Annotated in this window: 218 protein-coding genes, 5 pseudogenes, 3 riboswitches and 2 other annotated features (2 of these 228 running past the window's edge); of the genes and pseudogenes, 54 read left to right on the forward strand and 169 right to left on the reverse strand. The window is 36.7% G+C overall.

The genetic code is table 11. The annotated features are described in order from the left end of the window. From OZX56_RS07970 to rsmG, 11 genes are all read right to left on the reverse strand, one after another. A protein-coding gene (locus OZX56_RS07970) for a HAMP domain-containing sensor histidine kinase (RefSeq protein ID WP_277139518.1) crosses the window boundary here: on the reverse strand, nt 1–1,072 show its 5' portion. Its footprint begins 80 nt before the window's first position; the window shows 1,072 of its 1,152 coding nt (coding positions 1–1,072); its start codon is at nt 1,070–1,072; the stop codon falls past the left edge of the window. Nucleotides 1,073–1,076: 4 nt separating this feature from the next. Further along, nucleotides 1,077–1,763: a response regulator transcription factor gene (locus tag OZX56_RS07975; protein WP_277125722.1), complete on the reverse strand. Its 687-nt coding sequence runs from the start codon at nt 1,761–1,763 to the stop codon at nt 1,077–1,079. Between the two features lie 165 nt (nt 1,764–1,928). Further along, a complete protein-coding gene (locus tag OZX56_RS07980; RefSeq protein ID WP_277125721.1) occupies nt 1,929–3,791 on the reverse strand; it encodes an ABC transporter ATP-binding protein in 1,863 nt (620 codons plus the stop codon). Between the two features lie 9 nt (nt 3,792–3,800). Next, nucleotides 3,801–5,525, reverse strand: a complete 1,725-nt coding sequence (locus OZX56_RS07985; RefSeq protein WP_277139519.1) for an ABC transporter ATP-binding protein — start codon at nt 5,523–5,525, stop codon at nt 3,801–3,803. A 143-nt stretch (nt 5,526–5,668) separates the two neighbouring features. Then, complete coding sequence (locus OZX56_RS07990; protein WP_277139520.1) at nt 5,669–6,445, reverse strand: DUF1129 family protein; 777 nt, start codon at nt 6,443–6,445, stop codon at nt 5,669–5,671. Nucleotides 6,446–6,454: 9 nt separating this feature from the next. Further along, nucleotides 6,455–7,555 carry a redox-regulated ATPase YchF gene (ychF, locus tag OZX56_RS07995; RefSeq protein ID WP_277139521.1) on the reverse strand — a complete coding sequence of 367 codons (1,101 nt, stop codon included), beginning with the start codon at nt 7,553–7,555 and terminating at the stop codon, nt 6,455–6,457. 37 nt (nt 7,556–7,592) lie between these two features. After that, nucleotides 7,593–7,859 carry a DUF951 domain-containing protein gene (locus OZX56_RS08000; protein ID WP_277125717.1) on the reverse strand — a complete coding sequence of 89 codons (267 nt, stop codon included), beginning with the start codon at nt 7,857–7,859 and terminating at the stop codon, nt 7,593–7,595. After that, nucleotides 7,852–8,739 carry a ParB/RepB/Spo0J family partition protein gene (locus OZX56_RS08005; protein WP_277125716.1) on the reverse strand — a complete coding sequence of 296 codons (888 nt, stop codon included), beginning with the start codon at nt 8,737–8,739 and terminating at the stop codon, nt 7,852–7,854. The genes OZX56_RS08000 and OZX56_RS08005 overlap by 8 nt, the downstream gene beginning before the upstream one ends. Beyond that, the gene (locus tag OZX56_RS08010) at nt 8,717–9,496 is read right to left on the reverse strand and encodes an AAA family ATPase (protein ID WP_277127005.1); all 780 of its coding nucleotides are present in this window, start codon (nt 9,494–9,496) and stop codon (nt 8,717–8,719) included. Before OZX56_RS08010 ends, OZX56_RS08005 begins: the two co-directional genes overlap by 23 nt. Nucleotides 9,497–9,511: 15 nt before the next feature. Continuing rightward, nucleotides 9,512–10,360 (reverse strand): nucleoid occlusion protein, encoded by an 849-nt coding sequence (noc, locus tag OZX56_RS08015; protein WP_277125714.1) that lies wholly within the window; start codon nt 10,358–10,360, stop codon nt 9,512–9,514. A 15-nt stretch (nt 10,361–10,375) separates the two neighbouring features. Further along, nucleotides 10,376–11,098 (reverse strand): 16S rRNA (guanine(527)-N(7))-methyltransferase RsmG, encoded by a 723-nt coding sequence (gene rsmG / locus OZX56_RS08020; protein WP_277125713.1) that lies wholly within the window; start codon nt 11,096–11,098, stop codon nt 10,376–10,378. A 157-nt stretch (nt 11,099–11,255) separates the two neighbouring features. Here rsmG and OZX56_RS08025 point away from each other — a divergent pair, with 157 nt between their 5' ends. Continuing rightward, nucleotides 11,256–11,792 carry a CvpA family protein gene (locus OZX56_RS08025; RefSeq protein WP_277125712.1) on the forward strand — a complete coding sequence of 179 codons (537 nt, stop codon included), beginning with the start codon at nt 11,256–11,258 and terminating at the stop codon, nt 11,790–11,792. A 26-nt stretch (nt 11,793–11,818) separates the two neighbouring features. After that, complete coding sequence (locus OZX56_RS08030) at nt 11,819–12,418, forward strand: TetR/AcrR family transcriptional regulator (protein WP_277125711.1); 600 nt, start codon at nt 11,819–11,821, stop codon at nt 12,416–12,418. Nucleotides 12,419–12,474: 56 nt separating this feature from the next. Here the strand turns inward: OZX56_RS08030 and OZX56_RS08035 are convergent, their stop codons facing one another. The 14 genes from OZX56_RS08035 to yaaA all read right to left on the reverse strand — a co-directional run bounded on the left by OZX56_RS08035 (nt 12,475) and on the right by yaaA (nt 25,094). Continuing rightward, nucleotides 12,475–14,286 carry an FAD-binding protein gene (locus OZX56_RS08035; RefSeq protein ID WP_277139522.1) on the reverse strand — a complete coding sequence of 604 codons (1,812 nt, stop codon included), beginning with the start codon at nt 14,284–14,286 and terminating at the stop codon, nt 12,475–12,477. 29 nt (nt 14,287–14,315) lie between these two features. Continuing rightward, nucleotides 14,316–15,428, reverse strand: a complete 1,113-nt coding sequence (locus tag OZX56_RS08040) for an NAD(P)-dependent alcohol dehydrogenase (protein ID WP_277139523.1) — start codon at nt 15,426–15,428, stop codon at nt 14,316–14,318. Nucleotides 15,429–15,644: 216 nt separating this feature from the next. Next, a complete protein-coding gene (locus tag OZX56_RS08045; protein ID WP_277139524.1) occupies nt 15,645–16,661 on the reverse strand; it encodes a DUF3324 domain-containing protein in 1,017 nt (338 codons plus the stop codon). A 2-nt stretch (nt 16,662–16,663) separates the two neighbouring features. Next, entirely contained in the window at nt 16,664–17,218 is a 555-nt protein-coding gene (locus OZX56_RS08050; protein ID WP_277125706.1) for a WxL domain-containing protein, read from the reverse strand. Nucleotides 17,219–17,402: 184 nt separating this feature from the next. Beyond that, nucleotides 17,403–18,332 (reverse strand): FAD:protein FMN transferase, encoded by a 930-nt coding sequence (locus OZX56_RS08055; RefSeq protein ID WP_277125705.1) that lies wholly within the window; start codon nt 18,330–18,332, stop codon nt 17,403–17,405. A gap of 8 nt (nt 18,333–18,340) precedes the next feature. Next, nucleotides 18,341–19,123 carry a tyrosine-protein phosphatase gene (locus OZX56_RS08060; RefSeq protein WP_277139525.1) on the reverse strand — a complete coding sequence of 261 codons (783 nt, stop codon included), beginning with the start codon at nt 19,121–19,123 and terminating at the stop codon, nt 18,341–18,343. Nucleotides 19,124–19,204: 81 nt separating this feature from the next. Further along, a complete protein-coding gene (locus OZX56_RS08065; RefSeq protein WP_277139526.1) occupies nt 19,205–19,753 on the reverse strand; it encodes an NADPH-dependent FMN reductase in 549 nt (182 codons plus the stop codon). A gap of 10 nt (nt 19,754–19,763) precedes the next feature. Beyond that, nucleotides 19,764–20,303 carry an NAD(P)H-dependent oxidoreductase gene (locus tag OZX56_RS08070; protein WP_277125701.1) on the reverse strand — a complete coding sequence of 180 codons (540 nt, stop codon included), beginning with the start codon at nt 20,301–20,303 and terminating at the stop codon, nt 19,764–19,766. 132 nt (nt 20,304–20,435) lie between these two features. Next, nucleotides 20,436–21,044 carry a TetR/AcrR family transcriptional regulator gene (locus tag OZX56_RS08075; protein WP_277125700.1) on the reverse strand — a complete coding sequence of 203 codons (609 nt, stop codon included), beginning with the start codon at nt 21,042–21,044 and terminating at the stop codon, nt 20,436–20,438. 119 nt (nt 21,045–21,163) lie between these two features. Beyond that, nucleotides 21,164–21,385 (reverse strand): hypothetical protein, encoded by a 222-nt coding sequence (locus tag OZX56_RS08080; protein ID WP_277125699.1) that lies wholly within the window; start codon nt 21,383–21,385, stop codon nt 21,164–21,166. Nucleotides 21,386–21,891: 506 nt separating this feature from the next. Continuing rightward, on the reverse strand, nt 21,892–22,566 hold the full coding sequence (locus OZX56_RS08085) for an ABC transporter ATP-binding protein (RefSeq protein ID WP_277125698.1): 675 nt from the start codon (nt 22,564–22,566) through the stop codon (nt 21,892–21,894). 6 nt (nt 22,567–22,572) lie between these two features. Continuing rightward, a complete protein-coding gene (locus tag OZX56_RS08090; protein WP_277125696.1) occupies nt 22,573–23,631 on the reverse strand; it encodes an ABC transporter permease in 1,059 nt (352 codons plus the stop codon). A gap of 36 nt (nt 23,632–23,667) precedes the next feature. After that, complete coding sequence (locus OZX56_RS08095) at nt 23,668–24,270, reverse strand: histidine phosphatase family protein (protein ID WP_277125693.1); 603 nt, start codon at nt 24,268–24,270, stop codon at nt 23,668–23,670. A 62-nt stretch (nt 24,271–24,332) separates the two neighbouring features. After that, complete coding sequence (gene yaaA, locus OZX56_RS08100) at nt 24,333–25,094, reverse strand: peroxide stress protein YaaA (RefSeq protein ID WP_277139527.1); 762 nt, start codon at nt 25,092–25,094, stop codon at nt 24,333–24,335. A gap of 61 nt (nt 25,095–25,155) precedes the next feature. Here yaaA and OZX56_RS08105 point away from each other — a divergent pair, with 61 nt between their 5' ends. Beyond that, nucleotides 25,156–25,812, forward strand: coding sequence for a hypothetical protein (locus OZX56_RS08105; protein ID WP_277139528.1), 657 nt, complete (start codon nt 25,156–25,158; stop codon nt 25,810–25,812). A 51-nt stretch (nt 25,813–25,863) separates the two neighbouring features. Here OZX56_RS08105 and OZX56_RS08110 read toward each other — a convergent pair whose 3' ends face one another. The 10 genes from OZX56_RS08110 to hxlA all read right to left on the reverse strand — a co-directional run bounded on the left by OZX56_RS08110 (nt 25,864) and on the right by hxlA (nt 36,375). Beyond that, complete coding sequence (locus OZX56_RS08110) at nt 25,864–27,267, reverse strand: glycoside hydrolase family 1 protein (protein WP_277139529.1); 1,404 nt, start codon at nt 27,265–27,267, stop codon at nt 25,864–25,866. Beyond that, nucleotides 27,254–29,167 carry a beta-glucoside-specific PTS transporter subunit IIABC gene (locus OZX56_RS08115; RefSeq protein WP_277139530.1) on the reverse strand — a complete coding sequence of 638 codons (1,914 nt, stop codon included), beginning with the start codon at nt 29,165–29,167 and terminating at the stop codon, nt 27,254–27,256. Before OZX56_RS08115 ends, OZX56_RS08110 begins: the two co-directional genes overlap by 14 nt. A 153-nt stretch (nt 29,168–29,320) precedes the next feature. Continuing rightward, nucleotides 29,321–30,298 carry an NAD(P)-dependent oxidoreductase gene (locus tag OZX56_RS08120; protein WP_277139531.1) on the reverse strand — a complete coding sequence of 326 codons (978 nt, stop codon included), beginning with the start codon at nt 30,296–30,298 and terminating at the stop codon, nt 29,321–29,323. Between the two features lie 35 nt (nt 30,299–30,333). Further along, nucleotides 30,334–31,311, reverse strand: a complete 978-nt coding sequence (locus OZX56_RS08125; protein WP_277139532.1) for an amidohydrolase family protein — start codon at nt 31,309–31,311, stop codon at nt 30,334–30,336. Between the two features lie 173 nt (nt 31,312–31,484). Further along, a complete protein-coding gene (locus OZX56_RS08130) occupies nt 31,485–32,246 on the reverse strand; it encodes a ChbG/HpnK family deacetylase (RefSeq protein ID WP_277139533.1) in 762 nt (253 codons plus the stop codon). Further along, nucleotides 32,247–33,659, reverse strand: a complete 1,413-nt coding sequence (locus tag OZX56_RS08135) for a PTS transporter subunit EIIC (protein WP_277139534.1) — start codon at nt 33,657–33,659, stop codon at nt 32,247–32,249. Continuing rightward, nucleotides 33,660–34,505 (reverse strand): PRD domain-containing protein, encoded by an 846-nt coding sequence (locus tag OZX56_RS08140; protein ID WP_277139535.1) that lies wholly within the window; start codon nt 34,503–34,505, stop codon nt 33,660–33,662. It abuts the gene before it with no gap. A 25-nt stretch (nt 34,506–34,530) separates the two neighbouring features. After that, nucleotides 34,531–35,022: a PTS glucose transporter subunit IIA gene (locus OZX56_RS08145; protein WP_277139536.1), complete on the reverse strand. Its 492-nt coding sequence runs from the start codon at nt 35,020–35,022 to the stop codon at nt 34,531–34,533. Between the two features lie 158 nt (nt 35,023–35,180). Beyond that, the gene (hxlB, locus tag OZX56_RS08150; protein ID WP_277139537.1) at nt 35,181–35,744 is read right to left on the reverse strand and encodes a 6-phospho-3-hexuloisomerase; all 564 of its coding nucleotides are present in this window, start codon (nt 35,742–35,744) and stop codon (nt 35,181–35,183) included. Between the two features lies 1 nt (nt 35,745). Continuing rightward, a complete protein-coding gene (hxlA, locus tag OZX56_RS08155; RefSeq protein ID WP_277125670.1) occupies nt 35,746–36,375 on the reverse strand; it encodes a 3-hexulose-6-phosphate synthase in 630 nt (209 codons plus the stop codon). A gap of 167 nt (nt 36,376–36,542) precedes the next feature. On the opposite strand from hxlA, the gene OZX56_RS08160 reads away from it, so the two are divergent. After that, nucleotides 36,543–37,307: a DeoR/GlpR family DNA-binding transcription regulator gene (locus OZX56_RS08160; protein ID WP_277139538.1), complete on the forward strand. Its 765-nt coding sequence runs from the start codon at nt 36,543–36,545 to the stop codon at nt 37,305–37,307. Between the two features lie 56 nt (nt 37,308–37,363). Here OZX56_RS08160 and OZX56_RS08165 read toward each other — a convergent pair whose 3' ends face one another. The 5 genes from OZX56_RS08165 to OZX56_RS08185 are packed head-to-tail and all read right to left on the reverse strand — an operon-like array spanning nt 37,364 to nt 40,391. Next, nucleotides 37,364–37,657: a DUF202 domain-containing protein gene (locus OZX56_RS08165; RefSeq protein ID WP_277125665.1), complete on the reverse strand. Its 294-nt coding sequence runs from the start codon at nt 37,655–37,657 to the stop codon at nt 37,364–37,366. A 25-nt stretch (nt 37,658–37,682) separates the two neighbouring features. Next, entirely contained in the window at nt 37,683–38,528 is an 846-nt protein-coding gene (locus OZX56_RS08170; protein ID WP_277125663.1) for a PTS system mannose/fructose/sorbose family transporter subunit IID, read from the reverse strand. A 2-nt stretch (nt 38,529–38,530) separates the two neighbouring features. Further along, nucleotides 38,531–39,403, reverse strand: coding sequence for a PTS sugar transporter subunit IIC (locus OZX56_RS08175; protein ID WP_277125661.1), 873 nt, complete (start codon nt 39,401–39,403; stop codon nt 38,531–38,533). A gap of 28 nt (nt 39,404–39,431) precedes the next feature. Beyond that, a complete protein-coding gene (locus OZX56_RS08180) occupies nt 39,432–39,935 on the reverse strand; it encodes a PTS sugar transporter subunit IIB (RefSeq protein ID WP_277125658.1) in 504 nt (167 codons plus the stop codon). A gap of 18 nt (nt 39,936–39,953) precedes the next feature. Continuing rightward, nucleotides 39,954–40,391 (reverse strand): PTS sugar transporter subunit IIA, encoded by a 438-nt coding sequence (locus OZX56_RS08185; RefSeq protein WP_277139539.1) that lies wholly within the window; start codon nt 40,389–40,391, stop codon nt 39,954–39,956. A 201-nt stretch (nt 40,392–40,592) separates the two neighbouring features. Here OZX56_RS08185 and OZX56_RS08190 point away from each other — a divergent pair, with 201 nt between their 5' ends. From OZX56_RS08190 to OZX56_RS08205, 4 genes are read left to right on the forward strand one after another with little or no spacing between them, the layout of a single operon-like run. Continuing rightward, complete coding sequence (locus OZX56_RS08190) at nt 40,593–41,606, forward strand: substrate-binding domain-containing protein (protein ID WP_277139540.1); 1,014 nt, start codon at nt 40,593–40,595, stop codon at nt 41,604–41,606. Continuing rightward, nucleotides 41,606–42,934, forward strand: a complete 1,329-nt coding sequence (locus OZX56_RS08195) for a sensor histidine kinase (RefSeq protein ID WP_348635957.1) — start codon at nt 41,606–41,608, stop codon at nt 42,932–42,934. Before OZX56_RS08190 ends, OZX56_RS08195 begins: the two co-directional genes overlap by 1 nt. Next, nucleotides 42,927–43,616: a response regulator transcription factor gene (locus tag OZX56_RS08200; RefSeq protein ID WP_277139542.1), complete on the forward strand. Its 690-nt coding sequence runs from the start codon at nt 42,927–42,929 to the stop codon at nt 43,614–43,616. The genes OZX56_RS08195 and OZX56_RS08200 overlap by 8 nt, the downstream gene beginning before the upstream one ends. Further along, a complete protein-coding gene (locus OZX56_RS08205; RefSeq protein ID WP_277139543.1) occupies nt 43,600–44,895 on the forward strand; it encodes an extracellular solute-binding protein in 1,296 nt (431 codons plus the stop codon). Before OZX56_RS08200 ends, OZX56_RS08205 begins: the two co-directional genes overlap by 17 nt. Before the next feature lie 101 nt (nt 44,896–44,996). Here the strand turns inward: OZX56_RS08205 and OZX56_RS08210 are convergent, their stop codons facing one another. Then, nucleotides 44,997–47,372 (reverse strand): SLAP domain-containing protein, encoded by a 2,376-nt coding sequence (locus tag OZX56_RS08210; RefSeq protein ID WP_277139544.1) that lies wholly within the window; start codon nt 47,370–47,372, stop codon nt 44,997–44,999. A gap of 194 nt (nt 47,373–47,566) precedes the next feature. After that, on the reverse strand, nt 47,567–49,840 hold the full coding sequence (locus tag OZX56_RS08215) for an SLAP domain-containing protein (protein ID WP_277139545.1): 2,274 nt from the start codon (nt 49,838–49,840) through the stop codon (nt 47,567–47,569). A 178-nt stretch (nt 49,841–50,018) separates the two neighbouring features. Between OZX56_RS08215 and OZX56_RS08220 the strand changes: the two genes are divergently transcribed. The 5 genes from OZX56_RS08220 to OZX56_RS08240 all read left to right on the forward strand — a co-directional run bounded on the left by OZX56_RS08220 (nt 50,019) and on the right by OZX56_RS08240 (nt 53,407). Then, on the forward strand, nt 50,019–50,279 hold the full coding sequence (locus tag OZX56_RS08220; protein ID WP_277125642.1) for a SemiSWEET family transporter: 261 nt from the start codon (nt 50,019–50,021) through the stop codon (nt 50,277–50,279). A 206-nt stretch (nt 50,280–50,485) separates the two neighbouring features. After that, nucleotides 50,486–51,343, forward strand: coding sequence for a hypothetical protein (locus OZX56_RS08225; RefSeq protein ID WP_277139546.1), 858 nt, complete (start codon nt 50,486–50,488; stop codon nt 51,341–51,343). 128 nt (nt 51,344–51,471) lie between these two features. Further along, nucleotides 51,472–51,861 carry a type II toxin-antitoxin system HicB family antitoxin gene (locus tag OZX56_RS08230; RefSeq protein WP_277139547.1) on the forward strand — a complete coding sequence of 130 codons (390 nt, stop codon included), beginning with the start codon at nt 51,472–51,474 and terminating at the stop codon, nt 51,859–51,861. A 91-nt stretch (nt 51,862–51,952) separates the two neighbouring features. Beyond that, complete coding sequence (locus OZX56_RS08235; protein WP_277139548.1) at nt 51,953–52,216, forward strand: hypothetical protein; 264 nt, start codon at nt 51,953–51,955, stop codon at nt 52,214–52,216. Between the two features lie 930 nt (nt 52,217–53,146). Continuing rightward, a complete protein-coding gene (locus OZX56_RS08240; RefSeq protein WP_277125632.1) occupies nt 53,147–53,407 on the forward strand; it encodes a hypothetical protein in 261 nt (86 codons plus the stop codon). A 985-nt stretch (nt 53,408–54,392) separates the two neighbouring features. Here the strand turns inward: OZX56_RS08240 and OZX56_RS08245 are convergent. Beyond that, the gene (locus OZX56_RS08245) at nt 54,393–54,734 is read right to left on the reverse strand and encodes a type II toxin-antitoxin system PemK/MazF family toxin (protein ID WP_277139549.1); all 342 of its coding nucleotides are present in this window, start codon (nt 54,732–54,734) and stop codon (nt 54,393–54,395) included. Then, nucleotides 54,724–55,005 (reverse strand): type II toxin-antitoxin system RelB/DinJ family antitoxin, encoded by a 282-nt coding sequence (locus tag OZX56_RS08250; RefSeq protein ID WP_277139550.1) that lies wholly within the window; start codon nt 55,003–55,005, stop codon nt 54,724–54,726. The genes OZX56_RS08245 and OZX56_RS08250 overlap by 11 nt, the downstream gene beginning before the upstream one ends. 262 nt (nt 55,006–55,267) lie before the next feature. Between OZX56_RS08250 and OZX56_RS08255 the strand changes: the two genes are divergently transcribed. Both OZX56_RS08255 and OZX56_RS08260 read left to right on the forward strand, forming a co-directional pair. Further along, complete coding sequence (locus OZX56_RS08255; protein WP_277125625.1) at nt 55,268–55,468, forward strand: hypothetical protein; 201 nt, start codon at nt 55,268–55,270, stop codon at nt 55,466–55,468. Further along, nucleotides 55,465–56,067 (forward strand): zeta toxin family protein, encoded by a 603-nt coding sequence (locus OZX56_RS08260; protein WP_277125623.1) that lies wholly within the window; start codon nt 55,465–55,467, stop codon nt 56,065–56,067. The genes OZX56_RS08255 and OZX56_RS08260 overlap by 4 nt, the downstream gene beginning before the upstream one ends. A 129-nt stretch (nt 56,068–56,196) precedes the next feature. Here the strand turns inward: OZX56_RS08260 and OZX56_RS08265 are convergent, their stop codons facing one another. The 3 genes from OZX56_RS08265 to trpX are packed head-to-tail and all read right to left on the reverse strand — an operon-like array spanning nt 56,197 to nt 58,857. Then, a complete protein-coding gene (locus OZX56_RS08265; protein ID WP_277125621.1) occupies nt 56,197–56,964 on the reverse strand; it encodes an ATP-binding cassette domain-containing protein in 768 nt (255 codons plus the stop codon). Next, nucleotides 56,954–57,856 carry an ABC transporter permease gene (locus OZX56_RS08270; RefSeq protein WP_277125619.1) on the reverse strand — a complete coding sequence of 301 codons (903 nt, stop codon included), beginning with the start codon at nt 57,854–57,856 and terminating at the stop codon, nt 56,954–56,956. The genes OZX56_RS08265 and OZX56_RS08270 overlap by 11 nt, the downstream gene beginning before the upstream one ends. After that, a complete protein-coding gene (trpX, locus tag OZX56_RS08275) occupies nt 57,853–58,857 on the reverse strand; it encodes a tryptophan ABC transporter substrate-binding protein (RefSeq protein WP_277139551.1) in 1,005 nt (334 codons plus the stop codon). Before trpX ends, OZX56_RS08270 begins: the two co-directional genes overlap by 4 nt. Before the next feature lie 358 nt (nt 58,858–59,215). Here trpX and OZX56_RS08280 point away from each other — a divergent pair, with 358 nt between their 5' ends. Continuing rightward, nucleotides 59,216–59,455 carry a hypothetical protein gene (locus OZX56_RS08280; protein WP_277125615.1) on the forward strand — a complete coding sequence of 80 codons (240 nt, stop codon included), beginning with the start codon at nt 59,216–59,218 and terminating at the stop codon, nt 59,453–59,455. A gap of 32 nt (nt 59,456–59,487) precedes the next feature. On the opposite strand, the gene OZX56_RS08285 is transcribed toward OZX56_RS08280, so the two are convergent. The 13 genes and pseudogenes from OZX56_RS08285 to OZX56_RS08345 all read right to left on the reverse strand — a co-directional run bounded on the left by OZX56_RS08285 (nt 59,488) and on the right by OZX56_RS08345 (nt 74,421). Beyond that, entirely contained in the window at nt 59,488–59,829 is a 342-nt protein-coding gene (locus tag OZX56_RS08285; RefSeq protein ID WP_277125613.1) for a type II toxin-antitoxin system PemK/MazF family toxin, read from the reverse strand. Next, nucleotides 59,823–60,086 carry an AbrB/MazE/SpoVT family DNA-binding domain-containing protein gene (locus OZX56_RS08290; protein WP_277125612.1) on the reverse strand — a complete coding sequence of 88 codons (264 nt, stop codon included), beginning with the start codon at nt 60,084–60,086 and terminating at the stop codon, nt 59,823–59,825. Before OZX56_RS08290 ends, OZX56_RS08285 begins: the two co-directional genes overlap by 7 nt. Before the next feature lie 123 nt (nt 60,087–60,209). Further along, entirely contained in the window at nt 60,210–61,349 is a 1,140-nt protein-coding gene (locus tag OZX56_RS08295; RefSeq protein ID WP_277139552.1) for an SLAP domain-containing protein, read from the reverse strand. A gap of 35 nt (nt 61,350–61,384) precedes the next feature. Then, nucleotides 61,385–62,599, reverse strand: coding sequence for a glucosaminidase domain-containing protein (locus OZX56_RS08300; protein ID WP_277139553.1), 1,215 nt, complete (start codon nt 62,597–62,599; stop codon nt 61,385–61,387). 122 nt (nt 62,600–62,721) lie between these two features. Further along, nucleotides 62,722–63,207, reverse strand: a complete 486-nt coding sequence (locus OZX56_RS08305) for a sigma-70 family RNA polymerase sigma factor (RefSeq protein WP_277139554.1) — start codon at nt 63,205–63,207, stop codon at nt 62,722–62,724. Between the two features lie 246 nt (nt 63,208–63,453). Then, the gene (locus OZX56_RS08310; protein WP_277139555.1) at nt 63,454–63,876 is read right to left on the reverse strand and encodes a hypothetical protein; all 423 of its coding nucleotides are present in this window, start codon (nt 63,874–63,876) and stop codon (nt 63,454–63,456) included. 6 nt (nt 63,877–63,882) lie between these two features. Continuing rightward, nucleotides 63,883–64,296 carry a hypothetical protein gene (locus OZX56_RS08315; protein WP_277139556.1) on the reverse strand — a complete coding sequence of 138 codons (414 nt, stop codon included), beginning with the start codon at nt 64,294–64,296 and terminating at the stop codon, nt 63,883–63,885. Nucleotides 64,297–64,529: 233 nt separating this feature from the next. Then, nucleotides 64,530–64,795, reverse strand: a pseudogene (locus tag OZX56_RS08320) (type II toxin-antitoxin system YafQ family toxin). 3 nt (nt 64,796–64,798) lie between these two features. Next, on the reverse strand, nt 64,799–65,059 hold the full coding sequence (locus OZX56_RS08325) for a type II toxin-antitoxin system RelB/DinJ family antitoxin (RefSeq protein ID WP_277125601.1): 261 nt from the start codon (nt 65,057–65,059) through the stop codon (nt 64,799–64,801). 170 nt (nt 65,060–65,229) lie between these two features. Continuing rightward, nucleotides 65,230–67,611, reverse strand: a complete 2,382-nt coding sequence (locus OZX56_RS08330; RefSeq protein ID WP_277139557.1) for an SLAP domain-containing protein — start codon at nt 67,609–67,611, stop codon at nt 65,230–65,232. A 357-nt stretch (nt 67,612–67,968) separates the two neighbouring features. Next, a complete protein-coding gene (locus tag OZX56_RS08335; RefSeq protein ID WP_277139558.1) occupies nt 67,969–70,125 on the reverse strand; it encodes an SLAP domain-containing protein in 2,157 nt (718 codons plus the stop codon). 219 nt (nt 70,126–70,344) lie between these two features. Beyond that, nucleotides 70,345–72,336, reverse strand: coding sequence for a Rib/alpha-like domain-containing protein (locus OZX56_RS08340; protein WP_277139559.1), 1,992 nt, complete (start codon nt 72,334–72,336; stop codon nt 70,345–70,347). Nucleotides 72,337–72,561: 225 nt separating this feature from the next. Further along, nucleotides 72,562–74,421, reverse strand: coding sequence for an SLAP domain-containing protein (locus OZX56_RS08345; RefSeq protein WP_277139560.1), 1,860 nt, complete (start codon nt 74,419–74,421; stop codon nt 72,562–72,564). A 644-nt stretch (nt 74,422–75,065) separates the two neighbouring features. On the opposite strand from OZX56_RS08345, the gene OZX56_RS08350 reads away from it, so the two are divergent. Both OZX56_RS08350 and OZX56_RS08355 read left to right on the forward strand, forming a co-directional pair. Further along, nucleotides 75,066–75,329: a hypothetical protein gene (locus OZX56_RS08350; protein WP_277139561.1), complete on the forward strand. Its 264-nt coding sequence runs from the start codon at nt 75,066–75,068 to the stop codon at nt 75,327–75,329. A 645-nt stretch (nt 75,330–75,974) separates the two neighbouring features. After that, nucleotides 75,975–76,241 (forward strand): hypothetical protein, encoded by a 267-nt coding sequence (locus OZX56_RS08355; RefSeq protein WP_277139562.1) that lies wholly within the window; start codon nt 75,975–75,977, stop codon nt 76,239–76,241. 191 nt (nt 76,242–76,432) lie between these two features. Here OZX56_RS08355 and OZX56_RS08360 read toward each other — a convergent pair whose 3' ends face one another. The 5 genes from OZX56_RS08360 to OZX56_RS08380 are packed head-to-tail and all read right to left on the reverse strand — an operon-like array spanning nt 76,433 to nt 81,004. After that, nucleotides 76,433–77,137 (reverse strand): ABC transporter ATP-binding protein, encoded by a 705-nt coding sequence (locus OZX56_RS08360; RefSeq protein ID WP_277140371.1) that lies wholly within the window; start codon nt 77,135–77,137, stop codon nt 76,433–76,435. Between the two features lie 5 nt (nt 77,138–77,142). Beyond that, nucleotides 77,143–77,922, reverse strand: coding sequence for an ABC transporter ATP-binding protein (locus tag OZX56_RS08365; RefSeq protein WP_277139563.1), 780 nt, complete (start codon nt 77,920–77,922; stop codon nt 77,143–77,145). A gap of 3 nt (nt 77,923–77,925) precedes the next feature. Continuing rightward, entirely contained in the window at nt 77,926–78,882 is a 957-nt protein-coding gene (locus tag OZX56_RS08370; protein ID WP_277139564.1) for a branched-chain amino acid ABC transporter permease, read from the reverse strand. Nucleotides 78,883–78,890: 8 nt separating this feature from the next. Next, entirely contained in the window at nt 78,891–79,769 is an 879-nt protein-coding gene (locus OZX56_RS08375) for a branched-chain amino acid ABC transporter permease (RefSeq protein ID WP_277139565.1), read from the reverse strand. A 38-nt stretch (nt 79,770–79,807) separates the two neighbouring features. Further along, entirely contained in the window at nt 79,808–81,004 is a 1,197-nt protein-coding gene (locus OZX56_RS08380; protein WP_277140372.1) for an ABC transporter substrate-binding protein, read from the reverse strand. A 500-nt stretch (nt 81,005–81,504) separates the two neighbouring features. Between OZX56_RS08380 and OZX56_RS08385 the strand changes: the two genes are divergently transcribed. Both OZX56_RS08385 and OZX56_RS08390 read left to right on the forward strand, forming a co-directional pair. Further along, nucleotides 81,505–82,938 carry an amino acid permease gene (locus OZX56_RS08385; RefSeq protein WP_277139566.1) on the forward strand — a complete coding sequence of 478 codons (1,434 nt, stop codon included), beginning with the start codon at nt 81,505–81,507 and terminating at the stop codon, nt 82,936–82,938. Between the two features lie 16 nt (nt 82,939–82,954). Then, on the forward strand, nt 82,955–84,289 hold the full coding sequence (locus OZX56_RS08390; RefSeq protein WP_277139567.1) for an aspartate aminotransferase family protein: 1,335 nt from the start codon (nt 82,955–82,957) through the stop codon (nt 84,287–84,289). A gap of 197 nt (nt 84,290–84,486) precedes the next feature. Here the strand turns inward: OZX56_RS08390 and OZX56_RS08395 are convergent, their stop codons facing one another. The 11 genes and pseudogenes from OZX56_RS08395 to OZX56_RS08445 all read right to left on the reverse strand — a co-directional run bounded on the left by OZX56_RS08395 (nt 84,487) and on the right by OZX56_RS08445 (nt 95,292). Then, nucleotides 84,487–85,224, reverse strand: coding sequence for an amino acid ABC transporter ATP-binding protein (locus OZX56_RS08395; RefSeq protein WP_277125572.1), 738 nt, complete (start codon nt 85,222–85,224; stop codon nt 84,487–84,489). Continuing rightward, a pseudogene (locus OZX56_RS08400) lies at nt 85,221–86,579 on the reverse strand (amino acid ABC transporter substrate-binding protein/permease); the annotation flags it as partial. The pseudogene OZX56_RS08400 and the gene OZX56_RS08395, both read right to left, overlap by 4 nt. An 87-nt stretch (nt 86,580–86,666) precedes the next feature. Beyond that, nucleotides 86,667–87,362: pseudogene (locus tag OZX56_RS08405) on the reverse strand (transporter substrate-binding domain-containing protein); the annotation flags it as partial. 166 nt (nt 87,363–87,528) lie between these two features. Then, a complete protein-coding gene (locus OZX56_RS08410) occupies nt 87,529–89,334 on the reverse strand; it encodes an ABC transporter permease (protein WP_277139568.1) in 1,806 nt (601 codons plus the stop codon). A gap of 10 nt (nt 89,335–89,344) precedes the next feature. Then, on the reverse strand, nt 89,345–90,094 hold the full coding sequence (locus tag OZX56_RS08415; RefSeq protein WP_277139569.1) for an ABC transporter ATP-binding protein: 750 nt from the start codon (nt 90,092–90,094) through the stop codon (nt 89,345–89,347). Nucleotides 90,095–90,227: 133 nt separating this feature from the next. Further along, nucleotides 90,228–91,646 carry a zinc-ribbon domain-containing protein gene (locus OZX56_RS08420; protein ID WP_277139570.1) on the reverse strand — a complete coding sequence of 473 codons (1,419 nt, stop codon included), beginning with the start codon at nt 91,644–91,646 and terminating at the stop codon, nt 90,228–90,230. A 20-nt stretch (nt 91,647–91,666) separates the two neighbouring features. Next, nucleotides 91,667–92,437 (reverse strand): zinc ribbon domain-containing protein, encoded by a 771-nt coding sequence (locus tag OZX56_RS08425; RefSeq protein ID WP_277139571.1) that lies wholly within the window; start codon nt 92,435–92,437, stop codon nt 91,667–91,669. A gap of 119 nt (nt 92,438–92,556) precedes the next feature. Next, on the reverse strand, nt 92,557–92,814 hold the full coding sequence (locus OZX56_RS08430; protein WP_277139572.1) for a hypothetical protein: 258 nt from the start codon (nt 92,812–92,814) through the stop codon (nt 92,557–92,559). A gap of 34 nt (nt 92,815–92,848) precedes the next feature. Next, complete coding sequence (locus OZX56_RS08435) at nt 92,849–93,463, reverse strand: ECF transporter S component (RefSeq protein WP_277139573.1); 615 nt, start codon at nt 93,461–93,463, stop codon at nt 92,849–92,851. Nucleotides 93,464–93,557: 94 nt separating this feature from the next. After that, nucleotides 93,558–94,499, reverse strand: a complete 942-nt coding sequence (locus OZX56_RS08440) for an alpha/beta hydrolase (protein WP_277139574.1) — start codon at nt 94,497–94,499, stop codon at nt 93,558–93,560. Beyond that, on the reverse strand, nt 94,486–95,292 hold the full coding sequence (locus OZX56_RS08445) for a DUF4931 domain-containing protein (RefSeq protein ID WP_277139575.1): 807 nt from the start codon (nt 95,290–95,292) through the stop codon (nt 94,486–94,488). The genes OZX56_RS08440 and OZX56_RS08445 overlap by 14 nt, the downstream gene beginning before the upstream one ends. 102 nt (nt 95,293–95,394) lie before the next feature. Here OZX56_RS08445 and OZX56_RS08450 point away from each other — a divergent pair, with 102 nt between their 5' ends. Continuing rightward, nucleotides 95,395–96,606 carry a L,D-transpeptidase family protein gene (locus OZX56_RS08450; protein ID WP_277139576.1) on the forward strand — a complete coding sequence of 404 codons (1,212 nt, stop codon included), beginning with the start codon at nt 95,395–95,397 and terminating at the stop codon, nt 96,604–96,606. Between the two features lie 63 nt (nt 96,607–96,669). On the opposite strand, the gene OZX56_RS08455 is transcribed toward OZX56_RS08450, so the two are convergent. Then, complete coding sequence (locus tag OZX56_RS08455) at nt 96,670–99,213, reverse strand: M1 family metallopeptidase (RefSeq protein WP_277139577.1); 2,544 nt, start codon at nt 99,211–99,213, stop codon at nt 96,670–96,672. Between the two features lie 155 nt (nt 99,214–99,368). Here OZX56_RS08455 and OZX56_RS08460 point away from each other — a divergent pair, with 155 nt between their 5' ends. After that, nucleotides 99,369–99,731, forward strand: a complete 363-nt coding sequence (locus OZX56_RS08460) for an aggregation promoting factor surface protein (RefSeq protein ID WP_277139578.1) — start codon at nt 99,369–99,371, stop codon at nt 99,729–99,731. 81 nt (nt 99,732–99,812) lie between these two features. On the opposite strand, the gene OZX56_RS08465 is transcribed toward OZX56_RS08460, so the two are convergent. The 10 genes from OZX56_RS08465 to OZX56_RS08510 all read right to left on the reverse strand — a co-directional run bounded on the left by OZX56_RS08465 (nt 99,813) and on the right by OZX56_RS08510 (nt 110,510). Next, nucleotides 99,813–100,160 (reverse strand): hypothetical protein, encoded by a 348-nt coding sequence (locus tag OZX56_RS08465; protein WP_277139579.1) that lies wholly within the window; start codon nt 100,158–100,160, stop codon nt 99,813–99,815. 167 nt (nt 100,161–100,327) lie between these two features. Further along, nucleotides 100,328–101,782: a DASS family sodium-coupled anion symporter gene (locus OZX56_RS08470; RefSeq protein WP_277125547.1), complete on the reverse strand. Its 1,455-nt coding sequence runs from the start codon at nt 101,780–101,782 to the stop codon at nt 100,328–100,330. Between the two features lie 157 nt (nt 101,783–101,939). Continuing rightward, on the reverse strand, nt 101,940–102,215 hold the full coding sequence (locus tag OZX56_RS08475) for a hypothetical protein (protein WP_277125546.1): 276 nt from the start codon (nt 102,213–102,215) through the stop codon (nt 101,940–101,942). Nucleotides 102,216–102,426: 211 nt separating this feature from the next. After that, entirely contained in the window at nt 102,427–103,248 is an 822-nt protein-coding gene (locus OZX56_RS08480) for an alpha/beta hydrolase (protein ID WP_277139580.1), read from the reverse strand. Beyond that, nucleotides 103,245–104,006, reverse strand: coding sequence for a YibE/F family protein (locus tag OZX56_RS08485; RefSeq protein ID WP_277125543.1), 762 nt, complete (start codon nt 104,004–104,006; stop codon nt 103,245–103,247). Before OZX56_RS08485 ends, OZX56_RS08480 begins: the two co-directional genes overlap by 4 nt. Continuing rightward, nucleotides 104,003–105,118 carry a YibE/F family protein gene (locus OZX56_RS08490; protein ID WP_277139581.1) on the reverse strand — a complete coding sequence of 372 codons (1,116 nt, stop codon included), beginning with the start codon at nt 105,116–105,118 and terminating at the stop codon, nt 104,003–104,005. Before OZX56_RS08490 ends, OZX56_RS08485 begins: the two co-directional genes overlap by 4 nt. 99 nt (nt 105,119–105,217) lie before the next feature. Next, complete coding sequence (locus OZX56_RS08495) at nt 105,218–105,982, reverse strand: transcriptional regulator (protein WP_277139582.1); 765 nt, start codon at nt 105,980–105,982, stop codon at nt 105,218–105,220. Between the two features lie 26 nt (nt 105,983–106,008). Then, the gene (locus OZX56_RS08500) at nt 106,009–107,094 is read right to left on the reverse strand and encodes a D-alanine--D-alanine ligase family protein (RefSeq protein ID WP_277139583.1); all 1,086 of its coding nucleotides are present in this window, start codon (nt 107,092–107,094) and stop codon (nt 106,009–106,011) included. A gap of 142 nt (nt 107,095–107,236) precedes the next feature. Continuing rightward, entirely contained in the window at nt 107,237–107,590 is a 354-nt protein-coding gene (locus OZX56_RS08505) for a hypothetical protein (protein WP_277139584.1), read from the reverse strand. 166 nt (nt 107,591–107,756) lie between these two features. Further along, complete coding sequence (locus OZX56_RS08510; RefSeq protein WP_277139585.1) at nt 107,757–110,510, reverse strand: cation-transporting P-type ATPase; 2,754 nt, start codon at nt 110,508–110,510, stop codon at nt 107,757–107,759. Nucleotides 110,511–110,830: 320 nt separating this feature from the next. Between OZX56_RS08510 and OZX56_RS08515 the strand changes: the two are divergent. Further along, a pseudogene (locus OZX56_RS08515) lies at nt 110,831–111,802 on the forward strand (CAP domain-containing protein); the annotation flags it as partial. 43 nt (nt 111,803–111,845) lie between these two features. On the opposite strand, the gene OZX56_RS08520 reads toward OZX56_RS08515, so the two are convergent. From OZX56_RS08520 to OZX56_RS08545, 6 genes are all read right to left on the reverse strand, one after another. Next, nucleotides 111,846–112,334: a GNAT family N-acetyltransferase gene (locus tag OZX56_RS08520; RefSeq protein WP_277139586.1), complete on the reverse strand. Its 489-nt coding sequence runs from the start codon at nt 112,332–112,334 to the stop codon at nt 111,846–111,848. Between the two features lie 21 nt (nt 112,335–112,355). Then, nucleotides 112,356–113,186, reverse strand: coding sequence for a hypothetical protein (locus OZX56_RS08525; protein WP_277139587.1), 831 nt, complete (start codon nt 113,184–113,186; stop codon nt 112,356–112,358). 12 nt (nt 113,187–113,198) lie between these two features. Then, nucleotides 113,199–113,879, reverse strand: coding sequence for a TetR/AcrR family transcriptional regulator (locus OZX56_RS08530; RefSeq protein WP_277139588.1), 681 nt, complete (start codon nt 113,877–113,879; stop codon nt 113,199–113,201). A 145-nt stretch (nt 113,880–114,024) separates the two neighbouring features. Further along, on the reverse strand, nt 114,025–115,002 hold the full coding sequence (locus OZX56_RS08535) for a ribose-phosphate diphosphokinase (RefSeq protein WP_277125517.1): 978 nt from the start codon (nt 115,000–115,002) through the stop codon (nt 114,025–114,027). Nucleotides 115,003–115,088: 86 nt separating this feature from the next. Further along, a complete protein-coding gene (locus tag OZX56_RS08540; RefSeq protein WP_277125514.1) occupies nt 115,089–115,745 on the reverse strand; it encodes an alpha/beta hydrolase in 657 nt (218 codons plus the stop codon). Beyond that, nucleotides 115,742–116,587, reverse strand: coding sequence for a glycosyltransferase family 2 protein (locus tag OZX56_RS08545; RefSeq protein ID WP_277139589.1), 846 nt, complete (start codon nt 116,585–116,587; stop codon nt 115,742–115,744). The genes OZX56_RS08540 and OZX56_RS08545 overlap by 4 nt, the downstream gene beginning before the upstream one ends. A gap of 143 nt (nt 116,588–116,730) precedes the next feature. Between OZX56_RS08545 and OZX56_RS08550 the strand changes: the two genes are divergently transcribed. Further along, nucleotides 116,731–117,693: a DUF1002 domain-containing protein gene (locus OZX56_RS08550; protein ID WP_277139590.1), complete on the forward strand. Its 963-nt coding sequence runs from the start codon at nt 116,731–116,733 to the stop codon at nt 117,691–117,693. Here the strand turns inward: OZX56_RS08550 and OZX56_RS08555 are convergent, their stop codons facing one another. Then, nucleotides 117,694–118,512, reverse strand: a complete 819-nt coding sequence (locus tag OZX56_RS08555; RefSeq protein WP_277125508.1) for a ribonuclease H family protein — start codon at nt 118,510–118,512, stop codon at nt 117,694–117,696. It lies immediately after the preceding gene. Between the two features lie 73 nt (nt 118,513–118,585). Here OZX56_RS08555 and OZX56_RS08560 point away from each other — a divergent pair, with 73 nt between their 5' ends. Beyond that, nucleotides 118,586–119,515 carry an alpha/beta hydrolase gene (locus OZX56_RS08560; RefSeq protein WP_277125506.1) on the forward strand — a complete coding sequence of 310 codons (930 nt, stop codon included), beginning with the start codon at nt 118,586–118,588 and terminating at the stop codon, nt 119,513–119,515. 27 nt (nt 119,516–119,542) lie between these two features. After that, nucleotides 119,543–121,000: a cardiolipin synthase gene (gene cls / locus OZX56_RS08565; RefSeq protein ID WP_277125504.1), complete on the forward strand. Its 1,458-nt coding sequence runs from the start codon at nt 119,543–119,545 to the stop codon at nt 120,998–121,000. A gap of 48 nt (nt 121,001–121,048) precedes the next feature. Here the strand turns inward: cls and OZX56_RS08570 are convergent, their stop codons facing one another. Then, the gene (locus tag OZX56_RS08570) at nt 121,049–121,534 is read right to left on the reverse strand and encodes a hypothetical protein (protein ID WP_277125502.1); all 486 of its coding nucleotides are present in this window, start codon (nt 121,532–121,534) and stop codon (nt 121,049–121,051) included. Nucleotides 121,535–121,657: 123 nt separating this feature from the next. Beyond that, nucleotides 121,658–121,905: a binding site (T-box leader), on the forward strand. A gap of 61 nt (nt 121,906–121,966) precedes the next feature. Here OZX56_RS08570 and asnA point away from each other — a divergent pair. The 4 genes from asnA to OZX56_RS08590 all read left to right on the forward strand — a co-directional run bounded on the left by asnA (nt 121,967) and on the right by OZX56_RS08590 (nt 125,073). Then, entirely contained in the window at nt 121,967–122,980 is a 1,014-nt protein-coding gene (gene asnA / locus OZX56_RS08575) for an aspartate--ammonia ligase (RefSeq protein WP_277139591.1), read from the forward strand. A gap of 119 nt (nt 122,981–123,099) precedes the next feature. Then, nucleotides 123,100–123,804, forward strand: coding sequence for an NAD-dependent protein deacylase (locus OZX56_RS08580; protein ID WP_277139592.1), 705 nt, complete (start codon nt 123,100–123,102; stop codon nt 123,802–123,804). Nucleotides 123,805–123,807: 3 nt separating this feature from the next. Beyond that, nucleotides 123,808–124,299, forward strand: coding sequence for a methylated-DNA--[protein]-cysteine S-methyltransferase (locus OZX56_RS08585; protein WP_277139593.1), 492 nt, complete (start codon nt 123,808–123,810; stop codon nt 124,297–124,299). Continuing rightward, nucleotides 124,300–125,073 (forward strand): TerC family protein, encoded by a 774-nt coding sequence (locus OZX56_RS08590; protein ID WP_277139594.1) that lies wholly within the window; start codon nt 124,300–124,302, stop codon nt 125,071–125,073. Here OZX56_RS08590 and OZX56_RS08595 read toward each other — a convergent pair. The 14 genes and pseudogenes from OZX56_RS08595 to cas3 form a co-directional block, all read right to left on the reverse strand. Next, nucleotides 125,059–125,427 carry a DUF488 family protein gene (locus tag OZX56_RS08595; protein WP_277139595.1) on the reverse strand — a complete coding sequence of 123 codons (369 nt, stop codon included), beginning with the start codon at nt 125,425–125,427 and terminating at the stop codon, nt 125,059–125,061. The genes OZX56_RS08590 and OZX56_RS08595 overlap by 15 nt on opposite strands. Before the next feature lie 337 nt (nt 125,428–125,764). Next, complete coding sequence (locus OZX56_RS08600) at nt 125,765–126,040, reverse strand: helix-turn-helix transcriptional regulator (RefSeq protein ID WP_277139596.1); 276 nt, start codon at nt 126,038–126,040, stop codon at nt 125,765–125,767. After that, entirely contained in the window at nt 126,027–126,386 is a 360-nt protein-coding gene (locus OZX56_RS08605) for a type II toxin-antitoxin system RelE/ParE family toxin (protein WP_277139597.1), read from the reverse strand. Before OZX56_RS08605 ends, OZX56_RS08600 begins: the two co-directional genes overlap by 14 nt. A 210-nt stretch (nt 126,387–126,596) precedes the next feature. Then, nucleotides 126,597–127,775: an SLAP domain-containing protein gene (locus OZX56_RS08610; RefSeq protein WP_277139598.1), complete on the reverse strand. Its 1,179-nt coding sequence runs from the start codon at nt 127,773–127,775 to the stop codon at nt 126,597–126,599. Between the two features lie 14 nt (nt 127,776–127,789). Then, the gene (locus tag OZX56_RS08615) at nt 127,790–127,933 is read right to left on the reverse strand and encodes a type II toxin-antitoxin system RelE/ParE family toxin (protein ID WP_277139599.1); all 144 of its coding nucleotides are present in this window, start codon (nt 127,931–127,933) and stop codon (nt 127,790–127,792) included. A gap of 137 nt (nt 127,934–128,070) precedes the next feature. Then, on the reverse strand, nt 128,071–128,361 hold the full coding sequence (locus tag OZX56_RS08620) for a type II toxin-antitoxin system HicB family antitoxin (RefSeq protein ID WP_277139600.1): 291 nt from the start codon (nt 128,359–128,361) through the stop codon (nt 128,071–128,073). A 390-nt stretch (nt 128,362–128,751) separates the two neighbouring features. Then, nucleotides 128,752–129,648: a type I-E CRISPR-associated endoribonuclease Cas2e gene (gene cas2e, locus OZX56_RS08625; RefSeq protein ID WP_277139601.1), complete on the reverse strand. Its 897-nt coding sequence runs from the start codon at nt 129,646–129,648 to the stop codon at nt 128,752–128,754. Beyond that, nucleotides 129,645–130,598, reverse strand: a pseudogene (gene cas1e / locus OZX56_RS08630) (type I-E CRISPR-associated endonuclease Cas1e). The gene cas2e and the pseudogene cas1e overlap by 4 nt, the downstream one beginning before the upstream one ends. Then, a complete protein-coding gene (cas6e, locus tag OZX56_RS08635) occupies nt 130,595–131,266 on the reverse strand; it encodes a type I-E CRISPR-associated protein Cas6/Cse3/CasE (RefSeq protein ID WP_277139602.1) in 672 nt (223 codons plus the stop codon). Before cas6e ends, cas1e begins: the two are co-directional and overlap by 4 nt. Before the next feature lie 12 nt (nt 131,267–131,278). Next, nucleotides 131,279–131,989, reverse strand: coding sequence for a type I-E CRISPR-associated protein Cas5/CasD (gene cas5e / locus OZX56_RS08640; RefSeq protein ID WP_277139603.1), 711 nt, complete (start codon nt 131,987–131,989; stop codon nt 131,279–131,281). Continuing rightward, a complete protein-coding gene (cas7e, locus tag OZX56_RS08645) occupies nt 131,970–133,058 on the reverse strand; it encodes a type I-E CRISPR-associated protein Cas7/Cse4/CasC (protein WP_277139604.1) in 1,089 nt (362 codons plus the stop codon). The genes cas5e and cas7e overlap by 20 nt, the downstream gene beginning before the upstream one ends. Then, entirely contained in the window at nt 133,051–133,695 is a 645-nt protein-coding gene (gene casB, locus OZX56_RS08650; protein WP_277139605.1) for a type I-E CRISPR-associated protein Cse2/CasB, read from the reverse strand. Before casB ends, cas7e begins: the two co-directional genes overlap by 8 nt. 29 nt (nt 133,696–133,724) lie before the next feature. Then, nucleotides 133,725–135,428, reverse strand: a complete 1,704-nt coding sequence (locus OZX56_RS08655) for a type I-E CRISPR-associated protein Cse1/CasA (RefSeq protein ID WP_277139606.1) — start codon at nt 135,426–135,428, stop codon at nt 133,725–133,727. Next, complete coding sequence (gene cas3 / locus OZX56_RS08660) at nt 135,409–138,174, reverse strand: CRISPR-associated helicase Cas3' (RefSeq protein WP_277139607.1); 2,766 nt, start codon at nt 138,172–138,174, stop codon at nt 135,409–135,411. Before cas3 ends, OZX56_RS08655 begins: the two co-directional genes overlap by 20 nt. 1,230 nt (nt 138,175–139,404) lie before the next feature. Further along, nucleotides 139,405–139,582, forward strand: a riboswitch (Lysine riboswitch). A gap of 117 nt (nt 139,583–139,699) precedes the next feature. Between cas3 and OZX56_RS08665 the strand changes: the two genes are divergently transcribed. Then, entirely contained in the window at nt 139,700–141,319 is a 1,620-nt protein-coding gene (locus OZX56_RS08665; RefSeq protein ID WP_277139608.1) for an ABC transporter substrate-binding protein/permease, read from the forward strand. Nucleotides 141,320–141,337: 18 nt separating this feature from the next. Further along, nucleotides 141,338–142,495, forward strand: a complete 1,158-nt coding sequence (locus OZX56_RS08670) for an ArgE/DapE family deacylase (protein WP_277139609.1) — start codon at nt 141,338–141,340, stop codon at nt 142,493–142,495. Between the two features lie 8 nt (nt 142,496–142,503). Here OZX56_RS08670 and OZX56_RS08675 read toward each other — a convergent pair whose 3' ends face one another. After that, nucleotides 142,504–142,968 carry a YbhB/YbcL family Raf kinase inhibitor-like protein gene (locus OZX56_RS08675; protein WP_277139610.1) on the reverse strand — a complete coding sequence of 155 codons (465 nt, stop codon included), beginning with the start codon at nt 142,966–142,968 and terminating at the stop codon, nt 142,504–142,506. A gap of 110 nt (nt 142,969–143,078) precedes the next feature. Beyond that, nucleotides 143,079–143,254, forward strand: a riboswitch (Lysine riboswitch). 115 nt (nt 143,255–143,369) lie between these two features. Here OZX56_RS08675 and OZX56_RS08680 point away from each other — a divergent pair. Next, on the forward strand, nt 143,370–144,989 hold the full coding sequence (locus OZX56_RS08680; protein WP_277139611.1) for an ABC transporter substrate-binding protein/permease: 1,620 nt from the start codon (nt 143,370–143,372) through the stop codon (nt 144,987–144,989). Further along, entirely contained in the window at nt 144,989–145,738 is a 750-nt protein-coding gene (locus tag OZX56_RS08685; RefSeq protein WP_277139612.1) for an amino acid ABC transporter ATP-binding protein, read from the forward strand. Before OZX56_RS08680 ends, OZX56_RS08685 begins: the two co-directional genes overlap by 1 nt. A 46-nt stretch (nt 145,739–145,784) precedes the next feature. On the opposite strand, the gene OZX56_RS08690 is transcribed toward OZX56_RS08685, so the two are convergent. Beyond that, complete coding sequence (locus OZX56_RS08690) at nt 145,785–146,156, reverse strand: pyridoxamine 5'-phosphate oxidase family protein (protein ID WP_277139613.1); 372 nt, start codon at nt 146,154–146,156, stop codon at nt 145,785–145,787. A gap of 149 nt (nt 146,157–146,305) precedes the next feature. Next, nucleotides 146,306–146,394, forward strand: a riboswitch (TPP riboswitch). Nucleotides 146,395–146,455: 61 nt separating this feature from the next. On the opposite strand from OZX56_RS08690, the gene thiM reads away from it, so the two are divergent. Genes thiM through thiE form a run of 3 tightly spaced genes read left to right on the forward strand, consistent with a single transcriptional unit; the run spans nt 146,456 to nt 148,734 of the window. Then, nucleotides 146,456–147,244, forward strand: coding sequence for a hydroxyethylthiazole kinase (gene thiM / locus OZX56_RS08695; RefSeq protein WP_277139614.1), 789 nt, complete (start codon nt 146,456–146,458; stop codon nt 147,242–147,244). A gap of 14 nt (nt 147,245–147,258) precedes the next feature. Then, nucleotides 147,259–148,068: a bifunctional hydroxymethylpyrimidine kinase/phosphomethylpyrimidine kinase gene (gene thiD / locus OZX56_RS08700; RefSeq protein WP_277139615.1), complete on the forward strand. Its 810-nt coding sequence runs from the start codon at nt 147,259–147,261 to the stop codon at nt 148,066–148,068. 9 nt (nt 148,069–148,077) lie between these two features. After that, complete coding sequence (gene thiE, locus OZX56_RS08705) at nt 148,078–148,734, forward strand: thiamine phosphate synthase (RefSeq protein ID WP_277139616.1); 657 nt, start codon at nt 148,078–148,080, stop codon at nt 148,732–148,734. Between the two features lie 60 nt (nt 148,735–148,794). Here the strand turns inward: thiE and OZX56_RS08710 are convergent, their stop codons facing one another. From OZX56_RS08710 to OZX56_RS08755, 10 genes are all read right to left on the reverse strand, one after another. Further along, entirely contained in the window at nt 148,795–149,217 is a 423-nt protein-coding gene (locus OZX56_RS08710) for a hypothetical protein (protein ID WP_277139617.1), read from the reverse strand. Continuing rightward, nucleotides 149,214–149,426, reverse strand: coding sequence for a helix-turn-helix transcriptional regulator (locus OZX56_RS08715; protein WP_277139618.1), 213 nt, complete (start codon nt 149,424–149,426; stop codon nt 149,214–149,216). The genes OZX56_RS08710 and OZX56_RS08715 overlap by 4 nt, the downstream gene beginning before the upstream one ends. Nucleotides 149,427–149,592: 166 nt before the next feature. After that, entirely contained in the window at nt 149,593–151,404 is a 1,812-nt protein-coding gene (locus OZX56_RS08720) for an FAD-binding protein (RefSeq protein ID WP_277139619.1), read from the reverse strand. A gap of 24 nt (nt 151,405–151,428) precedes the next feature. Beyond that, complete coding sequence (locus OZX56_RS08725) at nt 151,429–153,072, reverse strand: FAD-binding protein (RefSeq protein ID WP_277139620.1); 1,644 nt, start codon at nt 153,070–153,072, stop codon at nt 151,429–151,431. A gap of 34 nt (nt 153,073–153,106) precedes the next feature. Continuing rightward, nucleotides 153,107–154,228, reverse strand: a complete 1,122-nt coding sequence (locus tag OZX56_RS08730; protein ID WP_277139621.1) for an NAD(P)-dependent alcohol dehydrogenase — start codon at nt 154,226–154,228, stop codon at nt 153,107–153,109. Nucleotides 154,229–154,394: 166 nt separating this feature from the next. Further along, nucleotides 154,395–155,216: a Cof-type HAD-IIB family hydrolase gene (locus OZX56_RS08735; protein ID WP_277139622.1), complete on the reverse strand. Its 822-nt coding sequence runs from the start codon at nt 155,214–155,216 to the stop codon at nt 154,395–154,397. A 69-nt stretch (nt 155,217–155,285) separates the two neighbouring features. Beyond that, nucleotides 155,286–155,639, reverse strand: coding sequence for a PTS lactose/cellobiose transporter subunit IIA (locus OZX56_RS08740; RefSeq protein WP_277139623.1), 354 nt, complete (start codon nt 155,637–155,639; stop codon nt 155,286–155,288). 24 nt (nt 155,640–155,663) lie between these two features. Continuing rightward, the gene (locus OZX56_RS08745; protein WP_277139624.1) at nt 155,664–156,002 is read right to left on the reverse strand and encodes a PTS sugar transporter subunit IIB; all 339 of its coding nucleotides are present in this window, start codon (nt 156,000–156,002) and stop codon (nt 155,664–155,666) included. Nucleotides 156,003–156,031: 29 nt separating this feature from the next. Beyond that, on the reverse strand, nt 156,032–157,528 hold the full coding sequence (locus OZX56_RS08750; RefSeq protein WP_277139625.1) for a glycoside hydrolase family 1 protein: 1,497 nt from the start codon (nt 157,526–157,528) through the stop codon (nt 156,032–156,034). Nucleotide 157,529: 1 nt separating this feature from the next. After that, on the reverse strand, nt 157,530–158,840 hold the full coding sequence (locus OZX56_RS08755; protein WP_277139626.1) for a PTS transporter subunit EIIC: 1,311 nt from the start codon (nt 158,838–158,840) through the stop codon (nt 157,530–157,532). A gap of 160 nt (nt 158,841–159,000) precedes the next feature. On the opposite strand from OZX56_RS08755, the gene OZX56_RS08760 reads away from it, so the two are divergent. Beyond that, nucleotides 159,001–159,858, forward strand: a complete 858-nt coding sequence (locus tag OZX56_RS08760; protein ID WP_277139627.1) for an AraC family transcriptional regulator — start codon at nt 159,001–159,003, stop codon at nt 159,856–159,858. 74 nt (nt 159,859–159,932) lie between these two features. Here the strand turns inward: OZX56_RS08760 and OZX56_RS08765 are convergent, their stop codons facing one another. From OZX56_RS08765 to OZX56_RS08785, 5 genes are all read right to left on the reverse strand, one after another. Continuing rightward, nucleotides 159,933–160,106 carry a hypothetical protein gene (locus tag OZX56_RS08765; RefSeq protein ID WP_277139628.1) on the reverse strand — a complete coding sequence of 58 codons (174 nt, stop codon included), beginning with the start codon at nt 160,104–160,106 and terminating at the stop codon, nt 159,933–159,935. Between the two features lie 69 nt (nt 160,107–160,175). Further along, nucleotides 160,176–160,937 carry a LiaF domain-containing protein gene (locus OZX56_RS08770; RefSeq protein WP_277139629.1) on the reverse strand — a complete coding sequence of 254 codons (762 nt, stop codon included), beginning with the start codon at nt 160,935–160,937 and terminating at the stop codon, nt 160,176–160,178. Beyond that, nucleotides 160,937–161,392 (reverse strand): LytTR family DNA-binding domain-containing protein, encoded by a 456-nt coding sequence (locus OZX56_RS08775; protein ID WP_277125438.1) that lies wholly within the window; start codon nt 161,390–161,392, stop codon nt 160,937–160,939. Before OZX56_RS08775 ends, OZX56_RS08770 begins: the two co-directional genes overlap by 1 nt. 148 nt (nt 161,393–161,540) lie before the next feature. Further along, on the reverse strand, nt 161,541–162,836 hold the full coding sequence (gene purB / locus OZX56_RS08780) for an adenylosuccinate lyase (protein WP_277139630.1): 1,296 nt from the start codon (nt 162,834–162,836) through the stop codon (nt 161,541–161,543). Nucleotides 162,837–162,839: 3 nt separating this feature from the next. Beyond that, nucleotides 162,840–164,126, reverse strand: coding sequence for an adenylosuccinate synthase (locus tag OZX56_RS08785; RefSeq protein ID WP_277139631.1), 1,287 nt, complete (start codon nt 164,124–164,126; stop codon nt 162,840–162,842). Between the two features lie 194 nt (nt 164,127–164,320). Here OZX56_RS08785 and OZX56_RS08790 point away from each other — a divergent pair, with 194 nt between their 5' ends. Then, on the forward strand, nt 164,321–165,313 hold the full coding sequence (locus OZX56_RS08790; RefSeq protein ID WP_277139632.1) for a GMP reductase: 993 nt from the start codon (nt 164,321–164,323) through the stop codon (nt 165,311–165,313). Nucleotides 165,314–165,595: 282 nt separating this feature from the next. On the opposite strand, the gene OZX56_RS08795 is transcribed toward OZX56_RS08790, so the two are convergent. Next, nucleotides 165,596–165,811: a hypothetical protein gene (locus OZX56_RS08795; RefSeq protein ID WP_277139633.1), complete on the reverse strand. Its 216-nt coding sequence runs from the start codon at nt 165,809–165,811 to the stop codon at nt 165,596–165,598. 119 nt (nt 165,812–165,930) lie between these two features. Between OZX56_RS08795 and OZX56_RS08800 the strand changes: the two genes are divergently transcribed. Beyond that, on the forward strand, nt 165,931–167,646 hold the full coding sequence (locus tag OZX56_RS08800) for a BspA family leucine-rich repeat surface protein (RefSeq protein ID WP_277139634.1): 1,716 nt from the start codon (nt 165,931–165,933) through the stop codon (nt 167,644–167,646). A 64-nt stretch (nt 167,647–167,710) separates the two neighbouring features. Here OZX56_RS08800 and OZX56_RS08805 read toward each other — a convergent pair whose 3' ends face one another. The 10 genes from OZX56_RS08805 to OZX56_RS08850 all read right to left on the reverse strand — a co-directional run bounded on the left by OZX56_RS08805 (nt 167,711) and on the right by OZX56_RS08850 (nt 179,984). Then, nucleotides 167,711–169,105 (reverse strand): APC family permease, encoded by a 1,395-nt coding sequence (locus OZX56_RS08805; RefSeq protein WP_277139635.1) that lies wholly within the window; start codon nt 169,103–169,105, stop codon nt 167,711–167,713. Nucleotides 169,106–169,249: 144 nt separating this feature from the next. After that, the gene (locus tag OZX56_RS08810) at nt 169,250–169,903 is read right to left on the reverse strand and encodes a nitroreductase family protein (protein WP_277139636.1); all 654 of its coding nucleotides are present in this window, start codon (nt 169,901–169,903) and stop codon (nt 169,250–169,252) included. 2 nt (nt 169,904–169,905) lie between these two features. Next, nucleotides 169,906–170,796 (reverse strand): SDR family NAD(P)-dependent oxidoreductase, encoded by an 891-nt coding sequence (locus OZX56_RS08815; protein ID WP_277139637.1) that lies wholly within the window; start codon nt 170,794–170,796, stop codon nt 169,906–169,908. A gap of 141 nt (nt 170,797–170,937) precedes the next feature. Beyond that, complete coding sequence (locus OZX56_RS08820; RefSeq protein WP_277139638.1) at nt 170,938–171,531, reverse strand: TetR/AcrR family transcriptional regulator C-terminal domain-containing protein; 594 nt, start codon at nt 171,529–171,531, stop codon at nt 170,938–170,940. Nucleotides 171,532–171,753: 222 nt separating this feature from the next. Next, the gene (locus OZX56_RS08825) at nt 171,754–172,983 is read right to left on the reverse strand and encodes a condensation domain-containing protein (RefSeq protein ID WP_277139639.1); all 1,230 of its coding nucleotides are present in this window, start codon (nt 172,981–172,983) and stop codon (nt 171,754–171,756) included. A gap of 39 nt (nt 172,984–173,022) precedes the next feature. Then, nucleotides 173,023–174,432: a glycoside hydrolase family 28 protein gene (locus OZX56_RS08830; protein WP_277139640.1), complete on the reverse strand. Its 1,410-nt coding sequence runs from the start codon at nt 174,430–174,432 to the stop codon at nt 173,023–173,025. A 120-nt stretch (nt 174,433–174,552) separates the two neighbouring features. After that, the gene (gene uxaC, locus OZX56_RS08835; RefSeq protein ID WP_277140373.1) at nt 174,553–175,971 is read right to left on the reverse strand and encodes a glucuronate isomerase; all 1,419 of its coding nucleotides are present in this window, start codon (nt 175,969–175,971) and stop codon (nt 174,553–174,555) included. 42 nt (nt 175,972–176,013) lie between these two features. Then, nucleotides 176,014–177,603 carry a tagaturonate epimerase family protein gene (locus tag OZX56_RS08840; RefSeq protein ID WP_277139641.1) on the reverse strand — a complete coding sequence of 530 codons (1,590 nt, stop codon included), beginning with the start codon at nt 177,601–177,603 and terminating at the stop codon, nt 176,014–176,016. 48 nt (nt 177,604–177,651) lie between these two features. Next, nucleotides 177,652–179,103: a glycoside-pentoside-hexuronide (GPH):cation symporter gene (locus tag OZX56_RS08845; RefSeq protein ID WP_277139642.1), complete on the reverse strand. Its 1,452-nt coding sequence runs from the start codon at nt 179,101–179,103 to the stop codon at nt 177,652–177,654. 215 nt (nt 179,104–179,318) lie between these two features. Continuing rightward, entirely contained in the window at nt 179,319–179,984 is a 666-nt protein-coding gene (locus tag OZX56_RS08850; protein ID WP_277139643.1) for a GntR family transcriptional regulator, read from the reverse strand. 204 nt (nt 179,985–180,188) lie between these two features. Between OZX56_RS08850 and OZX56_RS08855 the strand changes: the two genes are divergently transcribed. Then, a complete protein-coding gene (locus tag OZX56_RS08855) occupies nt 180,189–181,826 on the forward strand; it encodes a mannitol dehydrogenase family protein (RefSeq protein ID WP_277139644.1) in 1,638 nt (545 codons plus the stop codon). Nucleotides 181,827–181,846: 20 nt separating this feature from the next. Next, on the forward strand, nt 181,847–182,923 hold the full coding sequence (uxuA, locus tag OZX56_RS08860) for a mannonate dehydratase (protein WP_277139645.1): 1,077 nt from the start codon (nt 181,847–181,849) through the stop codon (nt 182,921–182,923). Nucleotides 182,924–183,060: 137 nt separating this feature from the next. On the opposite strand, the gene OZX56_RS08865 is transcribed toward uxuA, so the two are convergent. The 11 genes from OZX56_RS08865 to OZX56_RS08915 form a co-directional block, all read right to left on the reverse strand. Then, complete coding sequence (locus tag OZX56_RS08865; RefSeq protein WP_277139646.1) at nt 183,061–183,801, reverse strand: KDGP aldolase family protein; 741 nt, start codon at nt 183,799–183,801, stop codon at nt 183,061–183,063. Further along, nucleotides 183,798–184,895: a DgaE family pyridoxal phosphate-dependent ammonia lyase gene (locus OZX56_RS08870; protein WP_277139647.1), complete on the reverse strand. Its 1,098-nt coding sequence runs from the start codon at nt 184,893–184,895 to the stop codon at nt 183,798–183,800. The genes OZX56_RS08865 and OZX56_RS08870 overlap by 4 nt, the downstream gene beginning before the upstream one ends. Before the next feature lies 1 nt (nt 184,896). Further along, nucleotides 184,897–186,015: an amidohydrolase/deacetylase family metallohydrolase gene (locus OZX56_RS08875; protein WP_277139648.1), complete on the reverse strand. Its 1,119-nt coding sequence runs from the start codon at nt 186,013–186,015 to the stop codon at nt 184,897–184,899. Between the two features lie 14 nt (nt 186,016–186,029). Then, nucleotides 186,030–186,695 carry a DUF4310 family protein gene (locus OZX56_RS08880; protein ID WP_277139649.1) on the reverse strand — a complete coding sequence of 222 codons (666 nt, stop codon included), beginning with the start codon at nt 186,693–186,695 and terminating at the stop codon, nt 186,030–186,032. Nucleotides 186,696–186,709: 14 nt separating this feature from the next. Further along, a complete protein-coding gene (locus OZX56_RS08885; protein WP_277139650.1) occupies nt 186,710–187,483 on the reverse strand; it encodes a DUF4311 domain-containing protein in 774 nt (257 codons plus the stop codon). 1 nt (nt 187,484) lies between these two features. Next, entirely contained in the window at nt 187,485–187,841 is a 357-nt protein-coding gene (locus tag OZX56_RS08890) for a DUF4312 family protein (RefSeq protein ID WP_277139651.1), read from the reverse strand. A gap of 15 nt (nt 187,842–187,856) precedes the next feature. Next, nucleotides 187,857–188,213, reverse strand: a complete 357-nt coding sequence (locus OZX56_RS08895) for an SFCGS family glycine-rich protein (RefSeq protein WP_277139652.1) — start codon at nt 188,211–188,213, stop codon at nt 187,857–187,859. Between the two features lie 11 nt (nt 188,214–188,224). Then, on the reverse strand, nt 188,225–188,575 hold the full coding sequence (locus tag OZX56_RS08900) for a PRD domain-containing protein (RefSeq protein ID WP_277139653.1): 351 nt from the start codon (nt 188,573–188,575) through the stop codon (nt 188,225–188,227). A gap of 18 nt (nt 188,576–188,593) precedes the next feature. Continuing rightward, the gene (locus OZX56_RS08905; protein WP_277139654.1) at nt 188,594–190,447 is read right to left on the reverse strand and encodes a helix-turn-helix domain-containing protein; all 1,854 of its coding nucleotides are present in this window, start codon (nt 190,445–190,447) and stop codon (nt 188,594–188,596) included. A gap of 190 nt (nt 190,448–190,637) precedes the next feature. After that, the gene (locus OZX56_RS08910) at nt 190,638–191,663 is read right to left on the reverse strand and encodes a sugar kinase (protein WP_277139655.1); all 1,026 of its coding nucleotides are present in this window, start codon (nt 191,661–191,663) and stop codon (nt 190,638–190,640) included. Further along, entirely contained in the window at nt 191,664–192,320 is a 657-nt protein-coding gene (locus OZX56_RS08915) for a bifunctional 4-hydroxy-2-oxoglutarate aldolase/2-dehydro-3-deoxy-phosphogluconate aldolase (RefSeq protein ID WP_277139656.1), read from the reverse strand. Nucleotides 192,321–192,469: 149 nt separating this feature from the next. Between OZX56_RS08915 and OZX56_RS08920 the strand changes: the two genes are divergently transcribed. Further along, nucleotides 192,470–193,447 carry a LacI family DNA-binding transcriptional regulator gene (locus tag OZX56_RS08920; RefSeq protein ID WP_277139657.1) on the forward strand — a complete coding sequence of 326 codons (978 nt, stop codon included), beginning with the start codon at nt 192,470–192,472 and terminating at the stop codon, nt 193,445–193,447. A 56-nt stretch (nt 193,448–193,503) separates the two neighbouring features. Here the strand turns inward: OZX56_RS08920 and OZX56_RS08925 are convergent, their stop codons facing one another. The 4 genes from OZX56_RS08925 to OZX56_RS08940 all read right to left on the reverse strand — a co-directional run bounded on the left by OZX56_RS08925 (nt 193,504) and on the right by OZX56_RS08940 (nt 196,913). After that, nucleotides 193,504–193,851 carry a PTS lactose/cellobiose transporter subunit IIA gene (locus tag OZX56_RS08925; protein WP_277139658.1) on the reverse strand — a complete coding sequence of 116 codons (348 nt, stop codon included), beginning with the start codon at nt 193,849–193,851 and terminating at the stop codon, nt 193,504–193,506. A 12-nt stretch (nt 193,852–193,863) separates the two neighbouring features. After that, nucleotides 193,864–194,199: a PTS sugar transporter subunit IIB gene (locus OZX56_RS08930; protein WP_277139659.1), complete on the reverse strand. Its 336-nt coding sequence runs from the start codon at nt 194,197–194,199 to the stop codon at nt 193,864–193,866. 63 nt (nt 194,200–194,262) lie between these two features. Then, nucleotides 194,263–195,576 carry a PTS transporter subunit EIIC gene (locus OZX56_RS08935; protein WP_277139660.1) on the reverse strand — a complete coding sequence of 438 codons (1,314 nt, stop codon included), beginning with the start codon at nt 195,574–195,576 and terminating at the stop codon, nt 194,263–194,265. Between the two features lie 14 nt (nt 195,577–195,590). Further along, nucleotides 195,591–196,913 (reverse strand): glycoside hydrolase family 1 protein, encoded by a 1,323-nt coding sequence (locus OZX56_RS08940; protein WP_277140374.1) that lies wholly within the window; start codon nt 196,911–196,913, stop codon nt 195,591–195,593. Between the two features lie 193 nt (nt 196,914–197,106). Here OZX56_RS08940 and OZX56_RS08945 point away from each other — a divergent pair, with 193 nt between their 5' ends. Then, the gene (locus OZX56_RS08945; RefSeq protein WP_277139661.1) at nt 197,107–197,832 is read left to right on the forward strand and encodes a GntR family transcriptional regulator; all 726 of its coding nucleotides are present in this window, start codon (nt 197,107–197,109) and stop codon (nt 197,830–197,832) included. Between the two features lie 48 nt (nt 197,833–197,880). Here the strand turns inward: OZX56_RS08945 and manA are convergent, their stop codons facing one another. From manA to OZX56_RS08960, 3 genes are all read right to left on the reverse strand, one after another. Further along, the gene (manA, locus tag OZX56_RS08950) at nt 197,881–198,843 is read right to left on the reverse strand and encodes a mannose-6-phosphate isomerase, class I (RefSeq protein WP_277139662.1); all 963 of its coding nucleotides are present in this window, start codon (nt 198,841–198,843) and stop codon (nt 197,881–197,883) included. A gap of 163 nt (nt 198,844–199,006) precedes the next feature. Then, nucleotides 199,007–200,029 (reverse strand): branched-chain amino acid aminotransferase, encoded by a 1,023-nt coding sequence (locus OZX56_RS08955; RefSeq protein ID WP_277139663.1) that lies wholly within the window; start codon nt 200,027–200,029, stop codon nt 199,007–199,009. 183 nt (nt 200,030–200,212) lie between these two features. Continuing rightward, a complete protein-coding gene (locus OZX56_RS08960; RefSeq protein ID WP_277139664.1) occupies nt 200,213–201,532 on the reverse strand; it encodes a C1 family peptidase in 1,320 nt (439 codons plus the stop codon). Nucleotides 201,533–201,716: 184 nt separating this feature from the next. Between OZX56_RS08960 and OZX56_RS08965 the strand changes: the two genes are divergently transcribed. Then, nucleotides 201,717–203,468, forward strand: a complete 1,752-nt coding sequence (locus OZX56_RS08965; protein ID WP_277139665.1) for an oligopeptide ABC transporter substrate-binding protein — start codon at nt 201,717–201,719, stop codon at nt 203,466–203,468. Nucleotides 203,469–203,721: 253 nt separating this feature from the next. Here OZX56_RS08965 and OZX56_RS08970 read toward each other — a convergent pair whose 3' ends face one another. The 4 genes from OZX56_RS08970 to OZX56_RS08985 form a co-directional block, all read right to left on the reverse strand. Then, nucleotides 203,722–205,788: an ATP-dependent Clp protease ATP-binding subunit gene (locus OZX56_RS08970; RefSeq protein ID WP_277139666.1), complete on the reverse strand. Its 2,067-nt coding sequence runs from the start codon at nt 205,786–205,788 to the stop codon at nt 203,722–203,724. A gap of 130 nt (nt 205,789–205,918) precedes the next feature. Further along, nucleotides 205,919–208,474: an ATP-binding cassette domain-containing protein gene (locus OZX56_RS08975; protein ID WP_277140375.1), complete on the reverse strand. Its 2,556-nt coding sequence runs from the start codon at nt 208,472–208,474 to the stop codon at nt 205,919–205,921. Nucleotides 208,475–208,476: 2 nt separating this feature from the next. Then, on the reverse strand, nt 208,477–209,337 hold the full coding sequence (locus OZX56_RS08980) for an alpha/beta hydrolase (RefSeq protein WP_277139667.1): 861 nt from the start codon (nt 209,335–209,337) through the stop codon (nt 208,477–208,479). Next, the gene (locus OZX56_RS08985) at nt 209,324–210,631 is read right to left on the reverse strand and encodes a PTS sugar transporter subunit IIC (RefSeq protein ID WP_277139668.1); all 1,308 of its coding nucleotides are present in this window, start codon (nt 210,629–210,631) and stop codon (nt 209,324–209,326) included. Before OZX56_RS08985 ends, OZX56_RS08980 begins: the two co-directional genes overlap by 14 nt. A gap of 154 nt (nt 210,632–210,785) precedes the next feature. On the opposite strand from OZX56_RS08985, the gene tenA reads away from it, so the two are divergent. Together tenA and OZX56_RS08995 are read left to right on the forward strand one after the other, a co-directional pair. Beyond that, the gene (tenA, locus tag OZX56_RS08990) at nt 210,786–211,448 is read left to right on the forward strand and encodes a thiaminase II (RefSeq protein ID WP_277139669.1); all 663 of its coding nucleotides are present in this window, start codon (nt 210,786–210,788) and stop codon (nt 211,446–211,448) included. A 64-nt stretch (nt 211,449–211,512) separates the two neighbouring features. Continuing rightward, nucleotides 211,513–211,749: a hypothetical protein gene (locus tag OZX56_RS08995; protein ID WP_277125389.1), complete on the forward strand. Its 237-nt coding sequence runs from the start codon at nt 211,513–211,515 to the stop codon at nt 211,747–211,749. Nucleotides 211,750–211,812: 63 nt separating this feature from the next. Here OZX56_RS08995 and OZX56_RS09000 read toward each other — a convergent pair whose 3' ends face one another. The 8 genes from OZX56_RS09000 to OZX56_RS09035 form a co-directional block, all read right to left on the reverse strand. Then, nucleotides 211,813–212,511, reverse strand: a complete 699-nt coding sequence (locus tag OZX56_RS09000; protein WP_348635960.1) for a DUF975 family protein — start codon at nt 212,509–212,511, stop codon at nt 211,813–211,815. Nucleotides 212,512–212,735: 224 nt separating this feature from the next. Next, on the reverse strand, nt 212,736–213,710 hold the full coding sequence (locus OZX56_RS09005; protein ID WP_277139670.1) for a serine hydrolase domain-containing protein: 975 nt from the start codon (nt 213,708–213,710) through the stop codon (nt 212,736–212,738). After that, nucleotides 213,710–215,017, reverse strand: coding sequence for a D-alanyl-lipoteichoic acid biosynthesis protein DltD (dltD, locus tag OZX56_RS09010; RefSeq protein ID WP_277139671.1), 1,308 nt, complete (start codon nt 215,015–215,017; stop codon nt 213,710–213,712). Before dltD ends, OZX56_RS09005 begins: the two co-directional genes overlap by 1 nt. After that, the gene (gene dltC, locus OZX56_RS09015) at nt 215,010–215,249 is read right to left on the reverse strand and encodes a D-alanine--poly(phosphoribitol) ligase subunit DltC (protein WP_277125381.1); all 240 of its coding nucleotides are present in this window, start codon (nt 215,247–215,249) and stop codon (nt 215,010–215,012) included. The genes dltD and dltC overlap by 8 nt, the downstream gene beginning before the upstream one ends. A gap of 29 nt (nt 215,250–215,278) precedes the next feature. Then, nucleotides 215,279–216,517 (reverse strand): D-alanyl-lipoteichoic acid biosynthesis protein DltB, encoded by a 1,239-nt coding sequence (gene dltB / locus OZX56_RS09020; protein WP_277139672.1) that lies wholly within the window; start codon nt 216,515–216,517, stop codon nt 215,279–215,281. Further along, entirely contained in the window at nt 216,517–218,031 is a 1,515-nt protein-coding gene (gene dltA, locus OZX56_RS09025) for a D-alanine--poly(phosphoribitol) ligase subunit DltA (protein WP_277139673.1), read from the reverse strand. Before dltA ends, dltB begins: the two co-directional genes overlap by 1 nt. A gap of 15 nt (nt 218,032–218,046) precedes the next feature. Next, nucleotides 218,047–218,199 carry a teichoic acid D-Ala incorporation-associated protein DltX gene (locus tag OZX56_RS09030; protein ID WP_277125375.1) on the reverse strand — a complete coding sequence of 51 codons (153 nt, stop codon included), beginning with the start codon at nt 218,197–218,199 and terminating at the stop codon, nt 218,047–218,049. A 113-nt stretch (nt 218,200–218,312) separates the two neighbouring features. Then, nucleotides 218,313–218,636: a hypothetical protein gene (locus tag OZX56_RS09035; RefSeq protein WP_277139674.1), complete on the reverse strand. Its 324-nt coding sequence runs from the start codon at nt 218,634–218,636 to the stop codon at nt 218,313–218,315. A 556-nt stretch (nt 218,637–219,192) separates the two neighbouring features. Here OZX56_RS09035 and cbpB point away from each other — a divergent pair. The 3 genes from cbpB (at nt 219,193) to OZX56_RS09050 (ending at nt 222,508) form a co-directional block, all read left to right on the forward strand. Beyond that, complete coding sequence (gene cbpB / locus OZX56_RS09040) at nt 219,193–219,675, forward strand: cyclic-di-AMP-binding protein CbpB (protein ID WP_277125373.1); 483 nt, start codon at nt 219,193–219,195, stop codon at nt 219,673–219,675. A gap of 277 nt (nt 219,676–219,952) precedes the next feature. Next, the gene (locus OZX56_RS09045; RefSeq protein WP_277125371.1) at nt 219,953–220,510 is read left to right on the forward strand and encodes a hypothetical protein; all 558 of its coding nucleotides are present in this window, start codon (nt 219,953–219,955) and stop codon (nt 220,508–220,510) included. Nucleotides 220,511–220,642: 132 nt separating this feature from the next. Next, nucleotides 220,643–222,508 (forward strand): heavy metal translocating P-type ATPase, encoded by a 1,866-nt coding sequence (locus OZX56_RS09050; RefSeq protein WP_277139675.1) that lies wholly within the window; start codon nt 220,643–220,645, stop codon nt 222,506–222,508. 110 nt (nt 222,509–222,618) lie between these two features. On the opposite strand, the gene OZX56_RS09055 is transcribed toward OZX56_RS09050, so the two are convergent. Further along, a complete protein-coding gene (locus tag OZX56_RS09055) occupies nt 222,619–223,584 on the reverse strand; it encodes an ABC transporter substrate-binding protein (RefSeq protein WP_277125368.1) in 966 nt (321 codons plus the stop codon). Between the two features lie 463 nt (nt 223,585–224,047). After that, nucleotides 224,048–224,107: a sequence feature (sodium ion sensor (DUF1646 type); this cis-regulatory element may regulate processes involved in with the transportation of sodium ions), on the forward strand. Between the two features lie 40 nt (nt 224,108–224,147). Here OZX56_RS09055 and OZX56_RS09060 point away from each other — a divergent pair. Next, complete coding sequence (locus OZX56_RS09060) at nt 224,148–225,332, forward strand: cation:proton antiporter (protein ID WP_277139676.1); 1,185 nt, start codon at nt 224,148–224,150, stop codon at nt 225,330–225,332. Here the strand turns inward: OZX56_RS09060 and OZX56_RS09065 are convergent. After that, nucleotides 225,272–225,994, reverse strand: a complete 723-nt coding sequence (locus OZX56_RS09065) for a type II CAAX endopeptidase family protein (protein WP_277139677.1) — start codon at nt 225,992–225,994, stop codon at nt 225,272–225,274. The two genes, OZX56_RS09060 and OZX56_RS09065, sit on opposite strands and share 61 nt — an antisense overlap. 85 nt (nt 225,995–226,079) lie before the next feature. On the opposite strand from OZX56_RS09065, the gene OZX56_RS09070 reads away from it, so the two are divergent. The 3 genes from OZX56_RS09070 to OZX56_RS09080 form a co-directional block, all read left to right on the forward strand. Further along, complete coding sequence (locus OZX56_RS09070) at nt 226,080–227,168, forward strand: ElyC/SanA/YdcF family protein (RefSeq protein WP_277125362.1); 1,089 nt, start codon at nt 226,080–226,082, stop codon at nt 227,166–227,168. Between the two features lie 108 nt (nt 227,169–227,276). Then, nucleotides 227,277–229,619 carry an ABC transporter ATP-binding protein/permease gene (locus OZX56_RS09075; RefSeq protein ID WP_277139678.1) on the forward strand — a complete coding sequence of 781 codons (2,343 nt, stop codon included), beginning with the start codon at nt 227,277–227,279 and terminating at the stop codon, nt 229,617–229,619. A gap of 170 nt (nt 229,620–229,789) precedes the next feature. Further along, nucleotides 229,790–230,686: the beginning of an ABC transporter ATP-binding protein/permease gene (locus tag OZX56_RS09080; RefSeq protein WP_277139679.1), read on the forward strand. It continues 1,443 nt past the right edge of the window; 897 of the gene's 2,340 nt are visible here — the first part of the coding sequence; the start codon lies at nt 229,790–229,792; its stop codon lies beyond the right edge, outside the window.

A 230,686-nucleotide genomic window follows, 5' to 3' on the forward strand; every position in this document is an offset into this window, starting at 1 on the left:
TGATTGTACCTCCGTGTAAATCCACTACACTTTTTGTAATTGATAAACCTAGTCCTGTACCACCAGTTGCCATATTGCGCGATGACTCTACCCGATAAAAACGTTCAAAGATTTTTTTCAATGAGTCCTTAGGTATCTGGGCACCGTTATTTTCTACTCGCAATTCAACTTCATCACTATTAACTAAATTAGCAATTAAATTAATCTGTGTCGCACCCGTTCCGTATTTTAGTGCATTGGTAATTAAATTATTATAAATGCGTACCAGCTTTTCCGGATCAGCCTTGATAGTTAAATCCAGCGGCCGTGCTTCAATATTAAACTTAATCCCTTTTTCCTGTGCCTCCAATTCAAAACCAGCCTCAACTTGTTCTAGCATCGAAAAAATATGCAGTGATGATAAATTAAGCTTAATATTGTCAGATTTCAGAGTTGTGTATTCTAATAGATCATGCGCCAAAGACTTCATTTGCTCAGCCTTCATATACGCAATATTTAAATACTTTTGCTGATCGGCAGGATCAGCAACTCCATTTTTTAATAGACCAAGATAGCCAATAATTGACGTCAACGGCGTCCGCAGGTCATGTGACACATTGCTAATTAGCTCATCTTTAGATTTTTCAATAGCTTTTTCTTCATTAATGGCATTAACTGTACTTTTAACCAACGAATTAATCGAATCAATCACTTTTTGTAAATCGGTTTTAACTTTAAAAGAAATATAATGGTCAAAATGCCCTTTAGCAATATAGTGTAATTCAGAAATCACATGGCGCAACTGCATTTGGTGATATCGCCGAATTAGGCGCCAATACAAAACGATAAAATCGCCTATGCCCATAATTACTATTGAAATATTTTGCCAAGACCATAAATGATGTCCGCCAAAAGTAATGGTCTTTTTCAAGAAATAGATCCCATTAATTAAATTTTTATTTTGTAAAATAGTCAAATTAATTAAAATGATTACTGATAAATTAAGTAGCAACAACAAGACAATCGTAATCACCGCTTCAGCAAGCAATTCACTTTTTTCTGCCGCAGTTAATTTGACTCGCTCTTTTTTCATTTAGTTAGGCCTCAATTTTATAGCCAACACCCCAAACGGTCTGGATGACGTCTTCACCGCCAGTTGCCTTTTGAATCTTATCACGCAAATGCGAAACATGGACCATAACCGTTTTTGCAGAAACAATTGATTCTTGCTGCCAAACTCGTTCAAAAATTTCATCTGCAGAAAACACACGATTAGGGTGACTAGCAAGCAAATACAAGATTCCAAATTCTAAAGCAGTTAATTGAATATCATTGCCTTCAATGGTCTTAACTTCGTGTGAATCACGATTAATTGCTAAAGGCCCAATTTCCAAAACATCAGGTGCTTCATCCTTGACCTGCTTTTGACTACGACGCAATAAAGACCGCACTCTTGCCATAACTTCTAAAGGATTAAATGGCTTAGAAACATAATCATCTGCGCCAGTAATCAAACCTTGAATTTTATCCATATCGTCAGTCTTGGCAGAAACAATAATAATCGGAATATCAGAATCACGTCGAACTTCTTTAATTACGTCAATGCCGCTCATATTAGGCATCATCACATCCAAGATCATCAGTGCAATATCGGAAGTAGTAGTCAATTTAGTAATTGCTTCTTTACCGCTGTACGCCACAACCGGTGTGTAACCTTCATTTTTTAAATAGATACTTAATAGTTCAACAATTTCTTTATCATCATCAACAACTAAGATTTTCATCGGGTTAATCCTCCCCTTCATTTGCGAATCAACTTCCCTGCTAAAAATATTCTAGCAGAACTTCTGGATATTATTCTAATCATTTTTATTACAAACAGCTAACAATAAGGTGTAATTTTAGCTTTTATTAAAAAAGAGCTGAGAACTACCTCAACTCTTACTTAATTATTCAATTTCTTTTTTGCCAGTATATAACTCATAATAATAACCCTTTTGCTTTAAGAGTTCATCATGATTACCAGCTTCAATAATGTGACCATGGTCAAGAACCAAGATTAAATCGGAATTGACAATGGTTGATAGCCGGTGAGCAATTACAAAACTCGTCCGACCGGCAAGTAGATTGTCCATCCCAGCTTGAACCAACTTTTCAGTTTGGGTATCAATACTCGAAGTTGCTTCGTCCAAAATCATCACTGGTTCATCAGCAATCATTGCCCGAGCAATACTCAAAAGTTGCATTTGCCCTTGAGACAAATCGCCACCACTACCATCAATTACCGTTTGATAACCCTCATCTAAATGATGAATGAATTCATCAGCATGTGATAACCGTGCTGCTTGGTAAACATCATCATCGCTAGCTTCAGGATTGCCAAAACGAATATTTTCCATAATCGTACCAGTAAACATGTGAGTATCCTGTAAGACAATTGATAATGATTGTCGCAAATCGTCCTTTTTAATGCGATTAATTGGAATACCATCATAGGTAATCGTTCCTGAATCAATTTCATAAAATCGATTTAACATATTGGAAATAGTGGTTTTACCAGCACCAGTTTCACCAACTAAAGCAACTTTCATCCCCGGTTTAGCATTAAGCGAAATATTATATAAAATCTGCTTGTCTGGTGAATAACTAAAGTTTACATCATCAAAGACAATATGTCCTTTAACCGTAACTTGCTTAACACTACCATCTGCTTGTGGCACGTTCCAGTGCCAGCTTCCCTTAACATTGGCATCCTTAGTAATAGTGACATCACCATTATTAACTTCAATTGGTTGATCTTCTAAGTCAAAAATCCGTTCTGCACCAGCTAAGGCCATCACAATTGAGTTCAATTGTTGTGAAATTTGAGCAATCGGCATTGCAAACTGCTTGGATAATTGCAAAAAGGCACCAATAACACCAAGTGATAACGGTGCAATCTTATTGATTGCCACTGCTCCACCCAAGATGGCAATTAAGACATAAAGTAAGTTACCCATGTTACCCATAATTGGGAACAAAATTGTCGAGTATGTATTCGCTTGACCAGAAGCCTGCTTTAATGCCTGATTATATTGATCAAATTCAGCTTCTGCCTCTTTTTCATGGCTAAAAACTTTAATTACTTTCAGTCCATTTAGCATTTCTTCATTATAACCGTTAAGTTGTCCCAATTCTTTTTGCTGTAATTGAAAGAAGTGTGATGAACGCTTCGTTAGAAAACGAACAATGCCAATTGAAAGAATGAAAATAATTAAAGTGAAAATCGTCAACTGCCAACTTAAGCTGATCATCGCAGCCAAAACAAAGACAATATTTAACCCTGAATTAACAAATTGGGGAATTGACTGCGAAATCATCTGCATCAATGTATCAATATCATTCGTATACCGACTCATGATATCGCCGTAATCATTCTCATCGAAATAAGAAATTGGCAGTTCTTCCATATGCGTAAACATTTCATTACGCACCCGGTATTGAACCTTTTGTGCCAGTACTGACATTAACATTGAAAATAAATAATTAGAAATGAAGCCAATAGCATAAATGCCAAACATTACTATAATTGCATGTAGTAATGGCCCAAAATCAGGTCGTGCTTGTTTGGTCAAAGGCGTAATGTAATTATTGATTAATTGCTCAATAAATAGCGACCCTTTAACATTGGCACCTGCAGCTAAAACAATCGCAATGACCGAAATAATTAGCATCCATGGACTAGTGCTGGCTGTTAGCTTAAGTAAACGCAATAAAGTAGCACTTTTTTTACCCTTGCCTTGTACCTTTTTATTTTCTATTGCTTTGTCCAAATCACTCACCTACTTCTTTTGTTCTTCTTGGAACTTAGCGATTGAACTATATAGCTCATTACGCTTCATCAATTCATCATGAGTTCCAACATCTTGGATTTTACCTTCATCCATAACAATAATTCTTTCAGCATCTTTGATGGAAACAATTCTTTGCGAAATAATGATTTTGGTAGTATCTGGCATATCTTTAGCCAATGACTCACGAATTGCTCGTTCAGTTTGAGTATCAACGGCAGAAGTAGAATCATCCAAAATTAAAATCTTAGGATTCTTCAGCAATGCTCGAGCAATCGTAATCCTCTGCTTCTGTCCACCAGAAACATTGGTACCGCCTTGCTCAACCATCGTGTCATATTTATTGGGCATTTCTTGGATAAAATCATCAGCATGGGCAACTTTGGCAGCAGCAAGGACTTGCTCATCAGTCGCGTTCTCATTACCCCACTTCAAATTATCTTTAATCGTACCTGAAAAGAGTACATTATTTTGTAAAACCATCGCAACATTATCACGCAAAGACTTTAAGTCATAGGATTTTACGTTATGACCAGCTACCCGAACTGCACCTGAAACTGCATCGTATAAGCGCGGAATCATCGAAACCAGCGTGGACTTAGACGACCCCGTCTTACCAATAATCCCTATCGTTTCACCAGACTTAATATTCAAATTAATATCATTCAAAGCCATTGCTTTATCAGCAGAATTATATTTAAAGTTAACATGATCAAAGATAATTTCACCATTATTAACATGTTCTAACGGCTTATGTGGATTGGTAATTGATGGCTTTTCATTAATCACATCAGCAATTCTGCGACCACTGGCACCTGAAATAACTAGTTGCGTAAAGACCATTGCTAAAATATTCAAACTATTTAAAACTGAATTTGAATATGAAAACATCGAAATTAACTGACCAGTTTGCAAGCCACCACCCACAATTTCTTTAGCACCAAACCAGCAAATTGCTAAGGTAGAAATGTTCAAAATAGCAGCAACTACTAATGAATTCAGCGACATAATTTTTTGTGCTGTAGCAAATAGTTTATAGATAAAGCTGGATGACTTCTTAAATTTCTTTACTTGAGAATCTTCTTGTACATAAGTTTTTACTTCACGAATCCCACGAATATTTTCACGAACAGTTTGGTTCATCCGATCATATCCACGAAAGATTTTTGGAAAATAAGGATATGTAGCTTTAATAATTAAGCCTAGCAAAATTGCAAAAACTGGTGCAATCACTACAAAGATTAGTGACAAACGTGGGCTAATGATTAGTGACATAACTACCGATACCACTAGCATCATCGGCGCTCTAACCGCCATCCGAATAATTAGCTGATAAGCCATTTGAATATTATTAACATCGGTTGTCATTCTAGTAACTAAACTTGAACTAGAAAACCGATCAATATTTTTAAAAGAATAATCTTGAACGTGGTAGAACATATCTTCACGCAAGTTAGCAGCAAAGCCAGCTGAAGCATGTGCTGAAGCATAACTGGCACTGGCACCCAAAACCAGTGACAACACAGTTAAAACCAGTAAAATTAGCCCCCATTTAATAATGTAGGACATGTTACCTTTCATAATTCCATTATCAATCAACATACCAACTAAATATGGTATTAACATTTCAATGATAACTTCACCAGTAACAAATAATGGCGACAGCAGTGACAGTTTTTTGTACTGCCGAATTGATTTACGCAGTGTGTTAACCATTAAATACCTCTTTCTATTAAGTTAATTAGTGATAAGCTTTTACACTTATTAAAGCTCTAAAAAAGGATAAATAGACTAACAGTCCTACTTACCCTTTTAACATCTGATCATCCATTATAGTCCTTTTGCAACCAAAAAGCACCTTATTTGTCTTTTGATTTAGGAGTAAAGACTGACCCCACAATTTGAAAATGACGTCTAAAGAACCAGCGAATTCCATAAGCCAAGACCGCGATGATTATGTTGCCCATTGCTGGTAAGACAGGATTGATCGGTTGCAGGACTGGCAATGAAACTAACCAAATCCAGACAAACAAGCCTAACAATAACCCAGCAAAGCCTAAAATCAATTTACCCCACGGAATTTTTTGCTGTTTACCAGCTGGCATGACCCAATCATTATATTTAGTCATGAATACACCCATCGCTGCTCCGACACTGACTAGAGTCAAAATTCCCATTTGCGAATTTTCTTTTTGATTCGTTGTAAATAGGGCAATTACTCCAAACAGTCCAACAAAAATTGCGATATATAGCAAGGCACTGTCAACTGCATATTGCCAAAACGGAATATCTGCTGCCGTTTTCTTTTTTGGCTTCAGCATGTCAGCCGCCTTAATCTTAGGCGACATACCATAAAAAGTACTTGCTGGCTTACCGTGGTGTTGGGCAACTACTAAATCAGCCAATAGATCATCAACACGTTTACTTGCATCAGCACTACCCAATTTTCCCTGCTCTTCAAGCTCTTTTTGTAAACGAAAAACATAATCAGAATTTTTGTTACTCAGCTGCTTACGCAGTTCTGCTGGCTCAGCTTGCTGCAATTCATCATCTCTGTTTTGCGTAGTAACTTGCTCTTTTAACTTTTCCTGTTTATTAACATCTATTTTAGTTTGCTGCGTTTCTTTTTCTGCCATTATTTTTCCCTAAACATTAAATCTAAACTCAATAATGTCACCATCTTGAACTTCATAATCCTTACCTTCAAGACCCAACTTACCAGCTTCTTTAACCTTTTGCATAGTTTCATATTTATCTAAATTAGCAAATGAAACTACTTCTGCCCGAATAAAGCCACGTTCAAAATCTGAATGGATTACTCCAGCAACTTGCGGGGCAAGCATGCCCTCATGAAAAGTCCAAGCACGAGTTTCAGGTCCACCAGCAGTAAAGAAAGTTCTAAGCCCCAAAATATGGTAAGCAGCTCTAATCAATCGATCAAGCCCAGACTCACTAACACCTTCAGCTTCTAAAAATTCTGACTTTTCATCATCAGCCAAGCCAGCAATTTCTTCTTCAGTTGCTGCAGAGATTCCTAAACATTCAGCACCTTCACTTAGCGCATGTTGCTTAACAATCTGGTAATATGGATCACTTTCAGGATCAGCCATAGCACTTTCTGCGATGTTAGCAACATAAATAATTGGCTTATCAGTTAATAGAAATAGACCTTTGACAATCTTTTGCTCATCATCCGTAAAGTTAATTGTGCGGACGGCTTTACCTTCTTCTAAAACTGGTTTGATTTTCTCCAAAACACTATATTCAGCCTTAGCATCTTTATCCTGTTGCTGTGCAATCTTTTTCACCTTGTTAATTCTTCGATTAACTGTATCCAGGTCAGAAATGGCTAGTTCTAGATTAATAGTATTAATATCTTCTTCTGGATCAACTTTACCAGTAACAGAAGTAATATTATCATCTTCAAAGGCTCTAACTACATGCACAATCGCATCAGTTTGCCGAATATTATCCAAAAACTTATTTCCTAAGCCTTCACCTTTAGAAGCTCCCTTAACTAAACCAGCAATATCTGTAAATTCAAAAGTGGTATGCACAATTTTTTTAGCAGGAATTAATTCTTGAATTCTTGCTAAACGCTTATCTGGTACTTCAACCATTCCGACATTAGGCTCGATCGTCGCAAATGGGTAATTGGCCATTTCGGCTCCAGCTTTAGTAATTGCATTAAATAAGGTTGACTTACCAACATTAGGTAACCCGACAATCCCAGCAGTTAATGACATCTTTATCCTCTTCTTTTATGTTTATTAATTATCTTTATTATTCATCAAAATTAGGACGAGCAATCTCAGCTTTTGGTATATAAAATTCTTGTTTAACATTAACCGGATCGCTTGCCTGATGTAATATTTTTTTCAAGTTATGATTAAATTTCATCCTTGGCATCATTAAGACACGACCACATCCCATACACTTTAGACGAATATCGGCACCAATCCGCAAAATCTCCCAATTATTAGTTTGACAAGCATGCGGTTTTTTCATTTGCACAGTATCCGCTAAATCATAAGCAATATTTTTATTCATCAAGATCAACACCTAAAACATCCAAAATCCGATTTAACTCATCTGTTGAAGTAAACTTGATTGACAAATGACCACTGCCCTTTTTAGTTTCTGCAATATTAACACTCGAACCAAATTTATCCGCTAATTGATGTTCACTAGCACGAATAAAAGCTGATTTTTGAGTGGTCTTTTTGCGAGTTTTTTCACTATTGATTTTGGCAACCAATGCCTCAACCTTGCGCACAGGCATACCTTCTTTAACAACCTGCTTAGCAACCTCATCAATCTTATCTTTATTCTTAAGACCTAGTAGTGTACGAGCTTGTCCCATTGACAAGTCACCATATTGCAGCATATGTTTGGTCTTATTTGGCAAAGTTAACAGCCGCAAATAATTAGCAATATAGGGTCTTGATTTACCCATGCGTTTAGATACTTCTTCTTGAGTTAAGCCCAGATTTTTTTGTAACATTTCGTAGGCTTGGGCTTCTTCTAATGGAGTTAAATCTTCACGCTGTAAATTTTCTAAAACAGCAACTTCCATCATTTGGCTCTCGTCAAAGTCACGAACAATTGCTGGAATAGTAGTCTTTTTAGCCAATCTTGAAGCCCGATAGCGGCGCTCACCTGCGATAATTTCATAACCATTGACTGATTTACGCACAATGATTGGCTGAAAAACCCCATTCTCCTTAATTGAATCTGCCAGTTCCTTTAACGTTTTATCGTCAAAGTTTTTACGAGGTTGATAAGGATTAGGTCTGATTTCACTCAGATTAAGTTCTTGAATTTCTTCTTCGGTTTCAGGAGCCTGTGGCTCATCTTCAAACAAAGCCTCAATACCACGTCCGAGGCCACCTTTTCTTTTTGGCTCTTTACTTTTTGAGTTTTTTACCATTATTCTTTAACACCTCTTTAGCTAAATCATCATAAACCTTTGCTCCGCGAGAGCTAGGAGCATACTCTGCAATCGATTGACCATAACTTGGTGCTTCAGCGAGTTTAGTAATTCGGGGAATAATTGTCTTATAAACTTTTTTAGTAAAATAAGACTGTACTTCCTTAACCACTTCTGCTCCTAAATTAGTCCGCGAGTCAAGCATTGTCAATAACACGCCTTCAACACCCAAATCCTTATTGAAATGCTTTTGTACCAACCGAATTGTATTAAGTAATTGGCTTAATCCTTCCATTGCATAATATTCGCTTTGAACAGGAATTAAGATTGAATTAGATGCTGTAAAAGCATTGATTGATAATTGTCCTAGAGACGGTGGACAATCAATAAAGATAAAGTCATACTCATTGCTGATCACATCGATTGCGGATTTTAACCGTGTTTCGCGCGCCATCATACTAATCAGTTCAGTTTCAGCACCAGACAAATTAATGGTTGCTGGAACTAAATCTAGTTTACTATTCGAAGTATGGAAGATAGTATCTTTCAGTGGAACATCATTAATTAACACACTATAAACATCGTCTTTAATAGCTGATTTTTCTATGCCCAATCCAGAAGTTAAATTTCCTTGTGGATCAGTATCGATAATCAAAACACGATAGCCGCGTTCAGCAATCGCTGCCGACAAGTTAATTGTTGTGGTTGTTTTGCCAACACCACCCTTTTGGTTAGCGACTGATATTACCTTTACCATATCTTCCATGCCTTCCTACTTTCTTTTTAACTCTATTGTAATCATATAATCATTAGGATCGTTATTTTCTTTAACTTTAACTTTAATCCCCGAATCTTTAGCTAATTTAACTGCTCGTTTGATCGTATTAATTTGAACCTTAAGATCTTTAGGAATGCGGCTTACTGCCCGCTTAGTTTGTTGGGCTTTTTCTTTATCTTTAAGCAGCTTTTCCTTATTAACAAAATAGCCGTCGACATCCTTAACAATCTTTTCAGTATCGCTCACGTTTAAATTATTAGCCAAAACCTCATCTACCACTCGACTTTGGTCTTTTTCACTCAGATTTACTAGACAACGGCCATGACGTGGAGAAATTTCACCACTTACTAAATAACTTTGAACCTTTGGTGAAAGCTTTAATAACCGCAGCTTATTAGCAACGTATGATTGTGATTTACCAATATTCTTGGCCAGAGTTGTTTGGGTTAAATTATTTAATTTCATCAAATTGTTATAAGCCTGAGCCTCATCAATTGGATTGAGATTCTCACGCTGCAAATTTTCAATTAGTGCCAAAGACGCAGCCTGACTGTCATCCATATTATTAACAATAGCTGGGATAGTTTCCCAAGCCAGTTGCTTAGCAGCCTTAAACCGACGTTCACCAGCAATAATCTCATAATTTTCCGCTTTTTCGCGAACCACAATTGGCTGTAATAATCCTTCTTTATCAAGAGTTGAGGCTAGCTCTCTAATTGATTCATCAGAAAATTGCCTACGAGGCTGATAGGAATTAGGTTGTATTTTGGTTAGTTCGATGTCTTGAATTTGTTTATCTTTAGGAATTTCATCATGATGCCGTAAAGAAGAAAAGATTGACATATAGACTCCTCCTGCTTATTGAATTGGTTTACGATGCGGTGTCCCCGCTTGTCTAGGATACTTCTTGGGTGTAGTCTGAACCTTCTGAACTAAAATTAAAGTCCGTTCTTCATCACTTAATGGCAATTGCAACTCCTGATCAGCAATTACCTTGCCTCCCAAGGTAGTAATTGCTTTTTGACCATCATTTAGCTCACTCTTGGCCTTAGGACCTTTGAGAGCGATAAAGTAGCCGTGAGACTTAACTAATGGTAAACAATACTCGCTTAAAACTGCCATATTAGCAACTGCTCGAGCAGTTACTAAGTCAAAGTGAGCGCGATAAAGTTTATTTTGACCAACATCTTCAGCTCGACCATGGACTAACTCAACCTCTGTTAGTTGTAAGTCCTTAATTAAATCTTGTAAAAAGTTCAATCTCTTACCTAGCGAGTCAACAATCGTTAGCTTCAAATCAGGTCGCAAGATCTTTAAAGGAATCGACGGAAAACCAGCACCAGCACCAACATCACAAACAGTACTATCTGTCTTAATAATGTCCCCAAAAACCAGTAAAGGTGTCAGGCTATCAAAAAAATGTTTTAAATAGACATCATCTTCATCAGTAATGCGCGTCAAGTTGACATGCTGATTAGCTGCAATCAAACTGGTAAAGTATCGTTTAAATTGCTTGATTTGTACTTCAGTTAATGTAAAATTATGCTTTGCTAATTCTCGGACAAATTGTTCAGGATTCATTTCTCACCCGTGAAACCTTGTTTCACACTCTATAAATTTAACGCCAAAAGAGCTTAATGTAAAGCTACTATATCTCTTTAATTATGAAGTATTTTTTGGTAATCGTCAAAGTCTAAATGTTCAAAAATAAGCTATAATAGTAATAAAGGGGAAAAATATGATCATAACGTTAATTGTTTTAGTCTATTTAGCATGGAAAACGTATCAGGGTTATCAAACCGGCTTTTCTAAATTAGTTATCAATTTAGTTTTTGCTGCAATTGTCTTTATTGTAGCAATTCTGATGCAAAATCCTTTTGGCAATTGGCTGTATAGTGAAATTACTGGTAAAAATATTCAGACCACTCTTACGCCTGGTACCAACTTAATGCTGTTTCGGTTTATTGCCTTCTTCATTATTTTATTTGTTGGCAAAATGATTACCAAAATTTTTAAAGGCTGGATACCAGCAAGAAACCCTCATAATAAGAGTTTTGGTAGCATTTTAGACGGTACTTTAGGAGCTGCGGCGGCCTTTTTTGCTAGTTACTTTTTTGTTTACATTATCTTATCAATGCTCAATTCACTGCAAAATCCATGGTTTATCCAACAAACTTTAGATTCTTCATTCTTAAGGTTCATTATCTATAATACTCCAGGTCTTTCAAACGGAATTTTCAACAGTATCTTCAGCATTAGCCGCACCACCGCTTAAAACTATTATATCTAGGAAGTACCTTTATGAAGCCATCTAATCAGCTTAATACCAAAGAATTAATCATTACTACTGCACTTAAATTATTTAAACAAAAATCATACACGGATGTTAGTGTCAAGGATATTTGTGCCGCTTGCAATCTATCCAAGCAGGCTTTTTATTATCATTTCACAGCCAAAGCCGATATCCTAGTTGAATGTTATAATGATGAAATAAATAGCTTACTTGCGGCTAAACCCCAATCTGTTACTAACTATTGGCAACAGTTCGTGCATTGTATTACTAGAATGATGCAAATTAATACTGACATGGGAGTAGATTTAATCTCACACTTTTTAATTGCTAACCTGATGGCAGACCGTGGTTACTTAAACGTAATTGACAGCTATAAAAAGATGTGTGTTTCCTACATTCAAAAAGCACAAGAATTGCAACAAGTTCGTAATCAAAGTAACCCCGACCAGTTATATACAGCCGCTCAAATTTTAGCTAACGGTTATACTACTTATTGGGCAATTAAAGATGGTGGCTTCGATACTCGGACTAATCTAATTGCATCACTTGAAGTCATGTTCGACGTTCCATTAGAACAACGTACTGCTAAAAATGATATTCAAGTTTAAACACTAAAAACGCATGGGAATAAAACCCATGCGTTTTTTAGCTAGATAAATGCAACCTAGTTTAGTTTGGATAATGCATCTTTTACCGCATCCTTCAAGCCGCGACTAGTACTTGAAGCACCCGAAATAGCATCAACTTCATAACTATTATTTTCAACCATTTTAGCTGGTAATTCTTTAATTGCTTGTAAGCCATAATCATCAGATTCAGTTTGTTTCAAAACTTCGACCTGTTTAATATTATCATGATCGGCAGTCACCCGAACAACAATTTCATTACCCATTCCTTGACTTGAACGACCGATATACTGGTCTTTACCTGTTGGATATTCGTCTTCTTGCAAGTCAGAACCAAGTTTAGCAGATTTAATTGTTAACTTAGCAGCCTCCACACTAGTTGTGTCAGCAACATCAGCTTTAGGACGAGCAGCATTTTCACCAGCAATTTTACCAAAAATCAAACAATTGGCTAAATTGGAACCACCTTGATAAAGATTAGTAATAACACTGCCCAATTCACCTGCACCATATAGATGCGGAATTGGTTGATCATCAATTGCTGAAACAATCTCACAATTACTATTTCTCTTAGGACCACCTTGTGTCCAACCAATAACTTGAACTAGCGGAATTGCATAATACGGTCCATTTTCAGCAAAAGCAGTGATTGTCTTACCATCACGATGATAGGCATAATCCATTCCTTCTTTAGCAAAGAAGTTAAAATCAGCAACTGTATCCTCTAAAACCTTAGCTGATGCTCCCATCTTGTCTGACAATTCACTGAGCGAATCTGCTTCAACAACATGATCTAGAGCCTTATTATATGGCTCATCTTTTAAAGCTGCAATTTTTTGCTTTTGCTTTTCATCAAATACGAGATATGGATGTGTCGGATTAACTGGCGTGTAGTAAGATCCCGCCATCTTGACGTAGCCTTCATGACTAGCTAATTCTTCATTGAAGTAGCGCGCACCATCATCACCTACAGTAAAAATACTGCCTTGGCAAAACTCTGGAATATTGCGGAATGTCTTAGCACGTTTTTGATTCGGCTCCCAGAGTGAAAAGATTTGCTGCATCCCCCCACCGGAAAACTTAGTCATATGCCACAATTTAGCACCAGCTTCAGTTGCCAGATCAACACCTTTACCCTTGTTATAAAGGCTAGCTCCTGGAACTAATTGATAGTCACCAATATAATCTTGAATCATTTGTTGGTTGTTTTCAAAACCACCAGTTGCTAAAACAACACCATTTTTAGCATAAACATTAATTAAAGTGTCGTCGCGTTTAACTTGTGCACCAACTACTGTTTGGTTAGCTGTTTGAATTAAATGCTCAACTGGGGAAGAATACCAAACATCAATTTTATCGGAACGATCTAACACCTTTTGCCGCAAAGTATTCCATAAAGCACCATCAACGATACCCTTATGAACCATAATCATATCGTAGTTTTTGGCACCTGGAAATTCTGGATAATCAGCCATGATATCATCTTCGGCTTTACCCATAATGTCCTGCTTCAAGCTATAAACGTGGTCAACATCCAGATACTTTTCAAAGTAATCTTTCATGCCAGCAACGCCCTTAATAAAGACTTCAGAAAGATCTTCATCCAAATTGAACTTTTGAGCTAGCCCATGGAAATACTGACGATAGGCAGCTTCATCTGTACTATAACCAACCATTTGACCAGAATATCTAGTATTGCCACCTTCATGACCTTCAGGTGCAGAATCAACAATCAAGACTTTAGCACCATTATCCGCTGCAAATCTAGCAGCAGTAGCACCAGCACCACCGAAACCTAACACGACAACGTCATAACTAGTATCAAAAACAGTATTTTTATTTACGATCATTTACAATCTCCTAATAATATTTTTTAAAATTACGCGTGATAATCTGAATCCATAATAATAATTGGCTTAATTGTCTTTCCTGATGCGGAATCAGCAAATGCTTCATTAACCTGATCCAAAGTATAGAATTTACACAATTTATCAATTGGAAATTCATTACGTTCAAACAATTGAATCATTTCTGGAATAAAGACTTGCGGTACAGAGTCGCCTTCAATAATACCTGTAATAGTATGCGAAGGACCCATTAAATCAGCAGCTGGACGAACAGAAATGGCATCATTGGCGGCAGCTAGCGTAACCAGTGTTCCTTTAATCGCCAATGAGTGCAGTGCCATTTCAATTGCCGGTGTATCGCCAGAAGTATCAATGGCATAATCAAGCCCCATGCCATTGGTAATCTCGCGATATTTAGCCTGAACATCTTCAGAACTGGCATCAATTACTTCAGTTGCTCCCAGTTCTTTAGCTAAATCAAGACGATGAGATTTAATATCAACTGCAATAATATGTTGACAATGCAATAATTTAGCAGCCATTAAAGCAGCCATGCCAACTCCGCCAACACCAATAATCGCAATCGTCGAATTAATTTCTGGCTTTAAAGAATGCAGAACTGTACCGGCACCAGTCATGTAGCCACAACCCATTGGGCTTAAATAGCGTAAGTCAAATTTCTTATCAACTTTAACTAAATTTCTAACATTAGTAACTAAGTGATTAGCTAAAGATGATTGACCAAAAGTAGCTGCAATATTTTGACCATCTTCAGTATGCAGACGATAAGTCCCATCATACATTGGGCCAGAATTCAACTTGCCCCAATTCAGACAAGAGCCTGGCAGTCCCGCACGACAAAACTTACATTTACCACAAGAAGCAAAGGCAACAACAACATGATCGCCAACTTCAAAGTCAGTCACATTAGGACCAACTTTTTCAACAATCCCTGCACCTTCATGGCCTAAAATAGTTGGATATAAACCTGGTCGTTCAGTATTAATTGGACCGGTATCCGAATGGCAGACACCACTAGCAACTACTTTAACCATTACTTCATTTTCTTTAGGATCATCAAGTTCTACATTGGTAACTACCAACTTTTGATGAGCACCATTTAATACGGCTGCTTTAATTTGCATAATCGAATTCTTCTTTCTCAAAATTCATATTACCTAGTTTCCTGAATAAGCGCTTTAATCAGATGAGCAAAAAAATATTACTCAGTTACTTAATTGAACATATTTCACATTCTTTACTCAAGTAAAGGCTAACATTTATTTTTATATTTTTCAACCGCTTTCAAAAAATATTAGGCATAAAAAAAGCAATCCAGATTTCACTTGGATTGCTACGGTTTATTTTTTACTATGAAGTTTTCCTAAATAATACATACCAATGAGCAATGCAATCATTACTACACCTCCAACACCAATTGCTAACCAGCGCCAAATATTCCCCTTGTCAGAGTTAGTCTTGGAACCAGACGCTTGAGCCACTTTTTGATTTATTTTAAAATTCTGATTAAATTTCCAATGTCTTTTGCCTGATTGAGCTCTAACTTGTAACTGATAATTACCAGATCGCAACTTTTGCTTTAACGGAATATGATAGTCAAAGTAGCTTAATGGCGCCATTGACAATTTATTCTTGGTATTAGTAAACACCGCTCGTTTCGTACCCTGTTCAATAATCTTTGACTTAATTGTTAATTGACCGAAGATTGTTGGGGTCTGATTAACAATTCGAGCCAATAAAACTGATTGATTATTAATAACCTTGGCAGTTGCACCAGTCAGCGCTAATTTCGTATGAACTGGACTATTCGACTGCCGCAAAATAATAGGTATAGCATAAGCATAAACGTTGCTGTATCCAATCGCAGCCTTAGAACCAGTCTTGGGTTTCTTCGGAGTTTTAGCACCAGCCTGCTGAATATAAAATCCACCTACTGCTACTCCTTTAAAAGCTGCCTTAGGAGTCTTAATTTGATAAGTCTTACTAATTTGTCCGTGAGGTGCTAACTCAATTGTTTTCGGACCCGTAGTCATCTTAGCAAAATCATGTTTACCGAAGTATCGCTTACCTGGTTTAGCTAAATTATACTGCACTACTCCGCCATCACCAGTTACTGCCGTATTGACCGCTACTGCTAATTTCTGTTTGCGTGTACTATTGTTACTAAAAATCAATTTAACTTTGATGGTGTCTTTAGGCTTAACTTTACGTTCAACATAAGAAGTATCCTGGCCTGCCACCTTAACTGAAAATCCTTCAGCTGCAGCTACTTTTTGACCGCTATTTATCAAAAATAACAAGCTTATTAGCGTCATTAACCCTAAACTACTAAACCATTTCTTTGCAGCAATCATCATAATTATTCTGCTGGTTGCTCAGTTGCAGCTGACTTGCCCGTTAATGTCCAAGTAATCTTACCAGTGTAATTCCCAGCATAAACTTGTGAGTCTTTTCCTAGAGCAATCGACGTATTCTTAGAATCAAGAGCAGTTACAGTAGAACCTTCGTTATGACCACTGGCAATAGTAGTCTCAGTATTGCCATCAATTGTTGCAACTTGATTACCATTGATAGTTAGGCTGGTAATATTTAGGTGATGTCCAGCTCCGTCAGTTAAAGCAGTCGGTTTGGCAGTCAGAGTCCATTCCGTCTGCGCGCCCAAACCGCGATTATCAGCAGTTTTAATATCACCTCCGCTAGCTAGTCCAGCTGTAGTTGCACCATTAGCAATATCAGCTACACTACTACTAAAAGCAATATTAGGTACTTGTTCAATCGATAAATCACCAGCTGCTACTGCTACTGAAGCATCACTGTCTTTACCGGTAGTATCTGCTGCACTCACAATATTAGTGGAAACACCCAATGTAGTTAATAAAGTCATTGCTACTGTCATAATTGCTCTTTTTTTCATAAATATACCTCTTTTTATATTATTCAAACACACTTGATATTTTTTAAAAGCTACATGTAGTAATTAACATTTTAGGCATTTTTATTTTTTTGACAAACATTTTGCTTACTTTTTGAAAGTAAGTACTTGCTTTTTTAGTAATTGTGCTATAAAAAAAGCAGTTGCCATCGCAACTGCCGTATACTTAATTATTTAAATTATCATATTCTACATGATCATCATTATAAACAAAAATTGCACCTATTCGATCAGGATCATTATGCCAATCTTTTAGTGGATGGCCTGCAAAAAACAATCGTTTGCATTCAATTTCAGCTTCAACTGAATCTTTAGTAAAAGTAGTCACCCCTGCTAAATCTGTTTCAACCGGATACCCTGTCCTAGGATCAATTAAGTGGTGGTATTTGTGGCCATCAACTTCTAGATAGCGTTCATACGTCCCACTGGTAACAGCAGAACATTGTGGAACCATCACCGAGGTAACATTTTGCCCCCTAGCCAACTTAGGATCTTGAACACCCACTGACCATTGGCCATTAGCTCGTTTAGGAGAATCACCAACTAACAGAATATTTCCGCCTAAATTAATAATACCGGCATTAACACCATTAGCACGCCATAAATCACGAATTCTGTCAGCAATCCAACCTTTGGCAATCCCACCTAAATCCAGTTCCATTCCTGTTCTAGTCAAAAAGACTGATTGGTCAAGATCGTTAAGCTCAACATTATGAGGATCAATCAACTGTAATTTTTCCTTGATTTGTGTATCAGTTGGAACGTGAGCCGCTTTAAAGCCAATTGACCATAACTTAACCACAGGACCAATTAAGGCATTAAAACCAAAATTAGCTAAACTCTCTTTCACCGCTAACTTGATCAAGCTATATGTCCCACTTGAAACTTGAACCGGATTTTTTCCAGCAGCATGATTAACCGCCATTACCTCTGACTGATCACGATTTACTGTTAAAATGTCCTCATAATGATCAATTAATGCAAATGATTGGTCAATTAGTTCATTATCCTGACTACCAAAAATCTGCAAAGTAATTGACGTTCCTAAAGCATGATGCTGTCCAACAGATTGTTCAAGTGCTAATTCTTTAATCATTTTCATACCTACTTTTCTAAATATAAATTTCTAATCTTACTTTGCAAAGACGGTGATATTCCCAGCTCTTGCTCAATATATTGCTTAATGCTGCCATAATTCTCATTTATGGTAATTAGTGCACTATCTAAAAAGGCATCTGAAACAGTCCCTAAGATACGCATATTAGCTCGAAACTTATCATTCTCACCTGCACGGACAAACTGCTTTTCACGCTTGGCCCGATAATCATTTAACATGTAGTTAGAAAACAGATAATCTTGCCTAATCGTCTCTAGATCAACACCCAAAATCTCAAGAATCAAGACAGTGACTAATCCTGTACGATCTTTACCTTCAGAACAATGATATAAGATTGCACCACGATCTGTATCCGCAATTAGTTGCAATATTTGGCGAAAACTCTGTTTAGCTTGACTTGTTAAAATGTGATTACGATAACGATCACACATTAACCTAAAACCAGCATATTGATCTACCCGATATTCTGCCATATCTTGCTGATTTTTTTCACCACTATTAGCTTTATCAGATAATGGTAAAGCAAAATATTCTACACCTGCAATTTTACGATCTGGACTAACGCGACGTTCTGCTGATGATCTCAAATCAATGACTTTGGTTAATCCATAATCAAGTAAAACTTGTTCATCTGCGCTAGTCATCGCACTGATACTACCAGTCCGCAATAATCGGTGCCGTTTAACCTTGCGGCCATTCAGGCCACAATAACCACCTAAATCACGCGGATTTCGGATTGATTTTACAGGTAAAACAACAGGTGTAGTCATACACAATCTCCTCAAACAAAAAATAACCGAACGGCTTCCCATTCGGTTATTTTACTCTCTACGAGTTATTCACGCAAAGTTTTATTTATTTGCTTGTTCAACAAACTTGAAGAAGTTACCCATCAAACCATCAATTTGTTTAACAGTAGCTTCATCAGTCAATTCACCAGATTCTTTATCGAATTTATCTGCAGCTTGACCAATTAAAACTTCGTTACCAGGCAACACATTAGCACTCATATCAGGTGAAAGTAAAATTTCACGCATATCTTCTTGAGCACGACTACTGCCTTGAGTACCATAAGAAGCACCCAGTACGGCAACTGGCTTCATTTTCATTACGTTAGGACCAGCATGTGAGCCTAACCACTCAAGACTACTCTTAAGAGCAGCAGGAACTGTGTGGTTATATTCTGGAGTAGTTATTATAATTCCATCAGCAGCTTTAATGTCATCAATCCAAGCTTTGATTGAGTCATCAGCCATTTGTGTCCGACAAAATGGCGTCAATTCATCAATTTCTTTAACTTCAATATCAGCCTGATCACTATAATGTTTGGCAATAAATTGTGCCAAAAATCGATTATATGAAAACGGGGCATTTGTACCAACAATTGCTAATAATTTCATACTTAACCTCCTATTTAGTAACCTGTGCGTACCATTGATCAACTTCACCAAAGAATTGATCTAGGAATTTGACAGTGCCTTCATCAGCTAAGTTGCCTTCATCATCAAAAGCCTTTGGCGCAGTACCCATCATGAATTCGTCACCATTAAAGACTTTTGCACCAAAGCCAGGTGCAGTCAATAAACTCTTCAAACGGCTTTGTGAACGAGCAGCTCCTTGAGGCATTGGTGAAGTAGAGACGATTACAACTGGCTTATTCTTAAATGGATGAGTTGCAGTTGATAACCATTCCAAAGCACTACTTAAAGCACTAGTCACCGAGTGTTGTTGCTCAGGTGAACCGATTAAGACCATATCAGCAGCTTCAATCTTATCACTTAAAGTTTGAACTGATTCAGGTGCATCGTCACCTTCTTTAAACATTGGCAACCCTTTAACGGTTACTAATTCAAAATCATATTTATCAGCAAAATGCTTAGAAATAAACTTAAGCAATGCTTCATTAAATGAGTTGTTGGCATTTGAGCCTGAAAATGCAAGGATTTTCATAAAAACCACCTTTCAAAAAACTAATTTCTAATTTAATTATAGCTTACTTTGGTTTAATTTGAACGAAACTTGCTTTTAAATTATTTCAGTGCTTTTAATAACACAACCTGTTGCTAAAATATGCCGAATTTTCTAGCTTTTGTCTTTATCATCAACATTAAATAACGGCACTGTATTAGTCTTACTCAACCAATCGTTTAAAATCGCATCATTAATTTGCGCTGTCAAAACATTCACTATCTGTGTTTGAGAAAAAGTCGCAATTTCGTTCACTATTAATGAAGCAATCCCAACAGTGGTAATCCAATTGGCCACAACGATATTTTTGATTTTTTTGTCGCTATACTCCGTTTCAGGATATTGCTCATTAAATTTCTCAGTACCCAAATCAATCAAAGTATCTGCGATTACCTTACTACCAAACTTTCCATCAACGAACATCGCTCTAAAAAGGTTCTCATGTTCTTTAGCAAAATCAATATACGACAAGTCCATATCAATCAGTGGTTTCTTGGTATACTCTTTTTGCAAAATTTTGTTTTTTAAATTATCCGCAATTTTTCCTAAAACTTCCTTACGAAGTTCATCCATACTGCTAAATTCGAGGTACAAAGGCTGAGTCGAAAAGTGTCCTACCTTAGCGATGTTACGCGCGGTAAGACTCTCAATCCCATCTTTGACAACCATCTTATAGGCAATATTTAATATCTTATTTCTTCCTATTTCTTTTTTTCTCGCCATTTTGGTTTTCCTAACTAACTTTAATAGCTACACTTTTACAACTAGCACACATTTATTGTAAAAGTAGTAATAACACAAAATACCGCTTTTTAACACACACGCGGTATTTGCAAAAATTGTTAATCTCTATTCGCTAGAAATTGGTCGTATTGAGATGAAACCATGTCACTTATCTCTTGCTTGCTTAATCCTTGAGCGGCACAAAACGAAAAGAACGCAGCAGATAAAATATAGCCCCGTTCACGGTCATCCGATAGATTTTCTGAAAATCTCATATTAATACTATGATCTTGATAATTCATTGATACTTCAATTGATTTATCATCTGGAATTTCACTCATTCTTTACCTCAACTTTCAATTAAACTGACTGAAAATCTAAAATATATAAGTTATGATCTTATAGACAAAAATTCAAAGCACACAAACTTGAATAGTATTAATTATTTATAGCAATTCAATAGCTAGTAAAAATAAAATTTTTACTGGTAATTTAAATTATCTATACCAAAAATAACTTAATAACAATATTTTTTGTTTTAGCCGATTTCAATTAATTCTATAAATAATATTTAATTACCTAACCTTTAGAATAGTAAACTTAATGTTGTTTTGTCAAGGATTAAACGCTTTCTTAAAAACTGTACCAATAACAGTTTTATTATATAAATGGTAATTTAAAGTTCAAAATTACCACTAATAACCCGCAATTTTACCTCTATCAAAAGTCATTTTCTGATAAGTCCAACAATATTAAACTAAAACCCAACTGTTTCATCATTTACCTATTAGTTTGCAGTCTACAAGCAGTCATTTTACCTAAATATTAATTTAATAGCGGCTGTTTTTTATTTTTTCTGTGTTAACTCACCATCAATCATTTCATAAATTTGATCAGCATATTTTTCTAATCGTGAATCATGCGTTACCAGCAAAATTGCTTTTTGATAGTCTTTAGCTAAATGCTTAAACAACTTTCCCACTTCTGTAACATTTTGACTATCAAGTGAGGCTGTTGGTTCATCTGCTAGTAAAATTTCTGGATTAGCATACAGGGCACGTGCAATTGCCGCACGTTGCTGCTGACCACCTGATAATTCTTGCGGATACTTATTGATCAAATCAGCAATGCTCAATTGCTGTAATAATTTTTGCAGCTGCTCAGATGTGATATTGTCCTGTTTTTTAACCTTGTTGACCAATTCAAATTGCTCTTTAACTGTCAAAAATGGCACTAAATTATAGGCTTGCAAGATAAAACCAATCTGATTTAGACGCAGTTTTTCACTTGCTTTAGCTGAAATTTGAGCAATATCTTGACCATTAATCAAAACTTGACCACTAGTTGGTTTTTGCAATGAGCCTGCAATTGTTAAAAAAGTACTCTTACCAGCACCTGACGGTCCCATGACTAGCACTACTTCACCCTGATTAGCCGTAAAACTAATATTTTTAAGCGCCTCGACTTTGGCAAGACCTTGACCATAAACCTTTTGGACGTTTTTTAATTCAATAACTGTCATATTCTTTTACCCTATCGCCTTAATTGGATCTACTTTCAAAATTGACCTTACTGGAATTAGACTACCAATTAGACCCATCAATAATAATCCTAACGAGCCACTAAGAATAATTTCTGGAGTAAAACTCATTGGTACTGCTGCTGGCAATACTTGCGCCGTCAGCGTCATAGCTAGTAATCCGAAAACTACTCCAGCAACCACCAAAACAAACGCCTGACCAATAGTTGCCTTTACCAAGACACTGCTAGGAATACCTTGTGCACGCATTACAGCAAAATTCTGCATTTTTTGCATGGTCAAAATATATAGAAAAACAGCGATAATAATTAATGAAATAACAAATAAAAAGCCAATCATCAACTCAAAAGTCATATTCTGAGCAGTGTACCCCGGTAACTTGTTAATAAATTGTTTAACTGGGTAAGTCTTAGTATTGTCATGATTATAATGATAATCAGCATTACGGGAAATAATGGCTGAAGCTTGGGTATCAGGCATTGTTTGACGCAAAGACTTCCAAGTACTAAGCTCGCCATAAATAATTGGTGCAATATTAATCTTGGCATTAGTTACAAAACCGACAATTTTATATTGTTTTTTGGAACCATTTAACTTTAATTTATCACCTAATCGATACCCTTTATTTTTAAAAGCGTCATCTACTGTAATTTCATTCTTATTGTGGGCTTTTCTACCTGAAACCAGTTCTTGTTCATGATAAATAAATTGCTGCTTTTTTAAGCCAATAAATTGAGCGGAAACCTGCTTTCTATTCTTACTTTTAACAACAACAGCAGTTTGACCTACTAAAGCTTCATCTTTACCTATATGAGCTTGCTCAAGGTCTGCCTTGCTTAATAGTGACTGATTCATACTAACATTCGCATTTTTATTCAAAACTACTTGCTGAGCATTCCAAGATTCCAATGCTTGTGTATTTTCGCTAGCAAGTCCCGTTGCCAGCGATGATAAGATAAAAATCAAATAACTAATGAGAAAAATCATCAAGACGATTAAGCCATACCGCAATTTTTCACGTTTGATTTCTTTAATTGCTAAAAACATTCTTACTCCCCTAAAGTGTCGTTTCTAAATTTAAAATTAAACTACTAAACGACGATTATAGTAATTTAACCGCCAAACTCCAGCACGATACGAAATCTTAGCCAGAGCACAATTATCTATTGTATCAAAACAATTCATATCGCCACTAGCAAAACAATGCGCAAACATCATTCTAATCAGCGTTCCATGACAAACTACCAATAACTTTTGATTCTTATGCTTTGTTACCATTTCAGTCAAAAATTGCTCACAACGCGATTCCAAAGCAGCAAAAGTTTCTCCACTAGGAGCATACTTTACATAATTTTTCGCTGCCTTTCCCCAAGGATCAACTGCATCCGGATATTTTTGACCTAGAACAGTTAGCAACTGCCCATCCCACTCACCAAAATTAAATTCGATTAATCGCTTATCCAAATTAAGTTTTTTGGTATTTTTAGTAAAAAGCTCTGCTGTTTCTACCGCCCGTTTCATTGGACTAGCAAAAACTAACTCAAATGAACTTGGATCAAAATTGGCTGCTACTTTTTCTGCAAACTTTCGACCAGACATTGACAAACTTTGATCGAACAAAGAACCCTGCATCCGCCCCGTTTTATTTAAATCAGTTTGTCCATGCCGTACAAAAACTATTTCCATAGATTTACCCCACTTATAATAACTCACATTTTACTATTTAATAGGTAATCTTGCTAGTTCATTTAACGCCTTTTGAAGTCAAAATTAGTTCTAAAGACATAGGTATCAGCTGAACTCTCTTGCTCAGCAAACTGAAAGCCAAAATCATGAAAGTTCTGTAGCTGCTCTGGTCTAGTTAACTGATTTTCGGCAATAAACCTGGTCATTTCGCCGCGTGCCATTTTCGCATGTACGCCAACTGTCTTCCAATTGCCATTTTTCTTTTCTTGAAATTCAATTGAAATCATTTGTCTTTTTGACCTTACATATGGAGCAATATTTTTAGAATATTCTTTAGAGGCAAGGTTAATAACTACGTTATCTTCACTAAATAAGTTATCCGCCAGCATACTCCTCCAAAATTGGTATAAGTTTGGCTGGCTAAATCCGTAGACCTTATTCTTCATTTCCAACCGATATGGACACACCCCATCTAAAGGGCGCAATATACCGTAAAGTCCTGACAAAATCCGCACGTTAGCTTGCAGATAATTCAACGCCGGTTCAGTCAACAAATCTGGTGCCATATATTGGTATTGGATACCGGAATATGACACAATTGCTGGCGTTTTTGCCTGCGTTAAACTAAAAGCAGCAATTTGGCTTTGACCAACTTTGGTCATTCGGTCACTAGAGCCCCAGATTGCTTTTAGTTGTTCAAAACTGCAACTCTGCAAATACTCAATTAGCTCCTGCGTCTGCGACAAAAACTGTGGCTGGGATTTTACCAAAAAAACCTCTAGATTTTGTTCCATCTTCATTGCTGGAGAAATAATAATTTTCATCTTTCGTCTTTTCCACCTTTTGGGTTAAACTTATTAATAATATATCTTAAGGAGAGAATTAATGAATTCTGATTTTGCAATTATCTTAAATTTTAAACTAAAAAATGCTAAAAAGGTTGATACCGACTTCTTAGTTAAAACCGCACGAAATGTTGGCGCTCGAGCCATCAGTAGTGATAACCAAGCAGTTGACTTTCAACCAGCTTGTGATAAATACACTATTGCCTTGGTAAAAAATCAAAATGGTAGTGACCTAACCGCCAATGATGTCATCGACACCGTAGTCAAAAGTCGCTTCAATGCCAGGCCAACTATTATTAATCTTACCACTACTGAAGATGGCGATTTAACTAGCGCAGACAAGCAAATGTTAGCCGTGCTTAACGACTGGATGCATGTTTTTGGTCATGCGTTGAATGAAGGACAACCTAGCAGTATTAGCGCCAGCAATGATAGCTGCGTTTTACAAAATCGCCATTCAGCTTATCAAAAATATGTCTTTGTTAGTGAGCCACTGCCTGAGCAAATTATCGTTTCAGGTATCGACCAGGAACCCAATCGCGTTGAATGGATAGAGCAAAGAATTGATCTTAACTTCACCTACCAAGACAAGCAATTAACCATCAATTTGACTAAACCTGCCACTAGTTTTCCTTGGCAAGTTTTGCGCATTCAAGAACATCGTCCAGAAGATGATATTCTGGAAACTAAATTTTAATTGAACAGAAAAACGACCCATCACGGATCGTTTTTTTAAAATCAAAATTATTTAGTCAGCAATTCCATTATTCTTGATTACTTGTTGATACCAATAAAAGCTATCTTTGGGAATTCGGCGCAATTCTTTCAGATCAAAGTCAGTTCGATCAACATAAATAAAGCCATAACGTTTCTTAAAGCCTTGATGTGAACTCAAGATATCCATCACCGACCACGGACAATAACCGAACAATTCAACACCATCTTGAATTGCATCATAGCAGGCTTCGATGTGAGCTTTAAGATAATCAATTCGATATTGGTCATGAATTTGACCATCACTGGTTAACTCATCAGCAGTCCCTAAGCCATTTTCGGTAATAATCATTGGCAACCGATATTTTTCATAATAGTCATTTAAAACTAAACGAAAGCCAGTCGGATCAATCTGAGCGCCATATTCAGTTGCTTGCAAATGCTCATTGGGCTGAATTTTAAAATAACCATTTAAATTAAAGTCAACATCACCTTGACGCTGTCCCCAAACGTGCTGCTCATCTACCGGCAAATACTCAGCAGCCAGCGTGCGATAATAATTAACCGCGATAAAGTCAGGCTTTGCAGCACGCAAAGCTGCTTCATCACTGGACTGAGTTTCAGGATAAATCTGCATCTTTTGCAAGTAATCGACATAATAGCCCGGATATTTGCCAAAGCAATACATTTCCAGCGCATAATTCGTCTTAAAATTATCATTCATCCGCGCAGCCCAAACATCTTGTGGACGGTCACTAACTGGATAGGTCATTGTTGACGAAACCGCTGGGCCAACTTTGCCATGATCAACCATTTCATGACAATCTGCCATTGCATATGCACAAGCTAAAAACATGTGATAATCCATTTGTGCTCGCACTTTTTCGGCTTCAGCAGCCGGAACATCATCCATATTCATCCGTTCGTTAACACGAATCATCAGATTCTGTTCGTTAATGACTTGCCAATACTTAACTCGGTCACCAAAAGCACGATAACAAACTTGCGCATAACGACGAAAAGCCGCCACACAGTCACGACTAGCCCAGCCATTGTATTTCTTAGCTAAAGCTAGCGGCAAATCAAAATGATAGAGGGTTACAAAAGGTTGGATATCGTTAGCGAGCAGCTCATTAATGACATTATTATAAAAGTCAATGCCGGCTTGGTTAATCTCGCCATCGCCATCGGGAATAATCCTAGTCCAAGCAATCGAAAAGCGATAAACTTTCATTCCCATTTGCTTCATCAACTTAATATCATCACGATAATGATGATAAAAATCGCTAGCCACCTTAGTATCGGCCTGCTGCCCAGAATGCTTAAAGGAATTGTAGTCAGCAACAGATTCACCTTTACCAGCTTCATCCCAAGCACCCTCAATTTGAAAGGCTGATGAGGATGCTCCCCACCAAAAGTCCTTGTTAAATTTCTTCATTAGTTATCTTACCTTTAAAGTTCATTAAATTATCAGTTGCTGCCACAGTACCTGAAGCCGTAACTTCAATTTGGGCAGCTGGATCTGCGTTAGTAATTACTACTGGAGTAGTCAAATCATAGCCAGCTTTTTTAATCTCGGCACTATTAAAAGTGACAATTGGCTCACCCTTATGCAAATGTGCGCCAACTTCAGTATGGCTAGTGAAATATTTTCCCTTAAGTTCAACTGTATCTTTACCAATGTGAATTAGTAATTCAAGTCCATTAGTAAGTTCCAAGCCAATTGCATGCAGAGTTGGATATAATACTTTTACTTCACAATCACTTGGAGCAACAATTTCATCGCTGCTTGGCAAAATTGCCACACCTTTGCCCATTGCCTCTGAGGCAAAAACCGCATCAGCAACTTGACTTAAAGCAACCACCTCTCCACTAAGTGGAGCAGCAACTGGAGTTGCTAGCGTTATCGGACTTGCCACTTTAACTGAACTATCTGTAACAGCCGCTGCTTCGCCATTAGCCGCAACAGTTTTTTCTGGTAAATCTTCAAAGCCAAAAATCACAGTTAACAAGCAAGCCCCGAAAAAGGCAATCAGACAACCAATTACGTAACAGGCGAAGCCTTTAGCACCTGCACTAGCATATACTGGAACGGTCAAAACCCCTTGGTTAGAAAAGGCATTACCTGAAGCACCGCCCCAACCCATCAAGGCACCACCAAGAGCACCACTAATTACTGCATAAATCATCGGCTTCTTCAATCGTAAGTTAGCACCATAAATAGCTGGTTCAGTAATCCCGAACAGCGCAGTTATGGTTGCCGAAGCAGAAACTGTCTTTAGATTTTTGTTTTTAGTTTTTAAAAATACGCCTAAAGCTGCACCAGCTTGCGAAAAATTGGCTGCACCAGCAAAAGCTAATAGATTCTGATGACCAGTCTTAGCAACATCGTTTATGCCAATTGGCACAATTGCCCGATGCGCACCAAAAATAACCAGTACACACCAAATTCCCCCAATAAAGGCACCTAATAAAATTGGACTGAAGTCCATAATCAAGTAGTATAGCCAATTAATAAAGTTACCAATATAGATGCCAATCGGACCAAAAATCATTAAAGTTGCCGGAACCATAATTAATAAACATAAGGTTGGAACCATAATTATTTTTAGTACTTCTGGCATAATCTTGTCAATAAAACGTTCTAAGTACGCCAAGATAAAGACCGCAATAATAATTGGAATTACTGATGAAGTATAACTAGCCTTGGTTAATTGTAAGCCAAAAAGCGTAACTGCACCTTTACCCGTCATTAACTCAACAATTGAAGGGTAACAAAGCGTACCCGCAATTACCATTGCAATATATTCGTTAGTTTTGAACACCTTAGCAGACGTACGCGCCAAAATTATTGGCATGAAATAAAAGAGCGCATCAGATGCAGCATTAAAGATGATATAGGTATCAAACTTAGTAATATCGGTATGGTAGACATTGGTTGCAATTATTACCGCGATTGCCAAAACACCCTTGATCATTCCAGACGCTGCTAGAGCCGGAATCGTTGGCGTAAAAATAGCCGCAATCGCATTAATTATTTTATTACCAATACCTGTTTTATCATCTGAATGTTGCGTAGAACCAGAGTCACTCTGATCTAACATTGGTGCTAATACATCATATGTTTTACCAACATTATTACCAAGCACCACTTGGAATTGGCCATTGGCCCGCATGACTTGAATTACACCCTCTAATTGTGCAATTTCATCACCATTAGCCTTGGAATCATCTTTTAAAACGAAACGCAATCTAGTAAAACAATGATCTAGACTTACCACATTATCCTTGCCACCAACATTCGTTAAAATGTTGTTAGCTAAAGCTTGAAAATCCATGATTTATTTCCTTCATTAAACTTTACTATATATAACAGTAAACCTCTATTTTAAACAAATAAATTTTACCGTAGATTGCTTATTTTTGCCTAAAATATGCACTCAGAATGAATCTTTAATAACAAAATACTTGGCTAATAAATTTGACTACTACTAATTCATATATTTTGTAACATCATTGACCATATTTTTAGCTTTGTCATCTCTTAATAATGAAATTATATCTGCTGAAGCCTCTTTAGCAATTGCGATCCTTGCTTCTAGAGTACCTGTCCCTGCATGCGGTGACAAGACGACATTATCTAGTAAACGCAATTCTTCTGGAACTTCTGGTTCGGTTTCAAAGACATCAAGTCCCGCACCAGCAATCTTGTGCTCTTTTAAAGCCTCAATTAAATCAGTTTGCTTAATTAAAGAACCACGAGCCACATTAATTATGTATGCGGTATCTTTCATTCGTTCAAAAACGGCTTTATCAAATTTACCATTAGTAGCTGGCGTCGCTGGTGCATGCAGAGTAATAACATCTGACGTTTTAACCAAGGTATCAAAATCAACATACTCAACTTTTAGCTTTCGTTCTAGTTCAGGTGCTAACCGATGGACATTGTGGTAAATTACCTGCATTCCCAAATCTTGGGCAAATTTACTTACGGTTTTGCCAATTCGACCCATACCATAAATTCCCAAAGTTTTTGAAGCTAAACCCATCCCCATATATTGCAGCTGACTAACATCAATCCAATTACCCGAACGAATAGTCTTGTCATATTCGTGTAAATGCCGTACTGTCGCCAATAATAAAGTTAACGTCATCTCCGCAGTCGGGACTCTAACAGCCTGGGGAGTATTAGCAACTACAATTCCTTTTTGCTTTGCATATTCAATGTCAACGTGATCAAAGCCAACACCGTTGGTGGCAATAATTTTCAGATTAGATCCAGCAGCTATCAACTCTTGGTCACCTTTTAGCCCCATTAGCAATAAGCCATCATACTCGTGTAAATGTGCTAAAACATATTCACGAGAAAATGGTTTAGCAGGTGAATATGTGACCTCTAATACATCTTGCAGCTCTTTAATTCCTTGTTCCGGTATAATTCCGGTCACTAAAACTTTTGATTTTGCCATAATATCCTTTCCACAATAACAATCTTTTTGTTGCACTAATTTTTCAAAGCAGAATCATTAGTATTCTTTACAGCGGCAATCGCCGCATCTTTAAAGTAAACTTTTTCGGCATTATTATACAAGACATCAACTAATTCAGTAGGAGTAAAAATATTAGTCTGTTCTAGCCAAGTAGCCAACTCTTCATAGCTATTAAAAGTAGCTGACCAAGGCGAGTCTGTTCCCCAAATAATCCGCTTAGCTCCTAAAATTTCTTTGGCTAATGCAATATCTTTTTGACAACGTGGAAATGGAAAGTTAGTTTCACCCTCAATATCTTGAATTGCCGAAATATCTGTATAGATATTACTGTATGGTTGCCATTGCTCAAGTGCATTTTGCAAACGATCAAGATGATCAGCATTCGGAAACGATAGATGACAAACTACAAAATCAAGTTTAGGATACATTTTAGCTAAATTAGCAATTGCTTCAGGCTGGTAACTATATTGACTCGCATCACCATAATCTACAGTAATTACAAATCCTGGATAATCACTAACAAAATGAAAAATCCGGCCAACGCGAGGATCAGTATCCAGGCGAAATGGTGTAGTCATATGATAACCATGCATTCCGCCACCCTGACTTACTTCAAATTTCATTGCACGAAATCCCAGATCTTCAACATATCTTTGAACAATTTTCATATAATGTTCACTAAACGGATCAACTGAAAATGCTCCAATAAAGCGATCAGGATGCGCCTTAACTGCTTGGTAAGCATAGTAATTTTGATAACCATAAAGGCTACCTTGTAGTAAAACCGCCTTAGCAACATCATGGTCATCCATTACCCTTAAAGCTGACTCAATGGTAAAATCATCTTCACCCCAACCATCTGGAAGCAACTTAATAACTGAGCCATCATAATCCCAAACAACTTGCCCGTTGCCTAACGGATTCATCGCACCTTTACCATTGAATCCAGCCAGTGAACGCACCAAATGGAAATGTCCGTCAATCTTCTTCATAATTAAAAGTCCTCCTGACCTAGTTTACTTTACCTGCTCACCATAACCTATACAACATATCACCTGCAAGAAACTAGCGTTTTTTTATTCGATACCTACCCAAACACTTCAAATTAAAATGAGCTAATCCACTTTTAAAGCAGATTAGCTCATTTTTATATATTTACAAACAATTATAGTGTTGAATACCGTACCAAATTAAGCTGCTTATTCGATACCATTTCTCTAACCTTTGGATTACACAAAAAATCCACTTCCTGAGTTCTCGGAATAGTCAAACTAGACTGACTAATAATGCTTTGATCTAAAAATCCAGGATGACAAACCATCATAGGAATATTGTCTTTTTCACTTTTAGCCGCAAACTCGATCACCTTATTAAAAGTTTGGTATGGATCATAGCCATCTTGCATACTATCCATAAAAGTAGTAATTGTATATTTTTCTTTAAACAATACTGGATCCAAATTTAAATCAAACGGTAACAGCGGTAAGTCATGATTATTAGCCACTATTTCTAAGCCCTTTAATAAATTAGCGCTATATACAGCATGTGCCTCAAAATAATCAGGTTTTTTGCCAACTATTTTTAAAAAGTACTGATATTGTGCCTCAATTTCAAGTACGACCTCATTTAAATCAACTAAATCTGTTTTAGCTTGGCGATATACCTTGGAGCTTTTAAAGAAGCCATCACTTGTGACTAAACTAGGGATTTTATCCGGTGCAGTTAGCGGCTTACCTGCACAAATCACTGTGTGCATACCAATATCAAGGTCTAGTCCCTTTAACAAGTCTAAGCCGTGCTGCGTATCTGGCATATTGACCATTACGCCAACATTATTGATTATGCCATGCCTGATCGACTCATAAATGCCATAATTAACCCCTTTAGAATATCCTAAGTCATCTGCCCTAATAATTAAATTACGCATTTATTTTACCTCACTACCTTTTGGCACAACGCCGATTAGATAAGTTGCAAGTGCTGCTACTAGAAAAGCAATTACCCCACTAATAACTCCATTAATGAAATTAGCGGTTGAACCACCAACATAACAACTTAAGCTCATAAAATTAGCTACTGGCACTACAACATATGCACTAACATGGGTAATCGCAGCATAAATTCCGCCGATAAAGCCACCAATCATCATACCTAAGAATGGTCTGCGATACTTAATTGCCAATCCATATAAAGCTGGTTCGGTTACTCCACCAATTATATTGGCCACAAAATAGCTAAAGGCTAAGGACTTTTCTTTTTTATCTTTTAACCGTAAGCTTGCACCCAGACTCATTCCCGCAACAGCAAAACTAGCAGCGATTGAACCAAGTAAAATGAAATTATCGTGACCAGTTTGAGCAACAATCGTAATCATGGCACTAATCATCACTAAGTGCATACCTGTCATGACTAAAATTTCCCAGAAGGCACCAATCAGCCCAACACCAATAATCGCTGCTAAGCCACCCATTTGACCAAATGAAATAATTCCTTTAGAAACATATTCTCCTAAAAAACCGCCTAAAGGCCCTAAAACACATAAAGAAAGCGGCAGCATAATTGCAATAGTTAAAGTTGGGGCAAAGATTGTTCGCAAGGATGCCGTTATATGCTTATTAAAGAAGCGTTCAACATACGACATTATCCAAACTGACAATAGAATTGGTACTACACTGCTAGCATAATTCGTTAAATGCATTGGTATACCATAAACTGTAAATGGTTTTCCAGCACTAACAATCTTAACTAACTCGGGATCCAGCATAATTGCCCCTAAGAATATCCCCAAAATCGGTGAAGTACCGAATTGTTTGGCAGAAGTATAGCCAATTGCAATTGGCAGAAAGTAAAATCCAGCATCACCAACAAAACTAAATAAACGATATAGATCACTGTGAACGGAAAGCACATTGAGCATCGTCGGTCCCAAAACCGCAACCAACATTTTAAACATTGAAGCCGCAATCAGCATTGGAATTAATGGGGTTAAACTACCTGCAATTTTGTTTAGAACAGTATTTCCAATATCTTTCCAAGTTTTTTTGATTTTAACTTGATCAATCTGTTTTTCTATCGGTGCTGATTGGCTCAAGTTTCCTACACTTACCACTGCATCGTAAACTTCATTAACAGTTTGACCAATAATAATTTGATATTGGCCGCCAGAACGAGCTACTCCCAATACTTCAGTTAGCTTCTTTAATTCGTCATCTTTAGGAATGCTCATATCCTTCAAATTAAAACGTAAACGGGTCATACAATGTGTAACATTTACGACATTACTTGAGCCCCCAATTAGTTCAATAATTTGTTGTGCAAGATTATTATAATTTTTACTCATCTATTTCCCCTCATTATTAATGGTCTGTGTAACTATTCTTTGAACATATATCATCAAGTAAAATAACTCATCATTCGTACTAGTTGTTCCCAACTTTTGATCGATCTGATTAACAATATTAACCGTACATTGGTAAACCTTAGGATAATTTTGTTTAATACTTTTCCTAACAAATTTACTAGAGCCGTCACTAATTTGCTCATCATGCTCGACCCGTTTTAAGTAATACCTTAAGTGAGTTGCAAAACGATTGAAAATAAACGCATTCCGATCTATTTTTAGATTAAATTCTTTTTCAATTTCTTTAATTGTTAACTCGACAATATAATCAAAATTGTTTTCACTAGATTGCTGGCTTGTAAGCAATTGAGAATTAATAAAATGCATTGCAATTGCAATAACCTCTTCTTGAGGCAGCTGGATATTTAGCTGCTGCTTAATTTCCTGGACTGCTATTTCACCTACCCGATATTCATCAGGATAAAAAGTCTTGACCTCATAAGTGAACGGATAGTCTATCTCGAGCCCTTTTTGCATCCGTTCTATCGCAAAATTAAGATGATCAGCTAAACTAAACATAATATTTTGGTTAAGATCATGTTGAAGAATCACTTGGGCTTGCTTCACAATTTTTGCACTGACTTGCAGAATATCATCCGGAATTTCTTTAATTAACTTAAAGTTACTCGTATCAACTCGATAAAAAGTCATTTCTATTTTAGTCAAGTCAGTTAATTCATACGGTACTTTAGGAAAACCAATCCCTTTACCAAAAGCAATCAATTCATCCTGATTATCATCTAGACAAATTGCTACATTATTATTAATCTTTTTGATAACTTGCATTAAACAAGCCTCTCTTTTAAATAAATTACTGTGTCACTAATAAATCATTACTTTTTACCTTACTGCCGTACTCTTCAGCCAGTTGCCATTGCTGATGGTCCGAACTAAGTTTCGTAAAAATAACCATAGTAGTTAAGTTCGCTTGCTTTGACTCCAAAACCTCTCGATCAAGCTCGATGACTGCTTGACCTTGAGTAACAGAATCACCCTCATTAACCAAAGCTGTAAAGCCCTGACCTTTTAAATTAACTGTATCAATTCCAATATGCAGTAAAACTTCATCTTGATCATCAGTAACCAAGCCTACAGCATGTTTAGATTCGGGTAAAGAAACTATTTTAGCAGACACAGGCGCATAAATTTTAGTGGTTTTGCTGTCAGGAATAATCGCGAAGCCGTCTCCCATTAATTTTTGTGAAAATACCGGATCAGGAACTTCTGTCAGGTTAATTAATTTACCCGTAAGTGGTGCAGTTACTGTAAATTCATGAGTTTTCTTTTTAAATAAATTAAACAAAATATCCTCCGTAAAACAAAAAAACTCTTCGAAACATTACTATTAGTCAAAAAAGATTAACTAATGGTAATGCCTCAAAGAGTAACAATCCATTTTTTAATAAAATTAGTTTATCATTGTTCTATTTTTTATGCAACCGGTTTAAAAAAGCAAATCTACTATTCTAAATTTGCATGCCGCGCAAACATCGTCTCATCAGTTTCACCTGTTAAGTCCATTAACTCCATAACTAATGCATCATAAGTTAACCAGCTAAGCTGCTCAAACAGGGTCCCCATTGGCTGCTCTGAATTAGCAGTATCAGTATCTGCTGACTCGTTCTTAGGAGTACCACCGGGGATTTCAATCATGCAATCTGCGATCTGTCCAATTTCTGAGTCTGGATAAATCGTTAATAATGCCACTTGGGCACCAATCTGCTTAGCTTTTTTGGCATTAATCACTAAACTGCTGGTACTTCCTGAACCAGAACCAATTAGTAACAAATCACCCGACTGAATTGCTGGCGTAGTAGTTTCACCTACAAAATAAACGATCAGTCCCAATTGCATTAACCGATTAGCAAAACCTCGCGCCGCAAAACCAGAGCGACCTGCACCTGCAATAAAAATTCTTTGAGCTTGATAGATCAACTTAGCGGTTGCCTCTATCTGAGCTGCATCAATTTGCTTACCATATTTACTAATTTCTGCCACAATAATTGGTAATTTTGCTGTTTTCATATTATTGATGAATCCTTTGTGATATTTCTTTGGCTGCTGCCACTGGATCAGCTGCATGGTTAATGCCACCACCCACAATGATAATGTCAGCACCAGCTGCAACATACTGATCAACAGTCGCTGGCTTAATGCCACCAGCTACCGAAATTAACATGTCACCACTGACAGCTTTAACTTCTTTAAGCGCGTTTAGCGGAGTTCCGCCAGCTGCTTGTTCATCAACGCCAACATGCACACTGATGCTGTCAACACCAAGACGCTTTAATTCTGCTACTCGCCTAGTTAAATCATGGGCATTAATCGTATCAACGAAGACCTTTTTATTATTTTTGGCAGCAGTTTGAGCACACGCCTTAATCGTCAAATCATCGGTAATTGAGACAACCGTACAATAATCTGCTCCCGCGTCAAAGGTTAATTGAGCTTCATAATCACCTGCATCTGCAATCTTAGTATCAGCTAAAATTTCCTTTTCTGGGAATCTTTTCCTAAATTCACGTACGGCATGCATCCCTTCGTCAATAATAAATGGAGAACCAATTTCAAAGATATCTACATAATCCCTGACCTTTTCACCCAAAGCCAATGCATCAGCTAAGCTAATGTCATCAAGTGCCAATTGTAATTTCATCTGTTATCCTCCTTGGTTTTCTAAATCGCTTACAACAAAATAATACCATTTTTATGTATATTTGCAACTTTTATTTGTAAAAATACACATTTTAGGACAAAAATTGCATATTATCCTCCAATTAGTTAAGATAATTCTTAGTAGCGTAGGGCTTGAGGAGAATCATGATGGCAAACAAATCACTAGACCGGCAGAATAAGTTGGTACAATACATTTCGGAAAATGGCACAGTTAAAATTAGTACCTTAGCTAAAATATTCTCAGTTTCTAGAGAAACTATTAGAAGAGATATTCTGCAACTTGAAAAAGACGGAAAAATCACTAAATGGTTTGGCACCGTAATGCCAGTTAATGACTTTAATATTCCAGCTGTTGAACAGCGCATGACTGTCAACCAAAGTCAAAAAGTGGCTATTTGCAACAAAGCACTAGAATATATGCCAAAATCAGCAGTTATTTTCATTGATGCGGGCAGTACGCTACTGTGGCTTGCAAAAGCCTTAAAGAACAAAAGTGGTTATACTATTCTTACTTCATCAATCCCCGTCATCAATGAACTTGCTGCTAGCAAAAATCGGATTATTATTCTAGGCGGAGTTATTGATCCTGCTACGATGTCGGTCATGGGCACACAAACATTAGAGTTTCTCAATACCATTAAAATCGACACTGCCTTTTTAGGGACTTCCGGCTTTGCCAAACATCAGGGTCCAACCGGTAACAGCTTTAACGATGGCGAAATCAAGCAAAAGATAATGCAAAATAGTCAAACGAAGATTGTTTTAGCAGATAGTTCTAAAGCTGTTTATACCTCGTTAAGTCAATACTCATCTTGGGATAAAATCGACTTGCTAATTACCGATAATAATCTCCCTGCAAAAACATTAGAAGACTTGCAACAAAAAGTAACGGTTATTCGTAGTAAAGCTTAAAATTGTTTTTTCGCACAAAAAAGGCAAAATTCTCAAATTGAATTTTGCCTTTTTATCTATTTTTCTAAAGTTGCCATTTGCTTTTGGTAATCTGCAATAATTAACTTGACATTTTGCTTACCGCGATGTCGTCCATAGGCAATTATCAGTGCTCCAATAGCACCAATACCTGTCATAATCGTCCCGATAACGAATAGCCACGTGGTTTTTTGATAAAAATAGTAACCAAGAACAAAGCCAATAGCACCAATCGTCAAGAAAAACTGTAACCAATATTGCAAATTCTGCAACATCTTTTTTTGAAAACTTACTTCATCTTGATAACCTTTTGTCAGTTCTGCAGCAGTCATCAACTTAACTTCTTTCTTAATAAAATTAGTACTTCAAACCTGGGTTAAATACACCTAAGACTACCCCAACAAAGGCAACCCCGATTAAGATAATCATCGTCCAAATTGCTGAAACATGCTTCTTAGCCATTAACCACCAACAAAACAGTGTCACAATGACTGTCAATAGTCCTGGAAAGATCCCATCAAGCTGCTTCTGTAAATCCAAGAAAACTTTGCCAGTGCTATCCTTTAATTGTAAAGAAGTAGTAACGTTAACCCAAGTAGCTAACACACCACCAACAACCATGCCACCGACAATGGCAATGGCGCGGCGAACAGCTTTACCTTGTTTACCAACTAAGAAGTTAACTGCTTGGTCACCCAGTTTATACCCACGGAAATACAAGAAGCGTTGACCAAAATAAGCAATTAAATCCCAAACGACAATGTAGAAGATTGCACCGACTGGTGAGCCGTTGCGTGACATCCCTAACGCAATTCCTAACAAAATTGGAATCAAGGTACCATCAATTAATGAGTCACCAATACCAGCGATTGGACCCATTAGACCAGCACGCATGTCATTAATCGTTTGACCATCAATTCCAGTACCGTTGGCACGAGCTTCTTCCAGACTGGCAGTGGTCCCAACGATTACTGAACCAAGCATTGGGTTAGTATTAAAGAAAGCCGTATATGCTTGAATATTATCTTTTTGTGCTTTGGCATCATTAGGATATAACTCTTTAATAACCGGCAACATTGAACACAGGTAGCCAAAAGTTTGCATATGCTCCTGTGAAAAACAAGTTAAGGCACCCCAGAACCACAAGTTAAAAGATTTGCTTAAAGTCTTATGACTTAGCTTTTTTGTATCAGTATTTTCCATTATTAAATGTCCTCCTCTTCTTCATCGTCATCTACTGGAACATCATTGGCCGCGGCAGTTTGCGCACCGGAGCCCGAATTGTCTGAACCTTTAGCCATTTCAATTTCGTACATAATTACTGCAAACAGTAATGATATAACAGTAACTGCAACCAAGTTTAAGTGAAGTGAGGCTGCTAGCGTAAAACCAACTAAAAATGGAATAAAGTCTAAAGCCTTATTGATAATTTGCCGTAATAAAATCGCGATTCCGACACATGGTAACATAGCTCCAACCGTGAACAAGGTCTTCATTGGAATCCCGTCCATTGGCAGTGCCGTTCTCAAAGCAGTAACTGCTTGAGCACCGAAGTGAGTCATTAACATCGTTGGTAAGAATGAAAATACCAAGTGTGATAACCATGGCCAACCAAAGTTGACCCCGTAAAGATTATTTAACTTACCTTTTTCAATATCTTTCCAGCCAAAGGCTTGCCAAACCAAGTTTAGAAATGCTACTGCATAAAACAGCACTGAACCTAACGTCCCTACTAATGTAGCCAACGATTTAGCCATATTAGCAGCGTTAGCTCCCATCGGATTTAAGCCACGTGATGAAATTGCCACCATTGCTAAAGGAATCCCAATATAAGAAATCGCCCGGACATCAGCTGCAACCGTACCACCTGGAGTAACTAGAGCAATATAAACTAATTGCGTGGCAACCCCACAAGCAATTCCTAAAGGAATGTTTCCTAAGACGATCCCACAAACTAGTCCACCCACTAGTGGTCGACCAATTGTATAATTACCTACTGCTTGACCAGCCATACAGGAATTTGAACACAAACATGCAAAAAAACCTAAAATGGCTGCTTGAAACCAACTAATTGTCATTTTCTTCTCCTTCTTTATAGAATTTTATTTAATAACCAAATTTTCCTTTAAACTTATCCCAATACCCCAATTGCTTGTCTGGCAACAAGGCAAAGTGGACTTTATAACCTTTTTGACTGATTGCTTCAAAGGCATCACCTTCTTCTTGCGTAAAGGACTGATTACTGCCTAGCTTAATTGCGCCATCGCGGTCATTTCCTGGTCCAACGATCAATTCTTTTTGATCACTAGGAACAAAATTAAGATCGACCAGAATATGTTTCATATCCAATGGATTCTTAGTAATCACAAAGTAGCGGGTTGCAGAATTTAAAACCTTATCCTGCACTTTTTCAAAATGATCCATTGTCCAGACAAAGGTCTTTTTACCCTGATCTTCACCAGCCGATTTATAGGCTGATTTTAAAATTTGATTAGTCGCTGCCTTATCATTCACAGCAATAATCCCGTCACATGGACGTTCCTTAGCCCAACGAGTCGTGATCAACCCGTGAATAATCCGATCATCAACTCTAATTAATGAAACTACCATTTTTCTTCCTCCTAAAAGTTAAATATCATCTTCATCAGCTGCTTGCGCCTCAGGTTCGTACTGCTTCATAGCAGCTTGACCCTCACTTAAGGCAGTCTGAACAATCTTTTCCTTAGTCATAATATCTAATGAAACTGCTGCTGTAAGTGCCATTGAGAAGTTCATCCCACCCAAAACAACTGCGTTTTCCAGATAGTTATGATTGGCAAAAGCCGCTAAAAAAGTTGTCAGCGGACTGCCGCCAATAATATCTGCTAAGACGATAAATTCATCATCAGCTGCAAACTGTTGCTCCTGCAAAAAGGCCTCTACTTGTTGGTTAAAGTCTGCTTGAGAATCCCCATTATGCAGGCACAAAGCAAAAGTCTTCTTCACAGCATCGCCAGCAAACATTTCCAGTGAGGTTCTGACACCTTCTGCAAATTGACCATGCGAAACTAAAATTAAATATTTCACTGCCTTTATTCCTCTCTTCAATTAAGATAAATTAAAATTATCATAATTTTTGGATACGCTACCAGTGCTAAATGTCACTAAACTATGAGTGACAAATGTCATTATCTGTAAGTGCTTTCTAAAATGTCGTTGAATGTCGTCTTAGTTTCGGCGATAATTAGGAAAAGACTAGTGAGTATTTTAGTTGGTAGGGTATGGACAATGAAATTCACGCATGCAAAAAAACAGCCTAAAAATAATTCCCATAGACGAGTACCTCTACTCGTTGGCGGCGAACTTTTTGCAGCTGTCTTTTTTATTTTATTAGTTTGGCTATTATTTATCGTTAATCCCAGTCAAAAATCCCAAGTTAAGATTGGTTCAACCTATATGACGATGAACAACAACTTTTTCCCGGTTTTAAATGAACAGATTGCTAATTACGTTGAAGATCATCACGGTAAATTATATAATCGCGATCCGGCGCTCATTGTTGATAAACAAGTTGAAGAAATCGATTCTTTTATTGCCAAAGGTGTTAATGCCATTATTATTAATCCTGTTGATGGTAATAGTGATAAAATTCTGGCCGCTTTACATCGCGCTAAAAATAAAGGAATTAAAATCGTAATGGTTGATTCGCAAATGAAATCAGACCGGGATGCCGATTGCGTTATTTTATCCGACAATTATAAAGCCGGACAATTGTGCGCTAGGCATCTCCTAACTCATAAAAAGCATGCTAAAATTTTACTACTTGAGCATTATTCCGCTTATTCTGCTAATAATCGGATTCAGGGCTTCACAGATACAATTAAGCAAGCACCTAATCGTAAGAATTTCCAAATCGTCAAAAAAATAAACACTTATGGTCAATCAGAAATCACTTTGCCATTAGTTGAAAAAGCTCTTAAGCAAAAGCCAAAATTCGATACAATTATGGCACTAAACGACCAAGCAGCAGTGGGCGCACTTGCCGCAATTGACGAAGCTAAAATTAAACGAAAAATCAATGTTTACAGCGTTGATGGCTCAGAAAATATGAAAAAACTGCTTGGCGTCAATCCGAATGCCATTGCTACTTCGGCCCAATCGCCAATCAATTTAGGTAAAGCCTCGGTAAAGACTGCTTACAAATTAATTGCCGGTAAACAGGTTAAACATAAAATTATTTTGCCTGTTTATCTAATCACTAACAACAATATCAATAATTACAATGTTCTGGGGTGGCAATGATGCCCAAGTTTAAGCACTTAATCATTCTGCGCCGAATGATGTTATGGCTAAATTTTTTCGCTATTTTATTCAATGCCACTTTATTTACCTATACAACAGATTATGTTATCAAGACTGGTCAATCATACCAACTATTAACTTCCTTAAAGCATATTCCGGATTCGCCACAAGCCATTTTTTGGCAAAGTAGTATCAGCTTTCTCATTTTAGCAAGCCTGATGTTTATTCATCATCATAATCATCACTTTAATCATAATTCTGAACTGAACAATTTGATTTTGTTAGCAGAACTTTTATTTGCAATTGTGGTCTTTATCTCACTGAGAATGACTTATAATGGTGTCTTTTTATTAATTTTTGTCGACTTCATTATTAGTAACCGCAATCAGTATAACTTTCACGACTATCTGATCTGGATCCTGGTTGCAATTAGCCTATTGCTGATCTTATTGGTCACTGACTATTCAATTATTAGCCATCTGTTAACTTTGCCGGATCTAACAACTTATTTAAGTTTTTTACCTGCTCAAATTGGCTCTACCCTCATCTTTTGGAAAAATTTTATTTCAACTTTCAACTTAACTTTTTTCATCTTAATTTTGATTTATTTTGCTATTTTCCAATTAAATCAAGAAAATGACATCCAAAATAAATTGAAGTTAGCTTCCAAAGCCAATGATGAATTAAAAAATTATGCCGCACTCTCCGAACACATTGCCCAAGATCGGGAACGTAAACGTATTGCACGTGATTTACATGATTCAGTCGGTCACGTACTAACCGGGATTGATGCTGGAATTGACGCTAGTTTAGTATTAATCGACATTGACCATGCCGCAACCAAAAAGCAACTTGGTAAAATCCAAGTTGCAGTTAAGCAAGGGATTAAAGATGTCCGCAAGGCGCTCAATCGCATTCGCCCAGGAGCACTTAAGAATTATACGTTAGCCGAATCCTTACGCAAGATGTTACAAGAATACGCCGAACTGTCACAGATTAAAATTAATTTTAACTATCACTGGGGAACAACCGATTTTGAAAAAACTACTGAAAACGTGATTTTCCGGATTATTGAGGAGTCAATTACTAATTCCTTAAGACATGGCCACGCTGATGAAATCACCATTAACTGTACTATTTTAGAACAACATCGCTATCAGCTATTAATCAAAGATAATGGTTCTGGTACCCCTAAAATCAAGCCTGGTTATGGCATTACCCAAATGAAAGAGCGAGTCGCAATTATCAACGGTAAAATTAGTTTTGATGGTAGTAACGGATTCGTGACTAAAGTTGAAATTCCAATGGAAGGAGAAATAAATGATTAAAATTATGATCGCAGATGACCAACAACTGATCAAGGATTCACTTAAGATTATTCTCAATGCTAATCCCGATTTTACGGTAATTGATACTGTTAATAATGGTCAAGAAGTTTTAACCAGCTTAAAAAAGCGGCAACCAGATATTATTCTCATGGACGTCCGTATGCCGAAGATGGATGGCACAGTTTGCACTAAATACGTGAAAGAACAATATCCTCAAATCAAGGTCATTATTCTGACTACTTTTGATGATGATGATTTTATCTTTAGTGCCTTAAAGTATGGTGCGTCAGGTTATCTGCTCAAGGGGGCATCAACTGACGAATTATACGAGGCAATCAAGACGGTCTATCATGGTGGAGCAATGATCAATCCCAATATTGCAGAAAAAGTTTTCAAGTTATTTTCCAAGATGGCCCAAGCTAATTATGCAATTCGCGTTAATGATAAAGACACTAAAAATTTTTCTAAACAAGAATGGACTGTTATCCAGCAGGTAGGCTTCGGCTTATCTAACAAAGAAATTGCTGCTAAATTATTTTTGTCTGAAGGTACAGTACGTAACTACATTTCCCGAATTTTAGATAAATTACAACTGCGCGATCGTACCCAACTTGCGATTTGGGCTGTCCAAACTGGTGTTACAAGTGAGCCAATTGGTGATGACGATGACTCGAAAAAATAAACTGATTTCCCTAACTGTCATTATTTGCTTAATCACTGGTGCAACTTTTTGGTATCACCATACACGTGCCCAGCAAAAAACACTAACTATCGGTCTTTACACTAGTAGCAGTTGGAACGTGCCCAATGGCCACCAATACCACGTGATTGATTACGCAATTAAAAAGTTTAAGCAACAACATCCCGATATTAAAATTAAATATGAAAGTGGTATTCAACAAGATGAATATCGTAATTGGCTTAGTGAAAAAATCATCGAACATCAAACCCCTGATTTATTAATCGTACCTAATCAAGACTTTAATTCCTTAGCCAGTGAAGGCGCCTTTAAAGACTTGACACCGATGATGAAACAGGAAAACTTTAATAGTCAAATTTTTTATCCTAGTACGCTAAAAGCCGGTCAATATCATGGTCAACAGCTAGCTTTGCCATACGAAGCCAATCCTACACTAATGGTTATGAATAAAACGTTGCTAAAAAAACTACAGGTATCCTCTCCGCAAGAGAACTGGACGCCACAGCAATTCTATCAACTTTGTCATCAAATAGTGCAATCTAATCAAAAGAAGCAATATTATGGTGTCACCAGCAGTTATAATTGGCAGGATGCACAACTGGCATACGGTAACGAATTATTTAGTAAAACCGATGGTAGTGTACAACTGGCAACTGATAAAGCACGTAAGGCCTTCTCTTTGGTCGAAAACCTAACCAACGATGTTTCTTCTTATAATGTTACTTCCCAGCTCTTTGATAAAGGGCGTGTCGCCTTTATGCCCCTAGGCTTAGCACAATATCGTACTTATACTTCCTATCCATTTCATATCACACGCAACAACAATTTTTTATGGGAATGTACCAAAATGCCTAGTAAACTAGCGGCACATTCAACTCCGATGGAAACTTCGATGTTTGCCATTTCTAGCAAAGCCAAGAATCCTGCGGCAGCTTGGGATTTCATGAAATTATTATGCACCAATCAGGATGTCCAATATGAGGTAATGAAGACTAACATGGGGGCATCAGTATTGCCTAGTGTCGTTAAGAGTCGAGCTGCTCAAAAAATTTTAGACGAAAAAGTCATTGATTACCATAACTTAACTGTTAAAAAATTAGACTCTATTATGCGTGATGGTGCGGTCTATCCCAAATTTAAGGATTATAACCATAAATGCGAAGAACTCGATTACAAAATCCAAAATGCGCTAAAAGCAGGAAATCTAGAAACTCAATTATTTAATATTCAATCACAAATTAATCAAAGTGAGGAAAAATAGTAAATAAAAGGTCTTTGACCCTAGCGTCAAAGACCTTAATAAGAAGTTTTTGCAAGCTGATTAATACCTGCAAGTAATTCTCATATTCATATTATAAATTATTATTTAAAGTTAACCCGTTTAACATATTGCTCTTTGCCAACTATATAATATCTTTTACCATGAAGCTTGACACTACTGCCATAAGTTCTAACCTGCTTGTTGCGCTTTAGATGTTTACCTTTAATCCGTTTGCCATGTTGATTATAGACATATGCATTATGCTTTAATTTGCGCTTGGTGCCAGAAATATTTCCCGCAGCTAAATACCGATCGTTAGCTAAAACATAGTATTTTTTACCGTTAATCGATTTAATACCGTATGTTTTTACAGTTTTACCTGCCTTGACTTTCTGTACTGTTTTCTTACCAGCTTGATCATAGACATAGGCGTTATGCATCACTATCTTTTTTGTTGCTTTGGACTTAGGTTCAGTACTAGTAGACGTTACTTTATCATCAGGCTTAGGTTCTTCTTTAATTGGCTGTTTAGAACTAGTCTCCGGCTGAGTTATAGTAGGCCTAGTTGGTTGATCAATTGGTGGCAAAACTGGTTCAGGTACTGAAGTCGGTTTATTATTAGTTGGTTTATCAGGATTATTGGGATGCTCATCTGGCACTGTTGAAGTTGGCTTAGACTGTCCCTCATAGCCAATTAACTTGGGACCTACTTCTTGATAACTGACATCAAACTGATTAGTTTGCTGATCATCTTGAGCTGAAATCTTCACGTCTTGAACATTATTAACACAAAACCGGCCCATTGTGGCTGCTTGTCCGTTAGAGAAAAACAACTCAATGGAAGTTTTATCAGTATAAAGCGTTAAGGTAAAGTCCTTAGTATCTTTTAACCCAGAATCATTCAGATAGCCACGACCATCAGCTAAACCATCACGATAATATTTAGCTGCTTCACCTGATAACTCACTACTTTCGCCATCAATCCGATATTTACCTGTTGCTGGATCAAAAATGATGACATTATGATCTTTACCTTGAGTAAATTCGAGTTTGATACTGCCTTGGTAGTTTGCACCATTATTAGTCGAAAAGTGCAACTTATATTTACTATTAGCTGGCTGCTTAGTCAAATTTAACAAATCGTAATACTTATTGGGAAGAGCTGCTTGTTGGCCAACCTTGCCACTTTTCTTTGTAATATTACCTGTTTCAAGACCTTCCGTAATTGGCGTGTTAGCAATTGTTAAGTCATTATTAAGAGTAAGCTTACGCGCTAGAGTATACGCGCCAAGCCGCGTCGAATCAGGATTATTACCGTTTTGATTAGCTTTAATGCCTGAATTGGTATAGCTCCAATTACCAACCCATCCCATCGTAATAAGTTCAGAATCGGCATGAGCCAAATCATCACTTCCGTTAAAGTTAGCACCATAATAATCAGTTCCTTGATCTAATCGTTTGGCATCAGTTTCTGGAACAAAAATACCGTCTTTATCCAAATGACCCACTGTGTAATAAGTACCAGTTGTTTGCCCAGCATTGGGAGCCTTAGCACCAACAAAGAGCACTTGTTTTACTTGTCCATCAGCAGTTTTCATGCTTCTAACGACTGGACATTCAATCGGTGCTTCAAATGGTAACCCCTTGAGAAAGTCGCTGCTAGGAATTTTACTATCTTTTTGATTAGCCTTTGCCATCTTCCACTTAAGGCCATCAGTTGATTGATAAACTCCAATGTTATTGCCTTCAGCAGTATACATAATTAATTTATCTTGCCAATAAAAGACGGCCGGATCACGTTCATCAAACGGATCAATTGAACCCCCAGGCCAACTATGATCCAAAATAGGTTTCTTATCATTTAGCGGATGACTAAAGGTCTTACCATCATCATCGGACCAAGCTGCCCAAATATTCTGTTGATAATCCTTATTGCGCAATCCTGAAAAATAGGCTACTTTAGCTCCCTTAGGCACGTCAGTAATCTGACCATTGTTGGTAATAATTGTGCCTGTCCACGCACTACCCCAAGTATCATCGATATCACCATGCAAATCCTTAATTGCCACTGTTGGCTGACTAAAATGAACAAAATCTTTGGTGGTTACTCGTAGCCAATTTTGCCGAAATCCAGTATTACCTAAGATAACCTTACCGGTATAAAGATAGTAAATATCATACTCTTGATTTTTCTGATCATAAATAATCGTCTGTAAGTCGTTTGACCAATTATCAGCAGTATTTAAATGATAAGAGTTTTCACGCTCTGACGACGTTGCTGATGGATTTAGATAAGTAAAGCCATCATCGGTATAACCATTAGAAACTGCCGATTTATTTGCATTAGCAATTGACCTACTTTGCTGGACACTAGCTAATACATTGGCATTAACCGCTTTAGGATGGCTAACTATGCCCAAACTTAAAAGTGTTGCTACTGCAATTGAAGTACCTAAACAATATTTATTATAATTCACTATTTTCCTCCCATAAAAAGCGTTTACTTTTTAATTTAATTATAAGCATTAAATAACAAAAATTACAGATGATAAATGTAAATATTTCGTTAAAAATAGCTTTTTTGCAGTTTTAAATAACAAATATTTCCAGCAATGCTAAAAAATCACTTACAACACATCGTAAGTGGTTTTTTAATTAGTTAAATTTAGACTTAAAAGTTAGCTTGCTTAACATATTGCTCTTTGCCAACTATATAATATCTTTTACCATGAAGCTTGACACTACTGCCATAAGTCCTAACCTGTTTGTTGCGCTTTAGATGTTTACCTTTAATCCGTTTGCCATGTTGATTATAGACATACGCATTATGCTTTAATTTGCGCTTGGTGCCATCAATATTACCTGCAGCTAAAAATTGATCATCAGCTAAAACATAGTATTTTTTACCGTTAATCGATTTAGTGCCATAAGTTTTTACCGTTTTGCCTGCTGGAATTTTCTGGGCTGTTTTCTTACCAGCTTGATTATAGACATAGGCATTATGCATCACCGTCTTTTCAGTTTCTTGCTGTGCAATCGTTGTAGGGGACTCCGGTTCAGAAACAGCATTCTCTTTAGCGGGTTGCTTAGGTACATTAGTTGTACTGCTTGATTCAATATTAGGTTCTACCTTAGCTTCATAACCTACTAATTTAGGCCCAACTTCCTGATAACTAATCTCAAACTGATTATTTTTTTGCTCATCTTGGGCTGAAATTTTTACATCTTGAATATTATTAACACAGAAGCGACTCATTGTGGCAGCTTGTCCATTAGAAAAGAACAGTTCAATAGAAGTCTTATCAGTATAGACAGTTAAACCAAAGTCTTTAGTATTCTTTAGGCCAGAGTCATTAATATAACCTAAGCCGCTTTCCAAACCATTCTGGTAATAGTTGGCTGCATCACCTGATAATTCGCTGCTCTTACCATCAATTCGATACTTTCCAGTAGTCGGATCAAAAATGATAACATTGTGATCCTTACCTTGAGTAAATTCAATGCGAACTGCACCTTGATAATCTTGATCATCTTTTGTGGCAAAATGAAGCGTATATTTACTATTAGCGGGTTGCCTAGTCAAATTTAATAGCTCGTAATAATCATTTTCACCCTTTACTTGCTCACTTACTTTGCCATCTTTACTTTCAGCCTTACCGGCTTCAAGCCCGGTCGTAATCGGTACACTTTTCAGTGTTAAGTCATTATTAAGGGTAATCTTGCGCGCCAAAGTGTAGGCACCTAGCCGCTTAGAGTTAGGAGCATAACCATTTTGATTGGCCTTAATCCCAGAGTTAATGTAATTCCAATTACCAACCCAACCCATTGTAATCAGATCAGAATCGGCATGAGCTAAATATTCACTACCGCTAAAGTTAGCACCATAATAATCAGTTCCCTGATCTAGCCGCTTAGCATCAGTTTCTGGAACGAACATTCCATCATCATCTACGTGACCAACAGTATAATAAGTTCCAGTCGTTTGATTAGCTCCAGGAGCCTTGGATCCGACAAAGAGAACTTGTTTTACTTTCCCATCAGTAGTCTTCATACTCCTAATTACAGGACATTCAACTGGCGCTTCAAATGGTAAGCCCTTAAGAAAATCCTTGCTAGGAATCTTACTGTCTTTTTGACTTCCCTTAGCATTCGCCCAATTAATTCCATCCTCTGATTGATAGACCCCAATATTGTCACCTTCTGCTAGGTACATCATGAGCTTACCTTGCCAATAAAAGACTGCTGGATCACGTTCATCAGAGCGATTAATGGACGTCCAATCCCAATAATGGTCTAGAATAATCTTTTTATCGTTCAATGGATGACTAAATGTTTTACCATTGTCATCGGACCAGGCTGCCCAGACATTTTGTTGATTATCTTTATTGCTTAAACCGGAGAAATAGGCAACTTTAGCTCCTTTGGGCACACCAATAATCTGACCTTGATTGGTAATAATTGATCCTGTCCATGCACTACTCCAGGCATCACCAATATCACCGCTTAAATCCCTTAGAGCCGTAGTCGGTTTAGAAAAGTGAATAAAATCTTTAGTAGTTACACGGTCCCAATTTTGTTGTTTACCCGTATCACTATTAGTTACATTTGCAGTATGCAAATAATAAATGACATATTCCTGATTTTCCTCATCGTAAATAATCGTCTGTAAGTCGTTAGACCAATCTCGATCAACATTCAAATGATAAGAATCTTCTCGCTCAGGCGAAGTTGCCGTCGGCTTTAAAAAAGTAAACCCATCATCACTATAGCCATTTGACACATACTTACCATCAAGCAGTGGATCAGACTTGCCTGGTTGATTGTCTTGTAAAAGTACACTCGGAATGTCACTTGCTTGAACATCATTGGACATACTCGTCAATCCTAAAGTTAATAGTACTGCCGCTGCAATTGACGTGCCTAAATAATATTTATTACTAGTCATTATTTCCCTCCTATTTTTAAAACGCTTTCTTATTAATTTGATTATAAACATTAAGTAACAAAACTAACAGATGATAAATGTCACCAATTTGGTTAAAATAGTATATTCTACTTAAAGTTCAATCTTTTTTAATAACAAATATAACCTGATACAATTAAGCAACAAAGGAGGAGTAACAATGAAAGAAAATAAATTTTTTACTATTTTAGGTTGGGTAGCTTCAGTAACGGGAATTCTGATGTACGTTTCCTATATTCCCCAGATCATTGATAATTTGCACGGGGCTAAAGGTAATCCAATTCAACCGCTGGCCACCGCAATCAATACTTTCTTATGGGTGATTTATGCCCTTTTTAAAAAGGAACGCGATATTCCACTAGCCGTGGCCAATATGGCTGGTGTAGTCTTTGGACTGATTGCCTTTTTCACGGCAATTTAATTCTGATATTGAAAATAATAAATAAAAAATATAGCAAAATAACTTAATTACGTAGTATAATGATTTTATTATATTATTACAGAAAGCGCATAGAAGATGAAAAGGAAAAAGTTATTAGTAGTACTAGCCTCAGTAGTTTTAGCTACAAGTAGTATAGAAACCATAGCAATAGCACCACAGAATATTCAAGCAGCACAGAATATTATTTGCTAGATCATGATTCTTCACAATATGATGCTAATGGGAATATTCAACCTAACGCTATCGTTAAAGCTGGGTTCAAATTTTATCCTACTTCATCACCTATCAAGACCATAAATGGGCAACAATTTGTCGGTTTTAACAAAGTTTATGTGCCACTTAGCGAAGTTAAACCGGTTTACTCATCAGCTACAACTAGTAATAAGCCAGCACCAGCAGCAAATATCAACCCAACTGTTAATACTTCTGATGCTGAGAACGTAGCAACACCCGTTAAGGTTCCTATCTCAAAAACCAAAACTAAGAAGAAAAAAGCTAAAAAGCATGCATTAATCGGTGACAAGCATGGAATTGTTAAGCATTTCACCCTTCCTAAAAGTTGGCAAAGAACAAATTATAAGAAACCTTGGTATGCTAGCAAAGGTTATTGGGGACCTAAGCTATTAGTATATCCAAGTGCACTTGAATATCCAGCAAGTAACCTTGGAATACCTTTATGTGTTACTGGAAAGGTTAAGGGAACTAATAAATATCCGTGGCAAATGTCCAAGACCTGGAAAACTAAGCAAAGAGACATTGATGGCAGATCTATTTTTGCACATTATGCAAGATGCAAATGGCGTAAACTACATGGTCATAAGTGGGTAACACTATGCAGTATTTACGAAGCTAAACCAACCTCAGATGTTAGTCAAGCAATAACATGTCACTACGAAAAAATTGGCGGAAAGAAACACAAAGTTCTATTTTGGGGAACTTATGGTGGAAAAGTACGGTATCAATATTTCACTTCAAAACGTTTAGCAAAGAAATATGGTCATCATAAGTTTGCTGACATGCATTACTCATCAAAATTTAAATAGTATGAAAAAGCTCGGCTAAAATAGTCGAGCTTTACTTTCTCTATTACACTATAATAGTCAAGAAAAGAGGCTAGATATGATCAAACAAGCAGGGCTTGAATAACCTTAACCTTGACATATCTAAAAATATGAAAAAATTAATTTATCCAGTTATTATTACTGAAGAAAATGATGAAGATGGTCACTACTTTGGCGTTAGTTCTCCCAATATTGAGGGTATGGTAACCCAGGGAAAAACACTAGAAGATGCTGTATATTGGGCTGAAGATGCAATTGCAACCATGCTTGAAGGAGAAGAATATCCCAAGCCACAAGATCCACGTACTTGGAAGTTAGAGCCTAATGAATCTGTGGTTTATGTTACAGTTGATATGGAAAAATGGTTGCGTAGCAAATCTCCTAAAATTCGAAAGAACGTTTCAGTTCCAGAATATCTGGTTGATCTTGGGAAAAAAGAAAAAATCAACTTTTCACAACTACTAACAGAAGCGCTAGAAAACAAATTATTGAATGATTAATGCGAGTTTGCGTTGATATGGATACCTACCTTTGTTTTTAGAAAAAGTTAGGACTAACATTGGAGCCAACTGCAGCATTTGGGTATTAAGAATGAACAAAGATAAACAAAAAAGTTTAATAAACTTTTTAGACAGTATTACTCAAAACCCGTTAGATTATAAATATGAAACTGTTTTAGATAACATTATTGTTTACGTATATTCTTTACAAGATTTCCATACTGTTTTAGGCTGGTGTGGAAGTTGGGGAGCATATTTTACATTTAGCACAGTAGAACAGCCAGACGATACTCATAAAGTTGAATATCAAATTGAGATAACTGATTATGATAAGGATCTGTCTAAATATGTATAGCCTATACCAGTAGTAACTTACTAGCCTTGATTTAACTTAAACCTTTAAGATTTCACTCTTAACAAAAAGGTGATACACTATTCTTAGAAAATAGAAGTGCGTCCTCAGACACACAAAAAGCGTGCACTGCAAGTCGATTTCTTGCATGTTGGCTGAGCGATCCCTAATGGATCGCTTTTTGTTTCTTTTAAAAAAATAAAATCGTGTCCTCAAGGACACGATCAGACAAAAAATTTTATCAAAATTGAATTAAGCAAAAATCATGTTAGTTTTTCTACTTCGCTTCCTGCGCAAAGAATCCTTTTAGTCATAATAAAAAGACAGGTACAAAACCACCTGTCTCCCAATAATATTACTTAAGTAGTTTAATCAACTTATCTAATATACTATTTATAGCATTTAGCAGATTAGTTGCTTGTTTAAGTAAAAAAATTGTTAGGAAAAGTTTTACAACGTCATTCATCGCGCTCACCTCCTTTCAAGAAAGTTGACTAAACTTTCTTAGAGTTGTGCACTTTAAAAGCGTGCGTATCTATTCTACCAAACAAAATTATACCTTTTCAATAAGCTACGCTATGAAAAGAAAAACATAATATGATATAATTAAGTCAGGAAAAGTTTACACGTTATTCAGTGTAAAAGCGTGCACGCAAGTTTGACCACTTGTAGGTACCTGGAGCAGCCTTAATTGACTGCTTTTTTTATGTAAAAATTCAGTTTCTTTTTAAAAAGAAAATCTTGTCCTCAAGGACACGATCAGAGAAAAAATAAGCAAAAGTCGTGTTGACTAATGCTTATTTTTTTACCATGAAATTTTATCAAAATTGAATTAAGGTTCTAAATCATAATAACCTTTACTGCATAAGCTACAAGATGAGCTTCCCATCAGTTTAACAATATCTTAGAAAGGATTTACACAGCTGCTCAAAAATGGATATCAACAAAAATTCAGAATTAGAAGATATTTTTGCAATATTAAAAACAGTTGCTCCAACTACTACTATTAAAAAAACTACAGGTTCTAATTCTATTGAAATACGCGTACACACAGAAGACGATCTTATAATTTTAATGAACTTAATGGGGGCTATCAGGGGGAGTTTTAATATCCAAGGAAACTCTTTTAAAAATTATGTAGTTAATCTAGCAGATTTTGATGAGGATTGGAAAAATCATCCACAAACTTATTAATATACCAGTTGAACTGCTCTAATCTAGTTAATGTACCATCTAGCCGCTCAATGTTATTAAGTTAGTTGCTCTAGCTTCGGGGAGCCAGAGCACTTAGCGGACTTTTTCTTTGCTATTTTACAAAAATAGCTCGGATTTTCCGAGCTGTTTCTGCTGTTTTACTTGAGCAACTTATCTAAAAGCTTAATAAGCTTATCAAGAATTCGCTCAGTCTTAGTTAAGACCAAATAAAACAATACTAAGGTAAATATGTTTGACACGCTTTTTCACCTCCTTTACGGAAAGCCAGTCAACTTTCCAAGATGGTGCACATAACGTGCATATTTATTTTACCAGATTTGATAATCATGATATACTTACTTTACTAAGGTAATGTGTTTAATACGCAACACATGATGTGCTAAGCAAGTTCAGTCACTTGTAAGGTACCTGGAGCAGTCATAAGACTGCTTTTTTTATTTCAAAATTTTGCTTGCCCTTATTGCCTACCTTTATACCAGTTGACTTGTTCTAATCTAGTTGATGTCATTAAGTTAGTTGCTTTAGCTTCGGGGACCAGAGCACTTAGCGTACCTTTTCTTTGCTAGTTTTTTCAGGTTTAACAATTAGCCCAATTAAGTTTTTTACAAAATAGGCCAAGAAAATCTTGGACTAAATTTGCACCTACTTGAATAACTTAATCGCTTCAACCAATTCATGTAAAATGCCTTTAGTTAGCGTAAAGTATTTGTGGGGAAAATAAAAAATAGAAGATTGCCTTCTGTTAAAATGTAGTTTGAACAAGATTACATTCAGAGAGGTTTTCTTCTATATGATTAGTTTACTACAAGACTTACAACTTTTGCTAGATAATTTAACTACTGTTAGTGTCAACTTTTTGTGGGTAATCTTTTTTTAGCCTTAGTAGTTTTTAAAATTCCTCAATTAGACCGATTAAAAAGGACAGATAGGTTCAAGAATTCTCCACAATAATTACTTAATGCATTTAGGCATACTTAGTAATAAACTTGGCTAGTCCTTCCAAGTCATCATCCGTAATGGTACCACGCTTAATCATATATCGCTGTTCAGATATATATAATTTTTGTATAGCCATAATATCCACATAAGATGGCTTACTTAAGCCTTCAATTTGCCAATCTTTTAACGGATAACGATGTGCCTTTACCGACTTTGATTTGCCTTCATATTTAGAAGTGATTTTAAGCACATCGACTGTGTCATTATCCCTTCCAACTACTAAGGCAGGTCTTCTCTTCCCACCCTCACCTTCAAAATAAGTGACATACGCGTCCACAATATCATTAACATTGAAATTAGTCGTCATCTTCAACCCACTTGTTATATTCATCTACTGTCTTCACTTCTTGTACAGGAAGCAATTTAACAGCATTAGCTAATGATAGAGAGGCTTTCTCATGCCGACTTAGTCTTGCATTAAAAGGTAAACCTCCTTCAGCAGCTACACGTTTATAAAACATAGTAACTGCTGTTGTTGGAGATAAGCCTAATTCGTCAAAAATTTGTCCTACTTCGTTAACTAGATTACTATCCATTTGGATCTGCAATCTTTTTTTACCTGTTGCTCTTTCGACCATTTTCTCAAATCTCCTATTCCAAGCATATTAACTATTATATCATGTTTGAGTGCATAATAATCATTAACTACCACAAATTACTCAAATTTGTTCAATATTAGCTATTTTTATTCCTAAATCTTACACTTCAAGAAAGAAATCTAACTTTCGTAGAATTATCTATGAATTTAAAATTATTTCGATAACTTTAAGATTAAACTGAATTTGGTCTTGTGATAAAATTAACCCATCAACATTCAATTAGTTTATTCGGAGGGTAAAAATGGATACGAAGGGTAAAATAAATTTTAAAGCAACTGAAGATTTAGATAAACGGATTGCAAAGCTAAATGATGATGAATTATCTGAGCGTATCTCAGAGGCAACCGATCCAGAAGATAAAAAGTTTTGGAATACAATTTATAATCGTGCACTTCAATTGCGTCAGGCTAAAATAATTAATGCGAAAGAATTTATAAGATGACTTTGGACTTGTATATCTTTGCCGGAATTAATGGAGCTGGCAAATCTTCGCTGTATAGCGCTTCTACAAGTAAAATCAAAAAAAGTAAACGAGCTAATGCAGATGAAATAGCTAGAGATAATCATTGGGATTGGCATGATCAATCTAAAAACTTTAAAGCAATGAGATTAGAAGTAGATAGAATCTACTCATTTATTGAAAATCATCAAAGCTTTAATATGGAAACAACTTTTGCTTCCTCAAAAAATTCTTACTTAAAAATCCTTAACAAAGCGAAAGATCAGGGCTTTATTACCCATCTTCTCTATGTAGGACTTGGTAGTCCCCAATTGGCTAAGGAAAGAGTACAAGCTAGAGTTGTTAAAGGTGGTCATGGTATACCTGATAAAGTAATCGAAAGACGTTATCCAAAGTCCTTGAAAACTCTATCTGAAATCATATCGTACTTTGATACAGTTGAAATTTATGATAATACATACAAATTTGAGCGTATTTATAAGAGAGATGGTAACAAAATAGACGTTATCGATGGTTATGAGTCTGTGCCATGGGCAAAACAAATAATTAATAAAGATAAGATGTTGTTAAATTTACAGTGATTTAGCTTGATAGAATCGTTAAATACCAAATTAATTAAGTAATTTAAAAAGCGTGTTGCACTTCAATGTGAAACACGCTTTTTATGGGTAATAAACTTTTATGCCTGCTGCTTTTTGATAGTTAGCACTTTACACCACAAGCATATCCAGCAATTGTGCTTTAGTCAGTGTTCGCTTAGCCGAGCCACTGATGTTCTCTGCCACTTGACCATCGCGCAGTACTACTAACCGATTGCCATACTTTAGGGCATCTTCTAAGTGGTGCGTAATCATTAGACAAGTCAAATGCTGCTGTGTAATTACCCGATTGGTTTCAGCCATTAACTTGACACTGGTCTTGGGATCAAGGGCGGCTGTATGTTCATCAAGCAATAATAAGTCTGGATGATTCAACGTTGCCATTAAGAAACTCAAAGTTTGCCTTTGCCCACCCGACAAATGTTCCGTTGGCGTATTTAAATGCTCCGTCAGCGAATTGCCAACTGTAGCAGTCAATTGCTCTAATTGTGACTGGTGAGCAGCTAACCCGCGAGCGTGCAAACCGCGATGCTGCCCACGTTTTAACGCTAATAAAATATTTTCTGCCACCGTCATTCTCGGAGCTGTGCCCATCTTAGGATCTTGAAAGACGCGACTGATAAATTTAGTTCTTTTCACTACCGAATCATGATTAATCTCGCGACCAATATGACGAATTTGACCACTGCTAGGGATAATTGTCCCAGCAATCGTGTTGAATAGTGTTGACTTACCAGCACCATTAGCACCAACTACGGTAATGAAGTCACCTTGATTAATCTTCAAGTTAAAGTCATGCAGAATCTTGGCTTCAGCTGGCGTATGTTGATTAACTACGGTGGTTACATTTTCCAGTTCTAGAACAACCTTATTTTCCATTTTGTTTTACCCCTCTGTGCAAAATACCATCTAGCTTCAAATAATGGCGTAAATTCGGTAACATTAAGCAAATTGCTAAAATAATTGCTGAAATCAAGTTCAAGTCATTAGTTGAAAAACCTAGTTGTAAGACAATTAATAAGACAAAACGGTAAATAATACTGCCTAAAGTAACCGCAATTAAGCGCTGATTAAGGGTCAAATAGCCAAAAGCCACTTCGCCAATAATAATTGAGGCCAAAGCAATCACGATAATCCCAATTCCCATGTTAGCATCAGCATAACCATTACTCTGAGCAATTAACGCACCGCTTAAACCAACTAAGCCATTAGAAAGGGTCAATCCTAAAATAGTCATGTTATCCGTATTAATTCCCAGCGAGCGTGCCATTACCTCATTATCACCAGTGACGATGAAGGCCTGTCCCAAGTCAGTATGTAAAAATAAGGCAACCAAGATAGTGATAATAATAATTGTAATGCCACCAATAACTACGGTATCAAAGTAACGCGGCAATTGTTGGAAGAACTTAGCTGAAAAGAGCGTTTTTTGTCCTAATAAAGAAACATTCGAACCACCCATTACATGTAAGTTAATTGATAAGCAACCGGTCATGACCAAAATTCCGGCAAGTAAAATCGGAATCTTACCTTTGGTATAAAGCAATCCAGTGACTAAACCGCCACAAGCTCCACCTAAAAAACCTAGCAAGGTGGCAACTGCTGGACTACATCCCTTAGTAATCGCAGTAACTGTAATTGCTGCTCCTAACGGAAAGGTTCCTTCAACCGTCATATCAGGAAAATTCAAAATTCGAAAAGTTAGATATAAGGCTAGACCTAGAATTGCCCATAACAATCCCTGACCAATACTCGATGTAATTAAACTCATTTGATAATCCTCCCTTTCGCTTTAGCTTGGGCCATAATTTTATGTGGAACAGTTAATCCCAACTTGCGAACTTCTTTTTCATTAATGATGTAGTGACCCCTTTTAATTTTGCTAACTGGATAAGTAGCAGGATTTTTACCTTGTAAAATTTTTGCAGCCATCTTGCCTGCTACGCGGCCCATCTCACGTTGACTAATAGCATATGAAGCCACTCCGCCATCTGCAATCATCGTTTCCGCACATGGAAATATCGGAATGTTAGCCTTATTAGCCACATCAGATAATGTCTTCATCGCCGAAGCCACATTGTTATCGTTAGCCGCATAAACCGCGTCAACCTGCGTTACCATTTGGCTGGCAACCTGTTGGAGATCATTGGTATTAGCAATGGTATACATTTTAGGAGTCAATCCAGCCTTTTTAACTACCTTGTAAAATTGTCTAGCACTAGATTGTCCACCATGATCTGACGAAGTATAAATAATGCCAATCTTCTTAGCATGCGGCAAAATCTGCCGCATCAAAGCTAACTGTTCATTTACTGGATTATCACCAGATGAACCGGTGATGTTAGCACCTGGATGCTGTTCTGATTCAACCAGACCACTAGTAGCAGGATCCGAAATCCCAGCTAAAATAATGGGGGTATCTTTTTTGGCGCTATTGGCTAGTGACTGTGCTGCTGGAGTAGCGATGCCCACCAACATTTCGTTCTTATTAGCCAGTTGTTGCGACATCGTTTTCAGATTGCTTTGGTCGCCCTGTGCATTCAGGAATTCAACCTTGAGATTCTTTCCTTGGGTATAGCCACCTTCCTTAAGACCATCGATGACTCCTTGATGAATTAAATTTAGCGCTGGGTGGGTAATCATTTGCAAGATTCCTACTCGTACTACTTTGGGCTTAGCTGCTTCTTGCTGATTATTTTGAGCTGGCGCAATGGCTAAGTCAAAACCTAAAAAAGCCACAATTGCAGCAATCAATGCCATCATTCGTTTCATTTGTTTCTCCTTGTTTATCTTGAGCAAAATTTTCAACAAAAAAGGCAAACCAGCAATTACTCTGGTCTGCCCAAGGGAGAATCAAAGCCTGCTGCATGTTGTTACCATGCAAGCAAACTTCGTCAATTCAAAAAGTAGTCAGCACGGATACAAACTGTTTGCCAGATCGTATCCGCCACTAACGCGATTACGATCAATCATGCTGGCCTTGCCAAGATGCATTTAATAAGTTAAATGAGTTGATCATAATATTTTTCCTTTCTGTAATTAAGTTATTCTTAGTCTATCTCATTTTTGCTTAATGTCAAGCGCTATTATATAATTTATAAATACCATTCGCTAGGAGGTAACTACTGATATGAAGCAGAATAATCATAAAGATCATAATAATTGGGCACACTTCATCAACCGTGAACGTAAACTCAATCGCTTAATGTCTATTATTTTTTTTATTTACGTCAGTTTTTTAATTATGACACTTATTACTGATTTAGCATTGTTCATGAAGACCATTTTCGTGACGTTTATCATTTTAGTAATCTACTTTATCATTTGCCTAATATTGAATATTTATGACAAGTTCAAGCAAAAAAACTAACTTACCACCTTAATCAGTGAAAGTTAGTTTTTTTATTCATCGACAGTAAATAGTAACTTGTACAGCTCGATGATTTCAATTAATTCTGCTTTTGAAACCCGATCGACTATCGAATTTTGCGTAATGCTACGCGCTTGCAAATCAAGTGCAATAGTCTGATCTAACAATACTTTACCATACACATTCTGCGAACTAGTTAGAGTATGATACATTGGAAAATTACGTTGCGTACTACTAATTGGCGCAACGATTGTCATATTACTAGTGGCTTGCACCAAGTCATGACTGAGAGCAATTGCTGGACGCCGATTTATCTGCTCGTGACCCTTGCTAGGCTTAAAGTCAACATAAAAAATATCACCTTGTTTTACCATTCTAGTTCATGCCCTGATGATGTGCCCCAATCTAATTCTTCTGCTCGTTGCCCATCATCTTGCCAATTAGCAAACAGTTCATGAATATTTTTGGGTTGTTTTTCTTCTGGAGTCAACACAATCGAATTATCTTTAAGGGTAATTGTTAGTGATTGATTTTCTTTAAGATGTAATTGTTTAACTATGTTATTAGGTATTCTAGTAGCCTTGGAATTGCCCCATTGGGCAATCCGGGTTTTTCCAATTATTGCAGTCATTTTCGTCTCCTACCTTTTACATGAAGTATATCCTATGTAGATACATTAAGCAATCTTTATTTACTGCAATTCAAGCAAAAAACTAACTTTCTACCTTAACCCGGTGAAAGTTAGTTTTTTATATTAGTTAAAATTATCTGCTTTAACAAAATGCGTTGTACTAATTGGATAGTAATCAGTACCAGCAATGTTAACTTTACCACCGTAAGTCCGTACTTGCTCACCATTCTTTAATACAGAATTATCAGCACGCACACCTACAGTATCATAAACATAAGCATTATGAGTTAAAGTTCGCACTTTTCCAACAATATTACTTGCGACCACATATTCGTTGTCACCAATTTGAAGGTATTTCTTACCATTAATCGTCTTGGAATCCCCAACTGTCACCTCAGTCCCAGCTGGTTTTAGTTCCGCGGTAATCCGTTGGCCATTAGCATCATAAGTATAAGCATCATGCATCAAGGTTTGCTTACCAGTCGGAGCTTGTGACACTGCAGTAGTCGCAGAATCAGTATCTACAGGCTTAGCATCGTCTGCAGTTGTATCCGGGGCATCTTTGCTGGTATCAGTGGCTTGTAAGTTGTAGTAATACTTAATCAATGAGTAGAACTTACTCATTGAATAGCCCCATTTGTCAAAGTAGCCGTCTGGATCTGTGTGATCTGTTCCGCCTAAAAAGCGCGAAACAGCATGGTGCGACCAGATAGTTCCCTTACCATCACTAGAAGCATTGTTAGGCTTCAAGTTGTAACGATGTAAGATTTTAGCAGCATAAATGGCATCGTTATTGACACTTTTAGCAAATTTATTACGCGTTGATTCCTGACACAGCTCTATCTGGAAGAAACGGTTGTTGGCATTAGCACCAGCACCCCAAACACCATACTTAGGAGTCATCATTTGGATAACTTGCTTGTGATCAACAAAAGCGTGCACATAAGCATACATGTTCTTCCACTCACGATTAAAATAAATCGCCTCGTTATAGGCTGAAGCTCCAGGAGTCGCAGTTTCATGAATAACGATTCCTTCTGGCTTACCCTTACGATACTTAATCTTGTTGCCGCCAGCATAAAATTTATTGTATTTAATGTTCTCAGTTTTCAGTATCTTATATAAGTAGTCAACCCCAACATAGCTATTCTGCTTGGCAATCGAATTGATGGATGCAGCTTGCACGTTTTGACTTACATTAAAAATAGGCGCAACTAAACCTACTCCGATAGCAATAGTAGTTATTAGTTTCTTTATCTTCATCTAAATTTTCGTTCCTTATCTAAATTACCAGCTCGTTAAAAATTACCTTTTTTAATGTATTGATGAATCCCAACTCGGTAGTATTTTTTGCCATAGATGTTAACTGCTGAACCATAAGTGGCAATTGACTTACCCTTCTTTTCTTTTCGGGCATTATCCTGATTACCGTAATCGTTATAAATATAAGCATTGTGCTTCAAAATACGCATCGTGCCATCGATATTACCACTGGCAATGTATTGGTCATCGCCGATGCAGTAATACTTCTTGCCATTAATCATCTTAGTACCATAAGTACCAACGGTTTTACCTTCCGTACCAGATTTTAGTGCCTTCATCCCCTTAACACGTTCGCCCTGTTCATTATAGACATAGGCATTATGCATCAAAGTCTTGTTAACCTTCTTCTCACCTTTTGGCGCTTGCGAAGCTGGTGGCAAGGCACTACCAGTATTTAGGATCGAATCATTTACCCAACCTTTACCAGAAATGTACATCCGCTTTTTGCCGTTATAAAAGGTAATGGTCTTAGTAACGTTAACACTATCACCTTTATTAACGGAATCAGTTTTTGCAGAAACCGAATGATCAGTTGGCCAAGCATAAGTAGCTCCCGATTTTTTAACCGTATAAGACTTCTTGGCATTAGAAATCTGTGGATCATACTGCGTTAAGTTAGAAGTAGTGATCCGATTATTTAAAATCGTATTGTAATTATTAGCCGTGGCATAAGTTCCAGTCAGAGCCTTAGTAGCTGCTTTATAAGATGAGGCATTCTCTAACCACGCACCCTTATAACGCGTTGGTTGCCAAGAAACACCTTTACGCAGCTTTTTACCATTATCGTCAAAAGAAGCCTGATAATTAGGATATTTTCTAAAATTGGCAGTAACGTAATAGCTCTTGCCATTCTTATCCTCTTCACGAGTCTTGCTGGCATAAACGCCACCAGTCCAACTGTCATCAGCCTTCATCCCAAATAAGTTGTTAGCCTTAACAGCCAGACCTGATTGACCCCAATCAGATTCAACAATTGCTTGCGCAATCATTACTGATGGATACAAGCCGTACTTTTTTGATACCTTTTGTGCCTGCTTAGCAGCAGTCTTTAAAAAACTATTCTGTTCGCTAGCACTAGCTGCTGCTACCTTTTCGGTAACAGAAACTCCAGCGATTAAGTTGTTGGTAACCGGTACAACAGTGCCTACCAATGCAGCTGCTGCTAACCCAGTGATAAGTTTTCGTTTCATGAATTATATTTCCTCCTTATGTGACAACTTTATTGTATCGAGCATTGCGCCTCTAGACAATAGCTACCAATTAATTGTAGTCAAAAAGTAATATTGCTCTGATTTTTATTACAAAAAGTAATTTATTTGGTAAGCACTTGACGCAATCGATTCAATAATTTTCGTTTAACACGGCTTACCTGCACGCGTGTTCTACCAGTCTGCTTAGCTAAGCTAGTAACCGTTTGTGTTCCTAATAAGTTATCAAAAAATATTAGTTGTTCTAATTGCGACATACACACTACTTCTCCAGCTAATATCAATTGATTATCCCAATTTGTTAGCTGCACATTTTCCTGACTCACCAATTCTTCCTGATGTTCACTAATGCGTTGGTCTTTACGTAATAAGTCCAATGTGTGCCACATGATTTTGCGGAAACTGAGTCGGTCAATTTCTTGACGCGATTTTGAACTTGTACTTAACATCTGGGCATAAACTAAAATTCCTTCTTGCAATAGGTCATCATAGTTAGTATAGTCCAATCTGACATTGACTGCTTTTAATGCGCCCCTAACTAATTTTTGGTTTTCCCATGCAGTGATAAATGCTGCTTTACTAATCTTCATTGTGTGACATTTCCTCATTTTCAAGTTTTGTCACAAGCGCTTGTGCAAATATAGATTAGCAAGGTATATTAAATATCCAAAACCAGCTTTTAGTAAGCGGTATCATATGAAATAAGAGGAATCATGCTGACTATTTAAACTAACAAAATTTAGTGCCACCTAGCTTAATAGGGCCTACTTACTGGATGAAAAAAGTGCAAAAAAAGACTTCGCAAAATTAATTCACGAAGTTTATTCCACAAAATCTCAAAAAAAGGTATCACGTCTTTTACTCAAACCATAAATTGTTTGATGATCTTTAATCACAAAGGTTAATTCGTAATATGCCGCTAATTGCTGGCCATAACGCAAATGTTGCTTATTGAGCAAATCCGAAGAGAGCTGTTGCAATGACAAATGTTCAAAAGTAGGATGTGGCATAAAGAATGCCTGCTGATCAATCATTGAGTCACTTGCGGCAGTTTTAACCTGCCACCCAGATAATTCTTCCAAATATCGTTTACCCAGCTCAAAAATAACGTGGTTATAGTACAAACCATCACACACTTTGGTGCCAATATAGCGACTACAGTTGCTAAAGCTAAATGTATAAGCAATTTGATTATATTTCAAAGATTTGAAAATAATTCTCAGTCGACCATCTAAGTCAAAGTCACGCATCTGCTGCAAGGCAATCTAATCATTATTGCCAGCAGTATAGGTGTGCATTGAGAAAAAGGCTACTTTTCCTGTCGCAATCACGCATTGCGATTGCAACTGCAATTTGCTAGCCAATTCTCTTTGGAATTCAATTCCGCCAAGTAAACATTGCCGACCATATGCAGTAAATAACGCACAAGTACTGCGTTTGCTAAGGACAATCCCCTGTTTGGCGTCCAAGATTACACTTTTATACTTACCAAGTAATGGTTCTTTTTGAAACTCATATATAGCAATAGTATCCAAGTTAATTAAATAATCAGCGTTACATACCAGATAAGGATCTAATTGCGGATCTTGCCCGATCTGCGCCTGCAATAGCGCCTTCGACCAATCATGATATTTAGGATCTTGTGGTAAATTCCAACTGGTCTGTTTAGTTTGGGGCAACTGTGTGTCCTCCTTTAATAAGTTTTATAAATCCCATTATACTTTATATGTTATCGCTTGCATAGACTTTAGCGTATAATTATTTTATTATTTGATAAATAAAATTTTAGCAACTACTCATAAAGCTAATAATTTTGCTCAAGGCTTAATAATGCTCCATGTCAGCTGTTCTCAATTAGATTCTAAAAACCAGTAATCAAAAGACACCCCCTCAAGGATGTCTTTTAGTACTTTTAAAATAAATCTGCATGGCTACCTGTTCTAATTAGTATCAAAGTGTCTTGTTCAACTCTATAAATTAATAACCAATCAGACTTTATATGACATTCAAGAAAATTATCATAGTTTCCCGATAAACCATGGTTTTTATATTGACGGTCAAGTTCATGTCCTAATTCAAGTTCATGGACAACTTTTTAAGCAAATACATTTCTAACCCTTGCTTATTACATCTTTTGACATCTCGCTTGAACTTACCAGTTGCTTTAATCTGAAACATGAATTAAATTCCTAATTCATCCCATAACTCTTTGGAATCGTTATAGGCTTTAGTCTTAGATAAATCCTCATGCATTGCTTGTAAGGTTGCATTATTAGGCTTGTCTGGTTTTTTAACTTCAAATGGAAGTCCATCATTCAATACAATTTGCTGATAAAACATCTTTAAGGCTGTAGATCGATTAAGACCCAAGTCCTTTAAAATTCCTTCTGCTTTATCCATTAATTGGCTATCCATACGTGCTTGCAAAGTTTTATTCATCATTTTCACCTCACACAAATTTTAGCAATATTTCACGCTTTTAGCAACACGTTGTAACTACATAGTAGTGAAAAAGGCAGCACCATAAACAAAGTTAGAAAACCGAAGAATTGTATAATTACAACAAAAAAACAACGTTCGAAATTGAACGTTGTTTTTAATTAGGAAACTAATTACTTCAAGTTAGCTACTTTGACATAATGACCCTTGCCAATTGAAGCAAACTTCTTACCCTTAATCGTCTTAGTACTAAAGGTCTTAATCTTCTTACCTTTCTTCAAGACTTTCTTGTTAGCACGTTTGCCATTCTTGTTGTAAACATAAGCATTATGCTTTAACTTAGTTTCAGTACCCGTAAAGTTAGCAGCCTTGACGTATTGACCATCGGCAATTACATAGTATTTCTTGCCTTTGATAGTCTTAGTGCCAGTAACTTTGACATCAGTGCTCTTCTTCAATACCTTCTTGTTAGCACGCTTACCATTCTTGTCATAAACATAGGCATTATGCTTCAAAGTCTTGGTAGTTTCAGCTGGAGCGGCTTCGCCAGAGTTGTTATCTGTTGGCTTTTCAGTATTAGCTGGTGCTTGGGTTGGTGCAGATGAAGTGTCTGAACCGGTATTGTTGTCACTTGGATTGGCTTTCTTAACTACATAAACAACCGTACCATTTGCATCTTCTTTGTCAGGGTACTGCGCATCAATTAAGCCTTGCTTTTGACCCTCTTTAAGTTCATCAGTTTTAGCTAAACGATATTGACCCTTAGTTTGTGCAGCAACAAAAGTTTCAACATCAGCTGTTGTAATCTTATCTCCTGCAACATGATCCTTACCAGTAAACACACCCTTGACATCTTTACCGTCAATAGTTAGTTGCTTACCGTCCGTTGTCTTGAAGGTAACGTTAATATCAGCAGCTGGTTTGGCTTCTTGCTTAGGTGTAACATTAATCTTTACTTCAACTGTTGCAATTACTTTATTACCAATTTTTACTTCAACATGAGCTGTTTGTTCACCGACTTTACTAGTATCGATTTTATCCTTATCTGTCCAAGTTACTTGTGCATCTTCCGGCAACTCTGGATCTGATTTAATCGCAGCTTTAGCATCTGTATCAAATGTTGCACCCTGCTCCAACTTAATTGTGTCTGCTGATGTAATAGTATATTTAGTTTCCTCAGTTGGGACTGCTGGCTTTTCTAGCGCATCATAAATATCTTTTAATTCAGAAATCTCAGTCTCACCAATACTTTGATTCATCTTATCTAAACCAGACATCACGGTTCCCAAATCAGTCTTGACACCTGTACCTGCTAATTCAGTTGTTACTGCTAAAGTATCGTTGTAAATCTTTTTAATTTTTTCTGAATCCGTGCTAATAAAAGACCAATCGTCTACTCCTCCAGGCAAGTCTTGGATATCAGCTAAAATTACTTTGATTTGATTCTTAAGAGTCTGATACTTATCAGCTGGTAAATCTTTTCTTAATTGTGCTAAGCCACGATAGACATCGGTCATACCAGGACGTAACTTCTTAGCAAGATCTCCAATTTTCTGCTTAGTAACATCAGAATCACCACTTAACGCTTCCAATGCCGCATAAACATTCTTTAGCTGGGCAACTTCAGTCTCACCAATCTGACTATTAATATCTTCAGCGCCATGTAAGATAGCTACTAAATCAGTCTTAACTCCGGTGCCCGCTAATTCATCGGCAATCTTGACTGCATCATTATAAATACCACGTACATTTTCATTACCCAATGCAAAAGGATTATTACCTATATTTTCTAAATCCTTTAAATTAGCTAAAATATCCTTAATATCATCTTTAACAGTTTGATACTTATCACTTGGTAAATCTTGCTTTAAATTATTCAGCCCATGGTACATTTTAGAGATTCCTGGATGGAACTTTTGAGCAAGATCTCCTGCATCACTTGCTGCTGGATCATCCGAACCTTTTAAGCCTTCAATTGCCGCATAAATATCTTTTAGTTCTTTAATTTGATCGGAACCTAAACTTTGATCGATCTTTTCGGCACCATGCAAAATGTTGACTAAATCAGTTTTAATACCTTTACCCTTGAGAGTATTAGTAATAGCAATTGCATCATTATAAATGCTGGTAATATCTTTTGAATTATCAAATATATAATTTAGTCCACTGCCATCAACAGGTGGCAGCCCTTGAACCTTAACAAGAATATCATCAATCTTAGGCTTTACTTGTTGATATTGATCAGAAGTCAGCTTCCCTTGCAAGCTACTTGCCCCTTGGTAGACCTGCTTAACTCCGTCATGCATTTGGTATAAAACATCGGCAAGTTCTTTTGAAAGTTTGCTAGATTCATCAGTTTTATCAGCTTTTGCTGCCTTTTGAGCAGATTTAGTTGTTGCCGCTGCTACTATATTACTTGAGAATACCGTGCTGCTGCCTAACATACCGACTGCAACAGTACCAACTAACAAGTTCTTAGCTAACTTATGCAGTCTGCCTCCCTTAAGACTCTTAGCAACATCTTTTTGCAACTTCCGTTTTCGATTAAAGTTCATTCTTTCTATACTTCCTTCATTAAAATCTTAAATTACTAAAAACACACAAAATCAATTTATTTACTATCAAACTGATAAATCTTATAGTAAATTAATTAAGCGTAGTATAGCACAAGCTTTTAAAACATGATTTCATTACATAACGCTTATTCTAAAAATATATTCCTTTATAATGAATTTTTAGCACAAAGAATCATGTAATAGCTTGACTTTTATGAAAATGAAAACGGTAAAGCTTAAGTTTTATAACAAAATTAAAAAATAATAACAAATTTTATATTTGTACCTTTAACATGCTATTAAAGCATAAAAAAAACAACGTCCAAAACTGAACGTTGTTTTTAAACTAGAGATTAATTATTTTAAGTTAGCTACCTTTACGTAATGACCATTACCAATTGAAGCAAACTTCTTGCCCTTGATAGTCTTGTTACCAAAAGTCTTAATCTTCTTACCCTTCTTCAGAACCTTCTTATTAGCACGCTTACCCTTCTTGTTGTAAACATAAGCATTGTGCTTTAATTTAGTTTCAGTACCCTTGAAGTTACTTGCCTTAACGTATTGACCATCAGCAGTTACGTAGTACTTCTTACCAGCAATTTGCTTAGTACCAGTAATTTGTACGTCAGTACCTCTCTTTAGAGTATCACTACCAATGCGGTTACCATTTTCATCATACAGTGCAGCATTATGTTTCAGAGTCTTAACTTCAGTATTTGCATCAGTATTATTTGCTGGTTGATCTGGCTTAGCTGGTGTGTTATTTGCTGGGGTTTGAGCAGGAGCAGCTGGAGCACTTGGTGCAGGAGTAGCTGGGGTTTGAGAACCATTGTTATCAGTTGGCTTATTGTTGTCACTAGGTTTATTAGTATCACCAGGCTTATTAGCTGATTCCTTCTTAACTACATAAACAGTAACGTTCTGCTCTTCATCAGTGTATTGAGCATTAGTCAAACCTTGTTTTTGATCCTTGCCTAATTCTTCAGCTGTTGCTAAACGATATTGTCCATTTGTTTGTGAGTTAACAAAAGCGGTTACTACAGAATCATTAATCTTGTCACCTGCAACATGGTCTTTACCACTGATGGCACCCTTGATATCTGTTCCATTAATAGTTAGTTGCTTGCCGTCTGTTGTCTTGAAAGTAACGTTAATGTTAGCAGCTGGTTTTGCTTCTACTGGCTTATCTGTTGATTCTTGTTCAACAACGTAGACAGTCACTGTTTGATCTTTATCTGTATATTTAGTATCTGTTAAACCTTGTTTTTGTCCAGGTTTAAGCTCATCGTCTTTAGCTAAACGATACTTACCACCAGTTTGTGAACTAACCAATGATTCAGCAAGTTGTGGAGAAACTGTTTCGCCAGCCTTGTGACCTTCACCTGAAACTTCACCGACAGCCTCTTCACCATCAACAGTAGCTGGTTTTCCATCTACTGTTAAGTATTTAACCTTGATATTACCTGCATCTTTAGCTTTCTTAGCTAAAGTTACTGTTATTTCTTGATCTTTATCTGTAAATTGTAAATCCTTGATACTGTCAGTATCAGTAAGCTCATATTGACCTTGTGTATTTGCATTAACGACAGCTTCGATTAGACTTTGATTTATCTTATCGCCTGCTAGACGATCTGTTCCAGGAATCACAGCACCATCAATTGTCTGAACCTTGCCAGGCTTCTCAGGATCTTCGACTAAAACTTTTCCACCATCTGCAGTCACAAAATTAATTGTAACATTGCCTGCTGATGCCTTTTTAACCACATAAACATCTACTGATTGGTCAGTAGCATCAAATTGGGTGTTTGCTGTCAAGCCTTGTTCTTTACCAGCATCCTCCAATTCCTTAGCAGTTGGTAAACGATATTCACTGCCTATTTGACTTTCAATAAACTTATTTACAAAGTCACTGTTAAGTTTATCACCTTCAAGTTGACCTGACCCAGAAATCGTACCTACAGCGTCTTCTAGATTACCGTTTTTATCAGGGAATTGTACAGCGGTACCATTAAGAGTCTTGTAGGTTACTTTAATATCTTTAGCTGGAGCCTTTTTAACCACATAAGCATCTACTACGTGATCTATTTCAGTAAACTCAGCACCTAGTAAACTTTGCTCTTGACCTTGGTTAAGTTCATCAGTTGTAGCTAGACGATATCCGCTACCAACTTGATCATTAACAAGTTTTTCAGCAGTTTCTTCGTCAATCTTATCACCAACTTTATGGTCTTTACCAGAAAGTGTAGCTACAACGTTTTTACCATCTTTAGAAACTGCTTTGCCATCTGTAGTTTTGAAATTAACCTTGATATCTCTAACTTTGTTTGTATCAGTTGCTGTACTTGTATCTGCTGCATTAACAACACTAGCTGCATTGCTTAAGCCCAAGCCACCTAATAAACTACCAACTGCAACAGTTCCAACTAATAAGCTGCGTACTGATTTACGTACTTTACCAGTCTTTAGACCCTTAGCAACGTCTTTTTCTAATTTTCTTTTACTATAAAAGTTCATTTATATCCTCCGACCTATATTTTAGTAATTAAACTATAAATTAATAACACTAGTTATAGTATTCCTGCATATTAATATAACATACGTTGCTGATTAATGAAAGCATTTAAATAAATTTTGTTATTTTTTAGCTATAACTTATTATAAACTTCAATAAAAATAATAATTAATGCACAAGATAATTTAATAACGTGTTATTTTACATGTGATAACTTTGCCTTATTTCAAATTAGCTACCTTAACGTATTGACCTTTGCCAAGCGAGGCGTAAAGCTTACCTTTGATTTTTTTATTACCAAAAGTCTTAACTTTCTTGCCCTTTTTAAGTGTCTTTTTACCAATACGTTTACCATGCTTATTGTAAATATAGGATTTGCGCTTTAGCTTGGTTTCAGTACCCTTGAAGTTGCTTGCTTTAACATATTGACCATTATCAAGTTGGTAATATTTCTTGCCAGCAATTGTTTTTGTGCCGATAACCTTGACCGTTGTACCCCTCTTAATTGATTGAACACCGGTCGGATTACCATTTTCATCATAAACAGCAGCATTGTGTTTCAAAGTTTTGGTGGTTACATTTTGATTAGTATCCGTAGCTGATTTGTCAGGTTGACTCGGCACTTCATTAGCTGGTGTTTGAACAGGAGCTGATGGCACATTATTAGTCGAATTGTCAGGAGGGGTAGTTGGTGCTGGAGTCGCTGGTTTATTGGCTGTTGGCGGTGTGGCTGGTTTATCCTGCTTAGCCTTAACTTCAACCGTAACTGGGACACTTGCAATCGAATCATCTAAGAAGATCACTTGGACATGTGCAGTTTGTTCACCAACAAAGTTAGTATCAATCTGATCATCCTCATCCCAAACTACTCTTGCAGAACTTGGCAACTTAGGAGATGCAGTAATTGCATCTCCAGCAGCTACATTGAATTTAGCCCCTTGTTCAAGTACAATCGTTCCCTTAGCTTTAATTTGATATTGATCTTTTTGTGGTATTTTGACATCTTTAACAATAATCAAAACTGGTACTACTGCTGTAGACTTATCTGCAAAAGTTACTTTGACCAAGCCTAATTGGGCACCTGGATCATCCGTCTTAATCTCATTAACCCATTCAGCACTTGCATCTTTTGGCATACCAACAACTGCATCTTCGGCCTTAACATCAAATGGTTGTCTTTGGTCAACCAAGACAACATCTTTGCCCTTAACAGTTGACTCTGTGGAATCATTGACTGCGTTAACTACAATTATGACTGGTACTTGCTGCTTCTTGCCATCCGCAAAAGTAACTTCGACATAACCTAATTGTGGACCTGCATTGTCTGTCTTAATTTCATTGACCCAGTTAGCTGTTGCTCCTTCGGGAAGCTTGGTTACCGCATCTTCAGCCTTAACCGTAAATGGTTGCCCTTGCTTAACTGTAATAACACCTTGAGGCTTAATTACTGTTGACACAGGATCTGCTGGATCAGGAGTTTCTGTAGGAGTAGTTGGCTCTGCAGGCGTTGTTGGTGCACTAGTGTTTGGAGTAGTTGCCTTTTCCTTTACATTGACTAAAACTGGTACTTGATCCGATGAACCATCTTTATAAGTAACTTCAACATTGGCTATCTGATAACCGACCTTATCAGTCTTGACGTCATGCGTCCATTTTGCTGTTGCATCTGCCGGAAATTCTTCAATTGCGTCTTTAGCTGAAACAGTGATTTCTTTGCCTTGTTCAACTTCAATTGTAGACTTAGCTGTTGGATTATACTGCTCTGCCTCTGTTACTCCTGACGTCTCGGATTTTTTAACAACATTAACCAAAACAGTGACAACAACAGATGACCCATCTTCAAAAGTTACTTTGACATAAGCTAATTGCGGTCCAATATCTGTAGTTTTCGGGGTATCAACCCATTTAGCTGATACTGCGTCAATTGGATATGTTACTGCATCTTTAGCACTGATATTAAACTCTTCGCCTTGAGTAACTTCAATTGTTTTACGTGCTCTAATATCAGCTTTTTGTGCCTGTGTTTGATTGGGCTCATTAGTTGGAGCCTCAGTCCCTGCTTGAACAGACTGAGTGTTTGAAGCAAAAGCAGTCCCTAAGCTTCCTACAACTAAGGTGCTAATTAATAAACTCCTAGCTGCTCGGCGTAATTTGCCACTTTTAAATCCTTTTGTAAATTCTTTTTGTAATTTTTGTTTTTGATAAAAGTTCAATGCAAATCCTCCATTTAGAATTTAATAACATATGTTTTATAATCTTATGAACAATATAACATATGTTATCATTTAATGAAAGATCCCAAAACGCGATTTAAAACATAAAAAGCAAAGGAAATTTTCCTTTGCTTAATTAAGTCGATTGATCATAGGACAACAAAAATAAATACAAAAAAGCGAAGGAAAATCCTTCGCTTTTTCGAAATATATGCTAGAAGCTAACTATTTAGCGTTCTTAGGATCATCAGCGTTTACAGCCTTGATGAACTTCTTGTTACCAATTCTGTAGAACTTCTGACCACTCTTAAGAGTTACAGGAGAACCGTAAACTAATACAGTTTCACCCTTCATCAGCTTGTTCTTGTTAGCACGTTTCTTGCTAGTCTTGTAAACATATGAATTGTGATTCAAAGTTACATTGTGACCATCAACATTGTCAGCATCGATGTATTCGTTGCTGCCAGTCATGTAAGCTTCAGTACCATCGTTCAACTTAGTCTTTTCACCGTAAACAGTTACATCCTTGTAAGTTGCAATTCTCTTATCGCCTACACGCTTGTGATCTTTGTCATAAACATATGATGCGTGCATAACAGTCTTAGTTGATTGAGCTTGAGGCTTGTATGAACCATCAATGTATTGAGATTCAACGAATTCGTTGCCATCTTTCTTGTTGATACGAGTATAGTTCTTACCACCAACTGAGATAGTGTCAAAAACAGCTAATTGAGTACCATCAGCAACAGTAGTACCACTTTGAGTAGTTACTGCATTACCGTTAATAGTGTATACAGGAATGCTTAAGCCCTTTTCATATTGAACTGTAGCATACTTTTGGCCTTTAACACCAACAGTTAAATCAAAGGTAACCTTTGAAGTTAAACCAGCTGGGTTAGTAGCAGTTAAAGTAACTGGATATTTGCCAGCAACCTTAGTATTTACCTTGCTTGCATCAACAGTAATTGGAACTAAAGTCTTGTTAGCTTTAGAAATTGTTGCACCAAAGTATTCGCTAATAGCTTTAGTATTTACGACACCATTGATTGGAACGTAATTAAAGCTTTCATTGCCCTTTAGTTCATAAGTGTCAACACCAGCTTTAGCATCTGAAACAACACCAGCATTCAAAACACCAATTTGTGGGTAAGCTGAGTAAGCACCATCAGCTGTTGCAGTAGTATGAACAGTAATTGGCAAAGTAGCAGTAGAACCATTTGAAGCAGTCACTGAAAGTTTAATTTCAAATGAGTTTGCTGGTGGGTTAAATTTACCATTCTTATCAACAGTAACGTTAGCGGCCTTCAAAGCATCTTGAACTGCAGCAACAACGGAATCTTTATCCCAATCAACAGTCGCAGCATTATCACCAACTGCATCAACCTTTGGCGTATCAGTGGCCATAATTACATTAGCCAATGAATCTACCGAAGAAGTACCAGTTAACGTAACTGCATCAGCAGTTACTAAAGCATTACCATTGTTCTTTGAAACAAAATAAACATTACCCTGAGCAGCACTATCTACAGCGTAGAATTTAGCACTTGCTACATCAAAGTTACCTACATTAAGGCCATATTTAGCTTCGCCGCCGTTAACCTTGTATTTGCTAGTTGCGTTTAAGCCACCCAATGAAACATTCTTAGCAACAGCAATGTATTGCTTGCCTTTTTCAAATTGACCAACAGCCTTAGCATTCTGAGCAATGGTTACAGTACCATTAGTAACAGTTACATCTTTTGCCTCGTAAACATATACTTTAGCAATAGTGCCTGTTGCTGGGTTAACTTCACCGTTAACAGTTGCAGTACCAACATCAGTAGTCAAGTTTACTTTAGCTGCTGAAGGTTTATCTCCAACTTTTAAGCTTGAAGCATTGGTTACAGTTAACTTAACGTTAACATCTTGATCCTTAGCAGTTGCTGGTGTACTTGTACCATCAGAAACATCGAGGTTGTTAGTAGTATTATCCGCTGGAGCAGTTGTATCAGCAGCATAAACGCTAGAAACAGTTGAAGCGACAACAGGAGCAACAGCTAATAAAGCAGCTGCAGTTGCGCTAACAATTCTTAAATTTTTCTTCATGTGGTCTTCCTCCTTGTGTATATACAAAATCGTAATAGACTATAGGTCCAGTCTCTTTGAGCCTACATTGTTACAACATCTTTCAAATCGAAATCATAAGTTTATAACTCTTATGAGGTAGCTTTCTCAACTGAAACATGCGCATGCGTACAGGTTAAGTGCCTGAAGCATAGCTATTACTTACCACGCTTCATATTGTACTAAGGTTTGGGCAAAATTGCAAGGTAGACCACTATTTTACACACTTTTGTAACAAACGCTTACACTTACTTATTACAAGAAAATTTTTATTAATAGTGCTTAATCCTTATATAATAAGAACCAATTGCCCTTTCATTAGCTTACAATAACGTCTATTATTCTATTTAGAAAATAAATTTTACAAAATAATAACAAAATTAACTAAATTGACAAGTAGCTTCTCGAACACTCAATAACTTTTCTTTCCTTACTAATATTCTATTCTGCATTAAAACTACTTTAGCAATCAATAAGCCATGTATATCATAAATCATGGATGGCTATCTAGCAGTCCTGCTAAACTGCCATCAACTTTAAGTAAACTAGTATGCTATAATTATACTTGAATAAGCAACGGAGTTTTATAAGGGCGTGGCTGGTTTCTTGGAAAGGAGACGGTGCTTATGGCACGAAGTCTAATGAAAGGAACAGCCCAGAAATTTATACAGTTTCTGCTAAATAAAAATGTCAAACAAAGATTTCGATCTTTTACTGACACTGCTAGAACTTCTCAACAATTGGCTAATAGTAATTGTACAAATGAATCTAAACGATTCATTTGTCTCTTTCTTAGTCATTGGCGACATAGTCTTAACAGTTTGGTTGATAATAAAACGACCAAAAAAATAGCTGCCCCACATATAACTTTTGGCAGAGTTATGGGATAGCTATTTCGTTAACCTATAATTACAGCCACCGCTCTTAAAAGCGAGGTTGCTTATTCAAGAAGTCCTACTCGAATAGGACTTCTTTTTATTTATAAACCTTATTATAGCACCTTGCTTAACTGCGGGCAAGGTTTACACCAACCAAACTAATAACGATTCCAAATAAGAATTATGGTACAATTATTTAGAACTCTCAGTCAACAATAGTTTTGAGGGCGGTGGCTGTATCTTGGAAAGGAGACGGTGCCATATGCACGAAAAGTTTTCAGAAGGGTCTTACAGTCTTGAATGTCACCGATGCGCTAACTTTGATGTTAGCCTTTGGCATGTTTATTTTGGCTTTGCTCGATTATCTCGACAATCACCAAAAATAATTGCATTCAAAAAGCCGCCTATATCAACTTTGGCTAGTTATGTAGCGGCTTTTTAGCAATTATATAATCCAGCCACCGCCTTTGAAGCGGGTACTGTTTGTTCAAAGGAAGTCCTATTACAAGTAGGACTTCTTTTTATTTATAAATTTTATTATAGCACCTTACTCAGCCAGTAGCAATTCTAGCAGGACAATATGCTATAATTATCACTTAGATAAGCAACGGAGTTTTATAAGGGCGTGGCTGGTTTCTTGGAAAGGAGACGGTGCTTATGATGGCACGAAGTCTAATGAAAGGAACAGCCCAGAAACTTACTCAGTTTCTGCTAAATAAAAATGTCAAACAAAGATTTCGATCTTTTACTGACACTGCTAGAACTACTCAACAATTGGCTAATAGTAATTGTACAAATGAATCTAAGCGATTCATTTGTCTCTTTCTTAGTCATTGGCGACATAGTCTTAACAGTTTGGTTGATAATAAAACAACCAAAAAAATAGCTGCCCCACATATAACTTTTGGCAGAGTTATGGGATAACTATTTCGTTAACCTATAATTACAGCCACCGCTCTTAAAAGCGAGGTTGCTTATTCAAGAAGTCCTACTCGAATAGGACTTCTTTTTATTTATAAACCTTATTATAGCACCTTGCTTAACTGCGGGCAACGATCCAATACCCCAATCAAAAAGTCTGACAATTAACATAATTAATTGCCAGACTTTTTATTCTATCCACCAAAATACACTTGTTGGACTTCAGGATTAGCTAACAGCTCTGTTCCCGTCCCAGTTAATTGAACTTGTCCAGTAGCCAAGACATAACCACGATCAGCGATAGAGAGTGCTTGTTTAGCATTTTGCTCAATTAGCAAAATGGTTGTCCCTCTTTGATTTAATTCCTTAATAATAGTGAAGATTTCTTGAATAAATAGAGGAGATAAACCCATTGACGGTTCATCAAGCAGCAGTAACTTAGGTTGCGCCATGAGTGCCCGTCCCATTGCTAACATTTGTTGCTCACCACCAGATAAGGTGGCAGCATCTTGATGTTGCCGCTGCTTTAAAATCGGAAATCGTTCAAAGATTTCATTATAGCTCTGACTAACATCGTCATGACTGCTTCGCAAGAAAGCACCCATTTGCAAGTTTTCCAAGACAGTCATCCCAGCAAAAATGTGACGCCCTTCTGCGACCTGAGAGATACCTGCTGACACAATTTGTGGAGCAGTCTTTTTTTGCATTGCCTGACCTTGATAGACAATTTGACCAGACTTAGGCTTTAGCAAACCCGAAATCGTCTTAACGATGGTCGATTTACCAGCACCATTGGCGCCAATTAATGTAACGATTTCGCCTTCATTAATCTTAAAGCTAACACCTTTAACGGCTTGAATCACACCATAATTAACCGCAAGATCATTTACTTCTAACATCGCCATTAATCGTCACCTTCTCCCAAGTATGCCTTAATTACTGCAGGATCATTTTTGACTACATCAGGCGATCCACTTACCAAGATTTGCCCTTGATCTAGCACATAAATGCGCTGCGCCAAATTCATAACTAGCGACATATCATGTTCAATTAGCACAACAGTAATTTTGAATTGTTTCTGCACTTCTTTAATTAAATTAGTTAAATCTGCTGTCTCCTCTGGATTCATCCCTGCCGCTGGCTCATCTAAGAACAAAATTTTCGGTTGCGTGGCTAAAGCACGGACAATTTCTAATCGCCGCTGCGTACCATAAGGCAAATTCTTTGCTAGCGTCTGTTCATCTTTAGTCAAATCAAATAACGCCAATAATTTTTGTGCAGCAACTTTCATCTCATGTTCTGTTTGATAAAACTTAGGCAACCGCAAAATTGACGTCAAAAAGCCTTCGTGATACTTGTTGGTCATTGCCGTCAAGACATTGTCCATGACCGTCAAATCTTTGAATAAGCGAATATTTTGAAAAGTTCGCGACAATCCTAAATCTGCAATCTGAGTCGCATTCTTTTTGGTTAAATCATACTTTTGATCACTAGATAACGTAATTTGACCGCTAGAAACAGGAATCATCCCAGTTAGTAAGTTAAACAGCGTAGTCTTACCAGCTCCATTGGGACCAATTAATGCAATCAATTCAGACTGGTCAAGGTGCATTGACACATCGTTAACGGCAATTAAACCACCGAATTTTCGCACGACATGGTCAACTTGTAGTAAGTGACTCATTCTTTAGCCCCTTTCTTTTCTAACAAAACGTTGCCGCAAGTTCTTTAATGAAAGTTCCCAGTTTCCTAACAAGCCTGATGGCTTGAAAATCATAATCAAGATTAAGACAATTGCATAGATCACCATTCTTAGTGCACCAAAGTTCTGCAAAACAGTATCTAAGACGCCCAGAACTGTGGCTGCTAAAAAGGTCCCGGTCATGCTGCCGACTCCACCTAAAACTACAATTACTAAAATAGAAATTGATTCCATAATTCCAAAATCACCCGGTGCAATTGTCTGTAAATAAGAAGCATGCAAACTACCAGCAATCGCTGCAGTTGCTGCACCAATCATAAAGGCCGCTAACTTCCACTTAGTAGTGTTAATACCCATTGCTTCTGCTGCAATCTCATCTTCACGAACAGCCTTAATTGCGCGACCACCACGTGAATTAATGAAATTCATAAGAATAATCGTAGTTACACAAACCAGCACGTAGACCGTTGGCCATGAACATAATTGTGGAATATTAAACATCCCACTTGAACCACCTGTAATTTTCAGATTGTTAATCACATTACGAATAATTTCAGCAGCGCCTAGAGTGGCGATTGCTAAGTAGTCGCCTTTTAAGCGTAAAAAAGTAGCCGTTCCAATAATTGCCGCAACAATCATAGCAATAATAATTCCGATTAATACTGAAACAATGAAGCCCATTTCCGTACTAACATATTGAGTAATAATTGCCGTAGCATAGGCACCAAGTGCCATAAAACCAGCATGTCCTAAAGAAAACTGTCCACTAAAGCCAATAATTAGGTTAAGTCCAGTTGCCAAAATAATATTGATACCAATTGTAACCAGCATATTCTCAATAAACGCATCAATTACTCCAACCATAATTAATAAATCGATCAAGACAAAACCGACGGCCATAATTAGCAACCACGATAAGATATATTTCCAATTCTTTTTCATGTTGCCACCTAAACCTTTTCCTTAGCATTCTTGCCAAAAATACCAGCTGGTAAAAAGAGCAAAATCACGATTAATACCAGATAAACCACTGCATCTTTATAAGCTGAAAGTCCGATAGATTGGAAGAACGTCTCCAAAATTCCGATTAGGAATCCACCAATTGAGGCTCCAGGCACAGACCCAATTCCGCCTAAAACCGCAGCGACAAATGCTTTAATCCCAGGCGTCATCCCCATTAATGGATCAATTGAATTATAATACATGCCGATCAAAATTCCAGCGGCACCAGCTAAGGCCGAACCCAATGCAAAGGTAAAGGAAATCGTGTGATTAACGTTAACCCCAACTAATTCTGCAGCTTCTTGATCAACTGAGACAGCCCGCATCGCACGACCCATTTTAGTTTTTTGAATAATCAACTGTAATAAAACCATGAGGATTACGGCAGTTACCAAAATCAAAATTTGAATATTGGAAATTAACACCCCAAAAACATTGTAATTAACTTGTTCAATCACCTGTGGAAAGCTACGGGCATTAGAGCCGACTATATAAGACATCCCATTTTCGAGTAAAAACGATACACCAATCGCGGTGATTAACACGGCAATCCGTGGAGATTTGCGCAGAGGCTTGTAAGCAAAATGCTCAATTAAAACTCCAGCGATAGCTCCAACAATCATTGCAGAAAGCAGTGCTGTAATAAAATTAAAATGCCATAAACTAATCACATAATATGCGCAAAAGGCGCCAAGCATATAAACATCACCATGAGCAAAATTAATTAAGTTAATAATGCTATAGACCATACTATAGCCTAACGCTAACAAAGCATAAATTGATCCTAGTGATAATGCATTAATGACTTGTTGAAAAACTGTTTGCAAATTAAATCGCCCTTTCCTCGATAAATTTGTTACTAAAATTATTTAATATTATAGTATTTATTCACTTTACCATTGGTCATTTGTTCAATTGCAATCGGCTTTTCTGGGTCATGAGAGTTGTTAACTGTAATCTTACCAGTAACACCATCAAAGTCCTTAATGTGCTTTAATCCTGTGGCAACCTTAACTGAATCATCCGATTTTTGATCTTCGATTGCTTGTTTAATCATATAAACTGAATCATAAGCTAAGGCTGAAAAGGTTGGAGCTTGTTCGTTGTAACGCTTTTTATATGCATTCATAAACTTAACTGCGGTTGGATTCTTTTCTGCTACTTTAATTGAGAATGGTGTGGTGTAATAAATGCTGCTGGCATTTTTAGCACCAGCTATTTCAGCTAATTTTGGATCAGCCATACCGTCACTACCAATAATTGGTGCTTTAATACCATTTTGACGAGCTTGCTTAATAATTAACCCAACTTCCGTGTAATAGCCAGGTACATAAATTGCATCAACCTTTTTTGATTTAAATGAAGTTAGAACCGCGTTAAAGTCCTTGTCACCTTCAGAATACGTTTGGCTATCAGCAATCTTACCCTTGAATTCTTTCTTAAAAGCTTTAGCTAATCCTGTACCGTAATCACTGGAATTATCTGCAAAAACTGCAACGTTTTTAGCCTTTAAAGTATCTTCAGCAAATTTCGCTGCTATTTGACCTTGGAAGTTATTCTGATAACATGCCCGAAAAACATAAGGCTGAACTTTGCCATTCTTCTGTTTAGTATAATCTGGATCCGTTGCTGATGGACTAACGCTTGGGACAGCGGCTTTAGTAATATTAGGAATTTCAGCAGTACCAGCATTAGTTGTAGCTGGCCCAACAATCGCTGCTACCTTATCCTTGTTTACTAGCTGTGCCGCAACAGAAGCAGAAGTTGAGATCGCGGTTTTATTGTCACGAACGATTAATTTAATCTTTTTCTTCTTGCCATTAACGTTAATTCCACCTGATTTATTAATCTCAGAGGCAGCTAATTGAATTCCTTGCTTTTGCGCATTTCCATAACCAGCCGCGCCACCAGACAGCTCCATGTTGACTCCAATTTTAACGGTTTTATCATCCTGATGAGTACCTTTGCTGCTATTCTTATTAGTACTACATGCAGTCATCATCAGAGCTGCAGCAGTAACAACTGCCGCACTCATCACTTTTTTAGTTAGCTTCTTCACAATTTTTACCCCTTTATTATTAAAATGATACTTACCAAAAACCAATCAAAAAACCTCATCCAACTTAATGAATGAGGTTTAATTTGTCACTTAGTTAAGCCCCAATCATTAAGACGCAAACAAGGGCTTAACTAGTAAAATTACTGAAGAGTAATTACTTAAGTCAAGTCCTCCATTGCAACAACAAGGCTAGCAAGTTTTGAGTATTAGCTATCATAATGTTTACTGATTTATTAAAATAATTAGTTTTCATTAAAATATCCTCCTCAAAACTATTTAATATTTAAGATTATAACTAGATAGTTTTAGTCTGTCAACTAAATTATGGAAAATAAAGCACAATTATTTGATTAGAATGATAGTATTTAAATTAAAAACTATCCTTGACTTTTTAGTGCATCTGAACTAGATTAACATAAAATTAATTAAAAATGAAACCAATAAATGGACTGATTTTTAATTGATTAATAGCCATAACTTATTTAATTTAGGAGGAAAACACTATGAGACTTTGGTCAAAGATCACACGTAAAGAAGATCCCAAAATGTATCAAAGTAAAGATCAACATTTAAAACGAGTTTTAACTACTAAGGACTTCTTAGCATTAGGAATTGGGACCATTGTTTCAACTGCTATTTTTACATTGCCTGGCGTTGTAGCAGCAAAATATGCTGGTCCTTCAGTTGCACTATCATTCTTAGCTGCCGCAGTTGTAGCAGCCTTAGTCGCCTTCGCTTATGCTGAAATGTCCTCTACTATGCCATTTGCAGGCTCTGCATATTCATGGGTTAATGTTGTTTTAGGAGAGGGCTTTGGCTGGATTGCTGGTTGGGCACTACTTGCAGAATACTTTATTGCCCTGGCCTTTGTTGGTTCTGGTTTATCGGCTAATTTACGTGGCTTAATTTCACCGTTAGGAATTACTTTACCTAAGCAATTGGCTAACACTTTAGGTACAAATGGTGGCTGGTTTGATTTAATTGCTGTCGTCGCAATTTTAATTGTTGCTTTTCTGTTATCCAAAGGGGCTTCAACCGCAGCAAGAGTCGAAGATATTTTGGTCGTGCTGAAAGTTATTGCAGTCTTAACATTCATCATCGTTGGCGCTACTGCAATTCATCCTGAAAATTACGTACCATTCATTCCCCAACATCATCTCAATCCTGATGGCACATCGTTTGGTGGCTGGCAAGGAATTTATGCAGGTGTTTCATCGATTTTTTTAGCATACATTGGGTTTGATTCAATTGCTTCTAATGCAGCTGAAGCCAAGAATCCTTCTAAAACCATGCCACGAGGTATTTTAGGCTCACTAATCATTGGCGTAATCTTATTTGTTGCAGTTTCACTAGTTTTAGTCGGAATGTTTAAATATAGCAATTATGCAGGAAACGCAGAACCAGTCGGTTGGGCTTTAAGACATGCTGGCCACCCAATTATTGCTTCTGTTGTCCAAGCAGTAGCAGTTGTCGGAATGTTTACCGCGTTAATTGGAATGATGATGGCAGGATCACGTTTGCTTTATTCTTTTGGTCGTGATGGATTACTTCCCAATTGGTTAGGTACATTAAGCAAAGATAACCTGCCTAACAATGCATTAGCTTTTTTAACATTAATTAGCGTTTTAATCGGAGCTGTCTTACCATTCACGACTCTATCACAATTAATTTCAGCCGGAACACTGATTGCATTTATGTTTGTCTCATTAAGTATTTATAAATTACGGCCACGTGAAGGTAAAGATTTGCCACAACCAGGATTTAAAATGCCTTGGTATCCAATCATGCCGGCCCTAGCATTTCTTGGTACCCTAGTCGTCTTCTTGGGCCTAGATAAAGAGGCAAAGATCTATTCAGTTGTTTGGTTCTTAATTGGAATCATTATTTACTTTGCTTACGGTATGAATCATTCAACTTTAGGAAAACAAAAAAAGTAGAAAGGAAGCATTAATTATGAGTGAAAATCAAAAATTACTAGCTAGTGAAAATCAGCATTTATCTAAACAGAGAATCCAATATTATAACATTGCTATTGAATCTGGCCATGGTGCAATCATTACGGATGCTGATGGCAATGATTATATTGACCTATTAGCAAGCGCTTCATCAACTAACACTGGTCATGCACATCCGCACATTGCTAAAGCAATTGCTGATCAAGCCAGTAAGTTAATCCAATACACTCCGGCTTATTTCGCAAATATTCCTTCAATTAAGCTAACCGAAAGACTCTGTAACTTAGCACCTATGTCTGGTGCTGTTAAATTATCATGGGGTAATTCTGGCTCAGATGCTAACGATGCTATCATTAAATTTGCGCGTGGATATACGGGAAGACAGTATGTTGTCAGTTATACTGGAGCCTATCATGGTTCAACATATGGCTCAATGAGTGTCTCAAGTTGCAGTCTTAATATGGCACGGAAAATGGGACCAATGTTACCAGGTGTAGTAAAAGTGCCTTATCCCGATGCCTGGAGCAGACTAGCCGATGAGTCTGAAGATGATTTTGTAGATCGTATGTTTGCAGCTTTTAAATTACCATTTGAAACTTATCTACCAGCTGAAGAAACCGCAGTAATCTTAATTGAACCTATTCAAGGCGATGGTGGTATTACTAAAGCACCACAAAAATACATGGAAAAAGTCTATAACTTTGCTCATGAACACGGGATTCTATTTGCCGTAGACGAGATTAATCAAGGAATGGGACGAACAGGTAAATGGTGGTCAATCCAGCACTTTGGAATTGAGCCTGATCTAATGAGTGTTGGTAAATCTATTGCTTCTGGCTTGCCACTAAGTGCCGTAATTGGTAAAGCAGAAATTATGGATAGCTTGGATTCGCCAGCCAATGTTTACACAACTGCTGGAAATCCAGTTACAACTGCAGCTTCGTTAGCTACAATTGACGTAATCGAAGACGAACATTTAGTAGAGCGCTCAGCAAAGCTAGGGAAAGTTGCAGCTGATTTCTTCACTAAAGAACAAGCTAAATATCCATTTATTGGTGATTTTAGAATGTATGGTCTAAATGGTGGTATTGACATCGTTGATCCAAATACTAAAGAACCCGATAAAGCCGCAACTACCAAATTAATTTACCGAATGTTTGAACTTGGAGTAATTATTATTAGCTTAAAAGGAAACGTACTACGTTTCCAACCACCACTAGTTATTACAGATAAACAGCTGCAACAAGCGTTCAAGATCATGGATCAAGCATTTAGCGAGCTCCAAGCTGGTAATTTAAAATTACCAGAAAACGCTGAAGAGATTGGTTGGTAGTTAGTTAAGCTCACATTTCAGTTAAATAATAACAAAAAAGTGTCTGATAACTTATTTATGTTATCAAACACTTTTTTGAATTAAACTATGCCACCTTCGTTTATATCATAGCTTCTCCTTTTAGACTTTTAAGCAAAACAAAGACGAGCTTCTAACATTGAAGCTCGCCTTTTTTAAATATTAACAATTATTTTTAATTACACATTTAAGACCTTGTTCAAGAAGTCCTGCAACCGCGGACTTTGTGGGTGGTCAAAGATCTCTGAAGGTGTTCCCTGCTCCATAATTTTGCCATCTGCCACAAACACTACTCGATCAGCAACTTCTTTAGCAAAGCCCATCTCATGAGTAACGACTACCATGGTCATTCCTTGTTTTGCCAGTTGTTTCATAACTTCTAAAACATCGCCAACCATCTCTGGATCAAGCGCAGAAGTTGGTTCATCAAACAACATCACATCGGGATTCATCGCCAAGGCTCGTGCAATTGCTACACGCTGTTGCTGTCCACCAGATAACGATTGAACTTGGGCATCAATCTTATCGGACAGACCTACTGTCGCCAATAATTTTTCGGCCTGCGTGCGAGCTGCTGCTTTATCTAACTTGTGTAGTTCAACTGGCGCCAACATAATATTTTCACCAACAGATAAGTTATTAAATAAATTAAAATGCTGAAAAACCATCCCAATATTTTCACGCACCTGATTAATATCAACTTTGGGATCAGCCACATTAACACCATCAATTACTATTGAACCAGCAGTCGGTTCTTCTAGTTTGTTTAAAGCACGCAACAATGTACTCTTACCAGAACCAGATGGCCCAATGACTACTACAACTTCGTTGTCCTCAACAGTTAAGTCAATCTTCTTTAGCACATGATTACTACCGAAGTTTTTGACTAAATTCTTTACCTCTATCTTAGCACTCATATTTTTGTCCTCTTCTCTACCCAATTTGATAACCAAGTTAGTAGCGTAATAACAACTAGATAAATTACCGCAACAATCGTCCAAACCTTGAAGCCTTCCAAATTGCGGGCAATAATAATTTTACCTGTTTGCGTTAGTTCCAAAATACCAATTACTGATAAGATTGAGGTATCCTTGAGCGTAATAATAAACTGGTTAATAAAGGATGGCACCATAATTTTAATTCCTTGCGGCAAAATCACTTTACGCATGGCCTTACCAAATGGCAAACCTAGTGAGCGCGCGGCCTCCATTTGCCCAGAGTCCACCGCCTCAATTCCACCTTTAACAAAGGCAGCAATATACGCACCTTCGTTAAGCGTCAACGTGACGACACCTGCTACGAATGCCGGAATTTTTTGACCAGTTAAACTTGGAATTCCTGTATAGATGAATAGCGCCAAAACTAGTAATGGCATCCCACGGAACATATAGATTAGCGTGCTTGAAAGTCCATTACAGAATTTATTTGGTACAACACCCAATAAGCCGACTAGTACACCAAAAATTGTAGCAAAAATAATCGCTACTACAGTAAGCCACATTGTTTCACCAAAACCTGATACTAAGGCAGACTTATTCTGCTTCAATAGACCAACAAAGCTGCGATCCTCAGTATCTTGATTACCACCAGTAGTCTTTTGTTGCTTAGTACCTAAATATTTAGCCTTAATATCATCATAAGTGCCACTTGCTTTCAAATCTTTAAGTCCAGCATTGAAAGCTGCTAGCAATGCGCTGTTCGTTCCCTTCTTAACACCAAAAGCATATGGCGCTTTTAATGCAGGTTTAGTAACAATCTGCAACTTAGTGCCTTTCTTAATAGCATATTGCATCACTGGTTGATCTTCGAAACAAGCAACTGAATTGCCAGTCAGCACATCTTGATACATATTGTTTGAGTCATCAAAAGTTGTCGTCTTAAAGCCATACTTTTTCTTGATGCTATTTGCATATTGAGCACCAGCAGTTCCTGTTTTAATGGCAACCTTTTTGCCTTTTAGTTGAGACAGCTTAGTAATCTTACCATTATTAGCAGTTGCCATGACGACACCAGACATAAAGTAAGGCTTAGAAAAGTCAATTTTTTGCCGACGCTCTTTAGTGATCGACATCCCAGCAATCATGCCATCAATCTGTCCCGACTCTAATGCTTGGACTGAACCATTAAAACCTAACGGCTTAATCTTAACCTTAAATCCTTGTTCTTGGGCAATATTCTTCAAGATATCAATGTCAATACCGACGTATTTATTATCACTGTTAGCAAACTCAAACGGTGGAAAAGTCACGTCTGTTCCAATAACAAAAGTTTTGCCTTTTACATCTGCATTAACCTTAGTACCAAGATATTTACCCACAATTTTGTTATAAGTACCATTGGCTTTGATCTTTGCAAAACCCGCGTTAAACTTACGGATCAATTCTTGATTCGTACCCTTTTTAACTGCAAAACCATACCAACCAGTATTTGCAGCTTTAGTGACAATCTTTAATTTCATGCCCTGATTAATGGCATACTGCATCACAGGCTGATCTTCAAAACAGGCCACAGAATTACCAGTAACAACATCCTGATACATATTATCGGAGTCATCAAACGTAACTGTTTTAAAACCATATTTTTTCTTTAAACTATTAGCATATTGAGCAGCAGCGGTTCCAGTCTTGAGTGCCACGCGCTTGCCCTTTAAATCCTTAAAGCCGCGAATCTTGCTATTGTTACCAACAGCCATCACCACACCAGTCTTAAAATATGGTGTCCCAAAGTCAAACTTTGCTTGCCGTTCTTTGGTGATTGTCATCCCAGCAATAATACCGTCTAACTGACCAGACTGGACAGATTGAACTGCACCATTAAAGCCAACCTGCTTGGTCTTAACCTTAAAGCCCTCTTCTTTAGCAACCGCATTAATAATATCAATATCAATGCCAACATATCGATTATTATCGTTAGCAAATTCAAATGGTGGATAAGTAACATCTGTGCCGATTTCATAAGTCTTAGCCTGTGCTTGATCAGTGAAACTACCAATCAGCACTGCCATTATTCCTAAGAAAATCACACCTAACATGCTTCTACGCAATCGGTTATGCATAATCTTTACTCCTTACATTAAACTAAATTAGATAACTACAAATAAACTCATTATCCCTATTAATTATAAACTTACTAAGCTATAAAGGGAATTAATACACAACTTGACTAACAAAAAAAGACTGATTCTACCTAAATAGAAATCAGTCTTGTTAAATTTTAATAAGTTATTCTTGCTTTAAAACTATATTTTCGTAAAGCTTAACCGTTACTAAATAATAACCTAAATACAGTACAATAAAAATCACAAATGGTACCCAAATATTACTATACGGATCGGGCAGAAGTGTTCTGAATAATCTGAGTCCAAATAGCACATCAATTATCCCCAAAACTCCAGGTAATAGGAACAAAGTCCCAATCTCTTGTTTAATTGATCGCCGCAATACTTGTTGTCTGGCACCAATCTTGTAAAGCATCTTGTAGCGAACCTTGTCACTTGCTGCACCACTCAAAACTTTAAACATTAAAGTCGAAGCTAGCATGGTTAAAAAGGCCAGCCCTAAAAAGAAACCCATAAATTCAAAACCACTGGCTAAACCAATCATCATTTGATAATTATTTGCCTTACTAGTTTGGAAGATATCTTTGAAAGCCGCATTCTCCTTTGCCTCTCGTTTTTCAATACTCAGAATAGTTGGATAATCTTTACCAAAATCTGTAACTCGTAAGTATGAAACGAATTTATTCTGCCCGTTAATTTCCTGCAATTTTTGCAGTGAAACCAAATGAATGATCTTTGGTAAGCCATTAGGAACCATGCCGCCAAAAGTATTATTAGCATCCGTTCTTGGTTTATCTAATTGACTGGTTGGCAAAGTTACCTGATGCCATGATTCTTCATGGTTCTTATAGGTAAACTTCATATGCTTTAGCGGCTGTTTTTCAAGTTCAGCTCGATTAAAATATAGCTCCTTGCTAGTTTCCTTATAATGATACGTCTGCTCATCTTTAATATCTAATTTAGCCACATCACGCTTGATTGCAGGAGAATCGCTAACAATAGTCGCATCATAATAAGTATTATTCTGTGCCAAGTCTTTTAAAGAATCAAACTTCAAGCCAACCGTAATTGCTCCCAATGCTAAAGCAAAGAGTAGCGAAATTACCGTTAAGATCCGCGTATAATCACGCAAGCGAAACTTCAATTGTCCCAAGGTAAACATTCTAATGCCATGGTATGAAAAGCTTTTACGATTGATTAAAAAGCCAACTACCGCTCCAAAGAATGAGTTAAAGGTAAAATATGAACCTAAAACAATCGTGACTAATGCTGCCGGCACAATGAAGAAGATTGCCGTAGCAGGCATATTCATAATATGATATCCAGCTGCAAGCAAAGCTATTCCTAACACTGCCTCAATCGAGTGTAAGAATGAACGTTTAGTTAGTTTAACAGGTTGTTGATCTTCATGTAGCAAGTCAATAACTTTAGTGTGAGTTAACTTGCGACTATTGTGTAATGCCCCAAAAAAGAAAATAACAATGAAGAAAACTAAGGTCCAAAGAATTGCACTAGGCAAAATTGCTTGGAAGTGAGAAATTTGTAATCCTAAATTATTAATCAGCAATTTTGAAACTAATGCTGTCAGCCCAAAGCCGATCCCAATTCCCAAAAGTGCAGCCAAGATGCCAATAACTAGGGTTTCACAAAATATCAATAAACCAATTCTTGAATTCTTAGCCCCTAACATCATAAACATCCCATAATCATGCTTACGCATACTAAGCAAAAATGAATTCGCGTAGGTGAGATAGACCAGTGTAATTACTACTAACAACACAATTCCGAAGCCAAAGATAAAAGTTAAATAATTCGATGGCGCATTAACATCATGAGTCATAAATGACGGATTAGTCGCTAATGTTAAAAACATATAAAAAATGGTACTAGCAACAACTAACCCGGAAAACAATACGGCATAGTCTCTAAACCGGCTTTTAATACCTGTTAAAGATAATTTCCAAATCATATTTTGCTCCTTATTCTTCCGTACCTAAGTGATCGATCAGCAAGTGATAAAACTCTTGCCGTGACTGCTGCCCTTTAAGCATTTGCTCTCCAATCTTGCCATCCTTAATGAATAGAATTCGATTAGCAAAACTAGCCGAAAATGGATCATGCGTTACCATTAAAGTAGTCACATTATCGTTTCGATTTAAATTATCCATTGTATCCAATAATTCTCTGGCACTTTTTGAATCCAACGCCCCTGTTGGTTCGTCAGCCAGTAAAATGGTTGGCTCATGCACTAATGCTCTGGCTGAAGCCACTCTTTGCTTTTGTCCGCCTGACAGTTCGCTAGGATATTTAGCCAAAATTTCTTCAATCCCTAAACGCTGTGCAATCTTATCAACTAATGGATTTACTCGTCTAACTGAAAGCCCGCGCAACGTTAGCGGCAGTGCGATATTTTCACGGTTAGTCAAGTTTTCCAACAAGTTAAAATCTTGAAAAATAAAGCCAATTTGCTTACTTCTAAAATCTGCCATTTGATTAGCATTCAGTGTGCTAATATCCTCATGATTAATAAAAACATGTCCCGTAGTTGGCTTATCAAGAGTTGAAAGAATATTAAGCAAGGTCGTCTTACCAGAGCCTGAGGCTCCCATAATTGCCACAAATTCACCCGGTTCAACGGTAAAATTAATGCCCTTTAGAGCTTGATATTGTTTTTCACCACGTTTACCGTAAGTTTTAGTAGCATGATCTACTCGTAAAATTTCAGTCATTATACATCCTCCTCAAAGTATTTGCGTATTAACTTACTAACACACTAATATCTAGTATTAATTTTGTCAAATATTTGCACAAAAAAAGATAAATCCTTCAATTTCTTTAGAAAGATTTATCTTTTAAAACTATTTAATCATCATCGTCGTCATATTCATTGGAATCATCCGTAGTATCTCGGATAATTGTTCCACCACCGATTGACTTAATCTTCTGCTCATTGCCATCAAGTTGAAAAAGCCCATTCTTATAGAGCATAACTTGCGTATGCTCATCACCATTGCTCTTTTCAAAATCATAGGTAACTTTATAAGTTACACTGCTAGAGTTATTTGGCGCTGGATTGATTGCCACCACATCACAGTCAATATCATAATAATCAGTTGAATCATTGTGATCAAATCCACGCAACATTTTGTGTAATTCCTGATAACTACTATTATCAGATCCACCAATAAAATTGCTACTATCGGGACCATTAAAAGCTGCTTCTAATGCGTCTTCGGCTTCATCTTTATCAATCAAGCCTTTCCATTGCGGATACAAGATGATTCTACCGTCATCAAAGTCAATATCATCACTAAAATCATCATCGTCTTGCGCAGCAACTGCCGAAGGCAAATCAGTAATCACCTTTGATCGCAAAACCTCGTTGCCAACATTAGTAGTAACATAAACCTCCATATTATTGGTTATCGGATAATCCTTAAAGGTCTTACTACCATTAGCTAATTTACCAACCTGATGATCGTTGAGATAAACCTTGGCACCAGGTAGACTCTTAATAGTAAAAGTCGCGGTTTTAATATTCAAGTTCACTGTCTTGTTGGACCAAATATTAACATTAGCATTCGCCTTTAGAGTGCGTTTGGCAACACTTGACTTAACTTCAAATTGATATTTACCAGGAAACAGTGGTTTTAGCTTTTGATAATATTCGCCGTCACCTTTAGCCTGACCAACTGCTTGGCCATTAATCAATACCGTTGAATTAGCATGATTGGTTTTGACTTGCGGCGTATAAGTATTTAGATGCAGCGTATATTTCGGGAAAAACAACAAATAGCGCCCCGATTGTTTAAGACTTACTTGATCCAAACTAGTACCTGACTTGAGAGCGATCGCCAAATTATTAGCAGTAGATTGATGTGCTTGATAATATTTTTGGGTTGGCTTTAGCGACTCATCTGTTACCTTCATGGCATAATCATCAGTAGTTACGTATTTTGCTAATGGCATTTGCGGATTCTTCAAACTAACCATGATTTGATCAATTTGATTACTGCGACTGTAATGATTACTACCCCAAGCATAAAAAACGCCAAACAAAACAAATACGACAACCGCTGCAATCAAAATAAATTTAGTTTTCTTTTTAACTGGTTGCGGCTTACTTGCTACTGCTTGACGCTTAGGCGAAGCAGCCTTTTTCGTCTCACCAGCAGTTGCCGGCCTGCTAGCTACATTAGTTAAATCAGCCCCGCAATGCGGACAAAACTTAACATCAGCATTTACCTGATTGCCACATTGCGGACAAAACTTTTTCCCCATCTTCTACACCTCGCTTGTTACTACATGTGACTAAAATAAGTAATGAATTGTAAAACAACTGTATTATACGCCAACATCAGCCAAACTATTTCAACCATAAAGCTTGCAAATAAAGCCAGCATTATGCCATACATCTTGTCACGAATCGGATCAGAATCACCTAGTAATACTACTTGTACGGCAAGCACAAATAGATTAAGACTAATCAAACTTAGAATGACTGCAAAAATCTGACCACCTGCTCCCATCATCATAAAGATAAAGACAGCAGCAATCAAAATCAAATTTAAATTCGAGCACTGCACTGCATGATTAAAAAAGGTCAGGAAACTATTTTTGGGTCCATAAATAAAGCGATCAACCAAGTAATTCACCCCAGTAAAAGCTGCTTCTAATAAAATTACAAAAAATAATACCTCAAAGACTGTAATAAATGGAATGTTAACAAAAAACGCTTGCTGGCTACCATAACTATTTAAACCAATGTAGAAGCCTAATACCAATAACAAATCTTCAATTAACAAAGTGACTGCTCCATACCAGCTAGTGCTTGGCAGTCTGGTAAACGGATGTTGCCAAGACTTCACCAGCCACTGCCAATAACCCTGCATTTGATCAATTGGCTCTTGGTCACTTTCATCTTCAAAATCTGCTTGACTTTGATTAACATCTGCCTGGAAAGTTTTACGATTAACTGCCATTTTGGCAACATTACGTAAATCAGCCCCACAATTAGTACAAAAGTTAACATCATCTTGCATTATCGTCGCACAATTAGGACACTTTTTCATTCATTTTCCTCCTAAATTTAGGTTAACTACTCCCTTTTATTGTCATCTTTAGTTTAATATAATTTAGTGCATTAAAAAAGAGCGGATTTTCCCACTCTTAACATACTATAAATTAGTTTCTATTCATCATCTTGTACAGCACAATTAACTGTCTGTCGATTGCCACAACCACGCCGATAAATTCTTCTTTCATTATTGCGTGGCACTGCACGTTGACGATCATTACGACCCCAACAATTATCCCAACTAGCTCGCAATTGCGTAGCAACCGTTGGATTATCAGTATTTTTGGCTTGCGTTTTAACTGGTAGAGATAGTCCTACCAGTAGCAATAAACCGAAGACTAGAGTTATCAATAGTGGTTTCTTAAATTTCATAGTTTTTTTCCTTCCTAAAAAATAACTTAACTCACTAGCGCAACCGTTTCATAACTTGGCGTAACGGTGTCACAATAATTGGCGTTACAATTGCCGTAAACGCAGCTTCAATTAAGCCATTAAGGCCTAGTGCGCCAATTAAAATTACAATTAGCGGTGTGTTGGGAGTCGTCTGCCCTAAATTAGCTACTAGTTTACCTGAATTTCCCATAAAAATCACACTCGTTAAAACAATTACCACAACCGTATTGGTCAAAGACGTAACTGCCCCAGCAAATAAATAACCCCAACCTTGAGCAACTTGCTTCTTGTTATGCAGCAATTTACCAATTAAGCCAGCAAATAATCCTGCTAAGATACTTGGAGTCAATGAAATAAATACATTTTGGAACAGCATTAAACTGACAATATCACCTGGTTGTGTGTAAGCCTGAAACAGTCGTAATAATCCCCAAAATAGACCAAACAGTGTTCCAGCTTTAGGGCCCATCAATAAACCATAAACAGCCACAGTTAGTGGCACGGTTGTAATGGCAGGTAAAGTCGGCAAAATTCGAATATAGCCAATATTGGGAACAAAGGTCTGCAATAAAAATATTGCAACAAACATAGCGGTAATCGCCAAATTCCTAGTTTGCTTTCTCTGCATTTAAATCTCCTCAAGGTATTTACTTTAAAATTATTTGTCATTATATGACTAAACTGTCTAATAAGCAAATCGTATATATTATTTTAATAAACAACTAGCCATTAACTATTTTTACTACTCGGTTTAAAGCCTGACGTGCTTCAGGAATCGGGTACAAAATAAAATCATGATCCATTTTAGGATAAATAAGTGTTTTTACCAGCAATTTTTGCACCTTAGCTAATTGCGCCAGTCGTAAAGCATCAAAGTATAAAATATCGTGTGTTCCTGTAAAAACATAGATAGGCACTAGGCCGGTTAGTTTGCCATAAACTGGACTAACTAAAGGATTGGTTTTAGACAACTTACCTGCATAAATTTGCCCACGCAATCGTAAGTCTGTTGCCTGCAAAAGGTGATCGTTTGGTTGAATTTCGGGAATTCGCGGATCAGATGTTGCAACGTCTAACCAAGGCGAAAATAAAATCGCTAGCTTAGGTTGTGGTAACTGCAATTTTGTGACCTGCTCAAGCATTGCCAATGCTAATCCCCCACCTGCAGAATCACCCATTACAAAAATATTTCTAGGTGCAACTGTTCTAAATAATTCTTGATAAACCTCTAACACCATTTGGTTGGCAACAATTGCGTCAGCACTTGGTGCTTTAGGGTAAATGGGCAGAACAACTTGGGCATGCAATTTACAAGCTAATTTTTTGAGCGTGGCAAAATGAAAATATAGTGGCTGCTCCCAATACGCTCCACCATGTAAAAAGAACACGGTCTTTTTACTACTGGCATATTTAGTGATACAAAAAACATCTCCGCGCTCGTTCCAAGGTTTAAAACCCATTTTTTTGGCATAAGTTGGCAAATGATATGGTTCATTAGACTTGTGTAAAGCTGCTTGATAGGTTATAGGTGTCAGTGCAGGAAACGGCTTGATAACTCGCAATCCTTGCTCAATTAGAGTACTAGCAACGCTAGTTCCCATCTTGGCACGTAATCCTGCCCATGCTAGTAAACTAGTGGTCAAAATTACGTTAGTCTTCTTCATTATTTACCTCCTGTTGCTGCTCATAAAAAGCCCTAAGTTTCTTTGCTTCATTTGCTAAAGTTACCTCATCATTAACCTGTGACAACTTATAACCTACAAAATATGGTGGCGCCGCAAAGCGAGGAACTAACTTAGCACAAATTCCTCCCATTTCCCGTGGATAAAAAAATAGATTATATGAGTCAGCTCGTCCCTGATTCATAACGCTCAGTAGATATTTAACTCCTATTTGAATCCAATCAGCCCATAAGTTTACTCCAGCAATATTGAGCAAGTTAATATTCAGCTCTTCATAGCCTTGAACTGGCTGAGTTGCAACATTTACTTCGACATCCTCCTCATTGAATAACGTTATCCCAGAAAAGTTCTTTTCATTAATATAACTGTAACCATCAACCTTATTAAGAGCAACCAGTTGCATATGGGGATGAACTAACGAACCACCTGAATGTGGCCCGTAATTTTTATACCAAAGAACTGATTTAAACAACTTGCTTTGCTGCATTTTGTTAAAGCAATCTAAAGCAAAGCTAAGTAATCGGCGATTATAAGCAACCGAATAATTAACAATATCCCCATGATGATCACTCGCTTCAATCAAGACTGTCTGCACCGTATCACGCAAGGTTGGAAATTTATTATGCAACCAAATCATGTCCCCAGTTTGCTGATAAATATCTGTTAAATCTGCAACTTGGCAAAAGGGACAAATTGCCTTGTTTTTAGTTTTCCGATATGAATGTGGCTTATTTTTAGCAACTGCCAATTCAAAAACTAATGGCTTCATTTCCATAATAACCTCCCAAATAAAAACTGGTGTTTTACTAACCTTACAATAGATGATAAACTTAAACAGCAAATAATTTCAAAAAGCTTTAATTATAGTGGGTGAATTATGCAATCAAGAAAAGATTTAAAAAAACACAATAATCGCAATAATCTCTATTTAATCACTGCTGGCATTATTTTAAGCTTATTAATTGTCTTCGGCGTTGTGCTATATAACCAACATGTCGAATCTCAAAAACAAGCTAGAGAATTTGCTACTAATCACTTTAATCCTAATGTTAGCATTTATGGGGTTAAAGTTGGCAATTTAACTATCAATAAGGCTACTAAAAAAATCAATGCTCATGCTAATAACTTAGTTTTATTAGAGCAAGGCAAAGTTTCAATCGAACGCGATCCAAGTATTAATACAATTGATAAGCAAACAGTCGCGCAATACTTCAAAAAACAACACACTGCTATGCCTGACAAACGTAATTACAACTACCGTTTCCAAGCACTCGCTAAGGCTAAGCAAAAATTCAAGAACGTTAGTCATGCCGAAATTGATTATCAGATAGCTGGTAAAACTTTTAAACTAAAAGCACAAAAGTTAATTAATCAAGCGACCTTTAAAAATGGTAAATACAGCTTTACTAATGTTGAAAACTTAACGGCTAAGCTTAACCAAATGAATAATAGTGTTTCTACCTTACACCAAAGCTATAAATTCACGGTTCCAGTCCATAAAAAAGTTAATGGCAACAAAATTACTGTGAAAAATCAAAGCTATGGTTGGGGGATTTATACCAAAAAAGCCCAATCGGCAATCGAACAAGCTTTTTTAGACGGTACTAAGACACTTGATGGTAAAAACTATATTTACGGTTTAGGATACAGCACCTATGGACTAGGATATGGCAAAAGTAATCATGGCATTGGCGACAATTACGTCGTGATTTCACTTAAAAAACAAGAACTATGGATTATCCGCAAGGGTAAACTAGCTGTTCACTTAACTGATGTCGTCACAGGCACCAAGAATGGCGGCAAAGGAAACCGCACGCCTGTAGGTGTCTGGTACATTCAATATAAACAGTCTCCAGCTACCTTACGAGGTAATAATGATGATGGTTCAAAATATTCATCCAAAGTGCAATATTGGATGCCGTTTACACTCAGTGGTTGTGGTCTTCACGATGCTAGTTGGCGCACTGACTGGAGCAAGAAAGCATATCTGCGCGGTGGCTCACACGGCTGCATCAATATCAAACCTAGTGAAATCAAACCTGTTTGGCATAATGTAATCAAGCATGAAGCTGTAATTGTTTACGATTAATAGCAGCACAAAAACACCTCGTTTAGTCAGCGAGGTGTTTTTATATGTTTAAATTTAAACTAATTAATCTTCGATTGCCAAATTTGTTTTAATAGCTTCATTAACCGCAGTTTTTTCATGTTCAATTAAATCAACTTTGGTAGCAATTGATCTAGTATCCATCTGAATTTCACGACCTAAACCTGGTTGATTAATCTTAGGTTCAAAGAAGGCCTTGAATTCAGCTAAACGTTCTGGTGTATGGAAAACTCTGGCGGTGACTGTAATATACGAAGTAAATGACATATCGCCACCAACTGTCTGTTCTAGCCAAGACCATTTATCTCGTAACCAATCCCACGCAGCCTGCTGCCCTTTTGGCTCAGCTAAAACATTATAATACCAAGAGCGTAAGTCTTGCGGCTTAATTACATCAGCATCTCCAAAATCAGCAATAATTCGATCAATTTCCTGCTCATCCTTGGTACTGGTAATTGCTGATAACAAGTCTTCCTTATAATATGGATCAACTGCTGCCTGATATTCCTTAATTAGCTGCTCAACTAAGCCTGTTCTAGCATAATTCTTAACTTCATTCATCAAGACATATGGACGAATTGCAGCATCTAAACTAGCTAACTTAGACTGGTAATCGTTGAAGATTTGATGACCCGTTGCAATAACCGCTTGATTTTCAGCATAAAGAGCTGCCGAAAGTTCTAGTGGACGCATTTGCAAATCTTCCATAGAATCATTAGCTTGTGACTCCCAGCCTAACCGTGCAACTTGCGCGTGCGACAATTGATTAAAGAATTGTTTTAAGTTCTTTTCTTCAATCGAAGCAGGAGTAACAAACTTACGCAATTTTCTAGCTAAATCGAATAAGGAATTAATCACAATATTTGATTTAGAATTAGCAAACTTAGGCAATAACGGTACAATTTCGGCATAAGAAACCTGCTTGCCTTCTGCTAACAACCCTAAATCTTGCAATAGTTGCAATTGATCAACTGCTGTTAACTCATTCAGTTCAGTCATAATATCTGACATCAAAGTTTCATCATAGTTAACGATAAAGTGTGAGCTATTACCAACATTCAAGCGTAATGCATGACCTGCATTTTCACGCAATTTTTGATAATTACCCAAATCAACTTCTGCTTTAGTCATAATCTTTGGTGCTTCAAAGTTAGCATTTAGCGGGATTGCCCAAAGACGACCTTTGTCTTCACCTTCACCAGCAAAAAATTGTTGCTGCTCTAAAATTAAGTGTCCATTATCAGCCACCTTAGCAGTGACAACCGGATAACCTGGTTGATCTAACCAAGTATGCATAATCTCGCCAATATCTAAATCGGTCGCTGTTGATAATGCATTCCACAAATCATCGCCAGTAGCATTGCCATATTGATGTTGTTCAAAGTAATATTTCAATCCAGCACGCAACGCATCATCGCCCAAGAGTTTGCGTACCATTACCAGCATTCTAGAACCTTTGGCATAGACAATCGCACTGTCAAACAGGGAATCAATATCTGCTGGGTGTTCAACTTCAACATGGACAGACTGGACGCCATCAGTTGCATCCCGATTTAAAGCCATTGGAACCTCACCCGTCTGATACATATTATCCCAGACGTGCCAATCAGGTTCGATAGCATCGATTGATAAGTACATCATCATATTGGCAAAACTTTCATTAAGCCACAGATCATCCCACCACTTCATCGTTACTAGGTCACCAAACCATTGATGTGCTAATTCATGGGCAATTACGGTAGCAACGTAGCCTTTTTGCGCAACTGTTGCGTTATCTGGATCAAGTAAAATAGCTGCTTCACGATAAGTGACTAGACCCCAATTTTCCATAGCTCCAGCAGAAAAATCTGGCAGAGCTAATTGCCATGAGTGTGGTAATGGATATTTAGTTTGGTAAAATTCCTCGTAAAATTCAATTGAACGTTTAGCAATATCTAAAGCAAAGTCTAATTCCTTAGGCTGATGTGCCTTAGTCGCAAAAACGCCAACTTGCACACCATCTTTAGTTTCTGTGAGCTTAGATTGTAATTCACCAAAGGCAAAGGCAACTAGATAAGTTGACATTCTAACTGACTTTGCAAAGTAGTGTACGCCATCTTCAACCTTAGCTTCTGGCATGTTGGCGATCGTTACTTCACCAGGGTGCTCATCATATTTCAACGCCAAAGTAAAAGTAGCTTTTGCTTCAGGCTCGTCAACACAAGGAAAAGCTTGTCTTGCAGACGTAGTTTCAAATTGGGTTCCAATAATCTGTTTCTTCACACCATCAAGCATGTAATAAGATGGATAAATCCCCATCATAGTATCAGTTAGTGGGGCGCTATAAGCAACTGCAACCGTCACTTGACCACTATGGCCAAGATCAATCACAATCGCCTCTTTATCATCATCAACAGTAAACGGCAGCTCACGGTCGTCCTCCTTAACTGAAATGATGTTCATGAATTTTTGATTAATAAAAATCGTTTCTTCAACCGCTTCACCAGTAATGGTTGATGTTCCCGTAATTGTCTTCTTTTCCCGATCTATATCAATGAATAAATCATAATGATCAGGCTGAAAAGTTTCATAAAAATGTTTGGCAGCCATAATTTCCTCCTAAATTAATATTCATTATAAATTTTACCAAAAATACGGCTAAATTGCAGAAAAGTTGAATGTAAGGCAGGCGTGTTATTTCTGTAACAACAATGAAATATTTTAAGCGTACTATATTCAATAGTAATAAATCTAGTTTTTAAGGAATGAAGAAATTGCGGAAAAGTAAAAGTTTAATTTTAAAGATTCTTTCAGCGTTAATGCTAGCCTGCAGCTTAATCGCTGTCTGTGAAGTAACCAACCATAATCCAAGTACCCAAACAGTTCAAGCTGCTAAGTTATCTAAGCGTGAACGCAACGCCAAGAACTGGATTGCACAACGCGAATCTGGTGGTAACTATCACGCACGTAATGGTGCTTGTTATGGCAAGTTTCAATTAAATATTGGTTACCTTCATGGTGACTATTCTAAAAAGAATCAGAACAAAACGGCGGACAGATATGTCAAGAACCGTTATGGTTCATGGGTAAATGCCAAGAAGTTTTGGCAATCACATCATTGGTATTAAACTTTTCATTCCTAGATATACAAAAACAACCTAGCAAATCTGCTAGGTTGTTTTTTAGTTGGATATAATTTCCAAACGTACTTATGATTTTTGATTGGATAAAAACTTTATAAATCTGGCTTCATCCCTAGCTGACAAATAACCAACAAATTTTACAACTACGTACTGTTCCTCCACTCTACGTAAAGCAACCGTGTCTATCCATGACGGTTGCCTTAGTCCCGCAGATAACCAATCTTTAATTTCAAAATACATGCTCTTAAGATATTCGGGTTTATGAGAAAATTGACTTGTTATTTTGTAATAAGTGATTTTTTGATTACCATTCCTAACTACAAATACTGGTCTAATTTTAGAACCTAGCCTACGTCCTTTGTCATAAGCCAGATCAGCAATCATAATACTGTTCTCACGAACACTACCACTCATCGCATAAATTCCTCACTATCTGCTTTTTTTGATAAGTCTAATTCTTGAATTGGAGACTTTTCAAAGGCTAATTTACTAATTGCATCAAAAAATCCGCTAAAATCTATGGTTTTAACGGATTAGCACTTTTTATTAAAGTAACTAACTAAAAATTCCCTATAAACAATTTACCACATACCAATAATCTTCATCCAGCCTAAGCCAATTACTCCGTAGACTAGAATATAGAAAATTCCGAAAACAAAGCTCATCTTCCACCATTCATTTTGTTTAACATAGCCCGAAGCCGCTAAGACCGAAGCTGCCGGACTCGAATAGTGAGTTGTTGACCCCATGATTGCAGAAAAGAAAGCTAAAAATTGAGCAGCCATCATCTTTGGAGCGCCTGCAGCAATTGCTACAGTTAATAGTGGCAGATACATTGCTGAGTTGTGTGCAGTTGCACTAGCAAATAAATAGTGTGTGTAAAAGAGAACTAACGCTAAAATAATTAACACTAAGAGCCAATTTACACCCTTTAAACCAGCCGAAATACTGCTGGAAATCCAACCGATAAAGCCAAATTGGGTTAGCTTTTCCGCCATAAAGATTAAGACAGACATCCAGATCAAAATGTTCCAAGCACCTGTTTCGTGCAACAAATCATTTGGCGTCAAAATGCCAGTAAATAACAATAATGAAACGGAAATAAAGGCAATCAAAGTTGCATCAATATTTAAAGTACTCGATAGCATCCATAAAATCAAAGTAATCGCGAAGATTAGACTCATCATTTTTTCTGGCAAACTAAATTTACCCATCTCAGCTAATTGGCTATCAGCCCACTCTTTGGCATTTGGCGTTTCCTTAATTTCTGGCGGATACATTTTATAAACAAAAAATGGAATTACTGCTAAACAAATTGCCGCTGGCACAATACTGGCTAAAAGCCAATTCATCCAGCTCAAAGTTACGCCAGCTTTACCAGCCATCGCTACCGCAATTAGATTCGGTGCACAGGCCGTCATAAATAACGATGAAGTAATAATATTAACTTGAAATTCCGTAAAGGTTAAATATGCACCCATCTTTTTTCTTGATGGATCGTTAGGCTTAGAATCAAACGTATCTGCAAGTGATTGAATTAATGGGTAAACCACCCCACCAGCCCGTGCACCATTTGATGGTGTAGCAGGTGAAATAATCAAATCAATTGCCCCAATGGCATAGCCTAGACCAAGTGATTTTTTACCAAACCACTTAATAAAATACAAGGCAATTCTACGGCCTAATCCCGTCTTCACAATCCCACGTGAGATCATAAAAGCCATGGCAATCAGCCAAACAGACGAATTACTAAAAGCATCGACTGCACCCTTGGCAATTACCTTACCATCGACTACTTTATCAGCTAAAGGAACCAGTCCTAGACAAATAGTCAAGGTGAAACCGATCAGCGTCACTCCTGCAATTGGTAGTGGCTGCGTGATACAACCTAAAATAGTCGCCACGAAAATGGCTAACATTTGCCAGGCCTGAACACTCACTCCCGCTGGGCGAATTGCCGTGGTAAACCAAATTGCTAATCCTGCCACTAATGGCAAAATAAATTTAGAATAGTTTATTTTCGCTAGATTTTTCATAAATCCTCCTTCTAGACATAATCACCATAGTATCATATTCGTTGCTGAGGTAAAGGGCTTTTTTGCACATCTTATAGTTACAATTAAACTTAAGAACATACAAAAACACCCTTGGCTACCCAAGAGTGTTTCTGCGATTTATTTAAAAAAATACTAATTAAGCATGATGTGCATGGTGCCTCATGGCGTGTGCTTGCGCCTTCCGAGTCTTAATCCAACTAGCAAAAAAGGCTACTCCAAAAACAATTAATGACATAACAGATCCAGCAATAACTAGATCGGTATTACTATTCATAGTCATCGATTGCTCACGTGCAAATAAGTCTTCTGACTTATCAACTTGTCTGCATAACCCAAAGAACAACATGATCAGACTACTTAGAGTCAACAAGCCATTAATCGCCATCCACATTCTAATCTTTAATAACTTCATAAAATCATGTCCCTTCTTTCGATATAAATGTCTGTATTATATACCCCTAAAAAATAAATGCAATACTTTTGCATAAAATAATTCAAGCTTTTTAATTTTTATCTCATTAGACGCCATAACAACTGCTTTTGCCAAACAGCTAATTAAAAAAACGACCCACATAGATCGTTTTTTAACTAATACTTAAACATAAATTGGGAACAAACATCATTTATTGTCCCCATTCACTTGCTAGCCATTCTTGTGCTAACTCAAACCAATGTGCCGCATGAGGATTTTCTTGCCATTCGCGTCCCTTAGTTACCATATCGCCGCGAGCTAGCGAAAAGCCATGACCACCTTGATTAAATAAATGAACTTCACAAGGTACTTGATGTTCATGCAACGCAGCAATATATTCCAGTGTGTTGGTAACTAATACCATCGGGTCATCCCAAGCATGAAAGATAAAAGTTGCAGGTGTTTCACGTGTAACTCCTAACGAACTATCTTTGAGATACCGATCTTCTGGTACCATCGATTCTTCATCTTCTGGTACCTTAAAGCCAATCTTTTCAATATCAATTAAGGGATAACCTAAGATCGTCTTATTTGGCAGAACCTCAGCTTGCTCAAAATCATATTCCGTTTGGTATTTTACCGAAGTAGCTAAATAGTTAGCAATACTGGCAACATGCCCACCTGCAGAAAAACCAATCGTTACAATCTTATCAGGATCAATTTGATATTCTTGTGCATGCTCACGATAATATTGCACAGTTGCCAAAACATCGAGCGCCGCATCAGGATAAATCTCACCTTCATCTTGCACCAAGTTATACTCCATGACGACACTATTAAAACCGCAATTATTAAAAGCTAAGGCAATTGGCTCACCTTCACGCTTGGATAAATGATCAAAGCTACCACCAGGAATTACAATTGCGAGTGGATGTTTAGGTGTTCGCAACTCACCGATTTTAGCCAAAGTATACGTATGAATCTTAAACTTACGTCCATTAAAATTAGTTAAAGTTACATCTGCAATTTTCATTTTTTCACCTCTTGTTTTACCATCGTTTTAGTCAATAAGGCTGATGATAGCGGAACTGTCAATAACACACCAATCAGCGAATACAATACTACCAAAGCCTCATTAACGAACATCTTATCATTTACCACTTCACCAAAAGTATAATGTAGCCGAAAGTACCATAGAAATAATGAAAGAAAGCTACCAAACATCCCAAAAAGTATCGTATTCATCGCTGTTCCCAACACATCATTGCCAATTTTACTCCCACTAGCTAACAAATCGTCCTGACTAATCTGAGGATTATGCTTCTTAATTTCTAATAGACCTGAACTTATAGAAACAGCTGCCTCAGCTACAGCTCCAAGTGCTGAAAACATTGCTACGGCTACGGAAATTAACGGATAACTCAATCCCGGCATCTGTGACAAGCCTACCAACATTTCACCGGCTTCTGGTCCCAGCCCTGCCGCTTGAGCTAGCCACTCACAGCCAAGAATTACAACGCTAACTAGCAAACAAACAATCAGCGATACATAAAACGAGTTCTTAGCAACTTGATAATCATGTGTTCCCAAAAAGATAATCGTAACTAATTTTAATGGTACAAAAATCAAAATTAGGAGGGGAATGCTAATCCCCCAAGATATCATAATTGCTACCAAGATTAGTAACATGGTATTGATTAAGACACTAAAAAAGCTACGAATACCGGTTTCTCCGCCAACTATGGTCATTAAAATTGCCAAAACAATCACTAAAGCAGTTAACGTACTCAATTTTCATCCCTCACTTTGCGTCTTTTTTCTTCTAAAAACAGCAGACTACAGCCTGTTGCAAAGACAACAGTTAGAACTATGCCAATTGCGGAAATTACACTTTGCGTCGCCCCCAGTGATAAGGTAAAGCCAAAAGTTGACCCTAAGCTATTGTTATCACGTAAATAAATAATAGTCATCGGTAATGCTTCTGACATAAAAATTAAAACCAAAACATTAATTAGCGGTCCCATAATCTCTTGGCCAATTGTTCGTCCACTGTTGATCAACTGTCTAGCTGTTAAATCTTTTTTGGTTTCAACCAATTCAGATAAACTGGAAACTATGTCTGTTGCTTCATCCATTACTGCACCCAAGATTCCTAATAGTGTTTGTGCTAGAAAAATTCCTCGTGGGTCTTGCGTCGCGTAATCGCCCATTTCATATTTAATCTCAGACTCACCTGTTAGTTGCATTATTAAGTAACATAAAGCAAAAGAAACAAATGTCCCTAATAAAGTAGCCAACCACGTTGCCAGCATTTTACGATTTAATCCTTGCACGATTAATAAGCTGAAGAAGGAGAAGACAATATCGGCTAAACTAAATAATAAAATGATGTATGACCCATTCAGCTTCACGTCTAAAATAATGACTAAATAAAAGATCAACCAACTCAGTGCCATCGAAACTACTAGGCCAATTGTCTGCCGACCCGCTACCACTACCATCAGGGCAACTGTCACGGTCAAGGACAGGACTAACACCCAATCACGCTTTGGATTTTGGATAGCGGGATCATGATGCTTGATGTTAACAAAGATTCGCTGCCCCGCGCGATACTTTTGCGTTACCAATTGTGATGGATAGTAGAGATTAGTCGTCGTAAACTTTTCACCCTTGTGTTTACCAGATAAAACCTTTAGGTGCAGAATTTGCTTTCGAGTTTCATCTTTATTACCGTAAACATCTGTACTTTTCTCTACCAAAGTATCCTTGATAGCGTGATCGGTAATAACAGCTACATCATCCTTATTATAAATATCAGTGGCTAAATAAGTACAGACAGTTAAAATAAGTCCAATTACTGCCACCATTAGTGCTAAAAAATAGCGCCGCCTAGTCTTTTTCAATTTGCTCATCCTAACTTGATATTCGCTTACCATATCATGATCTATTTTCGAGGCTAATTATGATAAAAACGGCTTTTTAACTAAAAGTCGTTTCTACATTTATATATTAATAAATCGTTGCCACCAATGCTCTTTTTTTGGCTCCAATTGCATATCTGATAATGTACGATGGGAATTTGCCTCTTGTTTTTCAGCATTTTCCTTGGCTTTAGCCAAGATCTCCTCGTGCAATTGCGCACTCGACTTAGTTTGATCTTGCTTAACCTGTTGCCGTTTTTCTTCAATAGTTAATGGACGGTCTTCTGGCTCTTCTGTTTTCGTTGGAACGGCATCTTCTTCATCAGTCACAATTCCTGAAATATCAGGTAATCCAGCAAAGTCATCAACTGTTTGGTCAGGCTCAGGTAATTGTTTCTGCTTAGCAAGTAAATCCTGATTTTGTTCTTCAATCCGACTAAGCTGCGTCTGTAAGTCTTTAATTGCCGCATTCTGCTGACTAATTGTTTGCTGCAGAGTATCAAGTACTTTAACTATTTCAGGAGAAGAAACTAAATCTTCTTGACCAGCTTCAGCCTTACGCGCTGGTGTCTTAGGTTCATCGCTTACCGCAAAGATTTGCCGGGCTGCTTCTTCCAATGTTAACCCATTATTCTTGGCCAATTGATGAAAATCATCTAAGTCTTGCACATCTTGCTTACTATATAAACGTGCCTTTTGCTTATTTCTAACGTAATAATCGGATTTACCCGTAATTCGCTCAACAATCAGTGAATACTTACGTAGCGTTGCGACACTGATTTGCAATTGCTTAGCCGTAGCAGCCGGTGCGGTTAGCTCTTCAAAATTATGCTTATTATCTGTCATTGCATGTTCTCCCCAGCATAAAATGACTAATCGATTTTATGTAATAAAGTCTGCTTGTGGTCGTAATATTCTTGACCAGCTTCAATTAATTTAGTAATTAAGTCAGTATAAGAAATTCCCGCTTCTTCAAATAATTTAGGATACATACTAATATTGGTAAAGCCAGGCAAGGCATTTACTTCAGTTAAGACTATTGCTTGGTCGCTATCGCGCAAAGTGAAATCTACTCGAGCTAAGCCATTACATTCAGTTACTTGATAAACCTTTAAGACGTTACTTCTGACTTCTTCAACGATTTCAGCAGGTAATTTAGCAGGTATTTGCAACTGGGTAGTTGAACTATCATCATACTTGTTAGCATAACTATAGAAGTCGCCTTGAGCATTAATGATTTGACCTACTCCCGAAACGATTGGCTTGTCATTGCCCAGAACTGCTGTTTCAACTTCAGTACCATGAATGGTTTCTTCAACTAACACTTTGTCATCATATCTAAAAGCATCAGCTAACGCTTGTTCGTATTCAGCGGCATTAGTAACATGGTGTACACCGACCGAAGAACCTTGATTAGCTGGCTTGACAAACAAGTCACCACCAAGCTGCTCGCTGACCTTGGCATAATCACGCTTAGCGTTATTTTGGTCATCATATTCAAACCGTTTAATCGAAATCCAATCAGCTACCTTGACCCCAACACGTTCAGCTAAAATCTTAGTAAACTCTTTGTCCATCGTCACTGCAGCTGACAAAACATCATCACCAACAAACGGTTTATCTAACAGACGAAATAGCCCCTGTAAAGAGCCGTCTTCACCCAGATTACCATGAACAATCGGAAAGAAAACATCAATCTCAGGCAAATTACCTAATTCACTCAAGTTAGCAAGATTGGCAATTTTGTGAGGAGTTTCAATCGTATATTTAGGATTATTTAGCACCTTGAAAGAATCTGCTTCACTCGCTAAATAGCCATCATTGGTCATCCAAATGGGATGCACATCATACTTATCTTGATCAATCGCGTTATAAATATTATGACCAGAATTGATTGAAACTTCGTATTCGGAGGAATTTCCACCAAAAATTAGACCAACTTGTGTTTTCTTAACCATTGTTTTTGCCCCTTAATATCATTAATCTCCTTTATTATACGGCAATTGGTTAGTAAAACACGAAATTTAGTAGAATTTTATATTTTCACAACAAAAAGACGACCTAATCTAGATCGCCTAAAAATGGATATTAATATATATTTTAATTAGTAGCAAGACAATAATCCACAAGCACAATGCAAACTAAATTTACCAAAATTATTAGTATCATTGGTAACAGCATGGTTTGCTGATAAGCGTAGTTATTTTCAGTAGTTAACGATATTAATAATACTAATGCCGGCATCTGCAATCTAAGACAATTAAGCACATCGCTACCCAGTTGCTTAGCTACTATTTCTTCCTTTAGCGGCAACCAGATAGTTTCTATCATTGAAACTAGAAAACTGCCAATTGCACAAATGGTATAGATATTTGATACCTTAGCTAACAATAAAATTGCCAAAACAGCAATGTAGATTACTTCTAATATTAGTCTTTTATTATTCGCTTTCATTTGAAATCTCACTATGCTTAAACAATATCAAATCGCTAATTAAAATGGAAATCATTTTCCTAACTATATTATGTATTATTTTCACATTAATGGCAAGCAAAGAATTAAAAAAACATGAAAAAAAGCAGTTCAAACGAACTGCTTTTAAACACCACTATTTTATTAATTACCAAATTTTGATTTTAAAGAATTTCTTTAAACCCGATAAGATAAATGTTGGTAAAGCCGGTACAAAAATCACTAACAGATACAACTGCCAGTTCAGGGCTGTTGTGCCCATAATAAATTGGAAGAATGGAATTACTGTTACTAAGAACGAACTAATTCCTGCAAACAAAACTGCGGCTATTAACCGTTTATTTTCAAAAGGATTCCGATCAAACAACGTTTTCGTACTACGAGCGTCAAAGATGTGCCACAATTGTCCATATACTAAAGTCAAGAAGGCAATTGTTTGCGACTCTTCACCGCTCATTCCTTGCCGGGCTGCCCATAAAAATGCGGCAAAGACTAGCACTCCCATGAAGAAGCCACGTATTAATACCCTTGACCATACATGATTGGCTAGGACAGACTCTTTAGGATCGCGCGGACTTTTTTGCATAATCCCCGCTTCTGGTACATCATATCCCAAACTAAAAGACGGCAAGGAATCACTAATCATGTTAACCCACAAAACCATCAGAGCAGTTAAAGTTGGTGTCCCAACTGCCACCTGACCAATTGAATGATTGAAAAACAAGAAGCCTAATAATATTGCCAATACTTCTGCCACATTAGTTGTTAATTCATGCCGAATAAAGTTCTTGATATTGCCATAAATTGTCCGACCACTTTTAACCGCAGATTCAATCGTAGTAAAGTTATCATCAAGCAAAATCAAATCAGCAGAATCTTTGGTAACTTCCGTGCCAGTAATCCCCATTGCGATTCCAATATCTGCTGCGCGCAGAGCTGGCGCATCATTGACACCGTCACCAGTCATTGCAGTAACTTGATTATGCTTTTGCAGTTGTTTAATAATCCGCTGTTTGTGCGCTGGTGAAACTCGCGCATACACATTAGTTACTGGGACACGTTCAAAGAGTTCCTCATCAGTCATTTTCTCTAATTGAGCACCAGTGATAACTGGTGCATTTTTACTGCTAATAATTCCTAGATCGGCGGCAATCGCCCGAGCAGTATTCTCATGATCACCAGTAATCATTACTACTTCAATCTTAGCATCATGTAAATTCTTGATTGATGCCTTAACTTCTTCACGTGGTGGATCAATAATTCCGGCAACGCCAGTAATCACCAATCCTGCTTCAAGTTCTTCAACGGGGGCATTTAAAGCCTCTTGTTCCGTAACTTCCTTTTGCCCAACCGCTAATGTTCTTAAAGCCTCATCGGCAAATTCATTAACTGTTGCCAAAAAGTTTGTTTTAGCAGCTTCACTATCAACAACTTGATCATTAAGCAAGACTGCATGAGCTTGCTTAACCATTACATCAGGTGCGCCCTTAGCGTAAACAATATAGCGATCTTGTTCTTTTACTACCACACTCATCATCTTACGACTGCTGCTAAAGGGTAAAGTGCGGACAATTTCATTATCTTTTAGCAAATCTGCTCGATCAATATGGGCCTTTTTACCCAAAACAGTTAAAGCTACCTCAGTTGGGGCACCAACAGGAACGTGTTCACCCTGTTCATTGGTTTCAATAGTTGACGTATTGCACAAGACTGCGCCTTTTAAAAAGGCTTGATCACTATGTTCGTTGGCATTTTGGCTATGAATCTCACCTTCAGGTTTATAGCCTAGTCCATCAACTTGATAATATTGACCATTGGCGTAATATTGCACCACTGTCATTTCATTCTTCGTTAATGTCCCCGTTTTGTCAGAGCAAATATAAGACGTAACTCCCAAAGTTTCTGCACTATTTAGCGATTTAATCAGGCCATTATTCTTTGCCATCTTACGCGCACCAATTGTCAATACAATTGACAACACCGCTGGCAAGGCATCTGGAACAGACGCCACAGCTAACGCGAGGGCTGTTGATAAAACGGTCGCAAATGCCGCAACGTTCATAGTTTTCGTTTTAATCATAATCATGATAAAAGTGAAAACTACCAAAATCGCTGCCATAATCATCATAACCTTAGTTAGGTCTTTGACTGTATCTTGCAGCGGTGAAGGCTTATCTTCAACCTCTTCAATCATTTGGGCGATATTACCAAGTTCAGTTTCACTACCAACTGCCACAACTACGCCTAGCCCATGACCGTTAGTAACCGTTGAACCTGAAAAGCCCATATTATTGCGATCAGCTACTTCAACTTCATCTTCGATGGCCGCAGTTTGCTTCTCAATTGCATCTGCCTCACCCGTTAAGTGTGACTCAATTACTTGCAGTTCGCTAACTTCTAGCCAACGGACATCCGCTTCAACAAAGTCCCCAACTTGACTGCTAATCACATCACCAACAACTAATTCATGAGCAGGAATACTTTGCCACTTACCATCACGCAAGACATTAGTATACCGATTATTCATCTCTTTCAAGGCATTCAGACTTTTACGCGCACTAACTTCTTGCCAAAAGCCCAAAATCGCATTGACCATGATTAAGATGAAAATTGCAGCAGCTTCATAGAGGGATTCTTGGCCACTTCTTATTTGTCCTTGAACCTTAATCTTGTAGTAGGCACTCAATAATGAGAGTATGACTGCACCGATTAAAACAATGATAATTGGTTCTTTAAAACTTTTAAGAAGAATTTTCCAATAGGGATCTTCGCGTTTTTCAGGTAACTTATTCTCACCAAATTTGGCTCTTTGTTCTGTTACCTGACTGGCAGTCAGCCCGCTCTCTAAATTGACTTTGAATTGTTCAATAATTTCTGCTTTACTCTTTTGATAGAAATTCATTGGCCGTCCTTTCTTAAATAAAGGAAAAAGCGCGGCTAACAAAATTTTGCTCACCCTCAAAAGCACATCTTGTGAGCCAATACTTTAACCTAAAAATTACATTTTTCTGATATTAAAATATGGCTATCTAGCACTAGCTTACTTGAGCTACTTACTTTTTGCAAGTAATATACTTGACAGCAAATAATTTTGAACTAAACTTTATTGCTTTAATAAAAACAATAGTTATTTTTTATTAAAGTTTTGCTTTTATCTATAAAAAAATCATGCAAACTATAGTAATATAGATTATCATCGAGAAAGTGACGAAGACGAATAGCATGCCATCTAAAAAACTAATACTGATCTCAACATTGCTTGTCTGCTTTTGTGCGACTAAGACTACCTTTGCCGCAGACTTAAGTCCCACTGAAGCCAGTCAAGTAGAGCAATATCAAGCTGAGTACACTACTTTACGTAAAACCGAATACAATATCCATAATCTTTATGCAACTAAGCCAAAGTTAAAGCGTAAATTTAATGCTGGTAGTTTGGCTCCTGCTTATATTAATGATCAAATAGCCTATATCAATTATTATCGGGGACTTTTTGGTCTGAATCCAATTACTAAGAATAAGCAAAGTAATCAAAATGCTCAAAAGACTGCTGCTGTTATGGCAGCAATTAATGCCAATCCTTTTATCAACCAACATGGTCTTCCTTATGAGAAAAGGCCCAAGAATATTACTAAGACCACTTGGAAAACTGCTCAGGATACTTCTCAAAAAGCCAATCTAAACTTTAATGCTAGTAATCAAAGTGCAGGAGAGGTCATTAGTGATTTAGTAACTGATCGCCACAACCTAACCGGCAATGATACTGGACATCGTGCTTGGATCTTATCGACTAGACTTACATCAACAGGAGTTGGCGCCGCTTACGGTACTAACGGCTATCGCTATTCAGTCCAAAAAGTCTTGAATCCAAAAGATATTTTTCGTCCTGCTAGTAAAAAAATGGTAGTCTACCCCAATAATGGAGTCTTTCCAATTGAACTGTTGCAGGGCAATATTGCCTGGTCAATTTACTTTTCTGATCAAACAATCAAGCATACTCCCAAAATCATTATTACAGATCTTGATACTCAGCAATCTGTACAAGCGACACAAGTAAAAAATTATCATGATATTGGATATGGCAACTTTCAAACAATTATTACTTATTCGCCAGGTTCACTGCCATTAATCACAGGTCATGAATATCGAGTTGATATTCAAGGCATTTATCAGTACCAATTTAAATTATTTAATCAAGCACAATAAAAGACAGGAGGGTATCTCCTGTCTTTTATATTTTTTAAAATTGTTTACCCAAAATATCTACATCAAGCACTTGCTCACCCATATCAGCTACACATGGCAAATGACCATAAACCTGATAGCCAGCAGCTTTAAATAAAGCCTGACTTGGCAAGTTATTAGTAAATATATAAGCCAAAATTGTATGAATTTCTAATTTCTTTACTTGTTCTGTAACAAATTGTAATGCTCGTGTACCTAATCCATGATGTTGCCAATCGCGATCAATATAAACACTAATTTCAACCGTAGCATGGTAGGCAGCGCGCCTATAAAAAGGGGTTAAACTAAGCCACCCTGCCTTATGTTTGTCAACTTGGATTATCCAAATCGGATGTTGAGCATCTCGAGCAGCAAACCAATCTTGTCTTTGTGCTACTGTCACCGGACTTAAATCAGCCGTTACACTCTTACTCGCAATATTTTGATTGTATATTTCCACAATAAACCGCAAGTCTGTATCTTTTGCCTTAATAAATTCTATCATCGGCTTTACCCCAGTAACTAATCAATTATTAGATGTGATTTCCCACGGAATAGCACTTAGCACATAAATAATTACGCCAACAATTACGAAGTTTAAAAAAACACTGCTACTAATTTCGATTAGATAACCAAACACTGCAAGATCAGCAACATTGCAAACAACTGGAATTAGCGCTAATACCCCGGCAGTTAACATTAACCAGAAGCCAACCCACATTCCAGCAGCAGTTATCAGATGCCATAATTCTTTGGCCGAAAATCGTTCTCTCATTTCGCTAATTAACGAATACAAACTGGCAATAGCAGCTACCAATAATACAATATTGATCAATAAAACCATGACAGCAATGTTTGCACCTAAGGTAATAGTATTCAAGCTGAAAGTATCAATAACTTCATATGGCGCATTATTGGCTAGCTTTTTTAATTTTGCTTGGACTAACTGCGCGTCACTTGAGGCTCCCTGACCAATATTCAACTCAATGTCATGCAGTATCTGTTTAGCCAAAGTTAGATTATTAAACTTAAACCAATGCAGTCCAAGGGTATAGTCGATAATATGGTCCGCAATCGGCTGCGTTTGCTTATTCGTCAGAAGATTAGCGCTATTACCATCTTCATCAGCACCAATCGCTTCAGCCAAAGCATCAAAATGTTGATTAACTTGTCTGACAACAACCGCTTGATTGTTATCACTACGAATTTGGCCCTTCATATAATATGGGTTTAAAAAAGTCACGGTAATCATGGTTAACGTCACAATTAGGAGAATTAGAAAAGGCAGTACCTTTTTGTATTGATTATTCTGCGGCTGACTTACCTTAGGTAACCCAGTTTGCGCACGATTAGCCATATTATCTTCCTTCTAACATACAATCTCTTTATCGTCATCAAACATAGTGTTAATTGCATCATGAATCACTTCGATATCAGCAGCGGCAATAATCTCATGACCAGCTTGTAGTTCTTGTTTTATCTGTTTAGAATTATAATTTAAAAAACTATACATAAAAGAACTAGTAGCATAATCTGCTAATTGCTCTGCGCTTAAATTATATTTTTCACGATTACGATATAGAAATCCGACTCCAGTAACTACAAAAGCAATGCCTGATTCTACTTGCACCATATCAAACGGCGTATCGTCAAATAATTGCACTTCTTTAATCCAACTATTGAGCATTTTACTCCAAGTATCGAGCGTTTTAGTACTACTAAAAACTTCCAGAATAATCCGCTCTAGCCCTTGATCATATATACCAAGCATCGCAATTATATAAATGAAAGCCTTGGTTCGCGCACAAATTCCAGCGTTAGAGTTACTAAACTTACTCACTTGCTGGTCTAACGTATTAAGAATATTTCGAACAACATCATCAATCAACTTGGACTTATGCGAATAATACGACTGTAATAAAGACTTTGAAATTCCCGATTTTTCAGCAACTAACTGAAAAGAAACATTATCCATCCCATTTGTTCGAATTAAAGAAAATGTATTATTTAGAATAATTCTGCGCCGCTTAAGGTTCTTTCGTCGTGCCATAAGTTTTCTCCGTTTTCTATACACTTTGCTTTTATTATATCAATCATTCAAGATAGATAAACAAAATATACTAAAAGGGAAATAACCCCTATTTTTAGTATAACTAAGTCACGCTTAGTTAAAAACAAGGATTATTAAGTAAAAGTTACTTCTCATTTTCACTCAAAGAGTGCATAGAACGATCATTATAAGCATAATTAATGCCACGCGCTAGCAGTAAATCAACTGAAATTCTGACCATGCGATCTGGATAATGGCTATGCTTAATCGTATCTGTTACTACAATTTGTTCAATTGGTAGTTCATTCAACACTTCAGTCGCATCTTGCGATAATAATGCATGAGTTGCTGCAACATAAACCTTTTTAGCACCAGCAGCCATAACTGACTTAGTTGAAGACGAAATTCGTGAACCAGTATCAATCAAGTCATCAACAATGATACACTTTTTATTCTTCACGTCACCAATCACATCGTGCACTTCAGTATCATAACGGGCACGACGCTGATCAACAATTGCAATTGGCGCATTAAAGAATTGACCAAAGTTACGAGCCAGTTTTGCCCCCGAATGATCAGGTGAAACAACTACTAAGTTGTCATCATCTTTAGTCGCAATCCCATTATCAAGGAAATACTGTGCCAAATGCGGTAAAGCATGCAAATGATCGACTGGAATATTGTAAAACCCTTGAATTTGTGAAGCATGTAAATCAAGAGCAATCAAATGATCCATTCCTGTAATTTGTAATAAATTAGCCACTAACTTAGCAGTAATCGGTTCACGTGAGCGTGTCTTAGTATCAGAACGTGAATATGCTAAATATGGAACAACTACGCTAACCTTATGTGCTGATGCACGATGCAAAGCATCCAAAACGATTTCTAATTCCATAAAGTTCTCATTAACTGGATCTTGAATCGATTGAATGACAAACACATCACACCCACGAACGCTTTCACCAATGTTTACTTGAATCTCACCATCACTAAAATGTTGCACAGCTGTTTCAATTAATGGCTTTTTCAAGATTGAAGCAATTTTTTCATTTAAAGCTGGATTCCCACTTAACCCGATTAATTTCATTGGGTGCATTAATTGCAAGATTTCTTCCTTATTCATAGCTACCTCTTCATTAAAAATACTAATCTTATCCCTTTATTATACTCAAAAACTAGTTTGTTTGACCACAGAGTCCACTCTAATTACTATTTAAAAAATTCTTCCATTAAATTAAGCAGCTTAAAACTTTTAACTGCATAACTATCATGAGTCTGACGGGGCATTACAATCAATTGCCCTTGAGGAATTAATTGACTGTACCAACGCACATGCTCGACTTTGACCCAATCCTTTTCACCGACAATACAATAAGTTGGAATAGTGATTGCTCGCAAACTATCGACCGACATGAAGCTCTCAGTTAGTTCAACTTGACTATCACGATCAAGTCGTAAAAACCGTAAAAAACCTTCAGTCAAATAATGATACGGACTAATACCGTTGCCGTTAACAAAAACACCAGCAATCATTAGCTTAGCAAAAATTTGCGGCTGCTGACTGGCAAGCATCATAGCTACCAAGCCACCCGCATCAAAGCCAAAACAAAAACACCCTTCAATGCCAACTTGCTTAATAAAACTGGCAACATCCTCGACTTCAGTTTGATAGTGTTCAGCCACGTCTCCTTGGCTTAAGCCATGTCCCCGCATATCGAGCACATAGACGGTATAATAAAGCGACAGCGGGGCTGCTACCTTATCAAACATCCCACCATCTAAGTGATGTCCATGTAGTAAAAGCAGTGGTTGACCCTTACCTAACTTAGTATAGTATAGTTGGTTGCCATTAACCTTTTCTCTCATTGCTGCTTCCTTTCACTAGCTTCGATTAACTTTTGTTCAGCAGTATGGTCTTTTTTATGTTCTTGCCATAAACTGTGAACAATCATCTTCGCCACTATGTAATTTGCCTTAAAATTATCAGGAATCATCTTTAAGCTAAAATCATGTACCATGCTATCCTTGCGTTGCCAATAATGATATAAAGGTTGACTATCACAATAAAAGCCCTGCGTTAATGATAAATATTCAATATTGAAAATCTGATCTTCCATGAAGGCTAAGTCTTTGACAAAACTTAAGTTATATTTGCGAATTACCGATATTTTATAACCTTTGTTCCAAGTATAGCCTTTAACTGCACTGGCAAATAAGTGATTATTAAATAGTGACCCCAATAAATTAGTAATCAACTGATAAGTTTTTAACTTGCTCTTTAATCCGCGAACTTGCTTTTTAGTTGCACTTACTGAACCAGATCGGTATTCATAATCTAACCAAAAACCACACGATACCATTGCTGCTTCTGGATGAGCATGAAAAGCGCGAACAAAAAAGGCCGTATAGTCAGCATCAACCCAATCATCACCATCATGAAAAGTACAATATGGCGTATCAATGTTGTCTAATCCAACATTACGGGCATCAGACAAGCCACCATTGGTTTTATTAATTAGTTTAAAGTAACGAAATTTATGCCGATAATGCTCCGCAATTTCACGAGTCTGATCAGTTGAGCCATCATTGACAATTAGCAACTTAAAGTTTGGATCTGTCTGGCTTGCAAGATGGTCTAACGCTCTAGCTAAATATTTCTCAACATTATATACCGGCATAATAACAGTTAATTCTGGTTGCTCAGTCATAACATCCCCCTCACAATTAGATTTATTATACCATTTAACAGTTAAAAATAATCTAAGATAAATAACAAAAAACGTTTAGCTTGACCTTTTATTGCCAGTCTTTAGTATAATTAACTTATTAAAAAGGAGTTAATTATTTTATTATGAACAAAAAGATTTCTATTTTTGCCCTCATCACGATCCTAATTACTGGTATTGTTAGCATGAGTGCATCTAAGCAAACAGTCAAAGCCGACGACTTGCCTATTATCTGTTTAGGAACTTCATTAACTAATGATCAAAAAGATGGCACCCTTAAGACACTGACTAAGCCACTCAATAATGGCAGCTATCAAACAATTACTATCGATGGTAATGACCTAGTTAAATATCTAAATCCTTCTGGCGATAACTTTACAACTAATTCTGGAGTCTGGTCCAGTGCTATGATTAAGAAGTCGGCTAGTGGTAGCGGTATTAATGTGCAAATTATCGACTACAACGGTCATAACAATATTACCAAGATCACTACGAGCCAATATAAAAATGCTGCACTGACTGCTGGTATTAGTGACGCCGATATTTATGTAACTAGTGCTACCCCCATTGATGGTTCCGGAGCCTTAGCTGGCGTCTATGCTGCTTATGCTAAAACCGGTGAAAACCTAAATCAAGCTCAAGTCAATGCTGCCCAAGACGAAATGGGCACTTTAAGTAAGATTACCAAAGAAAACTCTGATAAAGACGGTTATAGCGATGCGCAACTTAATCATGCTGTTGCTGGCGCCAAGCAAGAAATGGGTAAAGTTGGCAACAATATTTCTAATAGTCAAATTCATGATATCGTTGACAAACAAATTAATATTAACCACCTTGGCGATACCATTAACAATAACCAAAAGCAGCAAATCATCAATGTTTTAATTGAAGTCCGTGATTCTGGAGCGTTGAAGAATCATAATTTTAAACAACAGGCTGCTAGTGTTTCACAAGGAATTAAGGAACATGCTAAAGGTATTTTTGATAAAATAAATACTCCTAAAAATCGTAACTGGTTCCAGCAAATATGGCATAATGTGACCGAATTCTTTGGACACCTATTTGGTGGCACTCTAGTTTTAAACTAATTACATTTGATCCATAAACTGATTCAATTTATGGTCGACAAATTCATTGCCACGATTATTAGCATGACCTTTAGTCCATTCAAATTTGGTATTAGTAAATTGCTCAAGTAATTGATCTAACTCTTGCCAACATGCTAAATTAGCAATTTCACCTTTGGAACTCTTTTTCCAGCCACGCTTCTTCCATGACTTGAGCCAGCCCTTGTTAATCGGTTCTAATACATATTGGGAATCTAGCGTAAACAATAACCGTTGCTGATTAAAGCCCAGCTTGATTAGCTTCTTTAGAGCTTCAATCAATGCTGTTAATTCCATCTTATTATTAGTCGCACCAAATTCGCCATTACTATCAGAAGTTGCTTGCTGTTGCCCGGCTTCTTGCCATTCAATTAAATACGCCCAAGCAGCTTTATCGGTTGCTTTGACATGGCCACCCTTGTAATTACCTGTATTGCGTGTACCACCATCAGTATAGATTGCTGCAAAAAAGTCACTAGGATTGCTTGACTTAAAATGATTTGATCGAGTAGTTTTAGCTGGTTTACGCTTAGCAGTGACCAGCTTAGCGGGCTTTGTTGGTGGCTTAACCTGTTGACTTGCTCGCTTAATTTTAGCAACTGCTCGCTCCAAGGTATCTTCATCTTTTTGTAAGACTTCATTGCGCTCCGTTTGACCCCAGCCTAAATAATCAGTTGCATCAGTGATGTTCTTAAAAGATTTATATTCAGCATTGGAGTAGCCATTGACTTGTTGCTTCGCCGCATCCCAACTACGATAAATACCTGGCTCACGACCTTTTCTAACTGCATAAAATTTCATTTTTTACCTTCCTACACTCAAAGTTGTTTTTCAATGTTACACTATAATTAATTCTAATTTTAAGGGTGACAGTATGTTCTTCAATACTAAAAAATATAAAGAAGAAGCAGAAAAAAATCGTAAACATAATTTAGCTACTGAGCCTAGCCGCCTTAACATGATCTGCTTGGCTATTTTAGCTACTTTTGCACCCACTAGAATATTACTACGATTGCACAAAACTAAAATTACAGACAATGTCAACATTATCAACAATACAAAATGTGAGCAAATTCCTATTATCTACTTTCACGGTTTTCGCGGAGGCGACTACACGACTAACGCAATGGTTAAACAAGCTTTAAAAGATAAAGGAGATAGTCGCTTTTTAAAAGTTACTGTTGACTTGTGGGGTAATTACAAGCTAGAAGGCACGTGGACAGATGATGCTCAACCAATTGTGCAAGTAGTTTTTCGACAGCGCTTAGTAGGAATTTATGCGATTGATTATTATTTACGCTTAGTTTTGCCATTTTTAGCTAAAAGATATCATTTTACTCATTATACCGCAGTTGCCCACTCACTTGCTTGTCCGTGTATTGTGCGGACTGAAATGAGAACCGTGCACAAAAAGCACTTCCCTCGTTTAGATAAGTGTGTGTTTATCGCTGGGCCATTTGATGGTGTTACTTATTTAGGAGATATCCCCAACGTTAATGGACTCAATGAAAATGGTCGACCAGCTGTGATTAACTTTCATTATTTGTACCTCTTATTTAGACGCAAACGTTTTAACCCTAAAATTCAGGTCTTAAATATCTACGGGAATGTCTTAGACAATACTAATAGTGACAAATTTATTTCTGTTATCTCTGCTAAGAGCATTCGGTATATCCTCGCTCCTAGCGCACAATCTTATCATGAAGTTGAAATCCGCGGTAAAAAATATGCTGAACACAGTTGGATGCATGACAATCCATTTGTAATCGACATTGTTGATAAATTTATTGGGTTAAAGGAATAATTAGGGTTACTTTTTGGGAGGAAAAAAGTGGAATTAGTTCGAGATATTATCCGTATTATTGTTATTACCAACACTATTTTAAGTTTTTATATTGTCTTTCACAGGCGACGTTCAGTATCGACCACCTGGGCTTGGCTGATTATTCTACTAGTACTACCAGTCATTGGACTAATTTTATACGGCTTTTTTGGTCGAGGAATTTCTCAAGAGAATATCTTTGCAATTAATAAGCAGCAACATATTGGTTTGTTAAATGTGCAAAAATCAATTACTAAAGCCCCCCAAAAAATCAGTTCCGCAGACACTTCGAATAAGGCAGATATGGTAGTAAATTATTTTGACCGTAATGGTGAAGCACCATTAAGTAAAAATAACCATGTTAAGTTGTACACTGATGGTGAAGCCATGTTTCACGACCTTATCCAAGATATTGAACAAGCTAAAGAAACCATTAACATAGAATTTTACACTTTTTACAATGATGATATCGGCAACCAAATTTTAAATTTATTAATTAAAAAAGCTCGTGAAGGTCTTAAAGTTCGGGTACTTTATGATGCATGGGGATCAATGGGAGCCACTAAAAAATGGTTTAAACAATTGTGTGATGTTGGCGGAGAAGTCCTGCCCTTTATTACTTCACGCAATATGATTACTCGTTACCGGATTAACTATCATCTCCACCGCAAAATTGTCGTAGTTGATGGCAAAACCTCTTGGACTGGTGGATTTAACATTGGGGACCAATATCTCAGCCGTAAAAAGAAATTTGGTTATTGGCGCGACAGCCATGTCCGGATTGTTGGTTCTGCCTCCTTGATCTTGCAAGAACGCTTCGTCATGGATTGGAATGCTTCGATTCAAAAAGACAGCCAACTAATTACCTTTAACCAACTGCTCTTCCCAGATTTAGACGAAAATGAAATCCACCCTGGTGATGTCGCTACTCAAATCGTGGCTGATGGTCCAGATAATTCTAATGCTAACATGCGTAACGGTATTATGCGGTTAATGGGACTAGCTAAAAAACGACTCTGGTTGCAAACCCCTTACCTAATTCCCGATGATGCCATGTTTGCGACATTGCAAACAATCGCTATGTCAGGCGTTGATTTACGAATTATGATTCCATGCAAGCCTGATCACCCTTTTATTTATCGTGCTACTCAATGGTATGCTAACGAATTATCGCGTTACGGTGTCAAAATTTATATCTACAATCATGGATTTATTCATGCTAAAACGATCGTAGTTGACGATGATTTTGCCACAGTTGGCTCGATGAACCAAGATTATCGTTCTTACGATCTTAACTTTGAGGACGTAGCCGTGTTTTATGATCAAAACTTTACCAAAGAAGTTGCTCAAGCATTTGAAAAAGATATGCAATATTCGACTTTGCTTACACCAGAAATGATCGCAAAGCAAAGTCGCTGGCTGAAAACACTTCAGAGCTTTTCGCGAATGTTATCACCAATTCTATAAAAATAAGGCTATCACCTACTAGATGATAGCCTTTATTATTTACAAAAATTACATAATGTTCTGCACTTCGATTTTAGTATTGTGATCAATCCGCGTTTTCAAAGTTTCAATAACTTGAGCAATCCCAGCAGAAAAACGCAAGTAATATTGCCGGTGCTTTTTAGTAGTTAAAATGCAGATGACAGTTTTCTTTTTGGGATTTGGCACTTTAATTAGCGTTACCATCTCAACATCAGTATAAGCAATCGTTCGCTTGAAATATCCAGAAACCACAGCTCGTTTGGGAGCCAAACCTGTTGTACCATCTAGAATACTCATTAAAATAAAAATTGCCAAAAAAATTCCTAAGCCGGGATCATTGGGACTAAGTAAATCCCAAGCGAAACTAATCCAAATAAAAATTAGCGCCCAGACAACAGAAGACGTGCGATAGTGTCCCCTAATGTCAATACTAGCCTGCCAAAACCAGCTATAACAGGTATAGCCAAGCAAAATAACATCTAGAATAAGATAGAAATATGATAAATCTGCCATAAAAATTCTCCTCAATATCTACTAGCTTTTATTATAACAGAACCAGCTTTTTTAGTTAGTTAAATCATTTTTAATTAATATTTACTTGAATTTTGCTTAAAAGTGTAGTTAAATATCATTAAATTAAATGCGATGAAAAAGACGAGTAAATAATTTATTTCTTAATAAGTGAACCAAGGATAGTGCGAATTTGGTAGACCCTGAATTATTGAAAAACACTTTTAGCTGCATGCTGAAATAATCTTTTTAAAGTAGGTATTGCCGTCCCCAGTACGTTATCAAGCTGGTGAAGCATGATTGTGCTTCATGAGTTGGCCCAAAAAGTTTGGGCAATTTAGGTGGTACCGCGGAAAAAGCCTTTCGTCCTGATGTAATTAATCAGAAGACAAAGGGCTTTTTTCTTTGGCTTAAAAAATAGGAGGGTTTCCAAAAATGAAATTAACTATCCCAGATAATTATCAGCCAACTCTAACCATTCGCGATACTGAGGCAGCCATCGTCTTTATTCGTGAACGTTTCCAAGAAATCTTGGCGCAAAAATTAAATTTACAACGAATGTCTGCACCAATGTTTGTCGAGCAAAGTACTGGACTAAACGATAACCTCAACGGTGTCGAACGTCCTGTTGCATTCGACGCAAAAGATTTACCACAAGACGACTCTATCGAAATTGTGCATTCATTAGCTAAATGGAAGCGTACTGCACTTAAAAAGTATGGTTTTGGTATGCATGAAGGACTCTATACTAACATGAACGCCATTCGCCGCGATGAAGAAGTCGATAATTTCCATTCAATTTATGTCGACCAGTGGGATTGGGAAAAGGTGATCGATAAATCAGAACGCACACTTGAAACGCTGAAGGCTGCCGTTAATCAAATTTTCGCAGCAATCAAACAAATTGAAACAGAATGTGCGCAGCGCTATCCAGCTTCAACTTATCATTTGCCAGATAAAGTGTGTTTCGTCACTACCCAAGAGCTAGAGGATCGCTGGCCTGAACTTAGTCCTGAAGAACGCGAAAATAAAATTGCTCAAAAAGACGGTGCTGCCTTTATTATGCAAATCGGTGGTGATTTAAACCGCAGCGGTCAACCACATGACGGTCGAGCTCCTGACTACGATGATTGGCAATTAAACGGCGATTTAACTTTTTGGTATGAACCCCTTAAACAAAAAATTGAAATTTCATCAATGGGCATCAGGGTCAGTCCTGAGAGTCTACACGAACAACTGCAACAAAGAGGTTGTCTTGAACGTGAAGAACTGCCATATCACCAAATGCTACTTAAGGGTGAACTACCATATACCATCGGCGGCGGAATTGGACAATCACGTCTCTGCATGTTGCTACTAGCTAAAGCACATATTGGTGAAGTCCAAGCTAGCGTTTGGCCTAAAGAAATGGTCAAAGACTGCCTCGACCACAATATTCAAATCCTCTAATTAGAAAAGTCACACTACTAAATTGGTGTGACTTTTCTAATTAGCAATTTTTCCACTATCCCACTAAAACTTGTAGTAAACTACACATAGTAATCTTAATTTGTGAAAGGAAGTAAACCATGATTGATCCTAATCAAATAGCAGAACTTAAAGCAGATCTTGCTCAAGCTAAACACGTAACCTTTTTAACTGGTGCTGGTGTATCAACTCATTCCGGTATTCCTGACTACCGTTCAAAAAACGGTATCTATGATGGTGTAAGTGAAAGTCCTGAAACTATCTTAAGTGAAGATACGCTTTATCAGCGACCAGAATTTTTCTATAAATTTGTCATGGACAATATGTATTTTCCCCAAGCTCAGCCAAATACCATTCATCAAAAAATCGCAGCTATTTGTAATGAAAAAGGTGAACTGATTACCCAAAATGTTGATGGTCTTGATCGCAAAGCAGGTAATCTGCATGTAACTGAATTTCACGGTAATTTATACCAAATATACTGCACTAAATGCCATCAAAGTGTACCCTATGAGGAATATGCCCAGAGTTTTAAGCATCAAAACTGCGGTGGTATTATTCGCCCAGGAATTGTCCTTTATGGTGAAGGTATCGACAGCGACAACTTAGCCAGATCAATCAACGCTATGCAATCTTCAGACTTGGTCATTGTTTCTGGAACTAGCTTTGTTGTCTACCCATTCGCACAATTGTTAGCTTATAAACAGGAAAATGCGAAAATATGGGCAATTAACAAAACACCAATTTCTGCAACCGAAATTAATTCCATAATTGGTGATGCTTTAGATGTTTTTAAACAAGTTTAGCTTATGCTATATTATGATAATGTAACAATTAACAATATTACTTATCTGTTAGCTGCAGACAATATGGGGTTAGTTTATGTTGGGCAACTAGGAGCTCCTAAATTGTCAATCGACCATTTTTATCCAGATACGTTATTTAAATGGAATTCTGCACTTCTTGCGCCATACGCCTCAGAACTAACCGAGTTTTTCTCAAAAAAGCGGACTAAATTTGATCTGCCCTTGAATCTTGAAGCAACTTGTACTCCTTGGCAGCAACAAGTTTTAGCTCAAGTCAGCCAGATTGACTATGGCCAAACGGTCAGCTATGGCGAAATTGCAAACATGCTTAATCGACCACAAGCTGTACGGGCTGTTGCACATGCAATTGCCAATAATCCGATTTTATTTTTTATCCCTTGTCATCGCATCATTCGTGCCAATGGGAAATTTGGCCAGTATCGTTTAGGCAACTCCGTTAAAAAGGAATTAATTAATTTAGAAAAGAGTTTTTAGATGTCAATTATTAAAATGTATGCTCCATTTTTTAGTGCTAGCAACTGGCTGCATGTGTTGACCAGTGGTAAAGATTGGCTAGTCATTTTGACCCTAATTTTAATGGAATGTTTGCTATCAGTAGATAATGCTGTTGTCTTGGCAGCACAAACTAAGCGCTTGCCAACTAAACGACAACAAGAAAAGTCATTGTTCTACGGGCTTTGGGGCGCATATATTTTTCGCTTTATTGTTATTGGCATCGGAACTTATCTAATCAACTTTTGGGAAATTAAATTAGCTGGCAGTATATATTTATTCTATCTAGCTGGCAAATTTTTCTATGATCGTAAACATCCGCAAAAAGCTACTGTCAGTGAAGATACTACTAATCCTAAACGAAACGTCAAACAAAATGGCAAACATATACTGTCACTATTTTGGCGGACTGTTATCTCAATTGAAGCCATGGATATTGTATTTTCAATTGATTCAGTATTAGCAGCATTGGCAGTTTCAAATAATCCAGTAATTGTCCTAATCGGCGGCATGATCGGCATCTTATGCATGCGAGGCGTGGCTGAAATTATCATCAAGTTAATGGATATTATTCCAGAACTGCAGCCAATGGCCTATGTTCTAATCGCTATCATTGCGCTGAAGCTGTTGCTGTCACTACCACCGCTGAACTACGAATTACCAAACACTACCTTTGCAATTATCGTTTTTAGTATTTTATTAATCACCATTATTTTCCACTTTTGGCGAGAAAAAAGACACTCACATCAATCCTAGCTTTTGACTAACATAATCTTTAAGTACCACTGCTTGATTGTGTGTCCGATCTTTAGCACCATATAAAAATAACACATTTTGCTTTTGTAACTGTTCTTTGACCAACTGCAGAAACTCTCCAATAGCAGGATTGCTGTCAAGTTCCGCAATGTATCTTTGCTTAAATTGAGGGAACTTGGCATCATCATGATTAAACCACTTTCGCAAATCATTGCTAGGACCTATTTCCTTAGACCAACAAGCTAAATTAGCCTTAACTTTGCTCATACCTCGCGGCCAAAGTCGATCAACCAGTATTCGATAACCTTGTGGTTGAACGTGATCGTAAATTCGCACTAACTTGATTTCCGTCATAGCGTAATCCTCCTTGAATAATCTATATTAATCATAGTTGCAATTGTGTCCAAAATACAACTAGAGTGAATTATATATGATGTGATAGGAACCTCAGAATACTGAATTAGAAGCGGCAATCAGAGAATATGTCGACTACTACAATAACAAGAATCAAAACAAAATTAAAAGGACTTACTCCGATAGAATATCGGAAGCTAGTCCTAAGCTAAATTTTAATAATCTGTCTTAATTCATTTATTCAATCTTCATTAACCTCATTAAGATAATGTTTAAAGCCTCTATAAGATACAGCCTCCATAATTTTTCCCTCACTTCTTTTGATGCTGTTTTTATTCTAAGTGTATGAAATAGTAAGTTGCTTACCCGCTGCTTCACCTAGCTTTTCCAATGTTTTAAGAGTTGGATTCATATTACCATTTTCGATTCTAGCAATGGTTGACTTAGAAACCTTAGCCTTTTTAGCAAGAGTTTCTTGACTCATTTTTTGGCTTTGTCTAAGTTGAGTAACTAGTACGCTAGCATCTAACTTCCTACATTCTTCTTTAAACCCATCCATAAAAGTAGGGTCTTTAGCAGCCATTCTCTGTATTAATTTATCAGTTTGATCCATTTCTACCATTCCTTTTTAAATAATCATTTCTTCTATTTACACCTTTAAGAATCTCTCTTGGTGGCGTCTTTTGAGTTTTCTTTTTAAATCCATGTGTAATAACATAGTGATTATCTGTAAAATGAAAATAAACAGCTCGAGTATTATTAGACGAATACTCTGAACGAATTTCATATAAATTATTTTCTAATTTCTTAACCCACTTCTGACGTTGAGCCTTCGTCAGTCCCCATTGCTCAACCTTATAAATAGTGGCCAATAGTTTCTGACTTTCTTTCCGTGATAAAGCATCAAGAAATTCTTCAAATTCTTCTTCATCAAAGTATTCAAACTCTAGCTTTTTCATACACTTTCTCCTGATTAATATGATAGCATATAAGCTTCCAAAATGATAGAAATTAACTAATAAATTACTTCCTAATGGTCTTATCTCGCTTAGCTTTAAAGCCCTTATTCTTCTTGTAAAGATAGAAACCAATACCACTAACACCTAGTTTCACAAAACAAAAAGCATTACTTTCTCCAGTAATACTTTTTATAAATAATATTTACAAACTTAATTAGCGTTATAGTAATCTACCCATTCGGCCCCATTACCATTAACTTCTACAAAAATCAATCCTAAACTAGAAAAGTTACCATTCCAATAATAATGCAAGGCTAGTGTCCCAAAAGCATACTTATCTTTATGCCCTTCAATTCGTCTACTATATTCTGGATTATCTTTTAAAGAATTAAATAGAGAGGTGGCAACATGCTCAGGATCACGATCTTTAAAATTAAAATATACACTCGCATTGTCTAGACTAGTAGCATCATAGTAGTCCCAGTTATCAATGCCATACATAGAAGTTATCCCATTCTGTGCTAAATTTGGAACGTATTTACCAAAAGCATTGTAATCTTCTTGAGCAATTGTATCAGCAATATCAAAATCATCATTTGCATTGCTTATAACATTGTCTAACTCTGCATTAGACTTATATGGGGCATATCCCTTGCTTACTCGGTAATCTTGAATCTTTTGCCACAAAGAATCACGAATTTGTTTAACTTGAGTGTCAGTAAAATAGACATAGCCGTTATCAATTAAGTAATCTATCTCCTTTTGGGTAGGTTCTCCATGATCACCAGCAACAGTATCATCAACGTTATTAGATGGCTTTGAACTAGGATTATTAGTCCCAGAAGTTTCACTAGTACCAGTATTGGTAGTAACTTGGTTACCTTCAGTTGCTGCCGAAGCTAAAATATACTTCCCTGTACCAATCTTATAATACTTCTTACCCTTAATCGTCTTAGTGCCTTGAGCCAGTTCTACCGCACCCTTGTTCAAGGTAATACCTGTTGATTTGCCTTTAGCGTCATATACTTTCGCCGGCGTATTCACCGTAACTGAAAAAGTTTTCGTACTAGTCTTTTTGGCTTTCTTAGTAACCTTCTTCGCATTGACTGCCTTGATGTAGCGTCCCTTGCTTAAATGGTAGTATTTCTTGCCGTGAATCGTCTTTTTGCCGTAAGTAGTGTAAGTATGCCCTTTCTTCAAAAGCTTCTTACCTTTGCGCTTACCACGTTTATTAAAGACCTTGGCATTCTTCTTCAACTTGATCTTATACGTCTTTTTTGCCGCTTGCACACTTTGCGGTGTAAAGACACTATCTTGTTGACCAATCGTTCCTACGCCAACACTTAACAGTGCCGCTGCCGCTAAACTAACTAATACTCGCTTTTTCATAGATATACCTCTAATCACTCCTTGTAAACATCGTTACGATTAGCAACTTTTATAACCAAAACAATAAATTCCTGATCATGAATTTCAGCTAAAACTCGATATTTACCTACTCTATATTTCCAATATGTTTGTAGATTACCTTCTAATGACTGCCCCACAATCGTGGATTATCAGTACCAGTAAGATGCTTATCAATCCAAGTAATGCTTCGCTTTTATACTTGTTGATCCAACTTACTAAATTTTTTAAGTCCTGGTTTAGCAAATTACCATTTAAATTTAGCAGTTACTTTTGTTCAATTAGTAACTTGTTTTCTATAGTCCTTAATGTTAATTGAAGCCAATCTAATTATAGCATTAGGTACTTCATCAGGTACTATAACTTCTTCAAGTGGCGTTGCTTTTGGATAATCAGTGGTTTCGGAGAGTATACATCCAATTAAATCACTCACCATATAAATGGCATTATCTATATCTTTTCCTTGTGTTGCCAAGCCATTCTCTCCTAAATCCGGAACAAAAACATTGTAGCCTTTTTCAGCTGGCCAAATAATTACAGGATAAGTTAATAGATCTTTTTCTTGCATAATTTTATCTTTCTTTTCGCTTTAGTCTCCCTACATCTGCAATTTATTTCATTTGTAATTATTATTAACACACATGCTAGTATCAAACGTAATCAACCCCACTTGCGTGGGGAACACATTTTTTTCAACTTTTTCTTTACCAAAGACACAGGATCACCCCCACTTGCGTGGGGAACACAAATTTTGCTTATCAAGCCATCGTGAGAACATGGGATCACCCCCACTTGCGTGGGGAACACGCATCGTCATCTACCATTTTGCCGCCATCTTTAGGATCACCCCCACATACGTGGGGAACACGCCAGTATTTCAACCGAAGCTCAGCCTGTATTGGGATCACCCCCACATACGTGGGGAACACAGTAAAAGATCCCAGTCATATCAACATTCTTAAATTCGCAAGCTCCCTTTTTTCATGAGTTCGTTTGCTAACTCAAGTGTCGCCTTTGCATCAGATAAAGCGTTATGCGGTGTCAAATTCTTAATCCCATAAGATTCCAAAACCGTTGCTAACTGATAATTATCCAAAAAACTATCAGCTTTTTTAGCCACTGGTAGTAAATCTACTGTCTTATTATTTAACTCAGGTAGCTTTACTTTCCTACAAGCATACATTAAGAACAATTCATCAAACTTAAAATTATAGCCAACCAAGGTTGCCGACTTAACAAACTCTGTTAGTTCAGTAATAGCAGTTTTTAAGTCCACGCCATCCCTATACAACATTTCAGTAGTTAAACCAGTGAGTGCTGTTATCTTCTTTGGTACCTTACCGTCAATTTTAATTAATCTATAAAAAGTGTCAAGCTGATCATTTTCTCCTTTTTTGACCGCTCCGATTGATATAATTTGATTATTTTCATAATTGGTTCCAGTAGTTTCCAGATCAAGTGACACTATTGGGGCACTACTTCGCGCAGAACGCTCAACTTTAGGTTTTCTCATAGCCAATTTGGCCTGATGAAATTTAGCTGCGTTACTAAAACCATGCTTAATCGGCCTTGCATCGTCAGAGTTATTCAACCTCATCATTAACGGAATTCCATCAAAATCGACTACTTGGAACTGCCTACGAGTGGTCTTTATTTGATAACCCAGCTCATTATTCGTATTGTAGACCATCGTCGCTTCACCAGTACCAATATTTTCAATAATTCGACCCCAGAGTAAATCACGAATTTTGGCACTTACATTACCAACATAAACACCAGTTTGAATTTCTTGATACCATTTGGTCAAGTCTCCGCGAAGAGATTGTGGCACCTTAGTTAAAGTAACTACAATCATGGCTCGTCATCTTCTGTTATTTCATGATATTGTACACCGAACTTTTGCAGTCCCTGTTGATCATCCCAAAGATTGATTGCGTCGACTTCGGTTTCCAGATCCGTCACATTTAGCAAATCTTTTAAGTCGGCTACCATTCGGACTAATAATTTACCATCCCGAAACGCATCCCGCATTGCCAAACGGGTCCTACTAGCAATATCTGGATCATTTTCATACTTAGCGGTAATTTCAAACGCCACTGGAATTGACACTTCAGCCTTATATAAATCGGCGAAGTCGTAGACAAAGGCTAAATCATGCCCAGTATGAACAAATCCCAGTCCAGCAGAAGCACCCATAGCTACAATGACACTGTAACTTAAGCCATATAAAGCTTGATGAGCTGCTGTCAGAGCCTTATTAATTGGAGTACTAGCTTCAAAATTTTCATGATTATATTCGCGTCTAGTCCACAAGACATTCGTCCGCTGCGACTGCTCACGATAAATCTTCCTTACGCGGCTGCCTTCTTTACCTCGTAATTCTTGCATTGATAATCGTGAAACATCCTCATCCGCAAACCGCATTTGATACATTTTGCGAGCAACTGCAACTCGCGACTTTTCATTAGAAACTAGTTTTGCTTGTGCCTCAAGTAATCGCGAAGAATGGTTTAAAGCTCGGCCATGGGCATATTGCCGCACACCTTGTTCACCGACCTACATTACGCTAACACCAGCATCCCCAATTAATTCCATTGCTCGGTGCGTGACATCCACACCCGGTCCTAGCATTAAAACACTGACAATAGCCACTGGAACGTAAGCTGTTCCTCGACTATCGGTTATTAAAAGGGCACTATCCTGCCGATTAAGTTTTGCATGTTCAAAGTAAAGAAAAGTTATGCGGTCTTTAACCCGACTAAGTTCAGATAATTCTGGCTTTTTCGCACCAAACTTTCTATTCATCGATTGGCCACCGGAATAACTGTCATTAATCCCATACCAAAGGCTTTTTCTCGACCAATTCCATTCATCAAAGTTTGCCTAAATTGCTCAACATCGGTTATTTGCAAAATTCCTTCATAAGAAACCCGGCTAAGTTTAACCCTGCGACTTTTGCGATTAGAGAGGATTGGCCAATCACGACTAACAATCTTGAAACTTGAGGTATTCTGCGACTCATCATTTTCACTTTCGGCAAATTCTAATTGAAAGCCGGCTTTAGGTGCACGATCAGCTAGCCACTTACTCTGCTGTTCAACTGTAACATGAGGGAAAACTCGCCCTTGTTTACTCCCAGGCACGCTAACAGTTCGCGTTGGATTAGCAGTTAAGCGAAACTGCAGCACTTGACCTTCATGTAAGATACTCAATAAGTGATCGTAATCCTTAATGGTTACTTCTCCTTTGCCATAGCGCAATAATTTATCCTTGTCTGGCTGATTTTCGCTTAAAACTAATAGATATTGACGACCATTTAGCTGGTCAATTCGCCATAAGTGACGGCGACGTTCGCCTACAGCAATTTCCTCAGGAAAACTCTGCTCCACCCAATTATGATAAGCTGCCAAGTTCACTAGGTCTTTGATCTTCTGCCGATTATCGGTATCAATTTCTACTCTTGATAGATACATATGCGCTCCTTTCTAAAGAATACTAATAGGATCATGTTCTGTATCAGCCTGAAAAAGTGGATTAAGCAACTTAAGCTGCTTAATAGCAACTTTACGAAAACCATGCTGGCGATTTTCTTGACTAAAGGAAATCACCTGATCCTTGACCATTTCACAGCGATTATCCGCAACTTCCGGTAATAAGCTGGCATCAGCGATTAGTTCCACACGGATCTGAGCTTCTCGCCTATTCTTTTTCATGTACCACTCAGAAGCTTGCCAATCTAGCTTTTGCAATACCGACACTGGATCTTCATTAGCAAAATTTTGCATTTTTAAGATACCAGCTGGAACATTAGCACGACGACCCAAAAATAGTTGGTAACGTGGATGCTTTAGCGCAAACTCTATTTTATCAATCGTTTCTTCATCACTACCAATTGCCACTATAAAGACGGCATCCTGAAGATAGTTACGATATGAAAGTTTCCTCGGCTTACCTTTTTTCCATTCAACTGTTTGAAAATCACTCAGTATACTGCCTCTTTGATCAATTCGCACGGCAAATGCCAAATTATTTAATTGGATAACTTGTGGATCTTCGCGACTTAAACCAAATGCAGCGGCAATCATGCCAATCACCGCGCTTTTGGAAGGATAATCTCCAGTTGTACGCCTCTCAAATGTAGCTTCATTACCATATGACTGCAAAGGTGCAGTTAGTCTAATCGTTAGTGTCTTCATCTTGCAGTGCCTTTGTCAAAGCCGTAGTAACTTGTTCAATCAAATCAGATAAATTATTAGTCTGATTGGTAAGTTCAGTGGCTTTATTAGTTAAAACCACATTTAACACCGGTTGTTCTACCATTTGATTGGCTTCATTATATTCAGTTTCCAAATTTTCGATCGATTTCTGAACATAACCACCCTTAGTCGTAACCGGCTGTTCAAAAGCAGAAACTAGGTTTACCGGGGTATCTGTCCGTATCGTTAACATCACATAACTCGGTAACGTCTTGTTAGCAAAGGTATTCTGTTTACCAGTTGGCATAGAAAGTACGAATGCCTTAATAAAGTCGGCAATACTTGCCACTGCATCGTTGTCACCCAGGTTTTTAGCTAAATCTTTAACGTTAACATTGGCATAACGATACAACGTGGAAGAATTATATTCAATTGTTCCAAGCATTGCAGCACCAGCATTATCATCAGGTTGTAAATCATCAAGAGCTGTAAAATAGTCATATTCTGGCACAATTTCATGAGTTGAAATCGCATGAGCTACCTGCGCTGATGCATCCACATTAAGTTCTGGATTATCTGCTACCATCCGCCCAAAAAGTGCCAAATCTAACGAATTATCTTCTTGCAAAATAGTCTTGATCTCTTTTTTATCATCTTTATCATCGAAAGTATCATGAGCAAGTGCATATTGAGCTAACTTTTCAATTTGACCAGGACTTACTAATAACAAGGCATTAGTTTTATTATCTTTTTTATTAGCCTTAATTCCGGCTGCCTTCAATATTGTAGCAGACTTGTCCATAGCTTTTTTTTCATTTAATGAATTATCTAAATTCATAATTTTTTGAGCCAAAAATTTAGCTATTTCTTTAGTTCTAGTGCCTGTTGCAATACTTTCTTCTCTAAAAAAGTCGCGCATAGCCTTTTTCCAGCTTTGAGAAGAGACTCGTGAACGTATTGCCCCTCCATACATAGCTGTTTTAGGAGCGCCAGTATCATCACGATTAAGATTAGATGAAGGTACAGTCTGTAATACATTTAGATCAAGATATAGATTTTTGTTAGTCATTGTTTTTCTCCTCTGTTTCTTTAACTACATTATTTTTTGAAAAATATTGTTCCGCCCAATAAAGATGTACTTCATTAGCCCGATAATAGCTTTGCTGAAAGTCATATAAATCTTGTGCAATCCTTGGAAAGTCAATCACTTGAGTTGAATCCTTGGACTTTAAAATTCTTACCAATTGCGTCATTGAATTAACTACACTAGTAATAACTGGTGAAGATAGCAAGGACTGGACTCGACGATCTAATGCTTCTTCAATTTGTTCATCTGCTTTCAAATTAGCAAAGGCATAAAAAAGTGGTATTCCATATCTTTGCTTTTTTTCTTCTTTAGATTCAGCTTTTTCTTTAGACTCAGAATAGTCGCTACAAACAAATCTATCCTCGCCTTTTTGATAAATTGCATAAAGTTTAATAGCAGTAAAAATGGCTCTTTCAGCCGCTGATGGTTCACCATTTGTACTAAGCATGTCTTTAGATAACTCTTTCAATAAGATTGGCCATATTTGTTGAGCATGATGACTTATGACTGATGGAGATTCTCTAAAAGCAGCCAAGGCACTCTTGTTTAAATCACCACCATTATAAATTTTTTTAATAATTACAAAAGTATTTTTTGCTACTGCATTATTATATTTCATTGATGTATCACCCCTTCTTTAATACTTCTCTACTTTTCGTTAATTTCTAAGTCTTGGTTGACCTTAAAGCAAAAGTAATTGTATGCTGTAACAACATTTCTTAATTTTTTAACACCATTTTTTTCAATTCTTCTACCAGTAATATCTCTTGGAGTGCTTGTATCCAAAATACTACGGGCTTTACCTAATGCATACTTTTTAAGCCATCTCTTCCATGAAGTAATTGCTTGATCACTATCTTCTTCATTAGATAACTTTGCTAACCAAGTTTTAAATGGTTCATTGAGTCCATAATAAAATTCTTCACTCGCTTTATTTGCAAATGACTGATTACTAAGCCCACGAAGTTCACAAATTGCTTTAAGAAATTGCCAATAAACATTACCAATTACCTGATTTTTTTTAATCATTTCTTCAATTATTGCTGGCCAACAGTTTTCGCCGCTAGTATCGAACATAACATCGGCTTCAATACTCATATCATCATACAGTTCAGCTGCTGGTAACTGCGATGATGAATTACCATCATCTAGTAAATCAATTGAAGCAAGCGTTATATTTTTATCAGATGCAATTATTCCTTCATCTTTTAAGTTTCTCAACCAACAAACAACTCCTGGTTCAATATCGTCAGATATCCCATTAACACTCACGTAATTACTAAATTTACGCCACATTGCATTTCCCAGTGACTTCAAACCTCTAGTTGATGGCTTGATATTACTTTCTCTATCTCCCTTCCAAATGGTCATTGGTTCAACTTTAGCATTCATACTATCAAACATCGGAATTCCCGCGCTAAAAATAGTTGGTTGTTCCAATTCATCCCATTCAATATGCAAAATACGTGACCATGCCGTATATAGTTCAGAAATATTATTTGGCAAGATTTTCTTTTTTCGTACAGCAATATACTCTTGAACGTTTTGATATTCCCAAATAGGCTTTTGAGGTGCATATTTCCCATTTACTAAAATCAGGTTCAACATTAAAGTTTCAAATAAAGTTTCTCCTTTAGCAAAAACTGGATTTAATTTATAAAGCCAACCTGGAGAAGAAGAAAATTTTTCATCTGCTTTGATTCTGGTTTTATCTGTTACACCAGCATAATTTTGATAAGTAATTATCCAGCGAATCAATTCATCTAATTCTACAATATTTTTTGCCTGGCCAGCACGTGGTGCAAAAATTGCAGGTGAGTTATTACTTTCAGAAACTTGGCGATTAATTTGCTTAATTGCAACTCTACCTTTGCCCGTCTTAACATTACAATTGTCTGGAACTAATTCGTTGTATTCATTCCTAGTAACTTGATAAAAAGGATGACTACCAAAAAAGTCAAACCTATCTTCATACTGTTGCAAATACTTAACTACAATTTCAGAAAAAGATCCTTTAGAGTATAACTGTTGCCACGTTGCTAATAAGTTTTCGTCAAAATCCTCTTCCTCTTCTTCATCAATATCCGAAGTTATTTGCATTGATATTGGGTCAACTTTCAGGTCTTCATATGGTTGATTATTTGCATCAAATCGAGAATACACGGTTGTTAAAATCGCTAATAACAAACGCAAAATTGCAAAATCCTGTATACGCATTTCGCCAGCTAGCTGACGATAATCCTGGGCGTTTTCAAATAACTCAATTAACGAAACTTTTTGTTCCCGATTAGTATCAGCGTTAATTACTTTAATCCAAGGTTGGGTAGTTAAATTAAATGTTTTTTCCGTCATGATCATCCTCCTTTGAATAAATTAGTCCTAACTGTTTAGAATATTGAATATTCCAAATATCAAATACAGTTGATAAGTTGCTATCTAGTTGCAAGACCAATGCTCCTCTCAGCCAGACATTATCTTGCCAATCTGAATAATATTTACAAGTACGACGTTCTAATTTCTCAATTGCCGAAATAATTTTCTCTGGGTTTGGTGTGATTGCTGTTGGCAGCCTAATGAGTTGCTGAGCAATTTCTTGAGCAGGAACTTGTTCTATATTGCGACCATCTAATAAAAAGTCACCTTTCGTAGTATGCTTAAGCAAAATAACTTCAAGAGTCTCTTTAATATCGCGCACTGCCGCACTAGCCCTCTGTTCACTAACATCAGCCCCTTTTTTATCGTTACTTAACCACCTATGAATTGATTTTTTATACTGAGGATCACAGATTTGGAATTCCCCAGCTTTATCTTCTTCAGTTTCTACATAATTATCAAAATCAGTTTTAGCTGCAGCAATCCCGTCGATTTCTTCATCGGTTTCTGAACCATAGACCTTTTGCACAAGCCGGGAAATATCATCAGGTAATGCAATCTTATCTTGCAAGAAGTAATCAGTCTTTATCAATAAATATTTGTGATAAACGGCTTCATTAGCATCACCATAATCTCCAAAATCGTTGATTCCCATTACATATAGTTGCGGCTGCTGTAACGTTTCAGGTCGGGAAATATTATGACGGTGCAATCTTCCTGCACGCTGCAGTAACAAGTCCATTGGCGCAATATCGGTATACAAAACATCAAAATCAATATCCAGCGATTGTTCCAAAACTTGAGTGCCGATTACCACTAACTTTTCAGGCCGCTTGCCTTCCTTGCCAATCGCACCTTGCAATTTCTTTTCCTGTTCAGTCCGATCCGGAGCTAAAAAGGATGAATGCAAAACCATTAATTCTACATCTTGCTCAGCAACTAGCTTGGCAAGTGCTTGTGCACGCTTAACGGTATTGACAATGAGCCCTGCAACACCGCCACCATCAATCTTAGTCATAATGTTGTCAATCAAGTCTTCATCAGCTAAGTTGAGTCGCTTGACTTGCAACTCTTGCGGCTTTTGATCGCTTTGACCAGGAAAATCTGAAACTTGTTTTAATTCACAACCATCTAGGATGCTAAGAAGAGGATATGCCTGATTCTTTTGCCAATTATCTGGTGCATTAAGAACCTTCTCAGGCTTTTTATGATATTTTCCACGTAAATACTGATTAATTAGCATCTCTCTTTTCGACTGTGGAAGTGTAGCAGATAAAATAATAATAGACACTTTATAAGCTCCCAGCCATTTTATTACTTTATATAAATACTGACTCATATAAGCATCATATGCATGAACTTCATCAATAACAATAACTTTGCCGCTTAAGCCTAAATGCTTTAAAAATAAATGCTTTTGCTTTAACCCCATTGAAAGTAGATTATCAATTGTACCTATTGTGAATTCATTCAAAATGGTTTTTTTACCAGAAAACCAATCATTTACAACAACTGCACCTGCATCAGCTTCAATATTTTCTGCCTTAGGTAATTTTTGAACATCTTCATTAAATTGAGCCTTACTATGCATTAATTTAAATGAAAATTTGTTTTCTTGAGATTTTGCCAGCTTATTTAGCCAATATTCAACTCGATTAAACATTGCATTACTAGTTGCTTGAGTTGGTAAACCCATGAATAAGCCATTTTGTCCACTAATATAAGCTAGTTGCTCAACCGCGATTAATGCAATCTCTGTTTTTCCTATCCCCATTGGTGCTTCAATAATAATCATTCCAGGGTCATATGCCTGCCCAATTGTTTCAGTCATTTTCTTCTGCACTGGGCGTGCCTTATATTCCCAACGATCATCATACGGATCTTTAATCTTATCAATCTTTTGGGGCTCCCAATAATCATTCAGTTTCCAATTCTTAATAGCTTTTTTCAAACGTTCTTCAGAAGATATACTATCCCATGATTTATCAAGATCGATTAATGGAAATAATGGCTCATTTTTATTATTGTTCATATATTCAGTGGAGGCAAGCCAATCTGCCATAATAATGAGGCCCTCTAGTATTACTGCTTCAGGTTGCGTAATACGCTTAGGTAATTCCGACACATCTTTATAACCCGAAGAGTTCAAACCATATTCAAAAAGCTCTTTTTGCACTTTTTGCCAAACATGTTTTATATGCTGATTATTGGTACTCTGCCAATAATTAGTTTCATGATGACAAATATCAGTTATAGGGGAATGGTTCAAAGGTTTACCATGATGTCCGCCAATTAATGCTGCTATATTTTCGGGTACCTTAAATTTTAGTAGCAATGCCTCACCTGCCACATTATGCGGAGACTGTGAACTAGATTCTAAATTCAATTCATTTATTTGACTAAAACCATGCATAGCTAATTTATCAAGTAATTTTTCATCAAGATCTTTATCATTGTTATGTGACTTTTTAATCTGAAATGCTGGGGTAGCTTTGCCTAGATCATGAACAAAACCTAAAAACTTAACCAATTTATGTACTTCTTCATCAGATAAATTCTGCTTTAAGAAGTCCCTTTGACTATCGCTCAGCCAGTTATTATATAGCCATTTGATGACTTCCTGGGTATCAGTTAAATGAGCAATTAGTGGCAGCCATAGTTGCTGACCATCTTCAGTATTTTTCTTAGCCCAAAGGGCTGTGGATTCGTCAGATAATTTTATCATTATTTTTCTTTCTTCTTATATATGATTTAAATATTAAAGCAGAACAAAGAAATATGCAATCGCTTTTATAGACTTATAGTTAAATATCTATAAAATAATAGAGATGAAGCAAAACAGCCTTCATCCCTATTTCGAAATAAGATTAAAATATAATTTATACTTAGCCCCACTTCCGTAGGGAACACCACTTCCTAATCTCATGGTTTTACCAAAATCTTAGGAGCACCCTCACTTAAGTAAGGAATACGTAGTTAACTGTACCATAGTGTTCTAAGTAGATAAACTTTTTTAATAATATGTCAACAAATTTTAAAAAGTCTAGTAGTGGACTTCTTTGATATAGCGTGCTTAAATAAACTTGTTTGTATAGTTTAGCGTCTTAATTTTTAATAAAATTAGAGTTCGTTAGATATAAATATCTTTTAAGTAAAACGTTAATAGCCTTAAAAATATAACTATAAAATATAAAAATCAGCTTATTAAATAAGCTTTAATTTTTTCATACAATACCAATATCCTATTTTTATAGCTATTTAAGCAATTGTATAAGTAATTTTAAAAAGAAAAAAGAATTCACTTGCATCAGCAAGAAACACATTCCTAAAATTAAAAAAGCTGTTTTATTAAACATTATCTTCCGCCCCCCTTTTTATAAAATTCTTTTAAGCAATATCTTGTTTTTGTATCAGCCATTGTATATCCATAATTTTATTTTGTCAAGCTCTATCAGTGGATATATTAGTGGCATTTTTTGTTGGTAATGAACTTTTATCATTGCCCTTTAGACCTTTGCTTATTTTTACCTTACTTGGTATTTTCTAAGCACTACTGCTTAAAATATTTTTTACTTAATCTTCTAAAACAAGAAAGTAGTATCGTCAAGATAGCTAAGAAAACAAAATTGAAGTTTTCATTAATCGGCTGAAAGATTATTACACAGATTGATAAAATCAGATAAATAGTAGTAGCTAGCACATTAATCATTTGTTTACTCATAATCATCAGTTCCAACATTTAATAATTCTAAATTATTTGTACAAATGCTACATACCAGTTTTGTATATAATTTATTATACATGAATTTTATTACACATTTACGGGTATACCAATTATAAATAGCGACCAATTTAACTTTATCAATAATACCATCCTGGGCTCATATAATCCTTTTAAAATAAAATTGACAAAAGGTTAATTCTAATCTATGATTCATATTAATTAAATAATTTCCAATGCAATAGAGGTCGCGATAATTACGAACTTAGTCTGAGCTGACGCAAAGCTATGATGACTAAGTTTAGAATTGTCGCCGAAACGAAAAGGATTTGCGTAAACTTTTCGTTGGGCTGCAAGAGCATATCTTGCAGACTGTCCCACGTATCAAATCGTGGGGAGCGCTATCTGATTTATCTAAAGTTAATGAATGATTATTACCTCATTGTAGTTGTACTACAATGAGGTTTTTATTTTACGCTTTTTTATTGTATTGGCTTTATTTGAAAGAATTTTTTCGGAGGTTTTCAAAATGAAGTCAAAAAATAATGGGTTAATTGCAATGATTGCAGTTATTTTCAGCATAATATGTGGGGCCATGGCGACTAGCACACAAACTATGGCTGCTAAAAGGGATAGCAATACCCTGACCGTAGCAATGGAAGCCAATTATTCACCAAACAATTGGACACAAACAACCAGTGCTAATGGCGCCGTTCCAATCGAGGGTTCCAATACTTATGCTAATGGCTATGATGTCAAAGTTGCTAAGATCATCGGTAAAAAATTGCATCGCAAAGTGATAGTCGCCAAAACCGAGTGGGACGGTCTCTTGCCAGCTTTAACCAGTGGCAAAGCTGACCTAATTATTGCGGGTATGAGTCCTACGCCGCAAAGAGCCAAAGCAATTGATTTCTCCAAGCCATATTGGAGCGGTACCTTTGTGGTAATTACTAAAGTCAATAATCCTTATGCTAAAGCCAAAAAGCTGACCGATTTTAAAGGCGCCAAGCTAACTTCGCAACAAGGTACCTTTCACTACAAGCTGATTAACCAGTTAAAGGGCGCTAAAAAGCAGCCACCTATGCGTGATTTTTCCGCAATGCGTCAAAGTCTAATCTCTGGTACCATCGACGGTTATATTGCAGATTCAACAGAAGCCATTTCTTTTAAATTAGTTGATCCAGATATCAAAGCAGTGCCGCTAAATAATATGAAAGGTTTTCACCTTACGCAGGATCAAATGGTATCTTGCATTGGCGTCGCAAAGAATAATCAAAAATTACGCAAAGAAGTCAATCAAGTTCTCGCAACTATTTCAACCACTAAACGAAAAAAGCTAATGACAGCCGCTATCAAGGAGCAACCTAAAACCACCCATGCTAAAAAGGGCCAATCGTCCAAGCAGACAAATTGGCTAATTGCAATGCTTGACCAGTACGGCGGTATGCTCATCAACGGCATTGGCATGACCTTACTGCTGGCAGCAGTTGGCACAATCGCCGGCTTCTTCATCGGTCTGCTTGTCGGTATCATTAGAACCATTCCGATACCCAAAAAGCGGTCTAAAAGATGGGGCCTAAAATTGCTTGACTGGCTACTAGCCGTTTACATTGAAGTTTTCCGTGGTACGCCGATGATGGTTCAGGCAGCAGTAATCTATTATGGCATTGCACAGTTTTGGCATTTAAATATTGACCGAACAGTGGCAGCACTACTGATTGTTTCCATTAATACTGGAGCCTATCTAGCCGAAATTATTCGCGGCGGTATCACTTCTACTCCGCAAGGACAATTTGAAGCCGCTAGTGCCTTGGGCATGACTCATAGCCAAAAGATGTGGCATATTATCTTGCCACAAGCTATTAAAAATTGCTTGCCGTCAATTACCAACGAATTTATCGTTAATATCAAAGATACTTCTGTTTTGAGTATCATTTCTGTTTCCGAGCTATTTTTCGTTGGTTCCACCATTGCCAGCCAGACCTTTAAGTTCTTCCCGACCTACCTCACCATTTCAGCCATCTACTTAATCCTGACCTTCACTATTACCAGAATTTTTAATTTAATTGAAAAGCACCTTAATGGTAAGCAAAATTACAATCTAATGGCTAACCAAGTCCAAGTTGGCCAAACCCAATCACATAATTAATTAAGAGGAGTAACCAAAATGAATCAGCAACAACAAATCAAGTTATTACAGCACTTAATCCAAATCCCTACGATTGATGACCATGAAAAGCAGGTCGTTGACTACGTAGCCAGCCTGTTTACCCCCTATGGCGAACGTGTTCGGTTCACTCGGATTCCTTATCAAGGAGACCGTGAAAGTGCGGTAATTTCAATTGGTCCAACGGGTGGTAAGTTCAAGTTAGGCTTTTCCGGACATATGGACGTGGTCAATTTAGGCAATCCTTCTGCTTGGCATGACGACCCTTTTTCTGGGAAATTATACGACCATGATACTAAAATCTACGGACGCGGCACTACCGACATGAAGAGCGGACTAGCGGGAATGATCAGTACTCTGCTAACTTTACTTGAAGAAAACGTACCTTTAAGCGGTGAATTACGGTTGTTAATGTCAGTTGGTGAAGAAACTGGTCAATGGGGTTCAGAGGAATTAACTAAACAAGGCTATGTCGACGATTTAGATGTCTTAATTATCGGCGAAGATACCACCGATCTCAACATCTCCTATGCTAGCAACGGCGATATTGACTATACTGTCACTTCTCAAGGTGCAGTTGCCAGGACTGATCAAGTTGGCGTCTTAAATGCCATTGATAATATGTATGATTTTATCAACTTGGCGAATCAAAAATTAAGAAATTTACCACGCGTTGATCCAAAAATGGGGCCAGTAATCCACAATATCACCATGATTTCTGGTGGTGACCAGATTAACAATATGCCCAGCAAAGTCACTGCTCGGGGAAATATTCGGATCAATCCGTTATACACCGTCGCAGATATTCAGGCAGTTTTAACAGACGTTCTAAATGAAATAAATCAATTGCCGCGACACCAATTTACGCTGCAATACGATTACCTCGGTGAGCCCGTCATGGGAGATAAACATAACGAGTATCTCTTAGCCGCCCAAGAAATGATGAGTGACATTGTTGGTCATCGCGTCAAACTAGTAACTGAATCAGGTACAACTGATGCTTCTAAATTTAGCCAGAGTCCTACCCCACCAGTTATGCTAGTAGCGGGACCTGGTAATGCTTCAGCACACAAAGTTAACGAATACGTTGATGTTGCAGAATACTTATCAGCTTGCGAATTTTATGAAAGATTTGCCAGAAAATATTTGACTAAATAAATAATTATTCATCGTTTAAAACTACCAGTTAACTGCCCTGCTTGAATAATTTTACCCTGACTTGCCTTGAAAAATTGATGCTTATTAGCACTAGTGGATAAATCCAAATATTCTGCTAAAGAATAGACAGTAAATCGATAATCATGTTTTTGGCCACGTGGCGGCTTGGGACCTGCATACTGATGCCAACCATATGCTCGTCCCTGTACCGCTTTAATATTTGCGACTCTTTTGCCAGCAGGTATCTTACCTGCAATAATTGTTGTTGCTGGTATATTCCAAATTACCCAATGGGTAAAATTATGAATCAATGGATGACTTAAATCCTCTAAAATAATTGCAATGCTTTTAGCATGTGGATCTAAATTTTTGAGGATAAATTCAGGTGATTCGTTTTGTCCCAATTTGGTATTAAGTAATTTAAAACGATGATCAGAACCAATTGCTGAACAAGTAAATAATAATTTATTCATTAGTATTCTCCTAAGTTTCCACTTTCAAGGCTCATTATAATGCTTTTTTAAAGAAAAAGATTGACAAAGCTGATTTTCTCAACTATTATTTTCATTAATTAAATAATTTCCAATGCAATAGAGGTCGCGTCAATTACGAATTTAGTCTGAGTGAGCAAACACGAAGAAGGCTAATGTAAGAATTGTCGCCGAAACGAAAAGATTATTTGCTGCAATGTTTTCGTTGGGACGCAAGAGCATATCTTGCGGACTGTCCCGGTTTTCCCCGGGGAGCGCTATCTGATTTATCTATAATAATGATTGATTATTACCTCGTTGTCTGGCTTAGATGACGAGGTTTTTATTTACGCTTTTTTTATTGTATTGGCTTACGTTTGAAACTATTTACGGAGGTTTTCAAAGTGAAGTCAAAAAATAAGTGGTTAGCAGTCTTACTTGCCGGACTACTAAGTTTAGCAATTGGTTTGAACAGTAACATTAGTCAAACTGCAGCTAAAAAAGACGCTAATACCTTGAAGGTGGCCATGGAGGCAAATTACCAGCCTTACAACTGGACCCAAACCACCAAGGCTAATGGTGCAGTACCTATCAATGGTTCAAGTGCTTATGCTAACGGTTATGATGTCAAAATTGCAAAAATCATCGGTAAACAATTACACCGCAAAGTTGAAGTGGTTAAAACCGAATGGGACGGTCTTTTGCCCGCTTTAACTAGTGGTAAAGCTGACTTGATCATTGCCGGCATGAGTCCAACTCCACAACGTGAAAAAGCGATTAATTTTTCTAAGCCATATAAGCGCAGTACTTTCGTCGTAATTACTAAAGTCAACAGTAAATATGCTAACGCTAAAAGTTTAAACGACTTTAAAGGCGCCAAGTTAACGGCACAGCAAGGAACCTTCCACTACCAATTAATCAAACAATTAAAGGGTGCTAAAAGGCAACCAGCAATGCGTGACTTCGCAGCTATGCGGCAAAGTCTAATCTCTGGAACCATTGATGGCTATGTAGCAGAAGACACTGAATCGACCTCTTTCAAGCTAGTCGATCCTGATATTAAGGCAATCGCTGTTAGTAAAATGGCTGGTTTCCACGCAACTAAAGACGAATCAATTACTTCGATTGGGATTGCTAAGCCTAATAAAAAGCTGCTCAAAGACGTTAACCGCGTTTTAGCAACTATCCCAGAAGCTAAAAGAAACAAGTTGATGAATGAGGCCGTTAAACAGCAGCCTAAGAGTGATAAGTCTTCCAAGAAAGGGAAACACACAAACTGGTTCGTCTCCATGTGGCAAGAATACGGTGGCATGATTCTAAACGGAATTGGCATGACCTTGCTACTAGCTTCAGTCGGAACCATTGCTGGCTTCTTCATCGGTCTATTAGTTGGTATCATTAGAACTATCCCCACTCCAAAGTCACGACCAAAAAGATGGGGATTAAAATTTATTGACTGGCTACTTGCAGTCTATATCGAAATCTTTCGGGGTACTCCAATGATGGTGCAAGCTGCCGTTATCTACTATGGTATCGCCCAATTTTGGCACCTGAGCATTGACCGAACAGTTGCCGCATTAATTATTGTTTCTATTAATACTGGTGCCTACTTAGCTGAGATTATTCGCGGTGGGATTACTTCTACACCTGAGGGACAATTCGAAGCTGCTAGTGCACTGGGAATGACACACAACCAAAGAATGTGGCACATTATTTTACCGCAAGCAATCAAGAATTGTTTACCATCAATTACCAATGAATTTATCGTTAACATCAAGGATACCTCAGTCTTGAGTATCATTTCTGTTTCTGAGTTATTCTTCGTTGGTACCACAATTGCCAGTCAAACTTTCAAGTTCTTCCCAACTTACCTAACCATTTCAGCCATTTACCTAATCTTAACGTTCACAATTACCAGAATTTTCAACTTGATTGAAAAACGCTTGGCAGGAAGCAAGAACTATAATCTAATGGCTAATCAAGTGCAGGTCGGAACTAATAATGAAACAGAGGTCAAGAAATAATGACACAAGCAAACGAAACCATTTTAAGTTTAAAGCATATTAAGAAGTCTTTCGGCAATCATGAAGTGCTACGTGATATCTCCTTTGACATCAATAAAGGCGAAATCGCAACGATTATCGGCCCTTCCGGCGGTGGTAAATCAACTACCTTGCGGTGCATCAACTTACTAGAGGAGCCGAGTGCTGGTGAAATCGATTTTCACGGCAAAAATGTCCTAGCAGAAGACTATAATCGCAACATTTATCGGGCTAAAGTTGGCATGGTTTTCCAACAATTTGATTTATTTGAAAATAAAAATGTCTTAGCTAATTGCATGGTAGGTCAAGAGTTAGTCCTTAAAAGATCAAAAGAAGAGGCTAAGAAAATTGCCTTAGCTAATTTGGAAAAAGTCGGCATGGCAGAATACGTTGATGCTAGACCCAACCAATTATCCGGCGGTCAGCAACAACGAGTAGCCATCGCCCGAGCCATTTCCATGGATCCTGAGATTTTATTATTTGATGAGCCAACTTCTGCTCTTGATCCCGAGATGGTTGGCGAAGTTTTAAGTGTAATGAAGAACTTAGCCACAACAGGTTTAACGATGATTATCGTAACCCACGAAATGGCCTTTGCCCGCGACGTAGCCGATCAAGTCTTGTTCATCAGCGACGGTATCATCACAGAAGAAGGCAGCCCTGACCAGCTCTTTAATCATCCTCAAAATGACAAAACTACCAAGTTTTTGCGTAATTTCCAAAATAATTAAGCATCAAAAAAGCATCCTTATTGAATTAGGATGCTTTTTAAGTTAGCTAGATTTTTTGTTCAATGCGGTCAATCTTTACCTCAAGAATTTTTCTTAGCCAAGGAAATTTAGCTTTTAATTGGTCATAATGTTTGCCCTCAGCATAGAACTCACCTGTACCATAAATGTAAAAGCCAGCACCGGGGCCTGCTGTCCCCTCAACTTCCTTACTACCAACTGTAATTACTACATGATTATCTTCAGCAAAATCAGCTTCGATGCTATGCATTCCAGCTGCTGGTAAATATAGCTGGTTATCTTCCTGATCAATTGTAATGTATGACATCCAAGTATTAACGATTCCCGCTGGCTGGGCGTTAAGGGCAATAATCGTCGCCGGGCCCTCATGCTTCATTACTTCTAAAAATTTCTGATCCATTTGTAATCCCCTTTGCTTAATAAAAATGTATTCCTAGCTTAGTGCTAAATTTAACTACTTTCAATTTATTAGCTCCTGGCATGATCAGACTAATCTTATTTAAATGAGATTATTATTGTATTCTCTACCAAAAGCCGCTATAATGATGGCAACAACACGAGGGGTGCTGATAAGCTGAGATTAAACCCTTTGAACCTGTAAGTTAACACTTACGCTAGGAACGTGTCACTCTAATTGAGCTTTGGCACCCAACGTGCCAAGGCTTTTTATTATTACCGAATTTAACGGAGAGAAATATTATGCAATTAGAATTATTAGAGCAATTACGGGTAGCTAACCCAGTTATTTTAAATGAAAGCAACTTTGTAACCGTCCAAGACGTTGCCAATGGTTTAAATGCACTGGGAGCTTCACCAATTATGAGTAAAGAAATTAATGAGACTGCCGAAATGGTCAAGATGGCTAATGCAGTGCAGATCAACTTAGGTACTATGACGCAAACAGAACTTGCTCACATGCAAAAAATGGGACAATTGGCTGAGCAACAGCAAAAACCAATTGTACTGGATCCAGTTGCCGTTGGTGCCGTTAATTATCGTCTTGAAGCTGCAGAACAACTGCTAAAAGAATTTCAAGTAAATATTATCCGCGGCAATGCTGGCGAAATTGCCGCCTTGGGCAACTTTAATTGGCAAGCTAAGGGCATCGATGCCGGTTCTGGTACAGGAGACTTAGACGAAATCACCAAACAAGTTGCTCAAAAATATCACTGTGTAGTCATTACTAGCGGTGCCGTCGATACCATTAGTGACGGACAACAAGTCGCTCACGTTTATAATGGTAGCCCACTCTTCCAAGCCCACGTTGGTTCTGGTGACATGCTATCTAGCATTGTTGCAGCTTTTGCGGCGGTATGTGACAACCTCTTTGAAGCAGCCGAGACTGCTACACTAGTTTTTGCTGCCACGGGAGAATTACTAGTTAACCAACAACCCGATCTCGGACCCGGAACTTTTGGCATTAAATTAATTGATGCTTTAGCTAAAGTGCAGGTTCCCGACCTAGTAAAAATTGCTAAATTTGATTAAGAAAGGCAAATATTATGGTAGAAAAAATTAATTCATTTCCCCAAGTACTAACGATTGCAGGTACAGATTCAAGTGGCGGGGCAGGTGTTATGGCCGACTTAAAAACCTTTCAAATGCAGCAAGTTTTTGGCACCGCGGTAATTGTAGCCGTTACTGCTCAAAATACTTTAGGCGTACAAGCTACCCACCTCTTACCATTAGAAATGATTGACGCACAGTGTGCGGCCTTAGCTGATGATTTAGATATTCGCGCCTGCAAAACTGGTATGCTAGGCGATGCCGAACATGTTCACCAAGTTGCAGTAAACTTACAAAAATACGACTTCGGCCCAGTTACTGTTGATCCAGTAATGGTAGCCAAAGGCGGTGCCCAATTGCTCAGCGATGAAGCTGTTGAAACAGTCAAAAAAGAACTATTGCCATTAGCCACTCTAGTAACCCCTAACTTACCCGAAGCAGAAGTTTTAACTGGGATGAAAATCACTAGTGAACAACAATATCCTGATGTAGCCCATACTTTACAAGACATGGGCGTTAAGAACGTCATCATCAAGGGCGGTCACATGGACAATGAAGATGTGCGTGACTATACTTTGCTGGCAGACGGTACTAGCTTTTGGACTAGTAGCAAGCGCACCCATACCAAGCGCACTCACGGAACTGGTGATACCCTAGCTGCTGCCATTACTTCCCAGTTAGCCTTAGGCCAAGACCTAACTAATGCAATTAAAATAGCCAAGAAGTATGTCACAGCAACCATCGAGCACACGATCCAAGTAGGCCACGATCATGGCCCACTTAATCATTGGGCCAAGCAATTTTAGGAGTATTTCATGAAAAAGTTTAATTCTAACATTTTACAAGCCTATTTTATTTGTGGCAGTCAAGATATTCCACAAGGACAAAGTCTAATTAAGATAGTTGAAACGGCATTAAAATCCGGCATCACTGCCTTTCAGTTTCGTGATAAAGGTACTAATTCGACCTTAAAGGAAACTGATCGTTTACCAATGGCCCAACATTTGCATGAGCTTTGTCAGGCATATCAAGTACCATTCTTTATAGATGACGATCTTGCATTAGCTAAAAAAGTTAATGCAGAAGGAATTCATGTCGGTCAAAGTGATACTGCAATCGAGCAGGTAGTTGCTGAAGTAGCCGGGCAGATGCTAATCGGCTATTCTTGTTCCAACTCCACTCAAATTAAGCAAGCTAACCAAATTGCTGACATCGATTATTACGGTAGCGGCCCCATCTTTGCCACTAAATCCAAAAGTGATGCTGATCCAGAAATTGGCATTGCTGGTTTAGCCACGCTAGTCAATAAGAGTACCCGACCAATTGTGGCAATTGGCGGTATTAAAGAAACGGAGCTGCCTGCCATTGCCCAGACTGGTGCAGCTGGTGCAGCCGTTATTTCAATGATTGCCCAAAGTAATAATATTGCCAAAACTGTTGCCACAATGAACAATGCGCCTTGGCACAAGTAATGCAAAACATAAAAACTTCCAGTTGTTGATTACTTCTGGAAGTTTTTTTAATTAAACGAATTAATTTTTTCGATCTTCAATGATTCCAAAAATAATTTGTAAAATCAGGCTGACATTCCAATAAAAAATTGACATAGTAACTATTACTGTAAATGCTTCGACTTTGAAATTAGCATATAACAAAGCAAAGATAACAGCCACTATCAACACAATATTATCCAGCCACTTGAGTACACGCGCATCGGCTACGTTACCAACATATCGATCACGTTCATCATCTTCAAACTCATCTCTGTGGCCCTTTTTAATATCTTGGGCGTTAATATGATAGCCAAGGGCCATGAAGAAACCAAGCGCCGCTAAAATAAAATTTTTTAGCTGATGAGCCCAGCCATCACTAAAAAAGATGGCTGCTAGTTCGATTAAGCCCAGTAATAAAAAGAATACTTCGCAAATAGCACTTTTAATTAGTTTCTTCCTCATTTTTCTTCTCCCAAATAATCCTGTAAGCAAAAGAGTTCTTCAATGCTAAGCTTGAAAATACGAGCAAGTTTATATGCCAACACTAACGATGGCTTATATCTTTCTTTTTCAATCGAAATAATCGTCCGACTACTCACATTAACCTTTTCTGCCAATTCTTCTTGAGTTAGATTATGTTCTAATCGTAATTTTTTTACTAAATTTGGCATCGTTTCACCTTATTTAATCACATATATGAAGCTCACTTCATGCTATAAAAATCGAAATAAAAAGTCAAGTTATATAATGGGTTTTAAAAATTCAAAATTACTTTATTTAAGATTAAAAAAGTCCTGATAGCAATTAAACTACCAGGACTTTTTAGTCTAGAAACTTTTATTTAATTTTACTTAGAGCATCTTTAACGGCCGCTTTTAAGCCTCTTGTGGTGTTAGATGCACCAGAAACGGCATCAACATCAACCGTATTAGCTTTAACCATCGCTTGTGGCAATTCCTTGATCGCCTTAAGCCCGTAATCATCTGATTCCGCTTGTTTTAAGACTTCAACATTTTTGATATTCTTTTGCTGATCCACAGTTACGCGAACCACAATTTCATCACCCATACCTTGATCAGATTTGCCTAAGTATTGATTAGGACCAACAGCATACTTTTCTGATTTAAGATCTGAAGATAGTGGTTGATGACCAATATGCTGTTCATGATCTGCTGTTTCTGCAGAAATATCTTCAACATCATCTTTAGGATGAGCCGCATTTTGACCAGCAATCTTACCAAAGATTAAACAATCAGCTAAGTCAGAGCCACCTTGGTATAGATTAGCCATATTACTACCTAATTCTCCTGCACCATACAAGTGTGGAATCGGTTGATGATCAGGATCAAGTATCTCAGCCCGTGCGTTACGTCTTGGTCCAGCCTCAGACCAACCAATAGTTTGCACCAATGGCGTAGCATAATATGGACCAGTAGCAGAAAACTCTGTTAAAGTTTCAGGTGCGCGATGAAAGGCATAGTCAGTACCCTTTTGCGCAAAGAAGTTAAACTCATCAATAGTAGTTTGTAACTTTTCGGCAGTAACCCCCATTTTGTCGGCTAATTCCGCCACAGTATCAGCCTTAATTACCGAGTTTAATGCCTTATTATCAGGGAAGTCTTTCAATTCACTAATCTTATCGTATTGCTTTTGATCAAATACAAAGTATGGCTTAATCGGATTAAGTGGCTTGTACCAAGAACCATGATTTTCAACATAGCCTTCACGAGCTGCTTGGTCTTCTTTGAAATAACGTGTACCATCATCACCAACTGTAAAAATACTACCAGTATAAAAGACTGGATTACCCATATAAAATGGCGCACGCTTCATCCCTGGTTCGTAAAAGGCAAAACTCTGTTGCATCCCCCCAGCAGCATACATTGACATATGCCACATATCAGCACCTGCTTCATGGGCTAAATCGATTCCTTTACCTTGATTATAAAGTGTCCCTAAAGGAATTAATTTATAAGAACCAATGTAATCTTGAATTTTCTCTGGATTGTTTTCAATTCCACCAGTCGCTAAAACAACGCCGTTCTTAGCATAAATATTTAATAAAACATGATCGCGCTCAATTTGTGCTCCTACCACTTTACCATTAGGTGTCTGCAGTAAGTGTTCAACTGGCGAAGAATACCACACATCAATGTTATCACTTCGGTCAATTACGTTTTGGCGCAAAACATTCCAAAGTGAAGCGTTAAAAATTCCCGGTTTAAGTGTAATCATGTCATAACTCTTCGCACCCGGAAGCTCAGGATGATCGGCATCAATTGCATCATCTGGTAGCCCCAAAATTGTCTTATAGCTAACTGGCTGGTCAACACCTAAATATTTTTTGAAGTATTCCTTCATGTGGGTTATTCCATGAACGACTGTTGCTTCGACTTCAGGATCAAGTTCGAAATGTTGCGCTAAACCTTCATAATATTTACGGTAGTCAGCTTCGCTGCTGCTATAACCGACTAATTCAGCAGCATATCTAGTATTACCACCTTCATGGCCTTCCGGAGCAGAATCTACCAACAAAACTTTGGCCCCATCATCTGCAGCAAAGCGAGCAGCTGTCGCTCCAGCTCCCCCAAATCCTAGTACAACTACGTCATAACTAGCATCATAATAAGTGTTTTTATTAACTATCATTATTTATAATCTCCCATAGTAAAATTATTCTTTAGCATATTCAGCAGCATTTTGTCCAGCAATTCTGCCAAATACTGTACAAACTGTTAACATCGTTCCAGTTGCAGGATAGGTATGAACAAATAATTGCCCACTCGCAGCCTCTCCTGCAGCATATACACCAGCAATCGGCTGATTACTAGTATCCAAGACTTGTGCATCAGGCGTGATCTTCAAGCCACCAAAGCCAGCTACTGTTGTCGGATAGCCCTCTATCACATAATAAGGACCATCACTAGCAACCGGAACAATATCATCTCTGCCAAAATCAGCATCGCCATTTGTAGCTGCGTCATTATAATCGGCAACAGTTCTTTGCAATGTTTGCAAATCACTCCCAATTAGTTTTGCAACTTCTTGCAATGAAGCACATTTTTTGGCTTCTGGCATTTGACTTGCAGCATCATACGAAGCATTATTTTGGTCAAAAATCCAGAAAAACTTATTACCAGCAGATTTTTTGGCATCATTATACATTAATGAATAATGTTGACCTTCTTTAGTAAATCTTTTACCCAAATTATTAACAGCTAAAGCCTTACCTGTAATAATCAATCCATTGGCACCACCATCAACACTCAAGTAATTAGCAGTCACAATACCCATGACACCATCTTTAAACTCTGTTGCTGCATGTAAATTACTAGTAATATCAATATAATCTGCATTATCATACGGGGTTGAAAGCGATCTAGTTCCTTGAGCACTAGGGGCATACTTGTCACGTACCGTTTGCGAGCCATCAAAACCACCAACTGCAATAACAACAGCTTTGCAGTTAATATCATAATCAGCGTATTTACCGCTAGTAGCTATACCACTAACTTGCCCATTTTCGGTTTTAATTTTTTCATGAGTTTGATCATAAATAATAGGTATTTCCAGCTCTCTAACTCGCTTAATAACCGGACCCATAATTGCAACAGGTCCTTTTTCAAGGTTAACATGAGTTTTCGGCTTTTTCGAAATACCTAGCGGCATTGCCGTGAATTCTACCCCATATTTATCAGCATAATAATCAACAGCCGAACCAGAATTTTCAGCAACTTCTTTGATTAAATCATGATCAATATTTCCGCCTTCTTTAGCAGCAAAGTCCTCATAAAATTTAACCAGACCAGCTGGATCGTTCTCCTCTTCTTTGTTAAATTTACTTCCTGTTGCATACATAAAACCACCAGAAACTACTGAATTGCCTCCAAGACGGCCGGTTTTTTCTATTAAAACAACATCTGCACCAGCTTCTTTGGCAGTAACAGCAGCATCTAAACCAGCAAGACCGGTTCCTAATACCACCACATCAGTCGTAATATTATGTTGTTGCTTAGTAATCTGTTCTTTGGCAGTAAATTCAATTGCTGTAGCGCCAGCTTGAGATAAGGCAGATCGTGCAGCTTTAAGTATTCCATTAGAAGTAAAAGTTGCCCCCGTAACTGCATCTACTGTTGTTGATTGATTATCAACTATTTTTTGCGGTATTATTTTCAATGCATTTGCTGAAAGTAAAGCTGTTTCATGTTCATCAGTTACTTCAACTTGAGATATTTTTTCATCTTCTAAAGTTACAGCCACAGTAATCTTGGCATTATGACCTTGAGCTGTACCTGTGTAAGTTCCATTTTCAACCATTAATATTGACTCCTTATCTGCTTTATTATTAAAGTTAAGCTTGGTATTGCTCATCAAAAACAATAATAGGTTTAATTGTCGTTCCAGCTAAAGAATCTGCAATTGCTTGGTTAATCTGCGCTGGCTTATAAAACTTAGCAATTTTGTCAATTGGGAACTTGCCTGCACGATAAAGATCAATCATTTCTGGAATGAATTCTTGCGGTACCGAATCACCCTCAATAATTCCTGTAACAGTCTTAGAAAAAGTCAAAATATCAATCATTGGATTAATTTTATCAATCGTCTTCGTCCCCATTGCTACAACCGCAAACTGCCCTTTAATCGTTAATGCTGCAAGACCGGCTTTCATTACTTCAGGTTCTCCAGTTGTATCGACAGCATAATTTAAACCTGCAGAGCCAACAATACGGTTAATTTCTTCAACTATGTCTACCTTCTGATTATTAATAACATCAGTAGCACCAAACTTCTTAGCCATTGCTAAACGCTCATCATATTGATCAACAGCAATTATATGCTTGCAACCAGAAACTGCTGCACCCATAATTGCAGCAAGACCAACCGAACCAGCTCCTAATACCACTAAGTTAGAGTGGACTTCTGGCTTTAACGCATTCAAAACCGTTCCAGCGCCTGTCATATAACCACAACCTAAAGGGCCAGCCAGACGTAAATCCAAGTCTTCAGGTACTTTTACCAAGTTATTAACATTAGCAACCATATGATCAGCAAATGAAGATTGTCCAAAGAAATTACCTACGTTTTGGTTATCTTGGGTATGCAAACGATAAGTACCATCACGCATTGGACCACCGCTTGTATTAAGCTGGTTAAAATTCTCACAAGATCCCGGCAAACCATTACGACAAAACTTGCAAGTTCCATCATAAGCAAAACCAACGGCAACATGGTCACCTTTTTTAAAAGTTGTCACATTAGGACCTACCGCCTCAACAATTCCGGCACCCTCGTGACCAAGTACTGTTGGTATACCACCAGCAAAGCCACTCGCCTGGAACTCAATATCGCTATGACAAATTCCCGAGGCAACCGTTTTGATTAGAACCTCATCTTTCTTTGGCTCATCTAAGACCAACTCTTCTAATTCTAATTTTTGCCCTGCCTCATTTAAAACTGCTGCATTAATTTTCATGCTAATATACCTCTTTAACATTTAAGATTGTTATTTAATTCATGCTCATCTTATCACTTAACCGCTTACAATGGTTAAGAGAATATATAGCTTAATAAATATTTAAAGAAATACGCTGATTATTTATGACCCAAATTATTTACATAGTATAGGACAAATTCACTACTTATAATACTGTTAGAATAGCTTTAGCTACACCATTATGTTCACAATCAGTTGTTACCATATCAGCTTCTCTTTTAACTTCTTCAACAGCATTGCCCATTGCTACACCGATTCCAGCATAATTAATCATTGAAATATCATTTCTTTCATCCCCAATAGCCATTACATTTTCAGAAGTAATATTTAAGTATTCACACAAAGTCGCTAGACCTGTTCCTTTATTCGTTCCTTTTGCTACGCCTTCAAGATACATTGGCTCAGTCCTAGTAATATCTGAAACTTGCTTAGTTTTTTTGTACAGTGGATCAGCCTCAAATTCATCTAATAATTCGGGTTTATCGAGAAACATACACTTGTAAATTGGAATCTTTGCCATTTCCTCTCTTGTACGATAAGAGATTTCCATATTGACAATGCGAGAATTATAAATTGAATAATGACCAATATCACGGTTAGCTGTATAAATACGATTAGCATCTACAGCCTGAAAATGCAGCTGCTTTTTTCTACTAATATCTTCAAGAATTAAATAATCCTCATAAGCTAAATACTTTTCATAAATAAGCTTTTGATCAGTAGACTGAACTACCGCACCATTAAAGCCAATAACATATTCATTGTTTTGATTATCTATTTCCAGTTCCTGAAGATACCTTGTTACACCTGATAAAGCTCTTCCCGTACATATTACAACCTTAATACTTTTAGCTCGTGCAGCTAAAATTGTATCTTTAACTTTCGAGGTTATTTCTTTTCTCGAATTAACCAGGGTATTGTCTACATCAATTGCAATTAACTTTATTTCTTTTTTCTTTACATCCATGCCCTTCATCCTTGCTAAAAATATAAATAGAAAAGGCTTGATTCATTAGAACCAAGCCCGTATTATCTATTACTTAATCACATTGCTTTTATAGAGCTTTTCGTAAAGATCAACCATTTCACCAGCCAAGTCACGGAACGTAATAGCATTCATCATATGATCTTGGGAATGAACAGTCAGTAAAGTTACTTGAGTATGATCTCCTTGAGCTTCTCTAGTAAGCATGGCAGTTTGTGAATTATGAGCTTCTAAAAGCGATTCATCTGCCTCCTTTAGTTTGGTTCTTGCTGCTTCAAAGTTACTCTTTTTGGCCTCTTTAATAGCTTCAAAAGCTAAACTTTTAGCATTGCCACCATTAGCAATTAAAGTCATTGATGCTTGTAAATCTTCATCTACTTTTTCTTTATCAGTTAATTCAGTCATACTTTTTCCTAATCTACTAACTCGTTAAGCATTAATTAAACTAATGGCTTTATTGAGGACTTCTTTACCCTTCATCATGCCATAGTCTTGAATATTAATAACATCTACTGGAATATCCTTGCCATTTTTGCCGGCTCCTTTAGCCTTATTATTAATAAAATCATCTTTCATGTATTTTACTTGCGGCCCTAACAGAATGCAGTCAATATCACCATTTTCAATATATTTATCCGCTTCAGAAGCGGCACATGCAAAGATATTAGCATCTAGAGCTTGACTTTTGGCTGCTTCTTGCATTTTTGTTACTAACAATGAAGTACTCATTCCTTGATTGCAGTTCAACATAATATTAATTTTAGCCATAATTCATACCTGCCTTAGTTTTAAAATTATCAATTTTCTATTTCTCTATAATCTAAGTTTTCACCATTTGTTTTAATAATCTGTTTATAGTAGTCAAAACTTTGTTTCTTTAAACGTTGTAATGTACCCGAACCATCATTATTTCGATCAACATAGACGAAACCATAGCGTTTCTTCATTTCACCAGTTCCAGCAGAAACTAAGTCTATTGGTCCCCACCAAAGATAGCCCATAACATTGCAGCCATCTTTAATAGCTTCTCGTATTTGTTCAATATGAAGCTTTAAATACTGGCAACGGGCCGAATCATGGATAACATCATTTGCATCAGGCTTTTCATCGAGTCCTAAGCCATTTTCAACGATAAACAGTGGCAGTTCATATCGGTCTGTTAGAACATTCAAAACGTAGCGCAGGCCTATTGGGTCTACCGGCCAATTCCACGGCTTAGGAGCCTTAATGGTTAGGTATGGATTGTCTAAACCAACGGCTCCTCCAGTATCAACTTTCATTTCAGTAGACTGATCATAAAGACTACTTTTATAATAACTAAAACCAATATAATCAGAAGTATATTTTTGAATTAATTCTAGATCGCCTTCTGTTATTTTAGGTGCAGAATTATTTTCTCTCCAGACACGTTTAATGTACGCTGGATAATGACCACGACACATCACATCGGTATAAAATAACGCCTTACGTGTAAATTGATATGCTCCGAGAACATTTTTCGGATCAGGATTATTAGGATAGACAGCTACTTGGGAAAAAGAACACATTACACCCATTCTGGCTTGCGGATCAATTTCTCGCAATTGCTTTATTGCAGTTGCATGGGCAACAAACATATTATGGCTAGCTTGAAACTTGTCCTGTTGGCTAATTTCACTTAATGGATCATCAGGATTTTTAGGCGGAACTGGCAAAATTCCTCCTGCCACATATGAATACTTCATAGTGTTATTAATCTCATTAAAAGACATCCAATATTTAACTCGTCCTTTAAAGTGATCGAAAACAGTTTTGCTGTAATTATTGAAAAATCCAATCATTTTTCGATTAGTCCAGCCACCGTATCTTGCTAAAAGGTTGAATGGTGTTTCATAGTGACTTAAAGTAATAACTGGTTCCATACCATACTTAATAATTGTATCAATTACTTTATCATAGAATTCTAAGCCTTTTTCATTAGGTTCACTTTCGTCACCATTAGGAAAAATTCTAGACCAAGCAAAACTAGTTCTAAAAGCTTTAAAGCCCATTTCTTTCATATAATGTAAGTCTTCATCAAAACGATGATAAAAATCAATCGCTTTGTGAGAAAGATAAACTGTATTAGGATCTAAGTTCAATTCCCAAATTTGATTATCCTTATTCCATTTAATGCTAGGATGCTTGGAATGAATGCCAACAACAGTATCAGTAACATCAGGTAATTTTCCATCAGCTAACCAGGCACCTTCAACTTGGTTGGCAGCAATTGCACCACCCCATAAAAAATCTTTTGGAAAAATAGTATCACTCATCTTATTCTTTCACCTCTGCAGCTTCTCTTCTGGCAATTCTTTCAGCTACTTTTAGAAATGGTAAGTAAAGCAATGCCTGCAAAATAACAATAGCCACTTGTAAAACGACAACTTTCCAATCACCACCACTGGCTAAGAACCCATTGACAAACGGTGGAATGGTCCATGGGACTAGAACAGTTAAAGGTTTAACAAAGCCAACTGCTGTTGCAATATAACCAATTGTTGTTCCCATAATTGGACCAAGAACAAAGGGAAGCATTAGCGATACATTGAATACTACAGGTAAACCAAAAACTAACGGTTCATTAATGTTGAAGATTGTAGGAGCTAAAGCTAATTTAGAAACTTCTTTATATGGCTTCCACTTAGTAAATAGCAAAATAGCAATTAATAATCCTAATGTAGCACCTGTACCACCAATTTGACCAAAGACAATCCGAAATGAGTAATTAATAATATTGGGGGCTGTATGACCTGCAGCTGCAGCAGACATATTTTCATTCATCGCAACCATTAATGGTGCCTTCATAATAGAACTAGTAATAGTTGACGGATGAATCCCAATTGAAAACACGAAGTTAGCTAAACCAAACAAGAATGTAAAACCAGCGAAACTATTACCAACTTTGGTTAATGGCTTCTGAATGGCCATTGCAATAACATCAACTAAGCTTGTATTCCAAAAATCAATCAGTAAAGTACATGCAAGGCAAATAATACCGACAGTAATAAAAATAGGGATCATTAATTCAAAACTTGAAGCAACTGCTGGTGGTATTCCTTGTCCCAAATTAATCTTTAATGCCTTTAGTTGAGACAATTTGATAAATAATTCGGTTGCAACAAAACCAATGATAATACCTGCAAACATCCCATTTGTTCCAATTTTATCGTAAGTAACAATATTGGTAACATTGATCATTTTAGTTGAATTAACTGGCGCCACCTGAGTAGTAATTGGCATGATCGCAAACATACTAGCAATCGTGACTATAACAGCTGTCATTGGATTATCGAATTTTCTGGTTTTACAAAGAAAATATGAAATCATCGGAGCAACAAGCATTGCAGAAATATTTAACGTAGCATTATTAAGCAAGGTTCCAAAGTTTTGTAGCTTGATTAACAGATCACCTTTAGCCACAGCTGGAAATAACACACTATTCAGTAGTGTAGCTAAACCTGCCAAAACAAACATTGGCATAATTACTTGGAACGCATCTCTTAAAATCTTTAAATAAGTAATATTGCCAATCTTGGCCGCTATTTCAGTAAAGCGGTCAGTCAGTGACATTTTATTTTCATTCATTCGAGAACTATCCTTTCTCTAAAAAGTTTTGACAATTTTAAATTAAGCACTTAATCTATTTTTATGGTATTACTATGAAGCGCTACCAAAAAGATAAAAATTGTCACTTATTGTGTAAAAACTTATCTTTTTTCAAAACGTGGTGAGAAAGGAAGTCACTATGGTTTATCAATCTATAAACTATAAAGTTGGTCAAAAGTATGATATACAGTTAATTCACAACAATTCAACAAACTATTACGCCCCTAGCTGTTGGCATAATTCAATTGAGCTATTACTTTGTTATAGTGGATTAGCAGATGTAAAAATTGGTTCAAAAGAGCATCAAATTAATAAAGACGAAATACTATTTATCAATAGTACCAAGGCCCATTCTATTAAGTCTAATCACCCTTTTGTGATTCTAACTCTAACAATTAACAAAGAGTGTTTAGGTACATATCAAGAAATATTTCCATCCTTAGAATTTAACACTGAACAAACAAAAGATAACTTTCAGGACTTAATAAGCTTGCGCTGCTACATAGAAGAGCTAAGAGCTCTTAAACAGCAAACCAATATTAGAGGAATTGAGTTTAGAGAAAATGTTTGCATAAATGACATTATTTATTTACTGTTAACAAAAATGGAAATTAGTAACTCTAACGATAATTCATTTAGAAAGTCCAAACGTTTCGAAGAAACAATTTCGAATATCATGCTTTATATTGAGAAAAACTATGAAAAGCCATTAACTTTAGAAGATACGGCTAAATCTTTTTCATATTCTACTGCTTACTTTTCCAAGTTTTTCAGAAAGCATACAGGGATGTCGTATACAGAATACCTAACTAACGCTAGACTAAAGCATGCTTATTTTGATCTAATAATGACTGATCTTTCGATTACTAAAATTGCTTTAAAAAATGGCTTTGCTAATTCTAGGGCCTTTAGCACTTATTTTAAGCGTGTTTATGGAAATAATCCGCAAGAATATCGTAATATCATTCAATCTGAAAAGAGAACTAGTAACCAATAAAATCCGAACAATAGAAAGTCTAAAATTTGTACAAAAACCCTGTAATAACAACTTATTACAGGGAAAATTATTTTTTAATCACTTATTTTTTGTCCATATCCATATGAACCACTACATAAAATAGTTTTTTCAGCTGCTTTGGCAGACAATTTTAAACCTTTTTCAATTTCTTTTGCTGATATATTTTTGTATTCCTTATTATCCGGATAGCTTCTTACTTGCCGCAAAAATTCACGTTCATGTTTCACTAGTTTTTTAACTCCATAAATAACGTCATAAAAAACAAAAAATGCGTTTCATTAAGACACGCATTTTATTTATATATAATTAACATTAACATTTCCAAGTTTACTACTACCTGTCAAAACCAAGGTCGGTCCCTCGCCAGAAGACGTTCCCCGTACTTCAACCTCACCAAAGACTGAAGTAAGTTGGTCATCAACTTGCCAAGCTAACGGAATATAAATTGAAATTTCACTCATTGATGAATTAATATCCACCATTACAGTGTCACTAGCAGGTTTAGCAGCATCAAGGTAAACTTCAGCATCTCCCATTAGCGAATTAATAGTTACACTACGCAAATTCTGTGAGTGCACATAACGTGATACATCCGACATCCTCTGACTGATCACGATATCCGCATCATCAACACTTTTACTATCGCTGCCAAAAATATGATCAGCATGAAAAGACTTTTCCGTTCCCATTTTAGTCCAATTCCCCTTAAACTCATGGCCATTAACATAAACATGAGTCTTGTGACCATGTTTAGTAAAAATCAAATGCAAGCCCACACTAATTAGGCAAGCAGCCAGCAGCACAGTCCACGGCACAATCCGTGTAATTTTGAGCGGTTTAGCATAAATAATTAATAAAAATGCCATAGAAAATACTGTTGCTGTTATGCTTTTATTAACTATACCTGCGATTAAGCATGCACCAAAAATAATTGTCCAAAGGACTGTCCAAAAGTTCAGTTGGAAGGCCAACAAATTAAGCTGATTCATGACCAAAAAGGCAGCTGCAGCTAGCAAAGTAAGGCCCCAAAATATTTCTTTAATTTTATGTTTCTTCATTATAATGACCTTCTCTCATTTAACCGATCACGTAAACTATGGTAATAGTGTCGTGAAACATAGACAGCTTTATAAGTATCATGAAAGTGTACCTGACAATTCGAAATCGATCTGGTCAACGCGTATACTTGCCTTAAATTTAAAATCGTTGACTTCGACACCCGCATAAACTGACTACTTAACAAATCCTCAAGTTCGTATAACTTATAATCAATACTGAACGATTCACGCTTAGTATGAGCAATCACCTGTCGCTCTTCTGTCTCAAAAAACAAAATATCAGTTAAATACAAATAATATGAAGCACCATCTTTATGACACTCAAGCTGATCTGGTCGTTTATTAACCTCCTGAAGTTGCCGATAAACTTGCTCAACTTCTGCCGATAATTCTTTGGCATGAATTGTCACCACAGGTTCTGCAATATCGGGATCAAGATCAATCTTAACTTTCATGATTCTCACCTGCCTTTCACTATTTTATTAAACGCTAATTTATTATTAAAATCTAGCTTCTTTGCATAAGTGGTCAATTTTTAAGACTAAGATGTAATTTTTGCAGGTATCAAAAAAGCAGGCTTATTAACAGTCTGCTTTCAAACATTTATTCAAGTCCTAACTGAGCAAAGATTTCATCAACATGACTCAAATGATAGTGATAATCGAATGCATCATCAATCTCTGCCTGAGATAAATAATTTACAATCTCACTATTTTCCACTAATTTTTTAAATGAAATGCCTTCATTCCAAGACTTAGCGGTTAACTGCTGCACCATATCATAAGCTGTTTCACGAGCCAAACCCTCTTCATCAATTAACTTAAGCAGAAGTCTTTGTGAATAGATTAAGCCATAGGTTTTATCCATGTTTTTGCGCATCGTTTCAGGAAAAACATCGAGATTAGCCAAAATACGATTGAAGCGATCAAGCATGTAATCAATGCCAATTGTCGTATCTGGCAAAATTACTCGTTCAGCACTAGAATGCGAAATATCACGCTCATGCCATAAAGAGACATCTTCATAAGCAGTAACAATATTGCCACGCAGAACTCTTGCCATCCCACACAAATTTTCAGAACCAATCGGATTACGTTTATGTGGCATAGCTGATGAGCCTTTTTGGCCCGCTCTAAAATGTTCTTCAACTTCGTGGATTTCCGAACGTTGCAAGCCGCGAATTTCTGTTGCCCAGTTTTCAATACTAGTCGCAATCAAAGCCAAAGTAGCAATATATTCCGCATGTAAATCACGCGGTAAGATTTGGCTAGTAATCGGCTGACGCGTTAATCCCAGTTGCTGCATCACGCTGATCTCAACTGCTGGTGGAACGTTAGCAAAGGTACCCACTGCTCCAGAAATTTTGCCAGACTCCACTCCTTTAGCCGCGTGCTCAAAGCGGTCTATGTCTCGGTTAATTTCCGCATACCAACGAGCTAATTTTAAGCCAAAAGTTGTTGGTTCAGCTTGTACACCATGTGTACGCCCCATTTCAACCGTATACTTATATTTGATTGCTTTTTGTGCAATCGTCTGCTTTAAAGCTTGTAAATCTTGTCTGATAATCTCATCGGCTTGTTTTAATTGTAGTCCTTGAGCTGTATCAACCACATCAGTTGAAGTCAGCCCAAAATGAACCCATTTTTTCTCTGGGCCAAGGCTTTCAGAAACTGTCCGAGTAAAGGCAACCACATCATGATGGGTTACCTGTTCAAGTTCGGCAACCCTTTCGGCTGTAAAGCTAGCATTCTGGGCAATTTTTACTGCATCTGCTTTTGGAACTTCGCCAATTTCACTCCACGCGTTTGTAGCCGCAATTTCAACTTGTAGCCAAGTCGCATATTTATTTTCATCTGTCCAGACTTGACCCATTTGTGGTCGTGTATAACGTTCAAGCATAACTTATAATTCCCATGGATCTTGTAAAACAATCGTTTGTTGACGTTCAGGTCCGACCGAAACCGTTACTAACGGCACACCAACTAATTCACTAATGCGTTTTAAAAAACTCTGAGCATTCTTTGGCAAATCAGACCAACTCTTAGCGCCAGTAATGTCTTCATTCCAAGCAGGTAATTCCTCATAGACTGGTTTACAACGATCTAATTCCTTCAAACTAGCCGGATAATAGTCAATCGTTTGTCCATCAAGTTCATAAGCTGTTGCAACTTTAATTTGATCAAATCCACTAAAAATATCAAGTAAGTTCAGACTCAAGGCAGTAATCCCAGCAACCCTTTTAGCATGACGCAAAGCAACTGAATCAAACCAACCAACTCGACGCGGACGACCAGTAACCGTTCCATATTCATGTGCAGTATCGCGAATCCGATCTCCTGTAGCATTAAGTAATTCAGTTGGAAATGGTCCCTCACCTACCCTAGTCGTATAAGCCTTGCAGACACCAATAACCGTTTGCAAACGATTAGCGCCAACACCAATTCCGCTAGCAATTCCACCAGAGATGGTATTCGATGAAGTCACAAACGGATAAGTGCCTTCATCAATATCTAGCATTACTCCTTGGGCACCTTCAAGTAACACATTTTCATTGCGATCTAGGGCATCATTAACCAAAACAGAGGTGTCAGTAACATACTGAGCTAATTTTTGTCCATATTCATAATATTGCTCAAAAATTTCGTCAAACTCTAACGCAGGTTTACCATAAACTTTGGTAAACAAATCATTCTTTTCAGTCAAATTAGCATGTAACTTTTCAGCTAATGTCTCTTTTTCTAGTAAATCACAAACTCTGATGCCAATTCTCGAAGCCTTATCCATATAAGTTGGACCAATTCCATTCTTAGTGGTGCCAATCTTATTAGCGCCCTTTACTTCCTCTTGATATTCATCCTGCAAAATATCATAAGGCATGATGACATGCGCCCGATTAGAAATCTTAAGCTTGCTAGTATCAATATTGTTAGCCTCAAGGTTCTCAAGCTCACCCAGCAAAACTTCTGGATTAATCACCACACCATTACCAATTACAGCACTTTTAGCAGTAAAAATCCCTGATGGTGTTAATCTCATTTTAAAAGTTTTATCATCGATTTCTATGGTATGGCCGGCATTATTGCCACCATTTGCCCGGACTGCATAAGCTGCGTCTTTACTTAAAAAATCGGTAATTTTACCTTTACCTTCATCGCCCCATTGGCTACCAACAACTGCAACTGCTGTCATTACTATTCACCTCATAAAATTCCACAATATTACGATAATAATTTTACCAAGTCAATTGACATTAGTCAAATTTAAATACGAATTATTTAAGCTAATATATTTTAAATAGTTCGATTTTTATATTGACAAGCTCAAAAAATTCTATTATAGTTACTCACGTTCAATGATGTATGAATTTAGGAGTCGAGTTAATTATGAGTAATTACTTCAGCATGGAAGCCTTTGATTATGATGATATTCAATTAGTACCAAACAAGGGAATTATTAAGAGCCGAAGCGAAGCTGATACCAGCGTCAAGCTAGGAAACCGAACATTTAAATTACCGGTTGTTCCTGCAAATATGGAGAGCGTAATTAATGATAATTTAGCTATCTGGCTTGCCCAAAATGGTTACTATTATGTTATGCATCGTTTCCAACCAGAAAAACGACTTAATTTCATTAAAATGATGCACCAAAAAGGGCTTTTTGCTTCTATTTCAGTGGGCATCAAAGACAGTGAATACGACTTTATCGACAAGTTAGTTAGTGAGGGTATCACTCCCGAGTACATTACTATCGATGTCGCTCATGGCCATTCAGTCTTTGTTATTAAAATGATTAAATACATCAAATCTAAATTACCAGATAGTTTTTTAACTGCTGGTAATATTGCTACGCCTGAAGCAGTTCGCGAATTAGAAAATGCCGGAGCAGACGCAACTAAAGTTGGTGTCGGCCCTGGTAAAGCCTGTATTACTAAACTCAAAACTGGTTTCGGCACTGGTGGTTGGCAACTAGCTGCTCTTAGAATGTGTAGCAAGGTTGCTAGCAAACCAATTATCGCTGACGGCGGCATTAGACATAACGGTGATATTGCCAAGTCTGTCCGCTTTGGTGCAACAATGGTAATGATTGGTTCTATGTTAGCTGGGCACGAAGAATCCCCTGGCAATGTTATTAAGATTGATGGCAAAACTTACAAACAATACTGGGGTTCAGCTTCCGAAGTACAAAAGGGCGCCTATCGTAATGTTGAAGGTAAACAAATGCTAGTAGATTATCGTGGTTCAATTGCCGACACGCTAACAGAAATGCAAGAAGATTTACAATCAGCGATTTCTTATGCTGGTGGTAAAACCCTTAGTTCAATCAAACTTGTCGATTACGTCATCGTTAAAAGCTCAATCTTTAATGGAGACAAATAAATTTTTTAGCTAAATTTTAATTTAATGTAGCAATAAGACACCATTTCCGTTAAAATGATAATTGTCTTAGCACTGTTAGGTAGTCGGTGCTGAGACTTTTTGCATTTAAGGAAAAAATAATTGAATTAGTCTACTCAGGCATTTCTGCCGCATCTTGAATCGTTTTTAACAATGGTGTTTTGCCAAATCCACGGTCTTTGAAAGTTATCATGTAATGGCGGTGATTAATTCTACTAGCAAAATAAAGTATGTTACCACTGCCTTGATTATCGGATGATATCTCTACCTTAGTAATTTTTTCTTCCGCAAATATTTTCTAGTTAACTTATCAGCTGCATATCGTCTTATTCCTTTGTCAGTTGAAAGACCTTGTTGAACAATGTTAGCCAAACGACTATCGTATAAGTTATCATGAATAACTAATAAGCTATAACAACCAATAAGTAGTAGAACCAATGCTAACAATACAAATAAAAGCCTTTGAAACGTTCTTTTCATATTAAAACTCCTCATATATAAGCTATAAGCTCATTATACAGCTCCCTTAAACAGATTCTCAGCATTAATATACTTATCGTTATACAATGTGCGTGAAGCTTAAAAAAAGGAGGCTAATTATGAAAAAATTCTGGTCTAACAAGAAATTATTGGTAACATGCTGCAGCATCGTTAGCGCCGGGTTATTTACAATTGGATTAGCAAATCCGCAACCAGTACAGGCACGCGATTTATTGCCAAACACAACTACCACTAACAGTAATCAACACTTAATTGGCATGGATGGATCTTGTCAGTGGGACTACGATCCAAGCAGTAAGACTTTAACCTTCAGGCCCCAAAAGCCTAATGCTAGCCTTTCCTCAACTCCTATTACTAAACTTAATTCGCAATTTAAAGAACTCAAACAAATTAACTTTACTCACCCAGTTAATTTAGCCAAAAATTCACAGAGTAAATTTAAAGATTTAACTAAACTGGAAAATATTCAAGGACTCAATTTAGTCAATACAGGCAATGTAACCAATATGATGGCGATGTTTGAATATGACCACAATTTAACTAAGCTAGACTTAAGTAATTTTAATACTAAAAAAGTAACTAACATGAATGCCATGTTCGCCAGTATGGAAAGATTAACTGAGCTTAATGTCAACAAGTTTGATACCAGCAATGTAACTAATATGAATTATATGTTTGAAGGGCTTAGTAAAGTCACTAGTTTAGATCTTAGTAACTTTGATACCGGCAAAGTTACTTCAATGAGCGGAATGTTTGCTCGTGACAGTGAGCTTACCAAATTAGATTTGCGTAGCTTTAATACCATTAATGTCCAAGATATGGATTATATGTTCAGTGACTTAACAAAGATTAAGTCGTTAAATTTAGCTAGTTTTAATACTAGCAATGCAGTAGATCTTAGCTACATGTTTCTTGACGATACTAACTTGACATCGCTTGATCTTAGTAACTTTGATACTACTCAAGCTGCCAAATACGATTTACGTACACTAGGAATCTTAGCCAATTGCGGTAATCCCGAGGGTTTCGTATTAAAACTAGGTAACCACAGACTCAGGAAGTCAGCTTTTATTGGCAACAAAATGACGCAAATTAGAGCAATTGGTAATGGTGAGCTTGACCACCCACAAGGCGCAACTTATTCACTCAAACAATTCCAAAACTTATACAACCAGGCCGCCAAAAATTGTCCTACCGATACATATATTATGTCCAAGGGTAAGATTGTGAATTTTAAGCAAAAACCTCTCGCAATAGTTGATCGAACTACTAAGCACAACGCTTATCTCTATGATCGAACAGGTCTACGTGTCAACCAAATTACTATCCAAGCAGATTCCAAAGTTGCTACTTACGACTCAGCTGTTATTAACGGCAAGAAGTTTTACTATATGGGCAATGGACTATATATTGCTAATGACGATATTGGAACTACTACCAAGGGTAATGGTAACTTGCTTGTTAATGGCAAAGCAGTTGCTCAAACAACCCTAACTGATCAAAACGATTTACCAACAAGTATTGTAGTCTTTAAACCGAATAAGACAATTTCAAGTGCCATTATAAAAAACAAAAATGGACAAAACTATTATGAAGCAGATGCAGAGCATATCATTCCCGCTGATCGTTATGCTACAACCAAGCGTAAATTGATCCACAATGCCTATCTTTACGCCCCTAACGGTAAACGCATTGGCAAAAAGGTGCTAAAGCGCAAACAAGTCTATTCAACTTATGGTAATGCAGTCTTGATTGGCAAGCACTATTATTATTTCCTGGGAAATAATCAGTATGTCAAAGCTGCTAATTTTTAAAACAAAGAAAAAGCAGTGAATCAATATTCCGTCGAATATTGACCCACTACTAGGTTAGTATGTTTTATTTGCGATCTTTTCTTGAAATCAAAAACATTGCTAGCGGTAAAATTACTAACCCAAAAAGCATTACTGCAATTGCTGACCAATTAACACCAATTACTTTTCCATTATCGACTATACCAAACTGCAGCTGCCAATCATATTTTATTAATAGAAAGCCAACTAAAATAATAGAAAAAATCGGAGCAATTAGATCAGTCCAAACATTTTTATTTGCAGGTAAAACAGCTTCCTTACTTTTATCAAAATAAAAGGCAATTACTGCTAATGGCACGACTAAATAACCTAAAAATCTGACTATGGCACTTAGCGTAATTAGATTGGTTAAATTATATTGAAAAGCCAGTGGCACTAAAATTGCTAGTGCAACAGAGATAAGAAATGTTCTTGCCGGAAAGTTGTGCTCCGTGCGCTTAGTTAAGGATTGCGAAAGTTGTTGCTGACGGGCCATTGCTTCCAAGATTCGTGGCGCATTAAAGCTTGAAGCAATATTGACGCCTAACATCGAAACTAGTGCGCCAACTAAAATTATTGCTCGCAAGATTTTATTATTAAAAACTGCACTAATTGCCACCACTTGTTTAGTAGTCATCAATGCCCGCGGATTAAGTAATATTGCCACTGTTATCACACCAATATAAATAATCGCAATTATCAAAATAGCCAGTGGAATTGCCTTAGGGAGATTTTTTTCCGGCTTTTGCATATCATCAGAACCAGAAGCTATCGACTCAAAGCCCGTAAATACGAAAAAAGCAGCGACTACTGCCATGACAAAGTTAGTTAGTGTTATATTCGGAACAATTTTTTGACCATGCTGAGTAATTTGATCAACTACTGTCAGATCAAGTGAAGTCCCACTCTTTAACAGTAGACTAGCACCAGCAATAATAATTAAGATTAAAGCAGCAATTTTACCAACTGTTGCAATATTCATTACCAACTTCAAAAACTTCTGTCCCAATAAATTGATCATAGTAATAATTGACATCAATAATAAAAAGCCCAGCGTAATATTAACTGGATTATCTGCTTGGCCACCAAAAATAGCAATTGTCGATTTGATCACTCCTACAGCCATTACGCCCCAAGCTACACTAGCTGAAAAATAGCGTAAAATTCCAATATAAAAGCCGACATTATCGCCAAAAGCTGCCTTCGCATAAGCATATGCAGCTCCTGATTTAGTTACATATTTAGCTGCTGCTGCAAATGAGATAGCTATAATTGCTGCCAAAGTCGCAGCAATTAGATAAACCATTAATGCCTTGCTTCCTACCCGCTTTACTACACTACCTGGTGTTAAAAAAATACCAGATCCAATGATTGAATTAATCGCCAGCAATACAATCGACCAGAAACCCAGCTTATCATTAAACTTTCTGCTTTTTTCCATTATTAATTACCTCATTATTACTAATCTTACTAACATTATAATCGGTAATAAGTAAGGTAAGTGATTATTTGTTTATACAAAAATAGTAGCAATAAGCTTAATTCATTGCTACTATTAAAGTATAATTATTTTAATCTTTATAATTTAATCAAATTTAAACACTTGCTTAACAGGATAACGTACAGACTTAACTTCGGGAACATAATCTTTGGTAGTCTTACCCACTGCAATTGCCATTACTGGAACAAACCGTTTAGGATCCAAATCAAACATTTCTGCCGCTTTAGTAGTATCATAACCACCAATTGGGTTAGTGTCATAACCATGCGCACGTGCCACTAACATGAACTGCATGGCGGCTAAAGATGAATCAACCGCAGAATCCATTACCAAGGTGTCATAATCCGCATGCTCATACAAAGGCAAAAAGGTACTAAAAACCTCATCCAATTTTGCTTTATCAATCTGACCATTATGATACGCCTTAGTCCAAAGATCGCGATATGACTTATATGCATCAGTATCGCCAAACAACAATACCATCGCTGAGCAAGTATCTATTTGCGGCGTATTGAACTTCATAAAATATTGCTTTAATTTTGCTTTACCTTCTTCAGTGTCCACAATGACAAAATGCCATGCCTGCAAATTACATGATGACGGCGCCGTAGTCGTCTCTGTAATCATTTGTTCAAATTCTTCATGTGAAATTTTCACTGTTGAGTCAAAGTTTCTTACCGATTGTCGATTAAATACTACGTCTTTGAAATCATTATTTACAATTTGTTTATCTGTCATAATTAATTATCTCCTTCTACTTTATGTGTTTGAGTTAAAAATGGAGCTAATGCTTGCAAGTCTGGACCTTTGCCCTCTGGAATACCTTTTGTTCTACCAACGATCGCATCATTTACACCTGGATGGGTCAAAATATAAAACTTATCATCCTCAAGTGCTTTAAAAACAAGCTTTGCTACGCCATCAAGTGCCATGCCTGTTATAATATCAACCTTAGCCTGTTTTTGTCCAGCTTTAAAAGTTTCACTAGTATAATAAGGATCGCTTTTATCAGTATATTTTTCCGGGCGATGCTTTTCTGTATGATATAAGTCTGTTTGGACAAAGGCTGGACAGAATACATGTAACCCAACATTGGCTTGAGCAACTTGTAAGTCATATTCAACTGCCTCACTCATCCCGACGACAGCGAACTTAGTCGCGTAATATGCTGGCATTTGTGGACTAGTCATTAACCCTGCAATTGATGCTACATTCAAAATGTCGCCGTGTTCTTTCTGTTTGCGCATAATTGGAATTACGCGTTTTAATGCCCAAACTTGACTCATTAAGTCAGCATGCAAGATCCATTCCCAATCCCTAGTTGGCAATTCCCAAACTGGGCCAGGAATAGCAACACCTGCTGAGTTTATCAATAAATTAATTTGGTCATATTTATTCATTGCCCGATTAACTAGATTATCAATCTCAGTTTCTTCAGTTACATCAGTAAGCACACTAATTGCTTGCGCACCAATTTCCTTAACATCTTGTAACGTTTTTGCTAATGCTGGTTCATCAATATCTGCCAATACAAGTTTCATGCCGCGTTTAGCTGCTTCTAAAGCAAACTCACGCCCAAAACCATGTGCTGCACCGGTAATTACTGCAACTTTATCCTTAAATTCTTTCATCACGAAATATCCTTTCTTTGTTAAGCTTATAACTAAATATTTCTTATATTTACATTCTAAGCGTTTTCAAAAGCAATCAAAGATACAATTAACAGATTTTGTAATATATCTTACAAAATCGATAAATCATTAGAATACTAATTAACAAAATAAGTTCTTATTTTTATCAGCTACTTTAAGAGAATAGACAATAATATCTTGCTGTGTTCGACACAACCGTTGCCTAATCTCGTCTGGTGTTTCTTTTTGACCATTACCTAGCCAATCAAAGATAATTTCAGTAAACCCACCTGTAAACATTTCTGCAATAAATAATCTGTCATCTGCTCGAACTTGCAAATGGTATTTTTTAATAATTTCATCGATATAGCCCAATAAAACATTGATTTGCGGTTTTCTGAAAAATAAATTAAATTGATAAATATCTAGACTATCATAAAATGCTCGTCCCAATAATTGGTTATTCTGAAAATAAGTTAAGACTTTATACAAATCTTCATCCCATTTTTTATAGCCTTTGGATTCATTTAACAGAGCAATAATCTCGTCTTGAACCGTCCATTTGATAAGATCTTGAACATCTTCAAAATGATAATAAAAAGTTGGCCTAGTTTTATTTGCTACTTCTAAAAGTTCTCTCACCGTTATCTTGTTTAATGGTTCTTTTTTAAGTAACTGCTTTAGTGCACCAGAAAAATCTCTTTTAGTTTGTAAACTAATTTCAGTATTCTTCATTTTTTGCCTCTTCTGCACATCATGATTTTAATTAAGCAACTATCTATAAAGCGCTTTTTTAATACTTTAATTATAGATTGTTTTCTATTGCACAAGCAATACATTGACCAAACTTTTTTTAGTCTCTTAGCAGCCTTTCTATATCGACAATGGCAGCCTAAACAAAAAATACTTTAAGTAATATAACTTAAAGTATTCTGTAATCAAGCTTTATTAGTCGATTTAATCAAATAATACATTCAATGAAAAATTATTAATTAAATCAGCTACACTTTGGGTCAGTGCCAAACCAACTGCATATTCAGATTCTGTTCCGATCATGTTAAAAGACAAGTGTAACTGCTGTTGATAAGTTACAGCTGCTATTTGAAACATTGGAGCAATTCTGAAACCACCTGTCAAGATTACTCGTTTAATTTTATTACCAGTAAAAGCTAATTTACCACTATCAAGAATTCCAAAATTAGTATATCCAATTTCACGAATGTGATAATTAGCTTGCACGATTTCTTGTAACTTAGTTAAGGGTTGATCTTTATAATTATCTAGCAATGCTTTAATCGAATCAAAGCATTGATATTCATGCTTCAGCTCAAGCATTTTCTGATGTACATGTTCAACTAACCTTTCAAAAGATTCTTCTGGACTCGTACTAATTGATAAATTATATCTTGAAGTCAGGTTGGCTACTTGTACACCAGCAACTTTGGGCCCAAATTTACGCATATCTGCTGGACAAGCAAAAGAAATCGTATCATTACCAGAAAAGCGTTGCACAACATGACCGAATGCTGCCATTACTATATCATTTACCGTCACTTTAGCAATATGACTCGCTCTAAATAAGCGGTCAGTATTTTTTTGGCTTAGACAAACATTCCCAACACAATAATGTTGCTTACCTTCCTTAGCTAGCTGTGGCAGCGAAAGAGGCTTAGTAGGATGATCACTTCTAACAGATGAAGGTTGATAATCCTGCAACATTTCTTCTAGCCAATCAATATTTTGATAATTATGAACATTCTTTAGAACATCAGGTCCTTCAGAATAAGCCATTGCTAGTAAATAAAGAATTTGTTTACTGCCAGCACCATCGGTTAAAATATGACTAAAGTAGATGATTAAGTTAGTTTGACCATTTCTATCATTCCAATAAATTCTTATTTGTGGCTCCAGCATTAAATCCCAATTTTCGGCATCAAGATCAGGATCCACCACATTATATTTGATTAAGTCGTTACAATTAGTTGTGACTTGTTCAAAACTATTAGTATTAACTTGATACCTACATAATAATTCTGGAACTATTTTTACTACAGCACCTACTGCCTCAATAAAACGCTGACGATCTAAAATTGATTCGAACTGTATTTCACACCGAATAACTGGATACAACGTATCCAAGCCAATAGTGTGATTGATATTTAATGGCTCGCCCATATATATTGTCATTAATTACTCTCCCTAAATATTAAATTATAAACGATTAAACTAATTATTATGTACTAATCCAGTATTATTAAAATTATGGACAAAGATTCCAGTATTCGCACCATAAACATTGACCCCATTAAAATGTACATTGTTAGTATTCTCCATCCAAAAACCTGCATCTGCAAACTTCTTGCCGTTAGTTATCATCTCTGGTTTTTGCGGAATAGCATTTGGAGCCATTGTGACAGAATAGTTCGTTAAAGTTAAGTTAGCGACTGGCGACTCTGGAAGTCCGTATACAAATCCCGCCACTGAAGAAACTCCTGTAGCTGTAATATCTGAAAGGCTAACATTTTTAATAGTCGGTGTCCCAGCATTAATTGGTTGTTTTTGAGTTGAAAGATAGTTTTCTGAAACTGCTCCACTTTTACCATAATATTCATTAATCGCTAATGGTGTTAACACATCTTGCATAATAATATTAGAAACAGATATATTGTTAATTGTTCCACCTCTTCCCCTGCGAGTCTTCATTCGAATGCCTCGATCTGTATGATCAAATACGTTACTATTAATTACTACATTCTCTATATCTCCACTCATTTCACTTCCTAAAACAACACCACCGTGACCGTGCTGCATTAAATTATTGGCAATAATAATATTATGACAGGAGCTTTTCGGAATAGTTGTTTCAATACCCGACTTAATAGCTATGCAATCATCACCGTCACTAATAGTATTGTTAAGAATTTTTACATCACTAGAAGATTCTGGATCAATCCCGTCAGTATTCGGAGAGTCCAAAGGATTATCGATCGTTATACCTTGAATTAAAACATTATCGCTTTCAAGAGGATGTATCGTCCAGGCAGGCGAATTTATTAATTTTATACCTGTTATTTTTATATTTGAGCTATAGTCAAATGCAATTAAAAATGGTCTCGTATATTTTAGTGGCGTACTCGTTGCTTGTTTCAGTGGACCATTCTTGGCATCATTGTACATTTTCCACCATGCTTTTCCATTGCCATCCAGAGTCCCACTACCCGTTATTGATACATTATGGACTTTATTACCATATATATCTGGATGGTGCATCTTGATTTGACTGCCTTCATATCTGGTATTAACTGCAGGATAATCTGAAAACTTATCTGAAAAAACTAACTTAGTACCATGATCTAAATGTAACTCTAAGTTACTTTTAAGATTTAAATATTTCAGATGATATGTACCGGTATCAATGGTTAATTTACCACCACCATTACTAGCTAGCTTATCAATTGCTGCTTGAATTTGGTGTGTCGCATCTTTTTTACTAGAACGATTATGAATAACCATTGTCGTTTGCTTATTGCCTGATTTTTTAGCATTAACTGTACATATTTGCGTATTAATACCTAATATTATTACTACAAAGGATAATATTTTTATAAAAAGATGTTTTCTATTAATATATTTCATTAGCAACTTCCTATTTATAAATAAAAAGGTACTAGGAACTTAACTACTCTCCTAGCACCTTTTTCATGTTTAATTTTTCAAGTAGATAATTAAGAAAAGTTCTAACTATTTTCAGCCTAATTAATCAAAAAAACCGAAATAATTTTTCGCATTATTATACGAAATATCTTGAACAATTTTACCTAGCTTTTCAGTATCATTTGGTACCCTACCTTCTTGAGCCAATTTACCATAAAAATTACACAAAACACGTCTAAAGTACTCATGACGAGGATAAGATAAAAAGCTTCTTGAGTCAGTCAACATTCCAACAAAATTAGGTAACAAACTTTGTTGAGCAAAAATTCTTAACTGCTCATTCATACCTTCAGCAGTATCATTAAACCACCAACCAGCACCTAATTGAAGCCGCTGCTTGGTACCACCTTGAAAACAACCCATCATTGTGGCTAATTCCATCCAATCATTATTATTCAGTGAATAAAAAATAGTCTTAGGAATCTGATTAGTATTCTGCATTGCTGTATAAAGTTGTGATATTTGCGCTACAATGTCCGGTTGAGTACCTACAGCATCATAACCTGTATCAGGGCCAATTTTATCAAACATTGGGCGATTTAAATCTCGATCCGAATTAATATGAAATTGCATGGTCCAATTAAACTCGTTATTCAAAGCCATTAAGTTTTCTAATAGCATTGTCAAATATTGATCAACTTCTGTTTGACTAAGTTCCTCATTAGCCATTCCCTTTTTGACAATGATATCCAGTTCATCTTCACTAGCTTCTTTAAAGTGGTACTTCAATAGTGAATGATCAGATAATCTTCCACCCATAGAATCAAAGAATTCAAATCTTTGATGTAGCGCCCTCACTATATCATTGAAACCATTGATCTCAATACCAGAAACATCACTCAAAGTTTTTATGTAACTTCCATAATCTTCTCGATCAATTTGAATTAATTTGTCTGGTCTCATTGCTGGCAATGTCTTAAAGCCATTGATCTCTTCATCTTTTTTAATCAATTTATGATATTTTAAATCTGAAGCAGGATCATCCGTTGTACAAACCACTTGTACATTAGAATTTTTAATTAAATTTCGTGGCTTAAAGTCTTCTGTTTGAAGCAATTTATTAGCTTTTTTCCAAATTCTTGGTGCTGATTCTTCAGTAAATTCCTCATCAATATGGAAAAAACGCTTCAATTCTAAATGTGTCCATTCATACAACGGATTTCCATAAGAACGCTCAATTGTTTTAGCCCATTCAATAAACTTTTTATAATCATCGCCATTACCAGTAATATACTTCTCATCCACACCATTGGCACGCATCAAACGCCACTTATAATGATCGCCATACGTACCTTCATTGAGCCAAATTTTAGTAATATTTGGATAATTTTTATTTTCATAAATCTCTTCTGGATTCAAATGACAATGAAAATCAATAATTGGCATTTTCGCAGCATAGTCATGAAACAATGTTTTAGCAGTCTCATTACTTAATAAGAAATCTTGATCTAGTAAACTCATATAACTAACACTTTCTACCATACTTAATATTTCAACTTTTACTTATTTAGAAATATCAGTTTTAGGCTCATTTTTATCTAGAGCCTCTTGTTTAGTCTTAACTACACCTTGCAGCAAATCTAAGTGCTCACCAATATGAATGTTTAGATACTTATCATAAAGATCTTGGTTCTTAAGAAGAATATCCCAGAACTTATCACGATACACATAGTGATAATTATGCTTCAAATTCATTATTGGACCAAACATTGTATGCAGAATCTGCCGTGAGTCATCGTTATCAAGCAGGCTTATTACATTTTCACTTGTTATCGTTTCAGGTTTAGGAGCAGTACCGTCACTTTGTGCATTAAAAACATAATAATCTTTGACGTCATCTAAGTTTTCATAAGCAAATCTATATAATTCTTGCATAAATTCTGGATCTTTATGAGCAATTACTCTTAACGCTTCAAGCCAATTAGTTCCAGCCGTCTTCACGTGCCAACCGTTATCTTTAGATACACGACCAATAATTTCATAAACTGATAACTTATCTGAACCAGAGTGAATACTCAATCTATAACCAAAGTGTTCAGCAATAGCTTCATGAACACGATAATCTTTTTCAAATTCTTGAGGATCACCAATATAATCAATGGCTTTTTGGAATTCACCCACAAATCTTGGAGCCATTGAAGTTGGTGTGATGCCACGACGGTTCAATTCATTAGCAAAGAAATAATGGTTAGGATTAGTAGTTCGATATGGTGTTTCATCCATTGAAACTTCAAGATCTAAATTGTAAGGAACAATGTATTTTTGATAAACATCTATGGCAAATAAAATTGCATCGTAGAACGTTAGAACAGATTCTTCAACATCATGTTTATTAAATTTAACGGAATAGCCATTGCCCAAATCAAAAGTTTTATTTAAATATGTATCATTAAAATATTTAATCTGGTCTGGATCTAGTTCATTAAAGCGCTTATCTAATTCTTCATCGCTCAAATTGACGGCGTCATTGTTAATAACTTCAGTCAAATCAAGTGTAATGATTGAGCATCCAATCTTAACTGCATAATCTACCTCATACGGGGTTTTAACATGATCACCATCTGCGCCCCATCCATAAGTAAAGCCTTCTTCAAACACCGCCCACGAGGCAGATTGAAAAACATCTGTGTTAGTGCGATTCATCAAAACTAGTTCACGGATAGACTGTTGTGCCAAGACTGGCATTACGCCTCGGTCTTTAAATAGTCTAATATGCGCGTTTGATGCATTCCCTAAACGATCTCCTAATCCAAAAGTATATTTATAATTGCGTCGTGAAGTAGGTCTCATCCACTTAAAGCGTTTTGCTAGAGCTACATTATTCTTTTCATTTAATTCGCCAACTAAGAGCTTTGAGTCAACATCTACCATTGAATCTTTAGCATCAAAATCACCAGCAGTTAATAAGTTTTCATAAACAACTAAACTCTTTTGAACAATGCCTTTATCATCCGGTTGATGCAAAATAAAGTAAACATTTCTACGATCAATTTGAATAGATGGAGTATATATTTCTTTATTGCTCAAATTACTATAATCTCCATCAGCTGCATAAACTTCCTTAACATCATCTAATAACTTATTCAAGTTCATTATTATTTCCTCCATATTTAAATACTTATCTTCAATCTATTAAATTTACTATTCGCCAATTTTTCCACCTTTCCAACGTCCATGATCCAAGTCATTAGCAATTTCGCCAAAACGCTGGTCATCAAGCTTATATAAAAAACCAATTATAATTGCTGCAAAAATCAAGCAAACGCCTGGATACAATGTCATTGCTGCTTTTATGCCTTGCATAGCTCCTGCAGTTTGATGTGCATTAGCAACGTACCCTGTTAAAGCTAATATTCCTGAAGAAACAATCGCTGCAATCGATTGAGCAATTTTTCGTGAAAAATTAAACGCTGCATAGGTCAATCCTTCTTTACGAACACCAGTACTCCATTCACCGTAATCAATAGCATTGGATACCATTGCCCAAGTTATACCATTTGGTATCGCTAAAGCAGTATAGCCAATAGTTACCAAAATAATAAATGTTACAATATTATCAGGTAAAATAAAGTTCAAAATATTAGCAATTGCACCGATAGCAAAACTAAACATAACGGTTTTCTTTTGACCAAAATGTTTAGTAAGTGTTGGGATCATAAATACTCCAACAATTGAGCAGCCCATCATGATAGCGTTAATAATTGGCTGAAGACCAATATTACCTAAATCATATTCTGCATAGAAAACCATCATTTGATTATTAGTATTCATTGCCGAAATCGTAAATAACGTCATTAAAATTAATGCACCAAGTGGTCCATTCTTAAAAATAACTTTAAAGTAATCCTTAAAGCCCTCTTTTTCAGTATTACCACTTCTATTTACATGAACATTTTCTTTAGTTCCTAAATAACAAATTGCAAACATAGCAACACCAATAATTGCAAAGATCAATGCTGCCCAGAAATATCCCCGTTGTTGATTGCCTTTACCAATCATAACTGTTAGAGGAATGAATGCCACACCAGCAACAAACTGTGCACCTACTGATCCTACTTGTCTAGTAGTTGCCATAAAGCTTCTGTCCTCAGTATTTCTTGACATAACGGAGGCTAATGATCCGTATGGATCATTAGTAAACGAATATACAAGACCCCAAATCATGTACGCAGCATATGCATAAATAATCTTCTGAGTCATCGAAAGACCACTCGGCATCATAAAAGTCAGAACAGTTAAAATACCTAAAATAATGGCTGAGACCATCATAAACGGACGAAACTTTCCACGTTTGCCAATATTTTTCCGATTATCAACCACAGAACCAGCAATTGGATCCATGAATGCATCAAAAATTTTAGTAAATGCAAAAATCCCACCGACAGCACCAGCACTAATTCCTACACCGTCAACCCAAAATTTAGTTAAATATGATTGCCCAAGATCAAACATAAAACCATTTCCGAAATCTCCAAATCCATAAGCGATTTTTTGATACATTGGTATATGCTTAGACGAATCATTCATTAACATATCTTTATTTTGTTCAACAATATCTTTATTAACGGTATCCGCTGAATCAGCGTTTTCCATATTACACCCCCATAATTATGAATTAGTACAAAATTACATAATCTAAGTTAAAATAGTTTTAATAATATTTATTACGTGTGATATATTAGTATATTTGAAACCGATTACAGAATATTACCAAAAGTAACGATTGTCAACCACAAATTTATGCAAAATAAAAAAGATTTCGGTTTTAATACCGAAATCTCCTAATTATAAGCAACTTTTATTAATTTTTATTCTTCAAAATAATCTGCATAATCTTTGCGCAAAGTTGGTTCTTCATCTAGTGCACGATGTAAATGTCCTGAAATTAACTTAACTGCCTTAGCAGTATTTTTTTGTTCCGCAGCATCCACAATTTGTTGATGTTCCTCAATCAAGGAGTTCCATGATAGGCTTTTACTGCGCAATCGTAAAACACGAAAGCGATTTAAATGCATATTAACCATTTGAAGCCAAAGCCAAACCTGCTCGCGTCCTGCCGCCTTATAAAAATAATGATGAAATTGCTCATCTTGGTTAAAAAAACGCATATCATTGTGTGTAGTTTCTACTTCTAATTTCTGTCGTTCAATTATTTGCCGTAAAATCATAAAATCATAATCTGTTAATTTGGTAATTGCCTCAGTTATGATTTGAGTTTCCACACTTTCACGCATAAAACGAGCATCTTTAGCCTTCTGTAAATTTATTTTAGATATATACGTTCCAGACTGTGGCACAGCAGTGATTAAACCTTCTTCACGCAATTGCAAGATTGCCTCTCTGATTGGCGTTCGACCAACCTGCAACTCTTGACCTAAATCCTTTTCTGAGATTTTTTGTCCTGGTAAATAATTTAGGCTAATAATTCGTTGTAAAATCGTATTATAAACCTGTTCTTTCATAGTTGAGATCATCTTGTAACAACTCCTTTTTATGCGAATATTTACTAATAATATCATATTAATGTTAATATCAGCCCAGTTACATTATTTAACATTATAAAACTTTTATGAAAAAAGTTATTGACTTTTCCCTCTAATTCGCTTACATTAAAAGTGATATATTAGTATATCGGAACTTAGATATACATTTTCTACTTTAGAAAAGGAGGTATTCAGTTGCTGAAATTAACTGATAATTATTTAGATCAGAAAGATGAATTTGCAAAACAAAACATTGTGGTTCCACAATATAATCAAGCCAAAGTTACTAGTCAGACCAAAGAAGAACCAGTCTGGGTTCATTTTGGTGGTGGCAACCTCTTTCGATGCTTCCATGCAAAAATAGCACAAGATTTATTAAATCAAGGAAAATTAGTAAGTGGTATCGTAGTCGCTGAGACTTATGACGATGAAGTAATAGATAAAATTTATCATGCATACCAAAATCGGATGTTAAGTGTCGTCATGAAAAGTAATGGTACTTTAGAAAAAGAACTGTTAGCAAGTGTTGGTGAATCATTATACTTTAATCAAGCCAATGAAGCTGGTTGGAACAGATTAACTGAGATTTTTACTAAACCATCTCTACAGTTAGCAACTTTTTCAATTACAGAAAAAGGTTATGCATTAACAGATGTTAACGGTAATTTAACTGCGGCCGCAAAAGAAGATATTGCAAATGGTCCCGAGTCACCTAAGACTAATATGGGAGCAGTTGCCCACTTACTTTATGCACGTTACAAAGCTGGTAAACAACCAATTGCCATGGTCAGCACAGACAACTTTTCTCAGAACGGTTTAAAACTTGAAACAGAAGTTTTACGAATTGCTCAAGGTTGGGCTAAAGCAGGGGCTGTAGAAGCTGGCTTTATCGATTATCTAAAAGATCCAAATCAGGTTTCTTTCCCATGGTCCATGATTGATCGAATAACACCTAATCCAGCTCAAACAGTAGCAGATCAACTAAAGATGAGTGGCTTCGCTGATACAGAAATAGTTCATACTGCTAAACACACTAATATCGCACCATTTGGTAACACAGAACAAATTCATTATTTAGTGATTGAAGATAGTTTCCCTAATGGACGTCCACCTTTAGAAAAAGCTGGTGTAATCTTGACTGATCGTGAGACTGTTAATGATGCTGACCAAATGAAGGTTACGGCCTGCCTTAATCCGCTACATACTGCTTTAGCTATCTTAGGTAATTTACTTGGTTATACCTCAATTGCTAGTGAACTCTCTGATCAGGATCTTCTAGATTTAATTAAGAACTTAGGTTACGGCGAAGATTTACCCGTAGTCAAGGATCCAAAGATTATTAATCCGAAAAAATTCATTGATGAACTAATTAACTTACGTTTACCTAACAAGAATATTCCTGATACTCCGCAAAGAATTGCCAGCGATACATCACAAAAAATTCCAGTTAGATATGGCGTCACTATCCAACATTATGTTGACGATTCAGATTTAAATCCTGAAGATTTAGAATTCATCCCTCTAGTTTTGGCAAGTTGGTGTCGTTACTTGATGGGTATAGATGATAATGGTGAAGCGTTTGAACAAAGTCCTGATCCACTATTAGATAATTTGAAGGCTTATGTCGAAGATATTAAACTGGGTAACTCTAATATCGATGTCCATGAAAAATTACAGCCAATCCTCTCTAATAAGAGTATTTTTGGTAATAATTTATATGATATTGGCCTAGGAACTAAAGTTGAAAACTACTTTAAACAACTAATTGCTGATAAAGGAGCTATCCGCAAGACAATTCACGATACCGTCCAAACTAAAAGTTACCAATTTTAATTAAAAAGGAAAATAATAATATGAAAAATATGGGTTTCCGGTGGTACGGAGATAATAACGATGCCATCAAATTACAAGATATTCGTCAAATTCCTGGGACAACTCAGGTCGTTGGTGCTTTATTTGATATTCCAGCTGGTGAAGTTTGGCCAAAAGACCAAATTAAACAATTAAAAGACGAAGTTGAAGCAGCTGGTTTAAAATTAGAAGTTATTGAATCAGTTAATGTCCATGATGACATTAAGATTGGATTACCTTCCCGCGACCGGTACATTGAAAATTACATTCAAACTATTCGCAACTTAGCAGAATACGGTGTTAAAGTTATTTGTTATAATTTCATGCCAGTATTTGACTGGATTAGAACTGATTTGCACTATGAATTAGATGATGGTTCAACTGCTATGGCTTTTGAACAAAAATATATCACGGATGATCCTGAAAGTATTGCACAAGCGATGCAAAAGAATTCCAATGGTTATGTCCAAGCTGGTTGGGAACCAGAACGCATGGCAGAAATCAAGAAATTGATGAAAGCATATGTAGGCGTTAATACAGCTAAATTAACTGCTAACTTAAAATACTTTTTAGACGCAATCATTCCTGTTTGTGAAGAGTGTGATGTTCGCATGGCTATGCATCCTGACGACCCACCTCGACCACTATTCGGTTTACCACGAATTTACAAGAATCGTGATGACATGCTTAAGATTGAGCAATTACACGAATCTCCTTATAATGGTTTTACCATTTGTTGCGGTAGTCTAGGCGAAAATCCTAAAAATGATGTACCAGCTATTATTCGAGAATTTGCTGCTAAAGATCGCGTATTCTTTATTCATGCTCGCAATATCAACTTTATCAATGACCAAGGCGATTTTCATGAATCTGCTGCCTTATCTTCAAAAGGCTCGCTTGATATGTATGAAATCATAAAAGCACTGTATGATAATAATTATCAAGGCTATATTCGTCCTGATCATGGTCGTGATATTTGGGGTGAAAATGGTCGTCCTGGTTATGGACTATACGATCGTGCATTAAGTATCACTTATTTAAATGGTCTATGGGAAGCCATAGATAAAGATCATAAATAAAATCAATTATATTATCTCAAAAAGTTGACCTTTCAATTCAAAAAACTAACTTCTATAAAAACTATTAGGTCATAAATAAAAAAGCTTGTAAAATCAATTGATTTTGCAAGCTTTTATTGTTCCTTTAAATACAATTATCAGTCCACAACAGTCTTTATCATAACAAATAACTTGGCAACGTCAGCAGGTTTAGTTAATCCTGTATCCTTATCAATAATTGAAGAATAAACATGAGGTATGATTTTTTTAACACCCGCTTCAACTGCAATTTCCAAAATTGTTTGAAAATTTTCTAAATCTATTCCACCTGTTGGCTCTAAACTAAAATCATTAGCAGCACATGCTTTTGCTAAATACATATATTCATCTTTATGCTTCAATCCTTTCATTGGGAAATATTTTATAGAACTACCTCCCATATCTTTCAACATAGCAATAGCTGCCACAATAGGAACCTCAGCAGTTTTAACTTGACTGCTAAATGGGCCAGTTGCAATATTAACATAACCAACTTTTCCAGTTGGAGAAACCAAACCATTAACTACTGTTTCACTTTGCCCTAACATAGTTCTTGATTGAGCCACTCCAGTAAAAACCTGATTTACATGTTGTGGTTGAAGTATTTTGGAAACTTCACTAACCATCAAACTTTGGTTAGGATCCCCAGCTCCTAAGCCAACTGAAATTGCATTATCAACAGCAGTTTGATACTTTTTCATATCTGTAACACAAGTTCTATTATCCGGATAATTTTTAGTTAATACTCCGCAAATAACATGACCCTCAGCTGCTTGATAAATATCTTTTGCATTATCTACTGAACCAGCCAGTACATTCAAAGCTACCCTATCTTTATAATAATTTGGCGTTAATTTCATCTTAAAATTTCCTTCAATCTATCAACTATTACACTCATCTCATCAGAATCTACGGCTCTAATATCAAATTCAATTATTCCTTCATTCGCTCTATACTCACGGGTATATATTGCTGGATCATTTTCTTTCAATTCTTTAATAATTTCTTTAGCATTTTTAGGACAGAGTTTATCAACAACCACATCTGCACGATAAATTTCTCGACCAGCTTGATCTTGTTGCTCTCTAACTTTAATATGAGGTACTTGATTTAATTCGGACATAAATGGGATTAAGCGCTTATGCATATCTTTGCCTTTTTCAGGACCCACCTTTAGATACTTTTCAATGGCTCCCAATAAGCCAAATATATTTTCTTTACCTATTTTCATTGAACGACCCAAGCCCAAACTTTGCATCCTAATCCATTCAATATATTTTCTTTTACCGTATACTAAGCCAGCCGCTGGTCCTTCTATTGCTTTAGCACCACTAAAGATAACAATATCAACTCCCATTTCAACATATTTTTTTAGATCTTCCTCTGCTGCTGCATCGAGAATTAGTGGCAATCCATGTTGATGAGCTACTTTAAGTGCATCTTCAATAGATAGCATACTTTTTTGAACAGCATGGTGACTTTTTACGTAAAAAATTGCCGCTGTACTATCATCAATAGCCCATTCAATATGTTCGGATGAACACATATTTGCATACCCTGCTTCAATTATATGACCGCCTCCTACCGCTATCATTTCCTCTTCAGGTGCACCATAATCAACATTTTGTCCTTTTGGCAATATAAAATTCCTTTTAGTAAACCTATCAGAGTATGGATGATACAAATGATATTTATTACCTTGACCAATGAGTGCTGCAATAGTTTGTGCTATCCCAGCAGATGCTGAATTCACTATTACCGCATCTTCTGCACCAAGTAATTTAGCAATATATTCGCCACTTTTTTTAACTAAGTCTGCCATCTCAAAAAAATGACTATCACCAAATTGTTGGGCTTTAATACTTTCTTCAGGTAGTTTAGAAACACCTAATATCGTCATTTTTCCACTTGCATTTATCACATGCTTTAAATTTAGTTCTTTATAAAAATCCATTTTATTCACCAATTTCATAGGCTTTACCCATTACTACGCATAATTGTGGGCAAATTTTCTTATCATATATACGTTCATTTTGATTTGAATCAACTAATTTATTTGCTACATTCTTTTTCAATTCGAAAACAGTTAAATCAGCATCGTAGCCTTCCTCAAGTTTTCCTTTAGTCACCAAATTAAAGGTCTTTGCTGGTGCTTCAGTAACCATACTAACAACTTTAGACAATGAAAAACCATACATTAAAAACTTTTCCATAGTAGTTGCCATATCATAAACAGGACCATTAATCCGATTTCTACTATATATATCTGTACTAATTGATTTAGGCACCAATCCTGCTGAATTAGCTACATCAAAAGTATTAAAATTAAAGCTATCTGTTCCATGTCCTACATCAAAAGTTACTCCTCGCTTATAGGCTTCCCAGACAAATTGATGAATATTACCTTCCTTATCGATGATTCCGTTTGGCTTTCCATTATACACATGTGTCAAAATATCATTATTGTCCATTAACGATACAACATTCTTTAAATCAGGTGGATTTGCTCCAACATGGACCATGATCGGAAACGAACCACCTAACTCCTTTTGGAACTTTTTCCCTCTTTTTAATGGTTCCACTCCATTATTCACAACTACAGAATGACTTTCTCTAACTTTAATTCCCACAATAAAATTTTGATATTTTTCAACTGAATCTAATAATGCTTTTTCTTCAATCGTATCAAGATTACCTAATTCGTTTTGAGCTAAGATACCAGTCTTGCCAACATTAATCATAGCGTAAACATTGGTAATTTTATCCTCATTGGAATCATAAAAATCATCAATATTTTCTGCACCAGTGGATCCTGCATCAATTACAGTTGTAACTCCCGATTTATAGCCATCTTCGTCAGGATCATCATAATAAAGCGTTAACTTCTCATAGCAATGTACATGATCATCAATCCAACCTGCAGAAATATATTTTCCTTGTAGGTTAATAGTTTGATGAGCCTTAATATCTTCCAATTTATGACCCATTGCAACGATTTTATGACCTCTTATTGCAACTTCTAATGGACTATCATCTTTAATACTTAAACCATTTTTTAAATATAGATCTAACAAGATTACACACCTCTTTACAACTTTATTGGGAAAAAGAAACCTGCAATCATTGATCCAATAATTGCACCACCTGTGATTGGCTTCTTCCAAGCATAAAAAATAATTGCCCCAACAATTGCTCCAAGTCCAATCGGAATGGACGCTTGAGCAGCAGAAATGATGATCAGCGGGCCAAGGAAACGCCCAGTATCATTGCCAGCTCCCATCATAATGTCTGCACCAAAGGTAGAATTAGCCTGTTTTAAAGTAAAATGTCGTATAACATAAATAATTGCTCCAATAATTACGCCAATTATGGCACCTGTCAATAATGCTAAAGGAAAACTTTCAATTGGTTCTTTAATATTCATACTTAATAAAATTGCAGGAACCCCAAGGCCAACACCTGTTAACAGCGAGCCACCTAAATCTAAGATTCCATCTAATGATCCTTCAAGGATCCTTGCAAATAGAAAACTCGCTCCAAATGCTGCACATGCACCGTATGAACCTCCAGTCATACCGGCTTTTAGCATGGCAACAAACGCAACCTCGTTAAATGCACCAGTTCCATAATTAAAATACATTGAAGTTCCTGCAAATACACCAGCAGACATTATTCCCACAATAATTGGAAAACTCCAATCTGCATACCAAAAACTTTTAGTATCTTTTAAATTTAATGATTCATCGTTTTTCATACTATACCTTCTTTTTAACCACCAAATACAGCATGGACTTGTTTAAGCCAGCCAGGTATACTTACATTCATTTGTTTTAGTAATGTCACATCAAAACTTCTGAAGAATCCACTTAATACAAAGAGTAGAATCGTTGCAATCAAAATAGACTTAGTAATTTTATTCCATCCACTCTCATCTACTCCTTTACCTACTAAAATTCCCAAAACCACTCCAGGAACTGCATTCCCCATAATTAATTGTGCAAAACCTCCAAAAATAGTACCGAACATGCCTGACCGTTTCCCGGCATCAATAGCTGCTAACCAAAAGATAACAGGCATAACAGTATTAATTAATAACGTTGCAGCTGGAACCAAAACTTTGACAGCAGTTATTTGCAAAGATTGTGGTAATGCAGAACTAGTTAAGTTTAAAAAAGCTACAACTATGGAACCTATAATTGCACCAACTATTCCCATCGCTTTAGCATCATGCATTGCCTTTTCATCATGATTTTTTAGCATTAATATTGCAGCCGCCCAGTTGGGAATAACTCTATGAGTTACATCCTGAGTAAATGAACCCGCTGCAACAGTAGAAGCCCATGCGTTAAAAAAGAAACCTAATCCAAACGAAAAATGTGATGCTGGATCGCCCTCACTAGCATTCATTTCTCCTAATGTTCTAAATGCACCTAACGCTTGTACAGTCGGGGCATTAAACATTCTTGCTGCACCTATTCCAACAGCAAATCCTACTAATAGTCCGATTACAATTGACTCAATAAAAATTACAAAAAAGTGCATCTTAAACCCCTTTTACTATTCTTTTAAAAGAATCATTATCACCAATAAAGACTTTTTCATATTTCATTTTTTCTAATAAAATGTATTCAATATGAACATTGACAATTAATGTCACTTCATATGAAGTCACTACCCTAGGAAAAAAGAAAAAAAGAAAGTGTTCTTTTTTGTTTATTTGTTTTAAGCTGCCTAGTTCAAAAAAGCTTGGCTTTATACTAAAAATTAAAATTGAATTGTCTTTAGTTAATGCTTTTGATATATTACTTAAAGCCTCAGCAATTGCAGCTTTCTTATCTTTTCCCTTGCCTGTTACTTCTATTTCTTTGTCTTTTTCAACTATTAAATTTAAATTTTTCATATTTGCTCCTAGTAATTAATCAGGATACTTTTTATTAATAGCTTCCACTATTTTTTCTCCTAACTCTTCTTTATCCATGAACCCGAACCCTAAAACTTTAATACCATCTTCAATTGCAGTCACGCCTTCAGTAATCGACCTCATACCATGTCTTTCTGCATAGCCATACTTATTATTTGCAATTATTGCTCCTGCACCTCCACTTCCGCAAAATGAAATACCAAAGTCTGCGTTGTTTTCATTCATAACATCGCCAAGTTTCATATCAGCACCAATTCCTGGTACTAGTACAACTTTAGCTCCTGCTTTTTCTATTCCAGATGCAACTTTTTGCCCTTTGCCCATACGATCTGCTACTACAATTGTTACCATTATTTTTCTCCTTAATTTAATAACATATTTTCAAAATGAATAGATAGTACATAACTTTCTGATTTAGATAACTTACCCACATTACTATTAATAAAATCAACAATCTTCAGCGAAATACTTAAAGCTTTTTCGCTAACTTCACTAAAAATAGCTTCATCAACATCATCTAATTTTTTCCCCCTTTTAGCCCTAATAACCATCTCTGATAAATGATTTCCTAATACCTTAAGTTGAAGTTGTGTAGGCTTTAGCTTATATTTAGCAATAATCTTTAATACATATTTTTCAACTTTTTTAAGTTCAAACTTATAATCGCTTTTTTCAACATAGAATTGTAATTCTTTAGGTAGTTTTTCATCCATTTGTTTAATCATCCCTTTCTATCGAAACTCGGTATATTTTAAAATAGCTATAATTTCAGTAGTATTTATATCAAGATTTAGATCTAAAAACGTCTTTTTTATAAAGTCAAAGTCTTCTGAAGAACAACCATAATACGTATCCTCATTAGTTTGTATAGTGTATTGCTTATTAAAGAAAATTCTGTCAGTAGCCATTTCTACATGAATCATAAATGCATCCATATATTTATTATCTATTTGGTTAATAAAATGCTTTTTTAGTCGGATAAATGCTTCTAAAGCCATTGACAAAACATGTTCAGTATTTTCAACATCTAACTTCTGTTCTGGATAATCAAGATTTAAGCGATTAGAAGCAAGGTTTACTTTTTCATTTAACTTTTTTAATTCATTTTCAATTTTTATAATGTCTTGCTTAGTTGGTATTGGATTAACTTGAATAGTTGGTATTGTCGTAATCTCATTTAACATAAAAATACTAATTATTATATCTGGACCTAATTCCTTTGCCTTGTACAAATAATTTGATAGTGAAGCAAATCCAACACAGGTAATGCAACTAATCTCTTGTTCTACAGATCTTCGTAGAACACTAGTAGCTCCTTTGCCAGATGAGCATACATACATCGCTTTAACCTTAAATGAATTTTTAAAATCATTAATTGCAACCACGAAATGTAAAGAAATCATAGTAATGAATGCATCATTTATAATAATTGGATTTTCAGAAACAAATATTCTTAAAGCTTCTTTTACCGATAAAAAGACCTCCGGATATTTACTTTTCAATTCATATGTAAATGGTGTATACATATCAGAATATTGATAATCGCTGTTGAACTCTGTTGTAATATGTTGTACTAATGAATCAAGCAAGGTTATATCCTGATTTAAAGTTAGCTTTAATTTATTTGATACATAATTAATGATCTTTACAGCAACCGCTTCAGGATGACCATTAAAGTCACTTACACCAAAAACAAAATATTTTTCTTCTTGTAGTGACTTCTTAACCTCAAACTTCTTCATTATTTTTGTATAAACTTCGAGATACTTCTCTTGGTTTCTTTGTAAATCATGTTTTGTATCATGACTTATCAATCTTTTTCCACTTTTATTTTCAAAAATAATGACTGTCAATCGATTAATCATTGATTTAATAATATTACGATCAGTACTATGTGAACTTAAAGTCTCAGATAAATCGTCAGAAAAGCTTAATGCGATTGCACTCATAATTCTTCTGATCGACAGTGGTAAATCTAAGTCTTTACAGCAATCTAAACTAATTTTAATAATCATATTTAGGGTATCTGTTATTTCAAATGTATAATAATCAATATGCTTTTGAAGAATATATTCCATTAAAGAACGAACATCTATTTCATCCCCTATCAATTTGTATCCATAATAATTTTTTCCAATTATGCTCAATTGAAATCTTTTAGCTTCTTTCCTCGCGCTTTTTAAGTCAGATAAAAAGGTATTATTAGATACATTTAACGTTTCAGATAGTGATTTACCTGTTAAATATTCATTGTTAAAAACCAATTTAGTTAAAATAAGCCATTTGCGCTCATCTGGACTGTAGTACAAAATACTAGAATTCTTCAGCTTGCCATTAACATATAAGCTATTAATCGCTGCTTTTCTTTCTTCATCACTAGAAGAACTTATCCATATTCCCTTACCAGGTTTCGAGTTATATTCACACCCAATTTGAGCAGAAAGCCATTCGGATATTTTGTTCAGATCGCTGCGTAAAGTTCTGGTAGAAACCCTATATTTTTCTGACATATCTTTGACTTTATAAACTTGAGGGTTAGTCAACAATTCAATTGCAATTCTTGTTTGTCTAGAAGTTAGAGTCATTTTGCTCACTCCTTTCTCCACACCACAATTATATGAAAGCGGAGTCAAAAATAAAACTGCAACTTATTTCACTATTACTGATGAAATAAGTTGCACCGCACTGGCAAGTATGCATATCTATATAAAAAAGAACGTTGGTATAAAAACCAGCGTTCTTTTCAAACATTCTTTAATTAAAAATATCCTCTTTTTATCGCAAAACCCGCATATTATTCTGCTTATCCATAACTGCACGGATTTCACTATCTGTAACTAAGTTTAAATCTCCGCTAATCGTCAATTTTAAAACACTTGCTGCAATTGCATAATCTATTCTTGCTTGCTCATCAAAATTATGTAGCAATCCATGAATCAGACCTGCACCAAATGCATCACCAGAAGCTACACCTTCCCAAACATGCATCTTGTAAATTGGAGTTTCAAAAACATGTCCATGGTCAACCATTAGCGCCATCCATTCTGAATCTTCAACAGATTTAATATTACGCAAAACACTTGCTACAGTTTGACAATTAGGATAATTAGAAGTGATTGCTTTCATACCATTAATAAACTCAGCCTTTTGCTCAATTCCCCGACTCATATCACCATCAAAGGCTTTAATTCCTAAACTAGCTTCAAAGTCTTCATCATTGGCAAGACAAATATTAACATAAGGCATTAATTGAGACATAGCAGTCTGAGCAGCAGCTTGCGACCACATTTTCCCACGGTAATTTAAGTCACAAACAACTTTGATTCCATGCTCAGCACTATATTGACAAGCAGTTAGGACTGCCGTGAACATCTCAGGTGAAACAGCTGGAGTTATCCCAGAAAAATAGAAATAATCGGCGGTTTGCAAAATCGCTGACCAGTCAAACTCATCAGCTTTAGCTGTAGCAAATGAGCTATTAGACCGATCATAGACCACGCTTGTATTACGTACACTAGCTCCCTTTTCAAAAAAGTAAATACCTAATCTAGGTCCACCTTGATGAATTGCTGCAACATCCACTCCATATCGACGTAAAGTCCCTATAGCTGCTTGTCCTACACTATTATCTGGCACTTTAGAAACAAATTGAACTTGATCTCCAAGTATTGCTAGTGAAGTTGCAACATTAGCTTCTGCTCCACCATACAACCCAGAAAAACTTTCAGTTTGTATAATTCGTTGATTCTCTGGTGGCTTGAGTCGTAACATAATTTCGCCAAAAGTTACTACCTTTTTCACTTAGCTCACCCGCTTTTCCTGAATTCGTAAAAATTCTTCATGGTAAGCTTGAGCTTGTTTAGTAACTGCATCGTAGTCTCCTTGAGCAGCTGCTGCAGTTAAATTACTACCTGCCCCAACTACAACAACTCCTGCTTCAAACCATTCATGCATGTTGGTCAAGTTCACCCCACCAGTAGGCATAACGTTAGCCTGTGGAAGTGGGGCTTTTACTGCCTTAACAAAACCCTGACCTAGTGCACTACCTGGAAAAATCTTAACTATTTCTGAGCCATAACGCATTGCTGTTTGAATTTCCGTAACCGTCATACAGCCCGGCATATACGGTACTTGATATTCATTACATAATAAAGCAACCTCCCGATCAAATGATGGAGCAACAATGAATTTAGCACCCGCCATAATTGCAATTCTTGCAGTAACAGCGTCAAGTACTGTACCAGCACCAATTACAACTGTTGGATCGTCTTTATACTCGTTATGTAATTGTTTAATAATTTCGTCTGCTTGTGGGGCGGTAAATGTTAATTCAATTGCTTTAACGCCACCTTTAATACACGCTACTGCTGTTTGATAAGCTTCTTTCTTTGAATTACCTCTTACAACAGCAACGATTCCTGCATCTTTAACCGCTGAAAGTGTTTCATTTTTTTGCATAATAATTCCTCCATTCAATCATCTTTTACATTTTTATGGTAAACCTTTACCTTAATTATTTCAATAATTTTATGGCTAAAATATAATTTATGCTGATAAAACATTTATTTGCTATAATAGGCCATAGTAACTTTTGATTTGAGGATTTTATGAAGAAAAAAACAGCTAGTATCAAAGATGTCGCAAATTTAGCAAATGTTTCAATCGCTACAGTATCACGCTATCTTCATGGCAAGCTTGATCGCATGTCTAATGAAACTGCTCAACGCGTTGAGCTTGCTATCAAAAAATTAAATTACGTACCTAACGCTGCCGCTAGACAATTAATTACTAATAGCAGTAAGACAATTGCAATTATCGTGGCGAATATAGCGGACTCATTTTCTATTGAATTATTCAAAGGAGCAAGCTCAGTTTTAGAACCTGCTGGCTACACCACTGTATTGCTCGATACTAACTCTCAACAGAAAAGAGAAGACCATCTAATTAATACTGTTGGACTAAATACTTATGATGGCTTAATTTTGCAGCCGTTAAGCAGTGATGTCACTACTATTAAAGCTGAAGTAAAGCGTGAACTACCAATCGTTATTCTTGATCGCAAATTGGATTATTCACCCTGGCCACAAGTTTTAAGCGATAATCAACAGGCAAGTTATCATGCTGCTAAATATTTTAGTCAACATGGCTGGGAGGATGCAATTGTCTTATCTTCGCCAATCTCAATCGCTTCTACCAGGCAGGAGCGATTACAAGGAATTAGGAAGGTTTATCCTCGTGTCAAAGTAGTAGAACTTGACGAAAAGCACATTGAGCAGCAAACAGCTTATACAGAATTAGGTAAAGCTTTAACTAAAAGCAAAACTAAAACTGTGCTCTTCTTTTTAGAAGAACGGTGGCTGCTATCTCTTTTACCTAATTTAATTCATAATGGTTTACTGCCAAATGATCATTTGCAAATCTCTGGTTTCGCCGATACAGATTTCATTGCTAGTATTTGGCCAACTGCTAAAATGATTATTCAAAACCCTTATTTGATGGGCAAAAACGCTGGACAAATTATGTTAAGCCAGCTAGCTAATAAAACCGATTTTCCTGCCACAACTCTAATTAAAACCAACTTTTAACCAAAAATAAGAGCCCTAAATATTAATTTAGAGCTCTTATTAATTGGTATCATTAATTATTCCCGTGCAAATAGTTTTTCATACAAGTCGACCATTTCACCAGCAAGATCGCGGAAAGTAATAGCATTCATTAGGTGATCTTGTGAATGCACCACTAACAAAGTAACCTTAGTATGTTCGCCTTGAGCCTCCTTAGTCAGCATCTCAGTCTGTGAATTATGTGCATCTGTTAGTGACTTATCTGACTCTGCTAATTTAGCTCGTGCCGCACTAATTTCACCTTTTTTGGCTAATCTAATTGCCTCAAATGCCAGACTTTTGGCATTACCACCATTAGCAATTAAACCCATTGCGGCCATCAACGCAGCTTCATCATCTTTTGGTGTCTGCTTTTCTTCTGCCATCTTAACCTTCCTTTATCCGTTAATTAATGCTTCAGCTTGAGCCAAGACCTTAGCCCCATCCATTAAGCCGTAAGCTTGCATATCAATGACTCCTAGAGGAATATCAGCGCCAGCTGCACCTTTACCTGCTAACTTTTTAACAAAATCATCTTTCATATAGCTAACTTGCGGCCCTAATAAGACACAATCAATCTGTTCTTGTTCGATATGTGCATCTGCTTCACCTGCCGCACAAGCAAAAATCTTTGCATCAATTTCCTGACTTTCTGCTGCTTGTTGCATCTTAGTAACTAGTAATGATGTACTCATCCCTGCTGCACAATTTAACATAATTGTTTGTTTTGCCATAATTTTCCTCTTCTTTACATTCTATTTATACTTATTTTTGATTAGACCACAATACTTATTCAGCTAATTTTCAACAACAGCATTTTGTGCTGAAACTCGCTCACTAATCTTAACAAACGGCATATAGAACAAAACTCCGATAACAATAATTAACAAGTGCACAAAGATTGCTCGCCAATCACCACCTGTTGCTAAAAAGGCACTCAACACTGGTGGCGTAACCCATGGAATGTATACTACAACTCTACTCATCCAACCAATTGCTGTAAAGAAGTAAGCAATCAATATACCAATTACTGGTTGCAAAACAAATGGAATCATTAATGGGATATTGAATACAATTGGAAAACCAAAGATCATCGGCTCATTAATGTTGAATAATCCCGGTACTAGCGACAAACCAGCTACTGTCTTGCTAGATTTTTGTTTAGCTACTAAGAAAACCGCAATAATTAAACAAATTGTTGAACCTGTGCCACCAATCATGCCAAAGGTATCTAAGAATGTCTTGTTCATAATATATGGCACAGCCTTATGAGCATTATAGGCAGCCATATTCTTATTCATATTAATTAACAAAACTGGATCAAGTAGCGTCCCATTAACAACCGTTTGGTGAATTCCCAAAGTGAATAAAAAGTTACCAATACTATAAATAAATAACGAACCTGGCAAACTAGTATTGAATGATCTTAATGGTTCTTGGATTATTTTGACAATTAATGAAATTAAATCGGTTTGACCAAAAACTGCTAATAAAGCACCTACTAATGCAAATGCACTAGCAGTTAAAATACTAGGAATCATCGAGTTAAAGGATTCGCCAACCATTGGTGGCACCTTATCACCCAAATTAATCTTGAGTTTTTTAATACTACCTAGCCAAATAAATAGCTCGGTTGCCAGCAATCCTACAATAATGCCAGAGAACATACTACTGGTGCCCAGGTTGGCATAGGATAAGCCACCTGTAACATCAACTGGCTTAGCATTAGTAGCCAAAGTTAAGGAAATCTTCTGCGGCATCATCATAATTAATGCAGCAAGCGATATAATCGCTGCAGCCATCGGGTTTTTATAATTCTTATTCTTAGCTAACGTAAAACCTGTAGCTGGAGCCAAAGCTAGCCCAGCAATATTAAGCGTTCCGTTCGAAATCAACGTTCCCCAAACTTGCAAGTTTGCTAGCGTTTGCCCCTTGAACAACCAAGGAAAGATAACACTATTAATTAGTGTTCCAACCCCAGCTAAAATAAATAGCGGCATAATCATTGCAAAAGCATCACGCAATGAACGTAAATGAACTTCATTGCCGACTTTGCCACAAAAATTCGAAAATTTTTGTACTGCCGAGTTGTTTTGTAAATTGCCTTCCATTAATTAGCACCTCCTTATAAAATCTCACCATTTGATGAGATAACTTTTTTCAGCCAGTAATAACTTTGTTTTGGTACCCGCTTTAAATCCTTTAAATCATGATTACTGCGGTTGACATAAACTACGCCGTAGCGTTTTTCCATATTACCCGCAGAACTTGGAATATCAATTAGTCCCCAGCCAAGATAACCAAGAATGTTAGCACCCTTAGCCACCGCATTTTTAACTGCTTGGATATGGTTTCGATGATATTCAATCCGGTAGGTATCGTTTATTGGGTGAACACCATCCCAATGCTCACGTACTCCAATTCCATTTTCAATTGGAAAAATTGGAATATCTAACCGATTAGCTAAGTTAACCAAAACTGTTTCAAATCCAGTCGGATCAATCGCCCAACCCCACTCATTAGCGGCCAAATATGGATTACGCTTGCCACCATAGACTTCATAATAATTAGGAGGCGTGCCCATCGGAATCTTAGTACTATCAATCGTACTAGTTGAATAGTAGCTAAAGCTAAAGAAGTCGCTAGTTACCAGGCTAAGTTCTGCAAGTTCGTCTTCATCCAGAATATCTGCTAGGCCATTGCTTTCCATAAACGCTACTACTTCTGGTGAATATTTACCCTGTGTAAATAAACTAATCAAATTATTATTAGTAAACTCTTGGTATTCACGAACAGCTGCAACATCCTGGGGGTTACAAGTTGCTGGATAAACTTCACGATAAGCTTCCATACCACCAATTTTTAAATCTGGCTTATTAGCATGGATATAATTAGCTACTTTAGCATGCGCCACCATCACATTATGGCTAATTTGATACAAATCGTGTAAAGTCTCGTCACCTTCTAAGTAGCCGCTATACTTAAAGGCTTCTTGACTGCCATACAAATTTTGTTCGTTAAAGGTCAGCCAATACTTAACACGATCACCTAAAACGTCAACCATCTTTTTACCAAATTGATAAAAGTCTTCAACTACTTGCTTACTGACAAAGCCGTTATATTTTTTTGCTAAATTAAGCGGCATATCGAAGTGATACAAAGCTACCATTGGCTGAATGCCAGCTGCTAGCAACTGATCAACTAGATCAGAGTAAAACTTGATCCCCTCTTCGTTAAATTCACCTTCGCCATCAGGTTGAACACGACTCCACGAAATTTGAAAGCGATAGCAATTCATTCCTAAATCCTTCATCAAAGCAATATCTTCTGGATAGCGATGGTATTCATCAATCGCTACTTGCCAATCAGAAGTTTCAGCTGTTGCCTCATAGGTATCATAGACAGATTTACCTTTACCACCTTCATTTGCGGCACCTTCAGTTTGCATACTAGAAACCGAATTCCCCCATAAAAAATTTTTACTTAATTTATTCACTAACTTTTCCTCCTCATCATCTAACATGATAAAACGCTTCCCTAAATTTGTAAAGACAAATTTATAAAAAGAGTTTACAAATTTTGTGAATAGCACTTTAACGGGATTTTTCGTATAATGTGTATTAATCTTAGGAGATTTAACTATGACAAAATATATCGATATCGCCACAACCTTAAAGCAAAGAATTAATAGTGGCCAATATAAAGCTGGTACTAGTTTGCCGCAACAAAAAACTTTAGCTAAAGAGTTTAATACTAGTAGAATGACCATTCAAAAAGCCCTCGATGTCTTAGACAACGAAGGCTTAATCTACCGAGTTCAAGGCTCAGGCATTTATGTTAAAAAAAATATTAACTTCTTAACAGACATGAAAATTCCCGGTAATCAATATTTTGGAGCAACTCATCTTTTTGGAAAAAGTCATCATGTTAAAAGTAAGATTATTACTTTTAATATTAGTAATCCTACTAAAGAAGCCCAAAACGCACTAAAAGTCACGTATGATCAAGCCGTTTATAATATTGTCCGTTTGCGACTAGTTGATGATATTTCCTATGCGTTGGAATACACTACAATGCCCACGCAAGTAATTCCCGGTATTAATCAAGAAGTCCTGCTCGATAGTATTTATAACTATATTCAAAATAACCTTAATCTAACTATCGGATCAGCCTATCGGACAATTAGCGCGGACAAGCCGGATCAGCTCGATCAGCAATATTTAAATTGCCTACCTGTTGATCCAATTCTGCAAGTTCAACAAATAGTCTATTTAGACGATGGTGTAGCCTTTGAATTTTCAAGAACTAGACAAAGATTTGATAAAGGAAAATATACTATTTTTGAAGCTGGTCACCCTAATCTATAACACATAAAAAAGCTGCCTGATAACAGACAGCTTTTTAAATACAATTTTTTAATCATTTGGCGCAGACATAACTAGTCGCAAGTCACCCGTAAAAGTGAAATCTTTTAACTGATTAGGAATAATCAAATTCGTCCCAATCGTTAAATCATATTCTTCATCCTGCGTGATCAACTTACCTGTACCCGCAATTACCGAAACCAATAAATACGGATGCTCACCTAGGCTAGTTTGCCATTCACCAGCCAGGTCAACTTGCCATAAGTAAAAATGCGGCGACATTGGTGGCTCAACCAAGATCTTAATCTTAGCGGCCTGATCCATAGTCGTTTTAACTGTAATTTGCGGATCTTGATGAGGTACAGTTGTAACATCAAGTGACTTTTGCGTATGCAGTTCCCGTTTTTGTCCTGTTTTTTCATCAACACGGTCATAGTCGTACAAGCGATAAGTAACATCGCTAGATTGCTGGGTCTCAATCACCATTATTCCTTTAGTCAACGCATGAATTGTTCCTGCTGGCACATAGAAAAAGTCGCCAGCTTTCACTGGTACTTTGCGCAATAATTGATCCCATTCATCGCGCTCAATCATATCTGCAAGCTCCTGTTTAGTCTTGGCAGTATGACCATAGATCAAATATGAATCTGGATCAGCTTGTAAGACGTACCAACTTTCCGTTTTACCCTGATCATGCTCCACTCTAGCAGCATAATCATCATCTGGATGCACTTGCACTGACAAACTATCATTGGCATCCAAAAACTTGACTAACAAAGGAAATTCTTTTGCTTGTGGATTACCAAAAAGTGCTGGTTGCTCATGATATAGCTGTCTTAATGTTTTACCTTGAAATTCTCCTGTTGAAACAGTTGAAGCATCATCTTTGTAGCCGGAAATAATCCAGGCCTCGCCAACTTTACCTTCTGGGATATCATAATTAAAAATCGTTTGTAATTTACGTCCACCCCAAATTTTTGGGCGAAAATACGGGGTTAAAAATATTGGTTCCATCTTTTGCTATTCCTTCCAAAGCTAACTAAAAATAAATTAATCAAATTGCTGCTTATGATTGTAGCCCTCATGCATATTAATTTGCAAGCGCAATCAGCTAAATAAAAAAGAAACTAGTTCCGAATTTAATTCGAAATTAGTTTCTTTTAATTAGATTTAACAATTATTCAACTGTTTGAACCCAACCTTCTGGACCAGTCTTATCACCATATTGAATGCCAATCAACTCATTGTACAGCTTAGTAGTTACCGGGCCAGTTTCGGTTTCACTATGAATAACGTGCTTCTTGCCTTCGTAAGTGATAGAGCCAACTGGTGAAATTACTGCGGCTGTCCCCATCGCACCAGCTTCTTTCATCTTGAAAGCTTCTTCCAGAGTAATTTGTCGCTCAACTGGATTCAAGCCCTGACGCTTAGCAACTTCTAACAAGGAGCGTTTAGTAATTGAAACCAAAATTGATTTAGATTTTGGGGTTACAAATTGACCATCTTGAGTAATACCAAAGAAATTGGCCCCGCCAAATTCATCGACATACTTATGTTCACGCGGATCAAGATATAAACAATCTGCAAAACCTGCCTCATGTCCTTCAACTGTCGGCAGCAGACTGCTGGCATAATTACCTGAAGTCTTAGCTTGACCAGTACCAGCATATGCGGCCCGATCGTATTCACTAACAACATAGGCAGCAGGATTTAATCCTTTAATATATGCACCTACTGGTGTAGCAAACATGCGCATAGTATATTCACTTGCAGCTTCAACACCTAAAACCTTTGAAGTACCAATCATATAAGGTCGAATATACAAAGTCGCACCACTTTCATAAGGTGGTACAAACTCTTCGTTAGCCTTAACAACTTCTTTAACAGCTTCTACAAACTTATCTTCTGGATATGCAGGCATTGCCAAACGCTCAGCTGACAAAGCAAAACGATGCGCATTCTGATCAGGACGAAAGAGATTAATCTTGCCATCTTTACGTCGGTAGGCCTTTAACCCTTCAAAAATCTCTTGGCCATAGTGCAAGACTTCAGCACCCTCAGACAAAGTTACGGTTGACTCTTGTGTCAACTTACCTTCTTGCCATTGACCATCTTTATATTTAGCCTCAAATCGATACGGTAAATCACGATATTTAAAACCTAAATCATTCCAATCAAGATCTGCTACTTTTTGTTTCATTAGATGCACCCCACAATAAGTTATTACTATCTATAAAATCCAGTTAGAGCCATTCAACAAATCACTCTAATTAATTTCATAATTATTTAATTGCTAATTAATTTAAACCATAATTACCTTATTGTCAATACCTTTTCCTAACTTACATAGGAGTTAAAAAATGCGGTAGTTTACAATTTTGATCTAACCTAATGGATCCCAAACAGGTAGGTTTTCAGTAATTGGTCCTGCTGCTAGCTCTTGTTGCTGCTTAGTCAGATACCGTTTATGAACTGCCACTTCATAAACATAATCATTGAACCAATCATTGTTCATTACAAAAAAGCCCTGATCTCCGACTTGATCACCCCAAGAATTCTCAACTTTCCAGCGGCGAATCTTACCGTGGTCCTCATCTACCCCAACAAAAGTCATTGCATGTGAAAAGTTAGCTTCACCAGTACGTAAACGATCTGCCTTAGACATCTTTAAATCAACATCAAATAAGTCACTAAATTGATAAAGCTCTGAGTCAAGCAACCCTTCTTGGCGATGCATCTGTTGTAAAACATCATTACCAAACCAGACTGCTTCCCCATCTTTTAGCTGCTTAACCGTCGCAGAAGCCAAATATTCCATTGGCACATTCAACAACCTGATTTCTCCACCACCAGCCACATTGTTATCAGCTGGTATACCATACAATTTATTATATTCATGATTAGGCGAGTTAGTTAATACCACATAATCAGAAAAATTCACTTCTGCTAAATATTTATGAAAAAAGCTGGTAGGTGTTAGATCACGATCAAGATGGTAGCTTCCATTGTCATCACGATATTCAAAGTCAAATTTTCGTGGTGGTTCACCCACAGCCATTGCTGTCATGCGATACACTTCATTCAAGAATTGCTTTTGAGTTCGGACTAATTTCTCATCCTCACCTGCCTGCTTTAATTGCCGTAAAACTAATGCATCTTTTTTCAATTTTTTACCTAAAACAAGCTTCAAGGCATCAGTATGATTGGTATTGAAATTCTCAGGCATTACTGACGTTGGCACAACACCATACTTTTCAATTAATGAAACAGCCAATTGAAAATGACCACCATCTTGACCTGCACTAGCCAGATACTTTCTTACTTCTGGTGTTTCTAAAGACTGATCCGCAGACTCAATAATGTGATTATAAAAAATATTGGCACGTTCAATCTTATCCCAGAAAAAATTATAGGCTTGTGAAAAAGTAAAATTCTTAACATGATATTGTTTGCCAAAAATATGTCGCAATACATTCAAAGCCGCAAACTCCCAACAGCGTCCTGATTGCTGCTGAGCCGTAACATTCTGCGTTGGCAACTCTACTGAAAAAACCCGATCTAGTTCAACTTTTGCGCGATCATTATATGCAGCCGCATAAATTCCACTACGACCCGTGGCACGTGCAATTACCTGATTTTTTGGATCGCTATTAAAATCAGCTGAAAATTCTGCTATTTCTTGATTAGTTATCTCGTGTCCCATAATCCTTGTCTCCTTTTTAATATTTTTATAATTATATCATTGCCTACAAATAAGTAAAGTCAAGCTGACTCTTTAACTCATAATAAAGCTGCCAAAATAACTTAAAATTATATTTGATTTTTAATAATTATCTATATATAATGATGAGAATTCAAATATTTTTAGTTGATAGGAGTTGATGAATATGAATAAACTAAAATTGAGTCATTCACTAGTGCTTACCTTAGCAGTTATGTTATTAACTGCATGTGGTAATACTAAAAATAATAGTGACCAAGCAGTTAAAACGGCCAAAACGTTTCCTAGTGCCATGCCCAAAAAGAAAGTTCACCAAGGGGGAACTCTAAAAATTGCGGCCGAAACTGACACCCCATTTACCGGTATTTTTACTAATACGCTTTCTACTGCACAAATCGACAGAGACGTAGTTGCGTTCGGTCAAGAAGCATTATTTGCAACTGACGATAATTACCAAATTACCGATCGCGGTGCTGCTATTTTAAAAACTAATGTTAAGCAAAAAACTATAACAATTAAAGTTAAGCCAGGTATCAAGTGGTCAGATGGTAAAGAAGTTGTAGCCAAAGATGTTGAATATCCATATGAAATCATTGCTAATAAACAAACTAAAAGTCAGCGTTACACCGGAAGCATCGCCAATATTCAAGGAATTTCAGAATATCACAATGGCCAATCCCCAACCATTTCTGGAATTAAAATGCCTGATGGCCCTAATGGCAAAACCGTAGTCATTCACTTTAAGAAGATGAAGCCAGGAATGTCCCAATCAGGTAACGGTTATTTCTGGGAAAATGCCGAACCATACCATTATTTAAAGAATGTTCCATTTAATAAACTAGAATCTTGTGACCAGATTCGTAAAAAGCCATTATTCTTTGGACCATTTCAAGTTGAAAAAGTCGTCCGTGGGCAATCCATCACTTGGACTCCAAATAAATATTACTGGCGAGGAAAGCCTAAACTAGCTAAAATTGTAATTTCAACTGTTGCGCCCAATTCAGTTTCACAGGCAATTAAAAATCACAAATTTGACGTAGCAGACGTGATTAACACCCAATGGACTAATGTTAAAAATACTAAAAACGTAACTTTTGTTGCTAATTTAGCTTTACAATATCATTATTTATCTTTCAAAGTTGGTAAATGGGACAGCCACGCCAACAAAAACGTAATGAATCCTAACGCCAAGATGAATAATAAGTCTCTGCGACAGGCAATCGGTTATGCAATGAATATCGATGCCGTAAACAAACGCTATACTAATGGACTTACCTTCTACGTTCCAACCTTAGTTCTATCCCAATTCGGTGATTATTTCGATAAAAATGCCCGTAAGTATAACTACAACCTTAAAAAGGCTAACAAGCTATTAGATCAGGCTGGCTACAAAAAGAAGGGCAAATGGCGTACCCAACCCAATGGAAAGCCTTTGACAATTACTTTTGCGGCAATGAGTGGTGATACAACTCAGGAGCCTATCGTACAAAATTATTTGCAACAATGGCATAAAATTGGTCTCAATGTAAAATTACTAAATGGTCGGTTGACTGAATTTAATTCTTTTTATGATAAAGTGCAGCATGATGATCCTAAAATCGATATGTTTCTAGCTGGTTGGGCTCTATCAACCGAACCATCACCCAACGATTACTATAATGAAAAAGCGCCTTATAATTATGGCAGATTCGTAACAGCTAAAAACAATAGACTATTAGCAGAAATTGATTCTGAAAAGTCATTTGATCATAGCTATCGGGTAAAGAAGTTTCACGAATGGCAACGATATATGTTAGATCAGGCATATGTATTACCAGTTGATGACCAGTATAAAATTACTGCAGTTAACGATAAAATTAGTGGTTATTCTAAAAAACCTTCTTGGACTGGTTGGTATAATGTTGGTTTTACCAAATAAAATCTAAAGATAACTGATCTATATAATGATAATTTATCCAGAGCCAAAGTCATTAAATTGAGCCAAAAACTCTTGTTTATGCAAAATAAAAAGCCCTTGACTCTAACATCAAAGGCTTCAATAGAAACTTTACAAATTGCTCAATGCTTGTACGCAAACCTTGCTCTCATCTAATACATATTATGTCAGCTTTTTAATAAATATATAGAAAAAGACACGAGTAACATCGTGTCTTTTTCTATATATTTAGTTTTTACTTCTTAGATTCACTAATCGTTAAAATCGGCTCGCCATTTAGATAAATATGTTCTTTATCAGCAGTAAATTTAGCTTCCTTAGTATCTGGCTTTTGCATAAGTAATTTTGCAATCGGTGTTTCTAGATCTTGCTCAACTACCCGACGCAGTGGACGTGCACCAAATTCTTTATCATAGCCTTTTTTGGCTAAATATGACTTAGTTTCACGTGAAACTCCAACTTTGACATTTCTCTTAGCCAAAACAGTTTTAACGTGCTCAATATAAATATCAATAATCTTAGTCATATCTTGTTCATTAAGCGAATTAAACGGCACAATGGCATCTAATCGATTCAAAAATTCAGGTCTAAAGTAAGCCTCTAAGGCTTTAATCAGCTTGTCATGATCAACTTTGCCATCTTCGAGCAGTTTGTCAGAATATCCAGCATTCGACGTCATAATTAAAATCGTATCTGTAAAGGAGACTGTTCTGCCCTGTGCGTCAGTTAGCCGCCCATCATCCATTATCTGCAGCAAAGCATTGAAGACTTGTGGGTTAGCCTTTTCAATTTCATCAAATAAAATCAAACTATATGGATCGTGACGGACCTTTTCAGTCAGTTGGCCACCTTCACCATAGCCAACATATCCAGGAGCTGACCCGATTAACTTATTAACTGCCATTTGATCTTGGTACTCAGACATATCTAAACGGATCAAATGATTCTCACCACCAAATAATTGAATGGCTAATTGTTTAGCCAATTCGGTTTTACCAACGCCCGTTGGACCCGTTAATAAGAATGACCCAGTTGGTCGATTACTATCTTTAAAGATTTGCTTACGAGCGATCGCATCAGTAATGATATCCACGGCATTATCTTGGTCAATGACAGCCTGCTTTAATTTTTTAGCTAAATTAATATTTTGTTGACCTTCATCAGCATGCAGTTCACTCATCGGAATCTTAGTTCTAGCTTCAATCAAGGCATAGATATCTTCATCAGTAACCCGCGGTGTTACTTCATCTTCTACCTGCTTAATTTGCTCATGCAATTCGGAAATTTGTTTTTTAAGCTCGCTAGCTTTGGCATAGTCTTCTTTTTTAGCAGCTGCCGACTTTTCAGTTTCAAGGTGGTGAATTTGTTTTTGCAAACTAGCCTTGTCTTTAGGAACTGTATCTAAACCTTTCTTAGCACCCGCTTCATCCATGATGTCGATTGCTTTATCAGGTAAATAGCGCCCTTGAAGATACCGCTGTGACAATTCAACTGCTAGCCGCAAAGCACTATCATCATACTTCACATGATGAAATTCTTCATATTTAGGCTTCAAACCTTCCAAAATTTTGATTGTTACTTCGGCTGAAGGCTCTGGCACTTGCACAGCTTGAAAACGACGAGCTAACGCTGCATCATTTTCAATTCTGCGGTATTCACTAGTTGTTGTTGCACCAATTAAATTCAAGTCACCACTAGCTAAAGCCGGCTTTAAAATATTAGCTGCATCACCATTGTTATTTTCTGAATCAGTTGATCCTGCACCAACAATGTTATGCAATTCATCAATAAACAAAATAATATTAGGATCTTCTTTAGCCTGATCTATCACTTTTTTAAGCCGTTCCTCAAAGCTACCACGCAAGCTTGATCCAGCCACCATATCATTAATATTTATCGCAATAATATGCTTATTTTTCATTTTATCTGGGACATTGCCACTAGCAATCTTTTCAGCTAAACCTTCAACAATTGAAGTTTTACCAACACCAGCAGGTCCTACTAAAACTGGATTATTCTTTTTGCGTCTACTAAGGATTTCAATAGTTGCTTGAATCTGCTCATCACGACCAATCACTGGGTCATATTTATTTTTCTTTGCTTGCTCAACTAAATCAACACCAATCGGCTTCTCTGGTTGTTGACCATCAGCTTGTCCATCTTCTGAAGCATTTTGGAAGTCCGGATTCATGTTAGCGTAATGCCTAGGAGCCGAATTATTGCTCTGCCCAGAATTACTGTTAAAGAAAGAATTGTTTAATTCGTTAAATAAATTGTCAAAGTCGCTGTCAAAATATGCCATCTAAAAACACCCCTTATTTATAGTTGTTAAATATCATAACGTATAGCTTTCTTAGTGATTGCTATACCTCTATTTCTCAGTATAATAGGTTGCTTAATGAGAACAAACTATTTTGCTCAATGCAATACAGCTATTTGATTTTAGTATTATTTAAGTTATCAGCATATAATTTAAAGTGCTTATTTAAATATTTAGCAGTCAAACTTTCCTGACCCTCAGCAACTGCTCGTGGCATCCCACTGGCAACAATTTTACCGCCATTAGTACCACCACGCGGTCCCAAGTCAATCATATAATCACTATTAGCAATCATATCCAAGTCATGAGTAATTGTAATAATGGTAGCATGCTGATCTAGCAACTTTTGAAAGACTGCTAACAATACTCGGACATCGCTAGGATGTAAGCCAACAGTTGGTTCATCAAAGATGAATAGACAGTTCTTTTGCTCATGATGTAAATGGCTAGTTAGCTTTAATCTTTGTGCTTCTCCGCCCGATAGTGCTGGTGTAGCTTCACCCAAGTGCAGATACCCTAATCCCATATCATGCAGCGTAATAATTGTTTTTTGAATTGCTGGTTCATCCTTAAATAAGCCTAACTGCAGTAGCTCATCAACTGAATAAGCTAAAACATCTGCAATACTCAAGTTATGCCACTTCACTTGCAAAACGGCTTGATTATAACGTCGTCCGCCACAAGCAGAACAGGTTTCAACCATATCAGGCAAATATTGAATATCCAGCGTTGTCTCACCTGTACCCCCGCAAACCGGACAAGCACCTGCCTTATTATTATAAGAAAAATTGGTTGAACTATATCCCAATTTACGTGCCAACGGCTGTTTAGCAAATAACTTTCGCAAATTAGTCATAATATCCGTATAAGTTGCCACAGTTGAGCGTTGATTTTTGCCAACCGGACTAGAGTCAACGCTAATTACCTTTTTAATTCCACCAGAATTCAAATCAGTTACCCACTCAGGGCCATTCTGACGCTGTTCTTGGGCTTTTAATGCTGGTAACAAAGAATCAAGTATCAGCGTAGTTTTACCTGCACCAGAAAAACCACTGACGGCTGTCAGCCGACCTATGGGAATTTGAACATGAACATGGTCCAAATTAAAGTGGTTAGCAACTGTCAATGTCATTTGTCCCGCATTAAACAACTCTTCTGGCTCACTTTGCGGTCTCACCATTAACGGAGCGGAACCAGTTAAATATGGTCCAATTAGCGACTTACTATTCTGACGCAATTGCTTAGGTGCCCCTTGGCTAACTACTTGCCCACCATTTGCACCAGATCCCGGTCCAATTTCAATTACCCAATCTGCGGCATCAATAATTGCAGTTTCATGATCGACAACCACCAAAGAATTACCTTGATCAACCAGCTGATGAAAAACGTCAATCAAGCCAGCTACATTATCTGGATGCAGACCAACTGATGGCTCATCCAAAACGTAAAGTACACCAGTTGTCTGCGTTCGCAGAGTTCGTCCTAACTGGATCCGCTGTAACTCACCAGTTGATAAACTACTGGCTTTACGGGCAATCTCCAAATAATCCAATCCGAGTTTAATTAGCGGCTTAACCAAGTGCAGCAATTCTTTCGTCAAATTTTGGGCTAACTGCTGCATATCTGCTGGAAGCCAGTCCAAAATGGCTGCCACGTAATCTGGCAATTCTCCTAACGTTAATTGCTCTGCTTCAACGATATTTTTGCCTGCAACTAGCTGCTGCCAACGACTTGGATCGATTCGTTTACCCTGACAACGCGGGCAGGTACTAAAATGATAAAAATTATTAATTCGAGCCAAACCGCGCTCTGTCTTAGTAGTTTTACGGGAATTAATCACCGCATTATAGGCATTCTCATACAGGGCATCTAAGTGATAAACTCGGCCCGTCTTAGTTGGTATATCTACCGGCACCTTACGTTCATCACCATGCAAAACCAATTCTTTTTCTTGATCACTTAATTCACGATATGGAATATCAGTCCGCACGCCTAATTCACGCGCAATCCGCCACATCCAATTTCGTCCAGGAATTTGCCAAGTTGCAACCGCCCCGTTTTCTAATGACAAATTTTCATCCGCAATAATTTTGCGGTCATCAATTTGCTCAACAGTACCTAGTCCCTGACATTTTTGACAAGCACCTGTCGAATTAAAGGCAAAGTCTTCTGCGCTAAAAGCCATAAATTCAACTCCGCAAGTTGGGCAAGTAATTTTCCCCATTGCTTCGCCACTTAAGTCCATCGCTTGTGCAATTTTAATTGTCGGCGGTATTCGGTGCCCATTAGGACAAACTGGTGAACCAAGTCTAGAAAAAATCAACCGCAAAACATTAAAAATTTCAGTTACTGTTCCAACAGTTGAACGCACCCCAGGAACAGTTGGTCGCTGTTTCAATGCCAAAGCCGAGGGAATATGGCGCACCTCATCAACCTGCGCCCGTCCTGCCTGACCAATTCGCCTCCTAGTGTAGGTTGCCAGTGAATCAAGATAACGCCTTGAGCCTTCTGCATATAAAATTCCTAACGCTAAACTCGATTTTCCCGAACCACTAGGTCCCGAAATTGCAACGAATCTATGTAACGGAATATTAACTTTGATATTTTTCAGATTATTAACCCGACCGCCAATTACTTCAATCTCGGTGGGTTGCTCGGCATAGTTCATCATTAATCATCCTTTTCCTTGTTATCTTTAGGCGGCTTATCATTTTCTAAAAGATATTGCTGAATTACTTGAATTATTTGTTTATTTTGCGGTAGTTCTGAGTGATCAGCTTTTTCACCAGTAACCATTACTGCAGTATAGGCTTTAACTTGATTTTGAAAAATAAACTTACCAGCAGCCACACTAGTCTCTGGAACAATCCCATCTGATTCATAATTTTTACCACCATAAAGTGAATAAACTTTTAGATTATGTGGTAACTTATTCCGCTTTTTAATAAAATCAGCCAACATCTGCGTATGATTATTAGGGTTATTTTCAGTAAAATTATATGGCGTACCTAAAGTCATCAAGCACTTCATCTTAGTTTCACTGGCATATTGCTGATAATAGTGTTCCAACCAATATGTCCAAATTAACCCACCATTTGAATGACCAAATACCTTAAAATTATTAAATTTATAATTTTCCATTAGCGACTTAAAAGCAACATCTAGCCATTGCGATTGCTTTTTAATATTGGCATAGCCATCTTTATTATTATCAAAACCAATAATGATGAATGGTTCCTGATCGTTTTTATTAATTGAGCCGCGATAAGTTAATTTTGCTTCACGTGAAACAGTAATTTTTAAGACGCTATGCTTTTTGGCGGTCGTCTGATTAAGTTGGTCAATTAACTCGTTAAAGCGTTCCGTTGTAGCACTTGACCCAGGTACCATGATTACTGGTGATAATAGCGATTTGCTCCGCTGAGCCCTCGTATTATTGGCTTGTTTCATCCAGGCATAGCCAGGTATTTCTAACAAAATCAGAATGGTCAACAATAATAAAAGCCACTTTAAATTTTTATTTTTGAACATCAATCGTTGCCTCCCGGCGTAGTTTGGCTTGCTGATCAATCCGTTCACTGACTTTAATTAGGGGCCACAATAACAGCAAATCAAGTAAAAATAGCATAAGTGCAAAAACTAGTGCTGACCAATTGCCGTTAGTTCCAAAAAACGGAATCAAAATTCCAGGTGTTCCAGTTAAAATAGGATATACACTGGCTGGTATCAAGTTCAAACTAATTGCGCTAGCTGCCAAAACCATATTAATTAGAGGTAAAGTAACCATTGGCAACAAAAATAATGGATTTAAAATGATTGGCAACCCTAATGTAAACCCCACAGTTGAGCCAAACGCTGCCGGCAATAAATTAACTAGCGCCAACGCTTCGATATTTGAATTTCTATGACGTAATAATATCAAGACAATCACAGCTAAGACCACACTTGCACCTCCCATAATGCCATAGCTATTAATCAAAGAACTTCCCAAAAACTTGTAAGGAACTTGCCATGAATTACCGTGTTGCAATGCATACGTCAAATTTGCCGTAGTATAATTATTGCTGATTGCACCCGAAAGAGATTCTAACGGATAACCAATTCCTAACCAAGCTAAAGCTGTAACTAAAATTGACAACAGTAATACATCTCCTAAATTATCAGTTGTCTGTAGCCGCAACACTATTCCGCGAAAACTACCCGAATTTGAAACCTTTAATTGTAATTCGTAAATGATAATTCCAAGCATAATTCCAAAAATTAACGAGACTAGCAATGGTAGGGCACTATTTTCAGCACGTCGCCGAATCCAACCAGCTGTTTCATTTGCAACTAACTGATACCGTGCCCCTAGCCAATGAAAGATTTGCCCCACTCCATAACCAACCATCAATGCTATAAAAATGCCATTTACTTGCAAAAGGTTAGTTGTACCAAGCCGCTGGTTGACACTGCTTGATGCATACGAACAAAATAGTAAGACTAAAACAGCTGATAGGCCAGCCATCGTTGAATCTTTGTGATAAATCCTGGCAGTATAGCGTGCCATAAAAAAAGCTGCATAAGCACCAAATGCACCAAAGGTTATACTTACCATCCCGCGACATACAAACGAACCACCATACCAAATATGATCTGACATAATTTTATCTAAATTGAAAATATTATAGATTAAGCCATTAGGTGAAAAAACCAATTTATTCATTAAGTCAAAGTATGAGCCAATTACAGTAATTGGCATTAGCATCACTAACGTTGCTTGTACACTGCGAAAAAACGAGCGTTCCTTAGTCCAAAGTATTAATTTAGTTACAAAATTTATCATTATCAAAATCCTATTTTATACTATATTTTAGTAGCATCTTACTACTATTGTTTACTACAGGTCAATCTAGCGAATTGCTCTACATATGCTTCAAGTGGGATAATATAATTAGTTACATTTTAGACGTTAAGTATTTAATTTAGAGGTTATTATTTTGAAAAAATTTACTGAGCAATTGCACCAAGCTGCTAGCAATCTTTGGCAACAAAGCATGCACCACCCTTTTATTAAACAACTAGAAGATGGTACATTGCCACTTAAAAAGTTTCGTTTTTATCTATTACAAGATCGCTATTATCTAGAGGAGTTCAGTAAGTTTCATGAATTAGTCGCGCAACAAGCAGACACTGTGCAAACGCAAAAATTTTTGCTTGATGGAGCCCAAAGTTTGCGAGATAGTGAAATAAGTATCCGCGAGCAGTTTTTCCAGCAATTAAAAATCACTTCTGCAGAAATTGCACAAACAGAGATTGCTCCGACTGCTTATAATTATGTAAACCACTTGCAGACAACCCTGCAGCGCGACGGCGTTAATTCAGCAGTAGCTGCGATTGTTCCTTGTTACTGGCTTTACCAAGAACTAGGTCAAGCTATGGCAAATTCTGGTTCACCGGTATCATACTACCAAGCTTGGATTGACACTTATGATAGTGATTGGTATGCCGTAAATGTTAAGCAAATTCTAACATTAACTGAGCAATTAGCCACTAATGCTACACTATCAGAACAACAAAAAATGCAACGGGCCTTTCTACGCAGCAGTTACTACGAATTACAATTCTGGCAAATGGCTTTGGATAAGGAAAAGTGGCAATAAATAAAATTAAGCGCTTATTTTATTGCAAAAATGCTATAATAAAACTGTTTGTAGAGAGGAATTAATGATGAGTAAGAAAAAAATCACCTTAAACGAAAAAGTTGAAAAACTAACCCAAAAATATCTGCAAGTTTCCGGTCTTGATCTAGACAAAGTAACCAATCAAGCTCTTGAAGCTTTCCTCGTTGAGCATTTAAATTCAAGTCAGATTAAAGAGGCACTCCAAGATACTGACAGTGGAGATTCTAAGTATACTGAGCAACTATTCCAGAGTACTCTTGATCATTTGAATCGATTTTGAGTTAGATTAATTAAACTAAAAAAGAGCAGGTTCTTCTGCTCTTTTTTTATTTATAATTGATTCTTATTGGATTGTTCTAAACTTATCCCCTGCTATATTGCGATAGAAGTTTGCCTTAGTGGTTTGCTCATAAGGTATCAACCAAATAAAGCCTATTCCTAGCGTTAAGACCGCTAAAATGTCCCAACCAATGAAACTGAGATCTAACACAAACAACTCCCATTTATGGCCGTCCATTAGTTCACGGCTGGCGCTAATCCCCGTAGTTGGCCCAACTTCTTGTCCACTAGCAACCAGATCATTAACAATATAAGGTGTCATAGCATAAGAATAAGATTTAACTAGACCAGGAATAACTAACAACAACGTCCATAACCACTGGAAGATATAGCTGAGCAAGTAATTTAAGAATTCAGGAACAAATCGCCCATCTGTGAAAACGGAAAACGCGCCACCAATTGCATGATCTTTGCGTCCTTCTAAAAAGTGCAAAAAGACAATTGCAGCACTTAACATTAAAAATCCTATGATAAAATTACTACCAAAATTATTGGCTCGCCCAGCCCAAAAATTCGATGAAGAAAAGTTACCTGCTAATTGTTTATTATAGCTAGCTAAATCGAAACTATCGCTGGTAGTCGAAAAGGTGATTAATCCAAAAATAATATAAATAATTATCATGATTAAACCAATCGTTGCAGCCCAACCCCAATTACCATGAAGCTTGGCCTTAGCATTCTCTTTTAATTCTGCTCTAGTCATTACTATTCCTCCCTGCTACTTAATTAACCACATTATACTCTTACTGTGCAATAAAAAGACACTAAAAAAGCCTAGTTCCACCAACATCGGAACTAAGCTCACACAGTGTAAAACCGCCACTACTGACCACATATAGAAGTTAGCATTTTCGCTACCGGAGAAAATGAATACTTTCTCGTGGCGGCACAACAAAATTTTAGCATGCTATAGCATAAAAGACAAGTCTAACCTGTTATATTTTCATTACTGGGCTTTACATCAAGCAGCTGCCACATTAAAGCATCAATTTCAGGTTTTAATCGATCAAATTGACCGTGACGCGTGCGATTTGATTGAATAATAATCATCGTCTTAGCATCATTTGTACTACGCATAAAAGTATAATATCCAGCACCAGCTCCATTAGCCGTCTTTAATTTTAACTGATCATCGTTATAAAACCCTCCACCATAATAATACGGCGGTTGAGAGTGGTATAGCTGCTTGCGACTTTTGGCTGACAGTAATTTACCTGCTAAGATATAGTGCAATGTTTTAACTATATCATGATTGGACATGACAATTGACCCGGCACCAAGCTCATTATGGGCATCACGCAAAGCCTGCTTACGTCTAATTGGAACATATTGACCACGATGATATTGCATTCCCATTGCCAAGCCACTTGCTTGCAATTGCTCAGGATTAGCCCACAAAAACGCGGTCTGTTTTAATCTTAGTGGTTTAATATAAAGCTGGTTAAATAATTGTTCATAGCTCTTGTGCGTGACTTTACTCATAACCGCACATAAATACACATAATTTAGCGAACTATAATACCATTGGCCTAACATTTGGGGCTTAAAAATAGTTTTGGCAATATCACGTTGCAAATTATCTTCATCAGAAATAAAGTACTCAGAGCCAAGTTTCGCTCCTGGTTCGAGTTCAAGGCCTGCTGTCATCGTCAATAGATGTTTAATTGTTACCTTTTTAGCACCCGGAACATCCGGCAAAAACTTATCTAGTCGATCATGCAAGCTTAATTTGCCCGCTTGTACTTCGTGCATTACCATTGCTGCAGTCATCGACTTTTGAACTGAATTAATTAAATAACTAGTGTCAGTGGTATTTTCTGTAGCATAATTGAGCAAAGTCTTACCGTTCCTAAGAACTAAAACTGAACCCTTAATCCCCAGAACTGCAATTTGCTGGCGCACTAATTCTCTTTTAAATTTTCTTTTTGACTTTCCGTCTGTGGACTGGAATTGTTCAAACTAACAACAGAAGGCTTTTTTTGCCATTTTTTGGAATAAAAATAATTGTGCAGATTGTAGTTATAACGGATATTATCCTTCGCCATAAATGGCTTAACCGCCTCATCAACAGCTACCCAGCCACGCCAACCAAGATGAATCGTATCTTCCATAAAATACTTTTCACCACCACGATTGGACAAATCTGCAATATTTTCAAAGCCTTGACTCTCAAGTTGATACTTAATTTTAGAGACCGACTTTTGATACATAGTCTGAGATAGCCCAGTATAGCTAGCCCACTTTTGATTGATCGGTGGGATAACAAATAAAACATTGGTATGCTGTTTGGCAAATTGATGCAACATCAGCTCAAAGTCACTATACTCAACCGATTTAGTATAGTTAAAGTGCTGTTGACTACCCTTTAACTTACGCAAATTACGCTTATTTAACCGTAATTTGTAAAAGCTATTATTTATACCAAATGAATTTGAGTTAGTATGACTAGCAGCTTGCTCGTCTGCAACTTCATCAAGTTTTGCTAGGGAATATTTCCCGGGTAATAACTTTGCCTGCTTTTCAATTTTAGGCTTACGATCACGCAATTGAAATGAACTAAAGAACTTATCTTCATTATCCAGCATCCGTCGTTGTCCCTCTAAAGCAAAACGCTGTGTTGCAGAAATTTGCTGACCGTGAGCAATTCGTTTCATTGCTGCCTTAACTTCACCTTTAATTTCCGGCATTTGTAAAAATCGCTTGGCTGCGTATTGATTAGCCTTATTAAGACTTTTAATGCCTAACAAGAAGTTGCAAGCCTGCAACGGCGAATAATACAACGTAAATGCGTTAGGATCTTGACCCTTTTTAGTGAACCATTGTGGAGAGATAATCACAACCGCCTTTTTGTTGCGCATTTGCTTAGTCGTACCTTGCATCCCCAAAAATTGTGCTAAAGATTGACTACCTGGTCCACCCAATAAAAATGGCTGATAATCGCGATGGTACTTTTCTGCTAAAACACTTGGATGTAGCGGATCCATCCGCGATAATTCACTAGAGCCATAAAACGGAACATACCCATCATCATAAGCATTTTGCTTCATTCGTGAGCCCTTGAAAACCGTTGTAGTTTGTGAATTAGCGGCTTGATAGATTGACTCTTTGGAAAAAGTTCGCTCCCAAGGCAACAAAAAAATTACCAACAACAAAATAACAGCGCAAATAACTGGGCCAAAAATCTGCCACAGTCGGCGTTTGTTACTCATTTGCTAATTCTTCCACCTTTGCCACGATCTTATTCGGAGTATCCCATTCACTGCGATCAAACTCGGAAACTGGTACATCAATTGCAAACTTTTCCTGCAAGTTAAGCAGCATTTGCACGCTAGCCATTGAATCCATTAAGCCATCATCAAAAATATTCTCATCCATTTTATCTGACAAATCTTCACCAGTTAAATCTTGTAAAATCGCTAAAACTTCTTTTTTAATATCCATAATAAAAAACCTCTTAAATATAACTTTCTTTACATCCAGCCGAACCATAGTTGACTAAGAAACCCAGAAAAAATCAAAAAACTAAAACAAACTACGTTAAATGTTGTAAATATCGCTAAACCATGCGTAAACTTATTCGATGGCAGTAAGCCCTTGTGCCGCTTTTTAAAACGGAGCCAAGCATCATTAATAATAATTGCAGTTGCATGAAAAATCCCATAAACAATGTAGTACCAAGTCAAGCCATGCCAAAATCCCATAACTAGAAAGAGTAACAGATACGCAACCTGTGATAACCTAACAGGATTCTTGAACAACTTTTTCTTCATCGCAAAGAATGTAAACCGCATATAAATGTAGTCCCGAAACCAAAACGATAAAGTCATATGCCAGCGATTCCAGAACTCTTTAATATTGGGAGCACTAAATGGTTTATTAAAGTTCATTGGCGTGTGAATTCCCATGAAATATGAGATCGCCACTGCAAACAATGAATAACCAGCAAAGTCAAAAAACAAGTACATACTGTAACAATACATGTAGGCTACAAGCGACCATGATAATTTTAATCCACCATGCGCTGTTCCAGCAATCAAAGCCGCCTTACTTAATCTTGGCAGCCAATAAGTCCCAAAGAACCAACCCAAAACGAACTTATACAAAAAGCCTTGAAATAAATAGCGCACCGCATGACTTAAATCATCGAGATACTGCGACCTCTGGGGAGCCGAATTAGCGTCCTTAGCAAACCTACGATAACGATCAATTGGTCCCGATGAAAAAGTCGGGAAAAATAGTAGAAATCTTAGATAAGTACTGAAACTTACTTCTTTGATTGCCCCATCGCGAATCTCCATAATCACTTGCACTGTCTTAAAGGTAATATAGGAAATACCCAAAAAAGCAAGTACACCTGGGATTTTAGCTTTGGGGAAAGCTGTTTGTACTTTTACTAAAATGAGCGGTATAATCGCCGCAATCACTGCTAGATAAAAGATCCAGGTTTTATTTTTACCCACCTTACGATAGTATAAATAAGCATAGGTTAAAAGTAATTCCAATACCAAATAAACGATCAGGCTAACACCTTGTTGCCATTTATCAGCATCAAAAATCAGAAATAAGAAGACTAATGAAAAAACAGCTTCATAAGTTTTAAATCTGTGTCCGTGATATAGACCAACAATCATTGGAATTAACCCAATGATCAAATACAAAAAATACTGCGGATTGGCGTAAGGCTGTAAGTTAATGAAGTTAAGATGCACTACTCATTAACCTCCTTTATAACCGTTTTGATATCAACCTTACCATTCTGTGAAATCGGTAATTGTTCACGGTAAAGACAACGCTGCGGAATCATGTACGGCATAATATCTTTGGTTAAACTAGCCCTAATCTGTTTAGTAATTTCAGCTTCCGTAAACTTTTTTTTGGCCGATGCCTTTAACTTAATTACAGCAACAATTTGCTTAACGGTATGATCTTGATTATAAATGGGAGCAGCCACCCCCACATCAACTAATTTATTTTTATTTAAATAATGATTAATCTCTTCTAGTTCAATCCGATAACCATTAAATTTAATCTGAAAATCAATTCGTCCACGATAAAAGAGTAAGCCATTTTCAAAAAATCCTTCATCACCTGACCGATGACTAGGATATTGACTATCTGATGCTTTAAAGAAGGCAGCAGACGTTTTAGCGGGATTATTTAAATATCCTTTAGAAACACTGGGACCGGCAATGACAATCTCACCTTCATTTGGCTCATCACCTTTGGATTGATCAATTGTAATCGTCGTATCAGCCTTAACGCGTCCAATTGGCAAACGATCATACTGCACTAAAATATCATCAGTGATCTCAACCTCAGTCACTGCAACTGTTGTTTCAGTTGGTCCATAGGTATTAAAAATCTTACTTTGTGGAAACTTCTGCTTAAGCTGCGTTACTTCATTGTGGGGCAGTTCTTCACCGCAAAACATAAAATGTGACAAATTAGGATGATACTCTGCCGTAAAAGTTTTATCCAAAAAACACATTTGTGCAAATGATGGAGTAGAAACCCAAACATTAAATTGTAATTTAGGTAAAGTCGCAAACAACTGCGCAAAGTTTTCTGTTACCTCATGAGGCAGTGCAACTAGTTTACCCGCAGTTACCAATGCAGGATAAAGACTCATTACCGAAAGATCAAACGAGTATGGCGCCTGCGCCAAAAAACTTGGATTTTTGGGCAATGCAAAATCAGTTATTATCCAATTAACAAAGCTAAGTAAATTATTATGACTAATTTGCACGCCTTTAGGTTTGCCACTAGTTCCTGAAGTAAAAATGATATAAAAGTTATCATCACCATGAACAAAATTTGCTGAATCTAATTCAACATCAGTATTTTCAACTTGATTCGGTTTAACTACTTGAACTTTAGGCATAGCAATTTTAGGTAATTGATCAATTGCTAAAACAGCTTCGCTTTGCGCAATCTCCTGAATCATTACTAATCGCTCAGCATTCGAATAACTAGCAATTGGAATATAGGCATGTCCAGCCTTGACACATCCCAAAAAACTAGCCACCATTTCAAAAGTTTGACCACCCCAAATCATTACAGGACTAGCTGGTGAAAGATTTAGCTGATTGATTTTATTTGCCCAAGCATCTGAACGTTGTTTCAAATCGCCATAAGTATTGGTTTGACCAAGATAATCATAAGCAATACGATCTGGATTAGCTAAAGCAATTTCATCAATTTTTTTAATTATATCTTTGATCATTTAATTAGCACCACCTTAAAATTCATTGTATATAAAATGAACTGAATTAAGACCGCTATATTGATATAAATAGATTAATGCCATTAAAATAAGGCAGTAGATAATTGTTGTTAAAACAAACTTCCCTAAGCGTTTGCTTTTTGAATCAACCTGCTCTTTTTTACTCATATTTCTTCCTCAACAAACAAATATACTTAACTGTTATAGTACTACATATTGTTATGAGACATAGAATTATGCCTAGTCCTTTACTAAATTTAAATATTTTATCGGCATCAGTTTCATCTATTCAGTTTCTTACAGTTGCTATAAGCTAAGTAAATTGGAATGAATACAATAAACGAAACACATAAAAGTGAAAAAATCATTAATATTTGTAAATTTTTCGGCTTAGTCCAACGCTGATTATTAGCAGTTACCAACAAATAAATTGCAAACACTACAATTACTAACAATTGCAGCAAAAATAAATATGAATTATTACCAAAACTTGATTGACTAGCAATCTTGTAAAAATAGAGCCAGCCTGAAGCAGGCAGTAAGCACAGCCAGCCTGAAAATCTTAGCCAAAAAACGGTTTTTTGCTGATACTTTTGAGATTCCATATTTCTCCTCTGTGTCAAATAATGACAATAATCTGATTTGCTAAAACACTATTAATTATAACAAGTGATGCTAAAGCAAACAATTTTGGGATTATGAACAAAATAATTATTTTTAATTTCGTCATACTTTTTTCACATTTATCGATTATACTAAAAGTGTAATGTAGCAAAACAAAAAAGTTTGCTATATTACAATCAACTTTTTTGTTTTTCATTCATACTCCTCCAAGTATAAATAATGAAACAAATTAAATGACTTTATAAGTCAATTTTATATCTATCCCTTTCGACTCACGTGTGTTGCGTGGGTTTTTCTTTCTCCTTTAACAGTTCTAAAGAAATTCTTTACCATTTCGTAAGACTTTTTCCATGCTTAATTCATAATTTCAAGCTATTATATAAACTGTAGCAAGGAAGTAAAAACCTTGCTACATACTCCCACTTTTTTATTTCATTCATTCTTACTCCTTCAAAGTAGATGAAACTAACAGGCTCGCAAAATTTGCGGGCCTTTTCCCTTTTTATGGGACTTTTTAAATATTCGAAAGGACTTCCGATGTTCTCCCCAGCAATTAAACAACTAATTCAAGAAAAATCTGGTTCATTTTTAATTCCAGCTTCTCGTATTGCTATTGTAGAGGATGAAAATCCGCTCTACCATGCATTCTTGATTTTGACCCGTGTCAAATATTCTAAAGTTCCAGTACTTGATCGAGAAAATCACGTGGTTGGTTTACTTAGTTTAGCAATGATTACAGATAAAATGATGGCTACTGACGAAATTACGCTTGAACCATTGAATCAATTAAAAGTACGAGATGTTATGCAAACTGAATTTGATAAAATCAATTTTGTCCAAACTACCTTAGAGGCACAACTTCATCTCTTAGTTGATAATGCATTTTTACCTGTTGTTGATGACTATGGCGTCTTTCAAGGGCTGCTAACTAGACGCGAATGGATTAAAGCATTTAATTACGTCGTTCACAATTTTGAGCAAAAATATAAAGTAACACTAGCTACAAAAAAAGATTTCTAACTACAACTTTTTGGTCTTTTTACTGTTTTTTTAAACTTACTATGTACTTTTATTTTTTATGTACTATAATAAATAAAAAGACATGAAAACGTTGTTAATTGTTATTCTATATGGGTTTTACTTGAGTATACTATTCAATTAAAATTTAACTTATTGTAAAGCTGAAGTTATATAACACATGTAATTTAAAAAATAACACAGGTTATTTTTTATTATGAAATATTGTACGATAATAGAATAACAATTAGCAAAAATCTTCAGGTAAGGAGAGTCTAAAATGATAAAAAAGACCAATATCAATACCTTATTTTTGATAATCGAAGATATTATCAAAAACAGCTCCTATTCCCGTAGTGAGGAATTATCACCAACCGAAAAGAACAAAATAATCGAGCAATTGCAACGCTTAGTAACAGATTCAGAACAATCCGACAAAATTAAACCGATTTCTGCTGCTTTTGATCAAGAAAAAATTGCTAAACAGTTTAAAGCAAATAGCATTAGCATTTCATTAATTTTTGAAATGCTTGAACATGAAGTAGTTTCAGCCAGCCGACTGCACAATATGCTACTAGAATTAGCTCATGAAGAACACTTTTCTATGGCTGGAATTCATAAGATTAACCACTACTTTACCGATAAACATGATCACGGCGATAATGATAATTTCATTACAATGTCCTCTTCGGATATCATTGATTCAATTAGTCGTGCAAAAAATGCGCAGCTTAATTCTGACGAGCTGCATAATTATCAGACCGACTCGGTAAGACCTAATATTAACCAGACAGATAAAGTTATTAAACTAAGCAATTATCGCAACAAGGAAGACTAAAAAATTTAGTCTTTTTTTATTATCCCAGTTTGATTCAGTCCAATTTAGACTTATTCTAATTAAAATTGCTAAATCCATGTTAAACTTAAGGTAATTATTGTTATTTTAATTATTTTGGAGGTTTAACAAACAATGAATTTAAAACGACAATGGAAATTCATTCTGGTCTTAGTAGTCGGCGTAATTGGACTAATCTGCCAGTTTGGTTTCCAAGCTAAAAGCCTATTTCAAATTGGAAATTTACAATTCCCAATTCAAACTATTCTAATTGATATTATCGGTATTATGATGTCAATTTCATTATTACTTGAAATCGTGACGGATTTCAAAAGTGGGCGCTATGGCGTAGACATTTTAGCAGTTATCGCTGTAGTCTCAACTATTTTAATTGGCGATCAGTGGGCAGAATGGATGATTCTAGTCATGATGACTGGTGGTCAAACTCTTGAAGATTATGCCACTGGGCAAGCCGATCGTGAATTAAGATCGCTACTTGACAATTCACCAAGTATTGCCAATAAAATAGTTAACGACAATCTGGTATCGGTTGATGTTGAACAATTAAAGTTAAATGACCGTGTGTTAATTAAACCAGGCGAACAAGTACCGGTAGATGGCAAAATTGTTAAAGGAACATCTAGTTTTGATGAATCTTCTTTAACTGGAGAATCTGTGCCGGTTAACAAAAAACCAGGTGACGATTTAATGTCCGGTTCCATTAACGGTAACGTTGCAGTCGAGATGACCGTCACTAAAAAAGCCAGTGAGTCTGAATATCAAACAATCGTTGCTTTAGTTAAATCTTCTCAGGCTAAACCTGCTAAATTTGTACAGATGGCTGATCGTTACGCTGTTCCTTTTACAGTAATTTCATTAGCAATCGGAATTGCCGCTTGGATTCACTCTGGCAATCCTGTGAACTTCGCCGAAGTAATGGTTGTTGCTTCTCCTTGTCCATTACTAATTGCCGCTCCAGTTGCCTTAGTATCAGGAATGAGTTCCATGTCCAAGCACCATATTATTGTCAAGTCTGGTCCAACAATTGAAAAGTTAGCTAACGCCCAAACTTTTGCATTTGATAAAACTGGAACTTTAACAGAAAATCATTTAGTTGTCGATCAAATTGTCGCAATTGAACAGGCAGGTTACGACAAAAATACTTTGCAAAGTTACGCAGCTAGTGTTGAACAGCAATCCAATCACATTATCGCTAATTCTTTAGTCGACGTTACACCTAAACAAATGCTTAAACCTGCAACTGATATTAAAGAAGCAACTGGAGCCGGAGTCAGTGGCATGGTTGAAAACAAATTAATCAAGGTTGGCAAGCTTAGCTATATAGATCCTGAACAAAAAATTACTGGTGTTAACGCAACCGCAGTCTATATTTCAATTGCTGGCAAGTACGCCGGTTATATTACCTTCACAGACGAGCTGCGTCCTGAAAGTAAAACTACTATTGCCCGTCTTAAGCGCCAAGGTGGTCGTCATATTATGATGCTGACTGGCGATCACAAAAATGTCGCTGATCAAATTGGACAAGCTGTTGGTGTAGATGATATCCGATCTGAATTATTACCTGAACAAAAAATTCAAGCAATTAAAGATGTTCCAACCGAAAATCGTCCAGTAGTGATGACTGGTGATGGCGTCAATGACGCTCCAAGCTTGACCGCTGCAGATGTTGGTATCGCTATGGGTGCCAAGGGTGCTTCAGCTGCCAGCGAAAGTGCTGATGCAGTAATCATGGTTAATGATTTGTCCAAGGTGAACGACGCTGTAGCAATTTCTAAACACACAATGAAAGTCGCTAATGTTGATGTCTTGACCGCAATCACAATCGTTATCATCATTGAATTAATTGCTTTTACCGGCGTAATTCCCGCGTTTTTTGGTGCCATTTTACAAGAAGTAGTTGATATGATTTCCATTAGCTTAGCTTTACTGGCCAAAACTACCCCCAAAAATCCTGAGCAAACAGGTCTAGTAAGCAAGTGATAAAATTATTGGATAACTGTTTAAAGAAGCAATAAAGTACAATATAATCTCAAATACAAAAAGCCTTTGGCTTAAAGCTGCATGCAGACTTTATCCAAAGACTTTTTATTTTATTTAGGAGCTTTAATGGACTTAGGATCAATTCCTAGAGCCTTAGCCATCTTCTTGTTAACTACTAATTTTAGATTAGCCGGCTTTTGCACTGGCATATTTTGTGGTTTAGCCTTACCTGACAAAATTTTAGCTGCCATTTTTCCAGTTTGTACACCGAGAGCTTCAAAATCAATTCCAATTGAAGCAAGACCGCCAACTTTAACCTGATCAACTGAACCAGCAACTAATGGTACCTTCTTTTCCTTAACGATTTTTCCGACAAGCGAAGCGGCAGAATCAAAAGTATTATCTGTCGGTAAGAAAATACCTTGAACTTTGCCGGCTAAAGTCTCTGTTGCCTGTTGCACATCATTAGTTGTATTGGCAGTCTTGATCACAACTTTAACCCCAGCCTTCTTCAATTCTTTAATTGCCAAATCAGCTTGTACTTTTGAATTTGTTTCTCCCGCATTATACATGATGCCAATCGTTTTAGCTTTAGGCACAATTGACAATAATAACTTAATTTGCTTATCAACTGAGGCCATGTCCGTCGTACCTGTAACATTTCTACCAGGTTTGGCATAAGAGTCGACCAATTTTGCAGCTTTTAAATCAGTAACCGAAGTCACAGCAATTGGAATATCTTGGGTAGCATTAGCTAAACTTTGTGCTGCTGGAGTAGCAATACCTAAGAGCAAATCTGGCTTTTCATGAACTAGCTTATCACTCATACTCTTCAAATTATCTTGACTATTTTGGGCATTTTGATAATCAATTTTAAGGTTCTTACCTTCAACATACCCCTCCTCCTTAAGGCCTTTCTTAAATCCCTTATATGACTTATCAAGCGATGGATGTTGTACCACCTGCAAGACGCCCACATGTTTAACTTCGGCTTTTTTATCAGACTTATTGCTACAACCGCCCAGTAATAAAAGTCCGGCTAAGCTAAGACCCATTAACATTTTCTTAATTTTCATTATTGTTCCTCCATAAAAATTAGTAACAAAAAAATACCCACTTATTCCTAAGCAGGTATCACAAAATTATTTTAAAAAATTAATCGCTGCAACTAGCCACTTAAGAATTATGTGACTAACCGCAAACAAATAGCTCTAGCCATCATAGATAAATTCAAACTTATTTTCGTCTGAACCCATCTAGATGACTCCAAACGCTATCTATAATAGCTATAATAAGTATTCAATTGTAACTGATGGCATTTATTGATAATCATAATCATTACCTCCGATACTTGATAAAAAGATTATAGAATGTTTAAAAAATAAAGTCAATAAAATTTTATTTTAATTCGAAAATCAAACTCAAAGCTAGATTAGATAATGTAAATTCTAAGATATCGTAAAAAGTTTCAAACAGACAGATCGGATTGCAAATTATCAGATATTAACTTAAAATTATAACCAAACAAATATTTTTAGTGGTTGGGTTCTTATTTACACAGTAAAAACTTTCAAGATTTGCTTCTTTGGGTCAGGAGGCAGCTTGAAAGTTTTTTTATTTACCCCATGAAAGGAAAACAATGTATTTTTTAGGAGAATTAATTTTAATTTTAACTAGTTCAGTACTCTTAGGACAAATATTTACGCGACTTAACCTCCCTGCTGTCATTGGACAATTAATCGCAGGTATTTTATTAGGACCAGCTTTACTCAATTGCGTCAAACCAGGAGCATTAATTAACCTCTTCTCAGAATTTGGCGTCATACTATTGATGTTTTTAGCAGGATTAGAAAGTGACCTTGCTTTACTCAAAAAATATTTTAAGTTAAGCTTTACCGTTGCTAGTGTTGGTGTGATTCTACCAGTAGTTTTTATGGGAGCAGCTAGTCTTTTATTTGGTATGAAAATCATCGAAGCACTATTTATCGGTATCGTCTTTGCCGCAACCAGTGTATCCATTTCGGTAGTTGTTTTACAAGAAAAAGGACAGTTGCACACACCTGCTGGCACGACAATTCTAGGTGCCGCAGTGGTTGATGACATTCTTGCTGTAGTCATACTAAGTTTATTTACTACTTTCAGCCATACTAATGGAAATAGTGGTCCGACCAATAATTTAGGTATTAATCTTTTACTTGAAGCTAGTTTTTTTGGTTTCCTTTGGCTAATTTATCGTTTAACACCACACATTATGCAAGTTGCTGATCGACTAAACATCGCTCACGCTAACAAGATTGTCGCCTTAATTTTAGTATTAAGCATGGCATGGCTCGCCGAATACGTTGGACTATCTGACTTAATCGGTGCCTTCTTCGGAGGACTAGCACTTAGACAAACCACCCAATATAAAGAACTCGATACAGCTATTAGTACTATTGGTTACACTGTTTTTATTCCCGTATTTTTTGCCAAAATTGGACTAGAGATTACCTTTACTAGCTTTCTAAGCGACTTAGGTTTTATCGCTGTAATGACAGTCTTAGCAATAATCTCCAAGTTTTGGGCTGGTAAATATAGTTGTCAATTATTTGGCTTTGATAAAACAGCAGCTAATATCGTCGGTGCAGGCATGATTTCACGCGGTGAAGTGGCTTTAATCGTCGCACAGATTGGTCGCAAGAATCAGCTTTTCCCACAAGACATTTATTCTAGCCTAATTTTTGTCATTATCATTACAACTGTCCTGTCACCTTTTATCCTAAACTACTTTATTAAAGATAATAACGATGTCAGATACAGTAACAAAAACGGAAACGAATTATAGCCTATATGCGTCAAGATTGAATACCGTAAATCCTTAGTCCGGATATATACCCAAGATAATACACAGCCCAAGGCCCAATAAACTAAAATTGCTTTGGTAATCTGTGGATCATGCATATACCCAAAGATAAAACCTGCTGTGATGATTCCAAGCCATTTGCTAACTGGAGTTTCATGATCAAAAATAAGATCAAAAAGATTAAAAAACATGCCCCGAAAGATGACTTCTTCACAAATTGGAGCAACTAGACAAACCATCAATAAATAGCTTAGTCCTGCTTGCTTTGAAATTTGGTTTAGTTCTGCTTGGTTAGCTGAAGTCTTACCATTAGTTAAACCCACAGCTGCTTGCAAAGTAATGCTCACGATAAACGCCAATACAATTCCAAATAAAGCGATAGTTATTCGCCGTCCGTCCCAGTGCGGTCGTTCATTAAATTCCCAATCATTATCTTCTTGTAATTGTTTGGAATATAAATAAAATAGTAATCCTAAAATAATTATCGTTACTATCACAGTTACGAATAATAAGCTCCCATTAGTCAGTGGTAGCTTTTTTTGAATCTGCTTCGGGAAAAAATAAAATACCTGTAAGAAACTATAACCTACAAATGCCAAAATCATACAGGCAATATTTCCCAGGAAATAAAAAAATCTTCTCATCGAAAAGTTCCTCACTTTCTATGACTTTTTTCAATGTATTCATTATAATGGATTTAATCAATAATACCTATTTTGGAGACAGATAATGCAATTTTTCCAACTATTCAATCATGATCAGCCATTTACATTTTTATCACTTGCATTGCTAATTTCATTGTTTATTTTTTTATTTTCTTGGTTTAAAGAACCACGTAAATTGTTTAATGGTGTTCTTTTTACTTTCTTTATCATCATGCTAGGAATCTGGTTTACCGTATTGGTACTAGCAACCAACTTACGACCTTTATTAATCTCCTATTTCATTATTATTGGTTTAATAGTTGGAACTATTGCTCTAATGGCTGCTTTTTCATGGGTGTTTTTTTTATGGAATGCTTATTTTGTCTGGCAGCGCGAAAGTCACAATCTTTCAAATTTACTAACACTTTTCATTGGTCTATTGCTAATCATTGCTTGGATAATTGTCTTGCTCCATCCCTTCAAAGATCTTCCAGACTGGCTTAGAATTTTACTTGACGCGACACCAACTGTAGTTGGATATTTATTACTGGTGGCCTACAACTTTTTAGTTAATCTTGGTCTCTATCAGCTGGTACCAAAGCAATATGATCAAGACTATTTAATTATCTTAGGTGCAGGATTATATCAAGGCGAAATCGTAACCCCATTATTAGCAGCCAGAATTAATCGCGCTATTCAGTATGCCCTAAAACAAGTTGCTAAAGGACGTAAAATGCCTAAACTAATTATGTCAGGTGGTCAGGGCAGTGACGAAAAAGTACCAGAAGCACAAGCAATGGCCGAATATGCTATTGCCCGCGGTATTAATCCTAAAGATATTCTCCGTGAAACAGAATCCAAAAACACCTACCAAAACATGCTATTTTCTGGACAACTGGCAGCTAAAGATGCTGGTAACAATTCATACAAAGCCAAATTCTTTAGTAATAATTACCATATTTTTCGCGCATCCCTTTTTGCTAAAAAAGCCGGATTATCTGCTAATGGAGTTGGGTGTTATACTAGGTTTTATTTCCTACCTAATGCGATTGTTCGCGAATTTGCTGGTGTTTTAGTTATGAATAAGAAGCGACATATACTTATTATTTCATTAATTTTATTGTTTTTTATTATTCTGTCTTTCCTTACTGCCATAGGCGTTTTAGGGTATTAAATAACAGATAAGTGGTATTTTTTTACTGGACTATATGTTATATTAATGCTAAGCTTATTGTTATATTACATAGGTTATTATTAGCATTATCTAGAAGGAAATACCACCATGCTTCAACTACAAAATTTATCTAAATCTTATCATGTCGGAGATACTATTACTCATGCTTTAGATGACGTTTCTATCTCTTTTCGTAAGCAAGAATTTGTTGCTGTTTTAGGACCAAGCGGTTCTGGAAAAACCACTTTATTAAATGTTATCGGCGGTTTAGACCGTTATGATCGCGGCGACCTAATCATCAATGGTAAATCTACCCAAGATTTCTCTGATACCGATTGGGACGCGTACCGTAATAATTCCGTTGGTTTTGTTTTTCAAAACTATAATTTGATTTCTCATCTATCAATTATTGCCAATGTAGAACTGGGAATGAATCTTTCTGGCATCCCTGCTAAGCAGAGAAATGAACGAGCAATGGATGCACTAACTAAGGTTGGTTTAAAAGACCAAGTTAACAAACGCCCTAGTCAACTATCTGGTGGACAAATGCAGCGAGTAGCTATCGCCCGTGCTCTAGCCAATAATCCTGATATCTTACTTTGCGACGAACCGACAGGTGCACTTGATAGTCAAACATCTGAACAGATTATGCAATTAATCAAAGAATTGTCTAAAGAGCGCCTAGTAATTATGGTGACTCACAATCAAGAAATTGCTCAAAAATATGCCACTAGAATTGTTAATTTTAAAGATGGCAAAATTCTGAATGATTCACGTCCTTATGAACAAACAGAACAAGAAGATACCTTCAAACTCAAGCGGACTAAAATGTCTTACTGGAATGCAATCAAACTTAGTTTTACTAATATCATGAGTAAAAAGGGGCGTACTGCACTGACTGCTTTTGCTGCTAGTATTGGTATTATTTCTATTGCTGTTGTCTTAGCGATTTCCAATGGCTTCCAAAAACAGATTGACATGACCATGAGTAAATCATTGGCAAAATATCCAGTCATTATCAACGAATCAATTAGTGATGTTAATGCCGTTACTAGCCAACAAAGTTCTTCAGACAAAATGGCCAAAAATCATGGTTATATTAAGGCTGAGAAAGATAAAATGGCCCAATCTCTGCATGTCAATAAAATCACGCCACAATATACTAAGTACATTAATAAGATGAATCCCGATGATGCTAACAACATTTCCTATCAAAGAGGTACTAATCTCAACTTACTAACCAAAAACAATCATAAAATTGAGCGAGTCATCTTTTCACCCAATGACACCCATAATGCTCAAAACAGTGATGCTGTACGTGCTCAAGCAATTAACTTTACTGGTGTTGGTACCTCAGTGTTTCCAACAACTCTTAATACCAATAAGCAAACATTTCTTAAACAAAATTACCAATTATTATCAGGTTCCTGGCCAAAAAAGCCAACTGACTTGGTAATGGTTGCTGATAACCAAAATACAGTCAATATTAATTGTCTTAAAAACCTTGGTTATAACTTGAAAATCGGCGACAAAGTAAACTTCAAACGCTTACTAGGTAAAAAATTCAAAATTGTTAATAACGACAATTACTATGAAAAAACTCCAACTGGTCTTTTTGTACCTAAACCAGCTGATCAAGAAATGTATCATAGCAATGGTATTACTTTACATCTCAAAGCAGTTATTCGCCCTAAAGATGAAAATTCAATGTCACTTCTAGCCGACGGTATTGCTTATAGTGACGAGTTAGCCAAACAGATCATTAAAGCTAACCAAAATTCTGAAATTGTAAAAGCACAAAAGAAGTCTAAACATAATGTCTTAAACGGCCAAACAGTTAATTCCTATGGTCGAAAGAGAGTTATTGAAAGCCTTGGTGGAGTCTCACTTCCCACTGGATTTATGATTTATCCTAATGACTTTAAGGCCAAAGATCGCGTTTTAGACTATCTGAATAATTGGAATGCAGGTAAGCCTAAAGAGGAGCGAATTATTTACTCCGATATGTCTAGCGCTGTTACTTCAATGACAGGAGGTATTATTAATGGTATTACCTACGTCTTAATCGCTTTTGCCGCTATTGCCTTAATTACTTCAATGATTATGATTGGAATTCTAACCTATACTTCAGTTCTAGAACGTACTAAAGAAATTGGGGTCTTAAAAGCATTGGGTGCTCGCAAAAAAGATATTACACGAGTCTTTGATGCCGAAACTTTTATTCTAGGAATCTTTTCCGGCATATTAGGAGTTACAATTGCTTATCTGCTAAGTTTTCCAATCAACAGTGTATTTGTAAAAGTCACTGGCTTAGCAAATGTTGCCCAGCCTAATCCATTACACATTCTTATTTTGATTATTGTTTCAACTATCTTAACCCTAATTGGTGGCCACATTCCAGCACGTATCGCTGCTAAAAAAGATGCCGCTATTGCCTTAAGAAGTGAGTAAATTTACTATTATTCATTAAAAGCCAACTATTTTTGTAGTTGGTTTTTAATTTGGATATTTTTTAGCTTCAAACTTAAACTGATCTTAACAATTATCACTAGCTTCACTGTTTTATCCATGTTAGACTTGTTTCTATCAATGTATATATAAAGAAAAGAGCGATAAACAATATGTTACAACTAAAAGACTTACGAAAGTCCTATCACGTTGGTGATACTATCACCCATGCACTTGACGATGTTTCCATTTCATTTCGTGACCAGGAATTCGTAGCTATCTTAGGGCCAAGTGGCTCCGGTAAAACTACTATGCTAAACGTCATTGGCGGACTCGACCAATACGATAGTGGTGACCTGATTATTAATGGTAAATCTACCAAGAATTTCAAAGAAACCGATTGGGATGCATACCGCAACAATTCTGTCGGCTTCGTTTTCCAAAATTACAATCTAATTTCTCACCTTTCAATTATCGATAACGTTGAATTAGGGATGAATTTATCTGGTGTTCCAACTAAAGAACGCCATGAACGTGCACAGGCTGCTTTAGAACAAGTTGGCTTGAAAGAACAAGTTAATAAGCGCCCTAACCAATTATCCGGTGGACAAATGCAACGGGTAGCTATTGCTCGGGCATTAGCTAATGACCCAGATATCTTACTTTGTGACGAACCAACTGGTGCTTTAGATACCGAAACATCTGAACAAATCATGAAATTAATTAAACGCTTGTCAAAAGATCGTTTAGTTATCATGGTAACTCACAACCCGGAGCTTGCTAACGAATATGCCACTAGAACTGTTAACTTCCAAGATGGTAAGATTCTGAATGATTCTGATCCTTATAATCCAAAAGAAGAAAAAGACACGTTCAAGTTAAAGCGCACTAAGATGTCATATTGGAACGCAATTAAACTTAGTTTTACCAACATTTTAACTAAAAAAGGTCGAACGATCTTAACCGCCTTTGCCTCAAGCATCGGAATTATTTCAATTGCGATTGTTCTAGCTATCTCTAACGGTTTTCAAAAGCAAATTGACAATACTATGAGTAAGGCATTAGCTAAA

This window comes from Lactobacillus sp. ESL0684 (assembly GCF_029392675.1).
GTDB lineage: Bacteria > Bacillota > Bacilli > Lactobacillales > Lactobacillaceae > Lactobacillus.

Excerpts from the sequence above, each read along its gene's own strand:
- OZX56_RS07975 (WP_277125722.1), bottom strand. The coding sequence starts at position 1,763 with ATGAAAATCTTAGTTGTTGATGATGATAAAGAAATTGTTGAACTATTA.
- OZX56_RS07985 (WP_277139519.1), bottom strand. The coding sequence starts at position 5,525 with ATGGTTAACACACTGCGTAAATCAATTCGGCAGTACAAAAAACTGTCA.
- OZX56_RS07990 (WP_277139520.1), bottom strand. The coding sequence starts at position 6,445 with ATGGCAGAAAAAGAAACGCAGCAAACTAAAATAGATGTTAATAAACAG.
- ychF (WP_277139521.1), bottom strand. The coding sequence starts at position 7,555 with ATGTCATTAACTGCTGGGATTGTCGGGTTACCTAATGTTGGTAAGTCA.
- OZX56_RS08000 (WP_277125717.1), bottom strand. The coding sequence starts at position 7,859 with ATGAATAAAAATATTGCTTATGATTTAGCGGATACTGTGCAAATGAAA.
- OZX56_RS08005 (WP_277125716.1), bottom strand. The coding sequence starts at position 8,739 with ATGGTAAAAAACTCAAAAAGTAAAGAGCCAAAAAGAAAAGGTGGCCTC.
- OZX56_RS08010 (WP_277127005.1), bottom strand. The coding sequence starts at position 9,496 with ATGGTAAAGGTAATATCAGTCGCTAACCAAAAGGGTGGTGTTGGCAAA.
- noc (WP_277125714.1), bottom strand. The coding sequence starts at position 10,360 with ATGTCAATCTTTTCTTCTTTACGGCATCATGATGAAATTCCTAAAGAT.
- rsmG (WP_277125713.1), bottom strand. The coding sequence starts at position 11,098 with ATGAATCCTGAACAATTTGTCCGAGAATTAGCAAAGCATAATTTTACA.
- OZX56_RS08025 (WP_277125712.1), top strand. The coding sequence starts at position 11,256 with ATGATCATAACGTTAATTGTTTTAGTCTATTTAGCATGGAAAACGTAT.
- OZX56_RS08030 (WP_277125711.1), top strand. The coding sequence starts at position 11,819 with ATGAAGCCATCTAATCAGCTTAATACCAAAGAATTAATCATTACTACT.
- OZX56_RS08035 (WP_277139522.1), bottom strand. The coding sequence starts at position 14,286 with ATGATCGTAAATAAAAATACTGTTTTTGATACTAGTTATGACGTTGTC.
- OZX56_RS08040 (WP_277139523.1), bottom strand. The coding sequence starts at position 15,428 with ATGCAAATTAAAGCAGCCGTATTAAATGGTGCTCATCAAAAGTTGGTA.
- OZX56_RS08045 (WP_277139524.1), bottom strand. The coding sequence starts at position 16,661 with ATGATGATTGCTGCAAAGAAATGGTTTAGTAGTTTAGGGTTAATGACG.
- OZX56_RS08050 (WP_277125706.1), bottom strand. The coding sequence starts at position 17,218 with ATGAAAAAAAGAGCAATTATGACAGTAGCAATGACTTTATTAACTACA.
- OZX56_RS08055 (WP_277125705.1), bottom strand. The coding sequence starts at position 18,332 with ATGATTAAAGAATTAGCACTTGAACAATCTGTTGGACAGCATCATGCT.
- OZX56_RS08060 (WP_277139525.1), bottom strand. The coding sequence starts at position 19,123 with ATGACTACACCTGTTGTTTTACCTGTAAAATCAATCCGAAATCCGCGT.
- OZX56_RS08065 (WP_277139526.1), bottom strand. The coding sequence starts at position 19,753 with ATGAAATTATTAGCAATTGTTGGTACAAATGCCCCGTTTTCATATAAT.
- OZX56_RS08070 (WP_277125701.1), bottom strand. The coding sequence starts at position 20,303 with ATGAAAATCCTTGCATTTTCAGGCTCAAATGCCAACAACTCATTTAAT.
- OZX56_RS08075 (WP_277125700.1), bottom strand. The coding sequence starts at position 21,044 with ATGGCGAGAAAAAAAGAAATAGGAAGAAATAAGATATTAAATATTGCC.
- OZX56_RS08080 (WP_277125699.1), bottom strand. The coding sequence starts at position 21,385 with ATGAGTGAAATTCCAGATGATAAATCAATTGAAGTATCAATGAATTAT.
- OZX56_RS08085 (WP_277125698.1), bottom strand. The coding sequence starts at position 22,566 with ATGACAGTTATTGAATTAAAAAACGTCCAAAAGGTTTATGGTCAAGGT.
- OZX56_RS08090 (WP_277125696.1), bottom strand. The coding sequence starts at position 23,631 with ATGTTTTTAGCAATTAAAGAAATCAAACGTGAAAAATTGCGGTATGGC.
- OZX56_RS08095 (WP_277125693.1), bottom strand. The coding sequence starts at position 24,270 with ATGGAAATAGTTTTTGTACGGCATGGACAAACTGATTTAAATAAAACG.
- yaaA (WP_277139527.1), bottom strand. The coding sequence starts at position 25,094 with ATGAAAATTATTATTTCTCCAGCAATGAAGATGGAACAAAATCTAGAG.
- OZX56_RS08105 (WP_277139528.1), top strand. The coding sequence starts at position 25,156 with ATGAATTCTGATTTTGCAATTATCTTAAATTTTAAACTAAAAAATGCT.
- OZX56_RS08110 (WP_277139529.1), bottom strand. The coding sequence starts at position 27,267 with ATGAAGAAATTTAACAAGGACTTTTGGTGGGGAGCATCCTCATCAGCC.
- OZX56_RS08115 (WP_277139530.1), bottom strand. The coding sequence starts at position 29,167 with ATGGATTTTCAAGCTTTAGCTAACAACATTTTAACGAATGTTGGTGGC.
- OZX56_RS08120 (WP_277139531.1), bottom strand. The coding sequence starts at position 30,298 with ATGGCAAAATCAAAAGTTTTAGTGACCGGAATTATACCGGAACAAGGA.
- OZX56_RS08125 (WP_277139532.1), bottom strand. The coding sequence starts at position 31,311 with ATGAAGAAGATTGACGGACATTTCCATTTGGTGCGTTCACTGGCTGGA.
- OZX56_RS08130 (WP_277139533.1), bottom strand. The coding sequence starts at position 32,246 with ATGCGTAATTTAATTATTAGGGCAGATGACTTAGGATATTCTAAAGGG.
- OZX56_RS08135 (WP_277139534.1), bottom strand. The coding sequence starts at position 33,659 with ATGAGTAAAAATTATAATAATCTTGCACAACAAATTATTGAACTAATT.
- OZX56_RS08140 (WP_277139535.1), bottom strand. The coding sequence starts at position 34,505 with ATGCAAGTTATCAAAAAGATTAATAATAATGTAGCAATTTGTCTAGAT.
- hxlB (WP_277139537.1), bottom strand. The coding sequence starts at position 35,744 with ATGAAAACAGCAAAATTACCAATTATTGTGGCAGAAATTAGTAAATAT.
- hxlA (WP_277125670.1), bottom strand. The coding sequence starts at position 36,375 with ATGAAATTACAATTGGCACTTGATGACATTAGCTTAGCTGATGCATTG.
- OZX56_RS08160 (WP_277139538.1), top strand. The coding sequence starts at position 36,543 with ATGGCAAACAAATCACTAGACCGGCAGAATAAGTTGGTACAATACATT.
- OZX56_RS08165 (WP_277125665.1), bottom strand. The coding sequence starts at position 37,657 with ATGACTGCTGCAGAACTGACAAAAGGTTATCAAGATGAAGTAAGTTTT.
- OZX56_RS08170 (WP_277125663.1), bottom strand. The coding sequence starts at position 38,528 with ATGGAAAATACTGATACAAAAAAGCTAAGTCATAAGACTTTAAGCAAA.
- OZX56_RS08175 (WP_277125661.1), bottom strand. The coding sequence starts at position 39,403 with ATGACAATTAGTTGGTTTCAAGCAGCCATTTTAGGTTTTTTTGCATGT.
- OZX56_RS08180 (WP_277125658.1), bottom strand. The coding sequence starts at position 39,935 with ATGGTAGTTTCATTAATTAGAGTTGATGATCGGATTATTCACGGGTTG.
- OZX56_RS08190 (WP_277139540.1), top strand. The coding sequence starts at position 40,593 with ATGAAATTCACGCATGCAAAAAAACAGCCTAAAAATAATTCCCATAGA.
- OZX56_RS08195 (WP_348635957.1), top strand. The coding sequence starts at position 41,606 with ATGCCCAAGTTTAAGCACTTAATCATTCTGCGCCGAATGATGTTATGG.
- OZX56_RS08200 (WP_277139542.1), top strand. The coding sequence starts at position 42,927 with ATGATTAAAATTATGATCGCAGATGACCAACAACTGATCAAGGATTCA.
- OZX56_RS08205 (WP_277139543.1), top strand. The coding sequence starts at position 43,600 with ATGACTCGAAAAAATAAACTGATTTCCCTAACTGTCATTATTTGCTTA.
- OZX56_RS08215 (WP_277139545.1), bottom strand. The coding sequence starts at position 49,840 with ATGACTAGTAATAAATATTATTTAGGCACGTCAATTGCAGCGGCAGTA.
- OZX56_RS08220 (WP_277125642.1), top strand. The coding sequence starts at position 50,019 with ATGAAAGAAAATAAATTTTTTACTATTTTAGGTTGGGTAGCTTCAGTA.
- OZX56_RS08230 (WP_277139547.1), top strand. The coding sequence starts at position 51,472 with ATGAAAAAATTAATTTATCCAGTTATTATTACTGAAGAAAATGATGAA.
- OZX56_RS08235 (WP_277139548.1), top strand. The coding sequence starts at position 51,953 with ATGAACAAAGATAAACAAAAAAGTTTAATAAACTTTTTAGACAGTATT.
- OZX56_RS08240 (WP_277125632.1), top strand. The coding sequence starts at position 53,147 with ATGGATATCAACAAAAATTCAGAATTAGAAGATATTTTTGCAATATTA.
- OZX56_RS08245 (WP_277139549.1), bottom strand. The coding sequence starts at position 54,734 with ATGACGACTAATTTCAATGTTAATGATATTGTGGACGCGTATGTCACT.
- OZX56_RS08250 (WP_277139550.1), bottom strand. The coding sequence starts at position 55,005 with ATGGTCGAAAGAGCAACAGGTAAAAAAAGATTGCAGATCCAAATGGAT.
- OZX56_RS08255 (WP_277125625.1), top strand. The coding sequence starts at position 55,268 with ATGGATACGAAGGGTAAAATAAATTTTAAAGCAACTGAAGATTTAGAT.
- OZX56_RS08260 (WP_277125623.1), top strand. The coding sequence starts at position 55,465 with ATGACTTTGGACTTGTATATCTTTGCCGGAATTAATGGAGCTGGCAAA.
- OZX56_RS08265 (WP_277125621.1), bottom strand. The coding sequence starts at position 56,964 with ATGGAAAATAAGGTTGTTCTAGAACTGGAAAATGTAACCACCGTAGTT.
- OZX56_RS08270 (WP_277125619.1), bottom strand. The coding sequence starts at position 57,856 with ATGAGTTTAATTACATCGAGTATTGGTCAGGGATTGTTATGGGCAATT.
- trpX (WP_277139551.1), bottom strand. The coding sequence starts at position 58,857 with ATGAAACGAATGATGGCATTGATTGCTGCAATTGTGGCTTTTTTAGGT.
- OZX56_RS08280 (WP_277125615.1), top strand. The coding sequence starts at position 59,216 with ATGAAGCAGAATAATCATAAAGATCATAATAATTGGGCACACTTCATC.
- OZX56_RS08285 (WP_277125613.1), bottom strand. The coding sequence starts at position 59,829 with ATGGTAAAACAAGGTGATATTTTTTATGTTGACTTTAAGCCTAGCAAG.
- OZX56_RS08290 (WP_277125612.1), bottom strand. The coding sequence starts at position 60,086 with ATGACTGCAATAATTGGAAAAACCCGGATTGCCCAATGGGGCAATTCC.
- OZX56_RS08295 (WP_277139552.1), bottom strand. The coding sequence starts at position 61,349 with ATGAAGATAAAGAAACTAATAACTACTATTGCTATCGGAGTAGGTTTA.
- OZX56_RS08300 (WP_277139553.1), bottom strand. The coding sequence starts at position 62,599 with ATGAAACGAAAACTTATCACTGGGTTAGCAGCAGCTGCATTGGTAGGC.
- OZX56_RS08305 (WP_277139554.1), bottom strand. The coding sequence starts at position 63,207 with ATGAAGATTAGTAAAGCAGCATTTATCACTGCATGGGAAAACCAAAAA.
- OZX56_RS08325 (WP_277125601.1), bottom strand. The coding sequence starts at position 65,059 with ATGATGAATAAAACTTTGCAAGCACGTATGGATAGCCAATTAATGGAT.
- OZX56_RS08330 (WP_277139557.1), bottom strand. The coding sequence starts at position 67,611 with ATGAACTTTAATCGAAAACGGAAGTTGCAAAAAGATGTTGCTAAGAGT.
- OZX56_RS08335 (WP_277139558.1), bottom strand. The coding sequence starts at position 70,125 with ATGAACTTTTATAGTAAAAGAAAATTAGAAAAAGACGTTGCTAAGGGT.
- OZX56_RS08345 (WP_277139560.1), bottom strand. The coding sequence starts at position 74,421 with ATGAAGAAAAATTTAAGAATTGTTAGCGCAACTGCAGCTGCTTTATTA.
- OZX56_RS08350 (WP_277139561.1), top strand. The coding sequence starts at position 75,066 with ATGGCACGAAGTCTAATGAAAGGAACAGCCCAGAAATTTATACAGTTT.
- OZX56_RS08355 (WP_277139562.1), top strand. The coding sequence starts at position 75,975 with ATGATGGCACGAAGTCTAATGAAAGGAACAGCCCAGAAACTTACTCAG.
- OZX56_RS08360 (WP_277140371.1), bottom strand. The coding sequence starts at position 77,137 with ATGTTAGAAGTAAATGATCTTGCGGTTAATTATGGTGTGATTCAAGCC.
- OZX56_RS08365 (WP_277139563.1), bottom strand. The coding sequence starts at position 77,922 with ATGAGTCACTTACTACAAGTTGACCATGTCGTGCGAAAATTCGGTGGT.
- OZX56_RS08370 (WP_277139564.1), bottom strand. The coding sequence starts at position 78,882 with ATGAAAAAGAATTGGAAATATATCTTATCGTGGTTGCTAATTATGGCC.
- OZX56_RS08385 (WP_277139566.1), top strand. The coding sequence starts at position 81,505 with ATGAGACTTTGGTCAAAGATCACACGTAAAGAAGATCCCAAAATGTAT.
- OZX56_RS08390 (WP_277139567.1), top strand. The coding sequence starts at position 82,955 with ATGAGTGAAAATCAAAAATTACTAGCTAGTGAAAATCAGCATTTATCT.
- OZX56_RS08395 (WP_277125572.1), bottom strand. The coding sequence starts at position 85,224 with ATGAGTGCTAAGATAGAGGTAAAGAATTTAGTCAAAAACTTCGGTAGT.
- OZX56_RS08410 (WP_277139568.1), bottom strand. The coding sequence starts at position 89,334 with ATGATTTGGAAATTATCTTTAACAGGTATTAAAAGCCGGTTTAGAGAC.
- OZX56_RS08415 (WP_277139569.1), bottom strand. The coding sequence starts at position 90,094 with ATGACTGAAATTTTACGAGTAGATCATGCTACTAAAACTTACGGTAAA.
- OZX56_RS08420 (WP_277139570.1), bottom strand. The coding sequence starts at position 91,646 with ATGGGGAAAAAGTTTTGTCCGCAATGTGGCAATCAGGTAAATGCTGAT.
- OZX56_RS08425 (WP_277139571.1), bottom strand. The coding sequence starts at position 92,437 with ATGAAAAAGTGTCCTAATTGTGCGACGATAATGCAAGATGATGTTAAC.
- OZX56_RS08430 (WP_277139572.1), bottom strand. The coding sequence starts at position 92,814 with ATGAAATTTAAGAAACCACTATTGATAACTCTAGTCTTCGGTTTATTG.
- OZX56_RS08435 (WP_277139573.1), bottom strand. The coding sequence starts at position 93,463 with ATGCAGAGAAAGCAAACTAGGAATTTGGCGATTACCGCTATGTTTGTT.
- OZX56_RS08440 (WP_277139574.1), bottom strand. The coding sequence starts at position 94,499 with ATGAAGAAGACTAACGTAATTTTGACCACTAGTTTACTAGCATGGGCA.
- OZX56_RS08445 (WP_277139575.1), bottom strand. The coding sequence starts at position 95,292 with ATGGAAATGAAGCCATTAGTTTTTGAATTGGCAGTTGCTAAAAATAAG.
- OZX56_RS08450 (WP_277139576.1), top strand. The coding sequence starts at position 95,395 with ATGCAATCAAGAAAAGATTTAAAAAAACACAATAATCGCAATAATCTC.
- OZX56_RS08455 (WP_277139577.1), bottom strand. The coding sequence starts at position 99,213 with ATGGCTGCCAAACATTTTTATGAAACTTTTCAGCCTGATCATTATGAT.
- OZX56_RS08460 (WP_277139578.1), top strand. The coding sequence starts at position 99,369 with ATGAAGAAATTGCGGAAAAGTAAAAGTTTAATTTTAAAGATTCTTTCA.
- OZX56_RS08465 (WP_277139579.1), bottom strand. The coding sequence starts at position 100,160 with ATGAGTGGTAGTGTTCGTGAGAACAGTATTATGATTGCTGATCTGGCT.
- OZX56_RS08470 (WP_277125547.1), bottom strand. The coding sequence starts at position 101,782 with ATGAAAAATCTAGCGAAAATAAACTATTCTAAATTTATTTTGCCATTA.
- OZX56_RS08475 (WP_277125546.1), bottom strand. The coding sequence starts at position 102,215 with ATGAAGTTATTAAAGATTAGAATGTGGATGGCGATTAATGGCTTGTTG.
- OZX56_RS08480 (WP_277139580.1), bottom strand. The coding sequence starts at position 103,248 with ATGAAAATTGCAGATGTAACTTTAACTAATTTTAATGGACGTAAGTTT.
- OZX56_RS08495 (WP_277139582.1), bottom strand. The coding sequence starts at position 105,982 with ATGACAGATAATAAGCATAATTTTGAAGAGCTAACCGCACCGGCTGCT.
- OZX56_RS08500 (WP_277139583.1), bottom strand. The coding sequence starts at position 107,094 with ATGGTTAAGAAAACACAAGTTGGTCTAATTTTTGGTGGAAATTCCTCC.
- OZX56_RS08505 (WP_277139584.1), bottom strand. The coding sequence starts at position 107,590 with ATGAAAGCGAATAATAAAAGACTAATATTAGAAGTAATCTACATTGCT.
- OZX56_RS08510 (WP_277139585.1), bottom strand. The coding sequence starts at position 110,510 with ATGAATTTCTATCAAAAGAGTAAAGCAGAAATTATTGAACAATTCAAA.
- OZX56_RS08520 (WP_277139586.1), bottom strand. The coding sequence starts at position 112,334 with ATGATAGAATTTATTAAGGCAAAAGATACAGACTTGCGGTTTATTGTG.
- OZX56_RS08525 (WP_277139587.1), bottom strand. The coding sequence starts at position 113,186 with ATGGCTAATCGTGCGCAAACTGGGTTACCTAAGGTAAGTCAGCCGCAG.
- OZX56_RS08530 (WP_277139588.1), bottom strand. The coding sequence starts at position 113,879 with ATGGCACGACGAAAGAACCTTAAGCGGCGCAGAATTATTCTAAATAAT.
- OZX56_RS08535 (WP_277125517.1), bottom strand. The coding sequence starts at position 115,002 with ATGAATAAGGAAGAAATCTTGCAATTAATGCACCCAATGAAATTAATC.
- OZX56_RS08540 (WP_277125514.1), bottom strand. The coding sequence starts at position 115,745 with ATGAGAGAAAAGGTTAATGGCAACCAACTATACTATACTAAGTTAGGT.
- OZX56_RS08545 (WP_277139589.1), bottom strand. The coding sequence starts at position 116,587 with ATGACTGAGCAACCAGAATTAACTGTTATTATGCCGGTATATAATGTT.
- OZX56_RS08550 (WP_277139590.1), top strand. The coding sequence starts at position 116,731 with ATGAACAAAAAGATTTCTATTTTTGCCCTCATCACGATCCTAATTACT.
- OZX56_RS08555 (WP_277125508.1), bottom strand. The coding sequence starts at position 118,512 with ATGAAATTTTATGCAGTTAGAAAAGGTCGTGAGCCAGGTATTTATCGT.
- OZX56_RS08560 (WP_277125506.1), top strand. The coding sequence starts at position 118,586 with ATGTTCTTCAATACTAAAAAATATAAAGAAGAAGCAGAAAAAAATCGT.
- OZX56_RS08570 (WP_277125502.1), bottom strand. The coding sequence starts at position 121,534 with ATGGCAGATTTATCATATTTCTATCTTATTCTAGATGTTATTTTGCTT.
- asnA (WP_277139591.1), top strand. The coding sequence starts at position 121,967 with ATGAAATTAACTATCCCAGATAATTATCAGCCAACTCTAACCATTCGC.
- OZX56_RS08580 (WP_277139592.1), top strand. The coding sequence starts at position 123,100 with ATGATTGATCCTAATCAAATAGCAGAACTTAAAGCAGATCTTGCTCAA.
- OZX56_RS08585 (WP_277139593.1), top strand. The coding sequence starts at position 123,808 with ATGCTATATTATGATAATGTAACAATTAACAATATTACTTATCTGTTA.
- OZX56_RS08590 (WP_277139594.1), top strand. The coding sequence starts at position 124,300 with ATGTCAATTATTAAAATGTATGCTCCATTTTTTAGTGCTAGCAACTGG.
- OZX56_RS08595 (WP_277139595.1), bottom strand. The coding sequence starts at position 125,427 with ATGACGGAAATCAAGTTAGTGCGAATTTACGATCACGTTCAACCACAA.
- OZX56_RS08600 (WP_277139596.1), bottom strand. The coding sequence starts at position 126,040 with ATGGATCAAACTGATAAATTAATACAGAGAATGGCTGCTAAAGACCCT.
- OZX56_RS08605 (WP_277139597.1), bottom strand. The coding sequence starts at position 126,386 with ATGAAAAAGCTAGAGTTTGAATACTTTGATGAAGAAGAATTTGAAGAA.
- OZX56_RS08610 (WP_277139598.1), bottom strand. The coding sequence starts at position 127,775 with ATGAAAAAGCGAGTATTAGTTAGTTTAGCGGCAGCGGCACTGTTAAGT.
- OZX56_RS08620 (WP_277139600.1), bottom strand. The coding sequence starts at position 128,361 with ATGCAAGAAAAAGATCTATTAACTTATCCTGTAATTATTTGGCCAGCT.
- cas2e (WP_277139601.1), bottom strand. The coding sequence starts at position 129,648 with ATGATTGTAGTTACTTTAACTAAGGTGCCACAATCTCTTCGCGGAGAC.
- cas6e (WP_277139602.1), bottom strand. The coding sequence starts at position 131,266 with ATGTATCTATCAAGAGTAGAAATTGATACCGATAATCGGCAGAAGATC.
- cas5e (WP_277139603.1), bottom strand. The coding sequence starts at position 131,989 with ATGAAGACACTAACGATTAGACTAACTGCACCTTTGCAGTCATATGGT.
- cas7e (WP_277139604.1), bottom strand. The coding sequence starts at position 133,058 with ATGACTAACAAAAATCTATATCTTGATCTAAATGTATTACAGACTGTA.
- casB (WP_277139605.1), bottom strand. The coding sequence starts at position 133,695 with ATGAAATATAATAATGCAGTAGCAAAAAATACTTTTGTAATTATTAAA.
- OZX56_RS08655 (WP_277139606.1), bottom strand. The coding sequence starts at position 135,428 with ATGACGGAAAAAACATTTAATTTAACTACCCAACCTTGGATTAAAGTA.
- cas3 (WP_277139607.1), bottom strand. The coding sequence starts at position 138,174 with ATGATAAAATTATCTGACGAATCCACAGCCCTTTGGGCTAAGAAAAAT.
- OZX56_RS08665 (WP_277139608.1), top strand. The coding sequence starts at position 139,700 with ATGAAGTCAAAAAATAATGGGTTAATTGCAATGATTGCAGTTATTTTC.
- OZX56_RS08670 (WP_277139609.1), top strand. The coding sequence starts at position 141,338 with ATGAATCAGCAACAACAAATCAAGTTATTACAGCACTTAATCCAAATC.
- OZX56_RS08675 (WP_277139610.1), bottom strand. The coding sequence starts at position 142,968 with ATGAATAAATTATTATTTACTTGTTCAGCAATTGGTTCTGATCATCGT.
- OZX56_RS08685 (WP_277139612.1), top strand. The coding sequence starts at position 144,989 with ATGACACAAGCAAACGAAACCATTTTAAGTTTAAAGCATATTAAGAAG.
- OZX56_RS08690 (WP_277139613.1), bottom strand. The coding sequence starts at position 146,156 with ATGGATCAGAAATTTTTAGAAGTAATGAAGCATGAGGGCCCGGCGACG.
- thiM (WP_277139614.1), top strand. The coding sequence starts at position 146,456 with ATGCAATTAGAATTATTAGAGCAATTACGGGTAGCTAACCCAGTTATT.
- thiD (WP_277139615.1), top strand. The coding sequence starts at position 147,259 with ATGGTAGAAAAAATTAATTCATTTCCCCAAGTACTAACGATTGCAGGT.
- thiE (WP_277139616.1), top strand. The coding sequence starts at position 148,078 with ATGAAAAAGTTTAATTCTAACATTTTACAAGCCTATTTTATTTGTGGC.
- OZX56_RS08710 (WP_277139617.1), bottom strand. The coding sequence starts at position 149,217 with ATGAGGAAGAAACTAATTAAAAGTGCTATTTGCGAAGTATTCTTTTTA.
- OZX56_RS08715 (WP_277139618.1), bottom strand. The coding sequence starts at position 149,426 with ATGCCAAATTTAGTAAAAAAATTACGATTAGAACATAATCTAACTCAA.
- OZX56_RS08720 (WP_277139619.1), bottom strand. The coding sequence starts at position 151,404 with ATGATAGTTAATAAAAACACTTATTATGATGCTAGTTATGACGTAGTT.
- OZX56_RS08725 (WP_277139620.1), bottom strand. The coding sequence starts at position 153,072 with ATGGTTGAAAATGGAACTTACACAGGTACAGCTCAAGGTCATAATGCC.
- OZX56_RS08730 (WP_277139621.1), bottom strand. The coding sequence starts at position 154,228 with ATGAAAATTAATGCAGCAGTTTTAAATGAGGCAGGGCAAAAATTAGAA.
- OZX56_RS08735 (WP_277139622.1), bottom strand. The coding sequence starts at position 155,216 with ATGGATGTAAAGAAAAAAGAAATAAAGTTAATTGCAATTGATGTAGAC.
- OZX56_RS08740 (WP_277139623.1), bottom strand. The coding sequence starts at position 155,639 with ATGACTGAATTAACTGATAAAGAAAAAGTAGATGAAGATTTACAAGCA.
- OZX56_RS08745 (WP_277139624.1), bottom strand. The coding sequence starts at position 156,002 with ATGGCTAAAATTAATATTATGTTGAACTGCAATCAAGGAATGAGTACT.
- OZX56_RS08750 (WP_277139625.1), bottom strand. The coding sequence starts at position 157,528 with ATGAGTGATACTATTTTTCCAAAAGATTTTTTATGGGGTGGTGCAATT.
- OZX56_RS08755 (WP_277139626.1), bottom strand. The coding sequence starts at position 158,840 with ATGAATGAAAATAAAATGTCACTGACTGACCGCTTTACTGAAATAGCG.
- OZX56_RS08760 (WP_277139627.1), top strand. The coding sequence starts at position 159,001 with ATGGTTTATCAATCTATAAACTATAAAGTTGGTCAAAAGTATGATATA.
- OZX56_RS08770 (WP_277139629.1), bottom strand. The coding sequence starts at position 160,937 with ATGAAGAAACATAAAATTAAAGAAATATTTTGGGGCCTTACTTTGCTA.
- OZX56_RS08775 (WP_277125438.1), bottom strand. The coding sequence starts at position 161,392 with ATGAAAGTTAAGATTGATCTTGATCCCGATATTGCAGAACCTGTGGTG.
- purB (WP_277139630.1), bottom strand. The coding sequence starts at position 162,836 with ATGCTTGAACGTTATACACGACCACAAATGGGTCAAGTCTGGACAGAT.
- OZX56_RS08785 (WP_277139631.1), bottom strand. The coding sequence starts at position 164,126 with ATGACAGCAGTTGCAGTTGTTGGTAGCCAATGGGGCGATGAAGGTAAA.
- OZX56_RS08790 (WP_277139632.1), top strand. The coding sequence starts at position 164,321 with ATGAGTAATTACTTCAGCATGGAAGCCTTTGATTATGATGATATTCAA.
- OZX56_RS08795 (WP_277139633.1), bottom strand. The coding sequence starts at position 165,811 with ATGAAAAGAACGTTTCAAAGGCTTTTATTTGTATTGTTAGCATTGGTT.
- OZX56_RS08800 (WP_277139634.1), top strand. The coding sequence starts at position 165,931 with ATGAAAAAATTCTGGTCTAACAAGAAATTATTGGTAACATGCTGCAGC.
- OZX56_RS08805 (WP_277139635.1), bottom strand. The coding sequence starts at position 169,105 with ATGGAAAAAAGCAGAAAGTTTAATGATAAGCTGGGTTTCTGGTCGATT.
- OZX56_RS08810 (WP_277139636.1), bottom strand. The coding sequence starts at position 169,903 with ATGACAGATAAACAAATTGTAAATAATGATTTCAAAGACGTAGTATTT.
- OZX56_RS08815 (WP_277139637.1), bottom strand. The coding sequence starts at position 170,796 with ATGAAAGAATTTAAGGATAAAGTTGCAGTAATTACCGGTGCAGCACAT.
- OZX56_RS08820 (WP_277139638.1), bottom strand. The coding sequence starts at position 171,531 with ATGAAGAATACTGAAATTAGTTTACAAACTAAAAGAGATTTTTCTGGT.
- OZX56_RS08825 (WP_277139639.1), bottom strand. The coding sequence starts at position 172,983 with ATGACAATATATATGGGCGAGCCATTAAATATCAATCACACTATTGGC.
- OZX56_RS08830 (WP_277139640.1), bottom strand. The coding sequence starts at position 174,432 with ATGAAATATATTAATAGAAAACATCTTTTTATAAAAATATTATCCTTT.
- uxaC (WP_277140373.1), bottom strand. The coding sequence starts at position 175,971 with ATGAGTTTACTAGATCAAGATTTCTTATTAAGTAATGAGACTGCTAAA.
- OZX56_RS08840 (WP_277139641.1), bottom strand. The coding sequence starts at position 177,603 with ATGAACTTGAATAAGTTATTAGATGATGTTAAGGAAGTTTATGCAGCT.
- OZX56_RS08845 (WP_277139642.1), bottom strand. The coding sequence starts at position 179,103 with ATGGAAAACGCTGATTCAGCGGATACCGTTAATAAAGATATTGTTGAA.
- OZX56_RS08850 (WP_277139643.1), bottom strand. The coding sequence starts at position 179,984 with ATGATCTCAACTATGAAAGAACAGGTTTATAATACGATTTTACAACGA.
- uxuA (WP_277139645.1), top strand. The coding sequence starts at position 181,847 with ATGAAAAATATGGGTTTCCGGTGGTACGGAGATAATAACGATGCCATC.
- OZX56_RS08865 (WP_277139646.1), bottom strand. The coding sequence starts at position 183,801 with ATGAAATTAACGCCAAATTATTATAAAGATAGGGTAGCTTTGAATGTA.
- OZX56_RS08870 (WP_277139647.1), bottom strand. The coding sequence starts at position 184,895 with ATGGATTTTTATAAAGAACTAAATTTAAAGCATGTGATAAATGCAAGT.
- OZX56_RS08880 (WP_277139649.1), bottom strand. The coding sequence starts at position 186,695 with ATGAAAAACGATGAATCATTAAATTTAAAAGATACTAAAAGTTTTTGG.
- OZX56_RS08885 (WP_277139650.1), bottom strand. The coding sequence starts at position 187,483 with ATGCACTTTTTTGTAATTTTTATTGAGTCAATTGTAATCGGACTATTA.
- OZX56_RS08890 (WP_277139651.1), bottom strand. The coding sequence starts at position 187,841 with ATGAAAAATTTAAATTTAATAGTTGAAAAAGACAAAGAAATAGAAGTA.
- OZX56_RS08895 (WP_277139652.1), bottom strand. The coding sequence starts at position 188,213 with ATGGTAACAATTGTAGTAGCAGATCGTATGGGCAAAGGGCAAAAAGTT.
- OZX56_RS08900 (WP_277139653.1), bottom strand. The coding sequence starts at position 188,575 with ATGGATGAAAAACTACCTAAAGAATTACAATTCTATGTTGAAAAAAGC.
- OZX56_RS08905 (WP_277139654.1), bottom strand. The coding sequence starts at position 190,447 with ATGACTCTAACTTCTAGACAAACAAGAATTGCAATTGAATTGTTGACT.
- OZX56_RS08915 (WP_277139656.1), bottom strand. The coding sequence starts at position 192,320 with ATGCAAAAAAATGAAACACTTTCAGCGGTTAAAGATGCAGGAATCGTT.
- OZX56_RS08920 (WP_277139657.1), top strand. The coding sequence starts at position 192,470 with ATGAAGAAAAAAACAGCTAGTATCAAAGATGTCGCAAATTTAGCAAAT.
- OZX56_RS08925 (WP_277139658.1), bottom strand. The coding sequence starts at position 193,851 with ATGGCAGAAGAAAAGCAGACACCAAAAGATGATGAAGCTGCGTTGATG.
- OZX56_RS08930 (WP_277139659.1), bottom strand. The coding sequence starts at position 194,199 with ATGGCAAAACAAACAATTATGTTAAATTGTGCAGCAGGGATGAGTACA.
- OZX56_RS08935 (WP_277139660.1), bottom strand. The coding sequence starts at position 195,576 with ATGGAAGGCAATTTACAAAACAACTCGGCAGTACAAAAATTTTCGAAT.
- OZX56_RS08940 (WP_277140374.1), bottom strand. The coding sequence starts at position 196,913 with ATGCAAACTGAAGGTGCCGCAAATGAAGGTGGTAAAGGTAAATCTGTC.
- OZX56_RS08945 (WP_277139661.1), top strand. The coding sequence starts at position 197,107 with ATGACAAAATATATCGATATCGCCACAACCTTAAAGCAAAGAATTAAT.
- manA (WP_277139662.1), bottom strand. The coding sequence starts at position 198,843 with ATGGAACCAATATTTTTAACCCCGTATTTTCGCCCAAAAATTTGGGGT.
- OZX56_RS08955 (WP_277139663.1), bottom strand. The coding sequence starts at position 200,029 with ATGAAACAAAAAGTAGCAGATCTTGATTGGAATGATTTAGGTTTTAAA.
- OZX56_RS08960 (WP_277139664.1), bottom strand. The coding sequence starts at position 201,532 with ATGGGACACGAGATAACTAATCAAGAAATAGCAGAATTTTCAGCTGAT.
- OZX56_RS08965 (WP_277139665.1), top strand. The coding sequence starts at position 201,717 with ATGAATAAACTAAAATTGAGTCATTCACTAGTGCTTACCTTAGCAGTT.
- OZX56_RS08970 (WP_277139666.1), bottom strand. The coding sequence starts at position 205,788 with ATGGCATATTTTGACAGCGACTTTGACAATTTATTTAACGAATTAAAC.
- OZX56_RS08975 (WP_277140375.1), bottom strand. The coding sequence starts at position 208,474 with ATGAACTATGCCGAGCAACCCACCGAGATTGAAGTAATTGGCGGTCGG.
- OZX56_RS08980 (WP_277139667.1), bottom strand. The coding sequence starts at position 209,337 with ATGTTCAAAAATAAAAATTTAAAGTGGCTTTTATTATTGTTGACCATT.
- OZX56_RS08985 (WP_277139668.1), bottom strand. The coding sequence starts at position 210,631 with ATGATAAATTTTGTAACTAAATTAATACTTTGGACTAAGGAACGCTCG.
- OZX56_RS08995 (WP_277125389.1), top strand. The coding sequence starts at position 211,513 with ATGATGAGTAAGAAAAAAATCACCTTAAACGAAAAAGTTGAAAAACTA.
- OZX56_RS09000 (WP_348635960.1), bottom strand. The coding sequence starts at position 212,511 with ATGACTAGAGCAGAATTAAAAGAGAATGCTAAGGCCAAGCTTCATGGT.
- dltD (WP_277139671.1), bottom strand. The coding sequence starts at position 215,017 with ATGAGTAACAAACGCCGACTGTGGCAGATTTTTGGCCCAGTTATTTGC.
- dltC (WP_277125381.1), bottom strand. The coding sequence starts at position 215,249 with ATGGATATTAAAAAAGAAGTTTTAGCGATTTTACAAGATTTAACTGGT.
- dltA (WP_277139673.1), bottom strand. The coding sequence starts at position 218,031 with ATGATCAAAGATATAATTAAAAAAATTGATGAAATTGCTTTAGCTAAT.
- OZX56_RS09030 (WP_277125375.1), bottom strand. The coding sequence starts at position 218,199 with ATGAGTAAAAAAGAGCAGGTTGATTCAAAAAGCAAACGCTTAGGGAAG.
- OZX56_RS09035 (WP_277139674.1), bottom strand. The coding sequence starts at position 218,636 with ATGGAATCTCAAAAGTATCAGCAAAAAACCGTTTTTTGGCTAAGATTT.
- cbpB (WP_277125373.1), top strand. The coding sequence starts at position 219,193 with ATGTTCTCCCCAGCAATTAAACAACTAATTCAAGAAAAATCTGGTTCA.
- OZX56_RS09045 (WP_277125371.1), top strand. The coding sequence starts at position 219,953 with ATGATAAAAAAGACCAATATCAATACCTTATTTTTGATAATCGAAGAT.
- OZX56_RS09050 (WP_277139675.1), top strand. The coding sequence starts at position 220,643 with ATGAATTTAAAACGACAATGGAAATTCATTCTGGTCTTAGTAGTCGGC.
- OZX56_RS09055 (WP_277125368.1), bottom strand. The coding sequence starts at position 223,584 with ATGAAAATTAAGAAAATGTTAATGGGTCTTAGCTTAGCCGGACTTTTA.
- OZX56_RS09060 (WP_277139676.1), top strand. The coding sequence starts at position 224,148 with ATGTATTTTTTAGGAGAATTAATTTTAATTTTAACTAGTTCAGTACTC.
- OZX56_RS09065 (WP_277139677.1), bottom strand. The coding sequence starts at position 225,994 with ATGAGAAGATTTTTTTATTTCCTGGGAAATATTGCCTGTATGATTTTG.
- OZX56_RS09070 (WP_277125362.1), top strand. The coding sequence starts at position 226,080 with ATGCAATTTTTCCAACTATTCAATCATGATCAGCCATTTACATTTTTA.
- OZX56_RS09075 (WP_277139678.1), top strand. The coding sequence starts at position 227,277 with ATGCTTCAACTACAAAATTTATCTAAATCTTATCATGTCGGAGATACT.